We start from the raw sequence: 225,997 nt of genomic DNA, 5'->3' as shown, positions 1-225,997 counted from the left end.
GGAGTGTGGCAAAAAATTATTGACTTTAAGGGCCTGAAATCAGATTACGGCCTGTATACCCACTTGAGTGATTACAGCTTTTTCCCTGCAGCTGAGTCCTTTGGTGCTTCTGCCGAAAATGGCATCATGTCTAGACTCACCGCCACCCGTACAACTGATGGAATTTTTAGTCTCTATCAAGACGGTAACTTAAAGGGTAGCTTTCGGGATAACGCAAGATCTGCTGTGCAATTTGGAAACCCTTTGAGTTTCTTCATAGATGACCGAGCAACAGGCGGGGCTGAAGCCGGAGCCGGCTCTTTGGACTTTATTCGTACATACAGCACTGCATTATCTGCCGATGAAGTACGTGGTCTTTCGAGCACTGTGTTGACTCCCGTTCCTGAGCCCAGCTCACTCGCAATGTTGGTTTGTGGTCTTGCCTTGATTGGTGCGATAGGAAAACGAAGAAGCAAGTCGAAGTAAATTCAAGCGAAAAGGACAATTCTCAACAGAAGCATAAGGCTTATTCAAGAACGATGTGTTGTTTAGGTGATAGGCGCTATCTGCGCAAATCGCTAGACATCATGTTGTTCTTTTGGGGAAATTGACTATAGATCACTTGCTATGGATGTTAGAGTTGGTATTTTTCCAGAAAAGATAATCGCTGTCGTCGAGCACTTCGGCTCTCCTAGTTTGGAATACTTGACAGCAAAGCGACTGAATCAATGGAAGGACCGATACATGAGGGATAGTCCAAGTATGGGCAACTCCTTTGCGATCTACCACACCCGGCGATATGCCGTTGAGGCTCGACTACACCGTGTTGACTTCGGAGTTGAAGTCGACTTCCCCGTGCAACCCAACGTTTACGGAGTGGTGTCTAAGGTGCTCCCGTCATGTCGCTGTGCGATTCTTCGTGATGTCGGTGGGCGCTATCTATCCAATGCTATCGACTATCTACAAGATACTTGGCTTAAAACGTCAGGGGAGGAGTTGAGCGGATTGCCAGTGTTCTATCACTATTTAAACGTTGGCCCTGAACTCAAGGCTGCAGAAATGATTACCGACGTCTACCTGCCGCTGAAAGGGGTAACGTAGAAAAGACAATCTGGATAACGAATCATCCAAACCCTAAACTCATTGCAAAAAATCTCGAAGATATAAAATAGGCTACATACACATTACATCTTTACAAAGGTGTAATGTTATGATTTTTAAATTATTGAGTGTGGCTGTGATATCCACATTGTTGGGTGCGGCAGTTGGGATGAGCATAAGTGACTCAGCAACAATCGAAGGTTATCCTTATTCAGTCCAAATGGTAAGGTTAAACTTGGAAAGTAGTGAGTATTCAGAATTTTATTGTTCTAAGCTTGGAGCTATTCTTGGTGACAACCTGTCAACATATGACTTTGCCACAAAGAAGAGACTGAATTGTATTTTACGGGTCACCGGCAAATTTAATCCCAATGGCTCCTTCACTGCGTACCCTGAGCGTGTCACTTGGGCTGGACGGTTCTTTAACGGGGACGTGAGCATCACCATTCCCAAACATTTGATTCAAGCCACCACCTCATCAGCATTTGACGAAACTGGTTCCAGGTGAAATTTATTTGCCGAGCTTGCGTGTCCAATCAAATAGCTTTGGATCACATTCAACGCAAGAAATTGAAGAGGTGGACCACTGAAGGCTGAACTGCTTTGGTAACAGGTGATTTTGAGTTTTGGTTTGTTCAATCCAAATCATCGACAAGGCTATATCTTCTTGAAGCCTTACTTTCAGACCTGTGCTGTCGGTTGTATCTTTTCCATCAATATAAAGTTTCCAAGTTCCACGATAGTGGTTGAGGAGAATAGGATTTCCGCTCTTCGGGAAAAAGTTGTCTCCTGGTGGTAATCCATTACTGCAGCCATTCAAGAGTGCGGCCAACACATACAAGCAAGCCAGCTTAGCTGTTGATTTCTTAAAGGGCACTTTCGAGATTCCAGAAACGTAAAGTCATTTGCTACTAATTTCGGCTAGTTACTTCTGAGAATACTTTAAAGAAAGCCTGAAAACTTTAGATTTGCTAAATTTCAGCTTGGTTTTCAGAATATTCCCGAATATTCCTTAAGCTTTGTTTTGCATTTAAAGGTTTTTGACGCGTTGCGTTAAATCGTATTTTTAGTCTATTCGAAGAAGCTCAAGTCTTTTCACTGACTCGTTTAAAGAGGCTGTCTCGGGTCATCGTACTATCGAAATCGAATGAAGTAGTCAACGAGACTCGTCATTTCGTTAACGTCCATACGCTTAAATTTCGTTGCTAAAGATGAAGCCGATTGGTGTGTAGTAGACAGCGTATGTCTGACTGTTTGCAGCTAAACGGGAGTTTGAATCAAAATAGTCCTTGCTAATGAAAGTGGACTTTAAACTTCATTTTTGACACCGATCAACAGTGGGCATTTGGTCGGCGATTTTTGGTAGATTTTTAGTAAAATTGCTCTAAAATTGCTCTAAAATTGCTCTAAAATTGTAAAAAAAGGGAGTGAAAATGATTAATATAAATGCCTTTAATGGCGAAGGGATTGCTGCGACTGCACAGTCCAACAAGAAGGCCAGTACCGAAGTTTTTGGCCGAATCGCTTCGCACTTCGTGCTTGGACTAGTAATCACGTTCACTGGTGTGACTAGTGCCTCAGCTGCTGGACTAGAAGATGTCTTTAAGTCCATTGCCAGTGGGCTACCTTCCAATCCTTTTGATTTAGAAGGTAGCGCGTTTAACAAACTTGTCGATGCCGATGAGCTTGAAAAGGCGCAGGCATTCTTTTCTGAGAAGTATTCAGCTTACTTCGATAAACGCTTTAATACAGAAAAGAAAGAGGTAACCCCACAACTTCAGAAGCTCGGAAAATGGTTGATGGAGCGCGACTATCGAACCAAAGTAACCACTTCGTTGGCTCGCTTGGTGCTGATTAATGACCTTTCAAGCAACACAAATGAAAGCTGGAAAAGTGCAACTGATGCAATCGGGGAGGCACAAAAGACAGCCGTTGAGATCAATGCCAATGACCTTCTTCGGACTAGTCGGGTTGCTGATGAGGCAACTGATGTCATTACGCGAGAGCTTGCTCGTGTCTATGACACGGTTCGTAAAGATCGCCAGAAAGCACTTGCCTCTACATTTGATGAGGTAATGCGAACCGGTCAGCCTGTGGGTTCATATCCTCGGAGTCCCTTCACAAGCGCTGACTACAAGGTGTCTTCGGAGTTTCAGGCAAAAGTACTCGCTGCATTGAATTCGCTGAATTCTGAATCTCAAGCGGAGCTGGCGACTACTCTGAAAGACGTGACTGCTCCAGAAACTGGACGGAGGGTCACGAGAGCCGCTGAACTAAAAAAGCGACTTGCGCAACTTGGCAGCGGCCCATACCCGCTTGAAAAACTCTCTGAGCTACGAGGATTGGTAAAGGACTTTGGGACTGAGTCCGGCTTGGATACCGCAGTAAAAATTGGGTTTGTTGATCTAACGGCAACAAGCTTTAAAGAGCGGAACGTTTTTGATTTCGAATTGACTTTCGAGAAGGACTACGGGCTCCTCATTGCTGATGCGAATGAGTCATTTCTGGCAAAGGCCACTTCGTCAGGCTTTGACTACATATTCGTTACAGACCTGTCCGCTGCGAAAATTCTTCGAGAGTTCAAGAACAAGCGAGAAATGCCAAGCCGCCTTCAAACAGGCGTGCGCCAAGAGCAGAACCCAGAGTATGTGGGTGTGATTACCGAATATCAGCGTGCAATGTCCAAGATGCAGGCTGCAAAAATTGAGAGCGCGAATAACCGAAGTAAGCCTTGTTACGGAAATGCATTTTCTTGTGCGTTGTTAAGTGCAGCAAATGGTCTATCCGCTAGTGCCGCTGAAAGCGACTTCAACAAGAGTGCGGAAGTCTTAGCGCGCACTCCCCAAACTGTTACCAAACCCGTTTACTCGAAGTACAGCTATCAACTTGTTGACATAAGTGCTTCCAAGTTGGCCAGGGTGGACTATTACGTCATTGATGTAAATCGGAAAAAAGTCTATTCGAACTATTTTGAAGTCAAAGACAGTGAGAAATTTACCGTTTCGTACAACGTAGAGAACGAGGATCCTGATGCTCAGAGTATTCTTAGCAGAAATGGGCGTGAGGAGGATGTGACCGAATGGGAAAAGCGGCCAATCACCGTCAAGTTGTCCGCTCTCTTTGATCCAGCCAACATCAGCCAAGCTCCTTCGAAGCCGTTTACCTCGGTAGAGGCGTTTCTCAAGCCCCTCTCCAACCGTCAGTACGCTAGTGCAAGCCCAACCTATGTGAATAAGACTGCTACCAAGTCTGACGCGAGGACAGAGGCGAAGGCTGAGATCAAAGATAGCGCTACTAGAGGTGAGTCTGGAGCCATTGCTGATGAACGCTTTGACAGCATTCTTATTCTGAAGACTCCCAAGGCAATTGGTACTGGTTTCTATGTGACACCGGACTTGATACTGACCGCAGCTCACGTTGTAGATGGGTCCAGCCTTGTGCAGATGACTTACTACGACGGTACCAAGTCCTATGGAAAGGTTGTCGACTCTGATGTACGACTAGATCTTGCTCTCATCAAAGCACAGACAGTTGGCAAACCCTTGAAGATGCATGCGGGTCCTATTCGACTTGGCGAGACTGCAGAGGCAATTGGCCATCCTAAGGGGTATGAATTCACGATCACTCGTGGAGTAGTCAGTGCTATTCGTAAGCAGCCTGGTGCGATGCTCCGTGCCGGACCTCCAATAGAGTTCATTCAGACCGACACGCCAATCAGTCCCGGAAATTCGGGAGGACCGCTGTTTTTGAAAGACGCAGTCATTGGGGTGAATGATTGGGTGCGAGTTGATAAGGCTTCGCAAAATCTAAATTTCAGCGTGTCTTACAACGAGATTCGTGAGTATCTAAATCGATTTGAAGGGAAGAACAAATGATTCGCTGGATTCTGACATTGGCTCTCTTGGCGCTTTTAAACGGGTGTGCCTCTCAACCAGCTGTCGCACAGAAGTCTCTTCAGATTGGTAGTGCCACATCTCGCAATCTCTTCGTGGACTCATCCCAGTTCGCGAATCGGACCATCAAGCTGAGATTGCGAAACTCCTCAGGCGATCCAGAGTTTGATGTGGGACGTCTGCGTCAGTCTATTGAGTCGGGACTTCGTTCAGCAGGATATGAAGTCAGTGACCAAAGCTTCGGGATTGTCATGGACGTGAACGCATTCCAGTTCCGTACTGCAGCGGTCTCGAATGTGAGTAGCAGTAGTGGTATCGGTCTGTTACTGGGTGGCGTAGCAGGTTATGAAATTGCCAAGCGTTCCGGAGACGTCGGTACCGGTAGCGGCGCAATTCTTGGTGCTGTGGCAGGCGCTGCTATTGAGGAGATCATTCGCAATCACGGAACTCGAGCGACGTACTTAGCTTTATGCGACGTGAACATTGGTATCGTGCGAAAAGAGTCTACAAAAAATGACCGTTTCATAATCGGCGGGAACAAGATTGAACGTGCCAAAGATGAAGAACGGGAGAAAGACGCTTACACAGGGTTTGCGACGCGCGATACAGTAAGAGTCGCAGTCTACGCCGGTGATGATTCGGCTAGAGCTGAGCAAACGACGTCTGCAATTGTTGACAGATTGGGTCGAGTCATTGCTAATCTGCTCTAACGACTTGGCTTGAAGGTAAGTGAGGTTTGGAGTTCGCGTAAGTGAAAGGTCCTTCTACCGGTTTCATGAGCCTCAAGAACCTGGATGACTTCCACGTTTGGCCCATCAAACACCGCCATTGGTCCTTTGAAATCGTGGAAGACGAGGCCCACGAAGTCTGGATCAGCACCCGGGACTTGCGATCTTTCTACGCTCGACTACCCAAAGATGATGTTCTGAAGACCAGTTATCAGCGGACCTCGCTGTACGCCAAGGATGTCAAAACCTTCTATCTCTCTGAGCGAACCATGCGATTGGAGTTGGCTAAGAGCAAGGCCTACTCAGAACACACCGATGTCCTGAAGTTCTTGGATTGGTTTGATCGGAATGTCAGCCAGGTAGCCGCAAAAAAACGGAGTAACAAGAAGTTGGATCACTCCAATGCCCAACGGGATGAAGGCGCAAGACAACTCCATGTTGGTCCTATGCCTGCAGCATTGGCCCCCAGCCACTTGGATGCGTCGACCTTGCCCATGGAACTCGGGGAACGCTGGCGAATGGATCAAGACCCAAACATGCCCCAAAAGGTGTTCCGACCCGAGGCGATGCCGGTGAGGACTACTTGGGGAAGCTGGTCCAAGGAGAAGGCCGAGCTCTGTTGGCAGTATCTGACCTCCTTCTTTAGAGGTGAGAGAAACCTGTTCCTGACCTTTGGCTTTTGTTTACTCCTAGCTATCTTGCCTGGACGAATAGAGGCCATCTTGCTACCGTACTCCCTGGACTGGACCCGCGAATACGGTCGGGTCATCTGGTCGTTGGCAGTCATGATGCCCATAGCATTGATTGCGGCTATCGGAATTGCCATCGCGCTAACGCGCAGCGCCCGTGCGAGCTTTAAGAAGCCGGGCGGAGTTCTTTGGGGTGGAACCTTCTACCTGCTCAGCATTGGACTGGCTCCAGTTACTTTTACCAACTTCTGGGATCAGTCGGTCATGGAGAACTGGTGGGGGATGGTCACCGGCACTCTGAAGCCTGCAGAGGTCTATGCAGATCCCCATCTGGGTCGGGTAGTCGTACGCGGTGAGTTCACGCTGGGCAGTGCAGACGCCTTGCAGTTTGTGCTGGACCGCAATCCCAAGCTCACCCTGGTTGAGATCGAAAGTCCGGGCGGAATTGTGATCGAGGGTCTACGCATGGCCCAAATGATCGTGGACCGGAGGATGGACACTGTCTCTATGGAAGGTTGCTACAGCGCATGCACTTTGTTGTTGGCCGGGGGCGTAGATCGCTACTTGGGTCCCGATGTGGAAGTCGGTTTCCACCGCTCAGGCACCCGCTATGGACCTGTTTCTAGAGGGTGGACTGCAACGGACTACAAAATGGCTGAGTTCTGGCAGAGCAGGGGAGTCTCAACGGTGTTCATCCACAAAGCGTTGAAGCCTTCCATCCGGGAAATTTGGACACCTATCCACGGCGAAATGTATGGGGCGGGTTATGCGACCTTGCGTTGGTCGGAACGCAAGTCAGGTTATTAGCGTCGATTTTTGGAGCAACTCAGAACTGAATGGCCTCCTGGTCTACAAAGCTCTGTTTTTGAGTCAACGCGGGTATGAGAATTGTGTCGGTATACAAGCAGCCAGTCGATTCAATCCTTCGTTGCCCCAGTTTATTGGACTCTCCGGGTGAGTGCCCATCTCCCATGTTTTGCAACTTTAGTAGTTCGTCATACCCCGCCGTCCATGCCTTTAGGTCAGGAAAACTTGTCCTCAGCGAGGCCAAAATTCTTATTCCAGACCAGTCCAGGTCACCCCAAAAGTAGGACTCAACTTGCATGTTTTTCCCAAACAACCAGCTTTCAAAAAATTCGAGGCTTAAAGGCGTTTTCTCACCCAGTGTTGAAAGGTATATCGAAGCCGTGTTTACTTCACGCAGTCTCACCGCACTCCCTTTGAAGCCAGAGGCGTAAATTAGTGCAAGCTTTGAGAAGTTCTTGTTGTCAGATCTGATGGCTCGCTCAAAGCTCAATTGGTTCTCGATGAATAGAACTGCGTTGAAGCCACCTTTTGGAAGAAACACTTGCAGTTGGACCGGAGTTTCTGGAAAAGGACATTCGTCAGTTCCTAAAATGGCATTCACTAGGCCAGTCCTGCTATCCAAAATCTTGGACATCCCCCAAAAGAGCTTTGCGGACACCTCTCGAAGCATTAGCGGCTCTGCTTGCAAATCCTTTAAGCGGTTGAGTTGCTGAACAACGTCTACCATGGGGTGATCTGCGAGGTCGATGCAGTAGTTGCCAGCTGCTAACTTTGCTTCATCTGACGCATCGAGATGCTCGTTGATAATCGACCGCCACCTCTCAATTGCAGTTTTTGGGCGTTCTAAGCGACTTGTTGCCAAACGTATCGCGTCGACATTAACGCACTTAATCTTCGGATTCGCGTCATAGCCTTGTGAGCTTTTGGTAGCTTGGGCAGGGGAAATTTGTATCCAACCGGCCCTTTGGAGTTGCAGGACCTGTTCCCATAGTGTCTCTTTTTCTGACTCGAAGTTCGCTTTGTATAAAGCGGGCCAACTGGCCTCATTCAAGGACAATGCTAAAGGGGACGCACTGCCACGACCTTCTGCGGCATCTAACTTATCAACAAGCTTGTGAAGCAGTTGTTGGATGGCGGGTGAATGCAGCCAAGGAAAGTCCATCATTGTTCAGCTGCAGGCAATGCTTGGTCCTCAGCATCCTCCGGATGCGCTTCATCAAAGAGATGCTTCGCTTTTTCTCGAGCCAATACGCGTTGGCGCTCCCACAACTCTCTCATCTTGTCAGACTTAAAGATTCGCTCGTCGCACTCTGAGATGAAGTCGAGCTCGCCATTGACTACGCCTTTGAGGCGCGTAAAGCTGTATTCCCTATTGAATTCGTCCTTAAGCGCACCAGCCTTCATAGTGGGCATTGCACTGATGATCTGAAGGTCCAATTTGTCACGCAGGAACCCGAGGACCGCTCGCGCTCTGGGCTCATCCATCTTGGCAAATGACTCGTCGTTGACTAACAGCTTCAGGCTACCGCCTTTCTCAAAGAGCTTCAGGCGGTTGGTGACAACTGCAGCGCGAACGATGTATGCAGGCGTTTCCAGCTGCCCACCAGACCCTGTACCCCATTCAGATAGCCGTACTCGGCTGCCGCTGGTAGTCTCATTGATGATGTCGTATCTGCGGTAGTTACGATAGTCAGCGATCCGCATTAGCTCTTTGGTTGCTTTGTCTTGGTCTTCATCCAGAAGAAGCTTGACTAGTCGGTCCCTGATAAAAGCGTGCTTGTCGCTTAATTCACTTATGCCAAAGAGGTCCACCGGTTCTGCAGAGTCAGCCATTTGCGTGACCGCGGCGAAGAAGCTTAAGTAGTCCTCGAACTCCGGCTCGTACTTTGTGTAGTCAATGTGGAAGCTGTCAGCACCGAATTTGAGGTTTTTGAGCTCATGGTTCATCTGCCGTAATGTCCGGACACCCTCATCAACTCGGCTCTTGATTTCAACGCAGAACTGCTTTGTGAACACGTCATGGAATGACTTTTCAGCCTCATCGAGCTCTTTGCTGCTGTTGTAAAGACCGACTCCACGCAGGTTTTCCAAGGTCTTGACAACGGACTTCTCAAGAGAAACCAGAGCCTCGTAGTTGGAGGCGAAGGAAATGGAGTCCGCTCTCTGTTGAAGCGCCACTACAAAGCGGTCGTCGTTTTCAGCGTGACTGTTGTAGGCTGTCAGAGCTTCTCTAACGTCAAATAGGCGGTCATCGGGCTTGGGGGCCAAGCTCTCCAGCCTGCTTCTAGCAGCTCCAATGGTGAGTGCCGGATCAGCAATTTGGACCTCCATGTCATCTATCAAGCGCTGATAAACCAAGCCCGGGTTTGAAGTAATTAGGTGCTTTACTTTCTGGATCTGCGCTTCCAGGTCTCGCAAGTGGGACTGTTTATTGGAGAGGATGTCGTTGATTGCCGTCTCGGCATTTCGAATAGTCGAGTCGTACCCGACATCCCGGCGGGTACCGTCGGATATCAGTTGGTTAGTATCTGAGATCTGCTTGTTGACATTGTCCAGCTCACTCTGAAGTGCCTTGAGCTCGGTGATGTCCAAACTCGCCAGGGCATCCCGGGCTGCTTGAATATCTACGGATGCTTCCCTCAATGGAGCCGCATTGAACTGCAGAGGGCGAAGGCTTTGCAATGAGCCTTTGATGGCGTCAATGGTAGTTTTCGCTGCTCGCAAACGTGTAACCTCTCCTGCGGCAAGTTCCAAGTCTCTGGTTACTTTGTCCAGTGCTTCTTCGCGGGCTTTGGTACCAAACACGTTGGTCACACGCTCAACAGTGAACATAGTCCGACTGCCAGACGCAATGCCATCTAGCGTTACTCCGCGTTCGATATCGCGTAGTGCTTCAGTGTTTGCTGCCTTGATTACAGAACCGAATTGGTCGACAAGGTAGGCCCATGCAATTGGATTGTCAGCAAGTAGCTCATTCACGATGGACTCTGCCGGCAACTGTTTGCGTTCAGCACGTCGCAGGCAAAGTGCTCCTTGAACGACTTTGGCGGTGATTTTGTGAGCCTTGAGGTGATCCACACACCTGCGCTCCCATGCCGGGTCCACTATCAAGTTGAAGCGTGCGCCACCCAGATACCCTTCGATTGCTGATTGCCACTTCAGAGATTTCGGTTCCACCAAGTCACACAGTACCTGGGTATTGGCTTCTGGAAACTCATGACTGAGCAGTTGCAGAGCTCGCTCCGTTGGCATTGGCAATGTGACCTTGCCAGTGGCTAAGCGGGCGCGCTGTGTATCCAGGTCTCTCTCCCGACCTTCCGCCGCAGTAAGGCTTTGGCCAAGGTGAACGGTTTCTGTTGTAAGCGTGAGCATGACTCCACGCTCTTGTCCGAGAAGTGCCTCATGAAGCGTCTCAATGCTCTCATTGACACCCTTGAACGCAGTCACTAACTCTTGGAGCTTTCCGATGTCCAGGTCAGCGTCTCGGGATGCTGACTCCACTAAGTCTGCGCACTCAGCCAAGCGCTCAAAGTTGATTTTCTTGTGTGCTTTGTCAACGCGGCTGATAGCGTCCTTGAGGTCTTTGAAGGTGTCCGGAATAGGGCGTGCAATCAGGTCACGTGTTTTCTGGTCCATCAAGCCAGCAGTTCGCAGCCCCGAATCCAAGGTTTCTAGGCATACCCTTGCTTCCCTGGTGGCTCGTGCCAACTTTGTCTCAAGGTCAACCTTCTGGCTGTGTACAGCAATGCCTTGAAGACGGGCCGTCAAATTGACACGTTTAGTGTCCAGAGTCGCACCCTTGCTACGCCAAGAGGCAATCTTTTCCTGCTCGTCGCGTTGATCTTGCCTTGCATGGGTAATCAATTGCTCCTTTGCGACGACTGCTTCGTCATCCGCTTTGAGTTGCAACTTTGCTACCAACATGCCTTGCATTACATGATCTTCATGTGCCTTGTTGGCCTCTTGAATGCAGGTCTGGAGTTCAGTGAGTTTTGAGACGCTTGCTTTGAGTCGCAGGCTTTTTTGGCGCAAATTGCTCACTTGGCGCATCAGGCCGCTGATGCGCTCGATATCTTGTTGAAGCTGCTTTTCGTCGAAGTCCAGGATTTCATCGCGAACCAGCTCATGAACCGAGCCAATAGGGCGGTACGCAATGGACTGAACCCACGCCTTGGCTGCATGGGTAGCCTCGTCTTTGGTGACTCCAGTTTTGCCTCGAAAGCGTCCGTAGAGCGCGCACAGGTAGTCTGTCTTCTTGTCGTAGAAGTCATTGACCTTGCTGTATTTGGTCTGGAGATGGCGTGCAATCCTGTCCGCTGGCATGCACTCATTGGTTTCCACGTTACGCATGAAGTCCTCAAAGGTGAGGGCGGCGTCATCCACGATTACCAACGACATGCTCTCAAGCTTGGGCTGCCGGGTATCACCGCTGCCTTCAACCCGAGCAGAGGCAGCGACCAACGCAGTGAAGGGTTTCAGGTTTTCCTCACCTTTGCTGGGTCGGAACACTGCAGCCATGAAGCCTTGCGCTCCGTCACTTCGTGAAAAGTTGTTGTACTCAGCACCCACAATGTAGGACTCCAAGGTCCGCTTGGTCTTGCCGCGGCGCTGACCTTGAGACACTTCGTCTTGACCTGGGTTGTAGTTCATGACGCCTTTGAAGGCAGCGGTCATAACTGTCTGCAGCGCGTCGAGCATGGTCGACTTGCCCGAACCGGTTTCACCGGTGAGCAGTGTCATGTCACCCATCTCGAAATTGCCCGGGCGCAATTGCCCCCAGTTCACCAAGATCAGACGGTCGAGTTTCATTGTTCTGCCTCCTCGACTTGCGTTACTTCTTCGATGGCGCCGTCTGCATCCAGGGCGGCGGCCAATGCTTCATTACTCACAATGCCCAAGATAGTGGGCCGGATTGCCAAGTAGGCGTCCTCATCTTTGATGGAAAACGTCGATTGAAAGCGAAGGAGGCGGTGGCGTTTAAGTTCGCCGAGAAGTGCCATGCGTTCGCCATCCCCATCAGGCAGCTGTCGTTTGAGCTGGGTTTGCAGAGTTGCAGCCAAGTCTTCAAAGTTGATTAGAGCTTCAGCTTGTGTGTCGATGAGGCCTTGATTGAGCTTCTCTTGGTAGAGGAAGCGAAGAGCAATGGCGCAAGCAACAAAGTCCGTGGACACACGCACCTTCATGGTTGGAATTGGGTTGAGCGGGTCTTCGGGCAGGCCGTCAACCACTACCCCGGGTCCGTACAAGCGGAAGAATTGTGCGTTCAATTCGTGGTGCAGCAATAGACCAGCGATCTCAAAGTACTCTGCCAACAATTGCTCAATGCGCCTTGCATCATCATACAAAAGTTGCTCAGTACGGTCCTCGTCACGCACCAATGTCCCATATGTGAGCAATCTGGCTGCGATTTCGCGGAACCGGTCCATAGTCAGGTTGGCAGCAGCGAGCTTCTCGCGCAATTCTGTGGTGATGCTCATGTCTTCTTCTTGAAATCAAATTCGTAGTCAAAGCCGCTGTAGAACTCGTTCTCAACCCTGTGGGGGAGGCGAGTCGCAGCCAAGTCGCCAGCCTTTGCGTTACGTACAGCTTCCACTGCCTGCATGTTGCTGATGAGGTCTCTGGCGGAGTCCGGGGGGAGGGCGGATAGCCGGATGGGGTGTTTGAAGAGTTTCAAGTCATTGCGAAGCTTGCTCGCAAGGTCTTCATTGGAGACCGCAAACGCCTCAGACTCCGCTCTGTTGAGGAATGCTTCTAACCGCGCAGCCCGGCTGGCCCGTGGTTGAACAGAGATGGTCGATGCTTTGCGCCGCTGAGTGGCAGAGCGCAACTTGAAGCTCGCTGGATCCAAGAGCCGGAGCTCTACGGTGGTGATTTTGTCGCCAATGGCGTTCAGTAACTTGTCCTGCCCAGTCTTGTCTGACGCTGCGATTTTTGCGATCGCTCCAAGGTAAGCGTGACGGTTCTGGCCTGTTCGCAACATCATTGACTGCTGCACCAAGCCGGTAACACGGCGGATGTAGGTCTCCATAGCCCGTACAAAGGTTGGTTGCTTTGTTTCGCAAGCTGCGTTTACTATTTCGTCAATCCGGTCGAGCAGCCATTCCAAGACGGATGGGCCACTGTGTTCCTTTACCGCCCACTGGGCAATGTCACTGAGCTGCTCTTCCATGCGTCGGTACCGCGGCCCCTCAGCGTTCTGACGTAAAGCTTCAATCTTTTGGCGGATGGAGTTGCGGTTTAGTGTGGCGCTGTCCGCAGTGAGCTGTTTCGAGTAGTCGCGCTGGAATCTGTCTAGAAATTCGACGAAGTCATCCCATTGGGAATGGACCGTTGCTTCCTGCATCAGGTGGCGGATGCGGTCTTGTAAGTAGTCGATACCGTCGGTAAGGTCTTCAATGACTTTCTCTGCGTACTCGTATGCATCCACGATGTCATGGGCATCACCCCGTTCCGACAAGGCAGCTTCCAGGGCATTTCGGCAGCCTCGCATGTTGCGTTGCCGGCTGCGACTCGGGCGGGAAAGTGACCAAAAGGCTTCTGAGAACAACTTCCCAGGCCTGGAGAACCGGAAAGCCGTTACCAAGCCATGTCTGTCCGGGAACTGTTCTAGCCATCCATCTCGCGTGAGAGCGCGGATGATTGCATTGGAGAGCAACTGAGGGTCAGAGGTGTCCAGCGTGCTGAACTCATCCTGACCACCTTCCAAATCGAGGTCGTGCAGGTACTCCCGGACCACAGGTGTGATGAGCTCCTTTAGCGACTCGCGGTTCGGGTTGTGGGCGTAATCCGCTGATGGACCGTGAAGGCGCTCATAAAGTGCTCGCAGACAAGCGGAGATCAACTCTCGCCTAGAGCTGTTCAGTGGGCGAAAGAAGCGTTGCCGTTCGCTCTCAAAAAAGACTGTGGTACTCAATGTTCCCCCCGTGAGAGGGCTATTTTGCCCTTGAAAGTCACGCTATCTGGAAGTTCCAGGCCCACCCAAAGAAGGACAGAAGTAGGCGATGTCTCATTTTTGGGGCGGATACCTACACTCTACGTTGACAAACTTACGATGTAAGGCAGACAATGCTTACGATGTAAGTTCGGTAGAAGGTGCAAGGCTCCTATACATACAAATCTCATCCAAATTTATCCTCAGACCACGCATGACAAGCTCTCTAACTTCCTCCTCTCTCATGAAAGCATGGGAGTGCACTAGCTATGGTGCCCCCTCTGTTTTGAAGTTGACTGAGCGACCAATACCGCAAATAGGCGACGATGACGTGCTTGTCGAAATGCGAGCAACTACCGTGTCCTCTGGTGATAGCCGCGTACGCGGACTGAGGATGCCCAACGGCTTCAGATGGATTGCCAGGCCGGTTCTTGGGCTGTTTAAGCCTCGTTGCGAAGTACTCGGAACTGATATTGCCGGAAACGTAGTGTCCGTGGGCGTCAACGTCACCAAATTCAGAGTTGGCGACAAGGTGCTTGGATTTGCCGGAGCAAAAATGGGCTGTCATGCTGCCTACCGCGTGTTTACGCCAAAAATGCCGCTGGCTCGTATGCCAGAAGGTCTGACCTACGAAGAAGCTGTGAGCATTCCATTTGGGGCAACCGTTGCCGTTCACTTTATCAAGGACGTCGAACTTAATCCAAATGCGAAAGTGCTGGTAATCGGAGCATCAGGAGCAGTCGGTTTGGCGTTTGTTCAACTTTGCAAACACCTCCGTTGTCATGTAACGGCAGTCACTTCAAGTCCAAATCATCAGCTGGTCTACGAGCAAAGAGCTGATCGCGCAATCAGCTACGGACCGGACTATTTGAGAAAGCTAGACGAATTATTTGACTTGATTGTCGACACAGTGGGGGCTGCGCCATTTGGAACTTATGAGCCCTTTTTAAAGCCCTCCGGTTCTTGCGTTTCTGTTTCCGGCGGTCTGGCAGACGTTTTAAAAGCCCCTATGTCCAAGGGGAAGCTTATTTCCGGACCCGTTCCATTGTCGCAGCCGGATTTGGACTACATCGTTGAACTGACGAATAGTGGTGTCTTTAGGCCGGTGATTGACCGCATATTCGGCTTTGATGAGATGCATGAGGCTCACTCAAGAGTAGATACGGGTAGAAAGCGCGGTAGCGTGGTTATAAAAAGTTATTAAATTTACTCTCGAATCTTCGAGAGCAAATAGTGAAATTTAAGCGCTTAAATTCAAATACATAAGTTGGTGGTGCTACATGAACTTTAAGAACTTCTCTTCATTGACTGCAATGGCTTGCATTCTGATCGCTGGATCTTGGGTACTTATCCCATTTGATATTGATCTGAATAAGACTCATGACATCATAAGTATATTGAAGTATGAGAGATACAAAGCATCTGCAGTATTGGTGGGCGTGGCAATTATGTTCTATTTGTCAAGAAACACTGAAGAGCCAGATGAGCGACGTCCCCTAGTGATTGGATATCTCGTCACCTGTGTACTTCTCTCAATCGCTTATTTTATGAGCTAACAAACTAAAGCCAGCTAAAAATAGAATTGAGTCTGATAATGAAAATTGGAACAAAGCTAGGCCTGTTTATTGGCTCGTTCTGTGCTCTAGTTGTGCTAGTGGGCATTCTTGGTATGAAAACCGCTAGGGACTCAAATGGAGCCTTGCAGTCGGTCTATGAAGATAGAGTGATTGCACTCCAAAAGATTGGACAACTATCCGAGAACATTCTGAAGATCAGGATGAGTCAACTCGAGATGATCTTAAATCCATCTCCATCAAATATTGAAATAAAGACACGTGAATACCGAGAAAATCTAGAACTATTGAACAAGGCATGGACTGAGTACGCATCAACGAAAATGACCGAGGAAGAAAATGCACGAGTTCAAGAATTCAAGCCTGCACTTGATAAGTTAACAGCAGAAGGCTTCGAGCCAATTGCTAAAGCAATAGGTGAAAGAAATATCGATGAAGCCAGAGGTGTATTTGTTTCCAAGATGCCTTTGCTTTTGCCAAAAGTCCAGGCAATAGTTGAAGAGCTAACAGAAATTCAAGTCAAAGCAACTAAAGACGAGTACGACGCAGCTAGCGAAAATTTCATAAAAGCTAGGGCTATATCTGTACTAGTGACGCTGGCAGGATGTTTGATTGCAACTTTATTGGGCGCATTTCTTGTCCGCCAACTTAAGCGCCAGCTAGGTGGTGAACCTGCCCAGGTAATTGCTATATCAAGGGCTATATCTCTAGGCGACCTGACAACAAATATTGACACTTCCAAAGCAGTTGATGGAAGTCTAATCGCCTCAATGGAGAGAATGCAGAGCAGTTTACTTAAGGCTGTTAAGCAGATTTCAATAACGTCCCAAAGCGTCGCGAATTCAAGTGCTGAAATAGCATTTGGAAACACAGATCTATCTTCGCGAACAGAGAGTCAGGCAAGTGCATTGGAGGAGACTGCCGCTTCAATGGAAGAATTGAGCGGCACAGTAAAAAACAATGCTCACAATGCTTACACGGCAAGTCAATCTTCGCAAAATGCAGTAGAAATGGCTCAAAACAGCTCACGTGTCGTTGAGGACTTTGTCTCAACAATGAGGGGCATAGATGACTCCTCCAAAAAGATTGGTGAAATCATCGGAGTGATTGACTCAATTGCATTTCAAACAAATATCCTTGCCCTCAACGCTGCTGTTGAAGCAGCAAGGGCCGGTGAGCAAGGTAGGGGATTTGCAGTTGTAGCCTCAGAGGTCCGTGCATTAGCTGGGCGCAGTGCAAGTGCAGCTAAAGAGATCAAGTCTCTTATCGAAGTTAGTACACAGCGGGTAGATGCAGGTAGGTCTCTTGCCGAAAACGCAGTTACAGGAATGAAAAGTGCAGTAAGCGCTATCCAGAATGTAACCAATCTTATCCAAGAGATATCTCACTCAAGCAATGAACAATCGGCTGGCATAAACCAAATCGGACAAGCCGTCACAGAGATGGACCAAGTTACCCAACAAAATGCTGCTCTTGTGGAGGAGATGTCTGCCTCAGCAATGTCACTTAAAGAGATGTCACAAGATCTGTTAAATGCCATCTCAGTATTCAAATTCGAACAGCAGTGATATTTTTTTACTGAGTTTTTGAGAAAAGAAATGCAGACGTTTATTGCAATCATCGGTGGACCTGCGTCGGGAAAGTCCACAATAATTAAAAGCTTGACAGGATGTCCTTCAGGGCAATTCCGTGGAACCGTTGTAGATCAGTTAAACGGGCAGATGATCGAAGTCATAAGCGCTTCTCCGCAAGAAATTGCTCTTTCCTACGAAAACTATATGGATACTCTTCAAAGAGTATCGTTCAATGATAAATATCAAGGAATAGTATGCGCACTTAGACCTACATATCCGAGCAAGCGCTTATCTATAGAAGATGTTCTATCAAATGCCGTTGAGTATGGATTTCAAGTCCATGTATTCATCTTAAGTCCGGGATATCTTGGGTTTGATTGTGACCTAACGGATATCTTCAAGAGACTTCCTAATAGTCTATCGAGTTTACAGATTATTGATGGCAGGCGATTTTCAATGGCAAATGCATTGAAAATTCATTCAATTTCTAGACTCATTCCGACTTTTTCGGAATCGCTCGTTGATTAGATGTGATTTGTATCAATTTCATTCGATTGTCTTTATTCTGCAGAATCAAGGTCATTTATAAATAGAGCTGGGCTTGCCAGTTGCGTCGGGGTAAATGAGAAATTAGGTAGATTATGGAAGAAAAAAATGCCCCAATTGCGGAAGGTGGGTATCGTGAAACGCTTAGTAGATTTGAATTGATTGATAGTCCCTTATGGGTCTTTGACACTGATCATGCGAAGATTTGCTGGGCAAATAGAAAGGCTCTGGAAATCTGGAAGTCTGACTCTTTGAGCGAATTGTGCGAGCGTGATATGGCTTTGGATATGTCGACCTCGGTAGAGAAGAGACTTCGGCAATATCAAAGTGACTTCTTGCAAAGTAATGCTAAGTTTCGTGAGCAGTGGACTATCTATCCAAAGGGTGAGCCACTTACGATGAGCATGTATCTCAGCGGATTTCGTCTCGAAGACGGAAGAATGGCCATGCTTTGTGAAGGGCATCCAACCAGTGAAAGCTTAGCGCCCGAGTCCATTCGGTCGGTTGAGGCACTGTTACATACACCCGTGATGATCACTTTGTTTGATAGGTCGGGTAGTGCTCTTTATCGGAACCCGGCTGCTAGAGAGTCTGTGCCCCAATTGGACATGAAGCTAGCTCAACGCTTTGTTAAACAGACTGATGCTTCCGAGCTCTTTGAAAGACTTAATTCAGAGGACGATGTCACCTCGATATATTCAGTTAAAACGAGTACTGGCGTACAGTGGCATGAAGTTTCTGTTCGCAAGTGCAGAGATGCAGTGTCAGGAGGCATAGCCTTCCTTTGCACCGAATCAAACGTGACTGCTCTGAAACACGCTCAGGCTCATTCGAATCACTTGGCTCGGCATGACGCGCTTACGGGGTTACCCAATCGAAACCACGTAATGCAACGTTTTCAGACCGCAATTAGTGAGATTGCCGGAACAAACAAGGAAGCCGCACTGATTTTTCTTGACCTAGACCACTTCAAGGATGTCAACGACACCTTAGGTCATTCCGCAGGCGACGAACTCCTTGTTGATGTCGCGCATAGGTTGCGGAGCATTATTCGCAGTTCAGATATGGTCGCTAGACTTGGCGGTGATGAGTTCCTTATCCTGATGTTGTCAAAAAACATTCGGAACGAGATTGAGATCGTCAAGCAGCGTCTTGCGGAGACAGTATCAAAGCCAATCACGATACATGGAACAGAGATTCAAGTGACAACGAGCGTCGGTGTTGCAATTTATCCTCACCATGGTCTGGATATGGAGACCCTGTTGCGCAATGCAGATCTAGCGATGTACAGCTCCAAGGACCGAGGACGTAATGCACTGACGATTTATGAAAGTCAGATGTCCGAGAAAGTTCAGACTCGCTTAAGGCTAGAGGCCGAGCTGCGAGATGCGCTGAATACAAGCGCATTCGAGGTCTATTACCAGCCCCGCGTTGATATGCGGACTAACCAGGTGGTTGGCGCTGAAGCACTATTGCGATGGAATCATAAAAATGGTGGCATCTTAATGCCCTCTGAATTCATTGAGGCATGCGAAAACATTGGACTGATGTGCGAAATAGGCGACTTCGTAATGAATGAAGTATGCAAAGTTCAATCGGAATGGCATGGTAAAGGGTACCTCATTGATATCTCAGTTAACGTTTCGCGTAAGCAACTCCTTGCTGAAGACGTTGTATATCAATTTCAGAAAATTGCTCAATCCTATGGTGCAGATATCACACGCATTGAAATCGACCTCAAAGAGTCGATGCTTGTGGGTCACAACAATAGCCTTGTATCCAGAGTCAATGAATTCAGATCTGCTGGGTTTAGGGTGTCCATTGATGATTTTGGTCAAGAGTTTACTAATCTTATAAAAATAAAAAGCTTGCCTCTGAGTAGCTTAAAGATATCACCATCATTTACCAGTCTGATTACCAAAGAAGTTGCTGTAACTGAATTGTTGGCATCCCTCTGCGGACTAATGAGCTTTGAAGTAGTTGCTCTGGGAGTTGAAAACTTTGAACAGGTAAACTGGCTTTTAACCAAGAGCATTTATGTTTGCCAGGGAAGCTTTTACTCAATGCCAGTGCCGCTTAGCGAATTCAATAGTTACTTACAATCTAATTGCGTTCAATCTTCTTGAGGCAGCGATCGAGTCGACTCATTTTTTGAGACAGGGAAAATTGAAGAACGCATCTGTAAGACCTAGCCGTTCTCAAATAGAGCTTGTTTAGCTACGAAACGGTTTTTTGATTGACGACCCCTCTAGCGCAGGCTTGAGGGGTTTTCTTTTATGGTCGGGACTTACTACGCTGGTCGCCCAAGAAAGCCAGGAAACTCAATACTGGTGTGGCTTAGGGCCAAGCTAGGATGGGCCCGCGGCCTAAACGACCGCTGCCAAACGAGCGGCGAGGTCGTCGTGCTGCTGTTCGAACCGCTGCGGATTACTTTTCTTTAGTTTGGCTAGGTTCATCAACTTCCAGCGAATTGCCGGCAAGTTCAGCAAATGCTCGTACGGCATCTGACTCCAGTCAGGGTCGGCTTGGACCAGCGACAGCAGAAAAGTTCGGTGAGCTGGAGTTAGCGCCTTCGGCAGCAATTCAAACAGCTGTACTCTTGTAGCCTCCAGTTGTTCCAAGGTAACTGTATTGGTAGGCATGCCAATGAATTCATTCTTGAACACCTCAGCAAGTGGTTGTGGTTTTGCGAACAGAACTTCATGCACTGGGCGGTTGTGTCCAGCCAGGTACACCACGAAGCAGTCGACGAACTCAGGCGGCAGTCCAAATCTGTCGAACATGTGCTGAACATCGAACAGGTCGCGGGGATGTTGTCGATCCATGGCAGCTACAAGCTTGCTGCCATAAAGCTCTGGAACTGCCAGTATCGGAACCTCAATGTTCGCTGTAAACAGAGTTTGCGCTGCTGCTGTTAACGAGGAGCGAACCGGGGCGTGCACGGTACCTCGGAAGACGAAGTTCACTTCTACCTTCACCTCCGAGGTGTAGTCTGTTACGAACATTTTGGCTTCGTCGCCGACTTTGTTCTGACGAATCTCAGCTGCAAGTCCAATGCGCTCTATGCGTGTCTTTGCCGCCGCCAACTCATCCTTGATTGTCTTGAGCGCGTCATCGCGCTGCATATCGTGAGGTACGAAGACCACATCGATGTCCACAGACAGACGAGGGAGGTCCTGAACGAACAGGTTGAGCGCTGTTCCGCCTTTCATCGCGAAGAACGGCGTCTCGAAGATTGCAGGTGCGATTTCCAGCAGGAGCCGGACAGTTGAAACGTAGGCTTGGTTCATAGGCTTCGCTTCAGGTCTAGGCGCTCTCCGGTCTTTCCCACGCTCACCCAGCGCTTGCCACCACCCAGGCGCTCGCTGTGTTGCTGTGCGATGGATTTCCAAGGTAGGTTGAGCTCATCAGCTAGGACATGCGCCAGGCGCACGACCTTAATGCGGGTCAAATACGAAAAAAGTTCTTCCACCACTGATAGTCGAAGCGAACGGGCACCTTCAATAAGGTGCTTTGCTTCTTCCAGTGTCTGTCCCTTTCCGACATCGCTCAAAAGTTCCAGAATCGCGCGCTCGGGCGTCGACACAGGAAGGTCTGATCGCCCGGCTGGCATAGGCGCGATACCTAGTTCTTGTGGCATCCTCGCATCGAAGAGATGCGTAGCTTGGTAGTGAACCGGGAAGCGCGAAGTGAACCAAGCAGGTAGCTTGGCTGGCTTATCGCCCCAAAGCATCAACGTTTCTCTATGGGGGAGGTTGTGCCGCACTCCGCGCCAACTGAGCGCCGTTTTACCGGCAACGTGCAAGCCAGGTACGGTAGGAATTAACCACGCCAGACTCGCATCTCGCTCTAGGGCGTCGCCTGGCAGGGAATAGGCGCCGCGGCCCAGGTGTTCCAGCCAGCCCTCCTTTGCGAGGCGCGCGGCATGTTTGCTTGTCAGCCCATGTTTACTCATCCAGCGCGTACCCAACGGTTGGCCTCGCGTTACTTCTGGAAGTAACAACTTGAATGAAAAATTTGCTTTAGTTCCCATCTGAGGGGAACTATAGAAAATAATTTATGCCTTTGTCAAGTGGGACTCTCAGTCCTGCCGACTCTGTCTGGCGGTGCTGCATAGATTTAGACGAGTACTTCCCCTTTTGGGGGAATAAGAAGCGATATTTTATGCGCTTGATCGTTGCTAAGGGGAAGGGGTGCCCTCAACGACATTTGGCGTCTGTTACAAAGATTGGGCCACCAGCGCAGTAATTCCCTTATGGCCTTGCGGGCGTCTCAGGAGCCGAGACTCAAGCTTGGGTGGAACCCCGAAGTTACGTCAGGTCGGACTTTTGCAATGATTGACCTGAATAGCTGCGGCAGTGGGGCGGTGCCGTAGCCATTCGTACCTGGTCTTTGCTGGAGAAGATTTTTCCTCCAAGAGAAATGCCTTCCAATCTAAGACTGGAGGGCATCCCAGGGGAATCAGGGTTACCTTAGCAACACTATTCAGCAACGGCTAGCGTCTATAAGACGCCTTTTTCCTTATTTTGTGAAGTGATATCCACAGGCGATGACGATGTCATCGACCTTCTCAACGTATGTCAACTTAGGTTCCATTTTTTGTGTGGCTGGATTCGTGAAGATGTATTCGTCGCTCCAGCCAGACGTACCCTTTTCAACTGCCTTGAAGAAGCTTCGGATGATGTTCACGCCATTGATATCGCGCAAGTCCATGATGTTTGCGCCAATCATCTTTTTCAGAGCTCCGTGTGCAAGAACTTCGCCTTTCTGATCCATCACGATAAGGAAGAGTTCACGGTCACGAAATTGTCCGGATTGGTTGCTGAATTCAGCGAACGATTTTTCCTTGCCGTTAGCCTTATAGAAGGCTACAGCCTTCTTAACCATTGCTACGGCTTCTTCTTTTGTCGCCCTAGCTTGTGCAGAAGCGCTAATCGGCATGAGAGTGCAAGCTGCGGTGACTGCTGCGAGCAAGATCTTCGTAATTGAAACTTTCATTTTTACCTCTTTGATGACAATCTAATTAAAGCGACGTTTACCAGGGTGCTAGTCAATCATTTGAATTGATCAAATAAAAACTCAAACAATATCGTCATTGAAAATGTCCCTAGAACAATCATTCTGACTAATAAATCATATGGAGGAGTGAAAATTTGTATCGCTAGACAATGAACTTTGGCAAATCTTAAGGTTCATCCGATATGGAGAGCTTCGTTTTAACTGAGATGTTCAATTGCTTGTGCTCCAATGTCGTGCACGGCGAACTTGCAGTTAATATTTGGCTTTTCTTTAGGTAAATTGACGGTAGATGGACCTTAAATGTTTAGACTACCGAATGGATCTGCTTTAGATATCGTGACAAACGCAGCCGAATTAACTAAATATTTTGATGCTTACGAAAATTAGTTCAGCAGAATTGGTGCCGGGCAATCTGATTGACGTCGGACTGACTCAAGTTGGGGGAAGGCTGAAGACCGCGGTACTTCAATTGCCAACTGGGGCTCAGATTGATGAGATTCAAAAGAAGATAGATAAGCAGATCAAGCTTGAAATAGTCACACGGTCTATGCTTTTGACTTCTTACTTTGAGCATAAGAAGCAAGCTGGACCCCCGCTCAAAATCAAGGAATGGCTGCCGCTGAGTGATGAAGACCCGGAACGCGTATTCCTATCAATACCACTGTGCAGAAAAATCGAACCCGATAGATTCCAATTTCTTGAAGGTGTTGATCTAGTTCCTGCTTTGTTGCAGGTAATTAAGCTTAGGGGCGTGGTAGTTCTAAGCGAAAAATGAGAACGACTAGCCTTGGGTTTGTTGGGATATATCTTTAGACTCAAGTAGCTCACTCAAGCTATTGAGAATTAAATCAAGTCCAAATTCAAAATGATGCATCCCGTCGTAGCGACCGGAAATGACTTCTTCAGTAAGCGCTCGCATAAACGGGTGAGTGGCTTGAGGAATCATCGGCAAGAAGTACTTGGCCGCTTCAGCATAGGTGCCCTCTTCCAAAGGGAAGAGAAGTTTTTGAAGAGTGAACCCAAATAAATGGCCATCGATGACGTTCCTTGCCCTGTCTGCCAACACATGGGGAAAACCTCCATTCAAGAAGCAGCCATGCATAGCATCAAAATACTTCAACTTGAATGGTCCAATGTTTACGCGCGAAACAAGCGGAATCGGAGCCCAACGGTGCTTCATCAAGACGAGATGCGCGGATATCGCAGACTTGCGAACCTCATCTCGCCAGAAAACGCTCGGGTTCGGTAAGTGCATTTCAGACACAACTAGGTCGATCATGCCGTCAATAAGGGCATCTTTATTTTTGACATGGTTGTAGAGTGACATCGCTTCCACCCCCAAGCCACTTGCAAGTTTGCGCATCGAGAGCGCTTCCAGGCCTGAGACGTCTGCGAGGTCAATTGCTGCTTGAAGAATCTTATCTTTTGTTAACAGCGGCTTTTCTTGTTGAGAGTTCATTGCTGTTATGTGTCTTGAAGATGCATGTGCCCATCACCGGCATAAAATAAATTGTGCAAAGTATCAGAGCTTGGAGTGGCCTCTGAGGGGTGCTCTAACAGGGAAATTTCGGTGATTTTACGCGGGTGGCCCGTCGATGTCACTTCGCGCTGGAAAGTCAGACGGTGCGCATGCGTACAGCTGAGTTCAGACTTACGAGCATCATGATTGAGTGCAATTCAACTCTGTCTTAGAGTGGGGCCATTTTCGGTGTTCTGAGAGGTTCGGACTTGGCATCACTGAACGTATGGGATAGACATTTCAGTGGGATGATGGTGGCGTGCCGATGGTCGTGACTTAAGTCTAAGCCTCACGGACTGGTTTATATCTATTCCCAGCTGCCAAATCTCAATTGTTACATAGAGCCAAATAGTTGGATTGGCGTTTAATGTAGACCGATTTGTGATTTATCGTTAAAAAATTCATGATTCCAAGAACTAGAAGTATTTTCTTGGATCTCTGAGGTTGGAGCTTTCAATATTTGCTTACAGATCGCAATGAGCACAGCGCAAATTGATAGTGCCCTCGATTTGGCCTTTTGCTATTGACTTTACTACCTCCAAATCTGGGGTCAGGCCTCAAAGCTGAACTAGAACGTTCATTTGCTTCCCATAGTTATCTATATTATGGTTGCTCGATATCAATACCGATGCCTGTACTATAGGCGAACTTCAGTTTGAGTATTCCATTTACCTCAATCCAGGAGTGATTTAGATCACGTAGCTTTGCAAAGCGTTTTCCTGCAAACACTCCATAAAATTCTAAAAGAAGACTTGTTCGGTATGTGGATCCAAGGAGTGGCCACAGCCTGAAGTCAATAATTTTTATGTTTTCAAAGACTACGACTTTAGATTCCGCAATTAATAGTTCATCCTCTTTGAGGAGCTGCATTTTATCTAATTCGAAATAGTTATAGTCATCCGTTAAAATATTATCTAACGCAGCTACATCAGCGCCTAATTTTGCGTTGACCAACTCCTGTTCTCTCTGATTTACTCTTATTTGAGTAGTTGGTCTAACAAAAGACATCATAACTAGAGCCACATCCCTGTCGTAATAATCGCAGGTTCTGGCCGTCCAAACAGGTAGCCTTGAAAAGCATTGCAACCCAGTCCTTGCAGTTGGTTGTATTGATCTTCATCTTCAACACCTTCTGCTACAACATCAAGATTGAGTGTTCTTGAAAGCTGAATAATCATTTTTGCAATTGCATTGCTATTCAAGTTATTTGAAATATCGCAAACAAAACTTCTATCAATTTTTAATTGATGTAGCGGAAGTTTCTTCAAGTAGGATAGGGATGAATAGCCGGTTCCAAAGTCATCAAGAGAGAAACTAATTCCGTTTCGGGACAAAGTTTTCATTTTCGAGATAGTGTCTTCAACATTGAATTGAAGCATTGACTCTGTGAGTTCAAGTTGTAGTCGATGCGCAGGTGCACTTGACTGTTGGATATGGCTCATGATTTCCGATATAAAGGATTCACTTTGCACTTGTCTAGAGCTAATATTTATCGAAAGAGTTAGGTGCTGTGTCTCTTCACGTAGTTGCCAATGGGCTAGATAAGGTAAAGCATTCCTAAGTACCCAATTTCCGAGTTCAATGATTAAGTCACTTTGTTCTGCAACAGGGATGAAGAGTGCAGGTGACAGCAATCCTTTACCTGGGTGATTCCACCGTACTAATACCTCGTATCCAGAAACGACTTTGCTTCCTCTGCAAATGGGCTGGAGATAGACCTCTAGTTGGTCTTCACTTATCGCAGTCCTCAGATCATTCTCTAATTGAGCCTGCTCCTTTTGCTTGATGGAAAGCTCATCAGAGTAAAGCTGATATCTGTTACCTCCCTCTCGCCTTGCTTGGTATAGGGCAAGTTCCGACCTCATTAAAAGCGCTGAGGGATTCAAGCCATGTTCTTGAACTAGAGCTGCGCCTATGCTGATGGAGTTTAGAAATTTTCCATCGTTGAACTCAAAGGAAAAATTCAGCCCTTTGACTAGATCATCACATATACGTCTTAATGATGATTCCGCTTTAGTAACATTTCCATCCAGATGGGTAAGTACAACTGCAAATTCATCATTTCCTGTACGAACTATTAGTGGCGAATAGACTGCTATCGATCTAAGTCTTGACGATATTTCTCGAAGGTGCTGATCTCCTATTTGTGGTCCATAGGAGTCATTTAAAAGACTGAATCTATCGATGTCTATGAGAACTAGCGCGATGTAAGAGTCTCGGTAAGTTGTACTTTCCAGAAGTCTTTGGAGTTCTAGTTGTAGTGTCTTTCTGTTTCCGAGACCTGTAAGTAAGTCAACAGAAACGCCAGTCTGTAAGTCGCTTTCGATCTCAACAGTCTTGCTTACGTCTCTAACGTAAAAAATGTACGCGGCATCAGCTTTTCTAGTTCTCTTTTCAGATTTATTGATGACGCACATTTCAAACCAGCGTTTAGTACCTGAAATATCTAGCTGATAGATCAGATCAGTCGCGACTCCTGATGTGTGTGCAACATTCATTGCGTGAAAGCAAAGATCTTGCAGGTTAATTGGCAAGACGTCGGAAATTGATTTGCCGATTAGAGATGAACTTGGCCTGTATAGCCTCGTCTCATCTTTTGCATAGATTTTCTTGTATATTCCAGTTCCATCAATTTCAAAGACCACACCAGGGTGCATCGCCAAAAAATAGTCATTTACTTCCTTTCTTGAATTAGACCGTAAAGCTACTCGCTGTCTATTTACAATAGATTTTAATTTGGCAGATTTTTGTGTGATGACTAAGCTTTTGAGCAATGACATACTGTCCGAATCCCAGCATTATTTTGATGTACAGATAGCATTCATCTGCATCTGAGGTGAATCGCTAATGCTTCAAATTCTATTGGTGATGTATGACCTTGATGATGGTCAATGCTTGGGATTACCTAAATTAGGACAATGTATTTAGGCATGGATGCTAAAAACTGAATTCCCATCTATTCATGGAAGGCTTACTGTGAAGCATGCACCTGTGTTTGAACTGGAAACCTCAATGCTTCCATTTAACTTTTTAACAGCAGTCTCTACAATTGATAACCCCAATCCCGAGCCTGGCGTATCGTGCATTTTGCCTCTGTAGAAGCGCTCAAAGATGTATGGCAGATCACTCTTTTCAATTCCATTCCCGGAGTCTTGTACCGTGATTTCAATTCCACTTGGTACCCTGCGTGCGATAACATTTATTTGCGCGTTGTTTGGTATATATTGAATCGCATTAGATACTAAATTCTGAATGATCGATACTATTGCGTGTTCATTTGTTTTATGTGTCAGTTCATCAGGAACTTCGAGGCTGAGCTCTATATTCTTTGTGATGGCTTTTGGAGCAAGCATCGCCAGTGTGTCTCCAATAAGCGCAGCGAGGTTTACCTCACTCCATTGAGACTCTTCGTTGGCATCTAGCCTGGCTAAAACTAGCAACTGCTCAACCAAGTGATTTGCTCTTTTGATTGCTTGGTCAAGACTACTTGCTGCCTCTAGTCTCGTTGCCTCGTCATTTGCGCGTTTGAGTACATGCGCTTGGGCAGATATGACAGCCATGGGCGTTCTGAGCTCATGGGCAGCTTCTTGAACAAAAGCAGTTTCGCGTCCCACTTTTTGACGCATTGACTCAAGCAAACCATCAATGGCAGAAATTAGCGGCTTAACTTCAATGAAGTCGGTTTTTATACCCGTAGGTGAGAGATCTGCGCTATTACGGGATTTTAGATTTGCTGAAATCTCTTGAAGTGGTTTTAGTCCATTTCTGGTAGCCAGCCACATTGGTAGTAGCAATAAGGGTACGGACCAAATAAGGTATGTGCTTAGGTTACCCAGTAGCCCCGCTAGTAGGCTTAATGTCTTCAAAGGCTTTCGGGTTACTTCAACTTTCCAAGGTATCCCACTACGGGTCACATACGCAATTGGTGCGCAGGATGTATGTTGTTCAAATAGCTTTGCGTGCTGTGATCTTTGTAGATGGGAGGACTGTGCTGAATTCGCATCGACCTCGGTGTTCGCTATGTACTCAATTTTGTATTCAAGCGGAATTAGGTCGAGCTTAGCCTTCTTATTGACCATCTGCTGAAGAACGGATAACGAATGAGTGTTAACAGATGCTCCATCGTTCGCTTGTAGGAGGGCGACAGAGGCTATACAAATTTCGTTTAAATCAGATTTCGCGTGGGCGCTTACGGTAGCTTCAAGAAAGATGAGTATCGTCGCCGCGAGGATTGAGAATGCCAGGGAGATCGTCAGGTAGGTTCGAATTCTCCAAGCTAGAGATGTGTTCGCGTACTTGCTCATATTGCGATCATGTAACCCACGCCTCGCACCGTCTTCACTCTTGCAGAGCCAATTTTTTTGCGGAGATTTGAAACATGGACCTCAATAGCGGTGAAGTCTAGTGGTGTTCCGAGCGGCTCAAGCCTATTGGCCAGAGATGACTTTGACACAACGGAACCGGGTTCTCGGGCCAGTTCCAGAAGAATTCTGAATTCCCTAGGAGATAGATCAAGTGGCACGCCAGCGATGTATGCCTTGTGAACTCTTGGCTCAATTTCCAGATCTCCGAATGTCCAGATGCTCCCAGCTTGCTGGGAAGAACGCCGACACACTGCTTGAATTCGAGCTACCAACTCGGCAGTGGCAAACGGCTTGATTACAAAGTCATCTGCCCCTTGATTGAGGGCTTCCAGTCGAGTCTCCAAGGCTGAACGTGCAGTGATGACGACGATTGGAGTTACAAGCTTTTGTTGTCTCCATTTTCGGATGAGGTCAATGCCGTCCCCATCTGGGAGAGTGAGGTCTAGGAGCACGCACTTGAATGGCGAGTCTGGCGTCCATTCAGGACAATCAGTGACGCGCCTTACCCATGTGCTGGTAAAGCCTTCTGCATGCAGCGCTTGCTGCAGGGCTTTGCCTAAGTCAAGGTCGTCTTCAATCAAGAGTAAGTGCATTCCTCCATTATTGGATAAATGCATTAATGTTTGCTAAAGATGCCTCTTTATTCACTGCTTAGTGTCTTTTTTGCATCTTTGGTATTTCTTTAGCTTCTCCGCTTCCTGTCATGCTAATTTCTGCCCCCTTCTTTAGACATAGACACGAGAGCCGCCCCATTGAAGAATGCCAAGTATTTTCCAATTCTTCCGCTTGGTAGAGCCTCAGGCGTTGGTATATCAAGCGCCATAGAAGCAAGTCCCCAAGCAATTACTCCAATTTTTGTTGCAGCAAGTCCCAGCGTCGATCCCATAACACTTGAATTTCAGTACTCGCCAATGAGGCACGCACTGAACATTCTTGAGTGCTTGACTCAGTTCACATCTGATTCGAGCGCATTTGGGCTTCAGCTTCCCAATCCCCCTGATGATGCTTCGCTTGGGGAAACCTCCCTCATGGGCGTGTATGAGTCCCTTTTGAGCGGAGGTAGGCAGGTTTACCCTGTGCTGGCAATTACGGGACCAGATATTTGGAAGGTTCAGGCCCAGGCACTACGCAAAGTCAATCGATTGAATAAATGGATATTTCGGTTGACTCTCACAAATAGGGGAGCCACTGCAGAAGAGCTGAGAAGTTGGGTAAGCAGGGCACTAGATGTCGTTGTTGCCGAACCAGAGGATGTAGATCTCGTCGTTGACCTTGGGTATGTGGGTGGCTGGCAAACAATGAGTTCGGTAGGTGGTGTCGAACACTGGCTGCGTGTGCTTTCAGAGAGCTTCAATTGGCGAAATGTTGGCCTTATTGCTTCGTCATTGCCTTCGTTCTTCAGAAACAACACATCTGACTCTTTTCCGGTTATCCGAGATGACTGGGCTCTATTTCGTGAACTCAGGCGACGAATGGGCTCTGGCGTTCAGCTTTCATTTGGCGACTACAGTATTTTCGGCTCTCCATCTAGTCTTTGCCCGCCGTCTGCCGGATCAGAGATGTTGTTTCCATATTCGGGTGCGAGCAGTTGGTTCGTTTTTAAAGCTGATCCAGGAGCTGCATCACTTTCCGAAGAATGTCATCGACTTATGCAAAGACTCGCCGGATACCCCGCCATCTACATGGGGGCTGATTTCTCATTTGGGGATGCCCATTTAGCGCGATTGGCGGAAGGGGGCTTCGCAAAAGATGACCTCGGCTATTACGTCGGCGTAATTTCTGCATTGGTTTCACACCATTCAGATTTAGTTGCAAGTCAGCTTCGTAGATTGAGTGTTTAGTTGAAAAGGAGCATAAATTGCTTGATAGTCATTTGGAAGAAATTGCTGAAGCCCGTGTTGAGAGCGCAGAATACCTCGACTTCTTCGATAAGCCGGAATACTTGGTAACAGAGAGTTTTGAGAGCGGAGAGTTGACTCTTGACTTCACTGCTATGAGTCCAAGTTTCTTGTGGAGTCTGCTTGGGATTCTCACCAAGAAAGAGGTCGTGACCCATGCCGAGGTTACGGCTCTCATCGGACTTATGCCTACTCCGATGACAGTCATCCCTACCGGCACCACTCCTGACCCCTTTTTCCAAGTCCGTAATTTGGTGGCAGATTGCGATGGCCTTCTGTCGGCATTAGAGGCGCGTCGATCGGTGACTACTGTCTCCCACTACTCAAAGGCGCGTGAAGCAATGAAGCGGCTGCAAGGCACTGTCCTCGTGGTCTGAGCCACACTATTTGATAAATGCATTGATTGGTTTTCTGACCAAATAAAAAAGCACTGGGGACCCGTTGGAGTCCCCAGTGCTTTTTGTATAGAACCGTTTAGGCTTGTGGCGCTTCTGTAATCAGGAATGATTCCTTTGGTTGACCGCCGGCAATAAGAGTTGCTAGCCACTTCGGAGTCAGTCCGCGACCGGACCAAGTTTCGCCGTTTGGCCCTTTGTACTTCGCTGCCACTGCGGTTTTCTCTTTCTTCACTTTGGCAGGTTTTGCGCCAGCAACTTTACCGGGACGTCCAGCCTTGCCTTTAACAGCTTTAGTGGCCTGTAGATCTTTTACCGTGATGCCATAAGCGGACATCAATTGCTGGATCTCACTAACCGTTGTGTTGAATTCTTTGCTGCGGATTTCGGACGCTTGCTTTTGAAGTTTTTCAATTTGAGATTGCAGATCAATGAGCTTGGACATGAAGTTACTTTCGTTTAGCGAAGAAAACTAGATTTTAATCAATTAGTCGAAAATCTTGCAAGCAAGTGACACTTATTCAAAGAATAAGGAAGCGCAATCTCAATTTTTTTTCGACCGAACTTGATTTTAAGCGCTTAAATTTATATGACTTAATTTGGAGCGTAGAGGCTAAAGCTGATTGCTTGACTGTGGATGCTCCACACTCATGCGAATCAAAATGACCCGACGAGTCACTGCAACGTTGGTTGTAGACCATTCTTGAAATGGACTGGCGGAAAGCAACGCCTACTTTCGTCTCTGCTGCCATTACTCCCTAAGGGAAGTAGATTAATTGAGCCCTTTGTGGGTGCCGGTTCCGTCTGCTTGGCAGCCGATTACATGTCTTACCTCATCAACGACGCTAATCCTGTCCTAAGCGCTGTTTGGTTGGCCTTACAGCAGAAGCCAAACGAGTTCATTTCAAAGGCAGAGTTGTACTTTTGCGAGGAATACAGGAGTCAATCGTCATGCCTTGATATTCGCGAGCGTTTTAATAGCGAACCTTGCATGTTTGGGAGAGCTGTGATGTTGCCTTACCTCAACAGATTTGGCTTCAATGGACTGTTTCGGGTGAATCGTTTGGGTAAGTTGAATACACCATATGGATATCCAAGAAAGGTGCCAAATTTTCCGACTAAAAGTTTTGCTTTAGCATCCCTCAAGTTGCAGTCCTGCCTAGTAACTAGCGGTGACTACAAGGCCGCAGTGGCGCAAGCTGGCCCCAGCGATGTCGTTTACTGTGATCCACCTTACTTGGTGGTGTCCGGGGCGCGAAAAAAAGAAATTCCCTACACCGTGAGCTCATTTGGCTCTCCTGAGTTTTACGAGTTGGTGCGTATTTGTGAGGACGCTGTCCAACGCGGTGCTGCGGTTGCCATATCCAACCTTGATTGTGAGCAGTCACGCAGAGCACTAGCGAATTGGAAGTTGTACGAATTGAATGTGAGTTCAACGGTGTCAGGAAACGCGAGTGGACGCAGAGTCAGAGGCGAGTTATTTGCCGTCGGCCTACCAAGAAAATTTTCAGTGTGCATGTCGTTGAACTAAGAGATGCATTGAACCTATAAATTCATCCGAGTGCATCTAGACCGCACTAAGCTTTCATGGTCCAACCTTTAGATTGCCTAAAGACGAGGCATTTCCATAGCTGAACTTACGACGTAAGTGTGAGAATGCCCCATACGTGAGCCTCGATTTAGACCTGCCCGTGACGTCCTGTTGCTGGCTTGTGAGAGTGGGCTCCTCCTCATTGGCATCTTTGCTGAGAGAGTGCGAATACATCACCGAAGGGTAGACAAAGACTATGAAGCTTGGAAATTTGCGTATTGGCACACGGCTAGCGATTGGATTCGGTGTCGTGTTAGCCATATTGTCAGTCATGGTGGTGTTGGGAAACTATCTGAATGCCCAAAACAAGGACAGGATGATCAATGGGCTGGAGAGTGCTACGCAGAAAAGTATCCTTGCAGGAACCATGAAGGGTAGTTTGCTGGAGATCGGTATTGCTATCAGGAATATCGGTTTAGCTTCAGAAGTGCAAGCGATGCAGTCCGAAGAGGCAAAGGTTAAATCCCAGCGAGAGACTTACACTGCTGCGCGAGAAAAGCTGGTTGCGCTCGGTCTGTCGGATGTAGAGAACAAGATTCTGGAAGAAATAGCAGGGTTGGATAAGACGATGGATGGTCTCTTCAAGGAGGCCCTAGGTCAGGCACTTGCATTTAACGGTGAGGCCTCTGCGAAGATTATTGTGACCAAAGTCGACCCTCTGTCAATACAACTACAGGTCGCTATCAACAAACTCGTAGATGTCCAATCAAACGCTACCCAAGAAGTTCTAGATAACTCTCTGGAAGCTGATCGCAGCCTCAATTTAATCTTGCTCAGCTGTGGAGCGCTGGGCGTCTTGATCGGTAGTCTCAGTGCTTGGCTAACGTCAAAGAGTATCACTGAGCCTCTGAAACGAGCAGTACTGGTTGCTAAGACGGTTGCCTCGGGTGAGCTCACTTCCAAAGTGAGCGTCCATGGAAAGGATGAAATCAGTGAGCTGCTGAAATCATTGCAGCACATGAATGACAGCTTGGCTGTCACCGTAGGCGAAGTTCGCATGGGCGCGGAGTCCATCAGCATTGCTTCCAGGGAAATTGCAGCTGGCAACCATGACTTGTCTGCTCGCACTGAGAGCCAAGCAAGTTCGCTAGAAGAAACTGCCGCTGCGATGGAGCAATTGACTGGGACAGTGAAGCAAAACGCTGACAACGCGCGTCAGGCCAATCAGCTCGTCCATTCAGCTTCAGAGGTTGCCGAAAAGGGCGGCCTTATCGTTTCCAGTGTTGTGCAAACAATGGGCTCTATCAAAAGTAGCTCGGGAAAAATTGTTGACATCATCGGTGTGATTGATGGCATCGCTTTTCAAACCAACATTCTTGCTCTCAATGCTGCTGTTGAAGCTGCGAGAGCAGGGGAGCAGGGTAGAGGGTTTGCTGTGGTCGCTGCAGAAGTCCGAAGCCTTGCTCAGCGCAGTGCCAGTGCGGCAAAAGAAATCAAGAACTTGATTGGTGACTCTGTAGATAAAGTTGACGCTGGAAGCAAGCTAGTCGACGAAGCAGGCCAGACCATGACAGCAATTGTGTCTTCGGTACAGCGTGTCGCGGACATCATGGGAGAGATATCTGCCGCAAGCCAAGAGCAAAGTGTTGGCATTGAAGAGATCAATCGGGCTATCAGCGAAATGGATGAAATGACACAGAAGAACGCTGCATTGGTCGAACAGGCTGCCGCTGCAGCATCAAGTCTTCAGGACCAGACGCAGATGCTTCAAAAAGCGGTCAGCATTTTCAAACTTGAAAATGAAACCCCGTTGAGCACACATTCGCACATCGCTCTAGGTTATGGCAATGCCGCCTAGTTAAGGTTTTGCTAGGAAAGACACAGATCTAGGGAGGAAGGAAATGCAAGTTGGCGGAATTTTACAAAGCACCTATGTAGGTACACGCAGTCATTCAAGTCCAAAGGCAGAATCGAATTCGTCTAGTGGTCCTGTTGTTTCCTCTGAAGGTTCGTCTAACGTCAGCTTTAGTAAGGAAGCCTTGATGAAGTCGTTAGGCTCACGTTTTGACGTTACGAACATGACATCAATGGATATGAAGGCAATGGCGACAGAGTTGAAGGACAACCACCTAATCAGTGAGTGGGAATATGCTGATATGACATCTGTGATTAGCCTATCACAGGTAGCTATGATCCAAACACGACCATAAATTTTGAAAGTCAGTATGCAGCGCAGATCGAGTTTTCTAAGCAATACTCAACTCCGCAGGACACTCGGATGCTAGAGAAATTACATGGCCTACTTGTAGACATCATGGCCGCTAGAGGATAGATAGTTCCATCGATCTAAACGAGCGGAATAAAAGGGCAGGGCAACTTCCTTTTGCTTAAGAAGCGAGTGTCCAGCTGCTTTGCTAAGAAGAAGCCAAACATTTACTGGATAGCGCCTTCTTTGAAAGAAAGAGCTTACTTTTTCTTTTTGGCCACAGCAGCTTTGAAGGCAGCACCCGGTGTGAACTTGGGCACTGTGGTCGCTGCGATCTTCAATGCTTCACCAGTACGTGGGTTCTTGCCAGTCCGTGCAGCACGCTTGGCAGCTTTGAACGTCCCAAAGCCAATCAGCTGTACGTCTTCCTTCTTTGCCACTTTGGCAGTGATGATCTCAATCAAAGCATCCAGGGTACGTCCAGCAGCCGCTTTGGACAGTTCAGACTTTGCAGCCAATGCTTCGATCAATTCGCCTTTGTTCATGAGGTTCTACTCCGTGGTTTGTTGTTACTTTTTGGAGGTCAGCTTCAGGGAACCTGATGCGTTTTCTTCCAAGTAGGCATTTTCTAACAACTTATTGAATGAGGCTGTGACTGAGCCCAGAGGAAGCCCAGCGGTAACCCCAACCTGCGATCGCTTGATCTCCGTGAACTTCTTTGCGTTCAGCAATGGTTTGAGGTGAGTCCAGAGTTTTTGGGTGTTGGGACTGAGTGCAGACTTGGTAGCTACTTTGCGAGCTTGAGCTGGTTTCGGAGCTGCCTTTACTTTCTTGGGCTTCTTGGCGACGACGTCTGTAGCCTCAATAGATTCGATCACGGGCGAGCTGTTCACAATGGCCAAAGTAGGCTGTGATGTTGTGGGTGGAGCTAGACGACCTCGTGGCTTGCTACTACCTAATCCGCTTTCACCTAGTTGTTGTGCAGCCTGGTGCACCTTGCGCAGTTCTGTCTCAATCTGTTCCAGGGTCTGCGAGAGGCGCGCAACTGTTTTCCATTCTTCGAATAAAGAGTCTGCTTGAAGATCAAATGGATTGCTGCTCATGGCAAGGCGCACTTGATCTGCATAGGCCTGGACTACAGACTTGAGGGATGCGTCAGCTTGATGAACAGCAGCGCCGGCAGTCTGAATATCGGCAAGAGTTGGTTTTGGAATGGGCACGACGGGCTCCTTGTAATGGTTACTTGTGACTATTGGTCAGCAAGTCTCAGTATACGGATTGAAGCTATCAGGCCTATGTGCACTAGCCTGACGAACTACATAAAGCGCTTTTAATGAAGTCCAAAGCTACTTGAGTTCATTCAAGACTTGTGCAAGTCGGCTGCCCGCGGCTGCCAATTGATATGCCATTACAGGCACATAGCGATCAACGTATTCCGGTGTCACCAAGCGATCTGGATAGAAGCCTGACTGCGAGACGATTTTGCAAGACTCCATAGCAATTGCCGCTGCATTGAATGAAGTCTTTTGCAGTGATAAAGGGCGCACTAGGAGACTTTTGACAATCTGTTCGTTCTCTTGCTGCAGTGATTTGATGAGTCCTGTGTCCCAAACCGCATGCAAGTTGCTACCGCGCATGAATGCTTGGAGCTGGTAGCTGTTGCCTCCGCGGTCTTCCCCAAATCCTGCATGAAGAGGTTGATGAATGTCTCCAATGAAGTGCACGACATATTTCAAGGCATTCAGTCGCTTCTCGTCATCCCCGGATGTGCGAAGGACTTCAAGTTGTCGATCAATCGCAGCGACCACGCATTTGCCGTATGGGCAGTCTCGCTCTGGCTGGTAGTTGCAGTCTCCACGCGGGAAGTTCACATAGTGCCAAGCGGCAGTGGCAGGATTGCGGTGCTCGTCTGCCCACGTGGAGATGCTGGCCAGGGTAGCGCCTGTTTCCTGGGCCAAAAGTCGATCAACTTCTTTACGCGCTGCTGAGGAGAGTTGGGCCTCTGCCAGCATAGCCACGATCTTGTGTCCTTCGCTTCCCCAAGCCAATGCTTCACTGCTTTGCATAACTAAGGCGAGAAGACCAGCGATGAATAGCGCTCTCTTAGTTCGAGTCATGAGCTGAATTGAATGCCTAGATTGGAATAGATAGAGCCTACTAGATAGTGCAGGAATTCAACTTCGTCTGAAGGAAACTATTTATTCAGAATTTGAGCTGTCCTCGCCAAGCTAAAGGGCGACGTCATCCCGTAGTCAGTAACACTAGGCTTTGGAACCCAGTGTTTCGGTCAGCGAGGTCTCAAGTGCTACTCGGAATTTTTGAATCCAAAAATTGAGACATTTGGCGAGGGATGGGGAGTCCCTTAGTTTCTGCTGGACAAGCTCAAGTCTCTCTTATTCGGTTTGCCCAAATACTTCTTTTGCAGCAAATATCCCATTTAGCGCCGCTGGAAAACCGGCATAGACAGTCATCTGCATGATCACCTCAATTATTTCCTGTTTGCTGCAGCCTACATTTAGTGCTCCGTGAATATGTACTATGAGTTGTGGCCTGGCATTACCTAGTGCGGTTAGTGCTGCCACAACTGCTAGCTCTCTACTCTTCAGATCAAGCCCAGACCTTGAGTAGATGTCGCCAAAAGGGAACTCAATCAGAAGTTTCGCAAAGTCTGGTGCGATATCTCTAAGGCTCTCAATGACGTTCTCTCCAGCTTTGCCGTCAATCTCTTTGAGCTTTTCCCATCCACGATTAAAGCGTTCGTTTTCCATCATGTTTTCCTATAAGTTCAGTAAAGATTGCAATGTATGAAGCAATGGACAACTCATCCAATACCATTTGTGTGATACCTTTTTGGTATGAAAGAGTCCATCGATTTACGGCAGCTTCGCTATTTTCTAGCGGTAAGCGAAGAACTGAATTTCAGTCGCGCTGCGATACGTCTCCATATCTCCCAGCCCCCTCTGAGTAGACAGATCAAAAAATTGGAAGAGCAGCTGGGAGCAGACTTGTTCGTGAGAACCAAGCAAAGTGTTGTGCTGACAAAGGCCGGTCAAGCGTTTGTGCCTGAGGTTAGAAAGACCTTGGAGCAAGCTCAGAAGGCGATATCCGTTGCCCAAGCCGCACGCACTGAGGTGAATAGACGATTTCTGGTGGGTTACACCACTGTGTTTGATCGCAGTGCAATACCTGACGTGCTCGACGAGTTGCAAGTTGCTTTCCAGAGCTGGCGAATTACAACGAATGGAAAACGCTCAATCAGTTTGGTACAAGAGATAAAGGCTGGCCGTATGGACGCTGCATTTATCGGTTTGCACACGGAAATCAAAGGGCTGGTTTCGGAAACCGTCTTTGAGGAGCCACTGATTGTTGCGCTGCCAGCCGTTCACCCCCTTGCGCAGAAATCTGTAGTCGGGTTCGATGACCTATGTAAGGAGCCGATGTTTTGGTTTGAACGACGTCTAAACCCCGGCTTCTATGATTACTGCCAAGCATTTTTTAGTCGAATTCATTTCAAACCTTCTGTTGTACCTGAACCCCAAGATCATCATGTCCTATTGGGATTGATAGCCGAGGGGAGGGGCTTTGCGCTAATTTCAAAGTCCTTAGAAAAACTAGTACGTGAGGGAGTTGTTTTTAAAGAGCTGGTGAAGGCTCAAGATAAGCTTTCTATGGGGATAGCCGTGGTTTATTCCCCAAGCAATCAATCTCCAGTATTAAGAAAATTTCTTGAGCTTGTTAGGAGTAAGAAAAACCAAGCATTTTAGATTTAATTTCCTTTAGTTCACATTGGCTTCAGACCTCTGGCTCTCGCAAAGCAAATATTAGATAAAGCAGTGCCTAAATGATATATTCTCTGGTCATGGGTGAGGCAGGCTCATGCTTCTACATGACTTGGGTGCGATTCGTTTCTGATAAAACTGAGGTCAATGATTTCTTGCGCTGCAGTAATACTACTGACCATCTGCATCTCTAGTGCGAAACTAGTTCTTTGTTTTTCAAATGATAGAAGAATAGCCGGTTTCAGGCAGGAATTTACCAAATCGCACAGAGTCAAAATAACGCTATCACTCTCATAGCCCTTGTCTGAGTAAAAGGTGTCGCCATAACCAGACACACCTCTCTGTGCTTGTAAGGTGCAAATGAATTCAAAGCAGTCCTCAAGAAAATACTGTGCTTCATAGTCAGCGATTGACATTGTTTCCTTGGTTTTCTGGGTTAATAGAAACCAGTGCGTTCGTATCCCATGAGTCTTAAATGCTGTAACTACATTTGCTATTTGCAAAAGGCTCTCTCCCTCGGATGAAGGTTCTAAAGGCCTATTGAAGTTTAGACTCGCCATTACGTATCCTAGGTGCCAGGTTAGGTACCTTTTCAGGTACCTTAGCTTTAATAAATTATCTTCTAAATGAGGGGCTGTTTTGCTCATGTTTTTCCTGTTTGATTGATCCCAACAGGTCGTTTAGAGATTGAATTTATATACTTGCTTTTATGGAATCCACCACGTCGCTTTAGCTTCTTATAGTCCTTGTCTCTCACAAGTCGATACCTTTGGATTTGCTAAATAAGCGTCCCAAATAGCTCCAAATTAGCGTTGAGTCACTATATTTGAGACCTTTCCTTTTAGGGCTCAAAGGATGGAGACCCTTTTCTAAGGATTGGGAACAAAGATGCTTCAATTTCGACCACTTCTAGCCTCAGACCAAGCAACACTTTGGCATTGGCTTCATGTCGCTCTCTGGGATCCACCTCCAGCAAAGCTTCGTCCAGTTTCAGTATTGGATAGTGCCGAGGTTCGGATCTACGCAGAAAGCTGGGGTAAGTCCACTGATGTTGGCGTGGTTGCTGTTATCAATGGTGTCGATGCCGGCGCTTGCTGGGTGCGCCTGATTAAGGGGGGTGATGGACTCGCATACGTTGATGACCAGACTCCTCAGCTAGGCATTGCTCTAGATGCTGAATATCAACGTCGGGGACATGGTCGCCCGATGATGCTTGCCACATTGCAGGCCGCAAGGGATGTTGGATACACACAAGTCTCGCTAACTGTTCACCCGCAAAACCCAGCTGCGCAGATGTACGAGTCTTGCGGATTTGCCAGGCAGGGTGTGCGTGAGGGATTCATTCTCATGCTCGCAAAAATTGCGTGAGTGTCAATCGCGATGCCTTATGAGACCATCTTTTTTGTTTTGCTTAATGAAGTGTGCGAGATACCCATTGTGGTCGTCTTCTGGAAGCTTCAGTGATTTCGCGATGGGATTTAGTTTTAGAGCACTTTGAGTGAGTTTTTTAACTCTGTCGTCGCTTTTGTAGTCGAGCATCCAGAATGCTGCGGTATCTAAAGCAGACTGAACGGAGTAAACAACCTCAGCTATGTCTGTAAGTGACTTTTTGAGATTGAGCTCAGGCTCATCTTGATTGTCTGCGACTTTATTGGAGATTGCTAGGAGGCACCGCTCAATTTGAAGGAGGGTGACTTTTGCGATGACGTTTACCCGTTCTGAAATGATTTCTGTTTTAGTGAATTTCATATGACAACCATTCTTGTTTGTTGATTAGTCATTTGTATATCTTGCTGTTTTATCCCTTTATTTGAGAAAGCTATGTTGGTCCAAAAGAAGTCTATTCTGACTATGAACTTCCCGCGGGGCTTGACCGCAAGTTTGCGTGTTTCCGGAGATTTTCATGAGTTTGGGCAGTTTGACTCTACATTGATCTTTTGTAACTCTTCGCTTCTGCATATATTCATTGATGGATACAGTAGCTTGAAAACTGAAGATACGAAGTCTGCGCTAGAAAAAATACGCAACTCTGTGGGTGCTGTTCTTGGCGATGTGGCCTACGTTCGATCCAATGGTGATGAGCTAAGAACAATGAACCCCGTTAGTGCTTTAGCTGCATTCAGCATGATGGGTAGTGACTATCTACCAGCATTAGTAAGTCTCGATGCCTTAACAATATTTAGACGTCGATATCGTGGAAAGTTTATTGAACAATTGCCCGAAGGTTGGAGCTTAGATGGTGTGGTTGATTCTTAGCCTCTTTCGACTTTTAGGGAAACAAGTGAATATGACTTGTTGCGTTTCCTCTGCAAAATGAGGTCTCTGAATAAATGAATATTTTTCTAATCTAAATGATTTTTAATTTGAGTCCTCAACGAAGTTAAGGGAGGTGATCATGTCAGATCATCAAGATATACAGAATTTGTTTAAGCTCCGGGATGCACTTGTTGAGCTTTCGGGTACTATGAAAGAATGGCTTTTTCAACAAAGGGCTCATGAAGGAACGCTTCCTGTTAAGGACTTTGATGAGTTGCTTAGATCAATTAGTGGAAAGAAGCCAGAAAGCTTAGGGGGAGAGCCAGGCCAAAAGGATTGATACAACTATTTTGGTTGTAAATCGATAAGTTATCTAATCTCTACAGGCGAATGATGCATTGCCCAACTGGATTTGGATTCAAAGAAATGTCGCACTTGCAGGCATTGGTCCTTGCCGCTTGCGTTTTTTTGGGATCTACTTTTGTTCCTCAGACCCTACATGCGCAGACTGCTAAAGTGGTCGAAATTTCTACGGGGGACGGCTACCCACCTTACGTAGATTGGAGAGTACCCACTGGAGGCATCGCAACAGAAGTTGTGAGAAATGTTGTACTCCGGATGGGATACGAGCCGAAGTTTGCAACTTTGCCGTGGGCTCGAGGCTATAGGTTGACGCTGAAGGGTGATTTCATCGCCACTTTTCCATATATCCGAACCTCAGGTCGTGAAACTGAAGTGGCCTTTTCTGAGCCATTGTTCGGTATTGCTAGCCACATTTTTGTTCGGAACAACTCCCTGCTTAAGTTTGAGGGATTAGGTGATCTAGCGGGATATTCAACTTGCAACTACGTAGGGTCAGCGCTTCCTTCATCAGTTCAAACGCTGATTTCAGATGGCTTAGTAAAGGTCAATGAAGTCTCTAGTCTGTCCACATGCTTTAAGTTGTTGGAGCTTGGGCGGGTAGATTTCGTCACTGTAAACAGTCTTGCTGGCAGTTCAATTGCTTGCGAGCACATCACTGGTAGCCATCAATTTTTGATTAGCGAGAAACCTGCTGAAGTACTTGGTCTCCATTTAGTGGTGGGTCTCACGAATGCAGAAGCCAAAGGATTTTTGGACAGCTTCAATTCTGAGCTTCTCAAATTTAAGGCAACTAAGGATTACCAAGCGCTTAAGACCAAGGTATCGCTGTCGATGGGAACGGATAAGCCCGTGAGTGGGTTCAAGAAGATCCAATGTTCACGAGTAGTACAGAGTCAATGAAGAAGGCCCTTGGTCCATCGGTCTGACAAACTGGGCTTGCTGCATGGGAGATCATTGAGTTGGCTCAGAGTTCCACATCATGTGACGGACCTCGAATTTGCTGAATTCGAACTCTACCTGGGTGACAAGAAGTTTCTACATGTTCATTTCATGACGCCATTTAGTCTGTTCTCTGACCTTGCCAATCGAAACCAGACTTTGTACACTAGCTGATACACATAGCCGTGTATAAACCTCTGGAAACCCGCATGGATATTGGGGTTGTGGTTCGGTTAGTCGAACCCCATCAGCCACCCCAAAACATAAAAAATGCCCGCGCAAGCGGGCATTTTTTCGTCTGTATTTTGTTCATTCGCTAGTTGGTATCGTTTACCAGCACCAGCTTTCCCATCACTTGGCGCGAACCCATGTGGGCGTAGGCGGCCTTCAACTCGGACATGGGCATGGTGCGGTCGATGGCAGGTTTGATTTTTCCTTGTCCATACCACTGCGCCAACTCTTTCATCATGGCCGTATTGGCCTGTGGCTCGCGTTTGGCGAACTCGCCCCAAAACACGCCCACGATGGACGCGCCCTTGAGCAGGGCAAGGTTGAAAGGCAATGCAGGAATCGGCCCTGATGCAAAGCCCACCACCAGATAGCGTCCGCGCCACGCAATGGAGCGGAAAGCCTGTTCGGTGATGTCACCCCCCACAGGGTCGTAAATAACGTCCGGCCCTTTTCCTCCGGTGAGTTCTTTCAGTCTGTCCCGCAGATTTTCTGTGCTGTAGTTGATGGTGGCATCTGCACCCAATGAGGTGCACAGCGCGCACTTTTCGGCGCTGGATGCCGCCGCGATCACGCGGGCACCCATGGCCTTGGCGATCTGGATCGCGGATGTCCCCACGCCGCCTGCTGCGCCCAGCACCAAGACGGTTTCGCCGGCGCGCAGCTGGGCCCGGTCTACCAGCGCGTGGTAGGACGTGGCATAAATCATGATGAAGGCCGCAGCATCCACCATCGGGAATCCTGGCGGGAGAGGCATGCACAGTGCCGCCGGGGCGAGGGTGTGGGTGCCGAAGCCCCCGGTGCCACTGAGGCACGCCACCGCTTGGCCGATCTGCAGGTGCTTCACGCCTTCGCCAAGTGCTGTTACCGTCCCCGCGTACTCGGCTCCGGGCACAAAGGGCAAAGGGGGTTTGATCTGGTACTTGTTTTGGACGATGAGAATGTCCGGGAAGTTCAGGCTCGCTGCCTTGATCTCTATGAGTACCTCGCCCGCTTTTGGCGTGGGGGTGGGCAGTTCTTTCCAGTTCAGGGCATCTACGCCGATGGGGTCTTCACATAGCCAGGCATGCATGGTGCTTCTCCAAATGAGTGTTTCCAAATCATAGGACTGAAGGTCAGCCCAGGGGTTGATGGAATGTCCCGACGGCGACCTCGCACCAGGCAGGCACCTACAATGCCTTAACACTCTTTTTTGCTATGAAAATTCTCATTTCCAACGACGACGGTTACCAGGCGGCAGGCATCGTGGCGCTGTACGAAGCACTCAAAGACATCGCAGAAGTCGAAGTCATTGCCCCAGAGCAAAACAACAGTGCCAAATCGAATGCACTGACCTTGCATTCCCCCTTGTACGTGCACCGTGCGTCCAATGGTTTCCGCTATGTCAATGGCACTCCCGCCGACTGTGTGCACATTGCGCTCACGGGCTTGTTGGATTACCGCCCCGACCTGGTGGTCTCCGGGATCAACAATGGCGCCAACATGGGCGACGACACCATTTATTCCGGCACCGTGGGCGCGGCCATGGAGGGCTTTTTGTTCGGGATTCCTGCCATCGCTTTTTCGCAGGTTGAGCGTGATTGGGTGCACTTGCAGTCCGCCGCACTCAAGGCTCGCGAGATGGTGTTGGCCATGCACCAGCAGCAGACGATCACCACTGCGCCCTGGTTGCTCAACGTCAACATTCCCAACCTTCCCTTGGAGCAAATCGGTAGTACGCGTCTTTGCCGTCTGGGCAAACGCCACGCCGCTGAAAAAGTCATCAAGCAACAAAGCCCCCGGGGCGAAACCATGTTCTGGATTGGTGCGGCCGGCCCGGTGATGGATGACGCCGAAGGCACTGACTTCCATGCCACAGCACAGGGCCATGTAGCGGTTACACCCCTCAAGGTGGATTTGACTGATCACGCCAACCTCGGCTACTGGGCCCAAACCGTCAGCCGTTTCTCTACTACACCGGTATGAAGGAAAGGCCCTCCTTTCCAGCGCGTCTGGACAGCACATTGGCCAAAAACCGCCCCAGTTCCGGAGGGGGCATCGCATCTTCGGCTCCCAAACGGATGCCGATTGCCAAAGCGCCCGTCATCGCGCCCTTGGTGGCCAAGTCCAAACTGGTCCCCAAAGCCATCCCGGTGCCGCAAGGGCTGGGTATGGACTCAGTGGCCGTGCGCCAGCGTATGGTGCAAAAGTTGGCTGGGCAGGGTGTGACGGACTCCTTGGTGCTTACTGCCATGGGGACCATTGAGCGGCATCGTTTTGTGGACAGCGCCCTGGTCAATCAAGCGTATGAAGACACCAGTTTGCCCATCGGTCTGGGGCAGACGATCTCCAAGCCCGGCGTGGTGTCCCGCATGATTGAGCTGATGCGCAATGGCGCTACGGGCCGCATGGGTCGCGTGCTGGAAATCGGCACCGGCTGCGGCTACCAGGCTGCGGTGCTCAGCTGTGTCGCCACCGAGGTGTACAGCATCGAGCGGCTCAAGGGCCTGCACGACAAGGCACGCGACAACCTGCGCCATTTGCGCCTGCCCAACCTGCATCTGCTGTTCGGCGATGGCATGGTGGGCTACGCGCAAGGCGGGCCCTATGCAGGCATTATTTCCGCCGCAGGAGGAGAGGCCTTGCCCCAAGCTTGGATCGACCAATTGGCGGTGGGTGGCCGTCTGGTGGCGCCTATGGTGCATGCCGGCGGACAAGCCTTGCTGGTCGTCGACAAGACGCCACAAGGCTTGCGCCAGAGCATTCTGGAGGCGGTGCACTTTGTGCCCCTAAAATCGGGCGTTGCCTGAAGGGAAAATTCAATATGGTGGGTTCGCGTAGTTTCTGGGTAGGTGCCATGGGCACTGCGGTGCTGGTTTTGGCCGGATGTGGTTCCAAGCCGATCACCCGTGCGCCGGTGGAAGACCGCTCCAACCAGGCGCCTCCCCAAAGCGTGAGCACCGACCCGCGCACCCAAGCCGTAAAGCAGCCCCCGGGTTTTGAAAACGCAGGCAAGTCCGGGTACTACACCGTCAAACCCGGTGACACCTTGATCCGCATCGGTCTGGAAAGCGGCCAGAGTCACAAGGACATCAGCCGGTGGAACGCGCTGGAGAACCCCAACAAGATTGAAGTCGGTCAGGTGTTGCGCATCGTGCCGCCGGTCGCGAACGAAACTGTCAGCGCCAAGCCGGTGGTGGCTGCTACCAGCACCACCACTGCGTTGCCTCCGGCCAGCAGCCCCGCGCCCGCAGCAAGCACTGCTCCCAGCGCTCCGGCTAAGGCGGCGTCTGCGCCGGCCAGCGCACCCGCTGCGACTCCAGCGCCCGTCGCGGCCAGCGGTGGCGATGACACCGTGGCCTGGATGTGGCCCACCAATGGTGCCGTGTTGGCAGGTTTTGATGAAGTGAAAAACAAAGGCGTGGATATTGCTGGTAACGCTGGTGACCCGGTGCTGGCTGCCGCGGAAGGTAAAGTGGTCTATGCGGGCTCCGGCTTGCGGGGTTATGGCAACCTGATCATCCTCAAGCACAACAACACTTACCTCACGGCCTACGCCCACAACCAGACCCTGCTGGTCAAGGAAGACCAGACCGTGAAGCGGGGGCAGAAAATCGCCGAGATGGGCAACAGCGATGCCGACCGCGTCAAGCTGCACTTTGAAGTGCGCAAGCAGGGCAAGCCGGTAGACCCCACCAAATACCTGCCCGCCCGGTAACACACCATGGCCTCGCCCCCCGCTCTTGCCGATGATGACGACGGCGTCAACGGTGAGGGTGTGGAGCAAGGTATAGAGTCAAATAGCCCTCTAGCGCCCGGTCTATCTGCGCAGATAGCTCCTGATTTCATAGCAAAAGACACCTCGCCCAGCGATGGAGATGACCCCTCCGACATGGAGCAGGGGCCCGATGCCTTGTCGGTGTACCTGCGCGGGGTGCGCCGGACCCCGCTGTTTACCCCTGAGCAGGAGTTTGAAGTGGCGACACGTGCGCGTGCGGGCGACTTTGCCGCCCGCCAAAGCATGATTGAGCACAACCTGCGCCTGGTGATCAGCATCGCCAAAGGCTACGCGGGGCGGGGAGTGCCTATGTCCGACCTGATTGAAGAAGGCAACCTCGGGCTCATGCATGCCATCGACAAGTTTGAGCCCGAGCGCGGGTTTCGCTTTTCCACCTATGCTACGTGGTGGATACGCCAGTCGGTAGACCGCGCGCTCATGTACCAGGGCCGAGCCGTGCGCTTGCCGGTGAACGTGGTGCGCGAGGTGCAGCAAGTGCTTCGCGCGCGCCGCCTGCTGGAGAATGATGCGGTTCTTTTGGCGCAGCGGCCCGAGGGCATACGCGTGGAGGACATTGCTGCTTTGCTGGGCAAAGATGCGGTGGATGTGACCGACCTGCTGGCCATGGCGGAGGCGCCGCGTTCGCTGGATGCCCGCAATGACGCAGGCGGCGACGACCACTCCTTGGGCGACAGCCTTGCTGACACCCTGGCGGCGGCTCCGGACAGTACGGCGTTAGCCCATGAGGTGGACGCCTTGCTGGAACAGTGGATCGCCACCCTGAATCCGCGTGAGCAAGAGGTGCTGGAAGCTCGTTTCGGCCTGCACGACCGCGACCCGGAGACCCTGGAGACGCTGAGTGAGCGCCTGGGCTTGACCCGCGAACGCGTCCGCCAGATCCAGAATGAGGCGCTGTTCAAACTCAAGCGCTATCTGGCGCGGCGCGGGATCAAGCGGGAGTTTCTGATGTAAGTGTGCCTGACCTGAGACAATTCAGGGATGACAGACGTACACAACAACGACATGGTTCCCTCCAAGCCGCTGCCCGAAGGCTGGCTGGCTGTGAAATCCCTCGATCTCGAAGCCCAGGGCGTGGCCCACCGCCCCGATGGCAAGGTGGTATTCATTGAAGGCGCCTTGCCCTTTGAGGTGGTGAGTGCACAAATGCACCGCAGCAAAGCCAGTTTCGAGAAAGGCACGCTCACCGAGATCCACACCGAATCATCCCAACGGGTGCAGCCTGCCTGCCCGCACTTCGGTCTGCATGAAGGCGCCTGCGGGGGCTGCAAGATGCAGCATTTGCATGTGGGGGCCCAGGTGGCTGTCAAACAGCGCGTGCTGGAAGACAACCTCTGGCACATCGGCAAACTCAAGCCGGACAACGTGGTGCGGCCCATCGAGGGCCCGGCCTGGGGCTACCGCTACCGCTCGCGCCTGTCGGTACGCTTTGTGCGCAAAAAGGGGGCAGTGCTGATCGGATTCCACGAGCGCAAGAGCCGCTATGTGGCCGACATGAAGGTCTGCCCCGTGCTTGCGCCCCGCGTGAGTGCCATGCTGCTGCCGCTGCGCCAATTGATTGCGTCCATGGATGCGGTGGAAACGATTCCCCAGCTCGAACTTGCCATGGGCGACATGGGCACCAGCCAGGACAGCCAGGCCGGCGTCATCGCTCTGGTGATGCGCCACATGGAGCCGCTGTCGGAGGCCGACAAGGGCCGTCTGCGCGCCTTTGCGGCCACCCAGCCCGGCCTGCAATGGTGGCTGCAGCCCAAAGGGCCCGAGACCATCCACCGCCTGGACGAGCTGCCCGGCCATGAAACCGGCGACCTGGCCTACACCTTGCCGGATTACGGCATCACCATGCCGTTCCGCCCCACGGATTTCACGCAGGTGAACCCGCACATCAACCGGGTGCTGGTCTCCCGCGCTTTGGGGTTGTTGCAGGTGCAAAAGACCGAGCGGGTGATTGACTGGTTCTGTGGCTTGGGCAACTTCACCTTGCCCTTGGCTACCCAGGCGCGCGAAGTGCTCGGCGTGGAGGGGGCGGAGTCGCTGGTAGCCCGCTCGCGCGAGAATCTGATCTTCAACTCCAAGCAAAAAAAGTCTCTGGCGCCCGATGCGCCTGCGCTGGCAGCTACCAAATTCGTAGCGCGCAACCTGTTTGAGATGACGCCGGAGTTATTGATTGCCGATGGCGCGGCCGACAAGTGGCTGATCGACCCGCCCCGCGAAGGCGCTTACGCCCTCGTGCAGGCGCTGGCAGCCTTGCACCAGCAGCCTGAGTTGCGCAAAGGCTGGACGCCGCCCCGGCGCATTGTCTACGTCAGCTGTGCACCTTCTACACTGGCGCGCGATGCGGGTGTGTTGGTCAACGAAGCGGGCTATACCTGCACCAAGGCCGGGGTGGTGAACATGTTCCCCCATACCGCCCACGTGGAGAGCATTGCGGTGTTTGAGCTGCAGGGCTGATACCCGGCTACTGAGGGCAGGGTGGCCTGCTCTTGGGGATAAAAAAGCGGAGCCTAGTGCTCCGCTTTTGCTTTGGCCTTGGATTTGGCCTTGGGTTCTTCGTCTGACTTTTCAGTTATCACCGAATCCGCGGGCGGTGGTGGAGGGGGCGGCTTGAGACCTTGGGGCGCTATGCCTTCAATCTTGTTTTCACGCATGTAGCTGTCCATCTCCTTCCAGCCTTCGAAGATGGCCGCTTTGGACGCTTTTTCATTGAGCGAGTAGCAGTCTTCAATGCTGCGCAGGCCATGGCGGCAGGCGCTGCCTATGGCTTTGGCTTCAGCTTCCCGCTGGGCGATCCGCGGGTCGGCCATTGCTGCCTGGATGGATTGCAGATCGCAACCGGCCAGCAGTACGGCAGAGAGGAGGATCAGGGGACGAAGTGTCATAAGGCGGATGCAGTGCTGCTAGTGTTATCGGCAGGTGACGCCAAGTATTAACCACAAGTTGCTGAAAATAAAAAAGGCCCCGGGGGGCCTTTTTTGGGGGGGCGCGGTGCTTAGTCGCGCTCTCCGCCAAAGATACCCAACAGGGCCAGCAGGTTCTGGAACACGTTCACGATGTCTAGGTACAAGGCCAGCGTAGCGGTGATGTAGTTGGTTTCGCCACCATCCACAATGCGCTTGATGTCATACAGCATCCAGAAGCTGAAGATGCCGATGGCCGCCATGGAGAGCGCCATCATGCCAGCGGTGGAGCCCACGAAGGCGTTGATCAGTCCTCCCACCAGCAGCACGATGGTGCCCACCATCAGCCACTTGCCCATGCCGGTCAGGTCACGCTTGATGACAGTGGCCAGGCTGGCCATGGCAAAAAACACGCCAGCGGTACCGCCGAACGCCGTCATGATCAGTTGCGGGCCGTTGCTGAAACCCAGGGTGCGCTGGATCAGGGGCGACATCATCAAGCCCATGAAGAAGGTGAAGCCCAGCAGGACGGGGACGCCTGCTGCAGAGTTCTTGGTCTTTTCAATCGCGAAGATGAAGCCGAAGGCCACGGCCAGGAACAAGACAAAGCCGAGGACGCCACGGAACAAAGGTGCAATGTTCAGTTCCACGCCAGCCCAAGCCCCCAACACGGTGGGAATCAGGCTCAGCGAGAGCAGCCAGTAAGTGTTGCGCAGCACCTTGTTGCGTTGCGCGGTCGACGCGCCATAGCCCAGGCTCTGGCCGAAGGTAGTAGTGCGATCTGTCATGGTGATACTCCAGTTAAATAACTGCGGTGGACGCGCGGCAAGTGCACACGCATTCGGCAGATGGGGACATTCTAGGGTTTTACAAGGGCAGCCCCGGGCTTTGTGTGTCTATTCCTGCCATTTCGGGTGGGGCTGATCTGCGTCAGGAGGGGGCAAATGGGCAGTTTGTTTGGGTATGCTCAGGGTTTTCACCCGCAAATACCCTACACACCATGAAATCCAAAGCTGTACTCGAATTTTCTGATGTTGCCGCCATTGCGGCTGCCGCCCAAGCCGAAGCGGTCAAACACAACTGGGCAGTAAGCATCGCCATTGTGGACGACGGCGGTCACCTGTTGTCATTCCAGCGTCTGGATGGTGCGGCTCCGATTTCCTCCCACATAGCTCCCGGCAAGGCCCGCACCGCTGCCTTGGGCCGCCGCGAGAGCAAGATGTATGAAGACATGATCAACGGTGGACGCGTGTCCTTCCTGAGCGCGCCCAACCTGGATGCCTTGCTGGAAGGCGGCGTGCCGATCATGAAAGACGGTCAGTGCCTGGGTGCCGTGGGCGTGAGTGGTGTCAAGTCCAACGAAGATGCGCAAATCGCAAAGGCCGGCATCGCTGCCATCGGCCTATAAGTCGCGGCCAGTTGCTATTAAAAAAATAGCTGCTCGCGCACATCCACTGTGCGCTGGCAGCTATTTTCATTGTTGGCCTACGCTACTTGGTGAGTATGAGTTTGCCCGCCTTGGTGGTTTGCAGGCGGTAGCGTTGGCCTTTGTACTCAATCTCCACACTCTGGCGGGTGCCCAACAGGGCGCTGGCCTGCACCACCGGCACGGTGGCCAGGCCGGGAGCTGAGGCAAGGCCTGCGGTATGGGTCTGCAGCTCGCGCATGGGAGCCAATGTGCGCAAGGGGGATTGGGTGCTGTGGGCCATGGCTTAAGGCTTGGGCTCGGTAATGAAGCCGATTTTGCGCAGCCCCGCCGTTTGCGCCGCCGCCATGGCCTGGGCTACATGCTCATAGCGTGCGGCCTTGTCGCCACGGATGTGCAGTTCAGGCTGCGGTTCTTTGGCAGCCTCGGCTTGTAATGCGGCGCCCAGCGCATCGCCGGCAACCGGTATCTGGTTCAAGAAGTAGGTACCTTGCGCATCCACACTGAGTTGCAGGGTTTCGGGCTTGGTCTGCTGGGGCTGGCTGGTGGCAGTGGGCAGCTCCACATTCACCGCATGTTTCATGACCGGCACAGTGATGATGAAGATGATTAGCAGCACCAGCATCACGTCCACCAGGGGCGTCATGTTGATTTCGTTCATCACCTCGTTGTCGCTCTCAGAACCGGCGTCTTGCATTCCAAATGACATGGGGAACCTTTCGCCGATCAGGCTTTTTTCATGGCAACGACCTTGCCGTCAGTGCCTTGGCTGTTGCTGACGCGGGCCCCGGTCACAAAGTAGGCATGCAGGTCGTGCGCAAAGCGGTTGAGCTTGGTCAGGATGGACTTGTTGCCCCGCACCAGCGCGTTGTAGCCCAGCACTGCGGGAATGGCTACAGCCAGACCGAGCGCCGTCATGATCAGTGCTTCGCCGATGGGGCCTGCCACTTTGTCGATGGTGGCCTGTCCCGAGGCGCCAATGCCCATGAGTGCGTGGTAAATGCCCCAGACGGTGCCGAACAAGCCTACGAACGGTGCGGTGGAGCCCACCGAAGCCAACACAGCCAGCCCGCTCTGAAAGCGTGCGGTGCTGTCGTCAATGCTGTTGCGCAAGGAGCGGCTGATCCAGTCACTGATGTCCAGTGCGTCATGCAACTGGGTTTGCGTGTTGCGGTGGTGGGCGGTGGCCTCCTGGCCGGAACGGGCCAATTGCACAAAGGGGTTGTCGGTCGTAGTGCCCAGCGTATCCATGCCTTTCTCGAAGTCGGCGCTGTGCCAGAAGTTTTCGGTACGGGAGGCCAGGGACTTGAACTTGAGAATGTCCAAGGCCTTGATCAAGATGACAATCCACGAGGCTAGGGACATGCCCAGCAGCAGCACTGCGACCGATTTGGTGACCCAATCGCCTTGGGTCCAGAGGGTGATGAGTCCGAGTTGGGATTCCATAAAAATGCTCCGGTAATAAGTTCAGAAAAATGAATGAATGGATGGCGGCGCCTCAGCGCGTCAGCTGCCAGTTGAAGGGCACGTCAAACCACATGCCTTGGGGCACGCCGGCTTTCTTGCCCGGCACATAGCGCCACTTGAGGGCTGTTTCCACAGAGGTCTGGTCCAAGCGGTCAAAACCACTGCTTTGCTTCACACTGGCTTGGCTGGCCTGACCGTCGGCATCGATAAACACCCTTACAACCACCAAGCCTGTTTCCCGCAGGCGCTTGCTGGCTGAGGGGTAGGCCGGTTTTGCGTTGTTGAGGTAGTCGGCATCGCTGGAGGGCAGCTCCACTTTGGGCGGTGCTGGAGGCGCCGGCGGGGCGCTGGGGGCACTGCTGCTCCCGTTCGCGTTGTTGCTGGAGTTCGCATGGGCCGTGGCGGTCGGTGCCGCTGCAGACGGCGCAGGGGCTGCTGTGCTCGGTGCAATAGCGAGCGGTGCAGGGGCCGGTTGGGGCGTCGGCACAGGCGCCGGAGCGGGCTGTGGAAACACGTTTTTGGGGGGCGTGACAGGCTTGGCAAGTGCCTTGGGTGGTGGTGCCGGTTGTGGAGCAGGCGCGGGTGTGGCTGGTGCCATGATTTCCACCAGCATTTCGGCGGGCACCAGCACCTCGGTGACGCGCTGGAGCAAGCCACTTTGCATGGCCCAGAGGACGGCACTGTGCAGCAGCAACACGGTCAATACAACCGTGGTGTTTCTGCTCAGACCGGGTAGTGGGCTAGGGCGTTGATGAGTCATCGTTGTCGTGGGGAAAAAGGGGAATGACGGGTTTAAGCGCAACTTCAAGTGTCCGCCCACATGCGCAGCATGTTGTGGTACACCCCGGTGAGTGCAGTGCTCTCTTCCGAATCGCCATGGCGGCGACGCAGGGCGAGCAGGTTCATGTCCAGCTCGTAGAGCATGCGGCGTTGCTCGTCACTGCGCACCAGGCTCTCGACCCAGAAAAAGCAGGCCACGCGATAGCCGCGGGTGACCTGTTTGACCTGGTGCAGGCTGGTGCCTGGGTAAAGCACCGCGTGGCCGGCTGGGAGTTTGACCGTCTGCTCGCCAAAGGTGTCGGCAATGGTCAACTCGCCTCCGTCGTAGTCGGCCGGATCATTCAGGAATACGGTGCAAGACACATCGGTGCGCACGCGCTGCCCGTTGCCCGGCATGTAGCGCACTGCGCCATCAATGTGGTTTCCGTAGTAGTTGGTGTCACCCCCATAGCGGTTCACCCGCGGTGGAAAGACTTTTTTCGGCAAGGCTGCCGAGAAGAAAGTAGGGCTGCGGTCCAGACCGCGCATCACCATCTCACGTATGGCGCGTGCCACCTCTCCGTCATGGTCGAGTTGCTCGTTGTTCTTGACCTGCTTGGCCAGCTCACCCGTGCCCTTGCGCCCGTCCACCCACGGCGCATCTTTCAAGAGTTGCTGTGCGTGGGTGACTTCATCCGAAGTCAACAGGTCGGGCAGGTGCAAAAGCATGACGGTGGCTGGCTGCTAGGTGGATGGTTTAGAACTTGAGATTCAGGGTGGCTTGAACGGTACGTCCGGGGCCGGGCGTGTAAAACGCGGTGTAAAGACCATCCGCGTAGAGCTTGTCAAGTGCGTTGGTCACATTCACCTTGAGTACCGTTTTTTCATTGAATTTGTACTCACCCATCAGATCCAGAGTTGCGTAGCCGGGCGCAAAAAATCCGGGATTGCGGTTTGGAGACTGTTCGCTGCGAAAGTTAACGCCGGCTCCCAGGCGCAATTCGGGGGTGAACTGGTAAGTGGTCCACACCGTGCCGCTGTGAATAGGGGTCAGAGAAGGCCGATCTCCCACTCGGTCGCCTGCAGTCGCCTGCGTGCAGGTTCCCGTTGCGGGGCAGGGCGCTGCTGCGTCTACCATCGCATCGGGCATCCACATGTACGAGCCGTAGATTTCCCACTTGGGTGTCAGCATGCCTGACGCGTCGATCTCCAGTCCTGTTGCATGCCGTTGGCCGGAAAGCACAGCAGTCGCGGCTGCGTTGTCCGGATCCGTATTTCGCTCATTGAACTTAACGGATTGGAATATGGCCAGGCGGGTCGTGTAGCGCTTGTCTGCAGAGTCCAATTTGGCGCCGATTTCCACATTTCGGCTTTGCTCTGGTGGAGCGTTCGAGCTGGTACCGCTGTACGAGTACGTGTCGGCCGAGGTATTGAACGAAGTACCCCACGAGATATGGAAGGAACTGAGTTCTGTGGGTTGGTACAAGGCCCCGACACGCTGACTCCAATTGGCAATCATCTGGTCGTAGGCGGCCGTGGTTTTACCGTTGGCATCTTCAGTCTTATAGTTTCCGCGCATGCGATCAAAGCGCAAGCCGCCCAAGACTTTCCAATGTTCTGCTACTTGAACCAAGTCCATTGCGTACAGGCCCAAGTTGTCCGCTTCAAAAGCGCTGGATCGGGTCACTACACGCGCACCTTCATTCACAGATGCACCATCGTTGGGTGTGCCGACCGTGGTGGAGGGGCGTGTTGAACCGCCCGTTACGCGGAACACGTTCTTGTTTTCCTGTGCCAGATCGACTCCGGCAAATACCTCGTGCTTCAAACCCAAAGCTGAGAATTTAGTGCTGTAGTCGCTTTGCAGATAGACAGAATTGAGGTCCTGGATTTTGTTCTGGGCACCTCTTGTCAAAACGGTGGCGTCTGAGAAGTTGTTGATGCCGGTGCCCGTGGCGTAATTCCACAGTGTGGCTCGCATGTCCCTGGTGTACACACCTCGTCGGACGGATGTTTTCAGTTCGCTATCGTCATCAAAACGGTGAATATGGCTGGCAGTCAGGTAGTCGGCACTACCCTTGTTGTAGTCACTGGCCATTCCGTAATAAGTTTGCGGAGAAATGGCCTCATTCAGTCCACTCGTTGATGTCGCAGCACTGGAGGTCGGTTTGATCCAGCGTACACCGTAGTTGATGCCATTGTCGTTGCGCAACGAATAGAGTCCTAAAGAGAACTCGTCCTTGGTGCCAATGCCCCAGCGGTAGTTGGCCGCAATCCCACGCTTGTCGATGCTGCTGCCTGCGCCGTTGTTGTCGGCCTTGGTCACCATGGCATTGATGCGCAGACCGGAGTCCTCTCCTGTCTTGATATTGAAGTCCCCTGTGACCCGGCGGTAGTTGTAGCTGCCGATGGTCGTAGTTACTTCGTTGTCATCAATAGACCGACCTTGTTTGCTGGCTTGGTTGACTGCACCACCTGTGGAGCCCCGACCAAAAAGCATGGACGCAGAACCGCGCAGCAGTTCAATCTTGTCGCTATTGAATGTGTCGCGGTCGTAAAACGCCGGGTCACGCATGCCGTCTACATAGATGTCGCCCGTTTGCGCCAAGGAAAAACCGCGTAGCCGAATGTCTTCCTCACCACCTTCTGCGGCCAAGAAGGTCACACCTGCAGTGTTGTGCAGCACTTCTTTCAGTGTGTCCAGATTCCGGTCGTCCACCAACTTTTCGGTAACCACCGTAATGGACTGGGGCACATCTCTCAGATCTTGCTTGCCTTTGCCTATGCTGGTGGTGGTGGCGCGTACCGAGTCCTTGCCTTGTTCTTCTTCGACCTGTTCGGTGATGGTGATTTGCTTCAGGGATTTGACTGGTCCACCGGCGTTATCTTGGGCATTTGCAGAAAATGAGCTGGCCAGCAACATGGCGCCCAAGGGCAGAAGAGTGGAAGTAGTGACTGGCGGTAGGGCGGCAACAAGAAGTGGTTTGGATGTGGGCATAGCGCTCAAAACGTTCGATTGAAAGAATTTGCTGGCTATGCCCGGAGCGTTCTGATGTGGCTCTGGCGTGGCTTGCTGAAATGACTTAATAAACAAGAAGCATTCTTGTTTATGCTGAAAAAAAGTTACAGGTGACGCGTCACCATCATGGTCTTCCATGCGCCGTGAACCAGGGCCGCATTGGCGTGGCATTGGTCTACCACGTCACGCGCGCAGTCTTCGCAACGACCACACTGGGTAGCAACGCCCAGATCTATCTGGATATCTTCAAAGCTCTTCCCTTCACTGGCGTGTTGGTGAATTTCCTTGTCAGAGACGCGATGGCAGACGCAAACGATCATTGTGGTGGGCGCAGTGAAGCGTAAATCAGTAACGATATTCTAAATGGGAATTTGTCGCATTTGCATTTATTGTAAAGGAACGTATATTTTTTTGTGAAGCGACGCACTTATTTCACTGGATTCCCAAGGCAGACATTCTGTGGTGGTGGATTTGCTAACATTGCGAATAATTCGCATTTAAAAAAACATGCCGATACACCAAATCCTTCCTGCGCTCCCTGAAAGCCTATCCACAATCGCCGCCATGTCCCCTGAAGAGTGGCGTTCCGTCATTGAAGGGGATGCCTCCACTTCAGCAGCCTGGATGTTGGCGGCTGCGCGCCTCGGCCATGGTGATGCGCAAGCGGTGCTGGGGCAGTGGTTCCTGGATGGGCACGGACTGACCCGCAATCCGCAACAGGCCTTGAGCTGGTTCCTGAAAGCTGGCACCCAGGGACACGTGATTGGCATGAACATGGCCGGCCGCTGTTTTGAGAATGGCTGGGGCGCCGAGCCCGACACCTTTGCCGCAGCCAACTGGTACCGCCAAGCCGCGCATCTGGGGCTGGACGTGGGCATGTACAACTACGCGAACCTGCTGGCTGCCGGTCAGGGCGTGCGTAAAGACCAGACAGCCGCATTGGAGTGGTACCGCCGCGCGGCACGCATGGGGCACGCCAAGTCCATGACCAAGATTGGTCACTTTTATGAGGATGGCCGCGTAGTGCGACGGGATGCGGAGCAAGCGTTTTCCTGGTTTGAGAAGGGTGCCATGGGCGGTGACTTCCGGGGCCAGTTCAACTACGCCAGCATGCTGGCCGAGCGTGGGCGCCTGGCCGAAGCGCTGGTGTGGCTCCATAAAGTGCCGCTCACGGCCACGGTGGGCTACAAGCGCTTGGCGGGCGAAAAACTGCTGCTGTCACCGAATCCTGATTTCCAGGCGGTGGGTCGGGCCATGTTGGAGAGCCTGGACCCGGTTGCCGCTTGAGTTCTTGGCGCCTCAGGTCCGCGGGCTGAGGCTGCCAATGACTGCAGCATGGTTGTCCCACGCGGCGGGCAGGTGGTAGTGGGTCGATGTGGTGGAGTCAGGAGCCACCAGCAGCGCATCTGTTTCACCGCCCGCAATCAATTGAGCACCCATGGCAGCGAGTGCACCCACACCGCGCAGTGGCACGACACGCAGCGCGTCCCCGCGCAACGACCATGACGCGAGCCACCCCGCGCGCGGTGCGCTGATCCAGAAGCGACCCTGCGCACAGCACACATCGCCGGCGTAGCCATCCCAATTGGGTGGAGCTTGGCCGTTGTCCCAGGCCACGGTGCGCAACACGCCGTCTCGCAACAGGGCGAGTGCCGGGGCGTGGGCCCGGTCTTGCATGTTCGCGTGCTCGGCTTGCATGGCAATGGCGACGGTGCCATCCGGTGCGACCGCCAGATGCCGCAGGCTCAAATATGGATCGTCCAGCGTGTGCAGCTTCCGCACGGCTCCACTCGCCGCATCCAGTACGCACAGGTTGGGCGCCATACGACCTAGATTCAGTTTGCGCCGACCCGATTCCGGCAGATTGAGGATGCCGCCGTTGGCGACCAGCAGATCGCCACTCGCCAGGGTGCACAGCGCATGTGGGCCAATGCCGTGGCTGGCAAACTCGCGCACTTTTTCCAGGCTGCGCCAGTCGCGCTCCACGATCAGGCCAGCGCCGGTCTCACCATCGGTCTCGGTGGTGAAAAAGCGGGCCCTGTCCGCACTGGCACAGGCGTGGCCCGCCAGATAACGGTCCTCTTCCATGTCATGCCAGTGCAAGGCGCGACTGGAGGTCAGATCCATGCGCATCAGGTACTCGCCGGGACGCCGGGCCAGCACCAATGCTTGGGCTCCGGGCAGTTGGGCCGAGGTGGGAATCGGCAGTAGCTCATGCGCGCGAGCTGGCAGGGCGATGCCGCGTGGCGCCACGCCGGGTGTCCAGACGCCGGCGTAGGCCGTCTCACCCTGCTCCCACGCGGTCAGCACCTTGAGCTGCTGCGCAACAGCGGGTGTGACGGAAGACGCAGCGCCACCCGTTGTCGCCCCAAGGCACCAGCCGGCCCCGGCCAGCAGGGTGTGCAGGGTGCTGCGCCGTCCTTGTCCGCGTGGGTTCAGACCGTTTTGTGCCGAACCGGGTGATGAATGGCGCGATTCAGTCGCCATCGGCATCGGTGAAGCCTTGCGAGAAATCGAACAGTTCGCTTCCCGCATCGCTCACAAATCGGTGCAAGTTCGCCACCGCTTGTTGGGCTGACCGCAGGCTGGCGGCTTGCTCAGGCTGGGCGCGCCCCACAGAATGCAGCATCGCGCCGGCAAGGACTTGCAGCCGGGCTGCCTCCTGGGGGTAGCGCCTGCCCAGCAGCAGACTGTGCAGGCTGCCCGCTACCGGGAGTGACGCCTCGCACGCAGGTACGGGTGCCGAAGCGCGTGGGCCAACAAAAAAGTCACACAGCCCCTGGGCGTGGGCCTTCCATGCCGCGCGGGTTTGCCCGCTGACGCCCCGTACCCAGATGGCGCTGTCTTTGCCGCGGGTGTTGGGCTTGAGCTTTTTCAGGCGCAGCTGGTCCAGGCTGCCCACTGCTTGACTGAACCATTCGCCGTAGGCGGCCCACGCGTCGGCCTCGTCCCACAGGGTGAGCTGCAAGCTGTTGTAAGCTGCTTCCAGAATGCGGGCCTCTTGCAGCACCTGCTCCGCCAGCAGCCCGGCAAGTGCGGCGGAAGAGGCGTCGGCGTCCTTGCGAAACAGCAGCCACTCCAGGGCCGGCAAACCTTTGGCGCTGGCCCCAATGGTTTGTTGGGTTTGCGGACTCGCCAGGCGCTCCGGCCCTGCGTCCAGCAACGCCTGGATTTGTGCCGGCCGGGTCGGCCAGAAGTCGACCGTGCGCACCGAACGCCGTTCTACCAGTGCCGAAACCGGCACAGCGGCCAAGGTCTCCCAAGCCAGCATGCTTTGCGTCCATAGGGCGCGGCAGTCTGTCCAGGGGCGGGTGTGGATGGCCCCCATCAAGGTCTGGCTGTGGGCTGCAAAGGCTTGGGCCGCCGGCAGCATGCTGTACGTCGTGAGGGCTTGTACCAGCTCAGACGCCCGGATGTAGGGTGCTTGCTGTTTGGATACGGTGGCGCAGCTGGCTGCAGTGCGGGCTGGGCTTGCCGCCCACAAGGGGGCGACAGGCGCAAGCGCTGCGAGGGACACGCACCGCAAGAGTTGTCTTCGTTTCACAGGGAATCCACAAAAGCAAGCAGCGCCTTGCGCTCTTGCGCCGTCATTTGGAGGACACGGTCTTTGGCGCCCTGGGCTTCGCCGCCGTGCCACAAAATGGCTTCCAATACGCCATTGGCGCGGCCGTCGTGCAGCAGACGCCGGTGGCCGTTCACGTCATGGATCAGGCCCACGCCCCAGAGTGGCGGTGTTTTCCATTGCCTTCCGTTCGCTGCATAGTCCGGGCGGCCATCAGCGAGCGCCGGTCCCATGTCATGCAAGAGCAAATCGGTGTAGGGCCAAATCCTCACGCCTTGTACTTTGGGGCTGGAGAGGCGCGGGAACGGCGCTGCGCCCGTGGTGTAACTCGGCGTGTGGCAGGCCGCGCAATGGGCCTGGGTGAACAAGGCCTGACCGCGCGCCACCAGGGCGTCGCTGGCGTTGCGGCGCGCCGCTGGCGCGAGCGTCGCTTGATAAAAGATCACATCCGAAAGGGTGCGGTCATCGATTTCCGGGGCTTTGCCTTGGGAGCCACGGGGAGCCGCCACGCAATCTTTCTGGGTCGGGGTGCAGGCTTCGTCAGGATGCTGGGTGGAAGTGATGCCGATGTCGCCCAAAAACGCCCCTGCCGTCTGGCTGGCCAAACTGGCTTGGTTGGCCTTCCAGCCAAAGCGACCCAGGCGCATGTCCTGGGCGAAGTCATCCCACACGCGGTTGACTTGTCCTTTGATGGGGCCGGAGCTGGCCGCTTGTGCGGCAGCGTTCGCCACGATGTCTGCTTCTGGTATGGCTTCCAACAAACCTACGCCGGCCAGTTGCGGCGCGATGCGCGGGCTCAGCATGGCCCCCGGGGCCAGGGGACCATAGGCGAGCTGGGTGAGTTGGTAGTGAGGTTTGTACAGGGTGTAGGGCGTGCCATCTGCAAATTGGCCGTGCAAGGCTTGGTATCGGATTTGAATCTGCCCTTCGGGTTGCACGCCCTGGATGGCCGCGTTGTTGAGCTGGTCGCCATAAACTGGATCAGGCATCACGCCACCGTGGGCACCCTTTCCCGGTATGGAGAGTCGTATCAGCAGAGCCACGGGTTGTTCTCTCAAGCCTTTGCGAAAGTCAGGGGGGGCGCCGCGACCGTCTTGTACATGGCAGCCGCCACAAGAGCGGGCAATGAAATGGGGGCCAAGACCATCTCGCGCTGTGGTGGATGCAGGCGCTTCCACCCAGTTGCGCCGGAAGAAGGAGTTGCCCACCGCAAAGCGGGCGCGCTCCTCATCATCCAGGTTTGGGAAGGGCATGGAGAATGCATTGCGCCCGGTGGCAAAGGCCGTGGACTGGCCTGCTGTGAGCTCACCCTGCACAGACTTTGCTGTGTCGCTGTCGGTATGGCCCCACAGGGGCCAAGTCAGGGCGGCCAAAGTGCCGGCGGCGGACAATACCAGCCCGACTTTTTGTCGTGGCCGCAGCTTCATTTGGTTTGTGCCAGTTTCGTGATACCGATGGCGGCTGCAGCCTCAGTGATGTCTTTGGACTGTTGGACCAGGCTGTCGATGGTTTTTTGCACACGCTGGCGTCCTGGGGCGTTTTTATCACCCACGATTTCGCGGTCAAACGGCGCCTGGATGGCGCTGGCGCTGGCCACGCTGGCGGCAATCTGCTGGCTGGTGCGTTCGGCGACCGGCGCATTTTTGGCGGCTACCAGGTCTTTGAGCGAAGGGCCCCGGAGCACGGTGCCGTCCAGGCGTTTGTAGCTGCCCTGCCAGACGTTTTCAATGCCTTGTGCGTTGGCCACAATGTCGCGGTGGGTGTTGTCAGAGAAGCAGGAGTGTTCGTCTTCCTTGTCCTGTGTGTTCATGGCTACTTCCATCCGCTCACCTGCGAGCTCACCACGTGAGAGAGAGCCCAGGCCCACAATCATTTTGCGCACCGATTGGAAGCCGCCTTGCTCAAACTTGGCACGGTAGTTTTTGGCACCCGGTTGCCACGACTTCACCAAGTAACTCAGATCATCCACTAGCAGTTCAGTGGCTGTGTTCAGGAAGACACGGCGGCGGTCGGCGTTAGGTGCTTTGCCATCCACAAAGTCTTCAAATGAACGGTTGCCGGGGGCGGTGTCGCTCTGGTCCTGGCCCCACAGCATGAACTCGATGGCGTGCCAACCTGTGGCAATGTTTTCTTCGCCACCGCGTTCGTTGAGGTGGGCGAGGCTGGCTTTGGTGATCTTGATTTTGGGGTTGTTCACGATGCCAGCCTTTGGCTTGCCGGCTACGGTGTCGATGTAAGACTCATCCAGGGGCCAGGCATTGAGCCGGCCTTCGGGGCCCTTGTCGTCATCGATGGGCCCGCTGTAGAAACGGAACGCTTCGGTTTGTCCGTAAAACTCCCTTGCGGCCAACCAAGCCTGTTGCGCTTCGAGCAAACCGGCAGAGGAGGGGGCCGTCGTGAAGGCCCTGACGGCTTTCTGCAGGTTCTGCGCGCTGGTCAGCACGTCGCTGTAATTGGCATACACCATGTTGGCGTAGTGCTGGACGACAGCCTTGGGCTCCACTACCTGAGCGTGGACCTGGCCGCCGGTCCACAAAGCCATCGTGATCAAAGCAGAAGCCAATAGAGGGCGATGTTGCATGGTTGTCTTTCTCAAAAAACGTTGTAATGCCTTACATCTTAATGCAAATCGTTCGCATTTAACGATAAAAAATGCGCCGTGGGTGAGGCGGCGCATGTTCAAGGGAGCGGGCAGACTCAGGAGAGTTCGCCCATTTGGCTTTGCAGGTAGTTGGGCAAGCCGACCTTGTCGATCAGGTCAATTTGGGTTTCCAAAAAATCGATGTGTTCTTCGGTGTCGTCCAGAATTTTTTGCAAAAGGTCGCGGGACACATAGTCGCGCACCGATTCGCAGTGGGCAATGCCAGCCTTGATGGTCGCCTGTGCGCCGACTTCGGCTTTCAGGTCGCACGCCAGCGCTTCCGGCACGCTTTCGCCGACCATGATTTTTGCCATGTCTTGCAGGTTGGGAAGGCCGTCGAGCATGAAGATCCGGTCCATCAGCATGTCCGCGTGCTTCATTTCACCAATGGATTCTGCGTATTCTTTTTTGGCCAGTTTGTCGAAGCCCCAGTGCTTGTACATGCGGTAGTGCAAGAAGTACTGGTTGATGGCGGTTAGCTCATTTTTAAGTTGGGCTTGCAAATGGCTAATGACTTGTGCGTCGCCTTTCATGCGGGCTCCTTGTGTTGAAAGCTGGATTATCGCCATGCCGGCTGGAATCGACGAATCGACACCATTGGAATAGGCCTCAAACGCGAAATGTAAAACTATTGCTAATGAGAATGATTCGCATATACTAATCTCGAGACCATGAAATCTGTTCACCTAAAAGGAGGAGTCAATATGCAAGCACATGGCAGCCGGCACGATGAGGAGTACCTGATTCCCGGCCCGGAGGTGCTGATGGCCAGCACCATGGCACTGATGACCGCGCACGCCCAGTCGGGCAGCCCCTCGCACCGAGAGGCCGTGGCGGCCAAGATCGTGGGCAACCTGGATGCCTTGTCCCAAGATCCGATGTTGTCGCCCGGTTTCCAGACATTGGTTTGGTCACTGCGTTTGCGTTGGCAAACCCCGGCGCGGCCGGGAGTCGCGCATGCGCCGGTTTTTACTGGCCACGGTCTGATGCATCGCAGCCCGGAGGTCTTGCAATGAGCCCTACAGTTGAATCCCTGTTGGCTGCAGACGCGCAGGGGGCCCGCCGCCTCGCGGTGCGTTACGCGCCCCAGTGCCCTTGCTGCGAGCCGAAAGCGGAGGTAATTCCGGGCAAGCCGCGGCGCCGCGCGTCCCATCGCCCTGTCATGGCTTGGCGTGCCCGTCTGGCGGCGCTGGAGACCCTGGCGGATACCGAATTCGCTGAAACTGTGGAGGACTAGCCATGCCGTACAACCTTTTGTCGTCTTCTCCTTTGGTGAGTCCTGCGATGGCGGCAGGCGCTCCCGTGAAAACTACCTCCGGCGCGCCAGGCTCGGTCTGTCATGCGCCGCATTCGCCCAGCCAGGAGGCTTCCGGCTCACGCCGCCGCCGTCTCTGGGATCTCGAAGCCCATTGCCACTGCCCCTTGGTGGGGGTTTGCCTGCCGATGGAGGTGCTGCGCCGCTTGGTCAACAAGGCGCTGGGAGGCAGTGCAGTTGCGAATGACTACGAGGTTCATGCAGGTGCGGTGTCGGAATCGGCACGCCGCTGCAAGCTATCCGAGTTGATGCAGGCAGACCTTGAGACCCGTTACCTGCGCGAGATTCGCGTCTTCAAAGAAGCCAAGAGTGCGCTGGCCGTCGCTGAAATGTGGGTGCGCCACTTGCGCGGCGGTGATGTGGCCGGGGCGTTCTGGGCGGCACTGACGCACCCACGTTGTGACGCGCCATTGCGTGACGCCATGTGCAAGGACTTGCACATGTTTCAGCACCAAGCAGGGGCGGGTGTGCGGCTGGAGATCGCCCGTTTCAACGCAGTGGCAGACGAGAACGCCCTACTCACCCGTGAGCTGGGCCGGGTCCAGGAACGGATCAGTCGGGTCATGGCCCAAAAAACGACAGAGGTCGATCTGTTGCACGCTGAGCTGTTGCGAGTGCGTGCCGACAATATTGCCAAGGACAGTCGGATTCTATTTTTGTTGCAAGACTTGGAGGCTGCGCGCGCTAGCGTGAGCCAGTGGGAGGAAAAAGTACGGTTGCAGAAGAAACTGGACCGTATGGCGCAGCGTCAGCAGGAATTGGAGCAGGTGAACGCGGACCTGCGTCGCAAGCTGCTGACGTTAGAGCGGGCGGGGATGGACAGGTCCCGCGGGCAGAAAGAGGTCGCGGAACGCATGCTGACGGACTCTGCCGTCTTGTTGGAGCCCAAGGCACCACTGCAATTGCAGCAAAGGGTGGTTTTGTGTGTGGGCGGGCGCAGCGGAAACATTGCCAACTACCGCGATGTGGTGGAGCGGGTAGGGGGGCGCTTTGCCCACCACGATGGCGGTCTGGAGGACAACGCCTCCGTGCTCGATGCCAGCCTCGCTGCAGCCGACCTGGTGATTTGCCAGACGGGTTGCATCAGCCACAACGCCTACTGGCGTGTCAAAGACTTTTGCAAACGAACCGGCAAGCAGTGTGTCTACGTGGAAAGCGCCAGTGCATCGTCGCTGGAGCGCAAGCTTCAGACGCTCAGTACACCAATCGTTCAGGATGTATTTCCTGAAGAATCGTCGTAGCAATTTCTTCGATGGATTTGGTGGTGGTGGACAGCCACCGGATGCCGGTGCGGCGCATCATGGCTTCTGCCTCACTCACTTCCATACGGCAGTTCTCCAGAGACGCGTACCTGGAATTGGGGCGGCGCTCGTTGCGGATTTCGGCCAAACGCTCCGGCTGGATCGTGAGACCGAAAATTTTTCCGCGGTGCGGCACCAGCGCAGGAGGAAGTTGGCGACGTTCGAAATCTTCAGGTATCAGCGGATAGTTAGACGCCTTCAGGCCGTATTGCATGGCCAGATACAGTGATGTGGGGGTCTTCCCGCTGCGGCTTACGCCCACCAGAATCACGTCGCTTTGCTCCAGGTCACGGTTGCTTTGACCATCGTCGTGTGCCAGAGAGAAGTTGATGGCCTCAATCCGGTCATGGTATTCCTTGCTTTTGCTTGCATCGCTGAAGCGGCCGATGCGGTGGTTGGACTTGAGGCCCAACTCTTGCTCCAAGGGGTGAACAAACATCCCGAACATATCGAGCAACATGCCCTGACAGCCTTCCTGAATGACTTTGAGCACATCCATATTCACAAGAGTCGTGAACACAATGGGCTTGTTGCCGTCTACCACGCCTGTATGGTTGATCTGCCGGACCGCCTGGTGAGCCTTGTCGACGGTGTCCACAAAGGGCAGGCGCACATGCCTTGCCTTGGTTTCGAACTGGGCCAGGATGGCATTGCCGAATGTCTCGGCGGTGATGCCGGTGCCGTCAGAGATGAAAAAAACAGAGCGTTGGGGCATGGTGTTCCGGGTAATGGCGTCAGTCAGTTGCAAGCGCACAGGGGTTTTCCGTAATCGGGTTACACGGTCTGCACACCTACAATCATCGCAATTTAGCGCATTTAGGTACCGGTTACGTTTCCCACAACAGCAACAACAGGAAAGTGACAGGCTGCGCGACCCGCGCCCGGCATGGTCCGGCGGGTCATGGAAAGGTTTTAACTTCTGGAGCATCCTATGTCTGAACTTTTCAATGCGACCGACCTGGTCGTGCCTTTCGAGCGCTTGCGCATGACGGACGTTGAGTCCGTCGGCGGCAAGAACGCCAGCTTGGGGGAGATGATTTCCCAGCTACCGCAAGGCGTGCGGGTCCCCACGGGCTTTGCCACTACAGCCCATGCATTCCGCCAGTTTTTGGCTCACGGCGGATTGGCTGACAAGATCAGTGCAAAACTGAAAAACCTGGACACCGAAGATGTGCGCGCATTGGCCACAGTGGGCGCAGAAATCCGTGCCATGGTGGAGGCGCAGCCTTTTCCGGCTGATTTGGAGCAATCGATCCGCGATGCCTTTGCCACCTTGTCGGCCGGCAACGACCAAGCCAGTTTCGCCGTACGTTCGTCGGCCACTGCGGAGGACCTGCCGGATGCCTCATTTGCAGGTCAGCAGGAAACTTTTTTGAACGTGGTGGGCATCGAAGATGTGCTCCACAAGATGAAAGAGGTATTCGCTTCTTTGTACAACGATCGCGCGATCAGCTATCGCGTGCACAAAGGCTTTGCCCATGACGTGGTAGCGCTGAGTGCTGGTGTACAGCGCATGGTGCGCTCGGACCTAGGTGCTGCCGGCGTGATGTTCACGATCGATACCGAGTCCGGTTTTGATCAGGTGGTTTTCATCACCTCCAGCTATGGCTTGGGTGAGACAGTGGTGCAGGGTGCGGTGAACCCCGACGAGTTTTACGTGCACAAGCCCATGCTCAAGGCGGGCAAGCGCGCGGTGATCCGCCGTAACCTGGGCTCCAAGCTCTTGCAGATGGTGTTCACCACCCCCGAGGAAAAAGCAGCAGGCGGCAAGTTGGTGAAAACCACAGATGTCCCCGCTGAGTTGCGTAACCGCTACTCTTTGACCGACGCTGATGTGGAGTTGCTCGCGCAGTACGCCTTGGTGATTGAAGAGCACTATGGTCGCCCCATGGATATCGAATGGGGCAAAGACGGCATAGACGGCCAGCTCTACATCCTGCAAGCCCGCCCTGAGACCGTGAAGAGCCAGGCGGGGGCGACTGCCGAGTACCGCTACAAACTCAAAGGCAAGGGCAATGTGGTGGCCGAAGGTCGCGCCATCGGTCAGAAGATTGGCACAGGCCCCGTGCGCATCGTGCACAACATCAGCGAGATGGACAAAGTGCAGGCCGGCGACGTGTTGGTCACTGACATGACTGACCCCAACTGGGAACCGGTCATGAAGCGCGCGAGCGCCATCGTGACTAACCGGGGCGGCCGGACCTGCCATGCGGCCATCATTGCCCGTGAATTGGGTATTCCTGCTGTGGTTGGATGCGGCAACGCTACGGACCTGTTGAAAGAAGGCATGCTGGTGACGGTGAGCTGCGCCGAGGGCGACACCGGCTTCATTTACGACGGTTTGTTGGAAACCGAGGTGTCTGAAGTGCAGCGCGGCGTGATGCCCGAAATCCCCGTCAAGATCATGATGAACGTCGGCAACCCTCAGTTGGCATTCGACTTCTGTCAATTGCCGAACCAGGGTGTGGGCCTGGCCCGGTTGGAGTTCATCATCAACAACAACATTGGCGTGCATCCCAAGGCCATCTTGGACTATCCCAATGTGGATGCCGATCTCAAGAAGGCAGTGGAGTCTGTAGCGCGAGGCCACGCGTCGCCCCGCGCGTTCTACGTGGATCGGGTGGCGGAGGGCGTGGCAACCATCGCTGCGGCTTTCTGGCCCAAGCCAGTCATCGTGCGTTTGAGCGACTTCAAAAGCAATGAGTACCGCAAGCTGATCGGTGGCAGCCGGTATGAGCCTGAGGAAGAGAACCCGATGCTTGGTTTCCGTGGCGCAGCCCGCTACATCAGCACCGAGTTCGGCGAGGCTTTTGCCATGGAATGCGAAGCGCTCAAACGCGTGCGCAATGAGATGGGCCTGACCAATGTGCAGGTGATGGTGCCGTTTGTGCGCAACCTGGGCCAGGCGAAGCGGGTGACCGAGTTGCTCGGCCGCCATGGCTTGCGCCGCGGCGAGGCAGACCTCAAGCTCATCATGATGTGCGAGATTCCGAGCAATGCGATCCTGGCTGATCAGTTCCTAGAGTTCTTTGACGGCTTCTCTATCGGCTCCAATGATTTGACGCAACTCTCTTTGGGGCTGGATCGTGATTCAGGTCTGGACCTCCTGGCGGCGGACTTTGACGAGCGCGATCCGGCCGTGAAAGCGCTGATCACCATGGCGATAGATGCTTGCAAGCGTCAGGGCAAGTACGTGGGCATTTGCGGTCAGGGGCCTAGCGATCACCCTGACTTTGCAAAGTGGCTGGAACAGCAGGGGATTTCCTCCATTTCGCTGAATCCAGATTCAGTGATTGCCACCTGGCAGCAACTAGCGGTCTGATGCCAGAGACGACAACCCGGCGTAACTGGCGCTTGCATGCGAGCCTGCTTGCGCTGTGGTTTGTTTTCTCTTTCGGGGTTACTTTTTTTGCACGCGATCTGCCTGGGAATTTTTTTTCCTGGCCGATCGCGTATTGGTTTGCGGCACAGGGATCACTACTGATATTTATTGGCATCGTGGTCGCATTTGCCATCATTGCCAACCGGCGCTCCGCAGAAGCCTTTTTGTTTGATGCCACTGAATACGGGCAGTACACGACAAGCCTTCACAAGCGCTTTGCGACTTTTGTAGTTGGCTTGCTTTTCTTTCTTGTGGCTTTGGCGCTAGCTGAACAATGGGGCTTGCCCAAAGCGTGGGTCGCCGGCATTTTTTTATCGGTGACTTTGGTCTTGTACGCGGTAATCGGGGTATTCGCTCGCACTGCGGATGCGAATGAATACTACGTAGCTGGCCGTCGAATTCCCGGTGTCTATAACGGCATGGCGACTGCTGCAGATTGGATGAGCGCTGCTTCGTTCATCAGCCTGGCCGGAGGCTTGTATTCACAAGGTTTCAGTGGTTCGGGCACGCAGCCGGGCGGTTTGGCTTACGTGCTGGGTTGGACGGGCGGGTTTTGCCTAGTGGCTTTGTTGGTCGCACCGTACTTGCGCAGCATGAATATTTACACCGTACCGGATTTCTTCCGGGTTCGGTTTGGCGGGCACTGGCCGCGGCGAATTGCGGCTTGGTCTGCGGTGTTGTGTTCGTTTACCTATGTGGTTGCGCAGCTTTATGGCGTCGGCTTGATTACGTCCCGTTTGACGGGGGTGCATTTTGAGATCGGCATTCTTCTGGCGCTCGGGGGCGTGCTCGTCTGCTCCTTCTTGGGTGGAATGCGGGCGGTCACTTGGACGCAGGTCACCCAATATGTAGTCATTATTCTGGCGTTTCTCATCCCTGTCTCATGGCTGTCTTACCAGCAGACCGGGAATCCGTTCGCCCCCCTCGCTTATGGGCAGCAGCTGGTGAAAATCACCGATTTGGAAGCCTCGTTTGCGGTTTCGCCCCAAGAGCAGGAAGTTATTGCGATCTACGCACGTCGTGCGGAGGAGTTCCGACGCAAGCTGCTGGATGTTGAAGCTTCTTTGGCGGAAGATCGCGAGGAGCTGAGGCGTCAACTGAGGATCCTGGGCGATAGCAAGGCACCGGATGCTTTGGTTCAAGCCACTCGCAAGTCTCTGGCTGCACTTCCCAAAGATGCGGTAGCTGCACGAGACATGTGGACTCGCGGACTTGTTGAGAACACCGAGAGGGCACGAGTACTTGGCGGTATGGCACCGCAAACGCGGGCTTTTGCCGGCAATCCGGATGGCAACGCGGATGAGCAAGCGGCATTCAACACTTCTCGTGCCAACTTCCTGGCGCTGATGTTTTGTCTCATGGTGGGCACGGCCGGTTTGCCTCACCTTTTGACCCGCTTTTACACGACTCCTGGCGTTATCCAGACGCGGAGGTCGGTGGCCTGGTCGCTGGTTTTCATCGCGCTCTTGTATCTCTCGGCGCCGGCGTTGGCTGTTCTGGTCAAGTACGAGGTCATGGCGCATCTGGTGGGGCAATCCTTTGATGCACTTCCGGGGTGGATGCTTCAATGGTCCAAAGATCCGAATCTGCTTTCGTTCAGCGATGTGAATAGTGACGGGGTGCTGCAGTTCGCAGAGCTGCGGCTGGGGGCGGATTTGATCATGCTTGCGTCACCGGATATAGGCGGGCTACCTTATGTGGTGTCAGTGCTTGTGGCTGCCGGTGGCTTGGCTGCAGCGCTATCCACGGCAGACGGATTGCTGCTGACCATCGGCAATGCACTGGCACATGATGTGTACTTTGAGGGCAACAGCAACAAGGCGGAGGCAATGCGCAGGGTGATGCTGTCAAAGTTCGCCTTGTTGGTGGTGGCATTGATGGCTGCCTATGCGGCAGCACAGCGACCTGCTGGAATTCTCTACCTGGTGTCTGCGTCGTTTTCGCTGGCAGGTGCGGCCTTTGTGCCTGCCATGGTTCTGGGTATTTTCTGGAAGCGCATGACACGGTCCGGTGCGGTGGCCGGCATGTTGGCCGGGCTGGGTACCACGGTGGTCTACATGGTGCTTAACTTTCCGGTTTTACGGCAGTGGTTCGGATTTTCAGGCGAACATCTCTGGTTTGGAATTCAACCCGTATCGGCTGGAGTTTTTGGAGTTCCTGTCGGGGTATTGGTCGCCGTTATTGTCAGCTTGCTGTGCTCTCCCGACTCGCCGGATGACAGGGATTTGGCTCCTCCCTTGGGTTAGGCTATAATCGTAGGCTTCGCCTTGCTGCACCCTGTCTAGACGCCGGGGGCAGCTTTTTCAACCCAGATGCTGGGAAATCCTCAAGGAGTATCAATGCGTCATTACGAAATCATCCTCATGATCCACCCGGATCAGAGCGAACAAGTTCCTGCAATGCTGGAGCGTTACAAGGGCATGATCACCGCTGGCGGTGGCAAGGTGCACCGTGTTGAAGACTGGGGCCGTCGTCAGATGGTTTACATGATCAACAAGCTGGCCAAGGCCCACTACCTGTGCGTCAACATTGAAGCCGACCAGGCTGTAATGTCTGAACTGGAACACGCATTCAAGTTCAACGACGCCGTGTTGCGCCACCTGACTGTGTCCAAGAAGAAAGCCGAAACCGGTCCTTCTTCCATGATGAAGACAGTCGAGCGTGAAGACGCACGCAAGGCCCAGCAGGCCGAGTACCAAGCCTAATTGAACGGGGCAACGGACCTTTCCCGTTAAGGAGTGCAAGCGAATTCATTGGTTCTAGGTGCTTGTATCGCAGAGGTAGAAACCATGCGCTACACACCGGCAGGCTTACCAGCCTTGAATCTGCGGCTCGAACATGAGTCAGTCGTTCAGGAAGCCGGAAGCAGCAGAACCGTGAAGGTGGTAGTCAAGGCGGTGGCCTTCGGAACCCTGGCAGAGCGGCTTGCAAAGCAAGCCATAGGCAGTGTCTGGAACTTCACCGGTTTTTTGGCTAATGCACGACAGGGAAAGTCAGTCGTTTTCCATATTCAAGAATTTTTGCAAGATTAATTTTTTAGGAGTCCATCATGCCCGGACCAAAACGTTTCAACAAAGACAAGCGCCCCAAGCGCAATACCCAATCGCTGCTGTTCAAGCGCAAGCGCTTCTGCCGCTTTACCGTGACCGGTGTGGAAGAAATCGACTACAAAGATATCGACACTCTGCGTGATTTCATTGCTGAAAACGGCAAGATCATCCCCGCACGCCTGACCGGCACCCGCGCTATTTTCCAGCGCCAATTGAACACCGCTATCAAGCGCGCTCGCTTTTTGGCGATGTTGCCTTACAGCGACCAGCACAAGATCTAAGGAGTCCCGACCATGCAAATCATTCTGCTCGACAAGGTCGTGAACCTCGGCAACCTCGGCGAAATCGTCAAGGTGAAAGACGGCTATGCTCGCAACTTCCTGATCCCCTCCGGCCGTGCTCGCCGTGCTACTGAATCTGCCAAGGCAGAGTTCGAAGCCAAGCGCGCCGAATTGGAAAAAGCAGCTGCAGCCAAGTTGGCTGAATGCCAGGCTTTGGGCGAAAAGCTCGGTGGTACAACCATCAAGCTGACCCAAAAGGCTGGCGTGGATGGCCGTTTGTTCGGTTCCGTCACCAACTATGACATCGCTGAAGAGTTGGCCAAGGCTGGTTACAAAGTTGCCAAGTCCCAGATCCGCATGCCTAACGGCCCTATCAAGGTCGTGAGCGACAGCACTGTGAGCGTGGCTCTGCACACCGACGTGGTGGTGGATATCACTGTGTCTGTGTACGGCGAAACCGCTTAAACAGTCTTTGGCATGCTGCCTGGCAACAGGCAGCATCCGCACAAAAGCCGCCAGGGCCTGTCCCTTGCGGCTTTTGTATTTTGTGCGGGCACTTATCCCGCTATTTGCACAGTTTTCCCACAGCTTGCCCCCAGCCTTTCCCTCGACGCGCGCTCCGGTCCGCTTTAGGATGAAGGGTTACAAGGAAACTTCATGTCAGCAGTCCCTACCTCTCTTGATGGCTTTGAGTCCGACCGGCAAATTGCCCAATTGCGGGTACCGCCTCATTCCATTGAAGGCGAGTCCAGTGTTATTGGTGGTCTGCTGTTGGACAACGAGGCTTGGGATCGCGTCAGTGACATCCTGATGGATGCGGACTTCTACCGTCACGAGCATCGCTTGATCTATGCGTCTATAGGCACTCTGATCAACGGGAACAAGCCGGCTGACGTCATTACCGTCTTCGAGCACCTGCAGAACCAGGGCAAGGCAGAGGAGGTGGGTGGACTCACCTATCTCAACTCTTTGGCCCAATACGTGCCGAGTGCGAGCAACATCCGTCGTTACGCGGAGATTGTTCGCGACCGCTCCATCTTGCGCAAGCTGGTCAGCGCCAGTGACGAAATCGCCACGAATGCGTTCAATCCCAAGGGGCGGCCAGTCTCTGAAATCGTCGACGAATCCGAGCAGAAGATCTTCAACATCGGCGAAGCCGGCAAGCGCAACAAGCAGGGCTTCCAGTCCATGGACAGTCTGGTGGTCAATCTGTTGGACCGTGTGCAGGAGATGGCGGACAACCCGAATGACGTTACCGGCGTCCCCACAGGCTTCATCGACTTTGACCGTATGACGGCAGGTCTGCAAGCCGGCGATTTGATTGTGCTGGCGGCACGTCCTTCCATGGGCAAGACGGCCTTGGCCATCAACATTGCAGAGCATGTCGCCCTGAACGAAGGATTACCGGTCGCCATCTTCTCGATGGAAATGGGTGCCGCCCAATTGGCGGTGCGTATCGTGGGCTCCATCGGCCGCGTGGACCAAGGCCACTTGCGTACCGGCAAGCTGACAGACGAGGAATGGCCTCGACTCTCGGAAGCGATTGAGAAGCTGCGGACCATTTCACTGCATATCGATGAAAGTGCCGGTCTGAACTCCAGCGAGGTGCGTGCCAATGCCCGTCGCTTGGCACGCCAGTGCGGACAGCTTGGCCTTATCGTGGTGGACTATTTGCAGCTAATGAGCGGCAGTAGTGGCGACGGGGAAAACCGTGCTACCGAGCTCGGCGAAATTTCCCGAGGACTCAAGATGCTCGCCCGTGAGCTCAAATGCCCGGTGATTGCCTTGTCCCAGCTCAATCGCTCGGTGGAGCAACGCCCCGACAAGCGCCCCATGATGAGTGACTTGCGCGAGTCCGGCGCCATTGAGCAGGATGCGGACATCATCATGTTCATTTACCGTGATGAGTACTACACCAAAGACCAATGCAAGGAACCTGGCGTAGCTGAAGTCATCATCGCCAAGCAACGTAACGGCCCGACAGGCACCGTCAAGCTCGCCTTCATGAACCGGTTCACCAAGTTTGAAAACCTGGCCCACAGCGGTGGGGACGATTACTGATCTCCAGTAAACCTGATAGAAAAAGGGCTGGACGCCATTTGGCTTCCAGCCCTTTTTAGATGTGCGCGAGTAGCTATCTATTTCATAGCACTTCGCTGGCGAAGTCTGCCAGGCGAGAGCGCTCTCCACGGGCCAGGGTGATGTGCCCGCCGTGGGGCCAGCCCTTGAACTTGTCCACGGCGAAGGTCAAGCCCGAGGAGCCCTCTGTCAGGTAAGGCGTATCAATCTGGGCAAGGTTGCCCATGCAGATGATTTTGGTGCCAGGCCCTGCCCGGGTGATCAGTGTCTTCATCTGCTTGGGCGTCAAGTTTTGAGCCTCGTCGATGATGACGTACTTGTTCAGGAAAGTACGTCCGCGCATGAAATTCATGCTCTTGATCTTGACCCTGCTGCGAATCAGCTCGTTGGTGGCAGCGCGGCCCCATTCGCCTGCGTTGGTGTCTGTCTTCCCGAGCACTTCGAGGTTGTCGTCCAGCGCGCCCATCCAGGGGCCCATTTTCTCTTCCTCAGTGCCAGGCAGAAACCCGATGTCCTCGCCCACGCTCACGGTGGCGCGGGTCACGATGATCTCGGTGTAACGTCGATCATCCAGCACTTGGGTCAATCCCGCCGCCAAGGCCATCAGGGTCTTGCCAGTACCTGCTGTGCCGGTGAGGGTCACGAAATCGACTTCCGGATCAGTCAGCAGGTTCATCGCAAAGTTCTGTTCGCGATTACGGGTAGTCACGCCCCACACGGCATTCTTGAGATGGTTGAAGTCCTTCAACGTTTTGAGGACCGCGGTAGTGCCGCGGATTTCGGTCACGCGCGCGTACAAGCTGGGTTCGCCGGGAGACTCGAAGTAGACGAATTGGTTGATCATCATCTGGGGCACCACAGGGCCATCCACCTTGTAGAAGGTGTGTTGGCCTTGCTGCCAGCTCTCTACGCTCTGTCCATGGGTAGCCCAGAAGTCCGAGGGCAGGGCAAGCGAGCCGGAATACAGCAGGTCGCCGTCTTCCAGAGTTTTGTCGTTCTGGTAGTCGTCGGTGGCCAAGCCCAAGGCACGCGCCTTGACGCGCATGTTGATGTCTTTGGAGACCAGCACCACTTCACGAGGGGCGTAGTGCTGGCGCAGTGCTTCCACCACGCCAAGAATCTGGTTGTCTGCCTTGCCTTGGGGCAAGCTGGTGGGCAGGGTGTAGTTCAGCGGCTCTGTCTGGAACATCAGCTTGCCGCGCGCGTCTGTGTGGCCGGTGCTGTCCAGCATGAAGCCTGCGGTAATGTCCGCGCCCGGTGTGCCTGCCAGCGCATCCAGGGTGCGACTGGTTTGGCGTGCGTTGCGGGCCACTTCGGTCATGCCTTTTTTGTGACCGTCCAACTCCTCCAAGACGATCATCGGCAGATAAATGTCATGTTCCTCAAAGCGGAACAGGCACATGGGATCGTGGAGCAAGACGTTGGTGTCGAGTACGAAGAGCTTTTTCGGGCCGTTCGTTTTTGCACGTTTGCTGCGCTTGGCTTCCGGGGCAGCGGCGACCGCCTTGGACACGGACTTCGTCGGCAGTGCCACAGGCGCGGGAGCTTGGGCTGTTACTGTGGCGGGTGCGCGTGTCAGTGCTGGCGTTAGTGTGGACTTCTTGGTTTCCCGGGCGAGCGGCCGTTCCTGGACGACCTGGGCTGTTTGGGGTAGCACAACTTCTGGGGCGGCCTTGCGGGCCGGGCGGGCGGATGCTCGCGCGGGAGCCTCAAAGTCTTTGGCGGTCAATCGATCGGCACGCTTGGACGGGGCGGGGGGCAGTGGCATGGAGTGGATTCGCAGAAGTTGGGAAGTGGAAAAGCAATGCCGAAAAAGCGAAAAAGCCGCCTTGAGCCAAGGCGGCTTTTTCGGGGAGCGCGGTTGCAAGCTTCAACGGCATGCAAACCATTATGCATGAGCCCCGTGACGCCAAATGCCAACGGGTGCATCAAAACAACAAGGGAATCAGGCGGCTTTTTTGAGGGCCTTCACAGCCTTCAACACGTCATCCACATGGCCTGGAACTTTCAGACCGCGCCATTCTTCTTTGACCAGGCCATCGGCGCCAATCAGGAAGGTGCTGCGTTCAATGCCTTTGACCTTCTTGCCGTACATGATCTTGTTTTTGACCACGCCGAACATGTGGCACATTTTTTCTTCTGTGTCAGCGATCAGCTCAAAGGGGAGTTCCAGCTTGGCCTTGAACTCGTCGTGGGACTTCATGTTGTCCCGTGATACGCCGAACACTTCTGCGCCAGCCTTCACGAAATCCTTGTACTTGTCCCTGAATTGCATGGCTTCGGTAGTGCAGCCAGGGGTATTGTCCTTGGGGTAGAAGTACAAAACCATGGTTTTCCCGACGTGGGTGGTGTTGGTCACCTTGATGCCGCCGGTGGCGTTGGCCTCAAATTCGGGAAGGGGTTTGTTGACAACAATCGCCATATGGAATTTCAATCTCGGTGTTTCAGCCCGGCGAGCCGGCCTGGTCAGTCATAGGGGACAGCGTCGAACGTGACAGCAATTCTTCGCTCTGGACCGCAACCCATGATTTTACTCTGAAAAGGCACCGCCCGGACGCCTTTCCCGAGGGCGTCACCTAGATGATGAGTGCAGCCACCACTTTGCGGCCTTCACCCGACAAAAAGTTATAGGTACGGCAGGCCGCCTGGGTGTCCATGGTTTCCAGTCCGATACGACGGCTGTACAAAGGCCTAAGCCACTGTGGATGGGGGAAACGGATGTTTGCGCCACTCCCAAAAAGCACCAGCTCCGACGCAAAAGTGGCCAGCTCTTCAAAGTGAGGTTCTCCCAGATCTTCGAAGCGCAAGCAGGACCACGGCTGAATAACGCCTTGGCTGCTCACTATGATGCTGGAGTGGTATTTCTCACCGTTCACTTCGACCCAGCCGGGGCCATAACCGGTGATGGAGGGGCCTTGTAAAGCGTCGGGAATGAATTTCATGGGGAGAGGTGTGGTCCGGGAGAGGCCGGCGGGGCGGGATGCCTGCCGAACTGTGGTCAAATTATAGGTTTCGCCCTGTGCTGACACCTCCCGGAGGGACTTTGAAAACCATTCAGAAATCTGCCAAGCTGGCCAACGTGCTCTACGACATCCGCGGTCCTATCATGGACGCGGCGCGTCAGATGGAGGACGAGGGTCAGAAGATCATCAAGCTCAATCTGGGCAACTTGGCGGTGTTCGGTTTTGATGCCCCCGAAGAAATCCAGCAGGACATGATCCGCAACCTGCCCAACTCGGCAGGCTACTCCGACAGCAAAGGCATTTTTGCAGCCCGCAAAGCGGTCATGCATGAGACCCAGAAGCAGGGCATTGCCGGCGTTACTCTGGATGACATTTATCTGGGCAACGGCGCCAGTGAGCTGATCACCATGGCTACCAATGCCTTGCTGGACAACGGCGACGAGTTGCTGTTGCCCATGCCTGACTATCCCTTGTGGACTGCAGCCACCAGCCTGTCCGGCGGCACACCGGTGCATTACCTGTGCGATGAGAACAATGGCTGGATGCCCGACCTGGACGACATCCGCGCGAAGATTACGCCACGCACCAAGGGCATTGTGGTGATCAACCCCAATAACCCGACCGGCGTGTTGTATTCCACCGAGCTGCTGCAAGGCATCATCGAGATCGCCCGCCAGCACGGCCTGGTGATTCTGGCGGACGAGGTCTACGACAAGGTCTTGTACGACGGTATCCAGCACACGGCCATGGCCAGCTTGTCGACCGACGTGTTGACGCTCACCTTCAACTCCCTGTCCAAAAGCTACCGCTCCTGCGGGTATCGCGCAGGCTGGCTGGTGGTGTCAGGCAACAAGAAGTCGGCGGCTGATTACATCGAGGGCCTCAACATGCTCTCGAACATGAAGCTGTGCTCCAACGTACCCGGCCAGTGGGCGATCCAGACCGCTTTGGGCGGTTACCAGAGCATCAACGATCTGGTGTGCGAAGGCGGGCGCCTGCGCCGCCAGCGCGACTTGGCCTATGAGCTGATTACCGCCATTCCCGGCGTGACCTGTGTGAAGCCGCAGGCCGCGCTGTACATGTTTCCCAAGCTGGACCCCAAGGTGTACCCCATCTCGGACGACCGGCAATTTTTCCTGGAGCTGCTGCGCGAGACCCGCGTCATGCTGGTGCAGGGAACCGGCTTTAACTGGCATGCGCCCGACCACTTCCGCATCGTGTTCCTCCCGCATGAGGACGATTTGCGTGAAGCCATCGGCCGCATTGCCAAGTTCCTTGAGAGCTATCGCAAGCGCAACGGGAACTGACTCACTCTGATTTTGATAGCTGCCTGCGCACTGTTTGCAAGGGCTAGACGCACTTTTTACGTAAGAACGATATGAAACCGATACAAGTAGGCCTGCTCGGCATTGGCACCGTGGGAAGCGGCACATTCAACGTGCTCAAACGCAACCAGCAAGAAATCCAGGGCCGTGCCGGTCGCGGTATCGAAATCACCATGGTGGCTGACCTCGATGTGGCACGTGCCCAAAGCGTCGTCGGTCCCGACGTGAAGGTGGTGAACGACGCGCGCGCCGTCATTGCCAACCCCGAGATCGACATCGTGATCGAGCTGATCGGCGGCTATGGCATTGCCAAGGCGCTGGTGCTCGAAGCCATCGCGGCCGGCAAGCATGTGGTCACGGCCAACAAGGCCTTGCTCGCTGTGCACGGCACCGAAATTTTTGCTGCGGCATCCGCCAAGGGCGTGATGGTGGCGTTTGAAGCGGCTGTGGCCGGTGGCATTCCCATCATCAAGGCACTGCGCGAAGGCCTGACCGCCAACCGCATCCAGTGGATTGCAGGCATCATCAACGGCACCACCAACTTCATCCTGTCCGAAATGCGCGACAAGGGCCTGGACTTTGACGTGGTGCTCAAAGAAGCACAGAGTCTGGGCTACGCCGAAGCCGACCCGACCTTCGACATCGAAGGTGTGGATGCCGCGCACAAAGTCACCTTGATGAGCGCGATTGCATTCGGCATTCCGGTGCAGTTCGACAAGGCCTATGTGGAAGGCATCACCAAGCTGGGCGCGGCCGACATCAAATACGCCGAGCAACTGGGCTACCGCATTAAGCTGTTGGGCATTACCAAGCGCACGGCCGCCGGCATTGAGCTGCGCGTGCACCCCACACTGGTACCGGCCAAGCGCCTAATCGCCAATGTGGAAGGCGCCATGAACGCAGTCATGGCCCATGGCGACGCCGTGGGCACCACGCTGTACTACGGCAAGGGCGCAGGCTCAGAGCCCACTGCCAGCGCCGTCATTGCCGACTTGGTGGACATCACCCGCCTGCACACTGCGGATGCCGCCCAGCGCGTGCCGCATCTGGCCTTCCAGCCCGATGCCATCAGCAACACCCCCGTGGTGGCGATGAGCGAAGTCGTGACCAGCTACTACCTGCGCCTGCGCGTGGCCGACGAGGCCGGTGTATTGGCCAAGGTCACCGGTTTGCTGGCCGAGGCCGGCATCAGCATCGATGCCGTGCTGCAGCGTGAAGCGGACGAAATCAGCGGTGAAGCTGCGACCCAGACCGACGTCATCATCCTGACCCACGACTGCGCAGAAGCCAAAATGAACGCGGCCCTTGCCCAGATGCAAGCGCTGCCTACCGTGTTGCAGCCCATCACCCGCATCCGCAAGGAAGAGCTGGCGTAATCAGGACACTGCCGAATGCAATACATCTCTACACGCGGTAACCAAGACCGCAAACGCTTCTGCGAAATCCTGCTCGAAGGCCTGGCGCCGGACGGCGGGCTTTACATGCCGGTGGCCTATCCGCAAGTGGACGACGCCACGCTGACTCGCTGGCGCAAGGTCTACCACGAGCAGGGCTACGCCTCGCTGGCGTTTGAAATCCTGTCGCTGTACATCGACGACATTCCAGCCGACGACCTGCGTGCCCTGTGCGCCAAGACCTACACCGCCGAAGTGTTCGGCACCGGCGAGATCGTGCCCCTGCGCCACCTGCAGGACGGCGTCTGGATCGAAGCGCTGTCCAACGGCCCGACTCTGGCGTTCAAGGACATGGCCATGCAGCTGCTGGGCAACCTGTTCGAATACGAACTGGCCCGCCGCGGCGAAGAGCTCAACATTCTGGGCGCCACCAGTGGTGATACCGGCAGCGCAGCCGAACACGCCATGCGCGGCAAAAAGGGCGTGCGCGTCTTCATGACCAGCCCGCACGGCCGCATGAGCCCGTTCCAGCAGGCACAAATGTTCAGCCTGCAGGACGCCAACATCTACAACATCGCCATCAAAGGCGTGTTTGATGATTGCCAGGACATCGTCAAGGCGGTGTCCAACGACCTCGAGTTCAAGCGCAAGTACAAAATCGGTACGGTGAACTCCATCAACTGGGCGCGTCTACTGGCCCAGGTGGTGTACTACTTTGCCGGCTACATCCAGGCGACAGAACAGAATTCGCAAAAGGTGTCGTTCAGCGTGCCAAGCGGCAACTTCGGCAACGTGTGTGCCGGACATGTGGCCCGCCAAATGGGCCTGCCCGTCGACAAGCTGGTGGTTGCCACCAACGAAAACGATGTGCTCGACGAGTTCTTCCGCACCGGCGTGTACCGCGTGCGCGGCACTGCAGACACCCACGAGACTTCCAGCCCGTCCATGGACATTTCCAAGGCCAGCAACTTCGAACGCTTTGTGTTTGACCTGCTGGGCCGCGACGGTGCGCGAGTGAAGGCGCTGTTCGGCGAAGGCCTGTCCAAGACCGGCCAGTTCGACCTGAGCGCCGACCCTGTCTTCGCGCAAGCGGCTGCCAAGTACGGTTTTGTGAGCGGCAAGAGCACCCACGCCAACCGCCTGGACACCATCCGTGCGACTTATGAGCAGCATGGCATGATGATCGATACCCACACCGCCGATGGCCTGAAGGTGGCCTTGGAGCACCTGACTGCCGGCGTGCCCATGGTGGTGTTGGAGACCGCATTGCCCATCAAGTTCGCGGCCACCGTGGTCGAGGCCTTGGGTCGTGACCCTGTCCGCCCGGCGCAGTTTGAAGGTATCGAAGCCCTGCCCAAGCGCGTGCTGGTCATGGATGCAGATGTGCCCGCCATCAAAGCGCTCATTGAGCGTGAGTGTGTTTGATTTGTGTATGAAAATGCTGCTTTGCGCCCGTCAAATGTGCGCGAGCAGCTCCTGAATCGATAGCAAATGACTTCTGCACCCAGCGCCCCTCGCAAGCCTCTTTTGCCGTTGGACGATGCACTGGCGCAGTTGCTGGCTGCCGTGGTGCCCTTGAAGGCAACCGAGCAGGTTTCCACTTTTGAGGCAGACGGCCGGGTGCTGGCGGCGGACGTGGTGTCCAGCCTGCAAGTGCCGGCCTTCGACAATAGCTCCATGGACGGCTATGCCGTGCATGCCGAAGACCTGTTGCGCGGCTCCCACGAGCTGAGGGTCACGCAGCGGATTGCCGCCGGCTCGGTCGGTGAACATCTGCAAGCCGGCACGGCGGCCCGCATTTTCACCGGAGCACCGGTGCCTCCCGGGGCCGATGCGGTGGTCATGCAGGAAGACTGCACGCCAATCCACGACGAGCGCCATGGCCAGCCCGAGACCATCCGGGTCAACACCACGCCCTTGCCGGGCCAGTACATCCGCCATGCGGGTGAAGACGTGCAGCGTGGGGATTGCGTGTTGCCCGCGGGTGCCCGCTTGGGGCCGGCTGAATTGGGCCTGGCAGCCAGCATCGGCATGGCGCATCTGGAAGTAGTGCGCAAGCCGCGTGTGGCCTTGTTCTCGACCGGGGACGAGCTGGTCATGCCCGGCACCGTCGCCCCGCAGGACATGCCCCCCGGCGCCATTTACAACTCCAACCGTTTTTTCCTGCTGAATCTGCTGCGCCGTATGGGCTGTGAGGTGGCAGATCTGGGCATCGTGCCGGATAACCGTGCCGCGACCGTCGCAGCGCTGCAGGGTGCTGCAGCAGACAACGACGTCATCCTCACCAGCGGTGGCGTGTCGGTGGGCGAGGAAGACCATATCAAGCCCGCAGTGCAAAGCTTGGGAACGCTGGATTTGTGGCAAATCGCCATCAAGCCAGGCAAACCCTTTGCGCACGGGCGCATTGGCGCGGCGCACTTCATCGGGCTGCCGGGCAACCCGGTTTCCAGCTACGTGACCTTCCTGCTGTTGGTGCGGCCGTTCTTGTTGCGCCTGCAAGGTGTGCGGGACCTTGCCATGAAAAGCACGGCGGTTCGCGCAGATTTCGATTGGCCCCAAGCCGACAAGCGCCGCGAATTTTTGCGGGTGCGTCGCAATGCCAATGGCGGGCTTGACCTGTTCAACAACCAGAGCTCCGGCGTGCTGACCTCCGCTGTCTGGGGAGATGGTGTGGTCGATGTCCCACCCGGGCAACCGATCTTGTATGGCCAAACCGTGCAATACATCCCCTTCAGCGAGTTGCTGCGATGAAAGTCACCATCCGCTACTTCGCCTCCATGCGCGAGGCCATGGGCACCTCCAGCGAAGTGCTGGAGACACAGGCACTCACTCTGGGTGCGCTGCGGTCTGAATTGCTGGCGCGCGGCGGTGCCGGCGCCGAAGCGCTGGATACCAACCGCTCCGTCCGCATGGCCCTCAACCAGGTCATGAGCGGCCCGGACGCCGCCCTGACAGAGGGGTGCGAAGTTGCATTCTTCCCCCCGGTCACTGGCGGCTGATCAAATGGCCCGGGCGTGCGCCACCAGCGCGGGTATCCCTTCGCTGAGTGTCCGCAGTCGTGCCGTCAAGCCCTCGGATGCAGCATCCATAGGCGCACGCAGTTCATTCAATAGCAGGCCCTGATGGGCCATTAGCGCCTTTAAGGGCCCGGGATTGGGCTCCGCAAATAAAGCATTCAGCAGGGGCAGCAAAGGGCGCCAAAGTGCCCGGGCCGCCGGCAGTTCCCCGGCCCGCAGCAAGGCAATGACGTGCACCATGCGCTGGGTGTGCACATGGCCGCCGGCCGCAATGGCGCCAGCGCCTCCCAGCGCCACGGTGTTGAAGATGCGGCTATCGTCCCCCGCCAATACCTGAAGGGCTCCATCCGCAATCAGATGCTGGGTCTTGAGGTCGTCTGCACCGCAGTCCTTGATCGCCACGATGCGCGGGTGTTGCGCCAAGGTCCGCAGTGTTTCCAGCGCAAGCGTGCTCCCTGTGCGGGCGGGAATGTCGTAGATCACGACCGGCGATGTGCTGGCATCGGCAATCGACTCGAACCACTGAATGAGTCCTGTCTGGCTGGGGCGGATGTAGTGTGGTGCCGGTACCAGAATGCCGTGTACTCCGCAGCGATTGAGGGTGCGCACCCATTCGAGAGTCTCCGGCAGGTGGTAGCCCGACAGGCCCATCACCAGGGGCAAGTCACCTGCCGCGGACCGGACGGTGTCCAAGACCGCCAGCTGTTCCTCAGGGCTGAGGGCAGCGGCCTCGCCGGTGGAGCCACACACCACGAAACCTGCCACCCCCTGGTTCGCAAGCTGCCGCACCAATCGGTACAGGGCGGGGTGGTCCACCGCTCCACGCTCAAAGGGGGTGACCAGTGGAATCCACAGGCCGGAAAAATCAGGAGTCAACTCGCGCATACGTACATCCTTTTCGAGGAAAAGACCGATGGAAGAACCATCGACAAACGCGCGGCGGGAGGTGCAAAAAAAGGGTAAGGTGCCTGTGTTGCAGTTCCATCGCTCATTTGAGGACGGAACCGCAGCTCCGGTCAAATGAGCTTCGGCTTTTTGGATTTGTTCGCGCACAACGCACCCGCGCACGCGGGTGCAGCAAAGAGCATGGGGGTGTGAGCTACGAACATGCAGCCATGCTACCACGGTGCCACAATCTGCCCATGGCCCATCCCACACCCGCAACGCCCCGCGTTCGTATCCAGACCGAAGCCTTCGACCTCGCCCGGGAGATCAGTCAGCTCCAAGCTGCCGACCCGCGCGTGGGTGCGGTGTGCAGCTTTGTCGGCACCGTGCGCGACCGCAACACCCCCGGTGCAGCCGGCTCGGTGCAGACCCTGGAGCTGGAGCATTACCCCGGCATGACCGAAAAATCCATCGAAGCCATGGTGGAAGAGGCGTTTGCCCGCTTCGACATCTACGGCGCCCGCGTGGTGCACCGGGTAGGGGTGTTGCAACCCACCGAGGGAGTGGTGCTGGTTGCGGTGACCTCGGCCCATCGCGGGCAGAGTTTTCAGGCCTGCGAATTCATCATGGATTACCTCAAGACCCAGGCGCCGTTCTGGAAAAAAGAGACCACGCCTGAAGGCGCGCACTGGGTGGACGCCCGCGTGAGCGATGACGACGCCCTGGCCCGCTGGGGTATCACGGCGCCTAACGCCTGAGCCGAGGGGCTGGCCGGGTATCAGTTCAGGTACTTGGGCGGCTCTGCGTTGGCAAAAGCGTCCCACTCGGAGGGCTGAGCGTCCGTCTCGATCTCCTGGATGATGGGCAGGGTGGGCTCCAAGCCTTTGGGTGGGTCAATTCCCCAGTCGCTGTTGCGCAGGGCCAGGCCGATCACATGCAGCAGGGCAATCAGGGTGTCGCTGCCCATGTTGATCTCCAGCTGGCGTGACTCTTCAGCTCCGGGCAGTGTTTCCTCAAACCGCACCGAAAGCATGTCCGCGCCCTGCAACTGGATGTGCGCGGTAGTGACCAGCAAGGGCTGGTCGGTGTCACTCAACAGGGGTTGCCGGGATTGAAAAGGCGTATCGAAATCGGCCTGTTGCAAGGATTCCTGCCGCTGGAAAACGTCCACCGCATGTTGCGCCGCCCCGTCATGGCCCGCAGGCGTGGGGTTTGGCAGGGCCAGTTGCTCGGAGGTTTTTGCCAAGTGCGGGTACAAGCCCCGCAGCATCCGGCGGGTCAGCCACAGGCGTTGCTCTTCCCCCTCGGGCGAGTTCATGCGTACCAAAATACGGTCGTGCTCGGCCACGTAGCTGACTTGGAATTGGTGGATCTGCATGGAGGCAATTGGAGAAAACAGGGTGCGCCTCCATTATCGGATGTGTGCAGCTTTGAGCTTCGGATTTGTGCTGGATCAAGGTCTGGGCGTGGGCAGGCTTGAAAACCACCCCCGCAGACCCAAGCTGGGGGTTAATCTCAGAACACACGGGGGTCACACCATGCGAATCGACAAACTCACCACCAAATTCCAGGAAGCGCTGGCCGAAGCCCAGACGTTGGCGCTCACCCATGACAACGCCTTCATTGAGCCGGTCCACGTGCTGGCCGCCATGATCCGCACGGATGACGCGCCCAAGGCCTTGATGAACCGGGCCGGCGTCAACGTAGCGGGCTTGCTGGCTTCGGCCGAGGCGGCTATCAAGCGCCTGCCGCAGGTGCAAGGCCATGAGCAGGTCACCGTGGGGCGCGACATGGTGTCGCTGCTCCAGGCGGCTGAGAAAGAAGCCATCAAGCGTGGCGACCAGTTCATTGCCGGCGAGCTGTTTTTGCTGGCCGTGGCCGACCACAAGGGCGACGCTGGGCAAATGGCCCGCACCAACGGCCTGACCCGCAAGAGCCTGGAGGCCGCCATTGACGCCGTGCGTGGCGGCCAGAAGGTGGACAGTTCGGACGCCGAAGACCAGCGCGAATCCCTCAAGAAATACTGCATCGACCTGACCGAGCGCGCCCGCATGGGCAAGCTGGACCCGGTGATAGGCCGGGACGACGAAATCCGCCGCGCCATCCAGGTGCTCCAGCGCCGCACCAAAAACAACCCGGTGCTGATCGGCGAGCCCGGTGTGGGCAAGACGGCCATCGTCGAAGGCCTGGCCCAGCGCATCGTGGAGGGCGAGGTGCCCGACAGCCTCAAGGGCAAACGTGTGCTTTCGCTGGATATGGCCGCGCTCTTGGCCGGTGCCAAGTTCCGTGGCGAATTTGAAGAACGCTTGAAGAACGTGCTCAAGGACCTGGCCAAAGATGAAGGCCAAACCATTGTGTTCATCGACGAGCTGCACACCATGGTGGGCGCCGGTAAAGGCGAGGGCGCCATGGACGCGGGCAACATGCTCAAGCCCGCGCTGGCGCGTGGCGAACTGCACTGCGTGGGCGCCACCACGCTGGACGAGTACCGCAAATACATCGAGAAGGATGCCGCGCTGGAGCGCCGTTTCCAGAAGATTCTGGTCGGTGAGCCCACGGTGGAAGCCACCATCGCCATCCTGCGCGGCCTGAAAGAACGCTACGAGGTGCACCACGGCGTGGACATTACCGACCCGGCCATCGTGGCTGCGGCCGAGCTGAGCCACCGCTACATCACCGACCGCTTTTTGCCGGACAAGGCCATCGACCTGATTGACGAGGCGGCCTCCAAAATCAAGATCGAGCTGGACTCCAAGCCCGAGGTCATGGACAAGCTGGACCGCCGTCTGATTCAGCTCCAGATCGAGCGCGAAGCCGTCAAGAAAGAAAAAGACGAAGCCTCGCTCAAGCGCTTTGAGCTGATCAACGAAGAGATCAACAGCCTGCAAAAAGAGATTGCCGATCTGGACGAAATCTGGAAGGCCGAAAAAGCCACCGCTCAGGGCAGCGCTCAGGTGCGCGAAGAGATCGACAAGCTGCGCACCCAGATCGAGAGCCTGACCCGCAAGGGCGACCTCGCCAAAGTGGCCGAGCTTCAATACGGCAAGTTGCCCGAGCTGGAAAAGCGCCTCAAGGAAGCCCAGGACCAGGAAGCCGGCAAAGCGGCAGCAGGCGGCGCCAATCGCTTGCTGCGCACCCAGGTGGGCGCGGAAGAAATTGCCGAAGTGGTCAGCCGCGCCACCGGCATTCCGGTGGCCAAGATGATGCAGGGCGAGCGCGACAAGCTGCTGCAAATGGAAGGCAAGCTGCGGGACCGCGTGGTGGGGCAGGAGGAAGCCATTGCCGCCGTGTCCAATGCCATTCGCCGTTCACGCTCCGGTCTGAGCGACCCAAACCGGCCTACCGGCTCTTTCTTGTTCCTGGGCCCCACGGGCGTGGGCAAGACCGAACTGTGCAAAGCGCTGGCGGGTTTCTTGTTTGACAGCGAAGAGCACCTGGTCCGCATCGACATGAGCGAGTTCATGGAGAAGCACTCGGTGGCCCGTCTGATCGGTGCGCCCCCCGGCTATGTGGGTTACGAGGAGGGTGGTTATCTCACCGAAGCCGTGCGCCGCAAACCCTATGCCGTGCTGCTGCTCGACGAGGTGGAAAAAGCCCACCCCGATGTGTTCAATGTGCTGCTTCAAGTGCTGGACGATGGCCGCCTGACCGACGGCCAGGGCCGCACCGTGGACTTTAAAAACACCGTCATCGTGATGACCAGCAACATCGGCAGCCAGCTCATCCAGAGCATGGTGGGGGAGGACTACGAAGACGTGAAAGAAGCGGTGACCGGCGAGCTGAAAAACCACTTCCGCCCCGAGTTCTTGAACCGGATCGACGAGACCGTGGTCTTCCACTCGCTGGATGCCGCCAACATCGCCTCGATTGCCAAAATCCAGCTGGCCACGCTGATGGCACGTCTGGCCAAGATGGACCTGACGCTGGCGGTGAGCGATGCGGCAGTGGCCGAGCTGGCCAAGGTGGGCTTCGACCCGGTGTTCGGTGCGCGGCCCTTGAAGCGCGCTATCCAGCAGCGCATTGAGAACCCGCTCTCCAAGCTGCTGCTCGAAGGCAAGTTCCTGCCCAAATCGACGATTCAGGTGGGGGTGGACCCCATCCTGGCGCCGGGGCAGTTCAGCTTCAGCTAAGCCGTCTGGGGCGCCATGGCGTCCCACTGCAGTTGCCGTGCCAGCCGGTCAAATGCGAGGTCGGCCGAGATCGCCAGCAGGCCCACCAGAAGTGCGCCTTGCAATACATAGGCCGTATTGAACCCCGAGAGCCCGACGATGATGGGGGAGCCCAGCGTTTTGGCTCCTACTGTGGAGGCAATGGCTGCCGTGCCGATGTTGATGATGACGGACGTGCGCACGCCGGAAAGCCACAAAGGCAGGGCCAGTGGAATCTGCACTTGGGTGAGGATGTGCCGAGGTGACAGCCCCATGGCCCGGGCGGATTCCAGCACCGGGCGTGGCACCGACTCCAGCCCGGCCAGGGTCCCTTGCAACACTGGCAGTAGCCCGAAGAGCGAGAGGGCAATCAGTGCCGGCAACTCGCCGAAGCCCACCGCAGGCACCGCCACCGCCAACACCGCCACGGGCGGAAAGGTTTGCCCCATGGCGGCCAGTGTTTCCATCAAGGGTTTGAAGGCGCGCCCCGTCTCCCGCGTGGTAGCCAACCCGGCAGCTGTGCCCACGAGAACAGCCAACGCACTGGACAGCAGCACCAGCCCAAGGTGCTGCCACAACAGACCGGCCAAGGGTTCTTGAAGGTACACCGGGCGCGGCAGGGCGGGGAACAGCGTAGCGAAGACGGGTTGTGAATACGGCAGCCCATAGGCCAGGGCCAGTAGCACTGCCACGGTCCAAGCCAGCCGGTCGGCCCACCAACGGCTTTGGCGCCTTGGCGGGCTGTGTGCGGCCATTACAGCCTTGGTTTTGGTTGCTTCAGCCATGCCGGGCTTCCAGCAAATCGGCAGCCTGCACCTGGCCGAGCATGGTGCCATCAGCATGGCGCACTTCCAGCACCGACACGCCTAGCGCAGCCATCTGCGAAATGGCTTCCCGCACCGTGGCGGTATCGGCGATGGCATGCGTCGGTGTCGCTCCAGGCACCGCTTGCACCAAGGGCGCAATCGGCCGCAGCGAAAGCTGCTTGAGCCCCAAGTCTGCGCGCCCCAGAAAGTCGGCCACAAAGTCGCTGGCGGGTTGTTGCAGCAGGTCCAGCGGCGTGCCCACTTGCGCAATGCGGCCGTGGTTCAGCAGCACGATGCGAGAGGCCAGGAGCAGGGCTTCGTCCATGTCGTGGGTGACCAGCACAATGGTTTTGCCGGTGGCGCGGTGAATGCGCTTGAGCTCCAGTTGTAACGTCGCGCGGGTCACCGGGTCCAGCGCGCCAAAGGGCTCGTCCATCAGCAGCACATCAGGGTCGGCAGCCAGCGCACGCGCCACGCCCACCCGCTGCTGTTGCCCGCCGGAGAGCTGGTGCGGGTAGCGGCTGGCGTATGACTCGGGGGCCATGTCCAGCAGTTGCAGCAGCTCCGTGACCCGGGCTTGCACGCGGGCGGCATCCCAGCCAAGCAGCGTGGGCACGGTCGCAATGTTGCGCGCCACGGTCCAGTGGGGGAACAGACCCACCGACTGAATGGCATAGCCCATGCGGCGGCGCAAGTCCTGCACATTGAAGCTGTAAATTTCTTCACCACCCAGCAGAATGCGGCCGCCATCGTGATCGACCATGCGGTTGATCATCTTGAGGGCGGTGGATTTGCCGGAGCCCGAAGGCCCGAGCAACACCACCAGTTCGCCTTGGGCGATGTTCAGGTTCAGGTCGGTGATGGCGGGTGTGCCGTCATACGACTTGCAGGTGTGGTCAAAGGTGATCATGCGGCGGGCTTCTCCAGCAAGGTGCCAAGCATCTTGAAAAAACTGTCTGCCAGCACCGCCAGCAGCACGATGGGAATCACACCCAGCATCACCAGCTCGTTGGCCGCGCTGAACAAGCCGTCAAACATGATGCTGCCCAAACCTCCAGCCCCGACTAGCGCGGTCACTGCGGCCAGGCCCGTGGTTTGCACGACCGCGGTGCGCAGCCCGATCAGCAGCACCGGCAAGGCCAGCGGCAGCTCCACATGCCACAGCACTTGCCGTGGTGTCATGCCCATGGCGCGCGCCGCGGTGACAGTAGCCTCCGGCACTTGCCCCAGCCCGGCCAACGCCGATCGCAGGATGGGCAGCAGTGCATACAGCAGCAGCGCCAGCACCGCAGGCGCCAGGCCCACCCCGCTAATGCCGAGCCGGCCCAGCGCAGGGGCTTGGGCCGCTAGCCACCCGAGCGGCGCCATCAGCAAGCCGAACAAGGCGATGGAGGGAATGGTTTGAATCACATTGAGCACCGGGAACAAGGTCTCACGCAGCCCCCGCGCGCGGCTCATGCGCCAGGCCAGCGGCACGCCGATGGTCACGGCCGGTGCAATGGCCAACAGCACGATTTGCAGGTGGCGCATGATGGCGGGGCCGAACACATCGCTGTGGTTGGCGTATTCCTTGGCGATGGACAAGTCCTGCCCCGCGCCCAGTGACAGCAACAGGGGCACGAACAAGGCACCTTGCATCACCAAGCGTGGCAGGGTGGCCAGTTGCAAACGGGTGACCGCGTCCAGCGCCGCCAACCAAGCCAGCGCTGCCAGCGTCCAGAAGCCCGCACCCAGCGCGGTACGGGTCAGAGGGTTATCGCCTTGGCTGGCCGTGCTGGCGTGCTGGCCAGCCAGCAGCCACAGGCCGGCCAGGCTCATGGCCATCAGCAGCGCAACGCTGGCCTGGGTGAACCGTTTGTGCGGCCGCGCGATGGCGAGGCACAGCCAAGCCACAAACAGCGCTGCGCCGGCCCAGCTCGTGTGGGTTGTGAGCAAGTCCGTGAGGAAAACCGGCTCGCCAGACAGCAGCCGGTTCGGTGCGACCCGTACAAAGGGCAGGGCCCACGCGGCCCCCAGCGCCAGCGCTACACACAGCGCCAGTACCGGGTTCCAGCGGTGGGCAGGCGCTTCTTCCACTCAGCGGCTTACTTCAAGAAGCCCTTGCTTTGCAGGTAGGCAGTAGCCACCTTGCGAGGGTCTTGGCCTTCCAGTTGAATGCGGGCATTCAGGGTTTGCAGGGTGGGGCCATCCAGCGACTTGAAGATGGGCGCCAGCACGGTGGCAATGGCGGGGTAGCGCTTGAGCACTTCTTCACGCACCAGCGGCGCCGGGGCATAGACCGGCTGCACGCCCTTGGGGTCTTCCATCACTACCAGGCCCAGCGCGGCCACCGGGCCGTCGGTGCCGTAGGCCATGGCAGCGTTCACGCCCGATGTTTTCTCGGCAGCTGCCTTGATGGTGGCAGCGGTGTCGCCACCGGCCAGCACCAGTGCCTGGTCCGCACGCAGCTTGAATCCGTAGGCGGCCTGGAAGGCGGGCATGGCGTCAGCACGTTCCATGAACTCGGCAGAGGCGGCCAGCTTGAAGGCACCGCCCTTGGCGATGTACTGGCCCATGTCGTCCAGGGTGCGCAGCTTGTTGGCGGTGGCGATGTCTTTGCGTACCGCAATCGCCCAGGTGTTGTTGGCATTGGCGGGTTCCAGCCAGACGATTTTGTTTTTCTCAAAATCCATCTTCTTGGCCAGCTCGTAGCCAGCGCGCAGGTCTTTCCAGGCTTTGCTGTTTTCGTCGCCCAGCATGAAAGCGCCGTTGCCGGTGTACTCGGGGTAGAGATCAATTTCACCGGCCAGCAGGGCGGTGCGTACCACCTTGGTGTTGCCCAGCGAGACCTTGTTTTCCGTCTTGATGCCGTTGGCCTCCAAGGCCAGCACCACGATGTTGCCCAGCAACTTGCCCTCGGTGTCGATCTTGGAGCCCACCCGCACGGCGTTTTGGGCATGGGTAGACCCTATCGCGAAAAGGCCGGTGGCCAGCACCAGCAGTGTGCGGCGGAGGAGGGGAGTGGACAGTCGCATAAGAGGCCTTTCAAGTAGTGGCACAGGATAAGCGAAACCGATTGCCCCCGTGTGGCGCTCATGGCGGCCGCCTGTGTTGCAATGGCAAGCTCATTAGCCCCACCGGAGACCGCCATGAAAGCCATTTGGAACGGCACCGTGATTGCCCAGAGCGACGACACCGTGCTCGTCGAAGGCAACCACTACTTTCCCGCCAGCAGCCTGAACCGCGACTACGTGCAGTTCAGCAACCACAAAACCAGCTGCGCCTGGAAAGGCCAAGCCAGCTACTACTCGCTGATGGTGAACGGCGAAATGAACATCGACGCCGTCTGGTACTACGCAGACCCCAAGCCCGAAGCCGCCATGGTCCGCGACCGCGTAGCGTTCTGGAAAGGTGTGCAGGTCACTGCCTGAAGATATTCAGAGAAAGTTGGCTGCTAGCGCCCGTGGAATATCCGCGAGCAGCTACTGATTCGATAGCACATGCCTCTGGAGGCCTAAGGAATCAGACCTTCCGCCACTGGCGAATTTGGTCCACCGTGGCCGTGGCGCCGCCGCACACCACGAACAGCACATTGCGGTAGGGCGCCAGTACCGGGTGCGCTTCATAGGCCAGTGCCAGGCTCGCGCCACAGGCGGGCTCGACCAGCACACGGTGGTCATTCAGAAAGCGCTCGCAGGCTTCCAGCGCACTCGCGTCGGATACCAACACGCTTTGCACCGGGCGCTGCTGCGTGTACTGCATCGCCTGCTCGCACACGCGCTTGGCACCCAGCGAGCTGGCAATGCTGGTGATGGCGTCCAGCGCCACGGTGTGCCCCGCCTGCATGGCGGCATGCAGCGAGGCGGCACCTTCTGTTTCCACCGCGATGATGGGCACGTGCCCCCAGCCATTGCGCGCCATGCCCTCCGCCACGCCTGACAGTAAACCGCCGCCACCCACCGACAGCACCACCGCATCGGGCACCACGCCGGCGCTGGCCACCTCATCCATCATGCTGGCGTGGCCCGTCCAGAGCAACGGGTCGTCAAACGGATGCAAAAATGCATCAATCGGCCCCACCATGGAGAGCGCCAACTCATTGGCCTCTTGCCATGACGCGCCGTGCACGATCACATCGGCGTTTTCAAGTCGCAGCAACTCTTGCGCGCGCACTGTGGTGGTCTGCGGTACCACCACCGTCACCGGAATGTTCAGCACCCGCCCGGCATAAGCCACGGCCATGCCCGCGTTGCCGCCGGACGACGACACAAAACGCTTGGCCCCGCGCTGCGCATGGATCTGGCAGGCATGGCCAATGCCACGAATCTTGAAGCTGCCGGGCGGCTGCAGCGCCTCCATCTTGAGCCAGACAGTGCGCTGTGCGGCGAGGCCGAGGGCGCGGGATTCGAGGAGCGGGGTTTGCAGGTGGAGCGGGGTAGCGTTCATCGCTGAAATGTTACGGCGTTTTTGTGGATGGATATGGCGTTCCATCCTTGTGCATGAATACCCAAGCCCCGTCCCGCATCACGGCTTGCAGGTCGTCGTCGGGGTAGTGGCCTTCGTCACCGGGTGTTCGGTCGCCGATTTCCAAATACACCACGTCATCCTCTGTCTGGTTCATTAGCTGGTGGCCGTTGCCGCTGCCGGCGACAAAGCCGGCGCACATGCCGGGCGCAAGTGCTGTGGCGCCTTCGTCGGTCAGCAGGGTGGGGTGGCCTTGCAGGATGTAGATGAACTCGTCCTGCTTGGTGTGGTGGTGGCGTAGGGCCGAGATGGCGCCCGGCGCCAGCCGGGTCTGGTTGACGCCGAAGTTGCGCAGCCCGAACACATCGCCTAGCGCGCGCTTTTCGCGCCCCGTCATGCGCGAAGCAAAAGGCTCGGGGTAGTTGGACGGCTTGGTGCGGGGCGCTGCGTCGGCTGCGCGAATGGCAATGGGGGGCTTGGACATGTGTTGGCTCCGGTTGTATATAAAAAGTGACTCTGGCGCTCATGGAATATGCGCAGGCAGCTCCTACTTTGATAGCGACTTGCTCTGGAAATAGCTGGGTGCCTGGCCCATGGCCTGTTTGAACATGGCAGAAAACGCACTGTCGCTGGCGTAGCCGCTGGCCGCAGCGACCTGGGCAATGGGCATGCCGCGGGCGAGCTGGGGCAGGGCGTGTGCCAGCACCGCCTGGGTGCGCCACTGCTGGTAGCTGGTGCCCAGCTCTTCGCGGAACAACCGGGCGACGGTGCGCTCGCTGGCGCCCACCTCGGCCACCCATTCGCGCAGCTGGTTTTTCTCCGCCGGGTCGCGCAGCACAGCTTCGCACAGGGCGCGCAGGCGCTTGTCTCCATGCACCGGGTGGGGCATGGGCACGCCAAGGTCCTGAATATCAGCGCGGCGGATTTCGTCCAGCGTGAGGGCCATGAGCGCGTTCTCCCGCTCACCGGCTTGGCTGCCCTGTAGCGCGCCAATCAGCTCACGCAGCAGGGTGCTCACCACGAGCACGCGGCAATCGGTCCAGTCCGGCGGCAGAGCCCCGGGGGCGATGTCCACGGTACGCAGTTCGGCGCTCTCCAGCACCACCACGTTGTGTTGCACCTGCGGCGCGATCCACACTGCACGGCTGGGGGGCACGATGAAAGTGGTTTCGCGTTCTCCTTGCGTCACGGTAACTTGCATCAGCCCACTGGCGCAGTAGGTGAACTGCGACCACGCGTGTTGGTGCGGCTCGATGTGCGCGTGCATGGCCAGCGCGCGCCCGCGGCTGCGCACCGGGCGATCGCGTGTGGGTGGTCGGCTGGGCGATGCATCGCTGGGGACGGGTTGCAAGGGGTGGGGTGTGCGGTGGGGGCGTCTCATGGCGGCTTGGCGGGTTTTCGATGATTATTGTCTTTTTGTCGCATTCCAGAAAACCCGTACGGTCGTACGATGGCTGCATGACTACCACCACCCTCCAAGCCCCAGCCGCTGTTGCAGCTCCTTTCAAACAAGATGCCACCGTGATCGGCCTGGTCGGCCTGGCCCATGCCAGCTCGCACTTCGGGCACTTGTTGTTGCCGTTGCTTTTTCCGGTATTCATGCAGGAGTTCGGCCTGAGCTATTCGCAGCTGGGCTTGCTGATGACGGTGTTTTTTGTGGTGTCCGGTGTGGGGCAGGCTTGTGCCGGCTTTGTGGTGGACCGTTTAGGTGCGCGGCCTTTGCTGTTTTTGGCGCTGGCCCTGTTTGCTGCCGCCTGCGTGGCGGCTTCCATGGTGACCGGCTACACCGGTTTGTTCGCCGTGGCAGCTCTGGCCGGCTTGGGCAACGCCACCTTCCATCCGGTGGACTTCACCATCCTGAACCAGCGGGTGTCGGCCCCGCGTTTGGGCTATGCCTTCAGTGCCCATGGCCTGACCGGCAACCTGGGTTGGGCGTTAGCCCCGGTGTTTTTTGCGGGCTTGGGCGCACTCTTCGGCTGGCGGCAGGCGTATCTGGCGGCAGCGGTGATGTACCTCGGAGTGATGGCCCTGTTGTTTGTGCAGCGAGCGCATTTGCACACCACGGTAGCCCGCAAGCCGGAGCCGGTGGCCGGTGCCCAGAAGGCGGAGCACGACATGGCCTTCATGAAACTGCCTGTGGTGTGGTGGTGCTTCGGTTTCTTTTTGCTCTCCACCATGACCCTGGCCGTGGTGCAGAGCTATGCGGTGTCCATCCTCAAAGCCATGCACGGGGTGAGTTTTGAGGCGGCCACGCTCACCATTTCGTCTTACATGCTGTGCGGCGCGGTGGGCATGTTCATTGGCGGGTTTGTGGCGGCCAAGTCGCGCCACTCTGACCGTGTGGTGGCGCTGGCCATGGCGGCTGGTGCGGTGCTGCTGGCACTCTGCGGAACCGGCCTGTTGGGGGCGACCGGCACCATGGTGGTGTTGGCCATTACCGGCTTTGCGGTGGGCATAGGCGGCCCCTCGCGCGACATGATGATCAAGAAGGCCACGCCCAAGGGCGCAACCGGCCGGGTCTACGGCTTGGTGTACTCGGGCTTGGACACAGGCTTTGCCATTTCTCCGCTGGTGTTCGGCGTGTTCATGGACCGGGGCTGGTACGGCTCCACGCTGCTGGGCGCGGCACTGGTGCTGTTGCTGAGTGTGGGTGCGGCACTGGGCGTGGGCAAGCGCACGGGAGCGCCTGCGTCGGCATAAGCCCCTGCCTTTTTAGCGGAACTGGCTGCAGGCTGCATCCAGTCCTGCGGTGTTCATGCCTACATTGAGCGCCCGTGCTCTGGCGCGACTACAAGCATCCAGAAAAATGGGCATCAAGTTGCGCGGTTCTTTCATGGACTGGCTCACTGTGCGGAATTTCTTGCCCACAGGTGAGTTGGTGAATTCCAGTGCTTGCTGTAGCTCTTCGCGCGTCATGTCGCGAGCCCATACCTCGGCAATCGCTTTGATGAAGTTTTCGCGATTGAAGGCGTTTTTCATTTCCTCAATGAAAATTTCCAGCGACCGGTCAGATTTGCCGCTGCTGGCAGCGTTGCGTTGGAGGTTGTCGAAGGCGCCGTCCAATACAGGTTTGAGACTCTTGAAGGAGTCATCAATGGATGTCTCTGCCAATTGGTAGGCCAGCTCGCGAGTGGTCTGCGCGGCTACAGGGCCGATGGCGGTGACGGTGAAAGCAATTGCCAGAATCCAATGGCGCATGGTACGAATTAAAGGTGGCGGGCGCTCCAGTGTAGGCCATGCATGGCAGGTCAACGGGCCTGACCTGAAGGGTGGAGTTCATTCAAGCACCGGGTGCGCGCAGCTCGGCAAACGCATAGCCTGAGTTCGACCGTTTGGCCTTGTACATCGCTTCGTCCGCCATGGCCAAAAGGTTGTGGCCTTCGCCATGGCCCTGGTGTGTTGTCGCAATCCCGATGCTGATATGCACCTCAACCATAACCCCGTTCAAATTACAAGGCGTTGCGATAGAGACCAGTAACTTGCGCGCCAGACGCGCTAGTTGAGTGTTGTCCGGCATGCCATGAAGTAAGCAAGCGAATTCGTCACCACCCAAGCGGCAGACCATGTCGTCCTTGCGCATGGCGCGGTGAAGACGGGTGGCCACAACTCTCAACAATGCGTCGCCTGCCGCGTGTCCGTAACGGTCGTTCACTTCTTTGAAGTGGTCAACATCCATAAAAAAGACTGCTAGACGGTCGTCTTTGAGGCTCTGCTGCTTTATTCCGTCCTCCAGGCACGCTGCGAAGTGAGCGCGGTTGGGAAGTCCTGTGAGCTCGTCATGTCGAGCGGAATGTCGGATAACAGCCTCCTCTTCACGCAGACTGGCGATTTCTCTCTTTAGTGACTCGAGCTCTGCCCGCAGTCTGTCTGTCTCACCAGCCAGACGCTGGCCCTCCAGCATGGTCGGGCAGTGCGCAAACAGGAAATCGCTGCAGGTTTTGGTCACCGGTTTTTCGTCATGAATCAACGCAAGGTTTATACGTATCGCCATACGAGCCCTTTGATTCAAAGTAAAGTGGCCCACGCTTGGCCTGATGCTGTGTTTGTAAGCGCGATCTACTATCTCCGTCTGTACTTCAGCGCACTTAGCTGGCTATGGAGTGGGGGAGCAAGCGTTCGTACTCCTTTTTCACGACGTCATAGCATTCGCAGGTGCGTTGTTCCAGTCCGGGTCGGTTGAGCACACTGATATGGCCGCGTGCATAGCTGATTAACCCTGCCCGTTGAAGCTTGAGTGCTGCATCGGTGACTCCCTCACGCCGGACGCCAAGCATGTTGGCGATCAGTTCCTGCGTCATGACCAGTTCGCTGCCACTCAAGCGATCCAGGCTCAAAAGCAGCCAACGGCAGAGCTGTTGATCCAAGCTGTGGTGGCGGTTGCACACGGCTGTTTGGGACATTTGGGTTATCAACGCTTGGGTGTAGCGCAGCATCAGGTGCATCACAGGCCCAGACCGGTCAAATTCAGACTTCATGAACTCCGAACTCACTTGAAAGCCTTTGCCCGCGCTTTGCACCACTGCGCGACTAGGGGTGGAGCCGCCACCCATGAAGAGGGATATTCCCACAATACCCTCTTTGCCCACTACAGCAATTTCCGCAGACGCACCGTCTCCGAGCACATACAAAAGTGAGACGATGGCATTTGTGGGGAAATAGACCTGCTGCTGAATCACGCCAGACTCGTACAAGACTTTGCCCAGTGGCAGATCTATCAGCGTCAAGCAGGGTTGCCATCGTTTCCACTCCTGCTCGGGTAGGGAGGCTAGTAGCCCGTTCTCGCGCGGATCCAATTCTGTCTTCATGGGGTTCCCTGAGTGAAAGGCCAGCCGCTTATGTGTTGTGACTTGGTCCTCGCAGTGTGTGGATGAGGGCACACGGCAGTCTGTGCGCTATCGCACATAGTGGACCGCCATGTCCAACGGGCACGGACTTATCGGCCCAAGTGCCCCAACGGCAACTCGGTGCTGCTCTTGATGCAGTTGAGCACGATGTTGGACCGGATGCTGCCCACACCCTGGATGCGGGTGATGCGGCGCAAAACCTGCTCGGACAACACCGCTAAATCCGCACAGACGATGTGCAGGATGTAGTCCGACTCACCGGCCACCGAATAGCACTCCAGCACTTCGGGGATGGAGCCGATTTCGGTCTCGAATGCGGCGCCCTCATCACCCCCGTGGCGGGTCAGCGTGACATAGCTCATGGCACGCACGCCCAGGCCCAGTGCTTGGGGCTCCAGCAGGGCGACATAGCGTCGCACAAAGCCACCAGCCTGCAGGCGCTGCACCCGCCGGCTGACCTGTGAGGCCGACAGATGCACCTGCTCACCGATCTGTTGGTGGGTGGCATAGGCATCACGCTGCAGTGCAGCAAGAAGACTGATGTCATAACTATCAAGCAGTGAATCTTCAAAATTTTTAATATTCATGCACAAATTATGCATAAGAAGAGTGTTCGGTGCCAAACTTGCATACCCATTGCAGTGCCATTTGCCCACAATCAAGCTTTTCAAAACACGCTTTCGAGGAGCCTTGCCATGCGCACCACCACCACCGATTTGTTTGAGAACCCCATGGGCCTGATGGGTTTCGAGTTTGTGGAGTTTGCGTCGCCCATCGCGGGCGTGATCGAGCCCGTGTTTGAGAGCATGGGCTTCACGCTGGTGGCCAAGCACCGTTCCAAAGATGTGGTGTTGTACCGCCAGGGCGATATCAATTTCATCGTCAACCGCGAGCCCAAAAGCGTGGCCGGCTACTTTGCTGCCGAGCATGGCCCCAGCGCCTGCGGCATGGCATTCCGCGTCAAAGACTCCCACCACGCTTACAACCGCGCGCTCGAACTGGGTGCCCAGCCTGTGGAGCTGCGCCCCGGCCCCATGGAGCTGAACCTGCCCGCCATCAAGGGCATTGGCGGCGCGCCCTTGTATCTGATTGACCGCTTTGAAGACGGCAAGTCGATTTACGACATCGACTTTGAATTTATCGAGGGTGTGGACCGCCACCCTGTGGGCCACGGCTTGAAGCTGATCGACCACCTGACCCACAACGTCTACCGTGGCCGCATGGCCTTTTGGGCCGACTTTTACGAGCGCTTGTTCAACTTCCGCGAAATCCGCTACTTCGACATCAAGGGCGAGTACACCGGCCTCACTTCCAAGGCCATGACCGCGCCGGACGGCAAGATCCGCATTCCGTTGAACGAAGAGTCCCGCCAGGGCGGCGGCCAGATCGAGGAATACCTGATGCAATTCAACGGCGAGGGCATTCAGCACATCGCGCTGATTTGTGACGACCTGGTCAGCACCGTGGACAAGCTGGCCATGGCGGGCGTGCCCTTGATGACCGCGCCCAACGACGTGTACTACGAAATGCTGGAAGGCCGCCTGCCCGGGCACGGCCAGCCCGTGGCGGAGCTGCAAAGCCGCGGTATCTTGCTGGATGGCTCTACCGAAGGCGGGCAGCCGCGCCTGCTGCTGCAAATCTTTTCGCAAACCCAGCTCGGCCCGGTGTTCTTCGAATTCATCCAGCGTCAGGGGGATGAAGGTTTTGGTGAGGGTAACTTCAAGGCCTTGTTTGAGTCACTGGAGCGCGACCAGATGCGCCGTGGCGCACTCGAAGTGGCATAAGTTCGACAGCACGCGACCCGAGGAGACACCATGAAAATAGAACGCATCCACCACGTGGCCTACCGCTGCAAAGACGCCAAGGAAACCGTGCTCTGGTACCAGAAGATGCTGCACATGGACTTTGTGCTGGCGATTGCCGAAGACCTGGTGCCCAGTACCAAAGCGCCCGACCCGTATATGCACGTCTTTCTGGACGCAGGGCAGGGCAATGTAATGGCCTTCTTTGAGCTGCCCACGCAGCCGCCCATGGGGCGCGATCCCAACACGCCTGCCTGGGTGCAGCACATTGCTTTCAAGGTGAAAGACCGGGCCGAGTTGCTGGAATTCAAAGCGCACCTCGAAGCGCAAGGTGTGGACGTGTTGGGCGTAACCGACCACGGCATATTCCACAGCATTTACTTCTTTGACCCCAACGGCCACCGGCTGGAGTTGTCGTGCCCGGACCCCGACGAACAGGCCAAGCTGGCGCACATGGACCAGGTGAAGTGGGCCATGTTGGAGGAGTGGAGCGTGACCAAGCGCGCGCCCAAACACGCCGCCTTTTTGCACGCCAACGAATTCGGAGCGAAAGCATGAGCGCAGTGCCTAACATCATGGATGCCACCCACGCGCCCGACACGCAAAGCTGGGTCGAGTCCGCCAACGCGCCGGACACCGACTTCCCGATCCAGAACCTGCCATTCGGCCGCTTCCGCCACAACGTGTTGGAGCCCTGGCAAATTGGCGTGGCCATTGGCGACCGCGTGTTGGACCTGCACGCCACCGGCCTGATCGACCACAACGACATGCACCGCCTGATGGCCGCGCCCGTGGCCCAGCGCCGCGCACTGCGCATGGCTATTTGGGAAGGCTTGTGTGAGGGTTCAGCCTTGCAAAAAGTGTGGGCCGATGCACTCTTGCGCCAGACCGAAGTGGAGCTGGGCCTGCCCTGCGAGGTGGGGGACTACACCGACTTCTACACCGGCATCCACCACGCCACCACGGTGGGCAAGCTCTTTCGCCCGGACAACCCGCTGCTACCCAACTACCAATGGGTGCCCATCGGCTACCACGGCCGGGCCAGCAGCATCGGCGCCAGTGGCCAGCAGTTTCATCGCCCCAAGGGCCAAACGCTCAAGCCGGGTGCTACGGTGCCGGATTTTGGCCCCAGTGCGCGCTTGGACTACGAGTTGGAAATTGCGGCTTGGGTCGGCATGGGGAATGCGCTGGGTGCTCCTGTTTCCATAGCGGATGCAGAGGAACACATCTTCGGCCTCACGCTGCTCAACGACTGGAGCGCACGCGATGTACAGGCCTGGGAATACCAACCCCTAGGCCCTTTTCTGGCCAAAAACTTTGCCACCACCGTGTCGCCCTGGTTAGTGACCATGGAAGCGCTGGCTCCGTTTCGCGCGCCCTTTGTGCGCGACGCCGCCGACCCGCAGCCCTTGCCCTATCTGGAGAGCGCAGCCAACCGCGCTCAGGGCGCGCTGGATGTGCAACTCGAAGTCTGGCTGCAAACGCCCGCCATGCGCGCTGCAAGCGAGGGCGGCGTGCGCCTCTCGCAGTCCAATATGCGGGACGCGTACTGGACGCTGGCGCAGCTGGTCGCCCACCACACGGTCAACGGTTGCAACCTGCGCGCGGGTGACCTGCTGGGCACCGGCACCTTGTCCGGTCCGGCGCCGGAGCAGGGCGGCTCGTTGCTGGAGTTGACCCAGGGCGGCAAGCAGCCCATCACCTTGCCCAACGGCGAAGTGCGCACCTTCCTCCAGGATGGCGACACCGTCATCCTGCGCGGTGCTTGCGAAGCTGCGGGTGCCCGGCGCATCGGCTTTGGCGATTGCCGGGGCACGGTGCTGGCCGCACGTTGAGGGAGTGGCGCGGTGGACGACTTCACCATCCCCCAAAACTGGGCGCATTACAGCGCCGCAGACCACGCCGTCTGGAAGACGCTGTTTGAGCGCCAGACCGCAATGCTGCCCCAACTGGCCTGCCGCGAGTTTGTGGAAGGCATGCACGCTTTGCCCCTCAACGCAGAGACCATTCCTGACTTTGCCGCCCTGAACGATGTGTTGAAGCCCCGCACAGGCTGGCAGGTAGTGGCCGTGCCGGGTCTGGTGCCGGATGAGGTGTTTTTTGAGCACCTGGCCCACCGGCGCTTCCCCAGCGGCAACTTCATCCGCGGCGCGGATCAACTGGACTACCTGCAAGAGCCCGACGTGTTTCACGACGTGTTCGGCCACGTGCCCATGCTCATGCACCCGGTCATGGCGGACTTCATCCAGCTCTATGGCGAGGCAGGCCTGCGAGCCCAGCGCATCGGCAAGCTCACCGAGCTGGCGCGGGTGTACTGGTACACGGTGGAGTTCGGTCTGGTGAAGGAGCAAGTGCAGGGCGCAAGCGGCGCAGAGGAGGCTCTGCGCATCTACGGTGCAGGCATTGCCTCGTCATTCACCGAGAGTGGCTTTGCGGTGCAAAGCCCATCGCCCCATCGCATCGGCTTTGACCTGGAGCGCGTCATGCGCACCCACTACCGCATCGACGATTTTCAGGAGTGCTACTTCGTACTCGACAGTTTGGACTGCCTGCTGGACCTGGCTCGCATCGACTTCGACCCGGTGTACGAACGTCTGAACAGCGGGCCCAATTACGCACCTGGGGATGTATTGCCCGGCGACAAGGTGTTTCAGCGGGGGGATAGGGCTTACGTGCGGGCACAGGTAACTGCATCGGTCTGATGGATAGAGGAATTGGCCTCTAGCGCCAGTAGATAGTGCACGATCAGCTATGAAAATAGTAGCGAATCGGTGAAGCTGAAAAGAGTTGCGACCCGGCCGATGGATGCAGTGGCGGGCTGTGGGCAACGTTTGTTAGGCGTCACTCTATTCATAGTTGCATCCCTTTGGCCAAGGCGTACCAATGCCGCCCTCAGCTACTGTCTTGCGGAGCTTTGCCACGCAACCCGGGGCGAGTGACTTCATGATTAGGAACTCGTGCACCGCGCAGTTGTCGGCATCGCCCGCTACAACCTTTCCATTCTTGTACCGACAGGCTAAGAGTTCAGAACTCGAATCATCAGGCGCCCAGACACGAACAGGATCTCAGCCTTCGATTGCGACTACAGAAACAATAGTCCACTTTTCCCCGTTCGGTGCCCACACGAGTTGGCAGCCGGTGTACTTGGAATCAATTTCTCGAGCTCTTGGATAGACGCGTAGCGTGATTCCATGATTGGACTCTTCGCCGGCCGACTCAGGCGGTGCCTCGCGCGTGCAGTTTGCGCCTGAGGGGCGGCCGCTTTCAGCCACTTGCGCCGAAAACGAGGCCAGCAGGAGGGGCACTAAGAAGATGGTTGAACGCATTGCGACGCCAACGTTCGAATTAACGGGCGCCGCTAGGCGTCCCGTTGGATGTAGTGTTAGTCATTGGGTATTCGTCCATCCATATGCCTGTACTTATCTACATGCACTAACAAGTCCTCGACCGGCATTGATATAGTGACTTGTGGGATCACCACCACGTAGCCAACCCATGACGAATTGGTCTTCATCAGTATTCGCTTGAATGCAGATGCTTTTTCCAAGTATTCCTCTGGGTTTCGAAGTGAAATGCCGAGAAACTTCTGCTTTTGAAACGTGCAAATTCCAGCACCAATAATGTCTGACCATGGAATAAACCCAACCGATAGAGCTGACGCATGGTCAGTTATCCCTCTGCTATCAATGGCAAGAGCTGGCTTATTTGAGATCAGTCGGGTTAGAGCAAATAGCCCAGTCTTACCGAAAAAGGCAACACCCAGCAACGCGACAATTTTTCCTGTGATTCCTATCTCATTGAGCGGAAGCAATAGCATCAAGGCGCCGGCAGCTACAAATGTGACGGAACCAAGAAAGATCAAAAACACACGACTGCGACTGGGGTAAATGACGAAGGGAGCCATGGTGGTATGCGTAATGCCTAGCTCAATGACCAGAGCAAAACCTGCGCTAAACGTAGGCCCGTGTTCCATAAGTTGGACATCTGATTTCCCTTTAAAGCCCCATGGGCACTGGATTTTCGGCATGTTTCAATGCCTTCAATCGCAATAAAAAAAACGCCAAACCCTGCAGTAGTTCGCGTTCAGTGTAATTGCGTTGCCAGCCAGCAAACATCCCCCAAGCGGGTGATTCGCTCGCTCTGTTTCTGCATGAGCGGATATGTCGCCATGTGATGCAATCAAACAGCTATAGAGACAAATAGGCCCCTAGCGCCCATGGAATATGCGCAAGCCGCTATCACAATGGTAGCGCTGTGGTGCTTTTGATCTGCTCCATCGAGAAGGCCGAAGACACACCCGCCAGCTGGGCCAGCTGGATCAGGCGTTTGTAAAAGCGGTCGTAACCAGCGATGTCGGCGGCGACTACCTTGAGCAGGTAATCCACATCGCCGCTCATGCGGTGGAACTCCATCACCTCCGGCATGCCGGCCACGGCGGCGGCAAACTCACGCAGCCAGGCTTCGTCGTGCCGGTTGGTGCGCAGGCTCACAAACACGGTGACCGGCAGGCCGGCTTGTTCGCGGTTGACGATGGCCACGCGCTTTTCGATCAGGCCCGACTCTTCCATGCTCTTCACCCGCTTCCAGCACGGGGTGGTGGACAGGCCGACCTTTTCGCTGAGTTGGGCTACCGACAAGCTGCCGTCCTGTTGCAGCTCGCTCAGGATGGCGCGGTCGGTTCTGTCCAGTTCTTTGTAGGCTGCCATTGCTGTGTTCGTCTATTTGATGGAATGAATATTCTATGTTCTGACTAAATGCAGTAGGAAATGGAATGTTCGTTTGTGGCGAGGTGCCTACCATCGAGTGCTTCATTGCCACCTTTTTTGAGCCTGCCATGCACGCACCTGCCCACGAGATTTACCTGGACTGCAATGCCACCACCCCCGTGCTGCCAGCCGCCACTGATGCGGCCATGCGCATGCTCATGGGCCAGTTCGGCAACCCCAGCAGTAGCCACAGCACAGGTTTGCGCGCCAAGGCTTTGCTGGACGGCGTACGCGCCCGAGCCGCACGGGTGCTGGGCACGGGCAACGGGCAACTGCTGTTTGTGAGCGGCGCGACGGAAGGCATTCAAACCGCGGTGCTGTCCGCCCTGTGTGAGGTGCGGGCCCGACGCGATGCAGGCGAAGCGGTGGATGGGCCTATTCTGCTGGGTGCGACCGAACACAAGGCCGTGCCCCAAGCCGTGGCACATTGGAACCGGCTGCTGGGACTGAACTTGCCGGTGCTGACCGTGCCAGTGAACACAAAAGGGTTGCATGACATGGCGTACCTGCAGCAGCACCTGCCGGGCGCGACCCTGTTGTGCACCATGGCGGCCAATAACGAGACGGGCGTGTTGTCGGATATTGCCGGCATCGAAGCCGTGTTGCTAAGCAGCGCGTCGCGTGCGCTGTGGCTGGTGGACTGTGTGCAGGCACTGGGCAAGCTTGATTTGAACCTGGCGGCCACCCGCATTGACTACGCGCCGTTCTCCGGCCACAAGCTGTATGCGCCCAAGGGCATAGGTATGCTGTATGTGCGCGCTGGCAGCCCTTACACAGCGCTCATGGCCGGTGGCGGCCAGGAAGGCGGCAGCCGCGCCGGCACTGAAAACATGCCCGGCATTGCCGCGCTGGGTGCTGTGCTGGAAGTGCTGGAGCAGGGCGGGGAAGGGGTCTTCCGCTCTCACGAACAACTGGCCCGCGACCGGGCCCGCCTGGCGGGTGCGTTGCAAGCCGCTTTTCCGGACGTGGTGTTCAACATGCCCTTCGAGGGCAGCTTGCCCACCACACTCAACTTTTCCGTTCCGGGCCTGTCCAGCAAAACCCTGCTCAACGTGTTTGATGCTGCGGGCATGCGCATCAGCGCGGGCAGCGCCTGCAGCGCGGCCAAGGCCGAGCCCAGCTATGTGTTGCAGGCCATGGGCTTGACTGAGTGGCAGACCCTGGGCGCGGTGCGCTTGTCCATAGGCGCGATCGTGGATGACGCTTTCATTGAGGAAGCCTGCGCCCGCATCGCCCGCTGTGGTCAGGTATTGCGCGCCATGCCAGCGCAAGAGGTCGCGCAGATGAACTCTCCCGTTGGCCACAGCCTGACCGACGAAGCCGGTGAAGACGGCGCGCTGTCTTGCGAGGCGCTGTCGGCCTTTTTGCAGTTGTACCCGGATGCCCGGCTGGTCGATGTGCGTGATGTGGCAGAACATGAGGCCGGTCGCCATTTGCTGCCCGCATCGCTGTCGGCGAAAACTGCCACGCTCAACATGCCGCTCGAAACCCTGCGCCAGGCCATGCCTGCAGAGATGTCTCAGGCCCTGGGGCCTTTGGTGATGTTCTGCCGCAGTGGCGCACGCAGCAGGCAGGCCGCAGCCTTGCTGCGGGAGCGCGGCCACACCCAGGTGTGGCATCTGGAAGGTGGGCTGGCGCTGGCCGAAATGGCATGAAAGTTGGTATGCGGAAGCCGACGTAGCGCATGAGGGAAGCGCATGCCTTGGCGCGGCACAATGGCGGGCATGCAAACACCTCCTTCCCTCCCTGATTTGCCTTCCCCTGAACTCGCCGGCCACCTGCTTGTGCAGTGCCTGATTGCCCAAGGCGTGACCCATGCATTTGGCGTACCCGGCGAGAGCTATCTCGCGGTGCTGGACGGGTTTCACCGCTATAGCGAGCACATCCGCTTCATCGTGAACCGGCAGGAAGGCGGTGCTGCCTTCATGGCCGAAGCCCACGGCAAGCTCACCGGGCGCCCCGGCATTTGCTTTGTGACCCGGGGGCCGGGCGCCACGAACGCCAGCATTGGGGTACACACCGCATTTCAAGACTCCACGCCCATGGTGCTGTTTGTGGGCGATGTGGCCAGCGACCAGCGCGACCGCGAGGCCTTTCAGGAAATGGACTACCGTGTCATGTTCGGCCCCAGCGCGCTGGGCATGGCCAAGCGGGTAGAGCGGATTGACGACGCTGCCCGCATTCCTGAATACGTGGCACGCGCATTTGCCACGGCCATGAATGGCCGCCCCGGCCCCGTGGTGTTGGTGTTGCCGGAAGACATGTTGACCCAGACACTGGTGCCGGGAGCCAACGGCCAATTGCCCCAGCCACTGGCCCGCGTGGAGCCGGTAGAGGCGTGGAGTGACCCCGGCGCCCTGCGGGACCTGCGCCAGCTGCTCCTCAAAGCAGAGCGTCCCTTTGTTATCGCCGGTGGTGGCGGCTGGACGCCGCAAGCCGCCCAGGCCCTGCAACGTTTTGCCGAAAACTGGCGCCTGCCGGTGGGCAATGCCTTCCGCTTTCAGGACACGTTTGACAACCACCACCCGCAGTACGCGGGCGATGTGGGCATAGGCATCAATCCCGCATTGGCCAAGCGCATCCGCGAGAGCGACCTGATCATCGCTATCGGCCCGCGCCTGGGTGAAATGACCACCGGCGGCTACACCCTGCTGCAAGCCCCCAAAACGGCGCAAACGCTGGTGCACATCCACGCCAGCGCCGAAGAGCTCAACCGCGTGTACCAGGCCGACCTCGCCATCCACGCCAGCATGCGCGCCGCCGCCCGCTCGCTGGAGGTACTGACCGCTCCGGTGAATGTGCCGTGGGAAGCCTGGACGCAAGGCTGCAACGAGGATTACAGGGCCAATCTGGTGCCCAGCGTGATCAAAGATTTGCCGGTTGACAACGAGCGCGGTCTGGTGGACATGCCCTCGGTAATCGCGACTTTGCAAAAGCACTTGCCTAAAGACGCAGTGCTCACTAACGGCGCTGGCAACTTTGCAAGCTGGCTGCATCGCTTTTTCCGCTACACCGGTCTGGCGGCGGGCTTCAAGACGCAACTGGCACCGACCAACGGCGCCATGGGCTATGGCGTGCCGGCGGGCATTGCCGCTGCTATCGTCAGCCAAGGAGCCGCAGGTCAAGCCGGCGCGGGCCGGGTGGCGTTCACCATCGCGGGAGATGGCGATTTTTTGATGAACGGGCAGGAGCTGGCCACTGCCGTGCAGTACGGCGCCAAGAGCATCATCCTGTTGCTCAACAACGGCATGTACGGCACCATCCGCATGCACCAGGAGCGCGAATACCCGCAACACGTGGCTGGCACGGCACTCGCCAACCCCGACTTTGCTGCTTTGGCGCGTGCTTACGGCTATGCGGGCGTGACTATCCGAAAGAGCGCTGACTTTGAGGCCGAGTTGCTGGCGGCGCTAGCCCGGCCCAACGGCACCGTGATAGAGGTGGTGCTGGAGCCCGAGCTGATCAGCACCCGCGGCACCCTGAACGCCATGACCCAAGCTGCCCTGAAGCGATGAACCCGGCTACCCTGAAACTACGGGCCGTTCATCACGTGGCCATCATCGCCTCGGACTATGCGCGCTCCAAACATTTCTATGTGGAGTTGCTGGGCCTGAAAGTGCTGGCAGAAAACTACCGTGCGGCGCGGGACTCCTGGAAGCTGGACCTGGCGTTGCCGGATGGCACGCAACTGGAGTTGTTTTCCTTTCCGCAGCCGCCGGTACGACCCTCCCGCCCGGAAGCCTGTGGCTTGCGGCATTTGTGTTTCGCTGTGGCCGATGTGGAGGAAGCCAAGCTTGCGCTAGAGGCACAGGGGGTGGCGGTGGAGCCTGTCCGGGTGGACGAGTACACCGGCAAGGCTTTCACGTTCTTTGCCGATCCGGATGGCCTGCCCCTGGAGCTGTATCAGGCTTGAGGGTGCTTTTTGCTACAAAATCAGGAGCTGCTGGCGCACATCTGACGGGCGCCAGCGCACTTTCAGACTGCTTGAGCTGTCCGGAACATGCGCGTGCCCGACGACGGGGCGGATGGAGCTGGCGCGGCTTTTTTGGCACCCAGTGGTGGCAGCAGGATGAAAGGGCCCGGGCCGTTCTCTGTCCATTGGGAGCAAGCCATGACGTAGCTGGAGCCATGTTCGGCGGTTTCGGTATCCACGATCAGGGCAATGCGCATGCCGCTGAAGTCGTTCTGGGTGTACAAGCGGCGTACGCCCACTGCGCCAGCAATCACGGGCAGTTGGACGGGTTTTGCAGGCGTCCAGCGGCGGGTCAGTCCGTCGGCCATGTCCAGCGCTGACAGTGGCGTTTCGGTGCGGTACTGGAGGTGCAGGCCTTTGGCTGCGATCACGATCAAGGCACCCTCGGCATTGCGGCCGACCGTGACGAAGTCGGCAGGCATACCGAGGTTTTCCAGGCGCTGACCGGAGGCGTCAAAGCGGCTGTCGCCGCTGTCGGCAATGAAGCTCCAGACATTTCCGTCAGGGCCGACACTGATGGCTTCTTCCTGGCCTTGCGCATTACGCAGGACGGTGGTTTGCTTCCAAAGGCTGGTGTTGGTGTCGGCGGGATGGAGGGGTGTAGACATGATGTATGGTTTTGTAACAACGACTGGGACTTAGTTTGAAGACCTCCTCCCCAAAAGTCTTAAAGGAGTCCTTAAAATTCCTGAATTCGTTGGCGCAACTTGTTGCGTACTACCTAAAAAAGCAGAAAGCGCACCTTTGTCTGTAAACACTATTTCCGCCGGATTTGATTCTGGAATCAGTGCATTTGGTAACTTCGTTTTGCAGAGGCATGAGCGTCGTTTGCTGTCCAACGGCCAGACGGTCATGGTGGGTGCCCGGGCTTTCGATGTTTTGTGTGTGCTCGTAGACCACGCGGGTGAGTTGGTCACCAAGAAAAAGCTCTTTGATTTGGTGTGGCCTGGTCTGGTGGTGGAGGAAAACAACCTGCAGGTGCACGTCTCCAGTCTGCGCCGCATACTGGGAGCGGATGCCATTGCTACAGTTCCCGGGCGGGGTTACCGGTTCACTGTGCGCCTGCTGGCCACTGCTCCGGTCGCAGAGGCTGTCCAAGCATCCAAAGGCAAAGGGCGTGCGTCCGACCAACAGGCCTACCGGCGCACCATTGCAGTGTTGCCTTTTGTGAACCTGAATGCAGACCCGGAGCAGGAGTATTTCTCGGACGGTCTGGCTGAAGACATCATCAGTCACCTGACCAAATCCCCATGGTTGTTGGTGGTGTCCCGAAACTCGTCATTTGCCTACCGGAACACCAAAGAGAGCAATCAGGCGGTTGGGTCGGCGCTCAGGGCCCGCTATCTGGTACTGGGTAGCGTGCGGCGTGCCGGAACCATGCTGCGCATGACGGCCGAGCTGGTCGACACATCCACAGGTGAGACCCTCTGGGCTGACCGCTTTGATCGACCCTTGAGTGACATGTTTGCAGTACAGGCAGAGATATCCGGCCAGATCGTGAGTGCGATAGAGCCGGTCTACCTGCACAGTGAAGAGCGGGTAGCCAGCGAGGTGCCGCAACAGAATATGGAGCACTGGGATCTGCTGATGCGGGCGCGTTGGCACTTCTGGCGCACCACGCCCGAGCATGTGCTGCAAGCGCAGTCACTCTTGACTCGCGCCTTGGAGATCAAACCAGGCGACTCGGCCAGTTTGTCCCTGATGTCTTTCACCCACATGGCCAAACTGTGGGGCGCATGGGCGGAAGACCCACGGGCCGCCGTTGCCGAGGCCAACCGGTTGGCCCTGGTGGCCGTGCGCAACGATGAGCGTGATGCCTTTGCCCACTTCACCCTGGGCACGGCGTTGTCCTGTGCCGGACAGATGCAAGCGGCCATTGCAGAGCTGGAGTGCGCCCTCGGCCTGTACCCCCAGGCTGCGGCCGCGGCCGGAGAGCTGGGGCGCTTGCTGGTGTTTTCGGGCCGCACGGAAGAAGCGGAAGAGTTCATCCTGCAGGCGGTGGACGCCAGTCCGCATGACCCGCACCTGAGTCTCTGGATCCGTAGCCGTGCGATCGGTTGTTTCATTGACGGTCGCCATGCGGATGCTGTTCGTTATGCCCGTGAGGCAACTGCCAAGCGGGCGGACTGGTACTTCAATCACCTGTTGCTCGCGGCATGCCTGTCGGCGGCCGGCGACATGGAGGCCGCACAAGCCAGCCTGCAACAAGCCATGAGCGGTCGGGGCTACAACATGCAGGCCATCATGTTCGGCCATCCGTTCGTCCATGAGCAGCATCGGAACAAGTTTTTGGACGCTCTCAAAGCGGCTGGCTGGCAGGCATAAACTTCGCGGTCGGTGGCCGCATGGTGCGGTCACACTTACCTTGAAAGTCTGTCATGTCCGATGTGCTTGAAGCCCGGGGCGGCGCGCCTGCCACCTGCAAAAAGGTTGCCATTCTGGGGGGCGGTATTTCCGCCCTCACCACCGCGTTTGAGCTGACCAGTCAGCCGGACTGGCAGCAATCCCTGGATATCACCATCTACCAGATGGGGTGGCGCCTGGGCGGCAAATGCGCGACGGCACGTGGTGAGCACATGCGCATTGAGGAACATGGCATCCACGGCTTTCTGGGTAGCTACTACAACGCGCTTCCCGTGATGCGACGCTGTTACGAAGCGCTGGGGCGCCAGCCCGGGCAGCCGCTGGCCACGTTTGAGGAGGCCTTTAAGCCCGAGAGTTTTGTGCTCATGTGGGAGTACATCGACGGCAAGATGTCCCGCTGGCCGTTTACCTCCCCCCGCAATGATTTGATTCCCGGCGATCTTGCATCACTGGCCAAGCTGCAAAAAGTGGAGCATTGGGTGGCAGCCACGGCCGATGTGCTGGATGCTTTGTTGGACCACCACGCCAGCAGTCACTCCGCTTTGAGTCTGGTGCAATCCGCAGAGTGGGCTGTGGGGCGCGGCTTGGTGAAGGCGGCGGTCGCGGTCCTGCAATCGGAGTCTGTAGTGCTGCATGGCGCCGATTCTGTGCTCTGGAAGGCCTTGGACGCCGCTTGGGACTGGGTGCGCAACGCGGCCGAGCGCCTGGCGGAAGGCAATACCGAATTGCGGCGCCTGCTGATCGTTGCCGAGTTCCTGCTGGCCATTTTGCGTGGTTGCATCAAGGACGAAGTGGCCACGAAAGGATTTGACCAGCTGGACGACGAAAACTTCAGCGACTGGCTGATCCGCCATGGCGCGTCCGTCATGGTGGCTTCCAGCCCGATGGCGCTGAACACGGTCAACCTGTCGTACCAATACCCCAAGGGCGACACGGCACGCACCGCCCTGATGGGCGCTGGCTGTTACTTGCACTGGACTCTGCGCAGTTTTGCCTACGCGGGGGCATTTGCCTGGTTGTTTGAAGCAGGTACGGGCGAGACCGTGATTGCACCGCTGTACGAGGTACTGAAAAAGCGCGGTGTGAAGTTCGAGTTCTTTCACAAAGTAGAGGGCGTGCACCTCAATGCGCAGCGCGATGCAGTGGAGTCGGTACGCTTTGGCGTTCAGGCCCGGCTGAAGAACCCGGAGCGCGGTTATGACCCGCTGATCGACGTCAAGGGCTTGCCAGCCTGGCCGGGCCATCCCAAGTTTGAGCAATTGGAAGAAGGTGAAGCCCTGCGCGCGGGCAAGGTCGATCTGGAGTCTTACTGGAACGGCTGGAAGCCTGTAGCGCAACGCGAGCTCCGGGCAGGGCGCGATTTCGACCATCTGGTGTTCGCCATCTCCATCGGTGCGGTACCGTACTTGTGCAAAGAGCTGTTGGAGGCGAATCCGGCTTGGAAGCACATGGTGGAGAAGGTCACGACCGTCCAGACCCAGACCATGCAGCTTTGGATGAACCGCAGTACCACCGACATGGGTTGGGATATTGAGTTCAAGAACCCGACGGATACCGTGATAGGTGCCACCTACCTGAACCCCCTGGATGGGCAGGTGGACTTCACGCACCTGCTGAAGTGGGAGGATTGGCCAGCCGATTCGGCACCCCAATCTCTGTGGTACTTCAGCGGGGCGATGGCCGAGTACGAAGCGCCTCCGCCCTTTGAGGACACGGCTTACCCGGCCCGTGCCTATGCGCGTGTGCAAGCCCAGTGTGTGCAGTATTTACAGGCCAGCATGGGACCTTTGCTGCCCAAGGCAACCACCAATGTCATCAGTCCACCCGGCGACCCCATGGGCCTGGATTTCAGCGTGCTGCGCACCGACCCCGCCCGGCCCGCCGAGGGGGTGCAGCGCTTCAACCAGCAGTTCTGGCGCGCCAATATCGATCCCACCGAGAGCTACGTGACCTCGCCACCCGGCAGCACCGCAGCACGCCTGAAGGCTTGGGGTACCGGGTTTGCGAACCTGTCGATTGCAGGGGATTGGATTTATACGGGGCTGAACGTTGGCAGTGTCGAGGGTGCGGTCATGGGCGGGCGGCTGGCGTCGTTCGCCGTGAGCGGCTATCCGGCCTTGACGGATATTGTGGGCTTCCCCGCCTCCCAAGGGCCTGTTTGACGGAGTTTGTGTTGCTCTGATATTGATAGCTGCTCGCGCATATTTGACGGGCGCTATCATTTGATTTGACATAAAAAAAGGGCCGGTAAATACCGGCCCTTTGTCACGGCTGCGACTGCAGGCTTACTTCATGTCCACGCCGTAGAAGGTGTGGCGGCCGAAGGGGCTCAGCTTGAAGTCGACCACTTCTTTGCGCACGGGCTTCAACTGCACTGCGTGGGCAATGGTGAACCAGGGAGCCTGCTCCTTGAAGATCACCTGGGCCTTTTCGTACAGCTTGGTGCGCTCTGCAGGGTTGGACACGACCTTGGCCTTCTGCACCAGGTCTTCAAACGGCTGGTAGCAGAACTTGGCCACATTGGAGCCATTGCTCTTGGCAGAGCTGCAACCCAACAAGGTGTTCAGGAAGTTGTCCGGGTCTCCGTTGTCACCGGTCCAACCCAGCATGCCCATCTGGTGTTCACCGGCTTGCATGCGCTTGCGGTACTCACCCCACTCGAAGCTCTTGATTTCAGCAGTCACACCTACCTTGGCCAGGTCGGCTTGCATCAACTCCGCAATGCGCTTGGCATTGGGGTTGTAGGGACGCTGCACGGGCATGGCCCACAGATCGGTGGTAAAGCCGTTGGGGTAGCCGGCGGCTGCCAACAATTTCTTGGCCTGCTCAGGGTTGTACAGGTCGTCTTTCAGGGCCTTGTTGTAAGACCACTGGCCTGGAGGAATCGGGTTCACAGCGGCAACACCAGTGCTCAGGTACACGGCGGACACGATGGCTTTCTTGTCGATAGCCATGTTCAGCGCCTTGCGCACGCGCACGTCGTCAAAAGGCTTCTTGGTGGTGTTGTAGGCCAGGTAGCCGATGTTCAGGCCGGGCTGTTCCATCACGGTGACGTTGGGGTCCTTGCGGATAGCGTCAAGGTCAGCAGGGTTGGGGTAGGGCATGACATGGCACTCACCCTTTTGCAGCTTGGCCCAGCGCACGGAGGCGTCCGGGGTGATGGAGAAGATCAGGTCATCGATCTTGGCTTTACCGGCCCAGTACTGGGGGTTGGCCTTGAAGCGGATGATGGAATCCTTCTGGTACTGAACCACTTGGTAGGGGCCGGTGCCCAAAGGGTCCTGGTCAATCTTCTCAGGTGTGCCGGCCTTGAGCATGGCAATCGCGTATTCCTTGGACTGGATACCGGCGAACTGCATGGCCAAGTTGGCCAGGAAAGGTGCTTCAGGTTGATTCAGGGTGATCTTGACGGTGTACTCGTCCACCTTGTCCACGGACTTGAGCAGCTTGGGCATGCCCATGTCGCCGAAGTAAGCATGGTTGGGGCTGGTGACACGGAAGTACGGGTCATTTTCTTTCCACTGGCGCTCGAACATGAACAACACGTCATCCGCGTTGAAATCGCGGCTTGGCTTGAAGTTTTTGTTGGACTGGAACTTCACGCCCTTGCGCAGCTTGAAGGTGTACTCCAGGCCGTCTTTGGAAATGGTCCAGCTTTCCGCCAGAGAAGGTTCCACCTTTGTGCCGCCACGCTCGAAGTGCACCAGGTTGTCGTAAATCTGTTCAGTCACGTCGAAGGACGTGCCGGTGGTGTTCACACCGGGGTAGAAGTTCTCAGGGCTGCCTTCCGAGCAGTACACCAGGGTCTTGGCGGCTACCGGCGAAAGTGCCAGAGCAGCGGGCAGGGCCAGAGCACACAACAATGCACTTTTGGTGCGTCGTGCAGCCGTGGCTTTCTTCAGGGTCAGGGTCATTGGAGATACTCCTCTGGGGGTTGATGCTGCCTATGCAGCGGGTTGGCTAAATGCAGAAGCCTCATGACAAGCAACTTGCCTGCCAGCCAAGGGCTGCAGGACAGGTCGCTCAGCGTGACAACGCTCGGTAGCGTGGGGGCAGCGCGTGGAAAACACGCAGCCCTTGGGTGGATTCAGGGGGGACGGCAGCTCGCCCTTCAGAACGATGCGCTGGCTCTTGCCACCCGGTGCGTGCATGCCGGGGGTGGAGGCCATGAGTGCGCGCGTGTAGGGGTGCAGGGGTTGTTCGAAAATCGTGGTTTTGTCGCCTTGCTCCACCACTTGCCCGAGGTACATCACCATCACGTCGTGGGCGATATGACGGACCACGCCCAGGTCGTGCGAGATGAAGAGATAGGCCAGACCCAGCTCCTCCTGCAGGTCTGCCAGCAGGTTCAGCACCTGGGCTTGAATCGACACATCCAGGGCAGACACGGGTTCATCTGCCACCACCAGGGCCGGGTCCAGCATCAAGGCGCGGGCAATCGCTATGCGTTGGCGCTGCCCGCCGGAAAACATGTGCGGATAGCGGTCGTAGTGCTCGGGGCGCAGACCCACTTTGGCCAGCATGGCGCGGGCTTTTTCCTGCCGCTGCGCAGCATTCAGGTCCGTGTTGATTTCCAGTGGGGCTTCCAGTATCTGACCGATACGCTTGCGCGGGTTCAACGATCCGTAGGGGTTTTGAAACACCAGCTGCACTTTTTTGCGCAAGGCCGCTTTGGCGCTGCTATCTGCGCTGGTGGCGTCCACGCCTCCGAGTTGCAAGGTGCCTTCGGTGGGCGATTCGATGAGGGAAACCATGCGGGCCAGGGTGGACTTGCCACACCCGGACTCTCCCACCACCGCCAGTGTCCGTCCGGGCATGACCTGGAAGGACACGCCCGCCACCGCTTGCAGATGATCGGGTGCACGCAGGAAGCCGCGGCGGATGGTGTAGACCTGCCGCAGACCACGGGCTTCGACAACCGGTGTCAATGTGTTTGGGGTGCTCATGCTGCGACCTCCTGTGCGCCCAGCGCAAAGTGGCAGCGCACACTGCCACCGCTCCAGGGGGTGAGTGCAGGGCGCTGGTCGCATGCACCCTGGCGCGCATGGCTGCAGCGTGGTGCGAACAGGCAACCATCCGGACGGTCGTACAGACCCGGCACCATGCCGGGAATCGTGTTCAAGCGGCTCTGGTGCATGCTGCGTTCGGGCATGGCAGAGAGCAATGCCTCGGTATAGGGGTGGGCGGGCGCGGCAAACAGGGCGTCTGCCTGCCGTTGCTCCATGACCTGACCCGCGTACATCACGGCTACTCGTTGGGCCATGTCGGACACCACCCCCATGTTGTGGGTGATCAGCACCAAGGCCATGCCACGGTCTTTTTGCAGGCTCTTGAGCAGGTCCAGAATCTGCGCCTGAATGGTTACATCCAAGGCGGTGGTGGGTTCATCGGCAATCAACAGCTTGGGGTTGCAGGCAATCGCCATGGCAATCATCACGCGCTGGCTCATGCCACCGGAGAGCTGGTGCGGGTACACCTTGAGGCGGCTTTCGGGGGCTGGAATGCCGACTTGCTCCAGCAGCTCGATGGAGCGCTTGTGCGCGGCTTTTTTATCCAGGCCCAGATGCAGTTTCAGGGTTTCAGCCAGCTGGAAGCCCACGGTGAAGCAGGGGTTCAGGCTGGTGGTGGGGTCCTGAAAAATCATGGACATGTCTTTGCCGGTGAAGCGCCGGCGTTCGCGGTCGCTCAGGCCCAGCAGGTCATGCCCATCGAAGCGCAGCTTCTTGGCTTGCACGCGGCCGGGAAAAGCCACCAAGCCCATGAGCGCCATCATGGTGACGCTTTTGCCGGAGCCGGACTCGCCGACCACACCCAGTACTTCACCGGCCTCGAGTGAGAGGCTCACGTCCTGCACCGCATGCATCACGCCGTTGTGCGACGGGAACTCTACGGAGAGGTTTTCAATTTCTAGCAATGCCATATTGTTTTTCTCTTGGGCTTAGCGTTTGAGTTTGGGGTCCAGCGCGTCGCGCAGTCCATCGCCCAACAGGTTGAACGCCAAAACCGTGATCAGAATCGCCAGACCGGGGAAGGTCACTACCCACCAGGCGCGCAGCACGAATTCACGCGCATCGGCCAGCATGGTTCCCCACTCGGGTGAGGGAGGTTGTGCGCCCAGGCCCAGAAAGCCCAGTGCGGCGGCATCCAGAATGGCGGTGGAGATACCCAGAGACGCTTGCACGATGAGCGGCGCGGTGCAGTTGGGTAGCACCTCGCTGAACATCAGCCGGATATGACCGGCTCCTGTCATCCGGGCAGCAGTCACATAGTCGCGCGAGGTCTCGGCAATCACGGCCGCGCGGGTAATGCGCACATAGTGCGGCAGCACCACAATGGCTACGGCCAACATGGCGTTCACCAAGCCCGGGCCGAGGATGGCCACAATCACGATAGCCAGCAGAAGGCTGGGCAGCGTGAGGATGATGTCCATCATCCGCATGATGGCGATTTCCAGAATGCCTTTGAAATACCCTGCGACCAGTCCCAACACGGTGCCGACCACGACCGACAAGGTCACCACGGCAATGCCGATGACCAGCGAGAGACGTGCGCCGTGCATGAGGCGCGACAGAATGTCGCGGCCGATGGCATCGGTTCCCAACAAGTAGGCGCGTGAGCCGCCTTCCTGCCAGGCGGGGGGCTTTAAAAATGCCGCGTTGTTGGTGAGATCGGGCGGGTAAGGTGCAATCCAGGGCGCCAACAAGGCCATGAGTAACACCATGACCACAATGGCCAAGCCGGCCAGTGCGCCCTTGTTGCCTTTGAAATAGCGCCAGAATTCCTGGAAGGGATGCGTCGGTTGTGACGCCACCGCAGCGTTCATCGTGGAAGTGCTCATTATTTCTGGTGGCGGATGCGTGGGTTGATGATGCCGTAGGTGATATCCACCAACAGGTTGACCGTCATGACCATCAGGCCCAACAGCAGCATGCCGCCTTGCAGGACCGGGTAGTCACGCCGGCTGATGGCTTCGATCAGCCACTTCCCCACACCCGGCCACGAGAAGATGGTTTCGGTCAGGATGGCCCCGGTGAACAACACGCCCACCTGAAGTCCGATCACCGTAATCACGGGAATCATGGCATTGCGCAGCGCATGGACTGCGACCACCCGCAGCCCGGTCAGGCCTTTGGCTCTTGCGGTGCGGATGTAGTCTTCCCCCATCACCTCCAGCATGGCCGAGCGTGTCATGCGCGCGATCACAGCCAGCGGGTTGGTGCCCAAAACGATGGTGGGCAATATCAGGTGAGAGGCTGCGGACCAGAAGGCGGCAGTCTCGCCGGCCAACAAGGTATCAATGAGCAGAAAGCCGGTGACCGGTTCAATGAAGTGCTGCACCGCGATCCGGCCGGACACCGGCGTCAGATCCAGCTGCACGGAAAACAGAAGAATCAGCAGCAAGCCCCACCAGAAAATCGGCATGGAATAGCCCGTGAGCGATACGCCCATCACGCCATGGTCCAGGAACGAATTGCGTTTGACAGCCGCAATGATGCCGGCGGGTATGCCGATCAACAAGGCAAAAATGATGGCGCACACTGCCAACTCGATGGTGGCAGGGAACAGGGTGGCGAATTCACTCAGGACGGGTTCCTGGGTGATGATGGATTTGCCCAAGTCGCCTTTGAGTACTTTGGCAATGTAGATGCCGTACTGCACCATGACTGGCTGGTCCAGACCGTACTCCTTGAGGAGCACTGCATGGCGTGCAGCGTCAATGCCGCGTTCGCCGGCCAGGGTTTCGATGGGATCGCCGGGGACCAACCGGATCAGGAAGAATGCGAGCAGTGTCATGCCGAAGAATGTCGGAATGATCAGGCTCAGTCGTGTGAAGATGAATCGCAGCATGAGGGGGTGGATTCTAGGCACGCAGTAGGGCGCAGATTCGTTGTCTGCACCAATAACGACTAGCGACTTTCCCTTATGGGGATTGGCACCAGTCACCCATGTGACAAATGGATAGAAACAAAAAAAGGCCGGGTCACTCCGGCCTCTTTGGGGATGTGCGCTTGCGCGTCTTACTTCAGGTGCTTGCCGATCAGGCCAGCCAATTCAAACATGGTCACTTGGGCCTTGCCGAAGATTTCCTTGAGCTTGGCATCCGCGTTGATGTTGCGCTTGTTGACTGCGTCTTGCAGGCCATTCTTCTTGATGTATGCCCACAGCTTGCTCACGACTTCAGTGCGTGGCAGAGCAGCTGCACCCACCACAGCAGCCAATGCGGCGCTAGGTGTCAAAGCCTTCATGAATGCAGCGTTCACGGTGCGCTTCTTGGCAGGAGCCTTCTTCGCAGCTACTTTCTTCGCAGGGGCTGCAGCTTTCTTGGCTGGAGCCGCGGCCTTCTTGGCGGGGGCTGCCTTAGCGGCTACTTTCTTTGCGGGAGCTGCAGCTTTGGTAGCGGGAGCAGCCTTCTTTGCTGGAGCAGCGGCTTTCTTTGCCGGTGCTTTTTTCGCAGTTGCCATGATTGATTGTCCTTTTAGAAGTTGATTTACCGCCAGCAAAAAACAGCTTCTTCACTGGTAGAGCACATGCTAATGGCAAAAAAGCGTGAATCCAAGGGCGCTACGTCAATTTTCCTAGGGGAATGTTGTTTTTTTCATTGGAGAATTGCCTGAAACCACACACCAAGGAGTCCCCACGTGTCTACCCCGGCCCATGCACCATTTTCGACCTGTGATTTTTGCGATGTTCACAAGAACGATCAGAGTGGCGATTTCCGTGTCCTTCCGCCCGTCTTCAAGGACTTCGGCGGATTGAAAAGCTTCATGGGGCCGGTCTATACGGTTCAATGTTTTGAGGACAACACCTTCGTCAAGCAGGCGGTGGACTCGCAGGGCTGGATCGATACGCCCACCGGCCGGGTTGCGCAGGTTCTGGTCGTGGACGGTGGTGCTTCTCTGCGCCGCGCGTTATTGGGGGGCAATCTGGCCGCAGCGGCAGCCCGCAATGGTTGGGCCGGTGTGTTGATTGACGGTTGTGTGCGGGATCTGGCCGAGCTGGAGCAACAACAGGTGGGTATCCGTGCCTTGGCCCCCATGCCATTGCCCACAGAAAAACGTCAGCAGGGACTGGTGCAGCTGCCTGTGCGTATTCAGGGCGTGTGGGTGCGCCCCGGTGAGTGGCTCTATGCGGACTGCGACGGAGTGGTGGTCAGCAGCAAGCCATTAATGTGAGCCTGTGCTGTCTTTGCCAGGCAGGGTCGCCAGCACCACGCTGAGCAGCGCAATGCCGAAAGCAAGAAGCTGCAAGCCGCCCAATGGCTCTCCCAAGACCACCACGCCGACAACGGCGGCAGAGATCGGCAACATCACGGTGAAAACACCGGCCCGTGATGCGGGCACGTTTTTGAGTCCGCTCATCCAAAGCCATACCGTCCACACGCTGGCGGCCAACGCGTAAAACACCAGCAAGAGCCACGACCCCGGCGATACAGCAGAGAAGTTGAACGACCACGCGATGTAGAGGCCGAAGGGGGTCATCAGCGCAAAGCCCCACAAGTTGATCAAGGCGGTAATCCGTCGGGGGCTGAGGGCGCCCGTCAGCTTCTTGGCGATCACGGCGTACGCAGCTTCACACAACACAGCAGCAAAGACCAGCGCGTTCCCGAGCAAAGGGTTATGAAAGGTTGAATTGGCCTCTGGCGCCGATGGAGTATGCGCGTGCAGCTCATTTTTTGATAGCGCAAGCAAACCGATGCCCAACGCACTGCATACGACTGCAGCCCAGGTGCGGCTGTTGATTTTTTCCTTCAGAAACACCCAGCTCATCAGCGCCACCACCGCCGGAATGGCCGCCATGATCACGCCTGCAGAGACTGCCGTGGTCATGCTGACACCGAAAAGCATGCAGATGGAGAAAAGGAAATTGCCGAAAAAAGATTCCAGAAAGAGATATTTTCGGGTGGCGGGTGACATGGGCAACTCATCGGCCGGGCGCTTGAGCCAATGCAGGGTGGCCAAGCCTCCGATGCCGAACCGCAACCACGCCAACAAAAACACCGGCAGCACCAGCACCAAGGGCTTGGACAGTGCCACATAGCTACCCACCAGAGCCATGCTCATGGCCAGAAGGGCGTAGGAAAACAAGCGGGGGCGGGCGTTGTTGGAATGCATGGGGCGTTATATCGAGCGGCGGATGCCGCAAAGTGCGGGAGCCTACACCAATCAGCGCGTGCGAAGTGGCACCAGTCCGCAAGAGGCGATCAGTTAACTTCGCTCTTCGATCAAATAACTCTTTCCTGGACAACGACCATGGGTATCGGCCAATTCGCTTACGCCAGCAACAGCAACCGTTTTCTCGCCAGTCAGGCGCTCGCCGGACAGGCCTATGCCCTGGCGGGCATTCCATTTGATGGTGCGGTTACCAACCGGCCGGGCGCCCGCTTCGGTCCCCAGGAGATCCGTCGCGCCTCATTGATGCTGTGTGACGGACTGCACCCCGTGTTTGAGGTGTCTCCATTGGCTCATCTGGGTGATGCCGGTGATATGGCGCTGCCGAACGCCTCTCCACTGACGGTGGTGCGTGAGGCTATCGAGACACAAGCGGCGCTATTGATGGACAAGCACCATTGCGTTTTTCTCGGGGGCGACCATTCGGTGACATTGCCTTTGCTGCGTGCCCTCAATCGCCGGCATGGCCAGGTGGCATTGATTCATTTCGATGCACATTGCGACACATGGGAAGACCATTTTGGTGAACCCTCGGGCCACGGCACATGGACGTATGAAGCCATTCAGGAAGGACTGGTCGTTCCTGAGAAAACAGTTCAAATCGGACTGCGCTCCAGCGGTGAGCGCGCTGCCCGCGAATATGTGAAAGATCAAGGCGGTCTGATATTCACTGCTCGGGATTTGAGGGGGCGGGATGGTGCAGGCTTAGCGGGTGTGATCACCCAGATCCGGGAGCGCTTGGGCGATACCCCTTGTTATCTGACTTTGGATATCGATTGCCTGGACCCTGCCTTTGCGCCCGGGACCGGCACTCCAGAGCCGGGCGGAATGACCAGTTCCCAGGTGCTGACTCTGCTCGAAGAACTGGCCCCACTGCATTTCGTCGGCATGGACTGTGTGGAGGTTGCACCCGCCTATGACCACGCCGAACTCACCAGCAATGCAGCTGCCACTTTTGTCTGGACCTATTTGAGTGGTCAGATCGCCAAAACCGCGAAGGCGTGAGGCCGCGCACCATGTCCTTGCTTCAGTCCGACACCCAGCTCAACCGCCATAGCTACTACGAGGCCAGTGTGCGGCGTCCGCAGCCCTGTGCGCCCTTGCAGGGTGACGTGACCGTAGATGTGGTCGTGGTCGGGGGCGGTTTTGCGGGCTTGTGTACTGCCTTGGACTTGCGGGCTGCGGGCTATACGGTGGCCTTGCTGGAGGCCGACCGCATTTGCAGTGGCGCTTCGGGTCGCAATGGCGGACAGTTCATCGTCGGGCTGGCCAGCGGACAGAGGCCCTACGAGGAGCAGGCCGGCGCATCGGTGGCGAGGCAGGTCTGGGACATGTCGCTGGAGGCGGTTGCATTGTTGCAAGAGCGCGTAGCCCAGCACGGCATTGAATGCGATGTGGTCAAAGGCTACCTGACAGTGGCCGACAGCCCGCGCAAAGCCAAGGCTCTACGGGAAGATGCGGTGACGCTGGAGCGCGACTACGGATTCGCGACCGAGTGGCTGACCGGCGATGCACTTGAGCAGCACATTCGCAGCCCACGATACTGCGCAGCAACGTGGGAAGGGCAGTCAGGACATCTGCATCCCCTGAAATACGGTTTGGGCTTGGCACGTGCTGCTCTGGCCGCAGGCGTTCAGGTTTTTGAATACTCAGCAGTGACCGGGCTTCAGAGAGGATCCACGGTTCGGGCGTCGACTGCAAGCGGTTCTGTAAGTGCCCAATTTGCGGTGCTGGCCGGTAACTGTGCCCTGCCGGAAATCGGCCCCGAGGTGGCTCCGGAGATCAGTGCACGCATCATGCCCGTCGGCACGTACATCATCGGCACAGAGCCCTTGGGGGAATCTGCCGCTCGGGCCTTGCTGCCCGGTAATGCTGCTGTCTGCGACAACAATTTTGCGGTCGACTACTTTCGTTTCAGTGCAGACCATCGCATGCTGTTCGGTGGTGGTGTTAGCTATTCCACAGCTACCCCAGCCCATCTCAAACAAAAAATGTCCAAGCGCATGGCGGCTGCTTTTCCGGAGCTGAAAGACGTTGCTGTGGACTATGTGTGGGGCGGTTTCGTCGACATCAGCATGAGCAGAGCACCGGATTTCGGTCGGCTAGACTCCAACATCTATTACCTGCAGGGCTTCAGTGGCCATGGGGTCGCGCTCACGGGTTTGGCGGGCCGCTTGGTGGCACAAGCAATCGACGGTCAGGCAAAACGCCTGGATATGTTTGCCCGCATCCAGCACCGTCGCTTCCCCGGCGGGCGTTTGCTGCGCATGCCCAGCTTGGTGCTGGGCATGGCGTATCACCAGCTCAAAGACCTTCTATAGCGTTCGAGACCAGCCGAGCCAATACTGGCCCCCAATGGGCGATGTCACCCAGCGTGGCGTAGCCGTAGCCGATGACCAGCCCCTTGGCGTCTTGGCGTTGCAGGCAATAAGCAGATAGCGGTCGCACCACCATCCCCGCCTGACCGATGCGCCGCGCCAGGGCTTCATCGTCCACTTCTGTGGGCAGTTGCAGGCAAAGATGCAGACCTTGCTCAGCACCACTGATGCTTGCGCGGTCGCCCAATACCGGTTGCAACGCATCCAGCAGGCATTTGCGCCGCTGGGCGTAGCTCTGGCGGGCTTTGCGCAGTGCCGCGGCGAAGTGCCCCAGCTCGATGAACTCCGCCAGGGCCGCTTGCAAGGGAAGTTGTCCCGGCCGGTTCAGGTCATAGTGCGCTTGTTTGAATGCAGCAGCCAGACTCTTGGGGACGACGAGGTAGCCCAGCTTCAAGCCCGGATACAGCACCTTGGAAAATGACCCGAGGTACAAAACCCTGCTGTCCGTATCCAACCCTGCCAGTGACGACAAGGGGGGGCCGCTGAAACGGAATTCGCTGTCGTAGTCATCCTCCAGAATCCACGCGTTGTGCTGTTGCCCCAGCGCCAACAGCTGCTGACGCCTTGCCAGGGACATGACAGCCCCCGTGGGATATTGGTGAGAAGGGGTTGTGTAAATCAGCCTTGGCGGGTGCTTTTCATCGACGGCGGAAGGCGCCATGCCCTGGGGGTCCACCGCCACAGCGTGGAGCTTCAAGCCTGCTGCCGTGAATGCCTTGACAGCGCCCCAGTACGCAGGGTCTTCCATCCAGACAGTATCGCCATAGTCTGCCAACATGTGCGCGCACAGGTCCAGCGATTGTTGGGTACCGTTAGTGATGATGACTTGTTCTACTTCCACTGGAACACTGCGTGAGACCCGAAGGTAATCCGCGACTGCACGGCGCAAGGGGGTGTGGCCCCCGCCATAGGAGTAGTCCAGCATGTCCGGGTAGGTCATGCGCCAGTGTTTGTTCTGGAGGCGCTGCCACAGGGAGACCGGGAAGGCACTGAAATCCGCAACGCCGGGGGTGAAAGGTTGGACCTCCAATTGCGCTGATGTGAACTGGGTGGATACAGCCACACCCCGGTTAGACAGTCCGGTGTGAGTGTGTGCACGTGCCGGTCGAAGTCGTGTGATGGGTCGCGTTTGGTCATTGACGTAGGTGCCGCTGCCTACACGGCTGACCAGATAGCCCTCCGTCACCAACTGGTTGACGGCGGCCACCACGGTGTTCCGGGAGAGGTCCAGATCTTGGGTGAGTTCCCGGCTGGAAGGAAGCTTGTCGCCGGCATGGAGCTTGCCTTCGAGGATGGCGCGCCTCATGGCCTCGTAAAGCTGGCGGTGCAGCGGCATGCCTTTGTCGGCCAGCTGGTGCATTTCACTCAGGATAAGTTCTGACAGCAATTCGGCTTTGTCCGGTTAAAGTGGCACCATGGAGGCCGTTTAAATGGCTCCGGTTTGAAGCCAATTCTGCACCAGAATGAATTTGTTGCAAGCGTTGTGCCAAGGACTTTCAAGGCCGGCAACGTTTCAAGGAGATGAAAAATGACTGAAAACAAAACGATGAATTTCAACGATCTGGAGCAATGGCTCAACGAGCGGCGTGTCACCGAAGTCGAATGTCTGGTGCCTGACTTGACGGGTGTTGCTCGCGGAAAAATTTTGCCCCGTGCCAAGTTCACAGAAGACCGTGGCATGCGTTTGCCCCAAGCCATTGTGGCCATGGGCGTGACGGGCGAGTTCCCCGAAAGCGGCCCTTACTATGACGTGATCGACCCCACCGACAAAGACATGCAATTGCGGCCGGACCCCTCGTCCGTGCGTATCGTTCCGTGGGCGGCTGATCCCACAGCCCAAGTGATTCACGATTGCTTTGACCATGAAGGTAAGCTGGTGCCCTTCGCCCCCCGAAGCGTACTGCGCCGCGTGTGCGACCTGTACGAGGCCGAAGGGCTGCAGCCCATCGTGGCGCCTGAGCTGGAGTTCTACCTGACAGCGCGCAACACCGATCCCAACACCTTGCTAAGGGCTCCGGTAGGGCGCAGCGGCCGCGCTGAAACCTCCCGTCAGGCCTACAGCATTGATGCTGTGAACGAGTTCGATCCCTTGTTTGAAGAGATCTACGAGTATTCCGACAAGATGGAGCTGAACGTCGACACCTTGATCCACGAAGTGGGGGCAGGGCAGATGGAAATCAACTTCTTCCATAACAAGCCCCTGGGCCTGGCGGATGAAGTTTTCTTCTTCAAGCGGACCGTCCGTGAAGCAGCCATGCGGCACGACATGTATGCCACGTTCATGGCCAAGCCGATTGCCGGCGAGCCCGGCAGTGCCATGCACGTACACCAAAGCCTGGTGGACATTGCCTCCGGCAAGAACGTGTTCAGCAATGAGGACGGCACGCCGTCCGAAGCATTCATGCATTACATCGGCGGCTTGCAGCGCTACATTCCTGCAGCCATGGTGCTGGTAGCGCCCTACGTCAACAGCTACCGCCGTCTTTCCCGCAATACGGCGGCGCCTATCAACATCGAGTGGGGTTATGACAACCGCACGGTGGGTATCCGTTCACCCATTTCGTCACCCGCGGCCCGCCGTGTGGAAAACCGGGTGATCGGTGCTGATGCCAACCCTTACGTGGCCATGGCCATGACGCTGGCTTGCGGATACCTGGGGCTCAAAAACAAGATCAAACCCAAGCCCGAAATGCGGGGTGATGCGTACCTGTCCCCCTATGCCTTGCCACGTAGCCTGGGCGAAGCGCTGGACTGGCTGCGCAAGGAGTCCGATCTACACGAGGTGCTGGGCAAAGAGTTCATTACGGTCTACTCCGAAATCAAGGAGCTGGAGTTTGATGAGTTCATGAAAGTCATCTCTCCGTGGGAACGTGAGCACCTCTTGCTTCACGTCTAAATTTGTTTTGCTTATTCACGAGCCTGCCATGAACACAGTCGTCGATACCGCCCTGATCCAGTCTTTGGACAGCGCCCATTTCCTTCACCCGTTTACTGATTTCAAGGACCTTAACGGCCGTGGTGCGCGGGTGATTACCCGGGCGGAAGGTGTGTACGTTTGGGACTCCGAAGGCCATCGCATCCTGGATTGCATGAGCGGCTTATGGTGTGTCAACGCCGGCTACGGCCGCAAAGAGCTGGCAGATGCCGCCCATCAGCAAATGATGACGCTGCCTTACTACAACAGCTTTTTCCAGACTACCAATGTGCCGGCGGTTCAACTTGCTGCCAAATTGGCATCGCTTGCACCTGACGTGGGTGACCGCAGCTTCCAGCATGTGTTCTATTCTTCCAGCGGTAGCGAAAGCAACGATTCCAACGTGCGCATGGTGCGCCGCTACTGGGACTTGCTCGGGCAGCCGCAACGCAAGGTCATCATCAGCCGGAATAACGCCTACCATGGCAGCACCATGGCAGGTGCCTCGCTGGGGGGCATGAGTGGCATGCATGCACAGGGCGACCTGCCGATCCCCAACATCACCCATATTGAGCAACCTTACTATTTCGAGAATGGTTTGCCGGGCGAGACGGCCGAGGAATTCGGTGTCCGCGCTGCAGGTTGGCTGGAGGAAAAAATCCTGGCAGTCGGGCCAGACAAGGTTGCGGCATTTATTGCTGAACCAGTGCAGGGCGCGGGGGGCGTGATCATCCCTCCTTCCACCTACTGGCCTGAAATCCAGCGCATCGTTGACAAGTACGGCATCTTGTTGATCAGCGATGAAGTTATTTGTGCCTTTGGTCGTCTGGGCCACTGGTTTGGCTATGAGAAGTTCGGCTACAAGCCCGACCTTGTGACCTTTGCCAAGGCAATCACCAGCGGCTACATGCCCTTGGGCGGCGTCATGGTGGGGAACCGCGTGGCGAAGGTGCTGATAGAGCAGGGCGGTGAGTTCAACCACGGCTACACCTACAGCGGGCACCCGGTCGCATGTGCGGTGGGCTTGGCCAATCTCGAGATCATGGAGCGCGAGCAGCTCCCTCAAAAGGTGCATGGCGAAATCGGTGCGTACTTTGCCCAGCGCTATGCCGAGCTGAACGACCACCCGCTGGTCGGCGTGGCGGAGACCTGTGGTTTCGTGGGGGGCTTGGTGTTGGTGAAAGACAAAGCCCGCAAGACACGTTTTCACGGCGATGACGGCGTCGGCATGATTTGTCGCGGCCATTGCTTCCAAAACGGGCTGATCATGCGTGCAGTCGGCGATCGGATGATCATTGCCCCTCCGTTGATCATGACGCGTGCTGACATCGACGAAATGATGCGCCTGATTTATCTGGCATTGGACCTCACTCAGACCGAGTTGAAGGCCCGGGGCCTGCTATAGCACTTCTATAATCTTTTTTGGTCTGAATATTGCTTGAGTCAGGCTTGTAGTTCGTAGTCCCCCGAATCCATTTCTACGGAGATTTGCTCACCATGAATAAGTACCTTTGCACGTTTGCGCTCTCAGCGCTTGTCTTGGCCGCTTGCGGCAAAAAAGAAGAGGCGCCTGCAGCCGCAGCTGCGCCGGCAGCAGTCGCCAGCGCGCCTGCAGCACCTGCCAATATCGAAGAGAAGGTACTGAACATCTACAACTGGCCTGACTACATTCCCGAAGGCATGATCGCCGCCTTCGAGAAAGAAACCGGCATCAAGGTCAATTACGACACGTTTGAAACCAACGAGGCTCTGCACGCCAAGCTGGTTGCCGGCAACACCGGTTACGACCTGGTGGTTCCCGGTACGGTGTTTGCCAAGCCGCAAATCGAAGGCGGCCTGCTGCAGCCTCTGGACAAAGCCAAGATCAAGAATCTAGCGAATCTGGATCCAGCATTGATGGCCACCATGACCAAGGCGGACCCCGAAAACAAGCATCTGGTCCCATGGGCCTGGAGCTTCACCACCGTAGGCATCAACAAGACCAAGGTTGAGAAGGCTTTGGGTGGCATGCCCATGCCCGAAAACGCTTGGGACCTGGTGTTCAACCCCAAGTACACCGCCAAGCTGAAGTCTTGCGGCATCGCTTACCTGGATTCCCCGACTGAAATTCTGCCCGTGGCTCTGCACTACATCGGCAAGGACGCTTACTCCAACAGCAGCGACGACTACAAGGAAGCCGCAGCGATGTTGGCCAAGGTTCGCAAGGATGTCCGTTTGTTCAGCTCTACCATGATCGATGACATCGCTGGCGGCAAAGCCTGCGCGGCTATCGGTTGGGCAGGTGATATCAACATTGCAGCCGGCCGTGCCAAAGAAAACGGCTCCAAAGACGTGATCGAGGCCTTGCTGCCCAGCACTGGTGCTCTGATCTTTATTGACTCCATTGGTCTGACCAAGGATGCCAAGCACCCCAACAACGCGCACGCGTTCATCGACTTCTATCTGCGCCCAGACAACGCAGCGCTGATGACCAATGAAATGAACTACAACACCGGCAACAAGGCCGCTGTGGACAAGATCAAACCTGAAATCGCCAGCAACAAGAGCATCTTTGTGGATGCTGACTACTTCGGCAAGATGATTCCTCCCAGCAGCTTCACCAACGAAGCGCGCGAGTCCATGGCCAATGCCTACAACGCATTCAAAAAAGGCAAGTAATTTCCTGATTTGAGTGCTCCCAAGGGCTGTTTGTACGCCGGTATGAACAGCCCTTTTTGCTTCTAGAGACATCATCAAAGGTCATCACATGGCAGTGCAACCCGACAAAATGGGATATCTGGTAACCGAAAAGCTGGTCAAGCGGTTTGACGAGGCCGTCGCCGTGGACGAGGTTTCACTGTCGATCGGGCAGGGCGAGATCTTTGCCTTGCTGGGCAGCTCTGGTTGTGGCAAATCCACTTTGCTGCGCATGTTGGCAGGCTTTGAGTCGCCGACCTCCGGTCGTATTTTGTTAGGTGGCCAGGACGTCGCCAAGCTGGCGCCGTATGACCGACCCATCAACATGATGTTCCAGAGCTATGCGCTATTCCCTCATCTGGACATTTGGGAAAACGTGGCATTCGGACTGAAGCGGGAAGGCCTGCTCAAAGACGAAATCAAGCAGCGTGTTGGTGAGATGCTGGATCTCGTGCAGCTCGGCGCCTATGCCAAACGCAAGCCCCACCAATTGTCAGGCGGGCAACAACAGCGTGTTGCGCTAGCCCGCAGTCTGGCCAAGCGCCCCAAGTTGCTGCTGTTGGATGAACCTCTGGGTGCTTTGGACAAAAAGCTGCGTGAACAAACCCAGTTCGAGCTGGTGAACATCATTGAAAAGGTCGGCGTGACCTGTGTCATGGTGACCCACGACCAGGAAGAAGCCATGACGATGGCGAGCCGAATTGCGGTCATGAGCAAGGGCCGCGTGTTGCAGGTTGGCAGCCCCGAAGAGGTGTACGAGCACCCGGCGAACCGGTTCGTGGCCGACTTTATCGGCAATGTGAACATCTTCGAAGGCCGCCTCAGCGTGGACGAGGTGGACCGTTGTGCAGCGGTCACCGGTATCGGCGAAATTCAGGTAGGGCATGGCGTGAGTGGCACGCTCAATATGCCGGTCGGTATTGCAGTGCGCCCCGAGAAGATCGAAATCAGCAAGACCCGACCTGCAGCGGCGGTGAATGTTTTTACGGGCAAAGTCAAAGAGATAGCTTATTTCGGCTCTTACAACACCTACATCGTGGTGGCGACCGATGGCACCAAGGTGAAGATCACCGAGGCCAACACCTCCCGACAGGATGTGAGTGACATCACCTGGGAAGACAATGTGTTTTTCTGGTGGGGTGACCGCTCCGGCATCGTGCTGCGCGATTAAGGACTGCCATGGCCTCTTCAAATCTATCGATGCCGGGTCGCCGTTTTGTGATAGGCGTGCCCTATGGATGGCTGTTGATTTTTTTCCTGCTGCCTTTTTTGATCCTGCTCTACATCAGTTTTGTAGACATGGGCAACGATATCAACCCGTTCAAGCCGATATGGGATACCAGCACTGGTTTGTTGCAGTTGAAGTATGAAAACTACTGGTCCATCTTCCGAACTAGTGAAGGCGGCCCGCTGTTCCAGACGCTCTATATCGAAGCCTATTTGCGCTCCATCTGGTACGCCTTGTGCACGGCCGTTTTGTGTCTGCTGATCGGCTATCCCTTCGCCTATTTCATTGCCAGGTCCAAACCTAGCGTGCGGCCGGCATTGCTGATGATGGTGATGTTGCCGTTCTGGACGTCGTTTCTGCTGCGCGTCTATGCATGGAAAGGCATTCTGGCGGACCAGGGTGTGATCAATCAGTTCATGATGGCTGTCGGCCTCACCTCCGAGCCCGTACAAATGCTCTACACCAATGTGTCCATGCTGGTAGGTATGACCTATGTGTATTTGCCCTTCATGATTCTCCCCTTGTACGCCAACCTGGTGAAGATGGACTTCCGCTTGCTGGAGGCGGCCTATGACCTGGGTACTTCGCCATTCAAGGCCTTCTGGCTGATTACGGTGCCACTGTCCAAAGCGGGCATCGTCGCGGGTTTCATGCTGGTGTTTATTCCATCGGTCGGTGAATTTGTCATTCCTTCCCTGTTGGGTGGTCCCGAAAACATCATGATCGGCCGCGTTGTCTGGGACGAGATGTTCACCAGCAACAACTGGCCCCGGGCAAGCGCCTTGGCTGTGGTGATGATCGGATTGATTGTGGTGCCCTTGGCCCTGTATTACCGCTACACCGGCGATGCCGCTGAAGCCAAGCATTGAGGTGAATCATGAAAGCCTGGTTTGAAAAGCACTTCGGCAAGGTCTGGATGGCCGTGGTCTATGCGTTCCTCTACATGCCACTCCTGTTTATGGTGGTGTTCTCGTTCAACAGCACCCGTCAGGATGCCAACTTCACCGGATTTTCTTTCCGTTGGTATGAGGCACTGACCAAAGACACCAAAATCGTGGAGGGCTTTTGGTTGTCAGTTCAGGTGGCCTTGGTTACAGGCGTGCTGTCTGCCGTGCTGGGCACCTTTGCGGCCTTTGTGCTGGTGCGCTACCGGCGCTTCCTCGGGCGTACTGCGTTTTCCGGCATGGTGAATGCACCCTTGGTGATGCCAGAGGTGGTGATTGGTCTCTCCCTTTTGCTGCTGATGGTGGGGGCTCAAAACGTGTTCGGTTGGCCCGAGCGCGGTATGTTCACCATCATCTTGGGGCACACCTTGTTGGGCATGGCTTACGGTATGGTCGTTGTGCAATCCCGTCTTCTGGAGATGAACCGCTCAATCGAGGAGGCCGCGATGGACCTGGGCGCCCGCCCGCATGAGGTGTTCTTCCTGATTACCTTGCCGAACATTGCGCAGGGCATTCTGGCTGCGTTTCTCTTGAGTTTCACGCTGTCGTTTGACGATGTGGTGATCTCGGAGTTTCTGTCCGGCCCTGGCGTGAACACCTTGCCGCAAGTCATATTTGGCTACGCGCGCCGGGGTATCAATCCGACCATCTATGCCGCTGCCACGTTGCTCATTTTGACGGTGACCATTGTGATCATCAGCTATAGCGTGTGGGTTGCCCGCCAGACACGCAAGAGGGAACGCGAGATTGCCGCCGCCACCCGCGCGGGTACGACTGCGATCCAACCTGCCTGAACGTCCGGCAATGCTCGCTCTGCTATTGATTTCATAGCTCGTCGCGCAGGTGCGGCGTGCGCCATAGGCTATTTTTATGCACAACTATCCCGCCCTCATAGCCGCGCTCAAAGCGCAAGGCATTCATTCGCTGTTGCCGCAGTTCAGCGATATCCACGGTGTGGCCAAGGGCAAACTGGTCCCCGTTGAAAACTTGCGCGAATGGGTGGAGGTAGGCGCTGGATTTGCCGGTCCCAGCATCTGGGGCACGGGACTGCCGCGCTACGGGGCCCGCAGTGAGTATTACGGGCGTGTGGTGCCGGAAACCATACGGGCGCTGCCCTTTATGCCGGGCGTGGCGCATGCCGTCTGTGACGGATTTGCCGGTGGGGAGCCCCTTGAAACTTGCTCGCGCCAGTTGCTTCAAAAGGCGATTCAGAAATTGAAAGAGCGGGGCTGGACCTTGTGGGTGGGTATCGAGCCGGAATACTTTCTGCTCAACAAACGCGACGGCTGTTGGCAAGTGGCGGACGTGCAGGATGGACTGGATAAGCCTTCGTACGATTTGAAATCCATCCATCGCAATGCGGCTTACCTGGACGACATGCGCCAGACGCTCACCAGTCTGGGCTTTGAGTTGCAGCAGATGGACCATGAAGATGCCACCGGTCAGTACGAGATCAACTATCGCTTCGACCATGCATTGGCTGCGGCAGATCGCTTCATGCTGTTCAAACTGGCAGCACACGCCGTGGCCGAACGTCACGGCATGGTGTTTAGCTGCATGCCAAAGCCACTGGCGCAAGCTCCCGGCAGCGGGCTGCATTTCCATTTGAGCATCACGGATGCCGAAGGTGTGCCGGTGTTTTCTGATGTGTCCGGTAGCTTGGGTTTGAGCCGAGTAGGGCACGCATTTGCAGCTGGCCTACTGGCGCACGCGGATGCATTGGCTGCCATTTGCGCTCCCACAGTGAACAGCTACAAGCGTTTAGCCAGCAGTGCCAGTGCGTCTGGTACTACGTGGTCGCCTGTGTGGAAGGCCTACGGAGATAACAACCGGACTTGTGTGGTGCGCACGGTGGCAGGTCGCATGGAATGGCGTTTGCCAGACCCGTCATGTAACGTGTACGCCGCTTTGGCCGGCACCTTGCTCGCGGGCCTCGATGGCGTAGACCGTGGCATGGTGCCACCTCAGCCTTGTGAGCAAGACCTCTATGCGGTAGCGGCCGCTGGTGAGGCCTTGCCTGCTCAACTGCCCCGGAGCTTGCAGGAGGCATTGGACGCTTTGGCAGCGGATGGTGATTTGACTGCGTCCATGGGGCAAGCTTTTGTGGACCAGTTTCTGGCTATCAAGCGTGCTGAGTGGGACGCTTTTCACCAGCAGGTCAGTGCCTGGGAGATGGAGCGTTACGCCGCGTTCTATTGATTTTTTACTAGGCGCTTTTTCATTTCGTATTGTGAATTAAGCGGATCTGGATTACGCGGCTGCTATATCGTATGGAGTTAATTGATTTTGCATTGAGAAATGAACTCTCTAAGTGCTTGATTTGATTGATGAAAATTTATGTCTTATATAAGACATAAGATTGAACATGTGTCTTATATAAGACTTAGAATACAGTCATCGGCAATCGAAATTGGCCGAATCAATCAACCAACCTAGGAGTGTTCTCATGCCGCAATCCATCAAAGAGCAATTGAGCCGCGAACAACAAATCGCAGCCTTGGAAAAAGACTGGGCGACCAACCCCCGTTGGAAGCTGGTCAAGCGTGGTTACAGCGCCGCCGACGTCGTGCGTCTGCGCGGTAGCCTGCAGCCTGAGTACACCCTGGCACAGCGCGGTGCTGAGAAGCTGTGGGAAAAAGTGAACGGCGGCGCCAAGAAGGGTTACGTCAACGCTTTCGGTGCGATCTCTGCGGGCCAAGCGATGCAGCAAGCCAAGGCTGGCTTGGAGGCGGTGTACCTGTCCGGATGGCAAGTAGCTGCAGACGGCAACACCTCTGAGACCATGTACCCCGACCAGTCGTTGTATGCCTACGACTCGGTGCCCACCATGGTTCGCCGCATCAACAACACGTTCAAGCGTGCTGACGAAATCCAGTGGTCCCGCGGTATCAACCCGGGCGATAAAGAATTCATCGACTACTTCCTGCCCATCGTGGCTGATGCCGAAGCCGGCTTCGGTGGCGTGCTGAACGCATTTGAACTGATGAAGAACATGATTCAAAGCGGCGCTGCAGGCGTTCACTTTGAAGACCAGTTGGCTGCAGTGAAGAAATGCGGCCACATGGGTGGCAAGGTTCTCGTCCCTACCCAGGAAGCTGTTGAAAAGCTGATCTCTGCGCGCTTTGCTGCTGACGTCATGGGCGTGCCCACCATCGTGCTGGCCCGTACCGATGCAGAAGCTGCCAACCTGATCACTTCCGACCACGACGCCAACGACAAGCCTTTCTTGACTGGCGAGCGCACACAAGAAGGCTTCTACCGTGTCAAGAACGGTCTGGAACAAGCCATCAGCCGCGGTGTGGCATACGCACCTTATGCGGACTTGGTGTGGTGCGAAACAGGCGTGCCGGATATCGGCTTTGCCCGTGAGTTCGCCCAAGCGGTGCACGCTGCTTGCCCCGGCAAGTTGCTGTCCTACAACTGCTCACCCTCCTTCAACTGGAAGAAGAACCTCAATGACAGCCAGATCGCATCCTTCCAGGAAGACCTGTCTGCGCTGGGTTACAAATACCAGTTCATCACCTTGGCAGGTATCCACATCAACTGGTTCAACACCTTCCAGTTCGCTCATGCATACGCCCAAGGTGAAGGCATGAAGCACTACACCAACATGGTGCAGGAGCCCGAATTCGCAGCCCGCGAAAAGGGTTACACCTTCGTGTCGCACCAGCAGGAAGTCGGCGCGGGTTACTTCGACGATGTGACGACCGTGATCCAGGGCGGTTCCTCCTCTGTGAAGGCACTGACCGGTTCTACCGAAGAAGAGCAATTCCACTAAGCCAACCGCTGTGGAGTCAAGGCCGGGTCGCTCACAAGGCGCTCGGCCTTTTTTCATCCATGCAGACTGCGGTTAAAATGCACTTATCAACTTTGTATAAGAGCGAGAAAGGCAGTTTGGTTATGACACCGCGAACTACACCGGCAACATTCATCAGCGAATAAGGCCGTAGTCCGCGCGCCTTGTGCGCAGTCAGCTACCAAATTCATAGTAAAGCGCGGACCACTCCGCGCTTTTTGCTTTTCAAGACCCTCTTTCCTCGACATCACCATGATCCACATCACACTCCCTGACGGTTCCAAACGTGAATTCCCCGGCCCGGTTACCGTGGCCGAAGTGGCTGCCTCTATCGGCACCGGCTTGGCCAAAGCAGCTTTGGCCGGCAAGGTCCGAGCCGCAGGCGAGTCTGCTGATGCTGCAAAAGTGGTGGACACCAGTTTCCAGATGACCGCCGACAGTGCGCTGTCCATCATTACCGCCAAAGATGCCGATGGTTTGGAAGTCATTCGCCACTCCACGGCCCACTTGTTGGCCTATGCCGTCAAGGAGCTGTTCCCCGATGCACAAGTGACCATCGGGCCCGTGATCGAGCACGGTTTCTTTTATGACTTTTCCTACAAGCGGCCGTTCACTCCAGAGGATCTGGTCGCCATTGAAAAGAAGATGACCGAACTCGCCAACAAGGACGAGCCCGTTGTGCGTCGCGTGTTGCCGCGTGATGAGGCGGTGGAGTACTTCAAGAGTTTGGGCGAGCAATACAAGGCCGAAATCATTGCCAGCATTCCTGCGAATGAAGACGTGTCGCTGTACCGCGAAGGCAAGTTTGAAGATCTGTGCCGAGGCCCCCACGTGCCCAGCACCGGCAAACTCAAACATTTCAAACTCATGAAAGTGGCGGGTGCCTACTGGCGTGGAGACCATCGCAATGAAATGCTGCAGCGCATTTACGGCACTGCTTGGGCCACCAAGGACGAATTGCAGCAGCACTTGACCATGCTCGAAGAGGCCGAAAAGCGTGACCACCGCAAGCTGGGTCGCGAACTCGATCTGTTCCACATCGACGAGCATTCCCCCGGTACAGTCTTCTGGCACCCCAAGGGCTGGACACTCTGGCAAGGCGTCGAGCAGTACATGCGCAAGGTGTACCAGGACAACGGTTACCTCGAGGTCAAGGGCCCTCAAATTATTGACAAGAGCCTCTGGGAGAAAACCGGCCACTGGGACAAGTACCGCGAAAACATGTTCACCACCGAGAGTGAAAAGCGCGACTACGCCCTGAAGCCCATGAACTGCCCGGGCCATATCTTGATCTACAAGCAGGGCATCAAGAGTTACCGCGATCTGCCTTTACGTTTCGGCGAATTCGGTCAGTGCCACCGCAACGAGCCCTCGGGCGGCCTGCACGGCATCATGCGCGTGCGTGCCTTTACGCAAGACGATGGTCACATCTTTTGTACTGAAGACCAGATTCAGGAGGAGGTGAAGGCCTTTACAACCTTGCTCCAGAAAGTCTACAAAGACTTCGGCTTCACCAACATCATCTACAAACTCTCCACCCGGCCCGAAAAGCGTATCGGCACCGAAGAGAGTTGGGACCGTGCAGAAAATGCCTTGGCTGAGGGTCTGCGTGCTTCAGGCTGCGATTTCGAATACTTGCCAGGCGAGGGTGCTTTCTACGGCCCCAAGATCGAATACACGCTCAAGGACGCCTTGGGCCGTCCGTGGCAGTGTGGCACGATCCAAGTGGATCCCAACTTGCCCGAGCGTCTGGATGCAGAATTTGTCGGGGAAGACGGTAGCCGCCATCGTCCCGTCATGCTGCACCGCGCGATCGTCGGCAGCCTGGAGCGCTTCATCGGCATCCTGATTGAAGAGAGCGCTGGAGCCTTGCCCGCCTGGCTCGCTCCCGTGCAGGTAGCGGTGCTCAATATCACCGACGCACAGGCCGATTACGCCCGAAGCGTGGCCAAAACGCTGCAAAATCAAGGGCTTAGGGTCAATTTAGACCTGCGTAACGAGAAAATAACCTATAAAATACGGGAGCATTCGATGCAGAAGCTGCCCTATCTGGTTGTCATTGGCGACAAAGAGATGGCAGCAGGCGCTGTCGCAGTGCGTGCCCGGGGTGGTCAAGACCTCGGTGCAATGCCCCTGGAGTCGTTCATTGAGCGCATTACCGCGGACATTGCCAACAAATCATCCTGAGGTCTCCCCAAGGAAATATTGGTTTGACGGCGCGTGCTGTGCGGCAACCGCTACAGTTTGTGTAGCAGATATTGTGAAGGATTGAGCCATCGCTACTGAATTTCGTGACCGCCGCCAGCGCGAAGAACGTAAACACCGTTTGAACCGTGAAATCATGGCCCCTGAGGTTCGCCTCTCCGGCCCTGACAACGAACCTTTGGGTGTCGTCAGCCTGATGGAAGCCCTCCGCATGGCGGGTGACCTCGACGTTGACTTGGTTGAAATTGCTGCCACTGCCAACCCGCCTGTGTGCCGGTTGATGGATTACGGCAAGTTCAAGTACCAAGAGCAAAAGAAGGCAGCGGAAGCGAAAGCCAAGCAGACGGTCATTGAGATCAAGGAAATCAAGTTCCGTCCGGGTACTGATGACGGCGACTACAACATCAAGATGCGCAACATCCGTCGCTTCTTGGCGGATGGCGACAAGTGCAAAATCACTTTGCGTTTCCGCGGTCGTGAAATCACCCACCAGGAAATTGGTTTGGCCATGCTCCAGCGCATGCGCGACGAGTTGGGTGACACCATCATCGTTGAGCAGTTTCCCAAGCTGGAAGGCCGCCAGATGATCATGATGATCGCGCCAGGCCGTAAGAAACCCGGTGGCGGCTCTCCCAAGCCTGCGGCGGAAGCTGCAGCGTAAGTATTCGGGGCAGGTCTGGTCACCTGCCCGGAGTTGGCAAGTCGCTGAAAAGTGACTTGCAAAAAGCAAACCCGGCAACGGGTGTTGCACAAGTGGCTCGGGGCCAACAAGGCTGGAAGTCGTTTTCCAGACGCCTCACGAGCACAAATGAAAAGGAGCATGAACATGCCCAAAATGAAGACCAAGAGCGCGGCGAAGAAACGCTTCCGCGTCCGTCCAGGTGGTACCGTTAAGCGCGGTCAAGCCTTCAAACGTCACATCTTGACCAAGAAGACCACTAAAAATAAACGCCACTTGCGCGGTTCCGCAGCTGTTCATGAGACCAACATGGGTCACATGGCACAGATGCTGCCCGGTCGTGGTATTTAATTAACGACGTACAAGGAGTAATCACATGCCTCGCGTCAAACGTGGTGTAACGGCTCGCGCCCGCCATAAAAAAGTTCTGGCCCTTGCTAAGGGTTTCCGCGGTCGCCGCGGTAATGTCTTCCGTATCGCCAAAGAAGCGGTAATGAAGGCTGGGCAATATGCCTACCGTGACCGTCGTACCAAGAAACGTGTGTTCCGTCAGTTGTGGATTGCCCGTATCAACGCGGCAGCCCGTCAATGCGGTCTGACATACAGCCAGTTTGCCAATGGTCTTAAGAAAGCGAACATCGAGATCGACCGTAAGGTTCTGTCCGATATCGCTATCCACGACATGGCTGCTTTTGCTCGCATTGTGGAACAAGTGAAAGCCAAACTGGCTGCTTGAGTCCGCAGCAGAGTGCTATTGATTCAGTAGCACTCCGCGCACCAGAAACAAGGGCTAGCGCTTGAAAAAGCACTAGCCCTTTTTCATTGATTTGAATCGTCAAGTACCTATTTATGACCGAGTTGAACGACATCGTTGACACCGCCAAAGCTGCATTTTTGCAAGCTGCCACGCCCGCTGATCTGGAGAACGCCAAAGCCCTTTTCTTGGGCAAATCCGGCAAGATCACCGAGCTGATGAAGGGCATGGCCGCCCTCAGCGTGGAGGAGAAAAAATCCCGCGGTGCCGCCATCAACTTGGCCAAGCAGGCTATTGAGAGCGCGCTCACCGAGCGTCGTCAAGCATTGGCCGATGCCGAACTGCAAACCCAGCTCCAGGCAGAAGCGCTGGACGTCACATTGCCCGGTCGCCAGCGGGGGCAGGGCGGTTTGCACCCGGTTTCCTTGACGCTGGAGCGCATTGAAGCCATTTTCGGCTCCATGGGCTTCGATGTGGCCCAAGGCCCCGAAATCGAATCCGATTGGTTCAACTTCACCGCCCTCAATACGCCCGAAGACCATCCTGCCCGTTCCATGCACGACACCTTCTATGTGGAAGGTGGCTCCGAGGCTGCGCCCAACCTGCTGCGCACCCATACCAGCCCCATGCAAATCCGCTATGCGGTGCAGCACGTCAAGGCGCACCGCGCCGCCGCGGGTGCCACTTCGGAAGGTCTCTATGCCGGTGAAATGCCGGAGATCCGTGTCATTGCCCCGGGGCGCACGTACCGCGTCGATAGCGATGCCACCCATTCCCCCATGTTCCACCAGTGCGAAGGCTTGTGGGTGGGTGAAAACGTAAGTTTCAAGGACCTGAAGTTCGTCTTTACCGATTTCTGCCGGACCTTTTTCGAGTCGGATGATCTGGTTTTGCGTTTCCGCCCCAGCTTCTTCCCGTTTACCGAGCCCAGCGCCGAAATCGACATTCAGTTCCAAACCGGCCCACTTGCAGGCCGCTGGCTCGAAGTCGCCGGTTCCGGTCAAGTGCACCCCAATGTGATCCGCAATATGGGCCTGGACCCTGAAAAGTTCATCGGCTTTGCCTTTGGCATGGGGCCGGATCGTTTGACCATGTTGCGTTATGGCGTGAACGACCTGCGCCTGTTCTTCGACGGTGATGTCCGCTTCCTGTCGCAATTCCAGTAATCCACAAGAACAACAACCACGCCGGTCCCGAACATGCAATTCTCAGAATCCTGGTTGCGCACTTTCTGCAACCCCGCCATCTCTACCGACCAACTCGCCGAAACCTTGACCATGGCTGGTCTGGAGGTCGAAGAGCTGAAGCCTGTCGCTCCTCCCTTTACCCACATCGTGGTGGGTGAGATCAAGGAGGCCGAGCAACACCCCAATGCGGATCGCTTGCGCGTCTGCAAGGTCGATGTGGGCCAAGCCGAGCTGCTCAACATCGTCTGTGGCGCCCCCAATGCACGCGTGGGTATCCGAATTCCATGCGCCTTGGTGGGTGCAGAGTTACCTCCGGTCGAGGATGGCAAACCATTCTTGATCAAGGTCGGCAAGCTTCGCGGTGTGGAAAGCCAGGGCATGTTGTGCTCCGCACGCGAGCTCAAGCTGTCTGAAGACCATGGCGGTCTGATGGAGCTGCCCCTGGACGCGCCTCTGGGCAAAAACATCCGTGAGTATCTGGATCTGGACGACACCCTGTTCACTCTCAAACTGACGCCCAACTTGGCACATTGCTTGAGCGTGTATGGAGTAGCGCGTGAAGTGTCCGCCTTGACCGGCGCGCCTTTGATGGCGCCCGAGTTCCCATCAGCCGCCGTCTCGATCCAGGACAAGGTGGCTGTCAAAATCAGCGCTCCAGACCTGTGTGGCCGTTTCTCCGGGCGCATCATCCGCAACGTCAATACCAAAGCCAAAACGCCTCAGTGGATGGTTGACCGACTGGCTCGTTGTGGCCAGCGCAGCGTCAGCCCCTTGGTAGACATTTCGAACTACGTGATGTTCGAGTTGGGTCGCCCCAGCCACATATTCGATCTCGAAAAAATCCATGGCGGACTCGATGTGCGCTGGGGTAAGCAGGGCGAGCAACTCAAGCTTCTCAACGGCAATACCGTGACTTTGGACGAAAAAGTGGGTGTCATTGCCGATGCGCAGCAAGTCGAATCCTTGGCCGGCATCATGGGCGGTGATGCCACCGCCGTGTCTGACGATACCCGCCACATCTATGTGGAAGCCGCCTTCTGGTGGCCCAAGTCCATCGCAGGCCGTTCGCGCCGTTTCAACTTTTCGACGGATGCCGGTCACCGTTTCGAGCGTGGCGTGGATCCGCAGCAAACGGTGGAACACATTGAGCGCATCACGAAACTGATCATCGAGATCTGTGGCACTCCCGAAACCCAGTGTGGCCCTGTAGATGATTTGGTCGCCAATGTTCCTGCGGCTGCACCCGTTTCTCTGCGTGTTGCGCGTGCAGTCAAGGTCATCGGTATGCCGCTGACCCAAGCTCAGTGTGCGGATGCACTGCGCCGCTTGAGTTTGCCGGTGCAGGAGTCTGAGGGTGTGATCACGATAACCCCTCCGTCCTTCCGCTTCGATCTGCAGATCGAAGAAGACCTGATTGAAGAAGTCGCCCGCATGGTGGGCTACAACAACCTGCCGCATACACCGCCGCAAGCGCCCATCACGGCCAAGATTCGCCAAGAAGATCAGCGCAGTGCATTTGCAGTGCGCCGTTCACTCGCCGCGCTGGGTTACCAGGAAACCATCAACTTCAGTTTTGTGGAAGAGCGCTGGGAGCACGAGCTTGCCGGTAATCCAAACCCCATCAAGTTGTTGAATCCGATTGCCAGCCAGATGAGCGTAATGCGTTCCTCCCTGATCGGATCCTTGCTGCAAGTGCTGCGCTTCAATCTGGCCCGCAAGGCGCCACGCGTTCGCGTCTTCGAGCTGGGGCGTGTGTTCCTGCGCAATGCCTCAATCAAGAGTACCGACTCCACGGTTGAAGGCTTTGACCAGCCCATGCGCGTATCCGGCTTGGCCAGTGGCGGTGCTGATGCATTGCAATGGGGCCGCAAAGAGCAGGGCGTAGACTTCTTTGACGTGAAGGGGGATGTCGAGGCCTTGTTCGCGCCCCTGAAGCCTGAGTTTGTACCCGGGCAGCACCCCGCATTGCACCCAGGCCGCACAGCAGAAATCAAACTTAACGGTCGCTCCGTCGGGTTCGTAGGCGAGTTGCACCCCAAGTGGCGCCAGTCCTATGAGCTGACCACCGCGCCCATCGTGTTTGAATTGGAACTGGATGCCGTACTTGCACGCCAAGTGCCCGTTTTCCAGAGTGTCGCCAAATTCCAAGCCGTACAGCGCGATGTGGCCGTGGTAGTGGGCGACCAGGTTACCCATGCCGACCTGGTGAGAGCAGTGCGTGCTGCCCCAACGCAAGGTTTGCTGCGTGATGTCCAGCTATTCGACGTATACCGGCCCAAGGTAACCAAAGATGCTGAAGCCGCTGCCGGTAGTACCGACCGCAGCTTGGCATTGCGTCTGACCCTGAACAGTGACGAAGCTACGCTGACGGAAGACCAAATTGAATCCGCCATGAAAGCCGTGGTAGACCAGTTGGTGACGTCGGTGGGCGCTCGTCAGCGTGCGTAATGCTTGAACCGCAGAAGGGCGCAGTCATGGAATTCTCTGTGGAAAGTCTGGAGACCCCGGCATTGACCAAGGCGCAACTGTCAGATTTGCTGTTTGAGCAAATCGGACTGAACAAGCGCGAGTCAAAAGACATGATCGACGCTTTCTTTGACCTGATCGCGAGTAGCCTGGTCGATGGCACGGACGTAAAAATTTCCGGATTCGGAAACTTTCAGATCCGCACCAAAGCGCCCCGTCCCGGGCGCAATCCCCGCACCGGCGAGGCCATTCCAATCCAGGCACGCAGAGTGGTGACCTTTCATGCAAGCCACAAGCTCAAAGAACAAATTCAGGACGAAGGCAAGACCGAGTCGTGAACTAAAGCACGGCGGCTGATTTATTTGTAGTTACTGCGTAAAGGAATCTTTGCGTACGGACAAAACTTAGAGTAACCTCTACGCTTTGTCTCGTACAGCATTGATTTCAATGGAGAAAACGCTTCCTCCCATTCCCGCCAAACGTTATTTCACCATCGGTGAGGTGGGTGATTTGTGTGGCGTCAAGCCGCACGTGCTACGTTATTGGGAGCAGGAGTTTACGCAGCTACGGCCTATGAAGCGCCGTGGCAACCGACGCTATTACCAGCACCATGAAGTTCTGATGATCCGGAAAATCCGTGATCTTCTTTATGACCAAGGTTTCACCATCAGCGGTGCCCGCAACAAGATGCAGGAGTTGCTTCAGGCCGAGCGCGATAAGAAGCGCAACGGCGAAGTTCAACTGGATGGCATGGAGGTACTGGAGCTCGATGAGGCCGATATTGATGATTTTGAAGATTCGTCTGAATCCGCTCCAGATGAGATCGCAGGCATAGAGATGCAAGCCATCAAAAAAGAATTGATGGATATTCGTGAACTTCTTATGGCGCCAGCCTGAAGAGGCCCGAATATCGAGTTATAATTTGAGGCTCGATCGGTGTGTGGCGCAGCCTGGTAGCGCACTTGCATGGGGTGCAAGGGGTCGAAGGTTCGAATCCTTTCACACCGACCAAAAGTTGATAAAGCCGCTAAGCAAAAATGCTTAGCGGCTTTTGTCATTGGGCTGCAAATACGAGCCCTATTCTCGTTTCAATGGTCGGTGGTACCCTCATAAAAGCACCGGGCACACGCCTGCTGGTAGCGGTCGTTGCCCCCTATCTCTATCTGCGCCCCTTCGCGCACGCGCTTGCCTTGGTCGTCAACCCGAACGTTCATTGTGGCCTTGCGTCCGCAGGCGCAGATGGTTTTGATCTCTTCAATGTCATCGGCCAGCGTCAGCAAATGGGCTGCCCCGGCGAAGGGCTTGCCCTGAAAGTCTGAGCGCAGGCCAAAGCAAATCGCCGGGATGTTGGCCCTATGCGCGATGCGGTGCAGCTGGCGCACCTGTTCCGGTTGCAGGAACTGGGCTTCATCGATCAGCACACAAGCCAAGCTGGCTTGCGCGCTTAGCAGGGCTTCGAAGTCCGTGTGTTCATCAAACGTGTCAGCTTGACGCTGAATGCCGAGTCTGGAGGCGATGCTGCCTACGCCACTGCGGTCGTCAATGCGTGCGGTATAGAGCTGCACCCGTTGGCCCTGTTCTTCGTAGTTGTAGGCAATCTGAAGCAGGGAGGTGGATTTGCCGGCGTTCATGGCCGAGTAGCGGAAAAAGAGTTTGGCCATGGAGGAGGCAATCAACAGAAATCGAAAAAGAAACCTATTGTGGATCAGCCGCAAAGAGCTGATGGGCGCTCTTGGCCACCTGGAGCGTGTCGTAGTATGCATACGCACCGACCCCCACCGCACCGGCCAGGGGAATCCAGCGTGAGGCGCTTTTTTTCAGCGCAGAGCCCAGCAGCTTGCCACTGATTTGCAGTGCAAGAGCTTCCAAGGCTTTCATGGTGCTGGATCGCACCACCGCCCGTTCACCGGCACGCACGGCGAAGTCCCGGAACAGCTGGGCTGAAACGTGTTTGAACAAGCAGTAGAGCATTTGGTCCTTGCCCAAGCTGCTTTGCTTGCCGTGGAGCGCGGCTATGTCCGCCACCATCTGCGCCTGGATCTTCCAGACACCCACCATTTCCGGCACCACGGTGAGCCAGCCCATCCAGCCCGGCGGCAGCGAGAGCGTGGCTGCCATCATGCTGGCTTGCCGCGCCGCTTTGCGGGCAATGGCGTGGGCGCGAACGTCAGCGTTCTTTTGGACGGTTTCTTGGCTCTCGGGGACGGCCACCACGATGTCGAGCAAGGCGCTGGCCAATTGCACGCGCAGGGGTTTAGGCGCTGTGGGCATGGGGGGCACCAAGGTGCAGCACTTCACGGGACCGCAGTCCGGTGCCAGTCAGCCGTTTGAGCAGCAATCGGTAGGTATCCAGATCAAAGGCCAAGGGCTGACGGGCAGAGATGGCGTCTTGTAGGGCATCGTCGTCATGCACCGTAGCCACATGGCACCACTGATCAAAAACGTGGATGTCGGTTCTACCAGTGTGCGGGTTGTGTTCCCGGATGCCCATGCGGCCGGGGTGGGGCCAGGCTTGCAGGCGATGCTCAGCCAATGCCATTTGCAAGCGAACACGGTGCAAGGCCGGCACTTCGCGGCCCGCGCACACGCCCTTGCAGCGCCCGATTTGGCTGGCGAAGCAGGCGCCTTTGCCGGATTCCAGCCCGAGTGCGTTGGGGCAGAGCTGGTGCGTCTCGCACAAAGTACGCAGGGCGTCCATGGCTTGACGCTTGGAGCGATAGGCGCCGTAGAGTTGCCCCATGTCAGCCGCGTTTACCTCGTCCAGCCGCACCAATTGCAGCAAAGGCCGTGCGGCCGGGTCATCGTGAAGCTTCCAGGAGGTGAGTTGCTTTTCACGCCGCAGCAGGCGGTTGTGAATGGGTTGCAGCTCTTTGACCAGCCGGGACTCCAGCAGCAGCGCACCCAGCTCGCCTGCAGTTTCGCGCCACTCGATACGGCGGATTTCCTGCAGGATGCGCATCTCGCGCGCCACTTTGGTGGAGGCCTGAAAGTGCGACATCACACGGGTGCGCAAGGTCACGCTTTTGCCCACATAAAGCGGAATGCTGCCTTCGCCGTAAAACAGGTACACACCCGGCGTATCCGGAATATCCGACACCGGGGTTTCGAGTTGCGGGGGCAGGGCGGCACTGCCTTGCAGCAGTCCCAAGGCTTCACGTTGCAGGGCTTCGGCACCCAGTTCGCGCGCGGCCACATCCAACCAGGCCAGCACCACATCTACGTCACCCATGGCCCTGTGGCGTGCTTGTGTTTGCAGACCATGCCGCTGCAGGATGGCATCCAGCCCATGGCCTTTGTGCTGGGGGTACAGCCGGCGCGAGAGGCGCACGGTGCACAGCGTTTTGACTTTGAGCGATATATCCAATCGCGCCAGTTCGTTGGCGACGAAGCCATGGTCAAACCGCACGTTGTGAGCCACAAAAACGGCGCCTTCCAGCAACTCCAGCAGTTGCTTGGAAACCTGGGCGAAGGTGGGCGCATCTTCCACCATGGCGTCGGTAATGCCGGTCAGGCTCTGGATAAAGGGGGGAATGCGTACCCCTGGGTTCACCAAGGTAGACCAGCGCGCGGTTTCGACTCCGTTGTCGATGCGTACCGCAGCGATCTCGGTAATCCGGTCTTGGGTTGCGTTGCCACCCGTGGTCTCCAGGTCCAGCACCACATAGCTGGGCAGCATGGCCGTGCTCACGCGATGTCGATGGTGTGAATGCCGTAGTGCCCGGAGCGGCGGTCGGCGAAATAGTGTTCCAACGTTTCCTTGACGGTGCGAAACGCAATCTCGTCCCAGGGGATTTCTTCCTCGCTGAAGAGGCGCGCCTCGATGGTCTCGGTACCGGGGTTGAACTGGTCACTCGTGAGTCGGGCGCGGTAGAACATGTGGACTTGGCCTACGCGTGCCACATTGAGCAGGCTGAACAGGCCCTCCAGCTCAAACTGGGCGCCTGCTTCTTCGTCCGTTTCGCGGGCTGCACCCTCTGCTGTAGTCTCGTTGAGCTCCATGAAGCCTGCAGGCAAGGTCCATTTGCCGAAGCGTGGCTCGATGTTGCGCTTGCACAGCAAAATCTTGTCGCCCCAATGCGGCACAGTGCCGACCACATTCAGCGGGTTTTCGTAGTGAATAGTGTGGCAGGCAGGGCAGACAGCACGGGGCTTGGTGTCGCCGTCGTCCGGCACGCGGTACTCGACGGCAGAGCCGCATTCTTTGCAATGTTTGATGGGGGCGCGTTGCATGGGTCAGACTATACGCACGGTGAGGGATTCCAGTCCGTCCACAGTGGCATGCAGTACATCACCACGCACCACGGCGCTGACGCCTTCGGGGGTGCCGGTGTAAATCAGGTCGCCGGGTTGCAGCGCCCAAGCCGCAGACAGTTGCTCAATGGTTTCGGCAATGTTCCAGATCAGCTTTGCCACCGTGCTGCGCTGGCGGTCTGCGCCATTGATTTGCAATGCAATGGTGGCGGCCTCTACATCCGGCACCAGAGCCGCAGGGGTGATGGGGCCTAGGGGCGCAGAGTGTTCAAAGCCTTTGCCGATGCACCATGGGCGGCCTTGCTTCTTCATGTCGTTTTGCAGGTCCCGGCGCGTCATGTCCAGGCCCACGGCGTAACCGTAAATGTGGCGGTGTGCGTCGGCGGCCAGAATGTGGCTCCCGCCGGTGCCTATGGCAACCACCAGTTCCACCTCGTGGTGCAGATTGGCGGTGAGTGTGGGGTAGGGCATGTCCACCGTCTGGCCCGCTTCTGCAGCCAGCACGGCATCAGCAGGTTTCATGAAGAAGAACGGGGGCTCACGACCTGTGTGGCCCATTTCTTTGGCATGGTCTTCGTAGTTCCGGCCTACACAGTAGATGCGGTGCACCGGAAACCGGGCGGGCTGGCCGGCAACTGCCACGCTGGCGACGGCTGGCGGGTTGAACACAAAGCGCATGGGAATCTCCAGCGTTAAACGGACTTCACCACCAGATCAAAATGCTCCACCACGGGTGGTTGGGCAAAGAACGGGCCGACGATGGCACGCCATTGGGGGAAGAGTTCACCTTCCCGGAAGCCGACCGTGTGGTCCTCCAGGGTATCCCAGAAGATTTGCAGGATGTAGCGTTCGGGGCTCTCAATGCCTTTGTTGACCTTGAATCCCTGGCAACCCTTGGCTTTGGAGATCACGTCACGCAAGCCGCGCGCGATGGCTTCATCAAAGGCGGCATTCTGGCCGGGATGGATGCGGATGTCGGCAAGCTCAAGAATCATGGTGTCTCCAAATCGGGGTGAATGGTCGAATGGTAACGGCATCGGTTTATCCTCGGTGGCATGAAGTTGTTCAGCTACTTTCGATCGTCGGCCGCCTTCAGGGTGCGCATTGCCCTGGCCCTCAAGGGCCTTCCATATGACTACGCGGCAGTGCACTTGGTGCGTGGCGAGCAATTGCAGCCCGAATACCGTGAGCTGCATCCCGATGGCTTGGTGCCCGCATTGGAGGATGCTGGCGAGGTGCTGACGCAGTCCATGGCCATCATGGAGTATCTAGATGAAGTACACCCTGAGCGCCCGCTGCTGCCTGCTGATGCATTGGGCCGCGCGAAGGTGCGGGCTTTGGCCCAGTCGATTGCCTGTGAAATCCACCCTTTGAACAACTTGCGGGTACTGAAATACCTCAAGGGCCCCATGCATTTGGAAGAGGCTGCCAAAGACCAGTGGTACCACCACTGGACCCGCAGCGGACTGGAGGCGTTTGAGCAACAAGTGTCAGCCTTGGACACTTGGCAGCAGCAACGCGGCTTGCCTGCGCCACATACCTTTTGTTTTGGAGAGTCACCGACATTGGCGGACTGTTGCCTGGTACCGCTGATCTTCAATGCCAAACGATTTGCGGTGTCCTTAGACGGATTGCCCCGCACCATGGCTGCGTTTGATGCGTGCATGGCATTGGAGGCCTTCCAAAGCGCAAGTCCCGACGCCTGCCCGGATGGGAAGTCCTGATATGGCTACAACGCACGCGGACTGGATCATCCCCGACTGGCCGGCTCCCCTTCGGGTTAGGGCCTTGTGTACCACTCGCCAAGGGGGAGTCTCCAGTGCCCCGTATGACAGTCTGAATCTGGGCCTGCATGTGGCTGACGATGCGGCCGCAGTGGGGGTTAACCGGCAGCGCTTGGCGCAGGCCGTAGGCGGTAGACCTGTGTTTTTGAATCAGGTGCACGGAAACAGCTGCGTGCACCTCGAGGCCAGTACGCCTGACGGGACAGAAGCCGATGCCTGCTACGCCACACAGCCGGGTACGGTTTGCACCATCATGGTCGCCGACTGTCTGCCAGTGCTGTTCGCGGCAGCGGATGGCAGCTGGGTGGCGGCCGCACACGCTGGCTGGCGTGGTTTGGCGGGTGTTGGCGGGCAGGGCGTGCTGGAGGAGACTTTGAAGTGTTTTAGTGCTCCAGCGCCCGTGGATAGTGCGCAAGTAGCTCCTGAAATCATAGCGTGGCTAGGCCCGTGTATAGGGCCGCAAGCGTTTGAGGTGGGCGACGACGTGCGCGGCGCATTCGTTGAGGCTTTGCCGGCTGCTACAGCCTGCTTTACCCCCTTGTCTTCCGGCAAATGGCTGGCGGATTTGCCGGCGCTTGCGCGTCAGCGCTTGCAGCTTGCGGGTGTCAACAGCATTTGGGGCAATGACGGCAGCACGGCGTGGTGCACCGTCAGCAACCCCTCACGGTTTTTCAGCCACCGGCGGGACCGCGTCAGCGGGCGGCTGGCCGCCTGCATCTGGCTCGAGTGACGTTGTCGCCTGTGCCGCCGCTTGATGCGCGTCAATGGCAGCTTGGCGCTCGGCCATTTCTTGAGCCCTCAAAGCCCGTTTGCGGCCCGGGGTGCCCATGAAATACATCATCAGCGCTACCGGCAGCACGCCGTACAGCAAAAAAGTGAAGATGGCGCCCAGCACAGTTCCTGTGGTGTTGGTGGCCTCGGCCACACTCATCATCAGGGCAACGTAGATCCAGGCGATAGGAATGATGTACATCAGGGTTTCGGAGAGGTAGTGGTGTCAGGATATCGCAGCTTAAGCCTGCCATACTTGGCAGTTAGACTAGACCCACTAAATTTCAAGGTGATGGCGTGACGCAACCCCCTTCTGACTTGATGGCCCAGGCGGCCGAGCAGTTTCAACAGGCTTTCACCCAAAGCTTTTCCAAGGCCCTGGAAGCCTTCAAAGGGCTGGATGCCGGAGCCGCAGGGGCGGGCTTCCCGGCCATGCCGGAGGCATTGCCGGAGATTCGTTTTGTGCCTGAGCGTCTGGAGGCCTTGCAAAAGTCCTACACCGAAGAGGCTCTGAAACTGTTCACCCAAGGCATGACCCAGCCGCCCGCGCTGGCGGACCGTCGCTTTGCAGCGCCTGCCTGGCATGACAATCCGGTAGCCGCTTACGCCGCCGCCGCCTACCTGCTGAATGCCCGCACCATGATGGGGTTGGCCGAAGCCGTGGAAACCGATGCCAAAACCAAAAACCGCATCCGCTTTGCGGTCGAGCAATGGATGGCGGCTGCTTCCCCCAGCAACTTTTTGGCCCTGAACGCCGAAGCCCAGAAAAAAGCCATTGAAACCAAAGGCGAGAGCATCGCCTTGGGTGTGAAGAATTTGGTGCATGACTTGCAGCAAGGCCATGTGTCCATGACGGACGAGAGCCTGTTCGAGGTCGGCAAGAACGTGGCCACTACCGAGGGCGCCGTGGTGTTTGAGAATGAGTTGTTCCAACTCATCGAATACAAACCGTTGACCGCCAAGGTTTACGAGAAGCCCTTTCTGCTGGTGCCACCGTGCATCAACAAGTTTTACATCCTGGATCTGCAGCCGGATAATTCCTTGATTCGCTACGCGGTAGAGCTGGGCCACCGCACTTTCGTGGTGAGCTGGCGCAACCCGGACCAGTCGCTCGCGCACAAAACCTGGGACGACTACATCGAACACGCAGTCATCAAGGCCATCGGCGTCACCCAAGAGATCAGCGGATCGTCCACCATCAACGCGCTGGGTTTCTGCGTAGGCGGCACCATGTTGGGCACTGCGCTGGGAGTGTTGGCGGCACGCGGGGAGAAACCGGTGGATAGTGCCACCTTCCTCACCACCTTCCTCGACTTTTCGGACACCGGCATTCTGGACGTGTTTATCGACGAAGGCATGGTCAAGTACCGCGAGGCCGAGTTGGGCAAGGGCGGGCTGATGAAGGGGCAGGATTTGGCCAGTACCTTCAGTTTCTTGCGCCCGAACGACCTGGTCTGGAACTATGTGGTGGGCAACTACCTCAAGGGCGAAACCCCGCCGCCTTTTGACCTCTTGTACTGGAACAGCGACAGCACCAATTTGCCCGGCCCGTATTACGCCTGGTACTTGCGCAACACCTACCTGGAAAACAACCTCAAGAAGCCCGGCAAGCTCACGGTGTGTGGCGAGAAGCTGGACTTGAGCGCGCTGGACATTCCGGTCTACATCTACGGCTCGCGGGAAGACCACATCGTGCCCATTGGCGGTGCCTATGCCTCCACGCAGCTGCTACCCGGCAAGAAGCGCTTTGTGCAGGGCGCGTCGGGGCACATTGCGGGGGTTATCAACCCGCCATCGAAAAACAAACGCAGCCACTGGATCCGTGCTGATGGCAAGTTGCCCAAGACGCACGCACAGTGGCTGGAGGGTGCTGTCGAACATCCCGGCAGCTGGTGGACCGACTGGTCCCAGTGGCTCAAGGGCCACGCTGGCAAGCAAATTGCTGCACCCAAGAGCTATGGCAAAGGGAAGTACAAAGTCATAGAGGCGGCTCCAGGGCGCTATGTACAGGCGAAAGCCTGAGTTTTTGATTCACTAAGAAGGAGACACCTGATGGAAGATATCGTGATCGTTGCTGCGGCCCGCACTGCAGTTGGAAAATTCGGTGGCTCTTTGGCCAAGACTCCCGCAACCGAGCTGGGAAGCATTGTGATTAAAAGCCTGCTCGAGCGCAGCGGGCTGCCTGTAGACGCCGTGGGCGAAGTCATCCTGGGTCAGGTGCTGGCCGCTGGCGCTGGCCAGAACCCTGCGCGCCAGGCCGTGATGAAGGCGGGCTTGGCCAAGGAAACTCCCGCACTGACCATCAATGCCGTCTGCGGCTCCGGCCTGAAGGCCGTGATGTTGGCCGCACAGGCAGTGGCCTGGGGCGACAGCGACATCGTGATCGCTGGCGGTCAGGAAAACATGAGCGCATCTCCCCATGTGTTGCTGGGTAGCCGTGACGGCCAGCGCATGGGCGAGTGGAAGATGGCCGACACCATGATCACCGACGGCCTGTGGGATGTGTACAACCAGTACCACATGGGCATCACTGCCGAAAACGTGGCCAAGGCGCAGGGCATCACCCGTGAGCAGCAGGACGCCCTCGCGCTGGGCAGCCAGCAAAAAGCAGCTGCAGCCCAAGAGGCCGGCAAGTTCAAGGCTGAAATCGTGCCGGTGGTCATCCCCCAGCGCAAGGGTGACCCGGTCGTGTTTGAATCCGACGAATTCATCAACAAGAAGACCAACGCCGAAGCCTTGGCCGGCCTGCGCCCCGCCTTCGACAAGGCGGGCAGCGTGACCGCTGGTAACGCCTCCGGCATCAACGATGGAGCCGCAGGCGTGATGGTCATGTCCGCGAAGAAGGCCGCAGCCCTGGGTCTCACGCCTTTGGCACGCATCGCCAGCTTCGGCACCACCGGTCTGGACCCCGCCCTCATGGGCCTGGGCCCAGTGTCTGCCACCCAGCGCGCGTTGGCACGCGCAGGCTGGAAGGCATCCGACGTCGATTTGTTTGAGCTGAATGAAGCCTTCGCCGCACAAGCCTGTGCCGTGAACAAGTTGCTGGACATCGATCCTGCCAAGGTCAACGTCAATGGTGGCGCCATCGCCATCGGCCACCCCATCGGCGCGTCCGGCGCCCGTATCCTGGTGACCCTGCTGCACGAAATGCAGCGCAGTGGCGCCAAGAAGGGGGTTGCGTCCCTGTGCATCGGCGGCGGCATGGGCGTAGCCCTGGCAGTCGAGCGTTGATTGGAAGTGTTTTTGGCTGTTGGCGCCCGTGGAATGTGCGCCGGCAGCTACTGATTTTGTAGCAATCTGATTTGAGAAGAGGAAACAACATGAGTCAAAAAGTAGCGTACGTCACCGGCGGCATGGGTGGCATCGGAACCGCCATCTGCCAACGCTTGCACAAAGAGGGCTTCAAGGTCATCGCCGGTTGCGGCCCCACGCGCGACCACGCCAAGTGGATTGCCGAACAAAAAGAGCTGGGCTTCACCTTCCACGCCTCTGTGGGCAACGTGGGTGATTGGGATTCCACCGTCGAAGCCTTCAGCAAGACCAAGGCCGAGCACGGCAGTATCGACGTGCTGGTGAACAACGCCGGTATCACCCGCGACCGCATGTTCCTGAAGATGAGCCGCGAAGACTGGCAAGCGGTGATGAGCACCAACCTGGACTCCATGTTCAACGTCACCAAGCAAGTGGTGCCTGACATGGTCGAAAAGGGCTGGGGCCGCATCATCAATATTTCCAGCGTGAACGGTGAAAAAGGCCAGGCCGGCCAGACCAACTACTCGGCTGCCAAGGCCGGCATGCACGGCTTCTCCATGGCATTGGCCCAGGAACTCGCCACCAAGGGCGTGACCGTCAATACCGTGAGCCCCGGCTACATCGGTACCGACATGGTCAAGGCCATCCGTGAGGACGTGCTGGCCAAAATCGTGGCGACGGTGCCGGTCAAGCGCTTGGGTGAGCCATCTGAAATCGCGTCCATCATCGCGTGGCTGGCGTCAGAAGAAGGCGGTTACGCCACCGGGGCTGACTTCTCGGTGAACGGCGGATTGCACATGGGCTGAAACCCGGTTGCCTGCCTGTCCAAAGCCCGCTGCTCGCGGGCTTTTTTTATGCTTTTGCCTGTGGCGGATTTGCAGAAATGTCCCCGATCCGGCGAAGGAGCCCCATACGCTGGGGTATGCTCATTCGGGAATGAAGGGACTTGCGCTGAAGTTCGACGTGTTGATGTCGAATATTGATGGGAGAACGATGCGCAAGCGAACAATGAGCCTATGAAATCTGAAGAGTCTGTGTGGATTGATGTCGCGCTGTTGCGCGTAGGGCACTACATCGAATTGGATGTGGGCTGGATGGCACATCCATTTCCCACCGGTAGTTTCAAGATCAGTTCGCAGAAACAGATTGATGTGATTCGGGGGCTGGGCAAGCCCCAGGTCCGCTATGTGCCCTCCAAGAGTGATGCGTTGCCTGAGCTTGCAGAGCAGGGGGCAACGTCCGGCGCACTCAGTGAAGCCGCCGCCGCTGAAGTGGAGCGCCAGGAGGCTGCTGCCCGTGAGCGCGAGCAGCGTCAACTGCGAGCCGCCATGCTGGCTGCCCAAGAGCGCAGTCTGGTCGTATGCGAGCGGCGATTTGCGGAGTCAGTGCGGCTGTACCGCAAGACTTTGGACATGGTGCAGTCCAATCCCAAGGACGCTGCCGGGCCCTGCAGGGAAATGGTGACGACCTACGTCGATGACATGCTCGACAAGGGGGAGGCGTCTATCCGACTACTGTCCGAGACGGCGGGCGACAAGTCTTCCATGCATTCGGTCAATGTCACCATCATTGCCTTGTTGCTGGGCAAGGCCATGGGGCTCTCTCGTGGCGAGCTCATGGATCTGGGCCTTGCCGCGTATTTGCACGACATCGGCAAGGTCAAGCTACCAGATCGTGTGCGTTGGCTGGAGGACAATTTTTCCACTGCCGAATACCGGCTCTACCAGGAGCATGTGGCGCAGGGTATCTCAGTAGGTCGCGCGATGGAGCTGGGCAATCCCTCACTGCTGGCCATGCTGCAACACCATGAAATGGTGGACGGCAGTGGTTTCCCGTCCCGCTTGCGGGGCGACGCCATGGGGAATGCCGGCCGCATTCTCGCGCTGGTCAACCGCTACGACAACTTGTGCAATCCCAGCCGCCCGGGCGCGGCCTTGACGCCGCACGAAGCCCTGTCGTTGATCTTTGCGCAGTTCAAAGCCCGCTTCGATTCAGCTGCCCTGAGCGCCTTCATCCGCATGATGGGCGTGTACCCGCCGGGCTCAGTGGTGCAGTTGATTGACGACCGCTACGGCATTGTGGTGTCTGTGAACTCGTCCCGCCCGCTCAAGCCACGCGTGATCTTGCATGAGCCCGGGGTGCCCAAGCACGAGGCACTGATTCTGGATCTGGAAAAAGCCCCGCAGCTGGGCATCCGCCGCAGTTTGAAGCCTGCCAATTTGCCACCCGCTGCGCTGGACTATCTGGCTCCGAGGCAGCGTATCGCCTACTTTTTCGAGCAGGCCGACGAACCCGAAACACCCGCCACACCGGTTTGAAGTGGGCGCCGCTCAGGCGCTCAGGCCCTTCCAAAGCATGTAGGCTGCCAAGAGGTACAACACACAGGCGAACACCCGCTTGAGCTTGGCGACCGGCAGCTTGTGCGCCGTGCGTGCACCCAGCGGTGCGGTCCATACGCTGCATGCGGCAATCACTGCCAAACCCGGCAGCCAGACATAGCCGAGTGACCAGGCGGGCAAGCCGGGTAATGCCAGGCCGGCCAACACATAGCCGCTGGTGTTGGCCAGCGCAATCGGGAATCCCAGCGCCGCACTGGTCGCCACTGCATTGATGATGGGGATGTTGTGCGCCACCATGAAGGGCACGCTGACAAAGCCACCGCCGGCTCCCACCAGTCCGGACAAGAAACCGAACACGCTGCCCGCGGCCCATTGGCCTGCAGTGCCGGGCATCTGGCGGTTCGGTTTGGGTTTCTTGTCCAGAAACATTTGGGTGGCTGAGTAACCGATGAACAAGGCAAACAGCAGTGCCAGTGTGGTCCCTTTGAGCAGGGCGAAAACACCCAAGCTGGCCAACGCGCCGCCCAACACAATGCCGGGGGCCAAGCGTTTCACCACGTCCCACCGTACGGCGCCGCGCTGATGGTGGGCGCGTACGCTCGAAATGCTGGTGAACATGATGGTTGCCATGGACGTGGCAATCGCCATCTTGACCGCGATATCCGCCGGAACGCCGCGGGAGGTCAGTATCCAGGTGAGAAACGGGCCTATCAGCATGCCGCCGCCAATACCCAATAGGCCCGCAACAAAACCGGTGGCCAACCCCAGTGTGGCGAGTTCAAGAATCAGGAGAAGTTCGAACGGCATGCAAGCGCCTGAGGTGGGGGAGGGTGCCTGCGAAGATCCACCGGACCGGCATCCTGAACCGGGGTTCAGGTGGGCGAGGTCAGCGTCAACTTTGGGTTCATCTGACGCGAGATGATCACGCTAGTCGAGCAATATTCCAAGCCCTGGCTCAATGAGCATTGGTTCAAGGAAATATAAAGCCCGGCGGGTTCGCAGACGCCTCTATTGTAGGCGTCAACCCCGAGTTCGTGCCGGGTGAAGGGCTAATTTCGTCGTCTCAGAGAAGGCGCCCGTCGTCGCTCAAGGCAGCATCCAGACGCTCCAGCAGAGAGCTCAACAACAAGGCGCTGTCGCCTTCCATGCCCGGTGCAGAGGGCGCGGTGGCAGTTGGCATTGCCGCGGGTGTGGCTTCGGCAGCGGGAGCCCTGTCAGACAGGTCGAAAGCAAGGTTCAGGGCAGCCAGCACCGCAATGCGGTCGCGTGCACGCACTTTGCCCGCGTCGCGGATTTTGCACATGGCGGTGTCCACACGCTCCACCGCTTCCAGCAAACGCGCATCACCTCCGTCGGGGCAACCCAGCAGGTAGCTTTGCCCCATGATTTGAACTTCCAGCTGTTTCATGTCGGGTCTTTGTGGGTCACCAGGTTGTCAGGGATGCGTTCCAGCAGCGCGTCGACCCGGGCGCGTGCAGCACCGAGCCGGGACTTCAGCGCATCACGCTCTTGGGTGAGTGTTTCCACCTGGCTGGTGAGCAGGGCGTTGGTACGCTGCAGTTCTTCGTAACGAAGCAGCAGGCGTTCCACACGCTCGGCGATTTGGTCGATGGGAGTCTGATTCGACATAAGGCTTTCATTGTAGGGGTGGCGCAAGCAATAGCTGCGTAAAATGCGCCGTGTTGGTGCTCGCGGTGTGGTTCGCATGCCGCAGTTCAACGGGAAGCAGGAGGGGGTGGCCGCATGCGGTGACGCCTAACCTGCGCTGCCCCCGCAACGGTAAGTGGACGTGTCGTTCCGGCACTGCTTTCATCCCGGTCACTGAACGCTTTGAACACGCGCTTGGGAAGACGATGAAGGTTGCCTCCACCAGCCCGGATACCGGCCAACAAGGTGGATATGCGCCCAGCGCATGTCCGTAACGCTCATGCCCTGGCGGGGAAGCCAGGGAGAGTGATGCAACACAAGGCATGAGACAGCGCCTGCAATGTCACGTTCCTGCCCGGCACTCTTGATCACCGCCCCTTCCTCCGGACAGGGGAAGACCACGGTCACCTCAGCGTTGGCGCGCCTGCATGCGCGGCAGGGGCGGCGCGTACGCGTGTTCAAGTGCGGGCCGGATTTTCTCGACCCCTACTGGCACCAGCTCGCCAGCGGAGCGCCGGTCTACCAACTCGATTTGTGGATGACCGGTGAGGCCGATTGCCGCCAGCGCCTGAGTCAGGCCGCGCAGGAGGCGGACCTGATTCTGGTGGAGGGCGTCATGGGCCTGTTCGATGGCGACCCCTGCGCTGCCGATCTGGCCCAGCACTTTGGCCTGCCCGTCATGGCCGTGATGGACGCCGGCTCCATGGCGGGCACCTTCGGCGCGGTAGCGTACGGTTTGCAAACCTTCCGTCCGGGTCTGCGCTGGGCCGGCGCACTGGCCAATCGCGTAGCGACTGAGCGCCATGCGGCCATGCTGCAACGCAGCCTGCGCAGCGACAGCCCTTGGCTGGGCGCCGTGATGCGCAACGCCGCCATGACCCTGCCCGAGCGGCATCTGGGCCTGACGGTGGCGAGTGAAGTCGCTGACGCCCAAGCCCGCCTCGATGCCGCTGCCGACGCATTGGCCAATACGCCGCTGGGAAAAATGAGCTTGCAAGACCTGCAACAGTGGTCAGTGGAATTCCGAGAACAAGGGTCAGAGCCGGAGCCAGCCCGCCAGGGCGAAGCGGCAGAGCGTTCTGCGCAGGTCAGGGAGGAGCCCGCACAGCGGGCGGGGGGCACGGAGCAGAGCGCTTTGCCGCTTCGTCCAACCACGCATGCCCCTGCGAACCACGCGAACAAACAGAAAAGCCTCAAAGGCACAACCATCGCAGTGGCCAGAGACACCGCCTTCTGTTTCATCTACACCGCCAACCTCGATTGCCTGCAAGCATTGGGCGCCGACTTGGTTTTCTTCTCGCCACTCGCAGACGCCACTTTACCCCCCTGCGATGCGGTGTGGATCCCCGGTGGCTACCCCGAATTGCACGCGAGCACACTGGCCGCCAACATCCGTTTGCGCGACAGTCTTGCCCATCATGTGCAGGCCGGCAAACCCGTGTGGGCCGAGTGCGGCGGCATGATGGTCTTGTTCGACACGATCACGTCCACAGATGGAACACAACACATCCTGTGGGGCCTGCTGCCAGGCGAAGTCACCATGCACAAACGACTGTCGGCGCTGGGCCCCCAACAGCTCAAATTACAGGCGGGCACCTTGCGCGGCCACACCTTCCATTACTCCACCAGCGCCAGCCCGCTGGTGCCGGTCGCGCGCACCGCACGTCCTGACCACGACCCCATGCCCGATGCGGGCGAGGCGTTGTGGCAGCAAGGCTCCGTGCGGGCCAGTTACTTTCACGCCTGGTTTCCGTCCTGCACCGAGGCGGTCGTCGAGCTGTTCACCCCGGCACAGGAGGCGGCCGCATGACGCACGACCTCTTGCATTTCAGCCCCGGTCCGCAGCGCATCGTTTGCCTGACCGAAGAGACCACCGAGTGGCTGTACCTGCTGGGTCAGGAGCACCGCATCGTCGGCATCTCGGGTTACACCGTGCGCCCCCGGCGTGCGCGGGACGAGAAGCCCCGTGTCAGCGCCTTCCTGAGCGCCAAGACAGACAAAATCATGGCGCTGCAGCCCGACTGCGTGTTCGGCTTCTCGGACTTGCAAGCCGACATCGCGGCCGATCTGGTCCGGCGCGGCGTGCAGGTCACCATCTTCAACCAGCGCAGCGTGGCCGACATTTTTTCCATGCTCTACCAAGTCGCTGCCATGGTGGGCGAGGCAGAGCAGGGTGCCCGCCGCATTGCGCAGATGCAAGCGGAGTTGCGAGCCATGCAAGCCACCGTGGCTGCCCGCATCGCAGCCGGTGCGCGCAGGCCCAGAGTGTTTTTTGAAGAGTGGGACGATCCCCACATCAGCTGCATCCGCTGGGTATCGGAATTGATGACGATTGCGGGGGGCGATGACTGCTTTCCCGAACTCGCCTCTGAGCCCATGGGCAAGCAGCGCATCATTGCCTATGGCGCCACCATCGTGCAACGCGCGCCCGACATCGTGCTGGGCTCCTGGTGCGGCAAGAAGTTCCGCCCTGAGAAGGTCGCCGCCCGTGAAGGCTGGGCCCATGTGCCCGCCGTGCGGGACGGGCAATTGTTTGAAATCAAGTCCGCAGACATCCTGCAGCCCGGCCCCGCGGCTTTGACGGATGGCGTGCAGCAGATGCACCGCATTTTCATGGCGTGGATGGATTCAGATGCTCTGACCCGTGGAGCTGCGGCATGACCGAATTCACCATCGCCCGCAGCGAGCTCATTTTGGGTGGCCAGAAAAGCGGCAAGTCACGCCGCGCCGAGCTGGTCGCCCGGCAATGGGTGCAGCAGTCAGCAGACCACCGCGCCGTCATGATCGCCACCGCCCAACCGTGGGACGACGAGATGCGCCTGCGCATCACCCGCCACCAGCAGGAGCGCGCCGAGCGCGTGCCCGGCATGAGCACGGTGGAAGAGCCCCTGGCACTGGCCGAAGCGATCGCGCAGCACAGCACACCCGCCACGCTGGTGGTAGTGGACTGCCTGACGCTGTGGCTCACCAACCAGCTCATGCCCGCTGATTTTGAACCAAATAGCCCTCCAGCGCCCATGGATAGTGCGCGAGCAGCTTCTCTTTTGATAGCAATTTCGCAGGCTCCCGGCCCCGTGGTGCTGGTGGGCAACGAGATCGGCCTGGGCGTGATTCCCATGGGACGCGAGGTGCGCGCCTTTGTGGACGCCTTGGGCCGGCTCAACCAGCAGGTGGCCGCTACCTGCGAGCGCGTCACCCTCATGGCAGCCGGTCTGCCGCTGACCCTGAAGTCCCCGTAAATTTTTTAACCAAGGAGAGAAGCATGCATATTGAACCCGGTCTCGTCGACTCGACCAAAATTCTGCTGAGCTACGCCACCGCCACTACGGCAGCCCTGTACGCAACCAAGCTGGCGGTCCATGCAGTCAAGAAAGACGGTCCTTTGGCCCTGATCGCGCGCGCCCTGCTGTGCGTGGGTTTGGTGTTCTGCTTCTTTGAAGTGTTCCCGCACCATCCGGTAGGGGTGTCCGAGGTGCACCTGATCCTGGGTACCACCCTTATGCTGATCTTCGGCGTGGCGCCTGCGGTCATCGGCCTGATGGGCGGCTTGCTGATCCAGAGCCTGTTCTTCGCGCAACAAGACTTGCCCCAGTACGGCATGAACGTCACCACACTGCTGGTACCCTTGTTTGCCACATCCGCTTTGGCCCGCCGCATCGTGCCGGCCAACGTGGCCTATGTGGACCTGAGCTACCGCCAAGCCTTCAAGTTGTCTGCCGCGTACCAAGGCGGCATCGTGGCATGGGTGGCCTTCTGGGCGATCTACGGCCGTGGCGTGGGCATGGAAAACCTGAGCCAGATCGCCACCTTCGGCGCCGCCTACATGACAGTGGTGCTGTTGGAGCCCATGGTCGATGTGGGCGTACTGGCTGCCGCCAAGGCTCTGCGCCGCCTGCAAGGCAACCCGCTGGTCAACCAGCGCGTGTATTCCGCCGCCTGAGCGTTGGTTGAATTGAAGGAACTTCACTGTGGAACTGATAGCCCCACCCGTAGACCGTGACACCCCGCGCCCCCAGGGCGAGCGGCGTGGATTGATTCTGGTGCACACCGGCACCGGCAAAGGCAAGAGCACAGCCGCCTTCGGGCTGGCCTTGCGCGCCCATGGCCGGGGCAAGGCGGTCAAGGTCTACCAGTTCATGAAAGTGCCTACCGCCCGCTTTGGCGAGCACCGGCTGTTCGAGCAACTGGGCATCCCCATCGTGGGCTTGGGCGACGGCTTCACCTGGAAGAGCAAAGACCTGGACCACTCCGCTGAGTTGGCCCAGGCCGGCTGGGAGCAAGCCAAAGCCACCGTGATGGCGGGCGAACATTTCATGGTCGTGCTGGACGAAATCATGTACCCCCTGCGCTACGGCTGGATTCCGCTGGAAAGCATCCTCGACTGCCTGCGCAATCGTCCGCCCCACGTGCATGTGGTGCTCACCGGCCGCAACGCCCCGGCGGAACTGATCGAGCTGGCCGACACCGTCACCGAGATGACGCTCATCAAGCACCACTTCAAAGCCGGTGTGCCCGCCCAGCGCGGCATAGAAGACTGAAGGCGCCAAGGCCCCCATGCACGATGTGATGAGCCCCAACCCGGCGCCCGCGCCGTTCGACCTGGTGCTGCAGGGTGTTTCCCTGCGGCGCGCGGGTGCGCCGGTGCTCAGCGAGGTGCATTTGCACGTGCCTTTTGGTGCCCATGTCGCAGTGGTCGGCCCCAACGGGTCTGGCAAAACCACCTTGCTGCAGGTCATGGCGGGCCGCCTGGCGCCCCATGGCGGGCGAGTCCTGCTGGGCGGGCACAACCTGGCCAGTCTGAGTGGCCCGCAGCGGGCCCGGCAACTGGCTGTGGTGCACCAGCATGAGCAGGTGCACGGTCAGTTGCGTGTCCGCGACTACGTTGCCCTGGGCCGCACGCCCCATGGAGACATGCACCGGGAGCAGGGCGCTGCGGTGGTGCAAAGCGCCTTGCAGCGGTGTCGCCTGCACGCGTCGCAAGACCGGCAGATGCGCACCCTGTCGGGGGGCGAACAGCAGCGGGCTGCGATTGCACGTGCCTTGGCCCAGGAGCCCCGCATCCTGCTGCTTGACGAACCCACCAACCATCTTGACTTGCGCACCCGGGCCGACATGCTGGACCTTCTGACCGAACTGGGCGTCACCGTGGTAGCAGCACTGCATGAACTCAGCCTGGTCCAGCGCTTTGCCCACCAGGTGGTGGTCATCGGAGCGGGGCGGGTGGTGGCACAGGGCGTACCCTCGGAAGTGCTCACCCAGGAGCTGGTGCGCGGCCATTTTGAGATGGACGTTTTTTATCTGCCCCTGCCGCACCGCGAGCACGAGATCGCCGTGTTTGAATCCCCCCAGTCCGGAAAACCGGAAGGGCGCGTACCCGCAAGTCCCCCGGGCCTGTCTTCGCCCGTTTCCGGTTGAATGAATGATGAACCTGACAATCCCCGCCCTCATGAAAAATACCTTGAAGAACATTGCTTTGCGCGCTGGCCGTCGCCCGTCGCGGTCATGCGTAATGGCGGCCGCCGCCTTGTGGTCTGGCCTGCTGGCTGCGCAGACCTTTCCGGTGACCGTGGACAGCTGCGGTGAGAAGCTGACCTTTGCTGCCCCGCCCAAGGCCGCGCTGGTGCATGACATCAACATGACCGACATGGCGCTGGCACTGGGCCTGCAGAAAAGCATGGTCGCGGTGAGCGGCATCACGGGCTGGTACAAAATGAGCCCGGAGTTTCGCGCCGCCTTGGGCAACATCAAGGAGATTGCGCCCAAGCAGCCCACCCTGGAAAACATCCTGGCGGCCCACCCCGACTTCTTCTTTGCCGGCTGGAACTACGGCATGAAGGTGGGGGGCGATGTGACGCCCGCCACCCTGCAAAAATACAAAATCCCTACCCTGGTGCTGAGCGAGAGCTGCATCCATGTGGACAAGAACCGGCCCCGCGCCAGCATGGACCTGCTCTACACCGACTTCATCAAACTGGGCACCATCTTTGGCAAAGAGTCCGCGGCCAAAGCCCAGGTGAGCGCCTGGAAGCAGCGCCTGGCCATCCTGCCCAAAGTCCCGGGCAAAGAGCCCTTGCGCATGTTCCTGTTTGATTCAGGCGAAGACAAGCCTTTCACGGCCGGCAAATACGCCATCCCCACCGCCATGATGGAAGCCGTGGGCGGCCGCAACATCATGGATGATGTGGAAACCAGCTGGGGCACGGTGGCGTGGGAGGCCGTGGCCGCGCGCAACCCCGAGTTTCTGGTGCTGCTGGATTACCAAAACGATGGCGGAGCCGACAAGCTCCTGCAGTTCCTGCAAAAGCACCCCCTCATGCAGCACACCGACGCGGTCAGGAACAAACGCTTCGTGGCCCTCCGGTACGAAGAGCTGACCCCCGGCCCCGCCAACATTGCAGCCATTGAAAAAATGGCCAGGGCCGCAGCGCGTTGACCATGTCCCTCGCACTGCCTGCCTCCACATTTCGCCGCTTGCGTGGCGGGTCTGTCCCCGTGTGGGCGGCCTTGCTGCTGGTCCTCATGGGCGTGGTGGGCATGGTGTCGGTGGTGTCCGGTGCTACCCCTGTCTCCTGGAGCGATGTGGGCCACGGCCTGGGCTTGTGGCTGACGGGTGCCGACGACAGCCGCTACCGCATGGTCGATCGCATCGTGGTGGACCTGCGCCTGCCACGCATGCTGCTGGCCATGATGGTGGGCGGCGGCCTGGCGGTAGTGGGTGCGCTGCTGCAAACGGCCACCCGCAACGACCTCTCTGACCCCTACCTGTTCGGCTTGTCCTCCGGTTCGGCGGCGGGTGCGGTGGGGGTGATCACTTTTACGGGCGAGGTGTTGGGCCAATGGACGCTGCCACTCGCGGCCTTTGTGGGTGGCATGGCCTCGGTGCTGGTGGTCTTGCTTTTGTTGCGTCGCTTTCGCAGCCATTCCCCCGAACGCATGATTTTGGCGGGGCTGTCCGTGTCCTTTTTGTTCACGGCCATCACCTATTACTTCACCTTTCTGGGTGACCAGCGGGCCGCGCAGTCGGTGTTGTTCTGGACCATGGGCGGTCTGGGCTCCGCGCGCTGGGACAGCCTCTGGGTTCCGCTGGCGGGCCTGGTCGTGCTGGCTGCGTTTTGCTGGCGCCAATGGGGTGCTCTGGACGCCATGCTGGCCGGTGAAAACACCGCCCACAGCCTTGGCATAGACCCCCAGCGCTTGCGGGTGCAGCTGTTCGTGGTGTGTGCGTTTGCCACCGCCTGCTTTGTCGCCGTCTCCGGTGTCATTGGCTTTGTGGGCCTCATGGTGCCGCACCTGGCGCGCGCTGCGGCGGGCGCCTTGCACCGGGGCATGCTGGTGCTCTCGGTGCTCATGGGGGCGCTGCTCTTGCTGCTCAGCGATGTGGTGAGCCGCACAGTCCTTGCGCCTCAGGAGCTGCCCGTGGGCATCATCACCGCCAGTGTGGGCGCCCTGTTTGTCATGTACACCCTGTTGAACCAGCCTGATGCGGCCTAGCCCCCGGCATCCACTTCCTTTTTGTTGACTGAAAGATTTCTCCCCATGCAAACCCGCAAAATTCCCGCCACCATCGTCACCGGCTTTCTTGGCAGCGGCAAAACCACGCTCTTGCGCAAGTTGCTCACCAACGCGCAGGGCAGGCGCATTGCCGTCATCGTCAACGAGTTCGGCGAACTGGGCATTGATGGCGAGCTGCTGCGCGGCTGCGGCATTGGCTGCGATGAAAACGGTGAAGAAAACGGCCAGCTGTTCGAGCTGGCCAACGGTTGCCTGTGCTGCACCGTGCAAGAAGAGTTCGCCCCGGTGATGGAGCAACTGGCCGCCCGCCGCGACCAGATCGACTACCTTGTCATCGAAACCTCCGGCCTGGCCCTGCCCAAGCCACTGGTGCAAGCTTTCCAGTGGCCCGCGCTGCGCAACGCCTTTACCGTGGACTCGGTCATCACCGTGGTGGACGCGCCTGCAGTCGCTGCCGGAACCTTTGCCGAAGACCCGGTGGCCGTGGACGCTTTGCGCCGAGCCGACGACAACCTGGACCACGAATCCCCGCTGGCCGAGCTGTTTGAGGACCAGCTGGCCACGGCCGACCTGGTCATCGTGCACAAGGTGGAGGGCATGGATGCTGCGGCCCTCGAATCGGTCGAGGCCACCATCCGCGCCGAAGCTCCCGCTGGCGTGAAGCTGGTGCGCGCCTCGCACGGCGAGGTGCCCATGGACGTGCTGCTGGGCCTGGAGCGCGCGGTGGAAGACGTGATCGACTCCCGCAAAACCCACCACGACGAGGAAGAAGACCACGACCACGACGAGTTCGACTCCCTGTCCCTCACCCTGCAAGTCGCCGACCGCGCCAAGCTCATCCCGGCACTCGCCGCGCTGGTGCAGCGCCACGAGATTTACCGCGTCAAAGGCTTTGTGACCCTGCCCGGTGCGGCCATGCGTCTGGTGGTGCAGGGCGTGGGCCAGCGTTTTGACAGCTACTTTGACCGCGCCTGGCGTGCTGATGAAACCCGTGCAACACGTTTGGTGTTCATTGGCGACCACCTGGACTCGGCCACGCTGCAGGCTGAGCTGCAAGCTGCGTTGGCATAACAGCAGCGCATTCAAGGCAGTTCACCATGCATTTGCTTTCCACCCGCCCCGGCGGCCATGTCGAAGACGATGGCAATGGCATCGTGCGCGTGGAGCAAACGCCCGGAGACATCGTGGTGCTCACCGTCGCGGACACCACCTTGTCGCTCCTGGCCGAGGTGGCCAGCAATCTGCCCGCCGATTTCCCGACGGTGCGCTTGGCCAACCTGATGTGGCTGCGCCAGCCTGCGTCCACCGACCTGTACATGGACGATGTGCTGCGCCATGCCAAGGCCATCGTCATCGAACACCTGGGCGCCCCCAGCGACTGGGCCTACATCGTCGACCAGGTATGCGAATCCGCCGCCGCGCGTGGCCAGTGGCTGGCCATGGTGTCGGGCGAGTGCGTGGAAGACGCGCAGCTTTTGCTGCGCAGCACTGCGGCCAAAGACGACTGCACCCACCTCTGGCGCTGCCTGCGCGAAGGCGGGCGCGCCAATGCCGAGAACTTTTACCAGCTGATCGCCCATGCCGCCTTTGGCCGGGGCGAACGGCCTGCACCAGCGCAGGTGCTGCCCGGCGCGGTGCGCTACGAGCCCTTGAGCCAAGTGGCCCCGTGGCGCGACGGCGCGCCCACAGCCCTGCTGGTGTTTTACAAAGCCCATTTGCAAGCCGGCAACACCGCCGCGTTTGATGCCATGCTGGCCGCGCTGGCAGGGGAGGGGCTCAACACCCTGGCGCTGGCGCTGGACTCGCTCAAAAACCCCGAGAGCATGGCGCTGCTGCAAACCATGGCCGCAGAGCACCGGGTGGACGTGGTGCTCAACGCCACCAGCTTTGCCGTGGGCTCCATCGACGGCAAGGACGCGGAAGGAGAGGGTGGCGCCGAGGTGCGGCCCATGCTGCTCGCGGGCGATGCGCCGGTGCTGCAGCTCATCACCGCCGGTTGTTCGCAAGAACAGTGGCAAGACGACCCGCACGGCCTCACCCCGCGCGACCTGGCCATGCAAATTGTGCTGCCCGAGGTGGATGGCCGCATCGGCACCCGACCCATCAGCTTCAAGGGCCTGGCCTGGCGCTGTGAGCGCGCCGAGATTGATGTAGTGCGCTACCAGCCCGAGCCCGAGCGTATGGCCTATGTGGCCGCTCTCGCCAGCAGATGGTGCGCGCTGCGCTATAAAAAGAGTAGTGAAAAGCGCGTGGCGCTGGTGCTGGCCAACTATCCCAACGACGACTCGCGCTTGGCCAATGGCGTCGGGCTGGACACGCCCGCGTCCACGGTGGTCATCCTGCAAGCCTTGCAGGCCGCAGGCTACGTCACCGGCGAAGTGCCGGCTGACAGCGACGCCCTGATGGCCGACCTGACCCGCGGCATCACCAACAACCTGGACGCCAACGACGCCCGCCCTGTGGGGCAGAGCCTGGCCATGGCCGACTACCTGCAAGACTTCCACGCGCTGCCCGCCGAGAGCCAAGCCGCCATCAACGCGCTATGGGGCCTGCCGGAGCAGGACCCGCTGGTGCGCCATGGCCGCTTCATGATTTCGGGCCAACGCTATGGCAACGTGTTTGTGGGCAACCAGCCCGCCCGTGGGCGCGATCTGGACCTGGTCGCCACCTACCACGACGCTGATCTGGTGCCCACGCACAACTACCTGGCCTTTTACTTCTGGCTGCGCCGCGCCTACGCGGTGGACGCGGTGGTGCACGTGGGCAAGCACGGCAACCTGGAGTGGCTGCCCGGCAAAAGCGTGGCGCTGGGCGCGGCCTGTTGGCCCGACGCCATCCTGGGCCCGCTGCCGCACCTGTACCCCTTCATCGTCAACGACCCCGGAGAGGGCGCGCAAGCCAAGCGCCGCACCCAGGCCGTCATCATCGACCACCTCATGCCCGCCATGACCCGGGCCGAGACCTATGGGCCGCTGCAACAGCTCGAAGGCCGCATGGACGAGTATTACGAAGCCCTGTCCCTCGACCCGCGCCGCGCCAAGCTGCTGCGCAACAGCATCCTGGAGCAGGTGCTGGCCGATGGCTTGCACACCGAGCTGGGCTTTACCAAGCCTGCAGATGATGCTGAGCGCGAAGCGCTGCTGCGCCGTCTGGACGCCTACCTGTGCGAAATCAAAGAATCGCAAATCCGCGATGGCCTGCACACCTTCGGCCAGTCGCCCACCGGCCGTCAGCGGGTAGACACGCTGGTGGCGCTGGCCCGCTACCCCGGCGGCTCAGGTGCCGCCCAAGCCAGCCTAACGGTAGCCTTGGCGCAAGACTTGGGTCTGACGGACTTCGACGCCCTCAGCCCCGACTGGGCCTCACCCTGGACCGGCCCACGCCCCGAAGTGCTGCAAGCCCTGAGCGTTGACCCCTGGCGCCATGCCGGCCACACCCGCGAGCGCTTGGAGCTGCTGGCCACCCGCGTGGTGCAAGACATGGCAGAGCCGGGCAGTGCGCTGCCCGATGGCCCCGTGGATGCTCCCGAATCTTGGCCCCACACCACCCAGGTGCTGCAGCGCCTGCAAACGGTGCTGGCCCCGCGGCTGGACGCCTGTGGCCCCAATGAGATAACCCAGCTGCTGCGCGGGCTGGATGGCCGCTTCATCCCGCCGGGCCCCAGTGGCGCCCCCTCGCGTGGCCGGCCTGATGTGCTGCCCACCGGGCGCAACTTTTATTCGGTGGACACCCGCGCTATCCCCACCCAAACCGCCTACGCCATGGGCGCCAAGGGCGCAGACCGCGTGGTCGAGCGCCACCTGCAAGACCATGGCGCGTACCCCACGGCCATGGGCCTGTCGGTCTGGGGCACCAGCACCATGCGCACCGGCGGCGAAGACGTGGCCCAGGCCTTCTCGCTCTTGGGCGTGCGGCCCAAGTGGGCAGCGGGTAGCAACCGCGTTACCGACATCGAAGTCATGCCCATGACCGTGCTGGGCCGCCCGCGCGTGGATGTGACGCTGCGCGTGTCCGGCTTCTTTCGTGATGCCTTCCCCAACGTGATCGATTTGTTCGACACCGCCGTGCGCGCCGTGGCTGCCATCTCGCCTGAGGACGAGGCGGACGACGTCAACCCCATCCGCATGCGGGTGCAGGCCGAGGCTGCGCAGGCCCAGGCCGCCGGCCACAGCGATGCAGACGCCGAGCGCGCCTCCACCTGGCGCGTGTTCGGCCCCCGGCCCGGTGGCTATGGCGCGGGCTTGCAGGCTTCCATTGCCAGTGGCAACTGGACGGAGCGTTCCGAGCTGGCCGAGGCTTACCTTCGCGCCGGTGCCTTCGCTTATGGCCAGAGCAGCGACGGTGCTGCCGCCACCGAAGCCTTTGCCCAGCGCATGGCCGGCCTGGAAGCGGTGCTGCACAACCAGGACAACCGCGAGCACGACATCCTCGACTCCGGCGACTACTACCAGTTCATGGGCGGCATGGCCGCCGCGGTGGAGCACCTGAGCGGCAAGACGGCCGCGCTGTACCACGGCGACTTCAGCGTGCCCGGCGCACCGCACATCCGCAGCTTGGGCGAAGAAGTCGCCCGCGTGGTGCGCTCACGCGCCGTCAACCCCAAGTGGATCAACGGCATCAAGCGCCACGGCTACAAGGGCGCGTTTGAAATGGCCGCCACTGTGGACTTTTTGTTTGCCTTTGACGCCACCACCGGCGTGGTGGCCGACCACCAGTACGCATTGGTGGCCGACGCCTATGTGCATGACGACGACACCCGCGCCTTTTTACAACAACACAACCCCGGCGCCCTGCGCAGCATCGGCGAGCGCCTGTTGGAGGCCATGCAGCGCGGCCTGTGGGCCGAGCCCGGCGACCACCGCGAACGCATCCAGGACCATGTGCTGGCGCTCGACAACCAACTGGAAGCATCCTGACCATGCCCCTCAATCCTGCAGTTCATCCTCAATTGCACACCCCGGCATCCGCCAGCGCGCCCGAGCCAGTGCCTTTCCCCTTCACTGCGCTGGTGGGCCAGCAGGCCTTGCAGCGCGCCCTGCTGCTGGTGGCGGTAGACCCCGGCATTGGCGGGGTGCTCATTGGCGGGCCGCGTGGCACGGCCAAGTCCACCGCCGCACGCGCCTTGGCCGCCTTGCTGCCGCAGGCCCCGTTTGTCACCCTGCCACTGGCTGCCAGCCTGGAGCAGCTGGTGGGCACACTCAGCATTGAAGACGCCTTGCAAAGCGGCGCGGTGCGCCTCTCGCCCGGCCTGGTGGCGCGGGCGCATGGCGGCGTGCTGTATGTGGACGAGGTGAACTTGCTGCCCGACGCGCTGGTCGATGCCCTGCTGGACGTAGCCGCCAGCGGCGTGAACACCGTGGAGCGCGACGGCATCTCGCAGCGCCACGCCGCGCGCTTTGTGCTGGTGGGCACCATGAACCCAGAAGAGGGCGAACTGCGCCCCCAGCTGCTGGACCGCTTTGGCCTCTCGGTGTGGCTGCACAACCCCACCGATGCACAGCAGCGCCAGCAGATCGTGCGCAGCCGCTTGCTGTTTGATGCGGACCCCACAGCCGTGGCCGCCAGCCATACCGACGCCTTGCAAAACCTGGCCGCCAGCGTGCTGGACGCGCAAGCCCTGTTGCCCCGCGTGCAGTGGCCGGATGATGCAGTGGCCCACGCCGGAGCCCTGGCCCTGGCCGCCGGGGTGGATGGGGTGCGGGCCGATTTGGTCATGCTGCGCGCCGCCCGCGCATCGGCTGCGCTGGACGGGCGCGATGCGGTCACCGTGGCCGACGTAGACGCCGTGGCCGAGCTGGCCCTGCACCACCGCAGGCAGGTGGGGGCGCAACAGCCAACGCCCCCAGCAGCGGCACCCACGGCACAAAAACCCCAAGCCCCCACCCAAGGCCAAAACGCCAGCAGTGCTCAGCCCGACTCTGCCAGTGCCGGCAGTGCCGATGGCGATTGGGGCGCCATGCCCCCCATGCCTGTGGGCACCGTGCGGCCTGCGGCTGCAGGAGTGCTCCCGCCAAAAAAAGCCTGAGCCACCCCGGCCCCGCGCCTCAGAGTGCGGCGCGCGGCGGGCGGTGGCGCACTGCGGTCTTGCCAGCCGGTGCTCACGCACCTGCGGTAGCTGCGCGCGCGCCATCCGGCCCCGCAACACCACGCGGCGCCATCGCCTGGCTGCCCACCTTGCAAGCCAAAGGCCGCAACGCCTTGGCAGCGCAGGACCTCCGCTGGCGCGAGCCCCAAGCCAAACCAAGCACCTTGCACTTGCTGCTGCTGGACACGTCCGGCTCCATGCGCCAAAGCGGCCGCCTGGCGCGGGCCAAAGGCTACGCCGCTAATGTGCTGGAGCAGGCCGCCCGCGCGGGCGACCATGTGGCGCTGCTGTGCTTTGGCGGGCAGGGCGTGGAGCTGCTGGTGCCCCCCGGCCCCGCACGCCGCGCCGCCGCCGTGCGCGTGCAACAGCGCGGTGGCGGTGGCGGCACCCCTTTGGCGCAGGCCATGGCTGCCGCTGATAACCTCATGGCCCAGCACCGCCGTGTGCGCGGCACCAGTGCCAGCGCCGCGTCCACCGTGTTGTGGCTGCTGACCGATGGCCGCACCCTGGAGCAACCGCGCGCGCCACAGGGCGCCGACCAGTTGGTGGTGGTGGACTTTGAAGAGGCCAAAGTCCGGGTGGGGCGCTGTGCCGACTGGGCTGCGCGCTGGGGTGCGGAATACCGGCAGGGCGCATGGGTGCTATGAATATGTGAGCTGCTAGCGCAATAGATACTTGGGCTAGAGGCTGATTTGACTAAAAGGATTACAAAATGCTGCTGACCGACATTGCCGTTGAGCACACCATCTCGCCACCCAAAGGCGGGCTGAGTGTGAACGTGGTGCTGCACCCGTTTACCAACACCCAGCGCGATTCGCTCGGCAAGTTCGAGATTGTCCGCACCGTCCGCGAGCCCAGCGGCAAAGACGTGAAGCGCTCCACCTTCGTGTCATTCGCCCAACTGGCCGAGCTCTACGCCAAAGGCGTGCTCGACGAATACGGCTTCTCCATCCGCATGTGTGTGCCCGGCGGCAAGTACCCCAAAACCACCCCCACCAAAAAACTGCTGCCCGCCCACATCAAACCGGGCTCGCCGTTTGACCTGGCGGTGCAAGGGGTGGATGTGGCTAAGGAGGCTACGCGAGAGTTGAAGACGGCGTTGTTCAGGACGGGAGTTTCGGTTTAGTGGCCCGCTGTTTCAGTCAATTCGAGTTTCTATAGAAGTCAAGCTTCGACCCAAAGCTGAATTCCAGGACCAGGGAAAGCGGACATTTAACGTTTAGACCTCGCTGCTCTTGTCTGCCAGTCAGGGATAAACCTGCGAAAGGTTGTCGTACTTGAAGCGCAAGGCATTGAACTCCCGGACGGAAGCGACGGAAATGTCAGGTTCGCCAACTCGCTTGCGGATCAGTCGATCAAGTTCGGGTTCGAATTCCTTCAGCTTGACTGCGTCCGCAGGCTCTTCGTACACGATCATGAGATCAACGTCCTGGTAGTGCTTTCGGCGTATGAAGGAGCCAAAAGCAAATACTCGAGTTCTTGGCGGTGGGACCGCCTGTCGACTTAATTGCTTGAGTTCCTTCATTCGTCGCTCGCGATCTGCTCGAAGCAAAAAGTTTAAATACTGGTCCCCGCTCTGATGAATTGCACCCATGAACTCACCGAGCATAAAGAGCCCGATTCCGCGCTCAATACACAACTCTTTAGCCGAATCGGAATACTGGCCGGCAGGGCTAGAGCAGATGATCGCGTTGACCGCAGGATCGACCTCAAGAACGCGCTCTAACGTGTAGTCGGTGAAGTAGTAGGTGTTGGTTACGAAGACCTTGAGTTTTCGTCCGTCTCGGAGTTCAACGAGCATCGTGCCGCGATTGAGCTCTTGGAGATTCGTTATTGCACTGTGATCGGAAAGAATCTCTTCGACGAACTTTTTGACCGTGTTGTATCGGAACTCCAGCTCTTCTTGGGCGACAACTTGAGGAGGTGGTGAGTCAATACCAAGTCGCGTCTTGACGAAATAATCAAAACTTCGCGGGAACAGCTTGTAGTCGTTGATCTTTTGATCAGTTAAACAGTTGTCTTGGAAGGCATCGACATGAATCTTGTACTCAAGCATCTTTGGGTAGACGTCCCAAGGATATGGGAAATTTCGCTTGTTGCCTTCTATGAGAGCAATGATTCTTTGATTGTTTGGAAGGATCGTATCCAGGCAGCGCCTCTTCCAAACCTTCAGGCCGTCACCGCCTAGGCCGCCAAGAACGCTTTCTGAGTACGGGCCGCATTCTCGGAACAATGCTGCGTTCTCTTCGAGAAGATCATTGACTTCAGTCAGAAGGGCGCGCTCGTCTTTGATCCTTGGGACGGAAAATAGCGATGCGATTTTTCCCGAGTGCGCGGCCTTCCAAGATTGCATTTCTTCGACGGTAAAGCGTTTGTCCAGCTCGTCGACCACCTTGTGACACTCCAGGCAGAGCATGATGAGGTTAGGGATCCCATCCCTATCAATGTGCTCTGCAAGTTCATGATCGCTTCTCGGGCCAGAGCTTCCATGTCCGATGATGTGCGCTACGTTCGCAAGGCTGACTGACTCCTCTGCAACCTCCCGAAAGAGTGGCTTGTTGCAGGACGGGTTCTGACAGAAGCCGCCGCACTGTGCCCACAGCTGCCGGGCAATATTTAGCGGAATTGACTTTCGCGTAATGGTCATTGGTGTGAGCTGCTCGGTACGGATGGCGGTGTCTAACGTTTGACGTGAGGGACGGCCGGAGCCGCGAAGCGTCGGAGGGATGGTTTGCAAGCACAGCTTGCAAACCATCCCTCTCGACGGAGTTGTTAGACCTAGTACGGAGCTAGACCGTGTAACTCTGACGAAAGTGTCTTCAATTTTTGAGCCATGGTATCGAACCGGGACTGTTTCTTGAGCCACGCACCACTTGCGGAAAGATTTGTGGCTCCAATAGCTTCAAGGGCCGCACGCTTAGAGACTTGGCTTTCGTGAGCTGCAAAATTTCGCAGCGTCGAGAGTTGATCTAGTGCGGCCGTGTAGGTTTGTTTCTTGACCGTAGACACCAAGTAATGCGTATCAGGAACAAATGACTTTAAGGTCTTAATCAGACCAGAGCGGCCCTTGAAATCAAAGTAACCAGTTCCGGTTATTAGAAATTCGCAGACTTCGTCTGTCAAATGCTTAGGGAACTTCACATCTGTTGTTGCTTCAAGTGTCGATGTGTCGTTGTTCACTGCCGCGACTAGTACATCTAACATCAAGCCCTCGAATTCCTTGTAGAGGCGAATTACTGCGTAGTTGTGCAGCCACGTAATGTGCTCTTCGGACTGGTTCGCTTTCACAGTCGAAAGGAATGCAAGAATCTTGTCGACCTCTGCATTGAACTCGGTGGTTGCGTGCTTGATGCTCTTCTTTCTAGGCATATGAAATCCAAGGTCTAACGTAATTCATACAGCAAAGCACTGCGGGATAAAGTGTGATTGTGGTCTAGAGAGAATGGCATTTGCCTATATCCAGAAAGCACAGGTTGCTCTCATAAAAATAGCGACAAACCCCGCAGTCTGCTGCGATTGATTTTGGTGTTTTGGTCAGGCCCTGAATATCCCCCATTCGAGTGATTTTCTGGATGTCCGCTTCCGCCGCAGCGCAGAAAACCAAATCCGCTGTCAAAAAAGCGGGCATTCTCCAACATCCGCTACTGCCGGCGGATTCAACCGGTCGATGCAACACACTAAAACCTGCGCGAGCAGAAGGAGTGTTGCAGATGAAGTATCGAACGCGAACCTACTACACAGACAGTCAGAAGGCGCTCATGTGGGAGCGCTGGAAGCAAGGGTGGACGCTGCACGAGATTGGCAAGCTATTTGATCGCCACCATGGATCGGTGCGCCAAATCCTGGCAGAGACAGGTGGAATCCGCCCACCAGAGCGTCGCCGTTCCTGTCTTGCACTGACGTTGGCAGAGCGTGAGGAGATTTCGCGTGCGGTGGTGGCTGGCTTGTCGATTCGAGCGATAGCGACGACGCTCGGACGTGCCCCTTCGACTGTCAGTCGTGAAATTAAGCGTAACGGCGGCCAAGAGAACTACCGCGCGAATCAAGCCGACCAAGCTGCATGGAATCGGGGGCATCGCCCCAAGGTCTGCAAGTTAGTGCATAACCGTGCCTTGGCTCGCATCGTGGCAATGAAGCTGCGGATGCTCTGGTCACCGGAACAGATCGCAGGCTGGCTCAAGCATACTTATCCGTGCGACGAAAGCCATCACGTGTCACACGAGACCATCTACCGCAGCCTGTTCATCCAAGCACGTGGCGCCTTGAAGAAGGAGCTTTTGGCCCATCTGAGGCGTACTCGTGGCATGCGTCGGTCTCGTCACTACACGCAGAAGACGGCAATCCACGGACAGATCATCGACGCTGTCTCGATCAGTGAGCGGCCACTCGGCGTTGAGGATCGAGCAGTACCTGGTCACTGGGAAGGGGACTTAGTCTTTGGCAGTGGCAATAGCCAGATCGCAACACTGGTTGAGCGTCAGACGCGGTACGTGATGCTAGTCAAACTCGATGGAAAAGACTCGCAAACAGTTGTCAGCGCGCTAATCAAGAACGCTCAAAAACTGCCGCAAGAGCTCTATAAGTCATTGACTTGGGACAGGGGTACGGAAATGCATGGACACAAGAAGTTCACCGTAGCCACCGACATCCAAGTCTACTTCTGCGATCCGCAAAGCCCATGGCAACGTGGAAGCAACGAGAACACGAATGGGTTGCTAAGACAGTACATGCCAAAGGGCATGAACCTCTCGGGTTTCTCTCAGGTTCAACTCAATGCAATTGCCAGACAATTGAATGAGAGGCCGCGCAAAACGCTCGGCTTCCATACACCCGCTGAAATGTTCAGCGAATGTGTTGCATCGACCGGTTGAATCCGCCCCCCAAAGCAGTCATTGCTCAAGGTCCGAATTTGGCCCGAAGCAGGCATTGACGGAAGCCCTTCAGCTGGCCACCCGCCTCATCAAATAAATATCCATCACCCACCCATGCGCCGCGCGCGCGGCCTGGCGTTCCGCCTGAATCCGCTCGCTCACTTCGGCCAGCGGGCCAGCGATGCAGATTTGTTGGGGCATGCCCAGGTAAGCCCCCCACCAGATGGTGATGCCCTCGGGCGGCAGGTGTTGGAAGGCACAGTGGCCGTCCAGCATCACAGCCACCGTGTCGGCGCTTTCGGGCCAGCCGTGGTCGCGCAATTGGCGGCCGGTGGTGATGGTGACCGGGGCGTTGATGTCGTTGAGCGCAATGGCGTGGGCGGCAGTCAGCGCTTGCAGCGCGGTGATGCCGGGCACCACCGACACCGCCAGCGGCAGTTGCAGCGCCAGCCGGTCTGCAATGCGCAGGGTGCTGTCATACAAAGACGGATCGCCCCACACCAGCAGGGCCACGCGCCCACCTTCAGGCAAATGCGTGCGGATTTTTGCCAGCCACACTTCGGCAATGGCGTCGTGCCAGCGGTTCACAGCGCCGGGGTAGTCCGGGTCGTGCGCGTCGCGCACCGGCATGTCGAACTGCACCACCTGCGTGGCGGGGTTGGTGACCAGCTCTTGGCACAAGGCCAGCCGCAGCTCGGCCAGGTCGGCCTTGCCTTCGCCTTTGTGGGGTACGAGGATGAGGTCCGCCGCGTTCAGCGCTTTCACGCCCTGGCGCGTCACATGGTCGGGATTGCCGGTGCCTATGCCGACCAGGCACAGCTCTACCTTCGCGCCCACATTCACTGCGGCTGTCACATGGGCAGTCATTCGGTGCCTGCCGGAAAGCGGGGCGCGGTGCCCAGCGGGCGGTAGCGGCGGTCGTAGTCGCCGGCGTAGAGGCGGCTGTGGTCGAAGTCTTTGTCCCCCAGCGTGTGGCCCACCAAGATCAAAGCGGTGCGTTCCATGCCTTCGCCTATTGCCTCTTTGATGGTGGCCAGCGTGGCGCGCACCACGCGTTCGTCCGGCCAGCTGGCGCGCCAGACCACGGCTACCGGGCAGTCCGCGCCGTAGTGGGGCGACAGCTCGGCCACCACGCGCGGTAGCACATGAATGGAGAGGTGTATCGCCAGCACCGCCTGCGTGGCCGCAAAGTTGGCCAGCGACTCGGTCTCGGGCATGGCCGATGCGCGGCCCGAGGTGCGGGTGAGCACTACCGATTGGCTCAGGCCCGGCAGCGTCAGCTCGGCTTCCAGTGTGGCGGCAGCGGCGGCAAACGAGGGCACGCCCGGCGTCACGGTGTAGGGGATGCCAAGCGCACGCAAGCCACGCAGCTGCTCGCCCATGGCCGACCACACCGACAAGTCACCCGAATGCAGGCGAGCCACGTCGTGCCCGGCAGCGTGCGCGGTGCGGATTTCCTCCAGGATTTGCTCCAGCGACAGGGGCGCGGTGTTGACGATGCGCGCACCGGCGGGGCAGTGGGCCAACACGCCCTCGGGCACCAGCGAGCCCGCGTACAGGCAGACAGGGCTGGCAGCAATCAGGTCGCGCCCGCGCAGGGTCAAAAGGTCGGGTGCGCCGGGGCCGGCGCCAATGAAGTGAGCAGTCATGGGGAGGTATTTTCTATGCAAGCGAGAGCGGCAGTGGCCATGCGGTCGGGGCTGATGCTGCGGCCGCCCAAGAGCGCCGCGACTGGGCCTGCCGCTGCGAGTGCGGCCGATTCAGCGACGCTATGATTTCCGTAGCGATCAGGCACGTGTTCGCTGGGGCTAGAGGGTGTTTTTTCCAGTAGGGGCAAAGAAACGGCGTGAATATCGAGCTGTAGTTCTGCGGCCAGTTGCAGCAGGGCGGGGTGTTGGGCTTTGTCGGCAGCGGTGGCTAGCGCACCGATGTGCGCGAAGCTGAGTTCTTCACCTTGGTGGGCAGAGGCCGCCTGCAACGCTGCCTGCAAGGCCGAGCGCAGGGAGTCCACACCACACCCGGCTCTGAAGCCCAGGCCTGCTACCAGCGTCATGCGAACAGGCCGGTGGGGTTCACAGCGTCACGCTCCATTGCACCACCGGCCGGCTGGGCTGCCAGCCGCGCATGCGGCCCAGGGGGGCGGCCTGCGCCAGCTCGATGCGCAGCAGTTCGCCGCCATGCTGGGCCTGCAGTTGCAGCAGGGCAGACTCGGTCTCTAGCGTCACCGCGTTCACCACCAGACGCGTGCCTTGCGGCGCGGCGGCCTGCAATCGGGCAAACAGCGCCAAGTCAAACCCGCCACCTACAAAAATGGCGTGGGGTGGGGGCAGGCTGGCCAGCAGGTCGGCTGAGTGTCCGTGGTGCACGGTCAGGCGGTGGTCTATGCCAAAGCTAGCCGCATTGTTGCGGATGTTGCTCACGCGCTCGGCGTGTTGCTCCACCGCGCTGGAGCTGCCACCGGCCAAACACCACTCCACCGACACCGAGCCCGAGCCTGCGCCCAGGTCCCACAGGTGTTCGCCGGGGCGGGGCGCGAGTGCGGCCAGCGTCAATGCGCGTATGGGCGATTTGGTGATTTGCCCATCGCTGGCAAAGCCCGCGTCCGGCAGGCCGGGGCTGCGGGGCAGGCCTTTGAATGTGGCGTCGCTGCTTGCCACTTGCACGGCTACGGCCACCGGGGCTTGAATGTCGGCAAAGTCGAGTGCGGCGGCCGTGGTCTGGCGAACGCGCTCGCGCGGGCCGCCCAAAGCCTCCAGCACCCACACGTCAGAAGCGCCACAGCCTCGGGTTGTGAGCCATTGCGCAAATTCACCCACTGCCGCCGCATCTCGCAACAGGCAGATCAGCTGCGCGCCGGGGTGCAGCGCGTTGCGGGTGCGCTCGTACGGCGCAGCGTGCAGGCCGAAGCAGCGCACCGCCTCCAGCCGCCAGGCCAGACGCGCGGCGGCCAGTGCAAAGGTGGACGGCGCGGGGTGGGCCACCCATTCGCCGGGCTGCAAATGCGCCGCCAGGCTGCCACCGGCCCCAAACCAGAACGGGTCGCCCGAGGCAAGCACTACCACCGGCTGGCCGCGCAAGGCCAGCACAGGCGCTACGTCAAAAGGCACCGGCCATGCAATGCCACGGCTGCCCACTTCCGCCAGCGCCAAGTGGCGCGGCCCGCCGAACACATGCTGCGCGCGGGCCAGTGCCGAGCGGCTACCATCGCCCAGACCATACAAACCATCTTCACCGATACCAATGACCGTTAGCCAGGGTTCAGACAGCCAAGGTTCAGACATGGCGCGCGGCTCCTTGCGGGTGTTGTTGCTGGGGGGCACCACCGAGGCCAGCCGCCTGGCGCAGGCCTTGGCGCAGGCCGGGGTGGATGCGGTGTTTTCTTACGCAGGCCGCACCGACGCGCCCATCGCCCAGCCGCTGCCCACCCGCGTGGGCGGTTTTGGCGGGGTGGCGGGGCTGCAGGCCTACCTGCAAACTGAGCGCATCAGCCATGTGGTGGACGCCACGCACCCCTTTGCAGCGCAGATGAGCAGCAATGCCGTGCAGGCCTGCGCAGCCGCTGGCGTACCCCTGCTGGCGCTGGAGCGGCCCGCCTGGCAGGCGCAGGCTGGCGATGTGTGGACGCAGGTGGCCGACATCTCCGCCGCTGTGCAAGCCTTGCCGGCTGAGCCCGCCCGCGTGTTTTTGGCCATCGGCAAGCAGAACCTGACGCCGTTTTTGGCTTGCGCCCAGCACTGGTACCTGTTGCGCTTGGTGGACCCGGTGCTGGAGTTGCCCGCCACGCGCGGCCATGTGGTGCTGGACCGCGGCCCCTTCACGCTGGAGGGCGATCGCGCCTTGCTGCAAGCGCATGGCATCACGCACATCGTCTCCAAAAACTCCGGCGGCGCGGGCGCCGAGGCCAAGCTGGTAGCGGCCCGCGAGTTGGGGCTGCCCGTCATCCTGATCAACCGGCCGTACATTCCCAGCCGTACCGTGTTGCACAGCGTCAATGAGGTTTTGCGTCGTCTTTACGGCGCGGGTAGCTATTGAATTCATAGCGCCGAGCGCGGGGTGTAAACAAAGCGGCCCACGTGGCGGGTGGCGTTGTTGCCCACGAGGACCACGGTGCGCATGTCCGCCATCTCGGGGGTAGCATCACCCAGCCGCACCGTCAGCAGCTTTTCTTCCGGGGTGCTTACCGCGCGGGCAAAGGTGATCAGGCGGTCCGGGCCGCAGGCGTCCAGCAGTACGTGCAGCACGCGGCCAAAGGTGTGCGGGCGGCTGGCGGAGCGGGGGTTGTAAAACGCCATCGCAAAGTCGGCCCCGGCAGCGGCGCGCACACGGGCTTCAATCAGCTCGGCGGGTTTGAGGTTGTCGCTCAGGTTGATGGCGCAAAAGTCGTGGCCCAGCGGAGCACCCGCTTTGGCCGCAGCGGCCAGCATGGCGGTGATGCCGGGCAGCACGCGAATGTCCAGCGCCTGCCAGTCGGGCCGGCCTTCCAGTGCTTCAAACACGGCAGCCGCCATGGCAAACACACCGGGGTCGCCGGACGACACGATCACCACCTGCTTGCCCTCGGCCGCCATCTGCAAGGCGGCGCGGGCGCGGTCCATCTCGACCCGGTTGTCCGATGCGTGCAGCGTGAGGCCGGGGCGTGGCGCAATGCGTGCCACGTAGGGGATGTAGCCCACGATGTCGGTGGCGGCCGCGATGGCGGCGGTCACTTCGGGCGTGACCAGCTGCGCGTCGCCCGGTCCCAGGCCGGCGATGCACAGCGTGCCTGCTGGCGAGGGCGTGGTGGCCTGCGGTGCCGTCATTCCTGCACCTCGGGGCGGCGGCCGCTGCCGTGCACCAGAACGATGGCGAAGTAGGGGCAGTCGGTGCCGTCCACGTCTGCCAGCTTCATGACGCGCTCACCGGGCATGGTGCCGCGCTCGACCAGCCAGGCCTGGTCCAAGCGGCCGGCTTTGGCCAAGGCGCTGCGCACGCGCGGCAGGTTGCGGCCGGTTTTCATGACCACGAGTGCGTCGGCGGTTTGCATGTGGCGCACCAGCTCGTCTTCCGGCAGGGTGCCCATGAGCACGGTCATCACATCGTCGCCCCAGGTGATGGGCACGCCGGTGGCCGACCAGCAGCCCACCATGCCGGGGATGCCGGGAATCACCTCCACCGTGGCGCGGCCTTGCAGCCGGGTGTAGAGGTGCATGAAGGAGCCGTAGAAAAACGGGTCGCCTTCGCAGAGCACCAGCACGTCTTCCGTTTGGGCCAGCGTGGCCAGGCGGTCCGCCCAGTCGTCGTAAAACGTGGCGAGGCAGTGGATGTATTCGGGACTGTCAAAGGGCAGCTCGGTGGTCACCGGGTATTCCATGGGGTACTCGGTGGCGCCGGGCTGGAGCATGCCCTCCACAATGCGGCGCGCCTGGCCGGGCCGGCCTTTTTTGCGGAAGTAGGCCACGTGGGTGGCCGCACGGATGGCGCGGTCGGAGCGCACGCTCATCAAATCCGGGTCACCGGGCCCCAGGCCCGCGCAGAGGATGCGTCCCATCAGATTTCCCTCCGGCTGGCGAGTGCGTTCACCGCCGCCACGGTGATGGCGCTGCCGCCCAGGCGCCCGTGCACCACCATGCTGGGGGCAGGCAGGTCGGCCATGAGGGCAGCTTTGGATTCGGCCGCGCCCACAAAGCCCACCGGGCAGCCGATGATGGCCGCAGGGCGCGGGCAGGCAGGGTCTTGCAGCATATTGAGCAAATGGAAGAGGGCGGTCGGCGCATTGCCGATGGCCACCACAGCGCCGGCCAGGTGCGGGCGCCAGAGCTCCAGCGCCGCGGCGCTGCGGGTGGTGCCCATGGACTTTGCCAACTCGCGTACTGATGGGTCTTGCAAGGTGCACAGCACCTGGTTGTCGGCCGGCAGGCGGGTGCGGGTAATGCCTTCGCTCACCATGCGCACGTCGCACAAGATGGGCGCACCGGCTTCCAGCGCGGCGCGGGCAGCTTGGGCCATGCCCTCGGAAAAGCGCACATGGGCTTCCAGCCCCACCATGCCAGCGGCGTGGATCATGCGGACCACGGCCAGCTCTTCAATAGGGTTGAAGCGGGCCAGGTCCGCTTCCGAGCGGATGATGGCAAAGGACTGTCGGTAGATGGCGTCGCCATCGGTTTCATACGTGTGGCGCATGCAATCGTTGTTGTTCTAGGTAGGCGGCTATGCCTGCTGCGTCGAGGCCGGTGGCGTCAGGGGCAGCGTCGGCAGTGCCGTGTTCAATCAGGTCAAAGCCCGCAGCGCGGGCCACCAACGTGAGGGTGGCGCCGTGGTGGGCGCAGCCCTTGGCGCAGCCCGACACATGGGCCGTGCGGCCAGCGGGCAACAAAGGCGCAAGAAAACGGGCCAGCGCACGGGTAGGGCCCAGTGCCTGGGTGCAGCCGGGCGCGCCGGTGCAGGCCGCCACCCGCAGGCGGGCATCGCTGGGTTGGGTAATCAACTCGGGCAGGTTCGGTGCAGTGTGCAGGCCTTCGAGTACCAATCCACGCCAGGGCGTGATGCGCAGCGGGGCCAGGGCCGCCAGCTGGTGCAGGGTGTCGGCGGGCAACTGGCCGAATTCCAGCCCGACCACCATGCCGGTGGCTGAGTTGCCCACGGTGGCCGTGTGTGCAGGGGCCACGGGCACGCGCGTGGTGGTGAATGGTGCAGGCAAGGCCTGGCGCTGCAACAGGCGGGCCATGCGGCCCCGCCCATTCACCACGCCACCGGATGCCACAAACCAGCGGGCCAGCGCCATGGCCGTGGGCGCGGCTTGATGCAGCGGCACGCAGGCACCGGTGGTGGCGCCGTCGGCGTAGACCAGAACCTGGTCGCCAGAGCGTTCCAGGCGGATGTCGGCCGAGGCGCTGCGCAGCACCGCTTGTGCGCCCAAGTCGATGGCGAAGCCGAATTTGCCGGGCAGGGCGGGCGCGTCAGTGTCGGCCAGGGCGTGGTTCAGGCCCTCGCACACCGCAGGCGTGCCGTCTGCCTCCGTCCAGAAGGGGCTGATCAGCAGGTTGCGGCGGGCTTCCACATCAGCACGTTCGTCAAGCAGACCCAGTGAGCGCAAGCCATGGATCAAATCGGGGTAGCTGTCGGGGCAAACGCCGCGCAGCTGCAAATTGGCCCGGCTGGTGAGTTCCAGCACGGGCGATGCGTATTGCTGCGCCAAACCGGCCAGCCCTTGCGCCTGCAGGGGCGTGAGGCGCCCCAAGGTCGGGCGGACCCGCACCACCAGCCCGTCGCCGGACGGCATGGGCCGCAGCGCGCCGGGGCACCAGCCCTGAATGCGGGGCTCGCTGGCAGTGGAGGGGGAAAGGTGGCTTTGCACAGGGGGGAACGCGTCGGTAACTCTCAAGTATCTCACTATCCCCCTCGGAAAAACCTCTACTGTGCCCGAGCAAGCTTCACGCAGCCTGACACACGTATGATGGCGCGCCCATGACAGACTCACACTCGCAATGACCACCGATTTCACCCCCCAGCATTGGGCCGGCGCCGTGGGCGTGGCTGTGCTTGTTGCCCTGTGGGTAGACCGCGTGTGGGGCGAGCCGCCTGCCCGCCTGCACCCGGTGGTGTGGATGGGCCACTTTTTGGGCAAGGCCGGCAACCGGGTGCAGCGGCATGCCGCGCAGGACCCCAAGGTGCCGGACTTCAAGGCTTTTGGGCTTGCAGCGCTCATGTGGTGTGCGGGAGCAGCTCTGTTTTTGATAGCGGCTTTGCTGCTGCAAGGCGCGGCGCTGGAGCTGCCCTGGTGGGCGGCAGGTGTGGCCATGGGGCTGTTGCTCAAGCCCTTGCTGGCCTTGGCCATGCTGCAAAGCGAGGTGCGCGCGGTGGAGGCCGCGCTGGGCCAGTCACTGGAGACCGGGCGGGAGCGCTTGCGCTGGTTGGTCAGCCGGGACGTGACGCAGCTGACCGAGGTGCAGGTGCGCGAAAGCGCTATTGAGACGCTGGCTGAAAATCTGAACGACTCCCTGGTGGCCCCTGCTTTCTGGTTTTTGCTGCTGGGTTTGCCCGGTGCGGTGCTCTACCGCTTTGCCAATACGGCGGATGCCATGTGGGGCTACCCCGGCATCTACAAGGACCGCAACTGGGCCTGGGCCGGCAAGTGGGCCGCGCGTGCCGACGATGTGCTGAGCTGGGTGCCAGCCCGCATCACGGCGGTGCTGCTCTTGTTGGCGGCAGGTCGGCGTGGCTGGGCGCTGCGCAGCCAGCTGCGCGCTGAAGCCCGCAAGACTCCATCACCCAATAGCGGCTGGCCCATGGCGGCCATGGCTTTGGTGCTGGGCGTAGGCTTGCGCAAACCGGGCGCGTATGTGCTCAACCCTGGTGGGCGTGAAGCCCTGGCGGCTGACACCGAAGCTGCTCAGGTTTATGCATCCAAGGCAGTGCTAGCGCTCGTGGGATGTGCGCTGGCAGCTCTTGTTTTGATAGCAATAGGCGTCTGAGGTGAACCCCGCAACGCGCATCCACGGTGGGCCCGATGCGGCAGGGGCGGCGCTGCATGACTTTTCGACCAACAGCAATGCCTGCGGGCCTTGCCCCATGGCGCTGGCTGCGGTGCAGGCTGCCGACGCCACCCGCTACCCCGACCCGGCATACACCACCCTGAAAGCCGCTTTGGCCGTGCACCATGCGGTGGAGCCCTGGCGGGTGGTGCTGGCGGGCAGTGCCAGTGAGTTCATCTTTCGCATCAGCGCCTGGGTGCGCCAAGGGGGGGAAGCCGCGTGCACCTGCCGCAGCATGCGTACGGCGACTACGCCCATGCGGCGCAGGCTTGGGGGCTGACGGGCGTGGATGCGCCGGACGCTGCCGACTTGGTCTGGGCCTGCGACCCCGCCAGCCCCACCGGCCAGAACCACACCGGTTGGCCCGGAGTGCTGGATCGCCGAACGTTGGTGCTGGATGGGGCTTATGCCCCTCTGCGCCTGAGCGGCGCGCCGGCCTTGACCGCGCAGCAGCGGGATACCGTGTGGCAATTGTTTTCGCCCAACAAGGCGCTGGGCCTGACCGGCGTGCGGGCGGCATACGCGATTGCACCCGTTCATGCGCAGCCCGCCGCTGCCGCGCTGGATGTGATGGCGCCCTCGTGGGTGCTGGGTGCGCATGGCGTGGCGATGCTGCACAACTGGGCGCAGCCGGAAGCGCAGGCATGGGTGGCGCAGAGTTTGGATGTTTTGCGTGCGTGGAAGCGCCAGCAAATCAGCACCCTTGAAAACGCGGGTTGGACGGTGATGCCCAGCGACGCGAACTTTTTCTGTGCCCGACCGCCCGAGGGGTGTGACTTTTCAGCCCTGCTGACCACATTGCGCGGCCACGGCATCAAGCTCCGTGACACCACATCCTTCGGTCTGCCCGGTTGGGCTCGGCTGGGCGTGTTGGCCCCGGAGGCGGTGGATGCGTTGTGCGGGGCACTCCAGGCATGATTTTTTACAGGATGTGAGACCAATGACCGCCAAATGCATCATGGTGCTGGGCACCACCAGCGGCGCAGGCAAGAGCTGGGTAACCACGGCCCTGTGTCGCTACTACGCCCGGCAAGGTCTCAAAGTCGTGCCCTTCAAGGCCCAGAACATGAGCAACAACGCGCGGGTCGTGTCATCGGCCAGCGGGCAGGGCGAGATTGGCAGCGCGCAGTACTTTCAGGCGCTGGCCGCCCGCACCGTGCCGGAAGTGCGCATGAACCCCTTGCTCTTGAAGCCCGAGCGCGACACGCACAGCCAGGTGGTGCTCATGGGCCAAGTCAGCCCCGAGTTGAGCGCTTTGCCCTGGCGGGGCCGTAGCCTCAAGGTGTGGCCGCAGATTGCCGCCGCCCTGGACGAACTGCGCGCGGAAAACGACGTGGTGGTGATTGAGGGCGCCGGTTCGCCTGCCGAGATCAACCTCAAAAGCAGCGATGTGGTGAACATGCGCGTGGCCAAACATGCGGATGCGGCGTGTTTGCTGGTAAGCGATATCGACAAGGGCGGCGCGTTTGCCCATTTGTATGGCACCTGGGCCTTGCTGCCGGAGGACGAGCGGCGGTTGATCAAAGGCTTTGTGCTCAACAAGTTCCGGGGCGATGCCACATTGTTGTCGCCCGCGCCCGAGCGGCTGCAGGAACTGACCGGCGTGCCCACGGTGGCAGTGTTGCCCCTGTGGTGGCAGCACGGCTTGCCCGAGGAAGATGGTGTGTTTGACGACCGCAGTGTGGCGCGCGGCTCTGTTGACCTGACTGTGGCGGTGATTGCCTACCCGCGCATGAGCAATCTGGACGAGTTCCAGCCGCTCAAGAACATTCCCGGGCTTAAGCTGCAGTGGGTGCGCAGCCCTTCTGAACTGTCAGGACTCAAGCCATCGGACTGGATCATCTTGCCGGGCTCCAAGCACACCAGTGGCGACTTGGCATGGTTGCGCGCGCAGGGCATGGATGCGGCGGTGGCGCAGCATGCGGAGCGGGGTGGGGCGGTGCTGGGGGTGTGCGGGGGCTTGCAGATGTTGGGCGAGGCCTTGATTGATCCGCATGGCATTGATGGCAATGCGCCGGGCTTGGGGCTGTTGCCGCTGGTGACGGTGTTTGCGGAGGACAAGACGGTTCGGCACACCTCGACGCGGTTTTTGGCTTCTTTGCAGGCGCACGCCGAAGGGGGCACGGCCGGGGGCCTCATGCTGCCAAACGCGCAGAAATCGGCCTCTGGCCATGCCCCCTCCGGCGCGGGTGTGGGCGGCAGCGATGTTGGGACAGCCTCTCCTTGGGCTGCGTTGGCTGGCGTGCCTGTCGCCGGCTATGAGATTCACCACGGGCAAACGGCGCAGCATGCGGCCATGGCGGCGGCGGGACATGTGGCGCAGGCGGTGTTGCCCGACGATCTGGGCTGGTGCAATGCGGCGGGCAATGTCATGGGCGTGTACTTGCACGGCATGCTGGAAGACGCTGCGGTGCTGCAAGCTTTGTTTGGTGAGCGCCTTCAGGGTGAAGTGCCCACCTTGGATAAAGTGTTTGACGGGCTGGCCGATTACATCGGCCAGCATTTCGCACCGGGCGTGCTGGATGGCTTGTTGAGGCGCTGAGCCCTCGCGGTGCACTGCTATCATCAGCTACTTCAGGTGCCCCTTGCTACGGCTTGGGGAGAATCGGGAAGACGGTGCGAATCCGTCGCGTGCCCAACGCTGTAAGGAGGATGCCCCTCGCAAAGTGCCACTGGCTGCCAAAGCCGGGAAGGCGCGTGGGGACAGTCGAATCCGAGCCAGAAGACCGGCCTGAAGCTTTCACAGTGCAGCAAGGCCGGGCTGCGCTCCATTGATTCAGCACAGGGGAATGCCATGAATACATCGCCGGCGCACGCCGCATCGGGCTCGCACGCCCAAACCACAGATACCGCAGCCGCTTGGGACCTCGTTGTCGGGCGGACGGCCTTGGCCGACATTGCCGATCCGGCATTGACGCAAGCACTGCAAGACACCCTCAACAACAAGACCAAACCGCTGGGCTCGCTCGGGCGTCTGGAAGATGCGGCCCTCAAGATCGGCCAGGTCTTGGGCAGCACCGCGCCCGTGCTGGAGCAGCCGCAGATGGTGGTGTTTGCGGGGGACCACGGGCTGACCGCACGGGGCATCTCGGCCTTCCCCAGCGATGTGACCTGGCAGATGGTGGAAAACTTTCTGGCGGGTGGTGCTGCCGTGAGTGTGCTTTCCAGGCAAAACGGTATCGCTCTGACGGTGGTGGACTGCGGCGTGAAGCGCGACTTTCTGGCGGGCTTGCCTGCAGGCAGCACACGGCCGGGGTTGCAAGTGCGCAAAGCGGCAGGTGCGGAGCTGGGTACGGCGGATTCGTCGGTGCAGCCCGCCATGACCACTGCGCAGCGCGACGAGGCGCTGCAGCACGGCATGGCACTGGTGCGTGACTTGCCCGGCAATGCACTCTTGCTGGGCGAGATGGGCATTGGCAATACCTCGGCCGCGTCCTTGTTGCTGGCGCGCTTGGCGGGGCTGGACATTGCCGTGTGTACCGGTGCAGGCACCGGCCTGGATGCACCTGCGGTTCAGCGCAAAACCGAGGTGCTGCGCGAGGTGCTGGCATTGCATGCCGAGTCCCGTGCGCCGCTGGATGCCTTGGCCGCCTTCGGTGGCTTTGAGATTGCGACCATGGTGGGCGTGGTCTTGCAGGCGGCGCATGAGCGGCGTGTGATTGTGGTGGATGGCTTTATCGCCACCAGCGCCGTGCTGGTGGCGCATGCCCTGCAGCCCCTGGTGTTGCAGCGCTGCCTGTTCGCGCATCGCTCAGGTGAGCGGGGCCATGAGTTCATGTTGCAGCACCTGGGTGTGCAGGCACTGTTGGATTTGGGCCTGCGCCTGGGCGAGGGCTCGGGGGCCGCACTGGCTTGGCCGCTGTTGCAGTCGGCCTGCACCATCCTGCGCGACATGGCCAGTTTTGCTTCGGCGGGCGTGTCTGAAAAGTCAGACGCATCGGTGGCGTTGGGCTGAGCCCGGCGTTCTGCCACCATGCGAGGATTCATTCGCCACTATCTGCTGGCCCTGCAGTTCTTCAGCCGCGTGCCGGTGACCGGCCGGCTGGCGGAGTGGGTAGGCTTCAGTCCGGCCATGCTCAGGGCCAGTGCGGCGCATTTCCCCGGCGTGGGTTGGTTGGTGGGAGCCGCGGTGGCGTTACTCACCTCGGGTTTGCTGGCGCTTTTGCCGTCCAACCCTTTCGCGCCCTTGGTGGCTGCCGCCTTGGGGACTGCGCTCAGTGTGGTGATGACCGGTGCCTTCCATGAGGATGGGCTGGCGGATGTGGCTGATGGTCTGGGTGGCAGCCTGAACCGCGACCGGGCGCTGGAGATCATGAAGGACTCGCGTGTGGGGGCTTTCGGTGCGATTGCCGTGATGCTCGCCCTCTTGTGCAAAGTGGCGTTGCTGGCGCTTTTGGGATCCATGGGCGCAGCTGTCATGGTGGGTGCAGTGTTTGCGGGGCATGTGGTCTCGCGCACGTGGCCGCTTTTGACCATACGCCTGCTGCCGCATGTGGGCGATGCGGCGCAGTCCAAGTCCAAGCCCCTGGCGAACCAGATTGCTTATTCAGCCTTGCTGGCGGCGGCTCTGTGGTGTTTTGGGGCGCTGGCGCTCATGGGCTGTGCGCCGATAGCTATAAAAACAGTAGCGCTTCCGGTTGCCGCAAGTGCCTGGTGGTCGGCCCTTGCCGGTGGCATGGCGGCCGCAGCGCTCGCGTGGCTGTGGATGCTTCGCTGGTTTGCGCAGCGCCTGCAAGGCTTCACGGGTGACTGTCTGGGTGCGACGCAGCAGGTAGGTGAAATTGCCTTCTACTTGGGCATGGCCTGTGCGCTTGGGGCCGCTGTATGACGCTGTGGTTGGTGCGGCATGCCAAGGTTCTGGCCGAGCCCGGTGTGTGCTACGGCGCGCTGGAGCTGGAGAGCGATCCTGCGGCCACACGGGCAGCAGCCGCGGCACTGGCCGGTGAGTTGCCGCTGGGCATCCCCTTGCGATGCTCACCCCGACAACGTTGCCGTGCGTTGGCCGTGGCGCTGCGCAGCGTGCGGGCCGACTTGCCCGTGGAGGTCGTGGATCCGCGGTTGGCAGAGATGGACTTCGGTGTGTGGGAAGGGCAGCCTTGGAGTGCCATCGGCAAAGAGGTGCTAGATGCCTGGACGGCGGACTTCTGGGGTCACCGGTTCGGCGGACAGCAGAGTGTGGCCGAGTTCATGGCCCAGGTTTCCGGGGCCTGGCAAGAGCACCATCAGCGGCAGGAGGATGCGGTGTGGATCACCCACGCCGGGGTCATCCGGGGCTGTGAGCTCTTGAGTCGGGGTTTGGGGGGGGCGCTCCAGTCGCACGAGTGGACCGGGACAGAGGTGCCCACTGGAGCGTGGTTGCGTTTGTAAGTGTTTATTAACGATAAACAATCGTTAATGAACCTGTAACCTTGTTTGCACGCCTCTCGGTATTTCCCCTAGTGTAGGAGGCCAGAAATCTGGTGGACACTTCGTCTACTGTCCGAACTAACTCATGCAGTCCATGGGCGGCGGTAGGTAAAAGTTGATTCAACACAGACGCCCATATCGGGTAATTATTCTGGAGACATACATGAAATTTCAACGTCAATTGACCGCTTTGGCACTGGCCATGGCTGCCGGTTCCTCTTTTGCTCAGCTGACTGTCGGCGTGAGCTTTGACGCCTACCAGGAAGAGCGCTGGAAGACTGACGAAGCAGCCATCAAGGCCGAGTTGGCCAAGAGCGGCGCCAAGTACATCATGTCGGACGCTGGTTCTTCTACCGAAAAGCAATTGACTGACATCGACAGCTTGATCGCCAAGGGCGCCAAGGTCCTGATCATTCTGGCCCGCGACAAGGACGCCATCCTGCCTGCCGTGAACAAGGCTGCCCAGCTGAAGATCCCAGTGATCGCTTACGACCGTTTGTTCGAAGCTCCCGGCACCACTTACATCACTTTCGACAACAAGGAAGTGGGCCGCATGACTGCACGTGCGATTCTGGCGGTCAAGCCCAAGGGCAACTACGCCATCATCAAGGGTGACCCAGGCGACAACAACGCCAACTTCCTGCGTGAAGGCCAAGGCGAAGTTCTGGAAGCCGCAATCAAGAGCGGTGACGTGAAGATCGTTGGTGAAGAGTTCACCGCCGGTTGGAACCCCCAGAACGCCCAGAAGAACATGGAACAGATCCTGACCAAGAACGGCAACAAGGTTGACGCCGTTGTGGCTCAGAACGACGGTATGGCCGGTGGCGTAGTGGCTGCTTTGACAGCCAAAGGCTTGCAAGGCATCCCCGTGTCCGGCCAGGACGGCGACCACGCTGCTCTGAACCGCGTGGCTCTGGGTACCCAGACTGTGTCCGTGTGGAAGAACTCTGCTGACCTCGGTACCGCTGCTGCCAAGGCTGCTGTGGAACTGGGTTCCGGCAAGCCTGTGACTGGCGCGGCTGACTGGGCCGGTGGTCCCAAGAAGGTGACCCTGAAGTCCATCTTCCTGAAGCCTATCCCTGTGACCCAAGCCAACCTGGATGTGGTCTTGAAGGCTGGCTACATCAAGAAAGACGTTCTGTGCAAGGGCGTGGACGTGTCCAAAGTGGCTGCTTGCAAGTAAGCGTTTTTTCTAACAGTTGTTAGCCATTCACCGCGGGCCGGGCTTGAGCTTGGTGCCCGCGGTGTTGTTTTAGAACTCCGTTTTCGGTTTCGTTTGGGGAAGTCAATGAATCAAGCTCTAAAAAACTTGAAGCATTCGGCCATCGATTGGCGCATGGTGCTGATGACCGCAGTGTTGGTGGTCACCACCGTTATCTTTAATGTTCTGTCTGGCGGTATCTTTTTCTCTGCCGAAAACTTGTACAACATCGCGCAGCAGACTGCGGTGGTCGGCATTTTGGCAACCGTCATGGTGCTCATTATTGTGGCTCGCCACATCGACCTCTCCGTCGGTTCGGTGATGGGTTTTGTGGGTGTGCTCATTGCATTCTTGATGTACACCCTGGAGTGGTCTTGGCCGACTGCTTGTTTGGCAGGGCTTGCGGCAGGGATCGTGGTGGCTGTTTACCAGGGCTTGTTGACGGCCTACGTGGGTGTGCCTTCTTTTGTGGTCACTTTGGGGGGGTTGATGTCCTTCCGTGGTGCGGCTTATCTGGTGGCTGACGGCAAGACGCAGCCTTTGTCAGATCCTTTCTTTTTGAAGCTGGGTGGTGGCTTTAACGGTGGCATTGGCACCACTGCCAGCTGGATTCTGGGTGGCGTGATTTCTGTGTGCATTGTCTTGTCCATGCTGGCCAAGCGCCGCTCCAAGCAACGCTATGACGTGCCGACCAACTCCTTGGGGATGGACATTGCACTGTCTCTCATTCCTATCGTTCTGGTGCTGGGCTTTGTCGCAGTGATGAACGCCTACCAGATCCCCGGCAAGGATGACGCTCAGGGCGTTCCCATCCCCGTGTTGATCTGGGGTGCGGTGGCGGTGGTGATGGCCTTCATCGTGCACCGTACGCGCTTCGGCCGTTACGTGTTTGCCATGGGCGGCAATCCGGATGCGGCAGCCTTGGTGGGTATTCCCGTCAAGCGCGTGACCATGATGCTGTTTCTGCTGTTGGCGGTACTCACCACCATCGCAGCGATTGTCGCAATTTCCCGTCTGAATGCCGGTACCAACTCTTTGGGCAACAACCTGGAGTTGCTGGTGATTGCCGCGACGGTGATCGGTGGCACAGCGCTGGCGGGCGGTAGCGGGACGATTCTGGGCTCCGTGTTGGGTGCCCTGATCATGCAATGCATTGACAGCGGCATGCTGCTGCTGGATGTCTCCATCGGTACCCGCTACGTGATCATCGGACAGGTGCTTATTGCAGCCGTGGTCTTTGATGTGGCTTATCGCAAATGGACGGGAGATGTGCTGTGAGCACCAACATGGAAACGACTAAAACCAAAGCTGCCGTGGACACCAGCAAATGCCTGGTGGAAATGCGCAACATCAATAAGGCCTTCGGCGGTGTGCATGCGGTGGAAAACGTCAGCATCAACCTGTACCCCGGTGAAGTTGTGGCCGTGCTGGGTCACAACGGTGCGGGTAAATCGACGTTGATGAAGATGCTGGCTGGTGCCTACCCGATTGACAGTGGCGACGTGATCATCAATGGCACCAAGGCGCACATCCGCACCCCTGCGGATGCGCAAGCAGCAGGGATTGAATCCATCTACCAGACACTGGCCTTGGCAGACAACCTGGATTCGGTGGCCAACCTTTTTCTTGGACGTGAGCTACTCACTCCGTGGCGGACATTGGACGACCACCGCATGGATGCGGATGCCCGCAAGGTGTTTCAACGTCTGAACAAAAACTTCAAGAACTACCACACGCCTGTGCGCCGGCTGTCTGGTGGTCAGCGTCAGGTGGTGGCGATCTCACGGGCGATTTACTTCAACGCCCAGATCCTCATCATGGACGAACCCACAGCGGCTTTGGGCCCTGAGGAAACGGCAATGGTGGCCAAGCTCATTGAGCAGCTCAAAGCGGAAGGCGTGGGCATTTTCCTGATCAGTCACGACATGCACGACGTGTTTGCCTTGAGCGATCGTCTGGCCGTCATGAAGAACGGCAAGATGGTGGGAACCTACCGCACCCAGGACGTGACCGAGGACGAAGTGTTGGGCATGATCATTCTGGGGAAAAAGCCGGAAGGCAAACCCGAGTGTGAGCGCAATCCCCAGTAATCCGATGGTGTGTGTGCTTGGCGTTGACTGTTGAGCGCATTGCATGAAAACGACGGGTGATTTGCAGTTGCTCAGGCGGATCAATCGCAGTGTTTTGCTGCGACTGATCCGCAGCCAGCCCGGCCTTTCAAGGGCCCGTTTGGCCACTCTGAGCGGTTTGACCAAATCCACCGTCAGTGGGCTGGTGCGTGAATTGCTGGACGAACACTGGCTCACAGAGCCCATAACACCTGTGGCGGGGCAGGGTATGGGCAGGCCATCCACTCCGCTGGAGATAGACGCCAACAAGCGCGTGCTGGTGGGTATTGAGATAGCGGTGGATTGCGTCCGTATTGTCTCTGTCTCATTGACAGGGGAGGTGCTCAGCCACCACGAGGCGGTGCTGGATGACCCGAGGCCAAGCAGTGCTTGCGCATTGGCAACCCGGCTTCTGAGCGCCCTGACGCGTGAGCTGGATGTGAACCATTGGTTGCTGACGGGTGTAGGCGTGTGTTTGCCTGGCGCCATTGACGAGGCAGGCGGCATAGTCCGCTTGGCACCGAATCTTGGTTGGCGAAATGTCCCCTTTCTGGAGATGCTTGCGCAAGAGTTTGGCAGGCTGGGTATACCGGCTACCCAAATCCATTTGCAGAATGACGGAGATACCGCTGCCCTCGGCGAATACGAATTCGGTGGCGGTGGTAATGAAGATCCGCTGATTTTTTTGAACTGCGATGTGGGCGTGGGAGCCGGGGTTGTACTGAACGACCGGCTTTTTACCGGAGCACGGGGTACGGCCGGTGAAATCGGGCACACCGTTTTGCAGGTCAACGGACCGCTTTGCTCATGCGGGCGTCGGGGATGCGCAGAGGCTTTTGTGGGCGCGCGGGCTCTCCAGGAGCACACAAGCCTGGACCATGCAGCGCAGTACCTGGGAATGATGCTGCAAAACGTGGATGCCATGTTCAATCCACGGGTCATCGTGATCGGAGGGCGCTCCACCTTCGAGCATCCGGGGCTTGTGGATGCTGCGCGCCAAACGCAATGTTCTTACGCCCAATCAGCAGGTATGCAAGCTCCGGAGGTGAGGCCCGCACGTTATGGCTTGCATGCTGCTGCAGTGGGTGCTGCGGCCTTGGTTTTGCATGAGTTTTTGCGCCCCCTTTTGAAGGATGCCAACCAGGTGGCTGGATAGTGATGTACACGGCGTGGTTCAGGATTAATCGAGGAATTTAGTAATGATGTTCAGAAAATTAGCTTACGTGCTTGTCGCGAGCTTGATGCAGCAAGCGTTTGCGCAAGGAGGTGCCTTGCCCGCAACGCCCAAGTTTGTAGAGGAGACAGATACCGCAGGTTTGCAGGTCCGCTTTGAAGGGCAGGATGAATTCATGGTCGGCGGCGGCGTTGCGGTTTTTGACTGCGATGGAGATGGACTGCCCGAGATGTATGTCACGGGTGGTGTGAACAAGGCCAAGTTCTATCGCAACAAGAGCATGCGGGGTGGGCCGATCAAATTGCAAGAGCAGCGCTCCAATATGGAGGTGACCAATGCGACCGGTGCTTACCCGATAGACATTGATGCGGACGGGAATGTTGATCTGGTGGTTCTACGCGTTGGCGAGTTGGCGGTTTTCCGTGGTTTGGGTCAGTGCAAGTTTGAGAATGCCAATGCGCGCTGGAACATTCCGCCCAGCAATGATTGGCACACTGCGTTTTCTGCCACTTGGGAGAAAGGGCAGACCTTGCCGACCATGGCCTTCGGCAGTTACTACGACCGCAGTCGTCCTGATTTTCCATGGGGTACCTGCACGCCCGGCTTCTTGATGCGGCCAGATGAAAGTGGCAAGGCGTATGGCGCACCGGAAAAACTCTCACCGGGTTACTGCGCGCTCAGCATGTTGTTCTCTGATTGGAACCGCAGCGGACAAGCGAGTCTGCGGGTGTCCAACGACCGCGAGTATTACCAGGGCGGACAAGAGCAGTTGTGGAAAGTGGCACCGGGCGCGCCAGCAAAGCTATACACCGAGCAAGACGGATGGAAGCAACTCCAAGTCTGGGGTATGGGTATCGCTGGCCATGACATTGATGGTGATGGCTACCCTGAATACTTCATTACCAGCATGGCGGACAACAAGTTCCAGAAGCTGGAAGCAGGGCCCGGCAAACCAAGCTATATCGATCAGGCCTACAAGCGGGGTATCACGGCGCATCGCCCCTATGTAGGTGGCGATATCCACCCCAGCACAGCTTGGCATGCCCAATTTGCGGACGCCAACAACGATGGTTGGGCTGATCTTTTCATCGTTAAAGGCAATGTGTCATCCATGCCTGACTTTGCGATTCTGGACCCCAATAACCTATTGCTCCAGGAGCCGGACGGGCACTTCACCGAGGTGGGTCAGCAAGCCGGCGTCGCCAGTTTCAAGCGCGGGCGGGGCGGCATGATGGCGGATTTGAACGGTGACGGTTTGCTCGATATGGTGGTGGTGAACCGCCAGGACAAAGCACAACTGTGGCGCCACGTGGGTGCGGGCGCGGCAGAGAAACCTGTGCCCATGGGTCACTGGGTGCAGCTCCGTCTGCAGCAAGGCGGCGGCAACCGGGATGCCATAGGCGCCTGGGTGGAAGTGGATCTGGGAGGGCGCATTGAACGTCAGGAGTTGACCATTGGAGGCGGCCATGCGAGCGGGCATCTTGGTTGGATGCACTTTGGCCTGGGCAATGCCAAAGACGTGAAGTTCCGCGTGCAGTGGCCACATGAAGATTGGGGCCCATGGCAAAACGTCGCGTCTGATGCGTTCTACGTCGTCAACCGGGAGACAGGTGTTCAAGCCTGGAAAGCACAATGAAAGTCCGAACCTTCGTTTTGGCCACTGCGGCTTCCTTTGCGACCCTCCTGAGTCCCATCAGCGTGGCGCAGCCGGCCCAAGTGGTGGTGGCAAAACCAGCGAATTCCTATAGCTCCGGAGTGGTATACGACTGGTTCTTTCTGGCTTTTCAGCTCATTCAGCAAACACCCGGCTTCAGCCCGCCGATCGCCGCACGCGCGCTCGGGTACATGGGCCTTACTCTGTATGAGTCTGTGGTGCCCGGCATGCCCGGTTACCAAAGTTTGGCCGGGCAACTCAATGAGTTGAGCTCCTTGCCCTGGGCTCAGCCTGATGAGCCTTTGCATTGGCCAACGGTAGCCAACGCGTCCATGGCCACCATGACACGGATGATGTTCAGCAACGCCAGCGCTGAGAACAAAGCGCGCATTGACACCCTGGAGCGTAGCCTGCCCCTGAAGTACACCCAGGACTTTGATCCCAACAGCGTTACAGCGGAGATGACCAACCGGTCCGAGACTTTCGGCAAATTGATGGCCATGGCCATCATGACTTGGGCACGCACGGATGGTGGTCATGAAGCCTGGGGGCCTATCCGCAGGCACCAGCAGAACTATGTCCCGCCCAGTGGAACCGGTAAATGGTCTGCCACACCTCCTGCTTTTGCAGCACCCTTGCTGCCCTATTGGGGCAAGAACCGTCCCTTCGTGATGAAGACGGCCGATGACTGCCCTGCACCCACGCCACCAGCCTATTCTGAAGAACCGGGTTCCGCCTTCTACAAGGACGGCATGGAGGTGTACCAGATCAGCCGTGCTGCAACACAAGAGCAACGTCAGTTTGCGCTGTATTGGGCGGACGACGCAGGCAAAACTCCTACCCCTGCCGGTCACTGGGCGTATGTCACCAACGATTTGTTGCGCAACAATAAAGCAGATCTGGGAACAGCGGCGGAAGTCTTTGCACGCTTGAATATGGCCATGTCCGATGCCTTCGTAGCGGCGTGGAACACCAAGTACAAACTCAATGTGCTACGTCCTGTGACCTATGTACAACTGGTTATTGATAGCAATTGGACTCCCAGTTTGATGCCCACGCCACCGTTTCCGGACTATCCCTCGGGCCATTCTGTGCAGAGCAGTGCGGCAGCTGCGGTGTTGGGCAAGATGTTTGGTGCCAATACGGCTTTCGTCGACAACACACATAACGATCGAGGCTGGGGCCCCCGAACTTTCAAGAGCTTCAAGGCGGCAGCGGATGAAGCCGCAGCCTCCCGTATTTTCGCCGGTATTCACTACCGTTTTGCCAGCGAAGGCGGAAAGCCCCAAGGCCAGTGCGCAGCAGACAAGGTGCTGGCGCTCAAGTTCAGGCGATAGATACTAAGAAAAAGGGGCCCCTCTGGTCCCTTGGTTTGCTATTGTTCGGCCCAGGCAGTCAAAGCGCCATGGGAGCGGACTCGTCAATTTGACAATAGTGCGGAGATGTCGCTGAACATCTCCGGGTCGGGGACGCTCTCGCGCAAGTCATTTACGTTCAAGCCCAAATAACCCAAGATTTGTGGCGACGAACTGGCCACTGCTTCCAGGATGGCGGCATGGTCTTGGCTCTGGTCGGCCCAGAGCGCAGCCAGGTGCACAACCGCACACAGGCGCGACTGATTGACTGCGGCCAAGGCATCCGCGCAATGACCGAGGGCCAAGACCACTTCTTCGGGGAAATCCCAGCGGCGGGCTACCTCGCCGGTAAGTTGGCCTTCATCGAATCCGATGTACTCACGCTCACGCTTCCAACGTTCGCCGGGTGCACGTGGCAGTTGTTCAATGGGGGCAATGATGTCGGGACTGTGCAACGACAACACCAGCTCTCCCAAGCGCAGCATCATGGCGGTGAGCCAAGCCTGCTGCTCATCCAGACCGGTTTTGCGAGCCAGAAATTTCGCGTAGCCCGCGCAAACCATGCTGTAACGCCAGAACTCCAGACGGTTAATGCTTTCGGGCAACTTGAAAACTTGTGACATACAAATGCCTAGCGCCCGGGCGCGGATCTGCGCCATGCCGACCACACTGACGGCGTTGTCCAAGGTCGTGACCGAACGGGACAAGCCGAACAGGGCACTGTTGGCCATGCGCAGCAAGGTCGTGGTCAGGGCAGGGTCTTTGGCGATGATGTCACGCACGGTCACCACGTCCGCATCTTCATCATTCAGAGTGCGAATCAGCGCATGGGCTGCCTCCGGCATCACAGGCAATTTGACCGTTTGGATGAATGTATTGATGTCCGCCATGAAGCTTTGCTGGTTACAGTGTTCTCTCAATCCGCGGGTGCGGGCGTTTTGAGTTTATATCCACAAGCTTGATTTACGCTGCATTGCCAGCACAAAGGTTTGCGGGCCTGGCAAACATAACGCCCATGAAGGATGAGCCAATGGTGTGCGTCAACCATATAGCGGGCAGGTATGCGCTTGAGCAACTTTAGCTCAACTTCCAGCGGTGTCTTGCCGGGGGCCAGACCCGTGCGATTGCCCAAGCGGAAAAGGTGTGTGTCCACTGCCATGGTCGGTTGACCGAAAGCCACATTCAACACCACATTGGCAGTTTTGCGACCGACGCCGGGCAGCGCTTCCAGGGATTCCCGATCCGCAGGTACCCGCCCTCCATGCAGATCCACCAGCATGCGGCAGGTTTCCATCAGGTGCTTGGCTTTGCTTCTAAAAAGGCCAATGGTCTTGATGTGCTCTTCCAGGCCTGACAAGCCGAGAGCGAGAATTTTCTGTGGCGTGTTGGCAACTGCAAACAGCTTGCGGGTGGCTTTATTGACCCCCACATCGGTCGCTTGCGCCGACAGCAAAACGGCCGCCAGCAACTCGAAAACAGAGCTGAACTCCAGCTCGGTTTGCGGATTGGGGTTGGCGGCCTGCAGGGTTGCGAAAAAGTTTTCTATCTGGGCGGGTTTCACAAGGCAGTGATGTTGACAAAAGTTTCTTCTTTGGGGAATTTCGCGTGCAGCCAGTCTATGTCCAGCATGAGCGCTGAAATCACGTCGGTCGGCAGAGTATCGATGACATCGGGACCGTTGTGATCCGTCTCTGCCATTAACCCCGCCAGATGGACTACACCGGCCAGTCGGGAAAATCCATGGGTAGTGACTGGCTCGGCCGATTGGGCCAGCGCTTGCACCATCTGGGGCGGAAAATTCCAGCGACGTGCCAGCTCTGAAGTGATTTGGCCTTCGGTGAAACCGGTGAGCCGGGCTTCACGTTGCCATCGCACACCGGGGATATGTGGCAGTTTTTCAATTTCTTGCAGCACGTCCGGCTCTGCTTGCACGATCAGCAGCTCGCCCAAGCGCAGCATCATGCCGGTGAGCCACGCTTGCTGCCCGTCCATGCCCAGGCCAGTGGCAAGCCACTGGGCATAGCCTGCACAGGCCATGCTCGTACGCCAGAATTCTTTACGGTCAAGCCCCGGAATCGTCGGAAAAGATTCGCTCAAACAAGCGCCCAGCGCTAAAGTACGCACCTTCGACATGCCCACCATGGTGATAGCATCATCCAGACTGCTGACGCCACGGGGCAAGCCGAACTGGGCGCTATTGGCCAAGCGCAATAGCTTGGCTGAAAGTGCCGGGTCTTTGGCAATGAGGTCACGTATTTCGGGGATGCCCGCACTGTCGTCATTCAGGGTTTGAATGAGTGCGTGGGCCACCTCGGACATGGATGGCAATTTCACGGTTTCAAAGAACGCTGCGAGCTGGGTCATGTCGTCTCCTGGTTAATCAAAGTGACCGGTGTCGATGACAATTTACCTGAAGTAAGGCGACTTGAGAATCTGGTTTTGCTCGGGTTATTAATATTTTTTTGTTTGAATTGTGAAATTAAATATGCAATTTGCAGATCGTTTGAACAACGTCGAAACCTCAGCCATCCGTGAGCTGTTCAAGCTGCTCGGCAAGCCCGGCATCATCAGTTTTGCCGGCGGCTTCCCTGACCCCGCCTTGTTTGACGTCGAAGGCATTCGCGAATCAACGGACGCAGTTCTTAAAAACAATCCCGGCCCGGTGCTCCAGTACGGCGCTACCGAGGGCTATCAACCGCTGCGCGAAGGCATCAGCCAACACATGGCCGGTAAAGGTGCTACGGTAGCGCCCGATGGTTTGATCGTGACTACAGGCAGCCAGCAAGCCTTGGACCTCATTGGCAAGACCATGATCTCACCGGGTGACAAGGTCATCATGGAGGCGCCCACATTTCTGGCCACCATTCAGTGTTTCCGCCTATATGGCGCACATGTGATCGGTGCACCGATTGATGCGGACGGTGTGGATGTGGACAAGCTCGAAGCCTTGATTGCGGAGCACAAACCCAAGCTGGTATACCTGATTCCCTCGTTTGGTAACCCCAGTGGCGCCATGCTGAGTCTTGAGCGCCGCAAACGCATTCTGGAGATAGCCGTCCGCACTCAGACACTGGTGGTGGAGGATGACCCCTACGGTGAGTTGTTTTTTGACCAGGCGCCACCGCCCAGCCTGCTGGCCTTGAGCGACGAAGTACCCGGCAGCCGCGAGTGGCTGGCGCATTGCGGTTCGTTCAGCAAGGTGCTGAGCCCGGGTTTGCGTGTGGGCTGGTTGATTGCGCCGCCTGCCTTGCTAGGCCGTGCCACCATGTGCAAACAATTCAGTGACGCGCACACCAGCAACCTGACCCAAGCGACGGCTGCGCAATATCTCACGCTCAACCGTTTGCCGACTGCTTTAGCGGCGGTGCGTGCTACCTATGCCGAACGCGCCCGTGTGATGGCTGCGCGTTTGCAAGCGGAACTCGGCGATGCCATTGCGTTTGATGCACCCCAGGGCGGCATGTTTTTCTGGGCACGCCTGACGGGTGCCAACGGAAAACCAACCCACGCAGGCGATTTTGCGAAGCGGGCTATCGACAAACTGGTGGCCTTCGTCCCTGGCGCGCCGTTCTATGCACACGATCCGGATCAGACTACATTGCGCCTGAGTTTCGCCACGGCTGATGTGGCCAAGATTGAAGAAGGCATTGCGCGGCTCGGTCAGGCGCTGTGAGGTTGCCTTACGGCCTTTGAATTTGCAGCGGTCGCTGCAAATTCAAAGTTTGCGGAGTTTGGTTGCAGGCACCATGCCGCTCACGTTGGACAACTGAACGACCAACTCCCCGCGGCGGAAAATGACGTGTCTCACGGTGTCCCGCACGCCTTGGTACTCCACGTAATCGCCTGCCTTGTAGGCTGGCACATCAGGCACTACCGGTACGACGGGTACCGCGCGCGGGCGCCTGTAGCCCGGCATGCGCCGTCCGACCTCATGGTTGTCCTGTCCCCATTGCTCCAATGCTTTGCCCATGGCGGCCTTGATGTCTGCCGCCGCAAAGGGCTTGGCCAGCTGAAACATGGCGCCGGCGTTGCGGGCCAAAGTGTCCAGCTCTTCATCCAACCGTGCGCTCATCAGGGCCCAGCGCAAATCAGGTGTGCCTTTTTTTACCTCCGCAGCCAAAAGCAATCCTGTGGTCTGTTCTTTGGAAAAGCAATCGGTGAGCAAAAAGTGGGGCGCCTGCTCCCGTGCCGATGCGAGAGCCGCCTCCGGCGTAGAGGCCACCGCCACCCAGGCCGGCTCAAAGCCATAGCCGGTGATCAGGTTTCTGGCAAAAGTTTGTAATGCAGGGCTGCTGTCAGCAACCAGAAAACGCACGGCAGACATACGGTAAGGTGTAGGGGAAAACGCTGCCCAGATTTTAGGTGGCAGCGCACCATTTATTGTGAAAACCAACACACCGGTGCCGGAAATAGGCGACCGGCCTCATATGACCACTACGCTCAAAATTGATTTCGTCTCCGATGTGTCCTGCCCCTGGTGCGCCATCGGCTTGCAATCCCTGGAAACTGCACTTTCCCGCCTTCAAGGCGAGGTCGAAGTGCAGATGCAATTCCAACCCTTCGAGCTCAACCCGCAGATGGTGCCCGAAGGGGAGGACATCACGGAGCACCTGAGCAAGAAGTACGGATCCACCCCGGAGCAAGCCGCTGCCGCCCGCGAGAACATCCGCGCCCGGGGTGAGGCGCTGGGCTTTACCTTCAACATGGACAAGCGCGCCCGTATCTACAACACCTTCGATGCGCACCGGCTGTTGCACTGGGCCGAAGACACCGGCTTGCAGACAGCCCTTAAAAAAGCGCTGTTCAAGGCCTATTTCACCGACGGCAAGGACCCGAGTCAGCATGCAGTGTTGATAGAGGCGGCCGAATCGGTGGGTTTGTCCGGCGACGAGGCACGTGCAGTGCTGGCAGGTGATGAGTTTGCCGACGCGGTTCGGGAGCAAGAGCAGTTCTATTTGAATGCCGGCATTCACTCGGTGCCGGCGGTGGTGATCAATGACCGGCACTTGATCTCTGGTGGGCAGCCGCCAGAGGTGTTTGAACAGGCTTTGCGCCAGATCGCTGCGGAGTAGGCGTACCGCGTATTCACCATGGCTGCGGACACTCCCTCGTTCCCCGACCGGCGCCGTGTATTGGCGATGGCTGCAGCCATCGGCGGGGGCTTATGGCTGCCCGACAGTGCCCGCGCTCAGCCCCGATTGATCAGTGACCCGTTTGCACTGGGTGTTGCCAGTGGCTCGCCACGGCACGATTCGGTGGTGTTATGGACACGTTTGGTACAGGCGCAAGCGGCTGACACTGCCGCATGGGGTTCCTCCCCAGTGGCTGTGCGATGGGAAGTCGCCCATGACGAAGGCTTCCAACGCATGGTGCAAACCGGCTCGGTGCATGCGGCGCCGGAACTGGCGCACGCGGTGCATGTGGAAGTGCAGGGCCTGGAGCCGGATCGCTGGTATTTCTATCGCTTCCAAATCGGCACGGCGCAGAGCGCTACGGGGCGCACCCGCACTTTCCCCGCGCCGGGTGCCGCCGCGCAGAAGCTGCGCTTGGCTTATGCGTCCTGCCAGCATTGGGAGCACGGCTTTTACAGCGCCTACCGGCACATGCGAGCAGAGAACCTCGATGCCGTGATGTTTCTGGGCGACTACATCTACGAGTACGGGGGCACCAGCAAGTCTGTGCGCCGCGTGCCCACCAACGCCACTGTCTCTTTGGATGATTACCGCGCCCGCTATGCGCTGTACAAGAGCGACATTGATTTGCAGGCCATGCACGCAGCCTGCCCGTGGATCATGACCTGGGACGACCACGAGGTGCAGAACGACTATGCCGGCGGAGTGCAAGGCACTTTCGGGCCGGAGGTGCCGGACTTTGCCGCACGCCGGCTGGCGGCCTACCAGGCCTATTACGAACATATGCCTCTGCGGGCTTCAGTGCTGCAAAAAGCCTTGGCGGGTGTGATGCAAACCGGCAGCGAACTACGGCTGTATGACCGTGTAGCCTTCGGTCGTTTGGCGGTGCTGCACACGGTGGATGACCGCCAGTACCGCGACCGGCAGGCCTGTACCAAAGGCGGGGCATTCGGCTCCAGCGGGGTGAATCCCGCGGCCTGTGCGAGTTGGAATGACCCTGCCCGAACCTTGCTGGGCATGGAGCAGGAGCGGTGGTTGGAACAGTCCTTGGCGATTGGCGGCGGCACCTGGAGCGTGATCGCCCAGCAAACCGTGTTCGGGCAGCGGGATTTCAGACCCGGCGACGGCCTAGTGCTCCACAACGACGGATGGGACGGCTATGCGCCTGCACGGTCCCGTCTCACCCAGGCCTTGCAGCGGCACAAGGTCAGCAATCCGGTGTTTCTGGGGGGCGATGTGCACTCCAACTGGGTCGGCCATGTGAAAGCCGATTACGCGCGTCCGGATAGCAAAGCGGTGGGCGTGGAGTTTTGCGGCACCAGCATCACTTCCCGTGGAGGGGATAACAAAGGTCTGGCCGAGGTACTTGCGGAGAACCCGCACTTCGTCATGGCGGACCGCGAGCGGCGCGGTTATGGGGTGGCGGAGTTCACCCCGCAACAGCTCAGCGTGAGCTTGCGGGTGGTGGATGACGCGACCCGCGCAGACAGCGATGTCAGCACGCTGGCCGCATTTGTCGTGGAACAGGGGCAGCCCAAGGTCAACAGCGCCTGAGGGCGGCCGGTGAGCGCCCCCACCGGCACCCCAAGGTCTTTAGCAGACCATCAGACCTTCAGTACGTCCAACAGGCGGTCCAAGCCGCCCTCGTTGATGGCGACCTGCGCTTGCTCGCGCACGGCAGGCTTGGCGTGGAATGCCACCGAGAGGCCCGCTGCGCCCATCATGGGCAGGTCGTTGGCGCCGTCGCCGACTGCAATGCACTGATCGGGGCGGATGTTCAGCAGGGACGCAACCTCCAGTAACGTGCGGCGTTTCTCGGCTCCGTCACAAATGTCCCCCCAAGCCTGCTGCACCAGGGCGCCGGTGAGGGCGCCGTTTTCGATTTGCAAGGCGTTGGAGCGCATAAAGTCTATGCCCAGCAGCTCGCACACATACGAGGCAAAGTAGGTAAAACCGCCGCTCACCAGCAGCACTTTGAGCCCGGCCTGTTTGCAGGCGGAAACCAGCGCAGTCGCGCCGGGGTTCAAACGCAGTCGCTCGGTCTTGACAGCGTGCAGGTCAGCCTCGGTCACGCCCTGCAGCAGGGCGAGGCGACGGCGCAGGCTGTCTTTGAAGTCGGTGATCTCGCCGCGCATGGCGGCTTCGGTGATGGCGGCCACCTGGGCCTTGCGACCCACTGCATCTGCAATTTCGTCAATGCACTCGATGTTGATGAGGGTCGAGTCCATGTCGAATGCGATGAGCTTGTAGTGGCTCAAGCGCAGCGCATCGGGCAGGTTCTGGACGACGAGGCCGGGGGAGATTTCGTTGCTGGGCATAGGTGGTTTTGCTATAAGTTTGGTAGCTGCTCGCGCAGGTGCGATGTGCGCCGGGGGCTGATTTTGTTTATACGGAGGCCTTCTCGGCGACGGGTTGACCCAAAGAGCGCAGGATGTCGCGCACCATCTGGGCCCGGTCTTTGACTTCGGGCAGCTCGCGTTCGATGCGAAGCTTCTCGTTGCCGGCCAGCTTGATGTGCTTGTTCTTCTGGATCAGCTCGATGAGCTTGATCATCTCCACCGGCGGGTTCTTCTTGAAGGTGATGTGGATGACGCCCGGTGCGGCGTCGACCTTGATCACCCCATAAGGCTTGGCGATCACACGCAGGCGGTGCACGTCAATCAGCGTCTGGGCCTGGGCCGGCAGCTTGCCGAAGCGGTCCACAATTTCTTCCAGCAGCCCGTCGACCTGGTCGGTAGTCTTGGCGGTCGCCAGCTTTTTGTAGAACGACAGGCGCAAGTGCACGTCGCCGCAATAGTCGTCGGGCAGCAGGGCGGGGGCGTGCAGGTTGATCTCGGTGGTGACGTTGAGTGGGCTCAGCAGGTCCGGCTCCTGGCCGTTCTTGAGGCAGCGCACGGCCTCACTCAACATCTCGTTGTAGAGCTGAAAACCCACTTCCAACATATTGCCGCTCTGGTTTTCGCCCAGCACTTCGCCGGCCCCCCGGATTTCCAGGTCGTGCATGGCCAGGTAAAAGCCGCTGCCCAGTTCTTCCATTTGCTGAATGGCGTCCAGGCGTTGTTGCGCCTGTTTGGTCAGGCCCTCGATGTCGGGCACCATCAGGTAGGCATAGGCTTGGTGGTGGCTTCGTCCTACGCGGCCGCGCAGCTGGTGCAGCTGGGCGAGGCCGAACTTGTCGGCTCGGCTCATGACAATGGTGTTGGCGCTCGGCACGTCAATGCCGGTCTCGATGATGGTGGAGCACAGCAGCAGGTTGTAGCGCTGGGCCACAAAGTCGCGCATGACGGCCTCCAGCTGGCGCTCGGGCATCTGGCCGTGGGCCACGGCGATACGGGCCTCCGGCAGCAGCTCTTCGAGTTTCTGGCGGCGGTTCTCAATCGTCTCCACCTCGTTGTGCAAGAAGTAGACCTGCCCGCCGCGCTTGAGTTCGCGCAGCACGGCCTCGCGGATCACGCCATTGCCCTCGGTGCGCACAAAGGTTTTGATGGCGAGGCGGCGCTGCGGGGCGGTGGCAATCACGCTCAGGTCGCGCAGGCCTTCGAGTGCCATGCCCAGCGTACGCGGGATAGGGGTGGCGGTGAGCGTCAGCACATCTACCTCAGCACGCAGCGCCTTCATCTGCTCTTTGTGGCGCACGCCGAAACGGTGCTCTTCGTCGATGATCAAGAGCCCCAGGTTTTTGAACTGGGTGGACTCGGACAACAGCTTGTGCGTGCCCACCACGATGTCCACCGTGCCATCGGCCACGCCCTTGAGCGCAGCGGTAATTTCCTTGCCACTGCGAAAGCGGCTCATCTCGGCAATCTTCACCGGCCATTTGCTGAAGCGGTCCACCAGGGTCTGGAAGTGCTGCTCAGCCAAGAGCGTGGTGGGCGCCAGAAACGCCACCTGCTTGCCGCCGGTCACGGCGATGAAGGCCGCACGCAAGGCCACCTCGGTTTTACCGAAACCCACGTCGCCGCAGACCAGACGGTCCATGGGGCGGGGGAAATCATGTCCTGGATCACGCAGTGGATGGCGGCCTTCTGGTCGGCGGTTTCTTCAAAGCCGAAGTCGTTGGCAAAGGTCTCGTAATCGCCCGGGCTGTAGCGGAAGGGGTGTCCTTCGCGGGCGGCACGGCGGGCGTAGATGTTGAGCAGCTCGGCCGCGCTGTCACGCACCTGCTCGGCCGCCTTGCGTTTGGCTTTTTCCCACTGGCCGCTGCCCAGGCGGTGCAAGGGCGCTTCGTCGGCGCTCACGCCGGTGTAGCGGCTAATCAACTGCAGCTGGCTGACCGGCACATAGAGCGTGGCCTTGTCGGCGTATTCCAAGTGCAAAAACTCTTGCAACTCAGGCTCACCGGCAGCGTTTTTGTTGCCCATGTCCATGTGCATCAAGCCGCGGTAGCGCCCGATGCCGTGGGAGCTGTGCACCACCGGGTCGCCTACGTTGAGCTCGGAGAGGTCTTTGATCAGCGCTTCCACATCGCTGACCTGCTCCTGCTTTTTGCGGCGGCGGGTCGTGGGGCCGGCGGCAAACAGCTCGGTCTCGGTGATGAGGTCAATGCCCATCTCCAGCCAACTGAAGCCCTTGGTGAGACCCGAGGTGGCGATGCCGATGGGCTCTTGGCTGTCCAGAAATTCCTGCAGGCTGTCAAAGGCCGGCGGGCTGAACTGCGAGGCGCGCAAAAAGTCCAGCAGGCTTTCGCGCCGGCCATCGCTCTCGGCCAGCACCAGCAGGCGCTGCTGGGTGTTGCGCGCGTGCTGTTTGAGCAAGGCCAGCGGCTCTTCGGTGCCGCGCACCACGCCCAGCTCGGGCAGCGGGCTGACCTCAGAAAACTCGGTGCCTTCGGATTGGGCACGAATGGCCAGTTGGGCATGCTCGTTGGCCTTGGCGTAAAACTGCTCCGTGCCGAGAAACAGGCTATCGGGCGGCAGCACCGGGCGGTCCGGATCGCCCTGTACCAGGCGGTAGCGGTCTTTGGTGTCTTGCCAGAAACGCTGGAAGGCCGGCTCCAAGTCGCCATGTAGCACCACGGTCGCGTCTGCGCCCACGTAGTCGAACACGGTGGCTGTTTCCTCGAAGAACAGCGGCAGGTAGTACTCAATACCCGCGGTGGCTACGCCATTGCCTATGTCCTTGTAGATGCGGCTCTTGGTCGGGTCGCCGTCCAGCAGTTCGCGCCAGCGGCTGCGGAACTTGGCGCGGGCGTCGTCGTCCATGGGGAACTCGCGGCCGGGCAACAGGCGCACTTCGGGCACCGGGTACAGGCTGCGTTGGCTGTCGGGGTCAAAGGTGCGGATGCTGTCGATCTCGTCGTCAAACAAGTCCACGCGGTAGGGCACCAGGCTTCCCATGGGGAAGAGGTCGATCAGCCCGCCGCGCACCGCGTATTCGCCGGGACTCACCACCTGCGTGACATGGCTGTAGCCCGCCAGCGTGAGCTGGCTTTTGAGGCGTGCCTCGTCCAGCTTTTGTTTGACCTTGAACTCGAAGGTGTAGCCCGCCAGAAAGCTGGGGGGGGCCAAGCGGTACAGCGCGGTGGTGGCGGGCACGATGACCACGTCGGCCCCGTTTTCCTTGTCGCGCTGGCTGATGCGCCACAGGGTGGCCAGACGCTCACTGATCAGATCCTGGTGCGGCGAAAAGGTGTCGTAAGGCAGGGTTTCCCAGTCGGGGAAGAGTGCGCAGCGCAGGTCCGGCGCGAAGAAGACAATTTCTTCCAAGAGGCGCTGTGCGTCGCTGGCGTCCGCGGTGACCACCGTCATAGGCTTGCCCGCTGCTTTCTCCCGGGTGCCCAGGCGTGCCAGCAACATGGCGTCGGCAGAGCCGGTGGGGCGGGGCAGGGTGAAACGTTTGCCGGGGGTGAGCTTGGGAAGATCCATGAATCGGTGGGGTGCAGTCTGGGCGGCCAAAATAGGTGCAGCCGCCTGAAGGGGCGGCTGGCGTGCAATGAGCCCCACGCCAGAAAAATCGGGTGTGGGGCTGGATTGCGCAAGGGTGATTTTAGAATGGTCGCTCCCTTTATGACCCAAACGCCTCCCATATCCCCTTTGTCGCCCGCCGAAGCGCGCCCGGTCCCGTCACATTCCGCTGTGAGTCCTCGACTTTGGGGTCTGGTGCCCTGCGCAGGCACTGGCAGTCGCTCCGGTGCGGCCGGCCCCAAGCAATACGCCGTGTTGGGCGGCCAGGCCATGGTGCTGCACACCCTGCAGGCTATGGCTGCGGTGGAGCGATTGGCGGGTATTCAGGTGGTGGTATCGGCTGGGGATACGTTTTTTGAATCCGCTGTCCCACCTCGTGGTGCTCCTGTTTTTGTAGCTGCCTGCGGAGGCTCCACGCGCGCTGGCAGTGTGTTGAATGGACTTTCTGCTTTGCTGGAGCAGGGTGCTCAAGCGCAGGATTGGGTGCTGGTGCACGATGCCGCGCGCTGCCTGATCACCGCTTCCGATGTGAACCGGCTGATTGACGCGTGCCAGCACGATGCCGTCGGTGGTCTGCTGGCCTTGAAGCTGCCCGACACCCTGAAGCAGGAACAAGGCGGCCGCGTAGCCGCGACGGTAGACCGCAGTGACAAGTGGCTGGCCCAAACGCCGCAGATGTTCCGTATCGGTGCCTTGCAAGCTGCCTTGCGGGCGGCCGGTGATGCGGTGACGGATGAAGCCAGCGCGCTGGAATTCGTGGGGCAAAGCCCTAAGCTCGTCGAAGGCAGCGCCCAGAACTTCAAGGTCACGTACCCGCAAGATTTTGCGTTGGCAGCTGCGGTGCTGGCTGCGCGAGCCAGGTAGCTAACGGAAACACTATCTTTTTCATAGCTGCTCGCGCATATTCCATGGGCGTCAGAATCACATTTGAACCAAAAACCGGAATCCATACATGAACATCCGCATCGGTGAAGGCTGGGACACCCACCAACTGGTCGAAGGCCGCAAGCTCATTCTGGGTGGGTTGGAAATCCCGCATACCAGAGGTCTGCTGGGGCACTCGGACGCCGATGCCTTGTTGCACGCCATCACCGACGCGCTACTGGGAGCCGCAGCGCTGGGCGACATCGGCAAGCACTTTCCTGACACCGACGCGCAGTACAAAGGCGCGGATTCCACCGTGCTGCTGGCCAAAGTGGCGGCTGATGTGCGGGCGCTGGGTTACCACATCATCAACCTTGATAGCACCGTGATCGCCCAGGCGCCCAAGCTGGCGCCGCATATTCAGGCCATGCGGGAACGCATTGCGTTTGTGCTGGATCTGGATATCGGTTGCGTGAACGTCAAGGCCAAAACAGCGGAGAAGATGGGCCCGGTAGGGGAAGGTCGCGCCATGGAAGCGCGTGCGGTGGTTCTGCTCAGCAAACCCTGAGCGTTGCCCTTCCCCGGGCTGCCCTAGAAGCGCGTGGCCCTTTGCAGTCGCAGGTTCGCGGACAGGCCGCCAGAGCTGGAGTTGGCAATGTGGAAAGTGCCGCCCATGCGCTGCATGGTTTTTTCGACGATGGCCAGGCCCAAACCGGCTCCGTTAGCGGCGGTGCGCGCGGCCTCCCCGCGAAAGAAGGGCTGGGTGAGCTGGTAGAGCTGTTCGGGTGCAACACCGATGCCGTGGTCACGGACCTTCACCAGCACCCACTTGTCTTTGGCTACTGCCGAAATGTGGATGTCCGCAATGCCGGTATGCACGGATTTGCCATAGCGCCGGGCGTTCTCCAGCAGGTTGGTAATGACTCGGCCTAGCTCTACCTCATCGGCATAGACCAGCAGGTCATCTTCCATGTCCACCCGGACTTGCACGTCCGGCAGCTTGCGCATGGAATAAATGCAGGTATCCACCACATCACCCAGGACCACCGGCGTGAGGCTTACGCGGTCAGGTCGTGCATAGTCAAGAAACTTGTCGATGATGGCGTCGAGCTGGCTGATATCCGCCGCCATGTGGGCGCGGGCCTCCTCGTTGTTGACACTCATCTCGGTTTCCAAGCGCAGGCGGGCCAGTGGGGTGCGCAGGTCGTGTGAAATGCCGGCCAGCATCAGCGCGCGGTCTTGCTCCACTTTGGCCAGTTTCTGGGCCATGCGGTTGAAGCCGATGTTGACCTCGCGGATTTCGCTGGTGTTCACATGTTCGTCGAGCTGGCTGGCGCTGAAGTTGCCTTCCCGCATGCGGCTGGCCGCAAACGAAAGCTCTTTCAGCGGGCGATTGATCAGGCCCGCAATCAGGGCCGCACCGGCCAGGGACATGACGGTAGCTACCAAAAGCCAGATCAGCCAGGTCGTGCCACCTGCAGGGTTGAACTTGGCTTGGTCGGTTTGCAGCCAGTAATCGTCCCCGTCAATCACAAAGCTGACCCACAGACCCGGCTGGCCATTCACGCTGCTGGCCACGACGGTGCCCTTGCCAAGGCGGGTACCCAGCTCAGCCACGACCCGGCGGCTGAAGGCGTCGTTGTCTTTGGACTCAAAGGTGTCGCCAGGCTCGCGCGGCACAATGCGCAGACCTTCCTCGTCCTTCATGGTCTTGATGAGTGAAATGCGGCCAATGCCATCGGCATAGACCAGCGCCGCCCGGCTCAGATTGACCTGGGAGGCCAGCAACTGGGCTGTCTGCACGGCACGGGGCTCAAATTCCAGAGCTCGCAGCGTCTGCAACCACGCGAGGATGCTGCCGATCAGCAGAATGGCGATCAGGAAAAAGGTGCGCCAAAACAGACTGACCCGGGAGAACGGCTTGCGCCATCCACTGGGTTCATCCTCCGCCAGGTCGGCCGGAGCGCTGGCGTCGAAGTCGGGAAGTTGGGTGGCTTGCAATCGGGAGAACCTGTGGCTCAGGCGGATGCTTCGTCAGGCACAAACACGTAGCCTACACCCCAGACCGTCTGGATAAAGCGGGGGGTGGTGGGGTCGGTTTCCAACAGCTTACGCAGTCGGGAAACCTGAACGTCCAGGCTGCGGTCGAAAGGTTCGAACTCGCGACCGCGGGACAACTGGGCCAGCTTTTCGCGAGAGAGGGGAATGCGGGGGTGGCGCACCAGTGCCTTGAGCATGGCGAATTCACCGGTGGTGAGGGTGATTTCCTGATCCGCTTTTTTCAGGGTGCGCAGGCCTAGGTCAAACACAAATGTGCCGAACTTGACGATTTCGTTGTCGCTGGATGGCGCGCCCGGGGCTTCCTGGGTAGGCCGGCGGCGCAGCACAGCGTGGATGCGTGCCAGCAATTCACGGGGGTTGAAGGGCTTGCCCAAGTAATCGTCCGCCCCGACTTCCAGTCCCACGATACGGTCAATGTCTTCGCCCTTGGCGGTCAGCATGATGACGGGGGTCACATCGTTGGCAGCACGCAGGCGGCGGCAGATAGAGAGGCCGTCTTCACCCGGCATCATCAAATCCAGCACGATGAGGTCGGCCGTCTCCCGCAGCATGATGCGTGTCAAAGACTTGCCGTCCTCGGCCAACAACACTTCAAAGCCTTCCTGGGTGAGGTAGCGGCGCAGCAGGTCACGGATGCGCGCATCGTCATCCACCACTAGGATTTTGTTAGGTCGGCTGGATTGGGCTTGCATGACGTCCTCAAATATGTAACAGGCCGGATTTTGCGCGGAAGGAGTCACAAACCTTCGGTGTGAGGCCCAGCTTTGACACTATGTTACAAATCTGGGGCGCGCGTTACTGCGTTGTGCCGGCCGAACTGCCACCATCTGGGTTCGCTATTTGACTGTCGATCATGCACCTCATCCGGATCATTGTCCCGTCTTTGCTGGCTTGCGCCACCGTGTGGGCGCAGCCCGCTGCGCCCCGCCCCAGTCAGGGTGTAGAAGCATCCCGTCCTGCCCCGACTGACAGGGCCATGCGCCGGAGTGAGCTGAAGGCGGTGTTGCGATCTAACGGGGAGCAAGCCGCTAGAGGCAATGCGACTCTGGATGCAAGCCAGCGCCAGCAATTGCGCCGGCAGTTGCGCGAGCAAAGCAGCCAGTGAATGGCTTCGGGCCTATAAGCCCGCAAAAACTAGCGAAATCCCTATATAAGACGCTGCTCAAAAAACAGGCTGCGCGCCATAATCTCCCGAACAACCATTCAGGGAGAGACGTTTGGTGTTCCATAACGATCTTGGCTGCGGGAGCTCCCTGTGGCATTAGACCTTGTCAAAAGCGTTGCCTTGTTGCTGGCGCTCAGCCTCACATATAGCTTCACCATCCGCTCCTTGCGCAGGAGTGGGGCGCTGAGCGAGGTTGCTACCGGTTTTTTGTTCGCGGCCATTTGCATGGTGGCCGTTCTGAATCCGGTGTCGTTGTCCCCCGGCTTGCAGGTCAATGGAAGCACCGTCGTGCTGAGCATGGCGGCGGCAATAGGCGGGCCGGTAACCGCTTGCCTGGCGGCTGCGCTGGCGCTGCTCTTTTATCTCGATGTGGGCGACTTTGCCGGCTGGAGCGGAGTGCTGGCCATGGTGGTGAGCACGGCTGCGGGATTGGCCTATCACCAGTGGGGTCGCGCCGCGGTTCGCGAGCAGTGGCTGGGGTGGATGCCGTTGTTCAGTTTGCTCAGCCAGCTGCTGGCCTTGGCCTGCCTGTTGTTCTTTCAACCGGATGTCGCGGACCCGGATTTCTCCCGGATGTTGTCTGTCTGGTTGATTTATGCCTTGGCAGCCTGGGGCCTGGGCCGCATTCTGGACGATGCACGCCAGCGCCTGCAGGGCGAAGATGCGCTGCGCGCCCACGAGGCCCGCTTGCGTGCCACCGTCCATGCCATACCGGACCTGCTGTGCCTCCTGGACAAAGATGGCAAATTGGTGGAAGTGCTCAGTCATGTCGACACCGCCTTGGGCCAACAGGTGTCCAGCTTGGTTGGTCACACCTTGCATGAAGTTTTTCCATCGTCTGAAGCAGACCGGGTGCTTGGCCACATCAGAGCAACGCTGCACACCAGAACGACACTTACATTTGAAGTCGACTTGCCCACTACCCAGGGCTCCCGTCGCCTGGAGGGGCGCACCCATGCACTTGGGGCGGAGGGGGGTGACGACAAACTGGTCGTGCTGCTGGCCCGTGATGTGACCAATCGCCACGCCGCCGCAGAGGCCCTTCGCGCCTCTGAAATGCGTTTTCGCAGCCTGTTGCAAAACATCAGTGCGGTAGCGGTGCAAGGGTTCACGCCTGACGGCACTGTCACCTACTGGAACCACGCCTCCGAACTGTTTTATGGCTACACCGAAGAGGAAGTTTTGGGGCGCAACCTGGTCGAGGTGTTGGTACCACCGGAGGCGCGATCAGAATTCAGGAGTTTGATTGCCGGCATGCTGGAGTCGGGCCGGGCGCCGGAAGCCCGAGAAATGTTGCTTTTGCACAAGACAGGCCGTGAGGTACCGGTACTGACAGGGCATGCAGCGGTGATCGGTGATGGCAGCAGCAAGGAGCTGTTCCGGTTTGACATCGATCTCAGTGAGCGAAAGCGAACGGAGGCGGAGTTGCGGGTGGCGGCGACAGCATTCGAAGCCCAGGAAGGCATGATGGTGACCGATCCCCAGCGCCGGATATTGCGGGTCAACGAAGCGTTCACCCGAATTTCGGGGTACGAGGATATTGAAGTCATCGGCAATACCCCGACCATGTTCAGCTCGGGCTGGCACGACAACGCCTTTTATGCGGAGATGAATGTTTCGCTGGCAAGCACAGGTACTTGGCAGGGGGAGATGTGGAACCGTCGCAAGAATGGCGAGATCCATCCCCAATGGCTGCACATCACGGCAGTCACTGACGATACCGGGGCAGTGAGCCATTTTGTGGCCACGGTGACGGACATCACCCAACGCAAGGCAGCCGAAGACCAAATCCGTCAACTCGCTTTTTACGACCCGCTGACCGGCTTGCCCAACCGTCGCATGCTGATCGATCGCTTGCGGCATGCCTTGGCCAGCAGCGCGCGCAGTGGCCAATGCGGTGCGCTCCTGTTCATCGACCTCGACCATTTCAAGAACTTGAACGACACCCTGGGGCATGACAAGGGGGACTTGCTCCTCCAGCAGGTTGCTCAACGCTTGCTGGACACTGTCCGGGAGGAAGACACGGTGGCCCGGCTGGGGGGCGACGAGTATGTGGTCATGCTCGAAGGGCTCGATGAGATGCACCATATTGCAGCCTCCCAAGCCACGGCGGTCGGCGAGAAAATCATCGCCAAATTGAACTGGCCTTACCAACTCGCCGGACATGAGTTCCACAGCACACCCAGCATGGGGCTGACGCTCTTCAATGGCCACGAGGTCGAGGTAGAAGACCTCTTGAAGCAGGCGGACCTTGCCATGTACCAAGCCAAGGGCGCCGGACGCAATGGACTGCGCTTTTACGACCCACAGATGCAGGCGGCTGTGAGCCGGCGCGCCGAGTTGGAAGCGGACATACGACAAGCTATCTTGTTCGGTCAGTTTGTACTGTTCTTTCAGCCACAGGTCGATCAAACAGGTCATGTGATAGGGGCAGAGGCGCTCTTGCGCTGGAACCACCCAACGCGTGGCATGGTCTCGCCGGCAGAGTTCATTCCGGTAGCAGAGGATTCGGGCCAGATTCTGACTCTGGGCAGCTGGATTCTGGAGGCCGCATGCGCCCAGCTGGTCGCGTGGGCCGCGGACCCGAAGACCCGTGCGCTGACGCTGGCTGTCAACGTCAGCTCCCGGCAATTCCGGCAGCAGGATTTTGCGCAGCATATTCTGGACATGCTGGACTACACCGGTGCCAATCCGCACTGCCTCAAGTTGGAGCTCACTGAAAGTCTTTTGGCCGACAACCTGGACGATGTGATCGTGAAAATGTCTGCATTGCGCGCCCGCGGTGTCGGCTTTTCGCTCGATGACTTCGGTACGGGCTATTCATCTCTTTCGTACCTCAAGCGCTTGCCGCTGGATCAGCTCAAAATTGACCAGTCTTTTGTACGGGATGTACTAACCGACCCGAACGATGCCGCCATTGTTCAAACCATCTTGGCACTGGGCAAAACGCTGGGCCTGAAGGTCATCGCCGAAGGGGTTGAAACCGGTGAACAGCGCGACTTTTTGGTCGTAAACGGATGCAACAGTTACCAAGGCTATTTGTACAGCCGGCCGCTGCCTGCCGATGAATTTTTGCGCTACGTCCACTCGTGCCCTGACCGGGGAGCCATGCCATGAATCCCGATGAGCTCAGTTCCAGCATCCACCGTCACCGCATCCGCCGCATACTGTGGGTCAGTGCCGGATTGCTGATGGGTTTGGGTGCAGGGTGGTCGGTTTTTTTTGCCTTGACGGGGGAATATGTAATCGCAGCAGTGGAGTTCGTGCTGCTGGTGGCTGGTGGCAGCGTGTTGTGGTTGACGCATCTGCAACTGACACGGCTTGCTTTCTTGTTGGTGACCTTGGTGACCTACTTGGCCATCGGCCTCTTTTCATTGTATTTCGACGTCCCGGATGCGGTGGCTCCGCGGACTTCCCATCTCTATCTCCTAGTCTTGACCTTGGCATCCATGCTGGTGCTGCGTAAAGAGCCACCCCTTCTGCGTTGGCCCCTGACTGGCGTGCTGATACTGACCTTTGTGGTGTTCGCCAGTACGTCCTGGAGTATTCCTTCCGAACTCAGTATCCCTGCTTCCGTGCGCCAAGTCGGGGTCTGGATCAATGCCGCCACCGCCATGCTGGGCATGCTGGCGCTGGTGCACATCACGCTTATGGAGACCGCCGAGGCGAATTCCCTGCAGCGGGATATTGAGCGTGGCATGGCGCGCCGTGAGTTCTTTCTGGTGTTTCAGCCGCAGGTGCAGGCAGACGGGAAAGTGGTTGGTGCGGAAGCACTTTTACGCTGGCGCCATCCCCAACTGGGGATGGTTTCGCCCGGCGATTTCATCCCTGTAGCGGAAGAGTCCGGGCAGATCCTGCCCTTGGGCAGCTGGGTATTGCAGGAAGCATGTCAAACCTTGCAGCGATGGGCGCGTACACCAGCGATGGATGGGGTCAGCCTTTCTGTGAACGTGAGCGCCAAACAGTTTTTGCAGCCTGACTTTGTGGGGCAAATCGCCAGTGCCATGCAACAGCACGGCGTGGTAGCCGCCCGCCTGAAGCTGGAGTTGACGGAGAGCATGCTGGTCCATGACATGAGCGACATCATCGCCAAGATGCACAGTCTCCATACGCTGGGCGTGGGCTGCTCTCTGGATGATTTCGGCACCGGTTTTTCTTCGCTCAGCTACCTGAAAAAACTGCCCCTGGACCAGATAAAAATCGACCAAGCTTTTGTGCGCGACGTGCTTACCGATCCCAGTGACGCTGCCATTGCACGTGCCGTTCTGCAGCTGGGTGAGAACCTGGGACTCGCGGTCATTGCAGAGGGGGTCGAGACGGAAGGCCAACGGGATTTCCTGCTCGCCAACCACTGCCGGCTGTTTCAGGGCTATCTCTACAGCCGTCCGCTGGCCGCCATTGATTTTGAAATGTATGTTGCCGATAACTCAGCCATGAAACTTTGATGACATACTGACAGCGTCTCGCGCCCCCGCACCCCTCTACACGGATTTTCATGCCAGATACCCAGACAGCCCGAAGCGGCGATGACAGCCGCAGCCGCCAAGTTGCCAAGAGCCTGTTGGGAAGGTTCGAGTTGATCCGCATTCTGGGCAAGGGCGCCCAAAGTACCGTGTGGCTGGCCTTTGATCCGCGCATGGAGCGCGAGGTGGCTGTCAAAGTGATGCGTCCGGGTGCCGGCGTCGATGGGCAGGCGGTTGCACAGTGGTTGCAAGAGGCCCGCAGTGTGGGCCGTGTCACCCATCCCAATATCGTGCCTGTCTACGAAGCCGACATCCATGAGGCGCAGCCCTACCTGGTGTTTGAGTACATCGCTGGCAATACCTTGGACCAGCACCTGAAACAGAATGGGGCGCTGCCAGCCAGTCAGGCGGTCGCACTCATGATGGATGTGCTGGACGCCGTAGCAGTCGCCCATGCTTCCGGCGTGGTGCATCGGGACCTGAAGCCTTCCAACATCGTGATCGATGGCGCGGGGCGCGCGCGGGTCATGGATTTCGGTATAGCGGCCCGCATCCCTGAGGCCAACAGCAAGGACCCCCACCCCGGCAGCGGGGGCACTATCGGCTATCTATCACCAGAGGCCGCCAATGGCGCCGCGCCCAGCCCTGCCATGGACATTTTTTCGGCTGGCTTGGTGCTGGCAGAAATGCTGATGGGCCGCCAGCTGGTGATGGAATCTGACCCTTACCGGGCCATCTACCGCGTCACCAATGAGCAACTGGATCTCCCCAAGGTCATGCCGGCGGGTGTGGATGACCAGCTGCGTGCCATTGTGTTACGGGCCCTTGCCAGAGATAACAGCAAGCGGTTTGTCAGCGCACGGCTGTTCCAGAGTGAGCTGGAGCTATGGGTGAAGTCCCTGCAAGGACCTGCTGCAGGCAGTGAAGCGTCCAACAACGCCACCCTGGAGTTTTTGCTGCGGCGCATGCGGCACAAGAGCGATTTTCCCGCCTTGTCGGATTCCGTGACCCGTATCCAGAGCATGGCCCGCTCCGATAAAGAGAGTGTGGGCAGCGTCACCAACGAAATCCTCAAGGATGTGGCGCTCACCAACAAGCTCTTGCGCCTGGTCAACAGTGCGCACTACGCACGTGGCGGCAGCATCAGCACCGTGTCACGGGCCGTGCACCTGGTGGGCTTCAACGGCATCCGCAATATGGCGCTCAGCCTGGTATTGCTGGAGCACATGCAGGACAAGGCCCATGCGGCCCAGCTCAAAGAAGAGTTTCTGCGCTCGCTGATGGCCGGCTCCATTGGTGGAGAGCTATGCCCGCTGGTGCGCGACAGCGAGGAGGCATTCATTGGCTCCATGTTCCAGAATCTGGGCCGGTTGTTGGCGCAGTTCTATTTCCCGGAAGAGGCCAACAACATCCGGACCCTCACCCAGTCAGCCCGTGATCGCAAGACCGAGGAGGCCGCTTCCATCAGTGTCTTGGGCCTGAGCTATGAAGAACTGGGGCTGGGTATCGCCAAGAGCTGGGGTTTGCCGCCGGGAATCCAGCGCTGCATGCGCAAACCTACAGGAACGCCGCCGTCCACGCCACCGTCCGATGCGGCTGAACGCATTCGCTGGATTGCTCTCGCGTCCAACGAAATCGCCGATGTGCTCTTGCGCAGCGATGCCAGAGAGGTGGATGACCGCATTGCCGCTGTCACCAAGAAATACGCCAATGTGATGGGCAGCAGCATCAAGCTGGTGAATGAGGCCACGGCCAAGGCCCGCCTCAAGCTGGTGGACCTTGCCAATGCCATGGACATTCATGTGGCGCCGGGATCTGCAGCTGCCAAGTTGCTGCAGCTGCCGGTAGAGCTCAGCAGCCGCGCCGCGCCCCTGCAGGCGGAAACAGACGGCAATCTGGGCAGCTTTGCGCTGCAAGCCACTCAGGCCGCCCCCTTGGATGAACCCGGTGCGCCGCCTTCTACCCGCCGCAACAACCTGGTAGCCGAAACACTTTCCGCGGGTATTCAAGACATCACCAACGCCATGGTGGATGACTTCAAGCTCACCGATGTGCTGCGCATGATCCTGGAGACCATGCTGCGCGCGCTGGAGTTTGACCGCATCATTTTTTGCATGCGCGACGCCAAGACGGAAATGATGACCGGACGCTTCGGTTTGGGGCAGGGCGTGGAGGCGCACATCAAAGGCTTCAAGACCCACCTCAAGGCTGCTTCGCCGGATTTGTTCGGGGTGGTGTGCATCAAGGGCGCCGACACCATGATCAGTGACGCTGCCGAGTTGCGCATCGTGCAGCGGCTGCCCGCGTGGTACCGCAGCGGCCTGAATGCAGCGGCATTTTTGCTCTTGCCCTTGCAGATCAAGGGCGCGCCTTTCGGCCTGATTTACGCCGACAAGCTCAAACATGGCGCACTGGAGCTGGACGAAAAAGAACTGGCCTTGCTGCGCACCTTGCGCAACCAGGCCGTGATGGCGTTCAAGCAGTCCAGCTGAGCGTGTGAGTCTGAATGAGAAAAGCCCCGGCAGGACCCTGCCGGGGCTTTTTTGCTATTGAATTCATAGCTGCTCGCGCATATCCATCGGGCGCCAGAGCCCGATTTGTTCGAAATTACTGCGCTGTCCAGCCACCGTCCATATTCCATGCCACGCCGCGCACATTGTCGCCAGCGGGGGAGCAGAAAAACACGGCCAAGGCGCCCAGCTCCTCGGGCGTGGTGAATTGCATGGAGGGCTCTTTTTCGCCCAGGAGCTGTTTGGTAGCGTCCGCGTTGCTGATGCCTCGCGCGGCAGCTTTGGCATCCACCTGCTTTTGCACCAGCGGGGTCAGCACCCAGCCGGGGCAGATGGCGTTGCAGGTCACGCCGGTAGTGGCGTTTTCCAGTGCCGTGACCTTGGTCAGGCCCACCACACCGTGTTTGGCCGCCACATAGGCCGACTTTTCGGCCGAGCCCACCAGCCCGTGGACGGACGCCACGTTGATGATGCGGCCCCAGTTCTTTGCTTGCATGCCGGGCAGGGCCAGGCGGGTCGCGTGGAAGGCGCTGCTCATGTTGATGGCGATGATGGCGTCCCATTTCTCGATGGGGAAGTTTTCGACCCGCGCCACATGCTGAATGCCCGCATTGTTGACCAGAATGTCCACGCCGCCGAAAGTGGTCGTGGCGTGCTCGATCATGGCTGCGATCTCGGCAGGCTTGCTCATGTCCGCACCGTGGTAGCTCACTTGCACGCCCAGAGCGGCCACTTCGGCCTTGGGACCCTCCACGTCGCCAAAGCCGTTGAGCACGATGTTGGCGCCTTGTGCGGCCAGTGCCTTGGCGATACCCAAACCGATGCCGCTGGTGGATCCGGTAACGAGGGCGGTTTTACCTTTCAACATGCGTCTTCCTTCACAAAGTGGTGGGGGGATTCCATTAGGATGTGGTCATTATCAAACGAGTGATTGCACCATGGCTGAACCTACGCTGAATTACGTACCCTGCGCTGACGCCAACGGTCCGCGCCGCATGGCGTATTGGCAGTGGGGCGCGGCAGACGCCGCCCACACCGTGGTGTGTGTGCATGGCCTCTCGCGACAGGGGCGCGACTTTGACGTGCTGGCACAGGCCCTGGTCGCCCGCGCTTCCCAGTCCATCCGTGTGGTCTGCCCCGACGTGGCTGGACGTGGTCAGAGCGATTGGCTTAAAGACCCTGTCGGCTATGGCGTGCCGACCTATGCCGGCGACATGTTGGGCCTGCTGGCGCACCTGAAGCCCGCCACTCTGGATTGGGTGGGCACCAGCATGGGCGGCCTGATCGGCTTGGCGGTGACTGCGCATGCCGCCTCCGTGGGCTTGAAAGTACGCAAATTGGTGCTGAACGACGTGGGCCCGGTGATCCAGTGGTCGTCGCTGCAGCGCATAGGCACCTATCTGGGCCGCGCCGTGAGCTTCGACAACCTGCAGCAGGCCGCTGACGCCATGTTGGCGATTTCGAGCAGTTTCGGGCCGCACACACCGGCGCAGTGGCTGGAGTTGTCACGCCACATGGTCAAGACCCTCCCGGACGGCAAGTTGGGGCTGCATTACGACCCTGCGATTGCCATCCCGTTCAAGGCAGTGACAGAGGAGCTGGCGCTGGCCGGCCAGGCTCAGCTGTGGCAGCTGTATGACGCCATCACGGCAGACACTTTGTTGCTTCGCGGCGCGGAGTCCGACCTTTTGTCACCCGAGACGGCACTGGCCATGACGCAGCGTGGCCCCAAAGCCCGCCTGCTGGAGTTTGCCGGTGTGGGCCACGCCCCGACCCTGATCGCCCAAGACCAACAGGACGCCGTGACTTCTTTTTTGCTGGGGTAACGTTCCCCGCCTTGTGAGCCTTCCATGAAAAGTTTGTACGCCGGGGACATTGCCACGGCCACCCCGCAAGTGATTGCGGCCACCGCAGACAGCCTGCCCGAGCAGGCCGGAGCCCTGCAGCGCGCTCGCGCCTTTGCCGAGCCTTTGTTGGCGACGGAGTCGCTGGATACCGGCGAAAACGTGCTTCAACACGCGGATGCCGTAGCCGCTATTCTGCGCACCATTGGCGGCTCCGAGGCCATGCAGGCTGCCAGCTACCTGGTGTATGCCTGTGACCACCTGAACAAGCCCCACGAAATCATCGCCAAAGCCTTCGGCGACAACTTTGCCGACCTGGCCCTAGAAACCACCAAGCTGGTGCGCCTGCAGCGCATGGCACGGCTGGCCCAGCAGTCGGCGAGCCACAGCAATAGTGCGGCACCCATGGCGCAAACCGCCGGACCCGCCGGGCCGTCCCAAGGGGCCGATAGCCCCCATGGGGGGCAGCGACTCGCGCAGCGATGGAGCGTGGGGGCACCTGGTTTACAGACGGAGAGCGTTCGCAAGATGCTGTTGGCCTTCAGCAAGGACCTGCGTGTGGTCATGCTGCGCTTGGCGTCGCGCTTGCAGACCTTGCGCCACTTTGCGGCGACCAAGTTGCCGGTGCCGCCGGGGCTGGCTTCTGAGGCCCTGCAGGTGTTTGCGCCCTTGGCCAACCGGCTGGGCATCTGGGAAATCAAGTGGGAGATGGAAGACCTGTCGTTCCGCTTCCTCGAGCCCGACACCTACAAGCAGGTCGCCAAACTGCTGGACGAAAAGCGGGCAGAGCGGGAAGCCTCGGTGGAGCGACTGCGCCAGCAGCTGGCGGACGAGTTGGCAGCGCAGGGCGTGCAGGCTATCGTGCAGGGTCGGCCCAAGCACATCTACAGCATCGTCAAAAAGATGCGGGGCAAGTCGCTGGGCTTCGATCAGGTGTACGACATCCGGGCGCTGCGCATCGTGGTGCCCACGGTGCCGGACTGCTACGCGGCACTCAGCCTGGTGCACACCCGCTTCACACCGATCACTGAAGAATTTGACGACTACATTGCCCGGCCCAAGCCCAATGGGTATCAGTCGCTGCACACCGTTGTAAGAGAAATGGACCCCCAAGCTCCGCCCTTGCAGGGGGCGCTGCCCCCCGAGGGGGCTGTCCCGCTTGGGGGCGGCCCGGCAGCGGGACGATCGGCAGGGCAACCCATAGAGGTGCAAATCCGCACCCAGGCTATGCACGACCATGCAGAGCATGGTGTGGCCGCCCACTGGGCCTACAAAGAGGCGGGCGCCAAAGGCTATGGCGGCAGCGTGACGGCCGCCGGCGAGTACGACGCCAAGATTGCTGTGCTGCGCCAATTGTTGGCCTGGGAGCGCGACCTCTCCGGCGCCCATGCGTCCGACGGGCAGGGCATGTTTGACGACCGCATCTATGTGCTCACGCCAGATGCCGCCATTGTGGAGCTGCCGCAGGGGGCAACCGCGGTGGACTTTGCCTACAGCGTGCACACCAACCTGGGCCACCGTTGCCGGGGTGCCAAGGTGGATGGCGCCATGGTGCCGCTGAATACTCCGCTCAAAAACGGCCAGACCGTGGAAGTGACTGCCGTGAAAGAAGGCGGCCCCTCACGGGACTGGCTCAACCCCGAGCTGGGCTATCTGGTCAGTCACCGGGCGCGCGCCAAGGTGCGGGCCTGGTTCAATGCGCTGGCCATGGGTGAGACCATGGCCAAGGGCCGCGAGGCGGTAGAAAAGCTGCTGCAACGTGAGGGCAAAACCGCCATTAAGCTCGACGACCTGGCCAGCCAGCTGGGCTTCCACAATGCCGACGCCTTGTTTGAGGTGGTGGGCAAAGACGAGTTTTCACTGCGCAACATCGAGCTTCTGCTGCGCCCGCCCGAGCCCGCCGGCCCGCAGGACGACTACATGCCGCTCAAAAAGCCGCGCGGTGTGTCCGGCGGCAAGGGCGGGGTACTGGTGGTGGGCATCGATTCGCTGATGACCCAGTTGGCCAAGTGCTGCAAGCCGGCACCGCCGGATTTGATCAGCGGCTTTGTGACCCGGGGCAAGGGCGTGAGCGTGCACCGGTCGGACTGCTCCAACCTGCGCAACATGGTGCAACGCAGTGGCGACCGCCTGATCGAGGTGGAGTGGGGCGCCCCGGGCGGCAAAGACGGGAACGTGTATCCGGTGGACGTTGCAGTTGAGGCTTTGGACCGCCAGGGCCTGCTGCGCGACATCTCGGAGGTATTCGCCAAAGAAAAGATGAATGTCATCGGGGTGCAGACCCAGTCTGTCAAAGGCACCGCCTGGATGACATTCACCGTGGAAGTGGCCGAATCCGGCCGCCTGACCCGGGTGCTCAAGATCGTGAACGAGCTCTCCGGGGTGCGCTCTGCGCGGCGGCGCTAACCGGTTCCGCGCTCATCCAGCGCCACCTCGTGCAAAGGGACACCGCAAAGCTCGGCCAGTGCTTTGATGGCCATGGCGTGGTCGTCCCGCTGCGGGATGCCTGAAACGGTCACCACCCCGACCACACCCACGCCGCGCACCCGTATGGGCACGCTGCCACCGTGCGTGGCGTAGTCGCGCAGGGGCAGGCCCTGTTTGGCCTCCAGGGTGCTGCCTTCTTTTTCCAGCTTGAGGTTGAGCGCGTAAGAGCTGGTGTGCAGCAACTCCACCGAGTTGCGCTTGCGCCGCGCCCAGTCCGCGTTGGTGGGGCCGGTTCCGGGCATGCCGTAGAAGAACACGGTGTCCTTGCCCAGGCGAATTTCTATCGCCAGCGCCACGCCGGCTTCTTCGCTAAGGGCCTTGATGCGGCTGCCCAGCGCCCATGCGGAGCGCTGGTCAAAGGCGTCAAACTGCAGGCGCTCTTCCTGGAGGGCGAGGCGGGCGAGGTCAGTGTCTATGGTCATGGTTTTTGCTATCAATTCAGGAGCTCTCCGCGCATATTTCATGGGCGCGAGGTGCTCGTTGGATGATGAATGGGTCCCTCAGGCCGCCAGCAGTTGAAGGGCCATCCAGAGGCAAATCACCAGCTGTACGCTCCAGAAACTGGCTCGTACAAACACCTGCAGCGGGCCTGTGCCCCACAAATGCGCCAGGGTCTGGCCGATGCGTGCGTAGAGCACGAAGGGTGCGATCGTTTGGATGGTGTTGGACTTGTCCATCAGGCTGGCCGCAAGCACCAGCACCGCAAAAACCGGCAGGTTTTCCATGCAGTTGGCGTGGGCGTCTTCGAGGCGTTTGACCAGGCTGGCGTCGTCCTGCGGTTTGTTGCCCCGCGGCCAGTGGTTGATGGGTGTGCCGCGCAGAAAGCGCAGCCCGCGGTACAAAAACACCAGCGTGATCAAGGCCAGTGTCCAAAGTGCAAAACCCACCAATGCTTGCAATGCAGTCATGAAACATGTCTCCTTAGTTGTGATGTGAAACCATAGCAGACCGCCCCCTAGGGGCAACCCGCATTACATGGGGGCAGCCTGGCGCGGCATGTTGCTGCGGTACTGACCGGGTGTGCTGCCGGTCCAGCCCTTGAAGGCGCGAATGAATGAGTTGCCGTCCTGAAAGCCCAACAGCCACGATACCTCTCCGGGCGTGATGGCATCCTGGCGCAGGTAGTGCTCGGCCAGCTCCCGGCGGGTGCGGTTGAGTACATCCTGAAAGCTCAGGCCTTCTGCGAGCAACTGCCGTTGCAAGGTCCGCCGGCTGGTGAGCAGTTTGGTGGCCACATCGTCAATGCCGCTACACCCGCCGGGCAGCAGCTCCAGCAAGGCGCTGTGCACCCGCTCAGAGGCTTTGGCCGTGTGGTCCTGATCGGTGATGCGCTTCATCAAGGCGGGCTCAAAGCTCTCCCACATGGCGTTGTCTTCGGTCAAAAACGGGTGTGCTGCGTCTTGAGGGCTGAAGGTGATGCGGTTACGGTCGGCGGCTTGCAAGGCACAGCCGAAGAAGGCCTCGAGCGGGGCGCAGTCATCCGGTAATTGCACCAGCTCCACCCGCAGGGGCACCACCTGTTTGCGGGTGGCCAGACGCGCCAGCTGGGTAAAAAACACCATTTCGGTGGCCGCAAGGCTGCGGGGCAGATGCCCCTCATAGCCGTAGCAGCTCAAGTCTGCCGAGGTGCCGTTGGAGGTGACTTGCACTTCCAGAATCATGGGCCCGATAAGGCGCTTGAAGCTGGAGAGCCGCTGCAGTGCCACATTCATGTTGGGGGCACACAGGCTGGCGAAGATGGGCGGATCAAACGCCTCGACCGAAATGGCCCGGCCGAAGCGCAGGGGCAGGTCGTCGCCACCGGCCACTTGCTCCATGCCGTTCCAGAGCTTGAAGAAGTCTGCCGGGCTCAGGCTGGCATCCGGGCGCGAAAACATGTCGCCCGGCAGGCCTGCCCACGCGAGCACCTCACCCACGGGGAGCGCCATGTCAGCCAGAAGTAGCTTCCAGCCGCGTTGGATGGCAAATTTGCTGGCGTGTTTCACCGGGTGCTCCTGTCAGGTGGCGATGATTACTTCATCTGGCTCATGACCGCCATGTCAAAGAAGCGGTCACCGAACCATTTTCGGATGAACATCAGTGGCTTGGCCATTTTGCCTGCCACGTAGCGGGTTTTGGGCTTAGGGGCGGCGATGGCTTCGGCGATCACGTCCGCAATCACGGAAGCGGGGGACGCAGCATTGGGCTTGCTGTAAGCGTCGCCAGTGGCCTTGGCCACGATGTGTGCCAGCTTGGCGTAGGGGCCATTGCCGGAGCGTTCCAGCAGCGGGCCGGTCATCACGTCGCCGAACTCCGTGGCAATGATGCCGGGCTCCACGATCACCACCTGAATGCCGAAGGGAGCCAGCTCCAGGCGGAGGCAATCGCTCCAGCCTTCCAGAGCATGCTTGGTGGCGTGGTACCAGCTACCCAGCGGGGTATACATCTTGCCGCCCATGGACGAGATGTTGATGATGCGCCCGCGCTGTTGGCTGCGCATATGGGGCAGCACCAGCTGGGTCATGCGTGCCAGGCCGAAGAAGTTCACATCGAACTGGTAGCGCGCATCGGCCATGCTGGTGTCTTCCATGGCACCGTAAATGCCGAAGCCGGCGTTGTTCACCAGCACGTCCACGCCGCCATGGGTTGCGGTGATTTGCGCGATACCGGCTTGCATCTGGGCTTCATCAGTGACGTCCATTTTGAGGGGATGTGCGCCCAGAGCCTGCAGGTCTTGCATCAACTCGATACGGCGCGCAGCGGTGTAGACCACATGCCCTTGGCGAAGCAGCAACTTGGCGGCTTCTTTGCCCATGCCGGAAGAAGCACCGGTGATGAGGACGACTTGGGGGCGAGTGTTGGTAGTCATGGCGTTTTCCTGTGAATGCAGAGTGGGTTGTTGACGGAATGGCTGAATCGTAGGCGGCAAGACGCGCCACGTCACTCGCCATTCGCGCCAAGGCACATGCAAATCGCGCCTGCTCTCGTCCGGAATCAGCGGGGCGCCGGGGTGAATTCCATGCGCACCCAGGCATTGCCGGTGGCGGCTTGCAGGAAGCGGATGGCGGTGCGGTTGAAGGTCAGACCTTCTTCTGTCACCGTCTCGGTTTGGAACTCGAAGGCCTGCGAGGCGCTGATGTGGGCCCGCAAGTGTTCCCGTTTTTGCCAGAAGTCCAAGGTGCCGTCCGCCAAACGCTGGAACTGGCCGGTGCTGATGATGGCCGACTCAAAGGTCTGAGGGGTGCTGAAGCGGAAGGCATCCTCAATGATCACCTTGGGCTCTGGCCCTCGAATATGCTGCGCGGAGCGCTCCAGTTTTTGTAGCGAATCCAGTGCATAGGCGGGCTTCATGTCGATGCGCACCATGCTGCCGTTGGCGTCGCCTCGTTGCTCGAGAACTGGCGCTTTGACCTTGGTGGACTCGCGTTGCAACTGGCCCGCCACCACGGGAACCGGGTGGCCCCAGGAGTTGATGCCGCGGATGGTAAAGCGGTCTTTGCTGAAGGTTTTGGAGGAGTACACCGTGGCACCCGCATCGCCCACCGGCTGCTCGGCGCCAAGGGCAATGGCGTAGGAGCCCACATCGTTATGGCTGTGATTGCCGTTGCCGCCCGCCTTGATGGCAAAGCCCAGGGTCTCGCCCGGCCCAGGGCGGGACACCAGCACGCCCACGGTGTTGAAGTAGGTCTGTAAGCCCACTGCCGGGGCGCTGCCATGGCCTGCCGGCGCAGGCTTGCTGAACAGCTTGATGGATGCCTGCACCAGCGGACTGGAGTTGGCCGGGGTATTGACGCTCACGCTTTGGCTGAACAGGGTTTGCGGCTGGCCCAGACCATAGGCCTCGTTGGCATAGGCGCGGGTGGTGTCATCCATGCGGGTGTTGCGCCCTGCGTCTCCAAACAGCGCCACATTTCCCGGCGTCATCTCAAACCGGTACCCGTAAAGTGCTACTTCGCGCACCAGCGGGTGGTCAAACAGGTCGAGCCGGTTCGCCGTGGCCTGCATCAGCATTTCCCGCAACTCTGTGTAATGCGAGAAGCCATAGTTCCAGTAGCCGGGGCCCTCCAGCGCGTAGCCGTCCGGCGGGAAACCACCCAGATAGTTGCGGATGTAATGCTCCGCGCCCGCCACAAACACTGCACGGTCTTCGCGGTCGGGCAACAGCGCCAATGCAGTGCCTGTTACCCCTTTGAGGCACACCGCGTTCCAGTTGTGGTCTGCCTTGAGCCACCAGTGGTCTTTGCCTCCCGACTCGTAGCTGGCGCGCACC

The 225,997-nt window shown here is 58.2% G+C and carries 215 protein-coding genes, 1 tRNA gene, 1 pseudogene and 2 riboswitches (2 of these 219 cut by a window edge); of the genes and pseudogenes, 120 read left to right on the top strand and 97 right to left on the bottom strand.

From position 1 onward, the window contains the following. The 3 genes from RAN89_RS13660 to RAN89_RS13650 form a co-directional block, all read left to right on the top strand. Nucleotides 1-465: the 3' portion of a PEP-CTERM sorting domain-containing protein gene (locus RAN89_RS13660; RefSeq protein ID WP_313866822.1), read on the top strand. It extends 270 nt beyond the left edge of the window; only the last 465 of its 735 coding nucleotides appear in the window; its start codon lies beyond the left edge, outside the window; the stop codon is at nt 463-465. A 141-nt stretch (nt 466-606) separates the two neighbouring features. Then, nucleotides 607-1,080, top strand: a complete 474-nt coding sequence (locus RAN89_RS13655) for an AraC family transcriptional regulator (protein WP_313866821.1) — start codon at nt 607-609, stop codon at nt 1,078-1,080. A gap of 109 nt (nt 1,081-1,189) precedes the next feature. Next, nucleotides 1,190-1,588 (top strand): hypothetical protein, encoded by a 399-nt coding sequence (locus tag RAN89_RS13650; protein WP_313866820.1) that lies wholly within the window; start codon nt 1,190-1,192, stop codon nt 1,586-1,588. A gap of 3 nt (nt 1,589-1,591) precedes the next feature. Here the strand turns inward: RAN89_RS13650 and RAN89_RS13645 are convergent, their stop codons facing one another. After that, nucleotides 1,592-1,957, bottom strand: coding sequence for a hypothetical protein (locus RAN89_RS13645; RefSeq protein ID WP_313866819.1), 366 nt, complete (start codon nt 1,955-1,957; stop codon nt 1,592-1,594). Between the two features lie 556 nt (nt 1,958-2,513). Here RAN89_RS13645 and RAN89_RS13640 point away from each other — a divergent pair. The 3 genes from RAN89_RS13640 to RAN89_RS13630 are packed head-to-tail and all read left to right on the top strand — an operon-like array spanning nt 2,514 to nt 7,197. Then, on the top strand, nt 2,514-4,955 hold the full coding sequence (locus RAN89_RS13640; protein ID WP_313869401.1) for a S1C family serine protease: 2,442 nt from the start codon (nt 2,514-2,516) through the stop codon (nt 4,953-4,955). Further along, entirely contained in the window at nt 4,952-5,683 is a 732-nt protein-coding gene (traT, locus tag RAN89_RS13635; protein ID WP_313866818.1) for a complement resistance protein TraT, read from the top strand. The genes RAN89_RS13640 and traT overlap by 4 nt, the downstream gene beginning before the upstream one ends. Nucleotides 5,684-5,724: 41 nt before the next feature. Next, nucleotides 5,725-7,197, top strand: coding sequence for a hypothetical protein (locus tag RAN89_RS13630; RefSeq protein ID WP_313866817.1), 1,473 nt, complete (start codon nt 5,725-5,727; stop codon nt 7,195-7,197). 19 nt (nt 7,198-7,216) lie between these two features. Here RAN89_RS13630 and RAN89_RS13625 read toward each other — a convergent pair whose 3' ends face one another. The 4 genes from RAN89_RS13625 to RAN89_RS13610 are packed head-to-tail and all read right to left on the bottom strand — an operon-like array spanning nt 7,217 to nt 14,110. Then, nucleotides 7,217-8,362: a Wadjet anti-phage system protein JetD domain-containing protein gene (locus tag RAN89_RS13625; protein ID WP_313866816.1), complete on the bottom strand. Its 1,146-nt coding sequence runs from the start codon at nt 8,360-8,362 to the stop codon at nt 7,217-7,219. Further along, on the bottom strand, nt 8,359-12,006 hold the full coding sequence (locus tag RAN89_RS13620) for an SbcC/MukB-like Walker B domain-containing protein (protein ID WP_313866815.1): 3,648 nt from the start codon (nt 12,004-12,006) through the stop codon (nt 8,359-8,361). Before RAN89_RS13620 ends, RAN89_RS13625 begins: the two co-directional genes overlap by 4 nt. After that, nucleotides 12,003-12,674: a DUF4194 domain-containing protein gene (locus RAN89_RS13615; RefSeq protein WP_313866814.1), complete on the bottom strand. Its 672-nt coding sequence runs from the start codon at nt 12,672-12,674 to the stop codon at nt 12,003-12,005. The genes RAN89_RS13620 and RAN89_RS13615 overlap by 4 nt, the downstream gene beginning before the upstream one ends. Then, a complete protein-coding gene (locus tag RAN89_RS13610) occupies nt 12,671-14,110 on the bottom strand; it encodes a Wadjet anti-phage system protein JetA family protein (protein WP_313866813.1) in 1,440 nt (479 codons plus the stop codon). Before RAN89_RS13610 ends, RAN89_RS13615 begins: the two co-directional genes overlap by 4 nt. A gap of 88 nt (nt 14,111-14,198) precedes the next feature. Between RAN89_RS13610 and RAN89_RS18625 the strand changes: the two genes are divergently transcribed. The 4 genes from RAN89_RS18625 to RAN89_RS13590 all read left to right on the top strand — a co-directional run bounded on the left by RAN89_RS18625 (nt 14,199) and on the right by RAN89_RS13590 (nt 19,948). Then, the gene (locus RAN89_RS18625) at nt 14,199-15,332 is read left to right on the top strand and encodes an NAD(P)-dependent alcohol dehydrogenase (protein WP_313866812.1); all 1,134 of its coding nucleotides are present in this window, start codon (nt 14,199-14,201) and stop codon (nt 15,330-15,332) included. 390 nt (nt 15,333-15,722) lie between these two features. Next, on the top strand, nt 15,723-17,270 hold the full coding sequence (locus RAN89_RS13600) for a methyl-accepting chemotaxis protein (protein ID WP_313866811.1): 1,548 nt from the start codon (nt 15,723-15,725) through the stop codon (nt 17,268-17,270). A 30-nt stretch (nt 17,271-17,300) separates the two neighbouring features. Beyond that, nucleotides 17,301-17,804 (top strand): hypothetical protein, encoded by a 504-nt coding sequence (locus tag RAN89_RS13595; RefSeq protein ID WP_313866810.1) that lies wholly within the window; start codon nt 17,301-17,303, stop codon nt 17,802-17,804. A gap of 113 nt (nt 17,805-17,917) precedes the next feature. Next, nucleotides 17,918-19,948, top strand: a complete 2,031-nt coding sequence (locus RAN89_RS13590) for a putative bifunctional diguanylate cyclase/phosphodiesterase (protein WP_313866809.1) — start codon at nt 17,918-17,920, stop codon at nt 19,946-19,948. A 240-nt stretch (nt 19,949-20,188) separates the two neighbouring features. Here the strand turns inward: RAN89_RS13590 and RAN89_RS13585 are convergent, their stop codons facing one another. The 3 genes from RAN89_RS13585 to RAN89_RS13575 form a co-directional block, all read right to left on the bottom strand. After that, a complete protein-coding gene (locus tag RAN89_RS13585; protein WP_313866808.1) occupies nt 20,189-21,112 on the bottom strand; it encodes a nucleotidyl transferase AbiEii/AbiGii toxin family protein in 924 nt (307 codons plus the stop codon). Then, on the bottom strand, nt 21,109-21,855 hold the full coding sequence (locus tag RAN89_RS13580) for a type IV toxin-antitoxin system AbiEi family antitoxin domain-containing protein (RefSeq protein ID WP_313866807.1): 747 nt from the start codon (nt 21,853-21,855) through the stop codon (nt 21,109-21,111). The genes RAN89_RS13585 and RAN89_RS13580 overlap by 4 nt, the downstream gene beginning before the upstream one ends. Nucleotides 21,856-22,343: 488 nt before the next feature. Next, nucleotides 22,344-22,820, bottom strand: coding sequence for a cache domain-containing protein (locus RAN89_RS13575; protein WP_313866806.1), 477 nt, complete (start codon nt 22,818-22,820; stop codon nt 22,344-22,346). A 391-nt stretch (nt 22,821-23,211) separates the two neighbouring features. Here RAN89_RS13575 and RAN89_RS13570 point away from each other — a divergent pair, with 391 nt between their 5' ends. Beyond that, nucleotides 23,212-23,616 (top strand): hypothetical protein, encoded by a 405-nt coding sequence (locus tag RAN89_RS13570; protein ID WP_313866805.1) that lies wholly within the window; start codon nt 23,212-23,214, stop codon nt 23,614-23,616. A gap of 6 nt (nt 23,617-23,622) precedes the next feature. On the opposite strand, the gene RAN89_RS13565 is transcribed toward RAN89_RS13570, so the two are convergent. The 5 genes from RAN89_RS13565 to RAN89_RS13545 all read right to left on the bottom strand — a co-directional run bounded on the left by RAN89_RS13565 (nt 23,623) and on the right by RAN89_RS13545 (nt 29,317). Further along, a complete protein-coding gene (locus tag RAN89_RS13565; RefSeq protein ID WP_313866804.1) occupies nt 23,623-24,300 on the bottom strand; it encodes a TetR/AcrR family transcriptional regulator C-terminal domain-containing protein in 678 nt (225 codons plus the stop codon). 663 nt (nt 24,301-24,963) lie between these two features. Beyond that, nucleotides 24,964-25,371: a hypothetical protein gene (locus RAN89_RS13560; RefSeq protein ID WP_313866803.1), complete on the bottom strand. Its 408-nt coding sequence runs from the start codon at nt 25,369-25,371 to the stop codon at nt 24,964-24,966. Between the two features lie 2 nt (nt 25,372-25,373). Next, nucleotides 25,374-27,140 carry a putative bifunctional diguanylate cyclase/phosphodiesterase gene (locus RAN89_RS13555; RefSeq protein ID WP_313866802.1) on the bottom strand — a complete coding sequence of 589 codons (1,767 nt, stop codon included), beginning with the start codon at nt 27,138-27,140 and terminating at the stop codon, nt 25,374-25,376. Between the two features lie 180 nt (nt 27,141-27,320). Then, nucleotides 27,321-28,142 (bottom strand): sensor histidine kinase, encoded by an 822-nt coding sequence (locus RAN89_RS13550; RefSeq protein WP_313866801.1) that lies wholly within the window; start codon nt 28,140-28,142, stop codon nt 27,321-27,323. A 518-nt stretch (nt 28,143-28,660) separates the two neighbouring features. Continuing rightward, a complete protein-coding gene (locus tag RAN89_RS13545; protein WP_313866800.1) occupies nt 28,661-29,317 on the bottom strand; it encodes a response regulator in 657 nt (218 codons plus the stop codon). Nucleotides 29,318-29,476: 159 nt separating this feature from the next. Between RAN89_RS13545 and RAN89_RS13540 the strand changes: the two genes are divergently transcribed. Together RAN89_RS13540 and RAN89_RS13535 are read left to right on the top strand one after the other, a co-directional pair. Then, nucleotides 29,477-30,565: a beta family protein gene (locus RAN89_RS13540; RefSeq protein ID WP_313866799.1), complete on the top strand. Its 1,089-nt coding sequence runs from the start codon at nt 29,477-29,479 to the stop codon at nt 30,563-30,565. 17 nt (nt 30,566-30,582) lie between these two features. Beyond that, the gene (locus RAN89_RS13535) at nt 30,583-30,999 is read left to right on the top strand and encodes a hypothetical protein (RefSeq protein ID WP_313866798.1); all 417 of its coding nucleotides are present in this window, start codon (nt 30,583-30,585) and stop codon (nt 30,997-30,999) included. A gap of 97 nt (nt 31,000-31,096) precedes the next feature. On the opposite strand, the gene RAN89_RS13530 is transcribed toward RAN89_RS13535, so the two are convergent. Further along, on the bottom strand, nt 31,097-31,462 hold the full coding sequence (locus tag RAN89_RS13530; protein WP_313866797.1) for an H-NS histone family protein: 366 nt from the start codon (nt 31,460-31,462) through the stop codon (nt 31,097-31,099). A gap of 192 nt (nt 31,463-31,654) precedes the next feature. Between RAN89_RS13530 and RAN89_RS13525 the strand changes: the two genes are divergently transcribed. Together RAN89_RS13525 and RAN89_RS13520 are read left to right on the top strand one after the other, a co-directional pair. Next, nucleotides 31,655-32,548 carry a DNA adenine methylase gene (locus RAN89_RS13525; protein WP_313866796.1) on the top strand — a complete coding sequence of 298 codons (894 nt, stop codon included), beginning with the start codon at nt 31,655-31,657 and terminating at the stop codon, nt 32,546-32,548. 256 nt (nt 32,549-32,804) lie between these two features. Continuing rightward, nucleotides 32,805-34,406, top strand: coding sequence for a methyl-accepting chemotaxis protein (locus RAN89_RS13520; RefSeq protein WP_313866795.1), 1,602 nt, complete (start codon nt 32,805-32,807; stop codon nt 34,404-34,406). Between the two features lie 608 nt (nt 34,407-35,014). Here RAN89_RS13520 and RAN89_RS13515 read toward each other — a convergent pair. From RAN89_RS13515 to RAN89_RS13500, 4 genes are all read right to left on the bottom strand, one after another. Continuing rightward, nucleotides 35,015-35,299, bottom strand: coding sequence for an HU family DNA-binding protein (locus RAN89_RS13515; RefSeq protein WP_313866794.1), 285 nt, complete (start codon nt 35,297-35,299; stop codon nt 35,015-35,017). Between the two features lie 24 nt (nt 35,300-35,323). Next, a complete protein-coding gene (locus tag RAN89_RS13510; protein ID WP_313866793.1) occupies nt 35,324-35,974 on the bottom strand; it encodes a hypothetical protein in 651 nt (216 codons plus the stop codon). Between the two features lie 126 nt (nt 35,975-36,100). Next, nucleotides 36,101-36,871, bottom strand: a complete 771-nt coding sequence (locus RAN89_RS13505) for a S1/P1 nuclease (protein WP_313866792.1) — start codon at nt 36,869-36,871, stop codon at nt 36,101-36,103. Nucleotides 36,872-37,147: 276 nt separating this feature from the next. Then, entirely contained in the window at nt 37,148-37,522 is a 375-nt protein-coding gene (locus RAN89_RS13500) for a carboxymuconolactone decarboxylase family protein (protein ID WP_313869400.1), read from the bottom strand. An 87-nt stretch (nt 37,523-37,609) separates the two neighbouring features. Here RAN89_RS13500 and RAN89_RS13495 point away from each other — a divergent pair, with 87 nt between their 5' ends. Further along, nucleotides 37,610-38,518 (top strand): LysR family transcriptional regulator, encoded by a 909-nt coding sequence (locus tag RAN89_RS13495; protein WP_313866791.1) that lies wholly within the window; start codon nt 37,610-37,612, stop codon nt 38,516-38,518. Between the two features lie 110 nt (nt 38,519-38,628). On the opposite strand, the gene RAN89_RS13490 is transcribed toward RAN89_RS13495, so the two are convergent. Then, nucleotides 38,629-39,180, bottom strand: coding sequence for a hypothetical protein (locus tag RAN89_RS13490; protein WP_313866790.1), 552 nt, complete (start codon nt 39,178-39,180; stop codon nt 38,629-38,631). Between the two features lie 241 nt (nt 39,181-39,421). Here RAN89_RS13490 and RAN89_RS13485 point away from each other — a divergent pair, with 241 nt between their 5' ends. Next, entirely contained in the window at nt 39,422-39,901 is a 480-nt protein-coding gene (locus tag RAN89_RS13485) for a GNAT family N-acetyltransferase (RefSeq protein WP_313866789.1), read from the top strand. Nucleotides 39,902-39,904: 3 nt separating this feature from the next. On the opposite strand, the gene RAN89_RS13480 is transcribed toward RAN89_RS13485, so the two are convergent. After that, a complete protein-coding gene (locus RAN89_RS13480) occupies nt 39,905-40,282 on the bottom strand; it encodes a hypothetical protein (RefSeq protein WP_313866788.1) in 378 nt (125 codons plus the stop codon). A gap of 72 nt (nt 40,283-40,354) precedes the next feature. Between RAN89_RS13480 and RAN89_RS13475 the strand changes: the two genes are divergently transcribed. The 3 genes from RAN89_RS13475 to RAN89_RS13465 all read left to right on the top strand — a co-directional run bounded on the left by RAN89_RS13475 (nt 40,355) and on the right by RAN89_RS13465 (nt 42,052). Further along, entirely contained in the window at nt 40,355-40,789 is a 435-nt protein-coding gene (locus RAN89_RS13475; protein ID WP_313866787.1) for a hypothetical protein, read from the top strand. A 139-nt stretch (nt 40,790-40,928) separates the two neighbouring features. After that, on the top strand, nt 40,929-41,129 hold the full coding sequence (locus RAN89_RS13470; RefSeq protein ID WP_313866786.1) for a hypothetical protein: 201 nt from the start codon (nt 40,929-40,931) through the stop codon (nt 41,127-41,129). Nucleotides 41,130-41,215: 86 nt separating this feature from the next. Continuing rightward, nucleotides 41,216-42,052 (top strand): substrate-binding periplasmic protein, encoded by an 837-nt coding sequence (locus tag RAN89_RS13465; protein ID WP_313866785.1) that lies wholly within the window; start codon nt 41,216-41,218, stop codon nt 42,050-42,052. A gap of 355 nt (nt 42,053-42,407) precedes the next feature. On the opposite strand, the gene RAN89_RS13460 is transcribed toward RAN89_RS13465, so the two are convergent. Next, nucleotides 42,408-43,391: an NADPH:quinone oxidoreductase family protein gene (locus RAN89_RS13460; RefSeq protein ID WP_313866784.1), complete on the bottom strand. Its 984-nt coding sequence runs from the start codon at nt 43,389-43,391 to the stop codon at nt 42,408-42,410. A 125-nt stretch (nt 43,392-43,516) separates the two neighbouring features. Here RAN89_RS13460 and surE point away from each other — a divergent pair, with 125 nt between their 5' ends. Genes surE through rlmD form a run of 5 tightly spaced genes read left to right on the top strand, consistent with a single transcriptional unit; the run spans nt 43,517 to nt 48,545 of the window. Beyond that, nucleotides 43,517-44,284, top strand: a complete 768-nt coding sequence (surE, locus tag RAN89_RS13455; RefSeq protein WP_313866783.1) for a 5'/3'-nucleotidase SurE — start codon at nt 43,517-43,519, stop codon at nt 44,282-44,284. Further along, nucleotides 44,281-45,108 carry a protein-L-isoaspartate(D-aspartate) O-methyltransferase gene (locus RAN89_RS13450; protein ID WP_313866782.1) on the top strand — a complete coding sequence of 276 codons (828 nt, stop codon included), beginning with the start codon at nt 44,281-44,283 and terminating at the stop codon, nt 45,106-45,108. The genes surE and RAN89_RS13450 overlap by 4 nt, the downstream gene beginning before the upstream one ends. Before the next feature lie 14 nt (nt 45,109-45,122). Further along, nucleotides 45,123-46,016 carry a peptidoglycan DD-metalloendopeptidase family protein gene (locus RAN89_RS13445; protein WP_313866781.1) on the top strand — a complete coding sequence of 298 codons (894 nt, stop codon included), beginning with the start codon at nt 45,123-45,125 and terminating at the stop codon, nt 46,014-46,016. A 6-nt stretch (nt 46,017-46,022) separates the two neighbouring features. Next, nucleotides 46,023-47,048 (top strand): sigma-70 family RNA polymerase sigma factor, encoded by a 1,026-nt coding sequence (locus RAN89_RS13440; RefSeq protein WP_428984452.1) that lies wholly within the window; start codon nt 46,023-46,025, stop codon nt 47,046-47,048. 27 nt (nt 47,049-47,075) lie between these two features. Further along, entirely contained in the window at nt 47,076-48,545 is a 1,470-nt protein-coding gene (gene rlmD, locus RAN89_RS13435) for a 23S rRNA (uracil(1939)-C(5))-methyltransferase RlmD (RefSeq protein WP_313866780.1), read from the top strand. A 53-nt stretch (nt 48,546-48,598) separates the two neighbouring features. On the opposite strand, the gene RAN89_RS13430 is transcribed toward rlmD, so the two are convergent. Both RAN89_RS13430 and RAN89_RS13425 read right to left on the bottom strand, forming a co-directional pair. Continuing rightward, nucleotides 48,599-48,973: a hypothetical protein gene (locus tag RAN89_RS13430; RefSeq protein ID WP_232459920.1), complete on the bottom strand. Its 375-nt coding sequence runs from the start codon at nt 48,971-48,973 to the stop codon at nt 48,599-48,601. A gap of 110 nt (nt 48,974-49,083) precedes the next feature. Further along, nucleotides 49,084-49,779, bottom strand: a complete 696-nt coding sequence (locus tag RAN89_RS13425) for a Bax inhibitor-1/YccA family protein (protein ID WP_087494202.1) — start codon at nt 49,777-49,779, stop codon at nt 49,084-49,086. A gap of 212 nt (nt 49,780-49,991) precedes the next feature. On the opposite strand from RAN89_RS13425, the gene RAN89_RS13420 reads away from it, so the two are divergent. Further along, a complete protein-coding gene (locus RAN89_RS13420; protein ID WP_313866779.1) occupies nt 49,992-50,399 on the top strand; it encodes a GlcG/HbpS family heme-binding protein in 408 nt (135 codons plus the stop codon). An 82-nt stretch (nt 50,400-50,481) separates the two neighbouring features. Here RAN89_RS13420 and hemP read toward each other — a convergent pair whose 3' ends face one another. The 7 genes from hemP to RAN89_RS13385 all read right to left on the bottom strand — a co-directional run bounded on the left by hemP (nt 50,482) and on the right by RAN89_RS13385 (nt 55,982). Then, complete coding sequence (gene hemP, locus RAN89_RS13415; protein WP_313866778.1) at nt 50,482-50,700, bottom strand: hemin uptake protein HemP; 219 nt, start codon at nt 50,698-50,700, stop codon at nt 50,482-50,484. Nucleotides 50,701-50,703: 3 nt separating this feature from the next. Continuing rightward, a complete protein-coding gene (locus RAN89_RS13410; RefSeq protein ID WP_313866777.1) occupies nt 50,704-51,126 on the bottom strand; it encodes an ExbD/TolR family protein in 423 nt (140 codons plus the stop codon). A 17-nt stretch (nt 51,127-51,143) separates the two neighbouring features. Beyond that, complete coding sequence (locus RAN89_RS13405; protein ID WP_313866776.1) at nt 51,144-51,863, bottom strand: MotA/TolQ/ExbB proton channel family protein; 720 nt, start codon at nt 51,861-51,863, stop codon at nt 51,144-51,146. Between the two features lie 52 nt (nt 51,864-51,915). Beyond that, on the bottom strand, nt 51,916-52,644 hold the full coding sequence (locus RAN89_RS13400; RefSeq protein WP_428984451.1) for an energy transducer TonB: 729 nt from the start codon (nt 52,642-52,644) through the stop codon (nt 51,916-51,918). A gap of 44 nt (nt 52,645-52,688) precedes the next feature. Further along, nucleotides 52,689-53,372 carry a Fe2+-dependent dioxygenase gene (locus RAN89_RS13395; protein ID WP_313866774.1) on the bottom strand — a complete coding sequence of 228 codons (684 nt, stop codon included), beginning with the start codon at nt 53,370-53,372 and terminating at the stop codon, nt 52,689-52,691. 28 nt (nt 53,373-53,400) lie between these two features. Beyond that, entirely contained in the window at nt 53,401-55,641 is a 2,241-nt protein-coding gene (locus tag RAN89_RS13390) for a TonB-dependent receptor (protein ID WP_313866773.1), read from the bottom strand. A 125-nt stretch (nt 55,642-55,766) separates the two neighbouring features. Continuing rightward, nucleotides 55,767-55,982: a (2Fe-2S)-binding protein gene (locus RAN89_RS13385; protein WP_313866772.1), complete on the bottom strand. Its 216-nt coding sequence runs from the start codon at nt 55,980-55,982 to the stop codon at nt 55,767-55,769. A gap of 244 nt (nt 55,983-56,226) precedes the next feature. Here RAN89_RS13385 and RAN89_RS13380 point away from each other — a divergent pair, with 244 nt between their 5' ends. Then, nucleotides 56,227-56,949, top strand: a complete 723-nt coding sequence (locus RAN89_RS13380; RefSeq protein WP_313866771.1) for a tetratricopeptide repeat protein — start codon at nt 56,227-56,229, stop codon at nt 56,947-56,949. A gap of 12 nt (nt 56,950-56,961) precedes the next feature. On the opposite strand, the gene RAN89_RS13375 is transcribed toward RAN89_RS13380, so the two are convergent. From RAN89_RS13375 to bfr, 5 genes are all read right to left on the bottom strand, one after another. Beyond that, nucleotides 56,962-58,155, bottom strand: coding sequence for a DUF1513 domain-containing protein (locus RAN89_RS13375; RefSeq protein WP_313866770.1), 1,194 nt, complete (start codon nt 58,153-58,155; stop codon nt 56,962-56,964). Further along, nucleotides 58,139-59,206 carry an imelysin family protein gene (locus RAN89_RS13370; RefSeq protein ID WP_313866769.1) on the bottom strand — a complete coding sequence of 356 codons (1,068 nt, stop codon included), beginning with the start codon at nt 59,204-59,206 and terminating at the stop codon, nt 58,139-58,141. The genes RAN89_RS13375 and RAN89_RS13370 overlap by 17 nt, the downstream gene beginning before the upstream one ends. After that, the gene (locus RAN89_RS13365) at nt 59,203-60,651 is read right to left on the bottom strand and encodes a di-heme oxidoreductase family protein (RefSeq protein ID WP_313866768.1); all 1,449 of its coding nucleotides are present in this window, start codon (nt 60,649-60,651) and stop codon (nt 59,203-59,205) included. The genes RAN89_RS13370 and RAN89_RS13365 overlap by 4 nt, the downstream gene beginning before the upstream one ends. Then, complete coding sequence (locus RAN89_RS13360; protein ID WP_313869398.1) at nt 60,648-61,766, bottom strand: imelysin family protein; 1,119 nt, start codon at nt 61,764-61,766, stop codon at nt 60,648-60,650. Before RAN89_RS13360 ends, RAN89_RS13365 begins: the two co-directional genes overlap by 4 nt. Nucleotides 61,767-61,921: 155 nt before the next feature. Then, nucleotides 61,922-62,398, bottom strand: a complete 477-nt coding sequence (gene bfr / locus RAN89_RS13355) for a bacterioferritin (RefSeq protein ID WP_313866767.1) — start codon at nt 62,396-62,398, stop codon at nt 61,922-61,924. Between the two features lie 171 nt (nt 62,399-62,569). Between bfr and RAN89_RS13350 the strand changes: the two genes are divergently transcribed. From RAN89_RS13350 to RAN89_RS13340, 3 genes are read left to right on the top strand one after another with little or no spacing between them, the layout of a single operon-like run. Next, the gene (locus tag RAN89_RS13350) at nt 62,570-62,881 is read left to right on the top strand and encodes a hypothetical protein (protein ID WP_313866766.1); all 312 of its coding nucleotides are present in this window, start codon (nt 62,570-62,572) and stop codon (nt 62,879-62,881) included. Next, the gene (locus RAN89_RS13345) at nt 62,878-63,102 is read left to right on the top strand and encodes a hypothetical protein (RefSeq protein ID WP_313866765.1); all 225 of its coding nucleotides are present in this window, start codon (nt 62,878-62,880) and stop codon (nt 63,100-63,102) included. The genes RAN89_RS13350 and RAN89_RS13345 overlap by 4 nt, the downstream gene beginning before the upstream one ends. Nucleotides 63,103-63,104: 2 nt before the next feature. Beyond that, entirely contained in the window at nt 63,105-64,421 is a 1,317-nt protein-coding gene (locus RAN89_RS13340) for a DUF2325 domain-containing protein (RefSeq protein WP_313866764.1), read from the top strand. On the opposite strand, the gene ppsR is transcribed toward RAN89_RS13340, so the two are convergent. Next, a complete protein-coding gene (gene ppsR, locus RAN89_RS13335; protein WP_087497173.1) occupies nt 64,375-65,196 on the bottom strand; it encodes a posphoenolpyruvate synthetase regulatory kinase/phosphorylase PpsR in 822 nt (273 codons plus the stop codon). The genes RAN89_RS13340 and ppsR overlap by 47 nt on opposite strands. Nucleotides 65,197-65,412: 216 nt before the next feature. Here ppsR and ppsA point away from each other — a divergent pair, with 216 nt between their 5' ends. The 7 genes from ppsA (at nt 65,413) to dnaB (ending at nt 73,255) form a co-directional block, all read left to right on the top strand. After that, on the top strand, nt 65,413-67,803 hold the full coding sequence (ppsA, locus tag RAN89_RS13330) for a phosphoenolpyruvate synthase (protein WP_313866763.1): 2,391 nt from the start codon (nt 65,413-65,415) through the stop codon (nt 67,801-67,803). After that, nucleotides 67,803-70,109 (top strand): VC_2705 family sodium/solute symporter, encoded by a 2,307-nt coding sequence (locus RAN89_RS13325; RefSeq protein ID WP_313866762.1) that lies wholly within the window; start codon nt 67,803-67,805, stop codon nt 70,107-70,109. The genes ppsA and RAN89_RS13325 overlap by 1 nt, the downstream gene beginning before the upstream one ends. Nucleotides 70,110-70,202: 93 nt before the next feature. Beyond that, nucleotides 70,203-70,568 (top strand): 30S ribosomal protein S6, encoded by a 366-nt coding sequence (gene rpsF, locus RAN89_RS13320; RefSeq protein WP_087494188.1) that lies wholly within the window; start codon nt 70,203-70,205, stop codon nt 70,566-70,568. Between the two features lie 33 nt (nt 70,569-70,601). Then, nucleotides 70,602-70,895, top strand: a complete 294-nt coding sequence (gene priB, locus RAN89_RS13315) for a primosomal replication protein N (protein ID WP_257789658.1) — start codon at nt 70,602-70,604, stop codon at nt 70,893-70,895. A 17-nt stretch (nt 70,896-70,912) separates the two neighbouring features. After that, nucleotides 70,913-71,194 (top strand): 30S ribosomal protein S18, encoded by a 282-nt coding sequence (gene rpsR / locus RAN89_RS13310; protein ID WP_029708819.1) that lies wholly within the window; start codon nt 70,913-70,915, stop codon nt 71,192-71,194. Between the two features lie 12 nt (nt 71,195-71,206). Further along, nucleotides 71,207-71,659: a 50S ribosomal protein L9 gene (gene rplI, locus RAN89_RS13305; RefSeq protein ID WP_313866761.1), complete on the top strand. Its 453-nt coding sequence runs from the start codon at nt 71,207-71,209 to the stop codon at nt 71,657-71,659. A 192-nt stretch (nt 71,660-71,851) separates the two neighbouring features. Beyond that, complete coding sequence (gene dnaB / locus RAN89_RS13300) at nt 71,852-73,255, top strand: replicative DNA helicase (RefSeq protein WP_313866760.1); 1,404 nt, start codon at nt 71,852-71,854, stop codon at nt 73,253-73,255. An 82-nt stretch (nt 73,256-73,337) separates the two neighbouring features. On the opposite strand, the gene RAN89_RS13295 is transcribed toward dnaB, so the two are convergent. The 3 genes from RAN89_RS13295 to RAN89_RS13285 form a co-directional block, all read right to left on the bottom strand. Then, nucleotides 73,338-75,041: a PhoH family protein gene (locus tag RAN89_RS13295; RefSeq protein ID WP_313866759.1), complete on the bottom strand. Its 1,704-nt coding sequence runs from the start codon at nt 75,039-75,041 to the stop codon at nt 73,338-73,340. Between the two features lie 177 nt (nt 75,042-75,218). Continuing rightward, nucleotides 75,219-75,695: a peroxiredoxin gene (locus tag RAN89_RS13290; protein ID WP_087494183.1), complete on the bottom strand. Its 477-nt coding sequence runs from the start codon at nt 75,693-75,695 to the stop codon at nt 75,219-75,221. A 154-nt stretch (nt 75,696-75,849) separates the two neighbouring features. After that, nucleotides 75,850-76,215: an Mth938-like domain-containing protein gene (locus tag RAN89_RS13285; protein ID WP_313866758.1), complete on the bottom strand. Its 366-nt coding sequence runs from the start codon at nt 76,213-76,215 to the stop codon at nt 75,850-75,852. A gap of 101 nt (nt 76,216-76,316) precedes the next feature. On the opposite strand from RAN89_RS13285, the gene RAN89_RS13280 reads away from it, so the two are divergent. From RAN89_RS13280 to moaD, 5 genes are all read left to right on the top strand, one after another. Then, nucleotides 76,317-77,543 carry a pyridoxal phosphate-dependent aminotransferase gene (locus tag RAN89_RS13280; RefSeq protein WP_313866757.1) on the top strand — a complete coding sequence of 409 codons (1,227 nt, stop codon included), beginning with the start codon at nt 76,317-76,319 and terminating at the stop codon, nt 77,541-77,543. Between the two features lie 71 nt (nt 77,544-77,614). Then, a complete protein-coding gene (locus tag RAN89_RS13275; protein ID WP_313866756.1) occupies nt 77,615-78,937 on the top strand; it encodes a homoserine dehydrogenase in 1,323 nt (440 codons plus the stop codon). Between the two features lie 15 nt (nt 78,938-78,952). Continuing rightward, the gene (gene thrC / locus RAN89_RS13270; protein ID WP_313866755.1) at nt 78,953-80,380 is read left to right on the top strand and encodes a threonine synthase; all 1,428 of its coding nucleotides are present in this window, start codon (nt 78,953-78,955) and stop codon (nt 80,378-80,380) included. 66 nt (nt 80,381-80,446) lie between these two features. Continuing rightward, a complete protein-coding gene (locus RAN89_RS13265) occupies nt 80,447-81,706 on the top strand; it encodes a molybdopterin molybdotransferase MoeA (protein WP_313866754.1) in 1,260 nt (419 codons plus the stop codon). Beyond that, nucleotides 81,703-81,954, top strand: a complete 252-nt coding sequence (gene moaD, locus RAN89_RS13260) for a molybdopterin converting factor subunit 1 (protein ID WP_313866753.1) — start codon at nt 81,703-81,705, stop codon at nt 81,952-81,954. The genes RAN89_RS13265 and moaD overlap by 4 nt, the downstream gene beginning before the upstream one ends. Here the strand turns inward: moaD and dapA are convergent, their stop codons facing one another. Continuing rightward, entirely contained in the window at nt 81,955-82,857 is a 903-nt protein-coding gene (gene dapA / locus RAN89_RS13255; RefSeq protein WP_313866752.1) for a 4-hydroxy-tetrahydrodipicolinate synthase, read from the bottom strand. A 257-nt stretch (nt 82,858-83,114) separates the two neighbouring features. Here dapA and RAN89_RS13250 point away from each other — a divergent pair, with 257 nt between their 5' ends. Next, nucleotides 83,115-83,615 (top strand): molybdenum cofactor biosynthesis protein MoaE, encoded by a 501-nt coding sequence (locus tag RAN89_RS13250; protein WP_313866751.1) that lies wholly within the window; start codon nt 83,115-83,117, stop codon nt 83,613-83,615. A 20-nt stretch (nt 83,616-83,635) separates the two neighbouring features. Here the strand turns inward: RAN89_RS13250 and RAN89_RS13245 are convergent, their stop codons facing one another. After that, nucleotides 83,636-84,235 carry a hypothetical protein gene (locus tag RAN89_RS13245; protein ID WP_313866750.1) on the bottom strand — a complete coding sequence of 200 codons (600 nt, stop codon included), beginning with the start codon at nt 84,233-84,235 and terminating at the stop codon, nt 83,636-83,638. 160 nt (nt 84,236-84,395) lie between these two features. Between RAN89_RS13245 and clpB the strand changes: the two genes are divergently transcribed. Next, nucleotides 84,396-86,987, top strand: coding sequence for an ATP-dependent chaperone ClpB (gene clpB, locus RAN89_RS13240; RefSeq protein ID WP_313866749.1), 2,592 nt, complete (start codon nt 84,396-84,398; stop codon nt 86,985-86,987). Here the strand turns inward: clpB and RAN89_RS13235 are convergent. Genes RAN89_RS13235 through osmF form a run of 4 tightly spaced genes read right to left on the bottom strand, consistent with a single transcriptional unit; the run spans nt 86,984 to nt 90,825 of the window. After that, the gene (locus RAN89_RS13235; RefSeq protein WP_313866748.1) at nt 86,984-87,790 is read right to left on the bottom strand and encodes an ABC transporter permease; all 807 of its coding nucleotides are present in this window, start codon (nt 87,788-87,790) and stop codon (nt 86,984-86,986) included. The genes clpB and RAN89_RS13235 overlap by 4 nt on opposite strands. Then, nucleotides 87,783-88,721: an ABC transporter ATP-binding protein gene (locus RAN89_RS13230; RefSeq protein ID WP_313866747.1), complete on the bottom strand. Its 939-nt coding sequence runs from the start codon at nt 88,719-88,721 to the stop codon at nt 87,783-87,785. The genes RAN89_RS13235 and RAN89_RS13230 overlap by 8 nt, the downstream gene beginning before the upstream one ends. After that, the gene (locus tag RAN89_RS13225) at nt 88,718-89,887 is read right to left on the bottom strand and encodes an ABC transporter permease (RefSeq protein ID WP_313866746.1); all 1,170 of its coding nucleotides are present in this window, start codon (nt 89,885-89,887) and stop codon (nt 88,718-88,720) included. The genes RAN89_RS13230 and RAN89_RS13225 overlap by 4 nt, the downstream gene beginning before the upstream one ends. Before the next feature lie 8 nt (nt 89,888-89,895). Continuing rightward, entirely contained in the window at nt 89,896-90,825 is a 930-nt protein-coding gene (osmF, locus tag RAN89_RS13220; protein ID WP_313866745.1) for a glycine betaine ABC transporter substrate-binding protein OsmF, read from the bottom strand. A gap of 114 nt (nt 90,826-90,939) precedes the next feature. Between osmF and RAN89_RS13215 the strand changes: the two genes are divergently transcribed. Then, nucleotides 90,940-91,221: a DUF427 domain-containing protein gene (locus RAN89_RS13215; protein ID WP_087494170.1), complete on the top strand. Its 282-nt coding sequence runs from the start codon at nt 90,940-90,942 to the stop codon at nt 91,219-91,221. Nucleotides 91,222-91,312: 91 nt separating this feature from the next. Here RAN89_RS13215 and RAN89_RS13210 read toward each other — a convergent pair whose 3' ends face one another. The 3 genes from RAN89_RS13210 to RAN89_RS13200 all read right to left on the bottom strand — a co-directional run bounded on the left by RAN89_RS13210 (nt 91,313) and on the right by RAN89_RS13200 (nt 93,635). After that, complete coding sequence (locus RAN89_RS13210) at nt 91,313-92,236, bottom strand: pyridoxal-phosphate dependent enzyme (protein WP_313866744.1); 924 nt, start codon at nt 92,234-92,236, stop codon at nt 91,313-91,315. 10 nt (nt 92,237-92,246) lie between these two features. After that, on the bottom strand, nt 92,247-92,738 hold the full coding sequence (locus tag RAN89_RS13205) for a cupin domain-containing protein (protein WP_313866743.1): 492 nt from the start codon (nt 92,736-92,738) through the stop codon (nt 92,247-92,249). Between the two features lie 63 nt (nt 92,739-92,801). Next, nucleotides 92,802-93,635, bottom strand: a complete 834-nt coding sequence (locus RAN89_RS13200; protein ID WP_313866742.1) for an AraC family transcriptional regulator — start codon at nt 93,633-93,635, stop codon at nt 92,802-92,804. Nucleotides 93,636-93,712: 77 nt separating this feature from the next. On the opposite strand from RAN89_RS13200, the gene RAN89_RS13195 reads away from it, so the two are divergent. Then, nucleotides 93,713-94,954, top strand: a complete 1,242-nt coding sequence (locus RAN89_RS13195) for an MFS transporter (RefSeq protein ID WP_313866741.1) — start codon at nt 93,713-93,715, stop codon at nt 94,952-94,954. A 12-nt stretch (nt 94,955-94,966) separates the two neighbouring features. On the opposite strand, the gene RAN89_RS13190 is transcribed toward RAN89_RS13195, so the two are convergent. From RAN89_RS13190 to RAN89_RS13175, 4 genes are all read right to left on the bottom strand, one after another. Beyond that, the gene (locus RAN89_RS13190; protein WP_313866740.1) at nt 94,967-95,452 is read right to left on the bottom strand and encodes a DUF2059 domain-containing protein; all 486 of its coding nucleotides are present in this window, start codon (nt 95,450-95,452) and stop codon (nt 94,967-94,969) included. An 82-nt stretch (nt 95,453-95,534) separates the two neighbouring features. After that, entirely contained in the window at nt 95,535-96,278 is a 744-nt protein-coding gene (locus tag RAN89_RS13185) for a GGDEF domain-containing protein (RefSeq protein ID WP_313866739.1), read from the bottom strand. A gap of 61 nt (nt 96,279-96,339) precedes the next feature. Further along, nucleotides 96,340-97,059: a Crp/Fnr family transcriptional regulator gene (locus RAN89_RS13180; protein ID WP_313866738.1), complete on the bottom strand. Its 720-nt coding sequence runs from the start codon at nt 97,057-97,059 to the stop codon at nt 96,340-96,342. Nucleotides 97,060-97,187: 128 nt separating this feature from the next. Next, the gene (locus RAN89_RS13175) at nt 97,188-97,685 is read right to left on the bottom strand and encodes an Lrp/AsnC family transcriptional regulator (RefSeq protein WP_313866737.1); all 498 of its coding nucleotides are present in this window, start codon (nt 97,683-97,685) and stop codon (nt 97,188-97,190) included. Between the two features lie 108 nt (nt 97,686-97,793). On the opposite strand from RAN89_RS13175, the gene hppD reads away from it, so the two are divergent. The 4 genes from hppD to phhA are packed head-to-tail and all read left to right on the top strand — an operon-like array spanning nt 97,794 to nt 101,602. Continuing rightward, on the top strand, nt 97,794-98,882 hold the full coding sequence (gene hppD, locus RAN89_RS13170; protein WP_313866736.1) for a 4-hydroxyphenylpyruvate dioxygenase: 1,089 nt from the start codon (nt 97,794-97,796) through the stop codon (nt 98,880-98,882). Nucleotides 98,883-98,912: 30 nt separating this feature from the next. After that, nucleotides 98,913-99,458 (top strand): VOC family protein, encoded by a 546-nt coding sequence (locus tag RAN89_RS13165; protein ID WP_313866735.1) that lies wholly within the window; start codon nt 98,913-98,915, stop codon nt 99,456-99,458. Then, nucleotides 99,455-100,735, top strand: coding sequence for a fumarylacetoacetase (fahA, locus tag RAN89_RS13160; protein WP_313866734.1), 1,281 nt, complete (start codon nt 99,455-99,457; stop codon nt 100,733-100,735). Before RAN89_RS13165 ends, fahA begins: the two co-directional genes overlap by 4 nt. A 12-nt stretch (nt 100,736-100,747) precedes the next feature. Next, complete coding sequence (gene phhA, locus RAN89_RS13155) at nt 100,748-101,602, top strand: phenylalanine 4-monooxygenase (RefSeq protein WP_313866733.1); 855 nt, start codon at nt 100,748-100,750, stop codon at nt 101,600-101,602. A gap of 680 nt (nt 101,603-102,282) precedes the next feature. Here the strand turns inward: phhA and RAN89_RS13150 are convergent. Beyond that, on the bottom strand, nt 102,283-102,927 hold the full coding sequence (locus RAN89_RS13150; RefSeq protein ID WP_313866732.1) for an STM3941 family protein: 645 nt from the start codon (nt 102,925-102,927) through the stop codon (nt 102,283-102,285). 211 nt (nt 102,928-103,138) lie between these two features. Then, a complete protein-coding gene (locus RAN89_RS13145) occupies nt 103,139-103,606 on the bottom strand; it encodes an Lrp/AsnC family transcriptional regulator (RefSeq protein ID WP_087494145.1) in 468 nt (155 codons plus the stop codon). Between the two features lie 128 nt (nt 103,607-103,734). Here RAN89_RS13145 and RAN89_RS13140 point away from each other — a divergent pair, with 128 nt between their 5' ends. From RAN89_RS13140 to gloA2, 3 genes are all read left to right on the top strand, one after another. Next, nucleotides 103,735-105,321, top strand: a complete 1,587-nt coding sequence (locus RAN89_RS13140; RefSeq protein ID WP_313866731.1) for an aminotransferase class V-fold PLP-dependent enzyme — start codon at nt 103,735-103,737, stop codon at nt 105,319-105,321. A gap of 69 nt (nt 105,322-105,390) precedes the next feature. Further along, nucleotides 105,391-107,181, top strand: a complete 1,791-nt coding sequence (locus RAN89_RS13135) for a thiamine pyrophosphate-binding protein (protein WP_313866730.1) — start codon at nt 105,391-105,393, stop codon at nt 107,179-107,181. Beyond that, nucleotides 107,178-107,579, top strand: coding sequence for an SMU1112c/YaeR family gloxylase I-like metalloprotein (gene gloA2, locus RAN89_RS13130; RefSeq protein WP_428984450.1), 402 nt, complete (start codon nt 107,178-107,180; stop codon nt 107,577-107,579). Before RAN89_RS13135 ends, gloA2 begins: the two co-directional genes overlap by 4 nt. Nucleotides 107,580-107,641: 62 nt before the next feature. On the opposite strand, the gene RAN89_RS13125 is transcribed toward gloA2, so the two are convergent. Next, the gene (locus tag RAN89_RS13125) at nt 107,642-108,247 is read right to left on the bottom strand and encodes an SdiA-regulated/phytase-like domain-containing protein (RefSeq protein ID WP_313866729.1); all 606 of its coding nucleotides are present in this window, start codon (nt 108,245-108,247) and stop codon (nt 107,642-107,644) included. Nucleotides 108,248-108,467: 220 nt separating this feature from the next. On the opposite strand from RAN89_RS13125, the gene RAN89_RS13120 reads away from it, so the two are divergent. Next, nucleotides 108,468-109,964: a winged helix-turn-helix domain-containing protein gene (locus RAN89_RS13120; protein ID WP_313866728.1), complete on the top strand. Its 1,497-nt coding sequence runs from the start codon at nt 108,468-108,470 to the stop codon at nt 109,962-109,964. Nucleotides 109,965-110,017: 53 nt separating this feature from the next. Then, on the top strand, nt 110,018-112,165 hold the full coding sequence (locus RAN89_RS13115) for an NAD(P)/FAD-dependent oxidoreductase (RefSeq protein ID WP_313866727.1): 2,148 nt from the start codon (nt 110,018-110,020) through the stop codon (nt 112,163-112,165). Between the two features lie 123 nt (nt 112,166-112,288). Here the strand turns inward: RAN89_RS13115 and RAN89_RS13110 are convergent, their stop codons facing one another. From RAN89_RS13110 to RAN89_RS13085, 6 genes are all read right to left on the bottom strand, one after another. Beyond that, nucleotides 112,289-113,917 carry an ABC transporter substrate-binding protein gene (locus RAN89_RS13110; protein ID WP_313866726.1) on the bottom strand — a complete coding sequence of 543 codons (1,629 nt, stop codon included), beginning with the start codon at nt 113,915-113,917 and terminating at the stop codon, nt 112,289-112,291. A 30-nt stretch (nt 113,918-113,947) separates the two neighbouring features. Beyond that, entirely contained in the window at nt 113,948-114,949 is a 1,002-nt protein-coding gene (locus RAN89_RS13105; RefSeq protein ID WP_313866725.1) for a peptide ABC transporter ATP-binding protein, read from the bottom strand. Further along, the gene (locus tag RAN89_RS13100; RefSeq protein ID WP_313866724.1) at nt 114,946-115,923 is read right to left on the bottom strand and encodes an ABC transporter ATP-binding protein; all 978 of its coding nucleotides are present in this window, start codon (nt 115,921-115,923) and stop codon (nt 114,946-114,948) included. The genes RAN89_RS13105 and RAN89_RS13100 overlap by 4 nt, the downstream gene beginning before the upstream one ends. Nucleotides 115,924-115,941: 18 nt before the next feature. Further along, nucleotides 115,942-116,841, bottom strand: coding sequence for an ABC transporter permease subunit (locus tag RAN89_RS13095; protein ID WP_313866723.1), 900 nt, complete (start codon nt 116,839-116,841; stop codon nt 115,942-115,944). Then, the gene (locus RAN89_RS13090) at nt 116,841-117,851 is read right to left on the bottom strand and encodes an ABC transporter permease subunit (RefSeq protein ID WP_087494136.1); all 1,011 of its coding nucleotides are present in this window, start codon (nt 117,849-117,851) and stop codon (nt 116,841-116,843) included. Before RAN89_RS13090 ends, RAN89_RS13095 begins: the two co-directional genes overlap by 1 nt. A 170-nt stretch (nt 117,852-118,021) precedes the next feature. Then, nucleotides 118,022-118,465, bottom strand: a complete 444-nt coding sequence (locus RAN89_RS13085; RefSeq protein WP_087494135.1) for an SWIB/MDM2 domain-containing protein — start codon at nt 118,463-118,465, stop codon at nt 118,022-118,024. 177 nt (nt 118,466-118,642) lie between these two features. On the opposite strand from RAN89_RS13085, the gene rraA reads away from it, so the two are divergent. Next, nucleotides 118,643-119,176, top strand: coding sequence for a ribonuclease E activity regulator RraA (gene rraA / locus RAN89_RS13080; protein ID WP_313866722.1), 534 nt, complete (start codon nt 118,643-118,645; stop codon nt 119,174-119,176). Here rraA and RAN89_RS13075 read toward each other — a convergent pair. After that, nucleotides 119,168-120,115, bottom strand: coding sequence for a DMT family transporter (locus RAN89_RS13075; RefSeq protein WP_313866721.1), 948 nt, complete (start codon nt 120,113-120,115; stop codon nt 119,168-119,170). The genes rraA and RAN89_RS13075 overlap by 9 nt on opposite strands. 138 nt (nt 120,116-120,253) lie before the next feature. Here RAN89_RS13075 and speB point away from each other — a divergent pair, with 138 nt between their 5' ends. Further along, nucleotides 120,254-121,177, top strand: coding sequence for an agmatinase (gene speB, locus RAN89_RS13070; RefSeq protein WP_313866720.1), 924 nt, complete (start codon nt 120,254-120,256; stop codon nt 121,175-121,177). An 11-nt stretch (nt 121,178-121,188) separates the two neighbouring features. Next, nucleotides 121,189-122,493: an NAD(P)/FAD-dependent oxidoreductase gene (locus RAN89_RS13065; RefSeq protein ID WP_313866719.1), complete on the top strand. Its 1,305-nt coding sequence runs from the start codon at nt 121,189-121,191 to the stop codon at nt 122,491-122,493. Here RAN89_RS13065 and pdxR read toward each other — a convergent pair. Then, the gene (gene pdxR, locus RAN89_RS13060) at nt 122,477-123,937 is read right to left on the bottom strand and encodes a MocR-like pyridoxine biosynthesis transcription factor PdxR (protein WP_313866718.1); all 1,461 of its coding nucleotides are present in this window, start codon (nt 123,935-123,937) and stop codon (nt 122,477-122,479) included. The two genes, RAN89_RS13065 and pdxR, sit on opposite strands and share 17 nt — an antisense overlap. A 141-nt stretch (nt 123,938-124,078) precedes the next feature. Here pdxR and RAN89_RS13055 point away from each other — a divergent pair, with 141 nt between their 5' ends. The 17 genes from RAN89_RS13055 to RAN89_RS12975 all read left to right on the top strand — a co-directional run bounded on the left by RAN89_RS13055 (nt 124,079) and on the right by RAN89_RS12975 (nt 142,410). Further along, complete coding sequence (locus RAN89_RS13055; RefSeq protein WP_087494129.1) at nt 124,079-125,446, top strand: glutamine synthetase family protein; 1,368 nt, start codon at nt 124,079-124,081, stop codon at nt 125,444-125,446. Between the two features lie 28 nt (nt 125,447-125,474). After that, nucleotides 125,475-126,869, top strand: a complete 1,395-nt coding sequence (locus tag RAN89_RS13050) for an aspartate aminotransferase family protein (RefSeq protein WP_313866717.1) — start codon at nt 125,475-125,477, stop codon at nt 126,867-126,869. A 92-nt stretch (nt 126,870-126,961) separates the two neighbouring features. Beyond that, nucleotides 126,962-128,122, top strand: a complete 1,161-nt coding sequence (locus RAN89_RS13045) for an extracellular solute-binding protein (protein WP_313866716.1) — start codon at nt 126,962-126,964, stop codon at nt 128,120-128,122. Between the two features lie 88 nt (nt 128,123-128,210). After that, nucleotides 128,211-129,311 (top strand): ABC transporter ATP-binding protein, encoded by a 1,101-nt coding sequence (locus tag RAN89_RS13040; RefSeq protein WP_313866715.1) that lies wholly within the window; start codon nt 128,211-128,213, stop codon nt 129,309-129,311. 8 nt (nt 129,312-129,319) lie between these two features. Beyond that, a complete protein-coding gene (locus tag RAN89_RS13035; protein WP_313866714.1) occupies nt 129,320-130,237 on the top strand; it encodes an ABC transporter permease in 918 nt (305 codons plus the stop codon). A gap of 8 nt (nt 130,238-130,245) precedes the next feature. Continuing rightward, entirely contained in the window at nt 130,246-131,106 is an 861-nt protein-coding gene (locus tag RAN89_RS13030; protein ID WP_313866713.1) for an ABC transporter permease, read from the top strand. Nucleotides 131,107-131,182: 76 nt separating this feature from the next. Beyond that, nucleotides 131,183-132,511 (top strand): type III glutamate--ammonia ligase, encoded by a 1,329-nt coding sequence (locus RAN89_RS13025; RefSeq protein WP_313866712.1) that lies wholly within the window; start codon nt 131,183-131,185, stop codon nt 132,509-132,511. A 247-nt stretch (nt 132,512-132,758) separates the two neighbouring features. After that, nucleotides 132,759-134,090, top strand: a complete 1,332-nt coding sequence (gene aceA, locus RAN89_RS13020) for an isocitrate lyase (RefSeq protein WP_087494122.1) — start codon at nt 132,759-132,761, stop codon at nt 134,088-134,090. A 270-nt stretch (nt 134,091-134,360) separates the two neighbouring features. Continuing rightward, nucleotides 134,361-136,295: a threonine--tRNA ligase gene (thrS, locus tag RAN89_RS13015; protein WP_313866711.1), complete on the top strand. Its 1,935-nt coding sequence runs from the start codon at nt 134,361-134,363 to the stop codon at nt 136,293-136,295. A gap of 88 nt (nt 136,296-136,383) precedes the next feature. Then, nucleotides 136,384-136,974, top strand: coding sequence for a translation initiation factor IF-3 (infC, locus tag RAN89_RS13010; protein WP_313869396.1), 591 nt, complete (start codon nt 136,384-136,386; stop codon nt 136,972-136,974). Nucleotides 136,975-137,139: 165 nt separating this feature from the next. Beyond that, on the top strand, nt 137,140-137,343 hold the full coding sequence (rpmI, locus tag RAN89_RS13005) for a 50S ribosomal protein L35 (RefSeq protein WP_087497166.1): 204 nt from the start codon (nt 137,140-137,142) through the stop codon (nt 137,341-137,343). A gap of 25 nt (nt 137,344-137,368) precedes the next feature. Then, nucleotides 137,369-137,728, top strand: coding sequence for a 50S ribosomal protein L20 (gene rplT, locus RAN89_RS13000; protein ID WP_313866710.1), 360 nt, complete (start codon nt 137,369-137,371; stop codon nt 137,726-137,728). Between the two features lie 113 nt (nt 137,729-137,841). Beyond that, a complete protein-coding gene (pheS, locus tag RAN89_RS12995) occupies nt 137,842-138,912 on the top strand; it encodes a phenylalanine--tRNA ligase subunit alpha (protein WP_313866709.1) in 1,071 nt (356 codons plus the stop codon). 33 nt (nt 138,913-138,945) lie between these two features. Next, nucleotides 138,946-141,381 (top strand): phenylalanine--tRNA ligase subunit beta, encoded by a 2,436-nt coding sequence (gene pheT, locus RAN89_RS12990; protein ID WP_313866708.1) that lies wholly within the window; start codon nt 138,946-138,948, stop codon nt 141,379-141,381. Nucleotides 141,382-141,407: 26 nt separating this feature from the next. After that, nucleotides 141,408-141,737: an integration host factor subunit alpha gene (locus RAN89_RS12985; protein ID WP_087497165.1), complete on the top strand. Its 330-nt coding sequence runs from the start codon at nt 141,408-141,410 to the stop codon at nt 141,735-141,737. Nucleotides 141,738-141,846: 109 nt separating this feature from the next. After that, nucleotides 141,847-142,296 carry a MerR family transcriptional regulator gene (locus tag RAN89_RS12980; RefSeq protein WP_313866707.1) on the top strand — a complete coding sequence of 150 codons (450 nt, stop codon included), beginning with the start codon at nt 141,847-141,849 and terminating at the stop codon, nt 142,294-142,296. Nucleotides 142,297-142,333: 37 nt separating this feature from the next. Continuing rightward, nucleotides 142,334-142,410, top strand: a tRNA-Pro gene (locus tag RAN89_RS12975). A gap of 77 nt (nt 142,411-142,487) precedes the next feature. Here RAN89_RS12975 and RAN89_RS12970 read toward each other — a convergent pair. Genes RAN89_RS12970 through RAN89_RS12945 form a run of 6 tightly spaced genes read right to left on the bottom strand, consistent with a single transcriptional unit; the run spans nt 142,488 to nt 146,645 of the window. Then, nucleotides 142,488-143,060, bottom strand: coding sequence for a thymidine kinase (locus tag RAN89_RS12970; RefSeq protein ID WP_313866706.1), 573 nt, complete (start codon nt 143,058-143,060; stop codon nt 142,488-142,490). 34 nt (nt 143,061-143,094) lie between these two features. Continuing rightward, nucleotides 143,095-143,670: a hypothetical protein gene (locus RAN89_RS12965; protein WP_313866705.1), complete on the bottom strand. Its 576-nt coding sequence runs from the start codon at nt 143,668-143,670 to the stop codon at nt 143,095-143,097. Next, entirely contained in the window at nt 143,654-145,087 is a 1,434-nt protein-coding gene (locus tag RAN89_RS12960; protein ID WP_313866704.1) for an exonuclease domain-containing protein, read from the bottom strand. The genes RAN89_RS12965 and RAN89_RS12960 overlap by 17 nt, the downstream gene beginning before the upstream one ends. After that, a complete protein-coding gene (locus tag RAN89_RS12955) occupies nt 145,084-145,629 on the bottom strand; it encodes an NUDIX hydrolase (protein ID WP_313866703.1) in 546 nt (181 codons plus the stop codon). The genes RAN89_RS12960 and RAN89_RS12955 overlap by 4 nt, the downstream gene beginning before the upstream one ends. Nucleotides 145,630-145,632: 3 nt before the next feature. Beyond that, on the bottom strand, nt 145,633-146,328 hold the full coding sequence (locus RAN89_RS12950; RefSeq protein WP_313866702.1) for a fumarylacetoacetate hydrolase family protein: 696 nt from the start codon (nt 146,326-146,328) through the stop codon (nt 145,633-145,635). A 14-nt stretch (nt 146,329-146,342) separates the two neighbouring features. Beyond that, nucleotides 146,343-146,645 carry an antibiotic biosynthesis monooxygenase family protein gene (locus RAN89_RS12945; RefSeq protein ID WP_313866701.1) on the bottom strand — a complete coding sequence of 101 codons (303 nt, stop codon included), beginning with the start codon at nt 146,643-146,645 and terminating at the stop codon, nt 146,343-146,345. A gap of 60 nt (nt 146,646-146,705) precedes the next feature. On the opposite strand from RAN89_RS12945, the gene maiA reads away from it, so the two are divergent. Next, on the top strand, nt 146,706-147,374 hold the full coding sequence (gene maiA / locus RAN89_RS12940) for a maleylacetoacetate isomerase (protein ID WP_313866700.1): 669 nt from the start codon (nt 146,706-146,708) through the stop codon (nt 147,372-147,374). Between the two features lies 1 nt (nt 147,375). Beyond that, a complete protein-coding gene (pgeF, locus tag RAN89_RS12935; protein WP_313866699.1) occupies nt 147,376-148,164 on the top strand; it encodes a peptidoglycan editing factor PgeF in 789 nt (262 codons plus the stop codon). Here the strand turns inward: pgeF and RAN89_RS12930 are convergent. Next, nucleotides 148,096-148,407 carry a hypothetical protein gene (locus RAN89_RS12930; protein ID WP_313866698.1) on the bottom strand — a complete coding sequence of 104 codons (312 nt, stop codon included), beginning with the start codon at nt 148,405-148,407 and terminating at the stop codon, nt 148,096-148,098. The two genes, pgeF and RAN89_RS12930, sit on opposite strands and share 69 nt — an antisense overlap. A gap of 119 nt (nt 148,408-148,526) precedes the next feature. Here RAN89_RS12930 and RAN89_RS12925 point away from each other — a divergent pair, with 119 nt between their 5' ends. The 4 genes from RAN89_RS12925 (at nt 148,527) to RAN89_RS12910 (ending at nt 153,775) form a co-directional block, all read left to right on the top strand. Beyond that, nucleotides 148,527-150,227: a PHA/PHB synthase family protein gene (locus tag RAN89_RS12925; RefSeq protein WP_313869395.1), complete on the top strand. Its 1,701-nt coding sequence runs from the start codon at nt 148,527-148,529 to the stop codon at nt 150,225-150,227. Nucleotides 150,228-150,257: 30 nt separating this feature from the next. Further along, nucleotides 150,258-151,436 (top strand): acetyl-CoA C-acetyltransferase, encoded by a 1,179-nt coding sequence (locus tag RAN89_RS12920; RefSeq protein WP_313866697.1) that lies wholly within the window; start codon nt 150,258-150,260, stop codon nt 151,434-151,436. An 89-nt stretch (nt 151,437-151,525) separates the two neighbouring features. After that, nucleotides 151,526-152,263, top strand: coding sequence for an acetoacetyl-CoA reductase (phbB, locus tag RAN89_RS12915; protein ID WP_313866696.1), 738 nt, complete (start codon nt 151,526-151,528; stop codon nt 152,261-152,263). A 210-nt stretch (nt 152,264-152,473) separates the two neighbouring features. Next, complete coding sequence (locus RAN89_RS12910; RefSeq protein WP_313866695.1) at nt 152,474-153,775, top strand: HD-GYP domain-containing protein; 1,302 nt, start codon at nt 152,474-152,476, stop codon at nt 153,773-153,775. 12 nt (nt 153,776-153,787) lie between these two features. Here RAN89_RS12910 and RAN89_RS12905 read toward each other — a convergent pair whose 3' ends face one another. The 3 genes from RAN89_RS12905 to RAN89_RS12895 form a co-directional block, all read right to left on the bottom strand. Further along, the gene (locus RAN89_RS12905) at nt 153,788-154,603 is read right to left on the bottom strand and encodes a sulfite exporter TauE/SafE family protein (RefSeq protein WP_313866694.1); all 816 of its coding nucleotides are present in this window, start codon (nt 154,601-154,603) and stop codon (nt 153,788-153,790) included. A 256-nt stretch (nt 154,604-154,859) separates the two neighbouring features. Then, the gene (locus RAN89_RS12900; RefSeq protein WP_313866693.1) at nt 154,860-155,204 is read right to left on the bottom strand and encodes a cell division protein ZapA; all 345 of its coding nucleotides are present in this window, start codon (nt 155,202-155,204) and stop codon (nt 154,860-154,862) included. Next, the gene (locus RAN89_RS12895; protein ID WP_313866692.1) at nt 155,201-155,425 is read right to left on the bottom strand and encodes a DUF904 domain-containing protein; all 225 of its coding nucleotides are present in this window, start codon (nt 155,423-155,425) and stop codon (nt 155,201-155,203) included. The genes RAN89_RS12900 and RAN89_RS12895 overlap by 4 nt, the downstream gene beginning before the upstream one ends. A 37-nt stretch (nt 155,426-155,462) precedes the next feature. Further along, nucleotides 155,463-155,700, top strand: a riboswitch (cobalamin riboswitch). A gap of 83 nt (nt 155,701-155,783) precedes the next feature. On the opposite strand from RAN89_RS12895, the gene RAN89_RS12890 reads away from it, so the two are divergent. The 13 genes from RAN89_RS12890 (at nt 155,784) to RAN89_RS12830 (ending at nt 170,166) form a co-directional block, all read left to right on the top strand. Beyond that, on the top strand, nt 155,784-157,253 hold the full coding sequence (locus RAN89_RS12890) for a cobyrinic acid a,c-diamide synthase CobB (protein ID WP_313866691.1): 1,470 nt from the start codon (nt 155,784-155,786) through the stop codon (nt 157,251-157,253). Beyond that, on the top strand, nt 157,250-158,104 hold the full coding sequence (locus RAN89_RS12885) for an ABC transporter substrate-binding protein (RefSeq protein WP_313866690.1): 855 nt from the start codon (nt 157,250-157,252) through the stop codon (nt 158,102-158,104). Before RAN89_RS12890 ends, RAN89_RS12885 begins: the two co-directional genes overlap by 4 nt. Further along, nucleotides 158,101-158,682 (top strand): bifunctional adenosylcobinamide kinase/adenosylcobinamide-phosphate guanylyltransferase, encoded by a 582-nt coding sequence (locus tag RAN89_RS12880; protein WP_313866689.1) that lies wholly within the window; start codon nt 158,101-158,103, stop codon nt 158,680-158,682. Before RAN89_RS12885 ends, RAN89_RS12880 begins: the two co-directional genes overlap by 4 nt. Nucleotides 158,683-158,705: 23 nt before the next feature. Beyond that, nucleotides 158,706-159,383: an energy-coupling factor ABC transporter permease gene (locus RAN89_RS12875; RefSeq protein WP_313866688.1), complete on the top strand. Its 678-nt coding sequence runs from the start codon at nt 158,706-158,708 to the stop codon at nt 159,381-159,383. Between the two features lie 28 nt (nt 159,384-159,411). Beyond that, on the top strand, nt 159,412-159,981 hold the full coding sequence (gene cobO / locus RAN89_RS12870; RefSeq protein WP_313866687.1) for a cob(I)yrinic acid a,c-diamide adenosyltransferase: 570 nt from the start codon (nt 159,412-159,414) through the stop codon (nt 159,979-159,981). A 16-nt stretch (nt 159,982-159,997) separates the two neighbouring features. Beyond that, on the top strand, nt 159,998-160,858 hold the full coding sequence (locus tag RAN89_RS12865) for an ABC transporter ATP-binding protein (protein WP_313866686.1): 861 nt from the start codon (nt 159,998-160,000) through the stop codon (nt 160,856-160,858). A gap of 31 nt (nt 160,859-160,889) precedes the next feature. Then, nucleotides 160,890-161,876 carry an ABC transporter substrate-binding protein gene (locus RAN89_RS12860; RefSeq protein WP_313866685.1) on the top strand — a complete coding sequence of 329 codons (987 nt, stop codon included), beginning with the start codon at nt 160,890-160,892 and terminating at the stop codon, nt 161,874-161,876. A 2-nt stretch (nt 161,877-161,878) separates the two neighbouring features. Then, on the top strand, nt 161,879-162,934 hold the full coding sequence (locus tag RAN89_RS12855) for a FecCD family ABC transporter permease (protein ID WP_313866684.1): 1,056 nt from the start codon (nt 161,879-161,881) through the stop codon (nt 162,932-162,934). Nucleotides 162,935-162,979: 45 nt separating this feature from the next. Next, nucleotides 162,980-164,026, top strand: a complete 1,047-nt coding sequence (cobW, locus tag RAN89_RS12850; protein ID WP_313866683.1) for a cobalamin biosynthesis protein CobW — start codon at nt 162,980-162,982, stop codon at nt 164,024-164,026. A 26-nt stretch (nt 164,027-164,052) separates the two neighbouring features. Continuing rightward, a complete protein-coding gene (gene cobN, locus RAN89_RS12845) occupies nt 164,053-167,871 on the top strand; it encodes a cobaltochelatase subunit CobN (RefSeq protein WP_313866682.1) in 3,819 nt (1,272 codons plus the stop codon). A gap of 2 nt (nt 167,872-167,873) precedes the next feature. Next, complete coding sequence (locus RAN89_RS12840; protein ID WP_313866681.1) at nt 167,874-168,980, top strand: magnesium chelatase ATPase subunit I; 1,107 nt, start codon at nt 167,874-167,876, stop codon at nt 168,978-168,980. A gap of 59 nt (nt 168,981-169,039) precedes the next feature. Next, entirely contained in the window at nt 169,040-169,687 is a 648-nt protein-coding gene (locus RAN89_RS12835; RefSeq protein WP_313866680.1) for a vWA domain-containing protein, read from the top strand. Between the two features lie 65 nt (nt 169,688-169,752). Further along, nucleotides 169,753-170,166 carry a hypothetical protein gene (locus tag RAN89_RS12830; protein WP_313866679.1) on the top strand — a complete coding sequence of 138 codons (414 nt, stop codon included), beginning with the start codon at nt 169,753-169,755 and terminating at the stop codon, nt 170,164-170,166. Nucleotides 170,167-170,286: 120 nt separating this feature from the next. Here the strand turns inward: RAN89_RS12830 and RAN89_RS12825 are convergent, their stop codons facing one another. Both RAN89_RS12825 and RAN89_RS12820 read right to left on the bottom strand, forming a co-directional pair. After that, nucleotides 170,287-171,777, bottom strand: a complete 1,491-nt coding sequence (locus RAN89_RS12825) for a nucleotidyltransferase family protein (protein WP_313866678.1) — start codon at nt 171,775-171,777, stop codon at nt 170,287-170,289. 41 nt (nt 171,778-171,818) lie between these two features. Further along, complete coding sequence (locus RAN89_RS12820) at nt 171,819-172,409, bottom strand: hypothetical protein (RefSeq protein ID WP_313866677.1); 591 nt, start codon at nt 172,407-172,409, stop codon at nt 171,819-171,821. A gap of 341 nt (nt 172,410-172,750) precedes the next feature. Here RAN89_RS12820 and RAN89_RS12815 point away from each other — a divergent pair, with 341 nt between their 5' ends. Then, a complete protein-coding gene (locus tag RAN89_RS12815) occupies nt 172,751-173,911 on the top strand; it encodes an IS30 family transposase (protein WP_313866236.1) in 1,161 nt (386 codons plus the stop codon). A gap of 69 nt (nt 173,912-173,980) precedes the next feature. Here RAN89_RS12815 and cobF read toward each other — a convergent pair whose 3' ends face one another. Genes cobF through cbiE form a run of 4 tightly spaced genes read right to left on the bottom strand, consistent with a single transcriptional unit; the run spans nt 173,981 to nt 177,192 of the window. Next, nucleotides 173,981-174,778, bottom strand: coding sequence for a precorrin-6A synthase (deacetylating) (gene cobF / locus RAN89_RS12810; RefSeq protein ID WP_313866676.1), 798 nt, complete (start codon nt 174,776-174,778; stop codon nt 173,981-173,983). Beyond that, nucleotides 174,775-175,560 (bottom strand): precorrin-4 C(11)-methyltransferase, encoded by a 786-nt coding sequence (gene cobM / locus RAN89_RS12805; protein ID WP_313866675.1) that lies wholly within the window; start codon nt 175,558-175,560, stop codon nt 174,775-174,777. Before cobM ends, cobF begins: the two co-directional genes overlap by 4 nt. Then, nucleotides 175,557-175,964, bottom strand: a complete 408-nt coding sequence (locus RAN89_RS12800) for a cobalamin biosynthesis protein (protein WP_313866674.1) — start codon at nt 175,962-175,964, stop codon at nt 175,557-175,559. Before RAN89_RS12800 ends, cobM begins: the two co-directional genes overlap by 4 nt. 19 nt (nt 175,965-175,983) lie before the next feature. Beyond that, nucleotides 175,984-177,192, bottom strand: coding sequence for a precorrin-6y C5,15-methyltransferase (decarboxylating) subunit CbiE (cbiE, locus tag RAN89_RS12795; protein ID WP_313866673.1), 1,209 nt, complete (start codon nt 177,190-177,192; stop codon nt 175,984-175,986). On the opposite strand from cbiE, the gene RAN89_RS12790 reads away from it, so the two are divergent. Continuing rightward, nucleotides 177,191-177,943 (top strand): cobalt-precorrin-6A reductase, encoded by a 753-nt coding sequence (locus RAN89_RS12790; protein ID WP_313866672.1) that lies wholly within the window; start codon nt 177,191-177,193, stop codon nt 177,941-177,943. The genes cbiE and RAN89_RS12790 overlap by 2 nt on opposite strands. A gap of 2 nt (nt 177,944-177,945) precedes the next feature. Here the strand turns inward: RAN89_RS12790 and cobJ are convergent, their stop codons facing one another. From cobJ to cobG, 4 genes are read right to left on the bottom strand one after another with little or no spacing between them, the layout of a single operon-like run. Beyond that, entirely contained in the window at nt 177,946-178,710 is a 765-nt protein-coding gene (cobJ, locus tag RAN89_RS12785; protein ID WP_313866671.1) for a precorrin-3B C(17)-methyltransferase, read from the bottom strand. Continuing rightward, on the bottom strand, nt 178,707-179,438 hold the full coding sequence (locus RAN89_RS12780; protein ID WP_313866670.1) for a precorrin-2 C(20)-methyltransferase: 732 nt from the start codon (nt 179,436-179,438) through the stop codon (nt 178,707-178,709). The genes cobJ and RAN89_RS12780 overlap by 4 nt, the downstream gene beginning before the upstream one ends. Beyond that, nucleotides 179,438-180,070 carry a precorrin-8X methylmutase gene (locus tag RAN89_RS12775; RefSeq protein ID WP_313866669.1) on the bottom strand — a complete coding sequence of 211 codons (633 nt, stop codon included), beginning with the start codon at nt 180,068-180,070 and terminating at the stop codon, nt 179,438-179,440. Before RAN89_RS12775 ends, RAN89_RS12780 begins: the two co-directional genes overlap by 1 nt. Continuing rightward, nucleotides 180,054-181,244, bottom strand: a complete 1,191-nt coding sequence (gene cobG / locus RAN89_RS12770) for a precorrin-3B synthase (RefSeq protein ID WP_313866668.1) — start codon at nt 181,242-181,244, stop codon at nt 180,054-180,056. Before cobG ends, RAN89_RS12775 begins: the two co-directional genes overlap by 17 nt. Before the next feature lie 130 nt (nt 181,245-181,374). Between cobG and cbiB the strand changes: the two genes are divergently transcribed. The 13 genes from cbiB to RAN89_RS12705 all read left to right on the top strand — a co-directional run bounded on the left by cbiB (nt 181,375) and on the right by RAN89_RS12705 (nt 195,301). Beyond that, nucleotides 181,375-182,361: an adenosylcobinamide-phosphate synthase CbiB gene (cbiB, locus tag RAN89_RS12765; protein WP_313866667.1), complete on the top strand. Its 987-nt coding sequence runs from the start codon at nt 181,375-181,377 to the stop codon at nt 182,359-182,361. Between the two features lies 1 nt (nt 182,362). Continuing rightward, complete coding sequence (locus tag RAN89_RS12760) at nt 182,363-182,701, top strand: hypothetical protein (RefSeq protein ID WP_313866666.1); 339 nt, start codon at nt 182,363-182,365, stop codon at nt 182,699-182,701. Then, nucleotides 182,641-183,339, top strand: coding sequence for an aminotransferase class I/II-fold pyridoxal phosphate-dependent enzyme (locus RAN89_RS12755; RefSeq protein WP_313866665.1), 699 nt, complete (start codon nt 182,641-182,643; stop codon nt 183,337-183,339). The genes RAN89_RS12760 and RAN89_RS12755 overlap by 61 nt, the downstream gene beginning before the upstream one ends. 22 nt (nt 183,340-183,361) lie before the next feature. Beyond that, nucleotides 183,362-184,963 carry a cobyric acid synthase gene (locus tag RAN89_RS12750; RefSeq protein WP_428984449.1) on the top strand — a complete coding sequence of 534 codons (1,602 nt, stop codon included), beginning with the start codon at nt 183,362-183,364 and terminating at the stop codon, nt 184,961-184,963. Between the two features lie 17 nt (nt 184,964-184,980). After that, nucleotides 184,981-185,170, top strand: a riboswitch (cobalamin riboswitch). A 45-nt stretch (nt 185,171-185,215) separates the two neighbouring features. Further along, complete coding sequence (gene cobT / locus RAN89_RS12745) at nt 185,216-186,376, top strand: nicotinate-nucleotide--dimethylbenzimidazole phosphoribosyltransferase (RefSeq protein WP_313866664.1); 1,161 nt, start codon at nt 185,216-185,218, stop codon at nt 186,374-186,376. An 18-nt stretch (nt 186,377-186,394) separates the two neighbouring features. Then, on the top strand, nt 186,395-187,249 hold the full coding sequence (locus tag RAN89_RS12740) for an adenosylcobinamide-GDP ribazoletransferase (RefSeq protein ID WP_313866663.1): 855 nt from the start codon (nt 186,395-186,397) through the stop codon (nt 187,247-187,249). Further along, nucleotides 187,246-187,788: a histidine phosphatase family protein gene (locus RAN89_RS12735; RefSeq protein ID WP_313866662.1), complete on the top strand. Its 543-nt coding sequence runs from the start codon at nt 187,246-187,248 to the stop codon at nt 187,786-187,788. Before RAN89_RS12740 ends, RAN89_RS12735 begins: the two co-directional genes overlap by 4 nt. Nucleotides 187,789-187,990: 202 nt before the next feature. Then, a complete protein-coding gene (locus RAN89_RS12730) occupies nt 187,991-189,010 on the top strand; it encodes a substrate-binding domain-containing protein (RefSeq protein WP_313866661.1) in 1,020 nt (339 codons plus the stop codon). A gap of 105 nt (nt 189,011-189,115) precedes the next feature. Continuing rightward, on the top strand, nt 189,116-190,306 hold the full coding sequence (locus RAN89_RS12725) for a sugar ABC transporter permease (protein WP_313866660.1): 1,191 nt from the start codon (nt 189,116-189,118) through the stop codon (nt 190,304-190,306). An 8-nt stretch (nt 190,307-190,314) separates the two neighbouring features. Beyond that, a complete protein-coding gene (locus RAN89_RS12720; RefSeq protein ID WP_313866659.1) occupies nt 190,315-191,118 on the top strand; it encodes an ATP-binding cassette domain-containing protein in 804 nt (267 codons plus the stop codon). 43 nt (nt 191,119-191,161) lie between these two features. Next, nucleotides 191,162-192,292 carry an ROK family protein gene (locus RAN89_RS12715; RefSeq protein ID WP_313866658.1) on the top strand — a complete coding sequence of 377 codons (1,131 nt, stop codon included), beginning with the start codon at nt 191,162-191,164 and terminating at the stop codon, nt 192,290-192,292. Nucleotides 192,293-192,335: 43 nt separating this feature from the next. Continuing rightward, nucleotides 192,336-193,946 carry a CRTAC1 family protein gene (locus RAN89_RS12710; protein WP_313866657.1) on the top strand — a complete coding sequence of 537 codons (1,611 nt, stop codon included), beginning with the start codon at nt 192,336-192,338 and terminating at the stop codon, nt 193,944-193,946. Continuing rightward, nucleotides 193,943-195,301 (top strand): vanadium-dependent haloperoxidase, encoded by a 1,359-nt coding sequence (locus RAN89_RS12705; protein ID WP_313866656.1) that lies wholly within the window; start codon nt 193,943-193,945, stop codon nt 195,299-195,301. Before RAN89_RS12710 ends, RAN89_RS12705 begins: the two co-directional genes overlap by 4 nt. Before the next feature lie 83 nt (nt 195,302-195,384). Here the strand turns inward: RAN89_RS12705 and RAN89_RS12700 are convergent, their stop codons facing one another. The 3 genes from RAN89_RS12700 to RAN89_RS12690 are packed head-to-tail and all read right to left on the bottom strand — an operon-like array spanning nt 195,385 to nt 197,683. After that, nucleotides 195,385-196,209: an HDOD domain-containing protein gene (locus RAN89_RS12700; protein WP_313866655.1), complete on the bottom strand. Its 825-nt coding sequence runs from the start codon at nt 196,207-196,209 to the stop codon at nt 195,385-195,387. Nucleotides 196,210-196,235: 26 nt separating this feature from the next. Further along, nucleotides 196,236-196,880: an endonuclease III gene (gene nth / locus RAN89_RS12695; RefSeq protein ID WP_313866654.1), complete on the bottom strand. Its 645-nt coding sequence runs from the start codon at nt 196,878-196,880 to the stop codon at nt 196,236-196,238. Next, a complete protein-coding gene (locus RAN89_RS12690) occupies nt 196,877-197,683 on the bottom strand; it encodes an HDOD domain-containing protein (RefSeq protein ID WP_313866653.1) in 807 nt (268 codons plus the stop codon). Before RAN89_RS12690 ends, nth begins: the two co-directional genes overlap by 4 nt. A 121-nt stretch (nt 197,684-197,804) precedes the next feature. On the opposite strand from RAN89_RS12690, the gene RAN89_RS12685 reads away from it, so the two are divergent. After that, nucleotides 197,805-198,992: an aminotransferase-like domain-containing protein gene (locus RAN89_RS12685; protein ID WP_313866652.1), complete on the top strand. Its 1,188-nt coding sequence runs from the start codon at nt 197,805-197,807 to the stop codon at nt 198,990-198,992. Between the two features lie 42 nt (nt 198,993-199,034). Here the strand turns inward: RAN89_RS12685 and RAN89_RS12680 are convergent, their stop codons facing one another. Further along, complete coding sequence (locus RAN89_RS12680) at nt 199,035-199,643, bottom strand: response regulator (RefSeq protein WP_313866651.1); 609 nt, start codon at nt 199,641-199,643, stop codon at nt 199,035-199,037. Nucleotides 199,644-199,746: 103 nt separating this feature from the next. Here RAN89_RS12680 and RAN89_RS12675 point away from each other — a divergent pair, with 103 nt between their 5' ends. After that, nucleotides 199,747-200,391 (top strand): DsbA family oxidoreductase, encoded by a 645-nt coding sequence (locus RAN89_RS12675; RefSeq protein ID WP_313866650.1) that lies wholly within the window; start codon nt 199,747-199,749, stop codon nt 200,389-200,391. An 18-nt stretch (nt 200,392-200,409) separates the two neighbouring features. Continuing rightward, entirely contained in the window at nt 200,410-202,005 is a 1,596-nt protein-coding gene (locus RAN89_RS12670) for an alkaline phosphatase D family protein (RefSeq protein WP_313866649.1), read from the top strand. 50 nt (nt 202,006-202,055) lie between these two features. Here the strand turns inward: RAN89_RS12670 and serB are convergent, their stop codons facing one another. Together serB and mfd are read right to left on the bottom strand one after the other, a co-directional pair. Further along, nucleotides 202,056-202,769, bottom strand: a complete 714-nt coding sequence (serB, locus tag RAN89_RS12665) for a phosphoserine phosphatase SerB (protein ID WP_313866648.1) — start codon at nt 202,767-202,769, stop codon at nt 202,056-202,058. A 67-nt stretch (nt 202,770-202,836) separates the two neighbouring features. Continuing rightward, nucleotides 202,837-206,315: pseudogene (mfd, locus tag RAN89_RS12660) on the bottom strand (transcription-repair coupling factor). 141 nt (nt 206,316-206,456) lie between these two features. Here mfd and ispD point away from each other — a divergent pair. Both ispD and ispF read left to right on the top strand, forming a co-directional pair. Beyond that, a complete protein-coding gene (gene ispD / locus RAN89_RS12655) occupies nt 206,457-207,218 on the top strand; it encodes a 2-C-methyl-D-erythritol 4-phosphate cytidylyltransferase (protein ID WP_313866647.1) in 762 nt (253 codons plus the stop codon). Nucleotides 207,219-207,306: 88 nt separating this feature from the next. Then, entirely contained in the window at nt 207,307-207,786 is a 480-nt protein-coding gene (gene ispF / locus RAN89_RS12650) for a 2-C-methyl-D-erythritol 2,4-cyclodiphosphate synthase (protein ID WP_313866646.1), read from the top strand. 23 nt (nt 207,787-207,809) lie between these two features. Here ispF and RAN89_RS12645 read toward each other — a convergent pair whose 3' ends face one another. Together RAN89_RS12645 and ompR are read right to left on the bottom strand one after the other, a co-directional pair. Further along, nucleotides 207,810-209,219, bottom strand: a complete 1,410-nt coding sequence (locus RAN89_RS12645) for an ATP-binding protein (protein ID WP_428984448.1) — start codon at nt 209,217-209,219, stop codon at nt 207,810-207,812. A 17-nt stretch (nt 209,220-209,236) separates the two neighbouring features. Further along, the gene (gene ompR / locus RAN89_RS12640) at nt 209,237-209,971 is read right to left on the bottom strand and encodes an osmolarity response regulator transcription factor OmpR (protein ID WP_313866645.1); all 735 of its coding nucleotides are present in this window, start codon (nt 209,969-209,971) and stop codon (nt 209,237-209,239) included. Between the two features lie 161 nt (nt 209,972-210,132). Here ompR and RAN89_RS12635 point away from each other — a divergent pair, with 161 nt between their 5' ends. The 4 genes from RAN89_RS12635 to RAN89_RS12620 all read left to right on the top strand — a co-directional run bounded on the left by RAN89_RS12635 (nt 210,133) and on the right by RAN89_RS12620 (nt 217,399). Continuing rightward, a complete protein-coding gene (locus tag RAN89_RS12635) occupies nt 210,133-210,384 on the top strand; it encodes a hypothetical protein (protein WP_313866644.1) in 252 nt (83 codons plus the stop codon). 150 nt (nt 210,385-210,534) lie between these two features. After that, nucleotides 210,535-213,561: a sensor domain-containing protein gene (locus RAN89_RS12630; RefSeq protein ID WP_313866643.1), complete on the top strand. Its 3,027-nt coding sequence runs from the start codon at nt 210,535-210,537 to the stop codon at nt 213,559-213,561. Continuing rightward, entirely contained in the window at nt 213,558-214,889 is a 1,332-nt protein-coding gene (locus RAN89_RS12625; protein WP_313866642.1) for a putative bifunctional diguanylate cyclase/phosphodiesterase, read from the top strand. Before RAN89_RS12630 ends, RAN89_RS12625 begins: the two co-directional genes overlap by 4 nt. Nucleotides 214,890-214,939: 50 nt before the next feature. Then, on the top strand, nt 214,940-217,399 hold the full coding sequence (locus RAN89_RS12620) for a protein kinase domain-containing protein (protein ID WP_313866641.1): 2,460 nt from the start codon (nt 214,940-214,942) through the stop codon (nt 217,397-217,399). 115 nt (nt 217,400-217,514) lie between these two features. Here RAN89_RS12620 and RAN89_RS12615 read toward each other — a convergent pair whose 3' ends face one another. After that, a complete protein-coding gene (locus tag RAN89_RS12615) occupies nt 217,515-218,285 on the bottom strand; it encodes a 3-hydroxybutyrate dehydrogenase (protein WP_313866640.1) in 771 nt (256 codons plus the stop codon). Between the two features lie 70 nt (nt 218,286-218,355). On the opposite strand from RAN89_RS12615, the gene RAN89_RS12610 reads away from it, so the two are divergent. Next, nucleotides 218,356-219,243: an alpha/beta fold hydrolase gene (locus tag RAN89_RS12610; protein WP_313866639.1), complete on the top strand. Its 888-nt coding sequence runs from the start codon at nt 218,356-218,358 to the stop codon at nt 219,241-219,243. Nucleotides 219,244-219,267: 24 nt separating this feature from the next. After that, on the top strand, nt 219,268-221,667 hold the full coding sequence (locus RAN89_RS12605; RefSeq protein ID WP_313866638.1) for a RelA/SpoT family protein: 2,400 nt from the start codon (nt 219,268-219,270) through the stop codon (nt 221,665-221,667). On the opposite strand, the gene RAN89_RS12600 is transcribed toward RAN89_RS12605, so the two are convergent. The 5 genes from RAN89_RS12600 to RAN89_RS12580 all read right to left on the bottom strand — a co-directional run. Continuing rightward, on the bottom strand, nt 221,664-222,170 hold the full coding sequence (locus RAN89_RS12600; protein WP_313866637.1) for a heme-degrading domain-containing protein: 507 nt from the start codon (nt 222,168-222,170) through the stop codon (nt 221,664-221,666). The genes RAN89_RS12605 and RAN89_RS12600 overlap by 4 nt on opposite strands. Before the next feature lie 78 nt (nt 222,171-222,248). Beyond that, a complete protein-coding gene (locus RAN89_RS12595; RefSeq protein WP_313866636.1) occupies nt 222,249-222,656 on the bottom strand; it encodes an MAPEG family protein in 408 nt (135 codons plus the stop codon). A gap of 63 nt (nt 222,657-222,719) precedes the next feature. Next, entirely contained in the window at nt 222,720-223,733 is a 1,014-nt protein-coding gene (locus tag RAN89_RS12590) for an AraC family transcriptional regulator (RefSeq protein WP_313866635.1), read from the bottom strand. 26 nt (nt 223,734-223,759) lie between these two features. Beyond that, the gene (locus RAN89_RS12585) at nt 223,760-224,596 is read right to left on the bottom strand and encodes an oxidoreductase (RefSeq protein WP_313866634.1); all 837 of its coding nucleotides are present in this window, start codon (nt 224,594-224,596) and stop codon (nt 223,760-223,762) included. A 125-nt stretch (nt 224,597-224,721) separates the two neighbouring features. Next, nucleotides 224,722-225,997: the 3' portion of a hypothetical protein gene (locus RAN89_RS12580; RefSeq protein ID WP_313866633.1), read on the bottom strand. Its footprint extends 623 nt past the window's final position; only the last 1,276 of its 1,899 coding nucleotides appear in the window; its start codon lies beyond the right edge, outside the window — the gene reads right to left on this strand; it ends in the stop codon at nt 224,722-224,724.

The sequence above is a fragment of the Rhodoferax mekongensis genome, from assembly GCF_032191775.1.
In the GTDB taxonomy this organism is placed as follows: domain Bacteria; phylum Pseudomonadota; class Gammaproteobacteria; order Burkholderiales; family Burkholderiaceae_C; genus Allorhodoferax; species Allorhodoferax mekongensis.
This window is presented reverse-complemented; position numbering and strand designations above follow the sequence as displayed.

Bases quoted from the DNA above. Each gene is read 5' to 3' on its own strand.
- RAN89_RS13595 (WP_313866810.1), top strand. From the start codon at position 17,301: ATGCAGACGTTTATTGCAATCATCGGTGGACCTGCGTCGGGAAAGTCC.
- RAN89_RS13230 (WP_313866747.1), bottom strand. From the start codon at position 88,721: ATGATCACCTTTGACCACACCTGCAAGTCGTATGACGGCACACCCGCC.
- RAN89_RS12945 (WP_313866701.1), bottom strand. From the start codon at position 146,645: ATGATTCTTGAGCTTGCCGACATCCGCATCCATCCCGGCCAGAATGCC.
- surE (WP_313866783.1), top strand. From the start codon at position 43,517: ATGAAAATTCTCATTTCCAACGACGACGGTTACCAGGCGGCAGGCATC.
- RAN89_RS13340 (WP_313866764.1), top strand. From the start codon at position 63,105: ATGCCGTACAACCTTTTGTCGTCTTCTCCTTTGGTGAGTCCTGCGATG.
- RAN89_RS13145 (WP_087494145.1), bottom strand. From the start codon at position 103,606: ATGGCAGCCTACAAAGAACTGGACAGAACCGACCGCGCCATCCTGAGC.
- RAN89_RS13285 (WP_313866758.1), bottom strand. From the start codon at position 76,215: ATGAAATTCATTCCCGACGCTTTACAAGGCCCCTCCATCACCGGTTAT.
- RAN89_RS12685 (WP_313866652.1), top strand. From the start codon at position 197,805: ATGCAATTTGCAGATCGTTTGAACAACGTCGAAACCTCAGCCATCCGT.
- RAN89_RS13650 (WP_313866820.1), top strand. From the start codon at position 1,190: ATGATTTTTAAATTATTGAGTGTGGCTGTGATATCCACATTGTTGGGT.
- RAN89_RS13165 (WP_313866735.1), top strand. From the start codon at position 98,913: ATGAAAATAGAACGCATCCACCACGTGGCCTACCGCTGCAAAGACGCC.
- RAN89_RS13565 (WP_313866804.1), bottom strand. From the start codon at position 24,300: ATGAACTCTCAACAAGAAAAGCCGCTGTTAACAAAAGATAAGATTCTT.
- RAN89_RS13530 (WP_313866797.1), bottom strand. From the start codon at position 31,462: ATGTCCAAGCTCATTGATCTGCAATCTCAAATTGAAAAACTTCAAAAG.
- RAN89_RS13290 (WP_087494183.1), bottom strand. From the start codon at position 75,695: ATGGCGATTGTTGTCAACAAACCCCTTCCCGAATTTGAGGCCAACGCC.
- cbiE (WP_313866673.1), bottom strand. From the start codon at position 177,192: ATGTCTGAACCTTGGCTGTCTGAACCCTGGCTAACGGTCATTGGTATC.
- ppsR (WP_087497173.1), bottom strand. From the start codon at position 65,196: ATGCCCCAACGCTCTGTTTTTTTCATCTCTGACGGCACCGGCATCACC.
- serB (WP_313866648.1), bottom strand. From the start codon at position 202,769: ATGCCCAGCAACGAAATCTCCCCCGGCCTCGTCGTCCAGAACCTGCCC.
- bfr (WP_313866767.1), bottom strand. From the start codon at position 62,398: ATGAAAGGCGACGCACAAGTCATTAGCCATTTGCAAGCCCAACTTAAA.
- RAN89_RS13035 (WP_313866714.1), top strand. From the start codon at position 129,320: ATGGCCTCTTCAAATCTATCGATGCCGGGTCGCCGTTTTGTGATAGGC.
- thrS (WP_313866711.1), top strand. From the start codon at position 134,361: ATGATCCACATCACACTCCCTGACGGTTCCAAACGTGAATTCCCCGGC.
- ispD (WP_313866647.1), top strand. From the start codon at position 206,457: ATGACCCAAACGCCTCCCATATCCCCTTTGTCGCCCGCCGAAGCGCGC.
- fahA (WP_313866734.1), top strand. From the start codon at position 99,455: ATGAGCGCAGTGCCTAACATCATGGATGCCACCCACGCGCCCGACACG.
- pgeF (WP_313866699.1), top strand. From the start codon at position 147,376: ATGGCTACAACGCACGCGGACTGGATCATCCCCGACTGGCCGGCTCCC.
- RAN89_RS13480 (WP_313866788.1), bottom strand. From the start codon at position 40,282: ATGAAATTCACTAAAACAGAAATCATTTCAGAACGGGTAAACGTCATC.
- clpB (WP_313866749.1), top strand. From the start codon at position 84,396: ATGCGAATCGACAAACTCACCACCAAATTCCAGGAAGCGCTGGCCGAA.
- RAN89_RS13625 (WP_313866816.1), bottom strand. From the start codon at position 8,362: ATGATGGACTTTCCTTGGCTGCATTCACCCGCCATCCAACAACTGCTT.
- RAN89_RS13550 (WP_313866801.1), bottom strand. From the start codon at position 28,142: ATGTGGCTGGCTACCAGAAATGGACTAAAACCACTTCAAGAGATTTCA.
- pheS (WP_313866709.1), top strand. From the start codon at position 137,842: ATGACCGAGTTGAACGACATCGTTGACACCGCCAAAGCTGCATTTTTG.
- rpmI (WP_087497166.1), top strand. From the start codon at position 137,140: ATGCCCAAAATGAAGACCAAGAGCGCGGCGAAGAAACGCTTCCGCGTC.
- RAN89_RS12780 (WP_313866670.1), bottom strand. From the start codon at position 179,438: ATGGGACGCATCCTCTGCGCGGGCCTGGGGCCCGGTGACCCGGATTTG.
- dapA (WP_313866752.1), bottom strand. From the start codon at position 82,857: ATGCGCGAGTTGACTCCTGATTTTTCCGGCCTGTGGATTCCACTGGTC.
- gloA2 (WP_428984450.1), top strand. From the start codon at position 107,178: ATGAACCCGGCTACCCTGAAACTACGGGCCGTTCATCACGTGGCCATC.
- RAN89_RS13485 (WP_313866789.1), top strand. From the start codon at position 39,422: ATGCTTCAATTTCGACCACTTCTAGCCTCAGACCAAGCAACACTTTGG.
- RAN89_RS13520 (WP_313866795.1), top strand. From the start codon at position 32,805: ATGAAGCTTGGAAATTTGCGTATTGGCACACGGCTAGCGATTGGATTC.
- RAN89_RS13140 (WP_313866731.1), top strand. From the start codon at position 103,735: ATGCACGCACCTGCCCACGAGATTTACCTGGACTGCAATGCCACCACC.
- RAN89_RS13345 (WP_313866765.1), top strand. From the start codon at position 62,878: ATGAGCCCTACAGTTGAATCCCTGTTGGCTGCAGACGCGCAGGGGGCC.
- RAN89_RS12950 (WP_313866702.1), bottom strand. From the start codon at position 146,328: ATGCGCTTTGTGTTCAACCCGCCAGCCGTCGCCAGCGTGGCAGTTGCC.
- RAN89_RS13615 (WP_313866814.1), bottom strand. From the start codon at position 12,674: ATGAGCATCACCACAGAATTGCGCGAGAAGCTCGCTGCTGCCAACCTG.
- RAN89_RS13075 (WP_313866721.1), bottom strand. From the start codon at position 120,115: ATGCATTCCAACAACGCCCGCCCCCGCTTGTTTTCCTACGCCCTTCTG.
- RAN89_RS13600 (WP_313866811.1), top strand. From the start codon at position 15,723: ATGAAAATTGGAACAAAGCTAGGCCTGTTTATTGGCTCGTTCTGTGCT.
- RAN89_RS12725 (WP_313866660.1), top strand. From the start codon at position 189,116: ATGAATCAAGCTCTAAAAAACTTGAAGCATTCGGCCATCGATTGGCGC.
- RAN89_RS12625 (WP_313866642.1), top strand. From the start codon at position 213,558: ATGAATCCCGATGAGCTCAGTTCCAGCATCCACCGTCACCGCATCCGC.
- RAN89_RS13190 (WP_313866740.1), bottom strand. From the start codon at position 95,452: ATGCGCCATTGGATTCTGGCAATTGCTTTCACCGTCACCGCCATCGGC.
- RAN89_RS12620 (WP_313866641.1), top strand. From the start codon at position 214,940: ATGCCAGATACCCAGACAGCCCGAAGCGGCGATGACAGCCGCAGCCGC.
- RAN89_RS12740 (WP_313866663.1), top strand. From the start codon at position 186,395: ATGCGAGGATTCATTCGCCACTATCTGCTGGCCCTGCAGTTCTTCAGC.
- RAN89_RS13445 (WP_313866781.1), top strand. From the start codon at position 45,123: ATGGTGGGTTCGCGTAGTTTCTGGGTAGGTGCCATGGGCACTGCGGTG.
- RAN89_RS13095 (WP_313866723.1), bottom strand. From the start codon at position 116,841: ATGAGCACTTCCACGATGAACGCTGCGGTGGCGTCACAACCGACGCAT.
- RAN89_RS13620 (WP_313866815.1), bottom strand. From the start codon at position 12,006: ATGAAACTCGACCGTCTGATCTTGGTGAACTGGGGGCAATTGCGCCCG.
- RAN89_RS13585 (WP_313866808.1), bottom strand. From the start codon at position 21,112: ATGAACCAAGCCTACGTTTCAACTGTCCGGCTCCTGCTGGAAATCGCA.
- RAN89_RS13380 (WP_313866771.1), top strand. From the start codon at position 56,227: ATGTCCCCTGAAGAGTGGCGTTCCGTCATTGAAGGGGATGCCTCCACT.
- ppsA (WP_313866763.1), top strand. From the start codon at position 65,413: ATGTCTGAACTTTTCAATGCGACCGACCTGGTCGTGCCTTTCGAGCGC.
- RAN89_RS13425 (WP_087494202.1), bottom strand. From the start codon at position 49,779: ATGACAGATCGCACTACTACCTTCGGCCAGAGCCTGGGCTATGGCGCG.
- RAN89_RS13175 (WP_313866737.1), bottom strand. From the start codon at position 97,685: ATGAATATTAAAAATTTTGAAGATTCACTGCTTGATAGTTATGACATC.
- RAN89_RS13395 (WP_313866774.1), bottom strand. From the start codon at position 53,372: ATGCTTTTGCACCTGCCCGACCTGTTGACTTCGGATGAAGTCACCCAC.
- RAN89_RS13325 (WP_313866762.1), top strand. From the start codon at position 67,803: ATGCCAGAGACGACAACCCGGCGTAACTGGCGCTTGCATGCGAGCCTG.
- RAN89_RS13090 (WP_087494136.1), bottom strand. From the start codon at position 117,851: ATGCTGCGATTCATCTTCACACGACTGAGCCTGATCATTCCGACATTC.
- RAN89_RS12800 (WP_313866674.1), bottom strand. From the start codon at position 175,964: ATGACGCTGGTAGCAGGCCTGGGCTTCAGAGCCGGGTGTGGTGTGGAC.
- osmF (WP_313866745.1), bottom strand. From the start codon at position 90,825: ATGCGACTGTCCACTCCCCTCCTCCGCCGCACACTGCTGGTGCTGGCC.
- RAN89_RS12860 (WP_313866685.1), top strand. From the start codon at position 160,890: ATGAAAAATACCTTGAAGAACATTGCTTTGCGCGCTGGCCGTCGCCCG.
- rplI (WP_313866761.1), top strand. From the start codon at position 71,207: ATGCAAATCATTCTGCTCGACAAGGTCGTGAACCTCGGCAACCTCGGC.
- RAN89_RS13275 (WP_313866756.1), top strand. From the start codon at position 77,615: ATGAAACCGATACAAGTAGGCCTGCTCGGCATTGGCACCGTGGGAAGC.
- RAN89_RS13110 (WP_313866726.1), bottom strand. From the start codon at position 113,917: ATGACCCTGACCCTGAAGAAAGCCACGGCTGCACGACGCACCAAAAGT.
- RAN89_RS18625 (WP_313866812.1), top strand. From the start codon at position 14,199: ATGTCTCATTTTTGGGGCGGATACCTACACTCTACGTTGACAAACTTA.
- RAN89_RS13555 (WP_313866802.1), bottom strand. From the start codon at position 27,140: ATGTCATTGCTCAAAAGCTTAGTCATCACACAAAAATCTGCCAAATTA.
- RAN89_RS13245 (WP_313866750.1), bottom strand. From the start codon at position 84,235: ATGCAGATCCACCAATTCCAAGTCAGCTACGTGGCCGAGCACGACCGT.
- RAN89_RS13405 (WP_313866776.1), bottom strand. From the start codon at position 51,863: ATGGAATCCCAACTCGGACTCATCACCCTCTGGACCCAAGGCGATTGG.
- RAN89_RS12875 (WP_313866688.1), top strand. From the start codon at position 158,706: ATGCATATTGAACCCGGTCTCGTCGACTCGACCAAAATTCTGCTGAGC.
- rplT (WP_313866710.1), top strand. From the start codon at position 137,369: ATGCCTCGCGTCAAACGTGGTGTAACGGCTCGCGCCCGCCATAAAAAA.
- RAN89_RS13150 (WP_313866732.1), bottom strand. From the start codon at position 102,927: ATGCCGAAAATCCAGTGCCCATGGGGCTTTAAAGGGAAATCAGATGTC.
- RAN89_RS13250 (WP_313866751.1), top strand. From the start codon at position 83,115: ATGGCCCATCCCACACCCGCAACGCCCCGCGTTCGTATCCAGACCGAA.
- RAN89_RS13490 (WP_313866790.1), bottom strand. From the start codon at position 39,180: ATGAGCAAAACAGCCCCTCATTTAGAAGATAATTTATTAAAGCTAAGG.
- RAN89_RS13360 (WP_313869398.1), bottom strand. From the start codon at position 61,766: ATGGCTTTGTGGACCGGCGGCCAGGTCCACGCTCAGGTAGTGGAGCCC.
- RAN89_RS13440 (WP_428984452.1), top strand. From the start codon at position 46,023: ATGGCCTCGCCCCCCGCTCTTGCCGATGATGACGACGGCGTCAACGGT.
- RAN89_RS13545 (WP_313866800.1), bottom strand. From the start codon at position 29,317: ATGCACTTACTCTTGATTGAAGACGACCTTGACTTAGGCAAAGCCCTG.
- cobN (WP_313866682.1), top strand. From the start codon at position 164,053: ATGCATTTGCTTTCCACCCGCCCCGGCGGCCATGTCGAAGACGATGGC.
- RAN89_RS12920 (WP_313866697.1), top strand. From the start codon at position 150,258: ATGGAAGATATCGTGATCGTTGCTGCGGCCCGCACTGCAGTTGGAAAA.
- RAN89_RS13505 (WP_313866792.1), bottom strand. From the start codon at position 36,871: ATGACTCGAACTAAGAGAGCGCTATTCATCGCTGGTCTTCTCGCCTTA.
- RAN89_RS12980 (WP_313866707.1), top strand. From the start codon at position 141,847: ATGGAGAAAACGCTTCCTCCCATTCCCGCCAAACGTTATTTCACCATC.
- RAN89_RS13500 (WP_313869400.1), bottom strand. From the start codon at position 37,522: ATGGAAAACGAACGCTTTAATCGTGGATGGGAAAAGCTCAAAGAGATT.
- RAN89_RS12985 (WP_087497165.1), top strand. From the start codon at position 141,408: ATGGAATTCTCTGTGGAAAGTCTGGAGACCCCGGCATTGACCAAGGCG.
- RAN89_RS13410 (WP_313866777.1), bottom strand. From the start codon at position 51,126: ATGTCATTTGGAATGCAAGACGCCGGTTCTGAGAGCGACAACGAGGTG.
- RAN89_RS12840 (WP_313866681.1), top strand. From the start codon at position 167,874: ATGCCCCTCAATCCTGCAGTTCATCCTCAATTGCACACCCCGGCATCC.
- RAN89_RS13105 (WP_313866725.1), bottom strand. From the start codon at position 114,949: ATGAGCACCCCAAACACATTGACACCGGTTGTCGAAGCCCGTGGTCTG.
- RAN89_RS13100 (WP_313866724.1), bottom strand. From the start codon at position 115,923: ATGGCATTGCTAGAAATTGAAAACCTCTCCGTAGAGTTCCCGTCGCAC.
- RAN89_RS13575 (WP_313866806.1), bottom strand. From the start codon at position 22,820: ATGAAAGTTTCAATTACGAAGATCTTGCTCGCAGCAGTCACCGCAGCT.
- RAN89_RS13525 (WP_313866796.1), top strand. From the start codon at position 31,655: ATGCTCCACACTCATGCGAATCAAAATGACCCGACGAGTCACTGCAAC.
- RAN89_RS12965 (WP_313866705.1), bottom strand. From the start codon at position 143,670: ATGCCCACAGCGCCTAAACCCCTGCGCGTGCAATTGGCCAGCGCCTTG.
- RAN89_RS13495 (WP_313866791.1), top strand. From the start codon at position 37,610: ATGAAAGAGTCCATCGATTTACGGCAGCTTCGCTATTTTCTAGCGGTA.
- RAN89_RS12905 (WP_313866694.1), bottom strand. From the start codon at position 154,603: ATGCCGTTCGAACTTCTCCTGATTCTTGAACTCGCCACACTGGGGTTG.
- rpsF (WP_087494188.1), top strand. From the start codon at position 70,203: ATGCGTCATTACGAAATCATCCTCATGATCCACCCGGATCAGAGCGAA.
- RAN89_RS12910 (WP_313866695.1), top strand. From the start codon at position 152,474: ATGAAATCTGAAGAGTCTGTGTGGATTGATGTCGCGCTGTTGCGCGTA.
- RAN89_RS13590 (WP_313866809.1), top strand. From the start codon at position 17,918: ATGGAAGAAAAAAATGCCCCAATTGCGGAAGGTGGGTATCGTGAAACG.
- cobT (WP_313866664.1), top strand. From the start codon at position 185,216: ATGAATACATCGCCGGCGCACGCCGCATCGGGCTCGCACGCCCAAACC.
- RAN89_RS13030 (WP_313866713.1), top strand. From the start codon at position 130,246: ATGAAAGCCTGGTTTGAAAAGCACTTCGGCAAGGTCTGGATGGCCGTG.
- RAN89_RS13450 (WP_313866782.1), top strand. From the start codon at position 44,281: ATGAAGGAAAGGCCCTCCTTTCCAGCGCGTCTGGACAGCACATTGGCC.
- RAN89_RS13125 (WP_313866729.1), bottom strand. From the start codon at position 108,247: ATGTCTACACCCCTCCATCCCGCCGACACCAACACCAGCCTTTGGAAG.
- RAN89_RS12670 (WP_313866649.1), top strand. From the start codon at position 200,410: ATGGCTGCGGACACTCCCTCGTTCCCCGACCGGCGCCGTGTATTGGCG.
- RAN89_RS13460 (WP_313866784.1), bottom strand. From the start codon at position 43,391: ATGCATGCCTGGCTATGTGAAGACCCCATCGGCGTAGATGCCCTGAAC.
- RAN89_RS12690 (WP_313866653.1), bottom strand. From the start codon at position 197,683: ATGACCCAGCTCGCAGCGTTCTTTGAAACCGTGAAATTGCCATCCATG.
- ompR (WP_313866645.1), bottom strand. From the start codon at position 209,971: ATGCAAGCCCAATCCAGCCGACCTAACAAAATCCTAGTGGTGGATGAC.
- RAN89_RS12750 (WP_428984449.1), top strand. From the start codon at position 183,362: ATGACCGCCAAATGCATCATGGTGCTGGGCACCACCAGCGGCGCAGGC.
- RAN89_RS12865 (WP_313866686.1), top strand. From the start codon at position 159,998: ATGCACGATGTGATGAGCCCCAACCCGGCGCCCGCGCCGTTCGACCTG.
- RAN89_RS13295 (WP_313866759.1), bottom strand. From the start codon at position 75,041: ATGCCACTGCCCCCCGCCCCGTCCAAGCGTGCCGATCGATTGACCGCC.
- RAN89_RS12715 (WP_313866658.1), top strand. From the start codon at position 191,162: ATGAAAACGACGGGTGATTTGCAGTTGCTCAGGCGGATCAATCGCAGT.
- dnaB (WP_313866760.1), top strand. From the start codon at position 71,852: ATGTCAGCAGTCCCTACCTCTCTTGATGGCTTTGAGTCCGACCGGCAA.
- RAN89_RS12880 (WP_313866689.1), top strand. From the start codon at position 158,101: ATGACCGAATTCACCATCGCCCGCAGCGAGCTCATTTTGGGTGGCCAG.
- RAN89_RS13580 (WP_313866807.1), bottom strand. From the start codon at position 21,855: ATGGGAACTAAAGCAAATTTTTCATTCAAGTTGTTACTTCCAGAAGTA.
- RAN89_RS12610 (WP_313866639.1), top strand. From the start codon at position 218,356: ATGGCTGAACCTACGCTGAATTACGTACCCTGCGCTGACGCCAACGGT.
- rpsR (WP_029708819.1), top strand. From the start codon at position 70,913: ATGCCCGGACCAAAACGTTTCAACAAAGACAAGCGCCCCAAGCGCAAT.
- cobJ (WP_313866671.1), bottom strand. From the start codon at position 178,710: ATGACGGCACCGCAGGCCACCACGCCCTCGCCAGCAGGCACGCTGTGC.
- cbiB (WP_313866667.1), top strand. From the start codon at position 181,375: ATGACCACCGATTTCACCCCCCAGCATTGGGCCGGCGCCGTGGGCGTG.
- RAN89_RS13365 (WP_313866768.1), bottom strand. From the start codon at position 60,651: ATGAAGCTGCGGCCACGACAAAAAGTCGGGCTGGTATTGTCCGCCGCC.
- RAN89_RS13420 (WP_313866779.1), top strand. From the start codon at position 49,992: ATGAAATCCAAAGCTGTACTCGAATTTTCTGATGTTGCCGCCATTGCG.
- RAN89_RS13235 (WP_313866748.1), bottom strand. From the start codon at position 87,790: ATGGCTGAAGCAACCAAAACCAAGGCTGTAATGGCCGCACACAGCCCG.
- cobF (WP_313866676.1), bottom strand. From the start codon at position 174,778: ATGACTGCCCATGTGACAGCCGCAGTGAATGTGGGCGCGAAGGTAGAG.
- RAN89_RS13195 (WP_313866741.1), top strand. From the start codon at position 93,713: ATGACTACCACCACCCTCCAAGCCCCAGCCGCTGTTGCAGCTCCTTTC.
- RAN89_RS13025 (WP_313866712.1), top strand. From the start codon at position 131,183: ATGCACAACTATCCCGCCCTCATAGCCGCGCTCAAAGCGCAAGGCATT.
- RAN89_RS13085 (WP_087494135.1), bottom strand. From the start codon at position 118,465: ATGGCAACTGCGAAAAAAGCACCGGCAAAGAAAGCCGCTGCTCCAGCA.
- moaD (WP_313866753.1), top strand. From the start codon at position 81,703: ATGAAAGTCACCATCCGCTACTTCGCCTCCATGCGCGAGGCCATGGGC.
- RAN89_RS12680 (WP_313866651.1), bottom strand. From the start codon at position 199,643: ATGTCTGCCGTGCGTTTTCTGGTTGCTGACAGCAGCCCTGCATTACAA.
- RAN89_RS12735 (WP_313866662.1), top strand. From the start codon at position 187,246: ATGACGCTGTGGTTGGTGCGGCATGCCAAGGTTCTGGCCGAGCCCGGT.
- speB (WP_313866720.1), top strand. From the start codon at position 120,254: ATGGGTATCGGCCAATTCGCTTACGCCAGCAACAGCAACCGTTTTCTC.
- RAN89_RS13115 (WP_313866727.1), top strand. From the start codon at position 110,018: ATGTCCGATGTGCTTGAAGCCCGGGGCGGCGCGCCTGCCACCTGCAAA.
- RAN89_RS12700 (WP_313866655.1), bottom strand. From the start codon at position 196,209: ATGGCGGACATCAATACATTCATCCAAACGGTCAAATTGCCTGTGATG.
- RAN89_RS12675 (WP_313866650.1), top strand. From the start codon at position 199,747: ATGACCACTACGCTCAAAATTGATTTCGTCTCCGATGTGTCCTGCCCC.
- RAN89_RS13655 (WP_313866821.1), top strand. From the start codon at position 607: ATGGATGTTAGAGTTGGTATTTTTCCAGAAAAGATAATCGCTGTCGTC.
- RAN89_RS13560 (WP_313866803.1), bottom strand. From the start codon at position 25,371: ATGATGTCTTTTGTTAGACCAACTACTCAAATAAGAGTAAATCAGAGA.
- RAN89_RS13390 (WP_313866773.1), bottom strand. From the start codon at position 55,641: ATGCCCACATCCAAACCACTTCTTGTTGCCGCCCTACCGCCAGTCACT.
- RAN89_RS12970 (WP_313866706.1), bottom strand. From the start codon at position 143,060: ATGGCCAAACTCTTTTTCCGCTACTCGGCCATGAACGCCGGCAAATCC.
- RAN89_RS12790 (WP_313866672.1), top strand. From the start codon at position 177,191: ATGGCGCGCGGCTCCTTGCGGGTGTTGTTGCTGGGGGGCACCACCGAG.
- RAN89_RS13385 (WP_313866772.1), bottom strand. From the start codon at position 55,982: ATGATCGTTTGCGTCTGCCATCGCGTCTCTGACAAGGAAATTCACCAA.
- RAN89_RS12720 (WP_313866659.1), top strand. From the start codon at position 190,315: ATGGAAACGACTAAAACCAAAGCTGCCGTGGACACCAGCAAATGCCTG.
- maiA (WP_313866700.1), top strand. From the start codon at position 146,706: ATGAAGTTGTTCAGCTACTTTCGATCGTCGGCCGCCTTCAGGGTGCGC.
- RAN89_RS12635 (WP_313866644.1), top strand. From the start codon at position 210,133: ATGCACCTCATCCGGATCATTGTCCCGTCTTTGCTGGCTTGCGCCACC.
- RAN89_RS13465 (WP_313866785.1), top strand. From the start codon at position 41,216: ATGTCGCACTTGCAGGCATTGGTCCTTGCCGCTTGCGTTTTTTTGGGA.
- RAN89_RS12925 (WP_313869395.1), top strand. From the start codon at position 148,527: ATGGCCCAGGCGGCCGAGCAGTTTCAACAGGCTTTCACCCAAAGCTTT.
- RAN89_RS12955 (WP_313866703.1), bottom strand. From the start codon at position 145,629: ATGCAACGCGCCCCCATCAAACATTGCAAAGAATGCGGCTCTGCCGTC.
- RAN89_RS13205 (WP_313866743.1), bottom strand. From the start codon at position 92,738: ATGTCCAAGCCCCCCATTGCCATTCGCGCAGCCGACGCAGCGCCCCGC.
- traT (WP_313866818.1), top strand. From the start codon at position 4,952: ATGATTCGCTGGATTCTGACATTGGCTCTCTTGGCGCTTTTAAACGGG.
- pheT (WP_313866708.1), top strand. From the start codon at position 138,946: ATGCAATTCTCAGAATCCTGGTTGCGCACTTTCTGCAACCCCGCCATC.
- RAN89_RS13640 (WP_313869401.1), top strand. From the start codon at position 2,514: ATGATTAATATAAATGCCTTTAATGGCGAAGGGATTGCTGCGACTGCA.
- RAN89_RS12890 (WP_313866691.1), top strand. From the start codon at position 155,784: ATGTCACGTTCCTGCCCGGCACTCTTGATCACCGCCCCTTCCTCCGGA.
- RAN89_RS13065 (WP_313866719.1), top strand. From the start codon at position 121,189: ATGTCCTTGCTTCAGTCCGACACCCAGCTCAACCGCCATAGCTACTAC.
- RAN89_RS13515 (WP_313866794.1), bottom strand. From the start codon at position 35,299: ATGAACAAAGGCGAATTGATCGAAGCATTGGCTGCAAAGTCTGAACTG.
- RAN89_RS12775 (WP_313866669.1), bottom strand. From the start codon at position 180,070: ATGCGCCACACGTATGAAACCGATGGCGACGCCATCTACCGACAGTCC.
- hemP (WP_313866778.1), bottom strand. From the start codon at position 50,700: ATGGCCCACAGCACCCAATCCCCCTTGCGCACATTGGCTCCCATGCGC.
- phbB (WP_313866696.1), top strand. From the start codon at position 151,526: ATGAGTCAAAAAGTAGCGTACGTCACCGGCGGCATGGGTGGCATCGGA.
- RAN89_RS12895 (WP_313866692.1), bottom strand. From the start codon at position 155,425: ATGTCGAATCAGACTCCCATCGACCAAATCGCCGAGCGTGTGGAACGC.
- RAN89_RS13265 (WP_313866754.1), top strand. From the start codon at position 80,447: ATGACTTCTGCACCCAGCGCCCCTCGCAAGCCTCTTTTGCCGTTGGAC.
- RAN89_RS13055 (WP_087494129.1), top strand. From the start codon at position 124,079: ATGACTGAAAACAAAACGATGAATTTCAACGATCTGGAGCAATGGCTC.
- RAN89_RS13430 (WP_232459920.1), bottom strand. From the start codon at position 48,973: ATGACACTTCGTCCCCTGATCCTCCTCTCTGCCGTACTGCTGGCCGGT.
- thrC (WP_313866755.1), top strand. From the start codon at position 78,953: ATGCAATACATCTCTACACGCGGTAACCAAGACCGCAAACGCTTCTGC.
- RAN89_RS12855 (WP_313866684.1), top strand. From the start codon at position 161,879: ATGTCCCTCGCACTGCCTGCCTCCACATTTCGCCGCTTGCGTGGCGGG.
- RAN89_RS13475 (WP_313866787.1), top strand. From the start codon at position 40,355: ATGTTGGTCCAAAAGAAGTCTATTCTGACTATGAACTTCCCGCGGGGC.
- RAN89_RS12820 (WP_313866677.1), bottom strand. From the start codon at position 172,409: ATGCCTAGAAAGAAGAGCATCAAGCACGCAACCACCGAGTTCAATGCA.
- RAN89_RS12885 (WP_313866690.1), top strand. From the start codon at position 157,250: ATGACGCACGACCTCTTGCATTTCAGCCCCGGTCCGCAGCGCATCGTT.
- RAN89_RS13040 (WP_313866715.1), top strand. From the start codon at position 128,211: ATGGCAGTGCAACCCGACAAAATGGGATATCTGGTAACCGAAAAGCTG.
- RAN89_RS12615 (WP_313866640.1), bottom strand. From the start codon at position 218,285: ATGTTGAAAGGTAAAACCGCCCTCGTTACCGGATCCACCAGCGGCATC.
- RAN89_RS13215 (WP_087494170.1), top strand. From the start codon at position 90,940: ATGAAAGCCATTTGGAACGGCACCGTGATTGCCCAGAGCGACGACACC.
- RAN89_RS13210 (WP_313866744.1), bottom strand. From the start codon at position 92,236: ATGAACGCTACCCCGCTCCACCTGCAAACCCCGCTCCTCGAATCCCGC.
- rlmD (WP_313866780.1), top strand. From the start codon at position 47,076: ATGACAGACGTACACAACAACGACATGGTTCCCTCCAAGCCGCTGCCC.
- RAN89_RS13375 (WP_313866770.1), bottom strand. From the start codon at position 58,155: ATGCCGATGGCGACTGAATCGCGCCATTCATCACCCGGTTCGGCACAA.
- RAN89_RS13050 (WP_313866717.1), top strand. From the start codon at position 125,475: ATGAACACAGTCGTCGATACCGCCCTGATCCAGTCTTTGGACAGCGCC.
- RAN89_RS12900 (WP_313866693.1), bottom strand. From the start codon at position 155,204: ATGAAACAGCTGGAAGTTCAAATCATGGGGCAAAGCTACCTGCTGGGT.
- RAN89_RS13400 (WP_428984451.1), bottom strand. From the start codon at position 52,644: ATGACTCATCAACGCCCTAGCCCACTACCCGGTCTGAGCAGAAACACC.
- cobW (WP_313866683.1), top strand. From the start codon at position 162,980: ATGCAAACCCGCAAAATTCCCGCCACCATCGTCACCGGCTTTCTTGGC.
- RAN89_RS12930 (WP_313866698.1), bottom strand. From the start codon at position 148,407: ATGTACATCATTCCTATCGCCTGGATCTACGTTGCCCTGATGATGAGT.
- RAN89_RS12710 (WP_313866657.1), top strand. From the start codon at position 192,336: ATGATGTTCAGAAAATTAGCTTACGTGCTTGTCGCGAGCTTGATGCAG.
- RAN89_RS12830 (WP_313866679.1), top strand. From the start codon at position 169,753: ATGCTGCTGACCGACATTGCCGTTGAGCACACCATCTCGCCACCCAAA.
- RAN89_RS12605 (WP_313866638.1), top strand. From the start codon at position 219,268: ATGAAAAGTTTGTACGCCGGGGACATTGCCACGGCCACCCCGCAAGTG.
- RAN89_RS13570 (WP_313866805.1), top strand. From the start codon at position 23,212: ATGCTTACGAAAATTAGTTCAGCAGAATTGGTGCCGGGCAATCTGATT.
- RAN89_RS12815 (WP_313866236.1), top strand. From the start codon at position 172,751: ATGAAGTATCGAACGCGAACCTACTACACAGACAGTCAGAAGGCGCTC.
- RAN89_RS13470 (WP_313866786.1), top strand. From the start codon at position 40,929: ATGTCAGATCATCAAGATATACAGAATTTGTTTAAGCTCCGGGATGCA.
- cobM (WP_313866675.1), bottom strand. From the start codon at position 175,560: ATGACTGCTCACTTCATTGGCGCCGGCCCCGGCGCACCCGACCTTTTG.
- RAN89_RS12600 (WP_313866637.1), bottom strand. From the start codon at position 222,170: ATGACCATAGACACTGACCTCGCCCGCCTCGCCCTCCAGGAAGAGCGC.
- RAN89_RS13180 (WP_313866738.1), bottom strand. From the start codon at position 97,059: ATGAAGACAGAATTGGATCCGCGCGAGAACGGGCTACTAGCCTCCCTA.
- RAN89_RS12730 (WP_313866661.1), top strand. From the start codon at position 187,991: ATGAAATTTCAACGTCAATTGACCGCTTTGGCACTGGCCATGGCTGCC.
- RAN89_RS13045 (WP_313866716.1), top strand. From the start codon at position 126,962: ATGAATAAGTACCTTTGCACGTTTGCGCTCTCAGCGCTTGTCTTGGCC.
- RAN89_RS12595 (WP_313866636.1), bottom strand. From the start codon at position 222,656: ATGACTGCATTGCAAGCATTGGTGGGTTTTGCACTTTGGACACTGGCC.
- RAN89_RS12705 (WP_313866656.1), top strand. From the start codon at position 193,943: ATGAAAGTCCGAACCTTCGTTTTGGCCACTGCGGCTTCCTTTGCGACC.
- RAN89_RS13135 (WP_313866730.1), top strand. From the start codon at position 105,391: ATGCAAACACCTCCTTCCCTCCCTGATTTGCCTTCCCCTGAACTCGCC.
- hppD (WP_313866736.1), top strand. From the start codon at position 97,794: ATGCGCACCACCACCACCGATTTGTTTGAGAACCCCATGGGCCTGATG.
- RAN89_RS13350 (WP_313866766.1), top strand. From the start codon at position 62,570: ATGCAAGCACATGGCAGCCGGCACGATGAGGAGTACCTGATTCCCGGC.
- RAN89_RS13200 (WP_313866742.1), bottom strand. From the start codon at position 93,635: ATGAGACGCCCCCACCGCACACCCCACCCCTTGCAACCCGTCCCCAGC.
- RAN89_RS12585 (WP_313866634.1), bottom strand. From the start codon at position 224,596: ATGACTACCAACACTCGCCCCCAAGTCGTCCTCATCACCGGTGCTTCT.
- ispF (WP_313866646.1), top strand. From the start codon at position 207,307: ATGAACATCCGCATCGGTGAAGGCTGGGACACCCACCAACTGGTCGAA.
- aceA (WP_087494122.1), top strand. From the start codon at position 132,759: ATGCCGCAATCCATCAAAGAGCAATTGAGCCGCGAACAACAAATCGCA.